196 protein-coding genes, 7 tRNA genes, 3 rRNA genes and 2 riboswitches are annotated in these 229833 nt (G+C 59.7%); of the genes, 141 read left to right on the forward strand and 65 right to left on the reverse strand.

The window, feature by feature from the left end; all coding sequences use genetic code 11:
- Positions 1-10: 10 nt before the first annotated feature.
- Positions 11-1393: an MATE family efflux transporter gene (locus tag CSV91_RS00285; protein WP_099431350.1), complete on the reverse strand. Its 1383-nt coding sequence runs from the start codon at positions 1391-1393 to the stop codon at positions 11-13.
- A 191-nt stretch (positions 1394-1584) separates the two neighbouring features.
- Between CSV91_RS00285 and CSV91_RS00290 the strand changes: the two genes are divergently transcribed.
- Complete coding sequence (locus CSV91_RS00290; RefSeq protein ID WP_099431351.1) at positions 1585-2400, forward strand: putative RNA methyltransferase; 816 nt, start codon at positions 1585-1587, stop codon at positions 2398-2400.
- A 128-nt stretch (positions 2401-2528) separates the two neighbouring features.
- Here the strand turns inward: CSV91_RS00290 and CSV91_RS00295 are convergent, their stop codons facing one another.
- On the reverse strand, positions 2529-2930 hold the full coding sequence (locus tag CSV91_RS00295; protein WP_099431352.1) for a hypothetical protein: 402 nt from the start codon (positions 2928-2930) through the stop codon (positions 2529-2531).
- A gap of 434 nt (positions 2931-3364) precedes the next feature.
- Between CSV91_RS00295 and CSV91_RS00300 the strand changes: the two genes are divergently transcribed.
- Positions 3365-4069: a class I SAM-dependent methyltransferase gene (locus tag CSV91_RS00300; RefSeq protein ID WP_099431353.1), complete on the forward strand. Its 705-nt coding sequence runs from the start codon at positions 3365-3367 to the stop codon at positions 4067-4069.
- A 48-nt stretch (positions 4070-4117) separates the two neighbouring features.
- On the opposite strand, the gene CSV91_RS00305 is transcribed toward CSV91_RS00300, so the two are convergent.
- A complete protein-coding gene (locus CSV91_RS00305; RefSeq protein WP_055310006.1) occupies positions 4118-4414 on the reverse strand; it encodes a hypothetical protein in 297 nt (98 codons plus the stop codon).
- Positions 4415-4491: 77 nt separating this feature from the next.
- Between CSV91_RS00305 and CSV91_RS00310 the strand changes: the two genes are divergently transcribed.
- The 5 genes from CSV91_RS00310 (at position 4492) to CSV91_RS00330 (ending at position 11654) form a co-directional block, all read left to right on the forward strand.
- On the forward strand, positions 4492-4980 hold the full coding sequence (locus tag CSV91_RS00310) for a GNAT family protein (RefSeq protein WP_099431354.1): 489 nt from the start codon (positions 4492-4494) through the stop codon (positions 4978-4980).
- A 305-nt stretch (positions 4981-5285) separates the two neighbouring features.
- Complete coding sequence (locus tag CSV91_RS00315) at positions 5286-7289, forward strand: GTP-binding protein (RefSeq protein WP_099431355.1); 2004 nt, start codon at positions 5286-5288, stop codon at positions 7287-7289.
- 93 nt (positions 7290-7382) lie between these two features.
- On the forward strand, positions 7383-8501 hold the full coding sequence (locus CSV91_RS00320) for an AAA family ATPase (protein WP_099431356.1): 1119 nt from the start codon (positions 7383-7385) through the stop codon (positions 8499-8501).
- 53 nt (positions 8502-8554) lie between these two features.
- Entirely contained in the window at positions 8555-9109 is a 555-nt protein-coding gene (locus CSV91_RS00325; RefSeq protein WP_099431357.1) for a GNAT family N-acetyltransferase, read from the forward strand.
- A gap of 52 nt (positions 9110-9161) precedes the next feature.
- Entirely contained in the window at positions 9162-11654 is a 2493-nt protein-coding gene (locus CSV91_RS00330; RefSeq protein WP_099431358.1) for an excinuclease ABC subunit UvrA, read from the forward strand.
- A 29-nt stretch (positions 11655-11683) separates the two neighbouring features.
- Here CSV91_RS00330 and CSV91_RS00335 read toward each other — a convergent pair whose 3' ends face one another.
- The 4 genes from CSV91_RS00335 to CSV91_RS00350 all read right to left on the reverse strand — a co-directional run bounded on the left by CSV91_RS00335 (position 11684) and on the right by CSV91_RS00350 (position 14582).
- The gene (locus CSV91_RS00335; protein ID WP_099431359.1) at positions 11684-12283 is read right to left on the reverse strand and encodes a tRNA (cytidine(34)-2'-O)-methyltransferase; all 600 of its coding nucleotides are present in this window, start codon (positions 12281-12283) and stop codon (positions 11684-11686) included.
- A 100-nt stretch (positions 12284-12383) separates the two neighbouring features.
- Positions 12384-13514, reverse strand: coding sequence for a GTP-binding protein (locus CSV91_RS00340; protein WP_099431360.1), 1131 nt, complete (start codon positions 13512-13514; stop codon positions 12384-12386).
- An 86-nt stretch (positions 13515-13600) separates the two neighbouring features.
- Complete coding sequence (locus CSV91_RS00345; protein WP_055252194.1) at positions 13601-13942, reverse strand: arsenate reductase family protein; 342 nt, start codon at positions 13940-13942, stop codon at positions 13601-13603.
- A 16-nt stretch (positions 13943-13958) separates the two neighbouring features.
- Positions 13959-14582, reverse strand: a complete 624-nt coding sequence (locus CSV91_RS00350; RefSeq protein ID WP_099431361.1) for a flavodoxin family protein — start codon at positions 14580-14582, stop codon at positions 13959-13961.
- 334 nt (positions 14583-14916) lie between these two features.
- Here CSV91_RS00350 and CSV91_RS00355 point away from each other — a divergent pair, with 334 nt between their 5' ends.
- Positions 14917-15237, forward strand: coding sequence for a DUF3784 domain-containing protein (locus CSV91_RS00355; protein WP_055252192.1), 321 nt, complete (start codon positions 14917-14919; stop codon positions 15235-15237).
- 284 nt (positions 15238-15521) lie between these two features.
- Here the strand turns inward: CSV91_RS00355 and CSV91_RS00360 are convergent, their stop codons facing one another.
- A complete protein-coding gene (locus tag CSV91_RS00360; protein ID WP_099431362.1) occupies positions 15522-17051 on the reverse strand; it encodes a diguanylate cyclase domain-containing protein in 1530 nt (509 codons plus the stop codon).
- Between the two features lie 127 nt (positions 17052-17178).
- Positions 17179-19896 carry a bifunctional diguanylate cyclase/phosphodiesterase gene (locus tag CSV91_RS00365; RefSeq protein ID WP_099431363.1) on the reverse strand — a complete coding sequence of 906 codons (2718 nt, stop codon included), beginning with the start codon at positions 19894-19896 and terminating at the stop codon, positions 17179-17181.
- 324 nt (positions 19897-20220) lie between these two features.
- Between CSV91_RS00365 and CSV91_RS00370 the strand changes: the two genes are divergently transcribed.
- Positions 20221-21090, forward strand: coding sequence for a patatin-like phospholipase family protein (locus tag CSV91_RS00370; protein WP_099431364.1), 870 nt, complete (start codon positions 20221-20223; stop codon positions 21088-21090).
- A 101-nt stretch (positions 21091-21191) separates the two neighbouring features.
- On the opposite strand, the gene CSV91_RS00375 is transcribed toward CSV91_RS00370, so the two are convergent.
- Genes CSV91_RS00375 through thiM form a run of 3 tightly spaced genes read right to left on the reverse strand, consistent with a single transcriptional unit; the run spans position 21192 to position 23068 of the window.
- Complete coding sequence (locus CSV91_RS00375) at positions 21192-21887, reverse strand: thiamine phosphate synthase (RefSeq protein WP_099431365.1); 696 nt, start codon at positions 21885-21887, stop codon at positions 21192-21194.
- Positions 21884-22225, reverse strand: coding sequence for a thiamine-binding protein (locus CSV91_RS00380; protein ID WP_232049515.1), 342 nt, complete (start codon positions 22223-22225; stop codon positions 21884-21886). Before CSV91_RS00380 ends, CSV91_RS00375 begins: the two co-directional genes overlap by 4 nt.
- Before the next feature lie 3 nt (positions 22226-22228).
- The gene (gene thiM, locus CSV91_RS00385; protein ID WP_099431366.1) at positions 22229-23068 is read right to left on the reverse strand and encodes a hydroxyethylthiazole kinase; all 840 of its coding nucleotides are present in this window, start codon (positions 23066-23068) and stop codon (positions 22229-22231) included.
- A gap of 51 nt (positions 23069-23119) precedes the next feature.
- Positions 23120-23230: riboswitch (TPP riboswitch) on the reverse strand.
- Between the two features lie 162 nt (positions 23231-23392).
- On the opposite strand from thiM, the gene CSV91_RS00390 reads away from it, so the two are divergent.
- The 4 genes from CSV91_RS00390 (at position 23393) to CSV91_RS00405 (ending at position 27954) form a co-directional block, all read left to right on the forward strand.
- On the forward strand, positions 23393-24301 hold the full coding sequence (locus CSV91_RS00390) for an HAD-IIB family hydrolase (RefSeq protein WP_099431367.1): 909 nt from the start codon (positions 23393-23395) through the stop codon (positions 24299-24301).
- A 10-nt stretch (positions 24302-24311) separates the two neighbouring features.
- Positions 24312-25208: a LysR family transcriptional regulator gene (locus tag CSV91_RS00395; protein WP_099431368.1), complete on the forward strand. Its 897-nt coding sequence runs from the start codon at positions 24312-24314 to the stop codon at positions 25206-25208.
- Positions 25209-25363: 155 nt separating this feature from the next.
- Complete coding sequence (locus tag CSV91_RS00400) at positions 25364-26497, forward strand: 5-methyltetrahydropteroyltriglutamate--homocysteine S-methyltransferase (protein WP_232049516.1); 1134 nt, start codon at positions 25364-25366, stop codon at positions 26495-26497.
- A gap of 122 nt (positions 26498-26619) precedes the next feature.
- Positions 26620-27954 (forward strand): uracil-xanthine permease family protein, encoded by a 1335-nt coding sequence (locus CSV91_RS00405; protein ID WP_099431369.1) that lies wholly within the window; start codon positions 26620-26622, stop codon positions 27952-27954.
- A 60-nt stretch (positions 27955-28014) separates the two neighbouring features.
- On the opposite strand, the gene CSV91_RS00410 is transcribed toward CSV91_RS00405, so the two are convergent.
- The 3 genes from CSV91_RS00410 to CSV91_RS00420 all read right to left on the reverse strand — a co-directional run bounded on the left by CSV91_RS00410 (position 28015) and on the right by CSV91_RS00420 (position 32183).
- Positions 28015-28602 (reverse strand): alpha/beta hydrolase, encoded by a 588-nt coding sequence (locus tag CSV91_RS00410; RefSeq protein ID WP_099431370.1) that lies wholly within the window; start codon positions 28600-28602, stop codon positions 28015-28017.
- Positions 28603-28886: 284 nt separating this feature from the next.
- Positions 28887-30662, reverse strand: a complete 1776-nt coding sequence (locus tag CSV91_RS00415; protein WP_157757962.1) for a carbohydrate-binding domain-containing protein — start codon at positions 30660-30662, stop codon at positions 28887-28889.
- A gap of 207 nt (positions 30663-30869) precedes the next feature.
- Positions 30870-32183 (reverse strand): NCS2 family permease, encoded by a 1314-nt coding sequence (locus CSV91_RS00420; protein ID WP_099431372.1) that lies wholly within the window; start codon positions 32181-32183, stop codon positions 30870-30872.
- A 193-nt stretch (positions 32184-32376) separates the two neighbouring features.
- On the opposite strand from CSV91_RS00420, the gene CSV91_RS00425 reads away from it, so the two are divergent.
- Positions 32377-32796 carry a peptide deformylase gene (locus tag CSV91_RS00425; protein WP_099431373.1) on the forward strand — a complete coding sequence of 140 codons (420 nt, stop codon included), beginning with the start codon at positions 32377-32379 and terminating at the stop codon, positions 32794-32796.
- A 131-nt stretch (positions 32797-32927) separates the two neighbouring features.
- On the forward strand, positions 32928-33893 hold the full coding sequence (gene bsh / locus CSV91_RS00430) for a choloylglycine hydrolase (RefSeq protein ID WP_099431374.1): 966 nt from the start codon (positions 32928-32930) through the stop codon (positions 33891-33893).
- Positions 33894-33972: 79 nt separating this feature from the next.
- On the opposite strand, the gene CSV91_RS00435 is transcribed toward bsh, so the two are convergent.
- Together CSV91_RS00435 and CSV91_RS00440 are read right to left on the reverse strand one after the other, a co-directional pair.
- Positions 33973-36222 (reverse strand): KUP/HAK/KT family potassium transporter, encoded by a 2250-nt coding sequence (locus CSV91_RS00435; RefSeq protein WP_099431375.1) that lies wholly within the window; start codon positions 36220-36222, stop codon positions 33973-33975.
- 208 nt (positions 36223-36430) lie between these two features.
- Complete coding sequence (locus CSV91_RS00440; protein WP_099431376.1) at positions 36431-37342, reverse strand: DMT family transporter; 912 nt, start codon at positions 37340-37342, stop codon at positions 36431-36433.
- 118 nt (positions 37343-37460) lie between these two features.
- Between CSV91_RS00440 and CSV91_RS00445 the strand changes: the two genes are divergently transcribed.
- Complete coding sequence (locus CSV91_RS00445; RefSeq protein WP_099431377.1) at positions 37461-38318, forward strand: LysR family transcriptional regulator; 858 nt, start codon at positions 37461-37463, stop codon at positions 38316-38318.
- A 201-nt stretch (positions 38319-38519) separates the two neighbouring features.
- The gene (locus CSV91_RS00450; protein ID WP_099432741.1) at positions 38520-40001 is read left to right on the forward strand and encodes an aminotransferase class I/II-fold pyridoxal phosphate-dependent enzyme; all 1482 of its coding nucleotides are present in this window, start codon (positions 38520-38522) and stop codon (positions 39999-40001) included.
- Positions 40002-40076: 75 nt separating this feature from the next.
- Here CSV91_RS00450 and CSV91_RS00455 read toward each other — a convergent pair whose 3' ends face one another.
- Complete coding sequence (locus CSV91_RS00455; protein ID WP_099431378.1) at positions 40077-40487, reverse strand: peptide deformylase; 411 nt, start codon at positions 40485-40487, stop codon at positions 40077-40079.
- 214 nt (positions 40488-40701) lie between these two features.
- Between CSV91_RS00455 and CSV91_RS00460 the strand changes: the two genes are divergently transcribed.
- Entirely contained in the window at positions 40702-41595 is an 894-nt protein-coding gene (locus tag CSV91_RS00460) for a hypothetical protein (RefSeq protein ID WP_099431379.1), read from the forward strand.
- A gap of 353 nt (positions 41596-41948) precedes the next feature.
- On the opposite strand, the gene pdxT is transcribed toward CSV91_RS00460, so the two are convergent.
- The gene (pdxT, locus tag CSV91_RS00465; RefSeq protein WP_099431380.1) at positions 41949-42536 is read right to left on the reverse strand and encodes a pyridoxal 5'-phosphate synthase glutaminase subunit PdxT; all 588 of its coding nucleotides are present in this window, start codon (positions 42534-42536) and stop codon (positions 41949-41951) included.
- A gap of 20 nt (positions 42537-42556) precedes the next feature.
- Positions 42557-43447 (reverse strand): pyridoxal 5'-phosphate synthase lyase subunit PdxS, encoded by an 891-nt coding sequence (pdxS, locus tag CSV91_RS00470; protein WP_099431381.1) that lies wholly within the window; start codon positions 43445-43447, stop codon positions 42557-42559.
- Between the two features lie 145 nt (positions 43448-43592).
- Between pdxS and pdxR the strand changes: the two genes are divergently transcribed.
- The gene (pdxR, locus tag CSV91_RS00475) at positions 43593-45008 is read left to right on the forward strand and encodes a MocR-like pyridoxine biosynthesis transcription factor PdxR (RefSeq protein ID WP_099431382.1); all 1416 of its coding nucleotides are present in this window, start codon (positions 43593-43595) and stop codon (positions 45006-45008) included.
- A gap of 71 nt (positions 45009-45079) precedes the next feature.
- On the opposite strand, the gene CSV91_RS00480 is transcribed toward pdxR, so the two are convergent.
- The gene (locus CSV91_RS00480) at positions 45080-45640 is read right to left on the reverse strand and encodes a ferritin family protein (RefSeq protein ID WP_022094328.1); all 561 of its coding nucleotides are present in this window, start codon (positions 45638-45640) and stop codon (positions 45080-45082) included.
- Positions 45641-45896: 256 nt separating this feature from the next.
- Between CSV91_RS00480 and CSV91_RS00485 the strand changes: the two genes are divergently transcribed.
- The 6 genes from CSV91_RS00485 (at position 45897) to CSV91_RS00510 (ending at position 52299) form a co-directional block, all read left to right on the forward strand.
- Positions 45897-47117, forward strand: coding sequence for an iron-containing alcohol dehydrogenase (locus tag CSV91_RS00485; RefSeq protein WP_099431383.1), 1221 nt, complete (start codon positions 45897-45899; stop codon positions 47115-47117).
- Between the two features lie 8 nt (positions 47118-47125).
- Entirely contained in the window at positions 47126-48505 is a 1380-nt protein-coding gene (locus CSV91_RS00490) for an aldehyde dehydrogenase (protein ID WP_099431384.1), read from the forward strand.
- 264 nt (positions 48506-48769) lie between these two features.
- Entirely contained in the window at positions 48770-48949 is a 180-nt protein-coding gene (locus CSV91_RS00495) for a hypothetical protein (RefSeq protein WP_099431385.1), read from the forward strand.
- A gap of 77 nt (positions 48950-49026) precedes the next feature.
- Positions 49027-49572: a metallophosphoesterase gene (locus CSV91_RS00500; RefSeq protein ID WP_232049517.1), complete on the forward strand. Its 546-nt coding sequence runs from the start codon at positions 49027-49029 to the stop codon at positions 49570-49572.
- Positions 49573-49637: 65 nt separating this feature from the next.
- Positions 49638-50402, forward strand: coding sequence for a ChbG/HpnK family deacetylase (locus tag CSV91_RS00505; RefSeq protein WP_099431387.1), 765 nt, complete (start codon positions 49638-49640; stop codon positions 50400-50402).
- 139 nt (positions 50403-50541) lie between these two features.
- Positions 50542-52299, forward strand: a complete 1758-nt coding sequence (locus tag CSV91_RS00510) for a DUF2130 domain-containing protein (RefSeq protein WP_099431388.1) — start codon at positions 50542-50544, stop codon at positions 52297-52299.
- A 79-nt stretch (positions 52300-52378) separates the two neighbouring features.
- Here the strand turns inward: CSV91_RS00510 and CSV91_RS00515 are convergent, their stop codons facing one another.
- From CSV91_RS00515 to CSV91_RS00525, 3 genes are all read right to left on the reverse strand, one after another.
- Positions 52379-55060, reverse strand: coding sequence for a DEAD/DEAH box helicase (locus CSV91_RS00515; RefSeq protein WP_099431389.1), 2682 nt, complete (start codon positions 55058-55060; stop codon positions 52379-52381).
- 310 nt (positions 55061-55370) lie between these two features.
- Entirely contained in the window at positions 55371-56210 is an 840-nt protein-coding gene (trmB, locus tag CSV91_RS00520; RefSeq protein ID WP_099431390.1) for a tRNA (guanine(46)-N(7))-methyltransferase TrmB, read from the reverse strand.
- Between the two features lie 113 nt (positions 56211-56323).
- Positions 56324-57196 (reverse strand): methyltransferase domain-containing protein, encoded by an 873-nt coding sequence (locus CSV91_RS00525; protein ID WP_099431391.1) that lies wholly within the window; start codon positions 57194-57196, stop codon positions 56324-56326.
- A gap of 267 nt (positions 57197-57463) precedes the next feature.
- Here CSV91_RS00525 and CSV91_RS00530 point away from each other — a divergent pair, with 267 nt between their 5' ends.
- The 4 genes from CSV91_RS00530 (at position 57464) to CSV91_RS00545 (ending at position 61966) form a co-directional block, all read left to right on the forward strand.
- Positions 57464-58186 (forward strand): helix-turn-helix domain-containing protein, encoded by a 723-nt coding sequence (locus CSV91_RS00530; protein ID WP_099431392.1) that lies wholly within the window; start codon positions 57464-57466, stop codon positions 58184-58186.
- Positions 58186-59082: a DUF4097 family beta strand repeat-containing protein gene (locus tag CSV91_RS00535; RefSeq protein WP_157757963.1), complete on the forward strand. Its 897-nt coding sequence runs from the start codon at positions 58186-58188 to the stop codon at positions 59080-59082. The genes CSV91_RS00530 and CSV91_RS00535 overlap by 1 nt, the downstream gene beginning before the upstream one ends.
- Before the next feature lie 97 nt (positions 59083-59179).
- On the forward strand, positions 59180-61087 hold the full coding sequence (locus CSV91_RS00540; RefSeq protein WP_099431394.1) for an elongator complex protein 3: 1908 nt from the start codon (positions 59180-59182) through the stop codon (positions 61085-61087).
- The gene (locus CSV91_RS00545) at positions 61088-61966 is read left to right on the forward strand and encodes a spermidine synthase (RefSeq protein ID WP_099431395.1); all 879 of its coding nucleotides are present in this window, start codon (positions 61088-61090) and stop codon (positions 61964-61966) included.
- A 26-nt stretch (positions 61967-61992) separates the two neighbouring features.
- On the opposite strand, the gene CSV91_RS00550 is transcribed toward CSV91_RS00545, so the two are convergent.
- The 9 genes from CSV91_RS00550 to CSV91_RS00590 all read right to left on the reverse strand — a co-directional run bounded on the left by CSV91_RS00550 (position 61993) and on the right by CSV91_RS00590 (position 71731).
- Positions 61993-64437 (reverse strand): DEAD/DEAH box helicase, encoded by a 2445-nt coding sequence (locus tag CSV91_RS00550; protein ID WP_099431396.1) that lies wholly within the window; start codon positions 64435-64437, stop codon positions 61993-61995.
- A gap of 116 nt (positions 64438-64553) precedes the next feature.
- Complete coding sequence (locus CSV91_RS00555) at positions 64554-65858, reverse strand: ATP-binding protein (protein WP_099431397.1); 1305 nt, start codon at positions 65856-65858, stop codon at positions 64554-64556.
- Positions 65851-67602, reverse strand: a complete 1752-nt coding sequence (locus CSV91_RS00560; RefSeq protein WP_232049518.1) for a TerB N-terminal domain-containing protein — start codon at positions 67600-67602, stop codon at positions 65851-65853. Before CSV91_RS00560 ends, CSV91_RS00555 begins: the two co-directional genes overlap by 8 nt.
- A gap of 87 nt (positions 67603-67689) precedes the next feature.
- The gene (locus CSV91_RS00565; RefSeq protein WP_172622415.1) at positions 67690-68406 is read right to left on the reverse strand and encodes a DUF554 domain-containing protein; all 717 of its coding nucleotides are present in this window, start codon (positions 68404-68406) and stop codon (positions 67690-67692) included.
- Between the two features lie 118 nt (positions 68407-68524).
- On the reverse strand, positions 68525-69955 hold the full coding sequence (locus CSV91_RS00570; RefSeq protein ID WP_099431398.1) for a hypothetical protein: 1431 nt from the start codon (positions 69953-69955) through the stop codon (positions 68525-68527).
- Between the two features lie 18 nt (positions 69956-69973).
- The gene (locus CSV91_RS00575; protein WP_099431399.1) at positions 69974-70255 is read right to left on the reverse strand and encodes a hypothetical protein; all 282 of its coding nucleotides are present in this window, start codon (positions 70253-70255) and stop codon (positions 69974-69976) included.
- Positions 70239-70838, reverse strand: a complete 600-nt coding sequence (locus CSV91_RS00580; RefSeq protein WP_099431400.1) for a hypothetical protein — start codon at positions 70836-70838, stop codon at positions 70239-70241. The genes CSV91_RS00575 and CSV91_RS00580 overlap by 17 nt, the downstream gene beginning before the upstream one ends.
- A 90-nt stretch (positions 70839-70928) precedes the next feature.
- Positions 70929-71438, reverse strand: coding sequence for a cell division protein FtsQ/DivIB (locus CSV91_RS00585; RefSeq protein WP_099431401.1), 510 nt, complete (start codon positions 71436-71438; stop codon positions 70929-70931).
- The gene (locus CSV91_RS00590; RefSeq protein ID WP_089573322.1) at positions 71435-71731 is read right to left on the reverse strand and encodes a hypothetical protein; all 297 of its coding nucleotides are present in this window, start codon (positions 71729-71731) and stop codon (positions 71435-71437) included. The genes CSV91_RS00585 and CSV91_RS00590 overlap by 4 nt, the downstream gene beginning before the upstream one ends.
- A 346-nt stretch (positions 71732-72077) precedes the next feature.
- Between CSV91_RS00590 and CSV91_RS00595 the strand changes: the two genes are divergently transcribed.
- The 3 genes from CSV91_RS00595 to CSV91_RS00605 are packed head-to-tail and all read left to right on the forward strand — an operon-like array spanning position 72078 to position 75703.
- Entirely contained in the window at positions 72078-73679 is a 1602-nt protein-coding gene (locus CSV91_RS00595) for an FAD-binding oxidoreductase (RefSeq protein ID WP_099431402.1), read from the forward strand.
- Positions 73680-73681: 2 nt separating this feature from the next.
- Positions 73682-74497, forward strand: a complete 816-nt coding sequence (locus tag CSV91_RS00600) for an electron transfer flavoprotein subunit beta/FixA family protein (protein ID WP_099432744.1) — start codon at positions 73682-73684, stop codon at positions 74495-74497.
- Positions 74498-75703, forward strand: a complete 1206-nt coding sequence (locus CSV91_RS00605) for an electron transfer flavoprotein subunit alpha (protein WP_099431403.1) — start codon at positions 74498-74500, stop codon at positions 75701-75703.
- Here CSV91_RS00605 and CSV91_RS00610 read toward each other — a convergent pair.
- Positions 75700-76512 carry an HD domain-containing protein gene (locus CSV91_RS00610; RefSeq protein WP_099431404.1) on the reverse strand — a complete coding sequence of 271 codons (813 nt, stop codon included), beginning with the start codon at positions 76510-76512 and terminating at the stop codon, positions 75700-75702. The genes CSV91_RS00605 and CSV91_RS00610 overlap by 4 nt on opposite strands.
- Before the next feature lie 162 nt (positions 76513-76674).
- Here CSV91_RS00610 and CSV91_RS00615 point away from each other — a divergent pair, with 162 nt between their 5' ends.
- The 4 genes from CSV91_RS00615 to CSV91_RS00630 all read left to right on the forward strand — a co-directional run bounded on the left by CSV91_RS00615 (position 76675) and on the right by CSV91_RS00630 (position 80140).
- Complete coding sequence (locus CSV91_RS00615; protein WP_255413543.1) at positions 76675-77331, forward strand: AzlC family ABC transporter permease; 657 nt, start codon at positions 76675-76677, stop codon at positions 77329-77331.
- Positions 77321-77644 carry an AzlD domain-containing protein gene (locus CSV91_RS00620; protein WP_099431405.1) on the forward strand — a complete coding sequence of 108 codons (324 nt, stop codon included), beginning with the start codon at positions 77321-77323 and terminating at the stop codon, positions 77642-77644. Before CSV91_RS00615 ends, CSV91_RS00620 begins: the two co-directional genes overlap by 11 nt.
- Positions 77645-77784: 140 nt before the next feature.
- The gene (locus tag CSV91_RS00625) at positions 77785-78807 is read left to right on the forward strand and encodes a 2-keto-3-deoxygluconate permease (RefSeq protein ID WP_099431406.1); all 1023 of its coding nucleotides are present in this window, start codon (positions 77785-77787) and stop codon (positions 78805-78807) included.
- Between the two features lie 190 nt (positions 78808-78997).
- The gene (locus tag CSV91_RS00630) at positions 78998-80140 is read left to right on the forward strand and encodes a GGDEF domain-containing protein (protein ID WP_172622416.1); all 1143 of its coding nucleotides are present in this window, start codon (positions 78998-79000) and stop codon (positions 80138-80140) included.
- Between the two features lie 100 nt (positions 80141-80240).
- Here CSV91_RS00630 and CSV91_RS00635 read toward each other — a convergent pair whose 3' ends face one another.
- On the reverse strand, positions 80241-81176 hold the full coding sequence (locus CSV91_RS00635) for a DMT family transporter (protein ID WP_099431408.1): 936 nt from the start codon (positions 81174-81176) through the stop codon (positions 80241-80243).
- 99 nt (positions 81177-81275) lie between these two features.
- Entirely contained in the window at positions 81276-85022 is a 3747-nt protein-coding gene (locus CSV91_RS00640) for a phosphoribosylformylglycinamidine synthase (protein ID WP_099431409.1), read from the reverse strand.
- A 184-nt stretch (positions 85023-85206) separates the two neighbouring features.
- On the opposite strand from CSV91_RS00640, the gene CSV91_RS00645 reads away from it, so the two are divergent.
- Positions 85207-86769: a cation:proton antiporter domain-containing protein gene (locus tag CSV91_RS00645; protein ID WP_099431410.1), complete on the forward strand. Its 1563-nt coding sequence runs from the start codon at positions 85207-85209 to the stop codon at positions 86767-86769.
- A 211-nt stretch (positions 86770-86980) separates the two neighbouring features.
- Here the strand turns inward: CSV91_RS00645 and CSV91_RS00650 are convergent, their stop codons facing one another.
- Positions 86981-88324 (reverse strand): homoserine dehydrogenase, encoded by a 1344-nt coding sequence (locus tag CSV91_RS00650; protein WP_099431411.1) that lies wholly within the window; start codon positions 88322-88324, stop codon positions 86981-86983.
- 250 nt (positions 88325-88574) lie between these two features.
- Here CSV91_RS00650 and CSV91_RS00655 point away from each other — a divergent pair, with 250 nt between their 5' ends.
- The 9 genes from CSV91_RS00655 (at position 88575) to CSV91_RS00695 (ending at position 96680) form a co-directional block, all read left to right on the forward strand.
- On the forward strand, positions 88575-89741 hold the full coding sequence (locus CSV91_RS00655; RefSeq protein WP_099431412.1) for an ABC transporter substrate-binding protein: 1167 nt from the start codon (positions 88575-88577) through the stop codon (positions 89739-89741).
- Between the two features lie 271 nt (positions 89742-90012).
- Positions 90013-91200: an ABC transporter substrate-binding protein gene (locus CSV91_RS00660; protein ID WP_099431413.1), complete on the forward strand. Its 1188-nt coding sequence runs from the start codon at positions 90013-90015 to the stop codon at positions 91198-91200.
- A gap of 139 nt (positions 91201-91339) precedes the next feature.
- Positions 91340-92221 (forward strand): branched-chain amino acid ABC transporter permease, encoded by an 882-nt coding sequence (locus tag CSV91_RS00665; RefSeq protein WP_099432746.1) that lies wholly within the window; start codon positions 91340-91342, stop codon positions 92219-92221.
- 9 nt (positions 92222-92230) lie between these two features.
- Positions 92231-93310: a branched-chain amino acid ABC transporter permease gene (locus CSV91_RS00670; protein WP_099432747.1), complete on the forward strand. Its 1080-nt coding sequence runs from the start codon at positions 92231-92233 to the stop codon at positions 93308-93310.
- Positions 93300-94160: an ABC transporter ATP-binding protein gene (locus CSV91_RS00675; RefSeq protein ID WP_055287178.1), complete on the forward strand. Its 861-nt coding sequence runs from the start codon at positions 93300-93302 to the stop codon at positions 94158-94160. Before CSV91_RS00670 ends, CSV91_RS00675 begins: the two co-directional genes overlap by 11 nt.
- Positions 94161-94874 carry an ABC transporter ATP-binding protein gene (locus tag CSV91_RS00680; protein WP_006234438.1) on the forward strand — a complete coding sequence of 238 codons (714 nt, stop codon included), beginning with the start codon at positions 94161-94163 and terminating at the stop codon, positions 94872-94874.
- Positions 94875-94908: 34 nt separating this feature from the next.
- Positions 94909-95091 carry a hypothetical protein gene (locus CSV91_RS00685; protein WP_099431414.1) on the forward strand — a complete coding sequence of 61 codons (183 nt, stop codon included), beginning with the start codon at positions 94909-94911 and terminating at the stop codon, positions 95089-95091.
- Between the two features lie 110 nt (positions 95092-95201).
- Positions 95202-95879 (forward strand): copper homeostasis protein CutC, encoded by a 678-nt coding sequence (locus tag CSV91_RS00690; protein ID WP_099431415.1) that lies wholly within the window; start codon positions 95202-95204, stop codon positions 95877-95879.
- Between the two features lie 3 nt (positions 95880-95882).
- A complete protein-coding gene (locus tag CSV91_RS00695; RefSeq protein WP_099431416.1) occupies positions 95883-96680 on the forward strand; it encodes a DUF4931 domain-containing protein in 798 nt (265 codons plus the stop codon).
- A gap of 30 nt (positions 96681-96710) precedes the next feature.
- Here the strand turns inward: CSV91_RS00695 and CSV91_RS00700 are convergent, their stop codons facing one another.
- Positions 96711-97709, reverse strand: coding sequence for a bile acid:sodium symporter family protein (locus CSV91_RS00700; protein ID WP_099431417.1), 999 nt, complete (start codon positions 97707-97709; stop codon positions 96711-96713).
- A 276-nt stretch (positions 97710-97985) separates the two neighbouring features.
- On the opposite strand from CSV91_RS00700, the gene recJ reads away from it, so the two are divergent.
- From recJ to uvrB, 15 genes are all read left to right on the forward strand, one after another.
- Entirely contained in the window at positions 97986-101273 is a 3288-nt protein-coding gene (gene recJ, locus CSV91_RS00705; protein WP_099431418.1) for a single-stranded-DNA-specific exonuclease RecJ, read from the forward strand.
- A gap of 15 nt (positions 101274-101288) precedes the next feature.
- Positions 101289-103649: a RelA/SpoT family protein gene (locus CSV91_RS00710; protein WP_099431419.1), complete on the forward strand. Its 2361-nt coding sequence runs from the start codon at positions 101289-101291 to the stop codon at positions 103647-103649.
- 88 nt (positions 103650-103737) lie between these two features.
- Positions 103738-104421 (forward strand): MBL fold metallo-hydrolase, encoded by a 684-nt coding sequence (locus CSV91_RS00715; protein WP_099432748.1) that lies wholly within the window; start codon positions 103738-103740, stop codon positions 104419-104421.
- A 194-nt stretch (positions 104422-104615) separates the two neighbouring features.
- Positions 104616-105482, forward strand: a complete 867-nt coding sequence (fba, locus tag CSV91_RS00720) for a class II fructose-1,6-bisphosphate aldolase (RefSeq protein WP_035137086.1) — start codon at positions 104616-104618, stop codon at positions 105480-105482.
- 352 nt (positions 105483-105834) lie between these two features.
- The gene (locus CSV91_RS00725) at positions 105835-107268 is read left to right on the forward strand and encodes a transglutaminase-like domain-containing protein (protein WP_099431420.1); all 1434 of its coding nucleotides are present in this window, start codon (positions 105835-105837) and stop codon (positions 107266-107268) included.
- 39 nt (positions 107269-107307) lie between these two features.
- Positions 107308-107394: transfer RNA gene (locus CSV91_RS00730), tRNA-Leu, on the forward strand.
- Between the two features lie 431 nt (positions 107395-107825).
- Positions 107826-108395, forward strand: coding sequence for a translation initiation factor IF-3 (gene infC, locus CSV91_RS00735; protein ID WP_089573296.1), 570 nt, complete (start codon positions 107826-107828; stop codon positions 108393-108395).
- Between the two features lie 32 nt (positions 108396-108427).
- Positions 108428-108619 (forward strand): 50S ribosomal protein L35, encoded by a 192-nt coding sequence (gene rpmI, locus CSV91_RS00740; protein ID WP_006234422.1) that lies wholly within the window; start codon positions 108428-108430, stop codon positions 108617-108619.
- 45 nt (positions 108620-108664) lie between these two features.
- Complete coding sequence (gene rplT, locus CSV91_RS00745; protein ID WP_006234421.1) at positions 108665-109024, forward strand: 50S ribosomal protein L20; 360 nt, start codon at positions 108665-108667, stop codon at positions 109022-109024.
- Between the two features lie 536 nt (positions 109025-109560).
- Positions 109561-111066, forward strand: a 16S ribosomal RNA gene (locus tag CSV91_RS00750).
- Between the two features lie 400 nt (positions 111067-111466).
- A 23S ribosomal RNA gene (locus CSV91_RS00755) occupies positions 111467-114440 on the forward strand.
- Between the two features lie 146 nt (positions 114441-114586).
- A 5S ribosomal RNA gene (rrf, locus tag CSV91_RS00760) occupies positions 114587-114702 on the forward strand.
- The 16S, 23S and 5S rRNA genes sit together here, the layout of an rRNA operon.
- A 193-nt stretch (positions 114703-114895) precedes the next feature.
- Positions 114896-115537 (forward strand): dephospho-CoA kinase, encoded by a 642-nt coding sequence (coaE, locus tag CSV91_RS00765; RefSeq protein ID WP_099431421.1) that lies wholly within the window; start codon positions 114896-114898, stop codon positions 115535-115537.
- Entirely contained in the window at positions 115530-116111 is a 582-nt protein-coding gene (locus CSV91_RS00770; protein ID WP_099431422.1) for a lytic transglycosylase domain-containing protein, read from the forward strand. Before coaE ends, CSV91_RS00770 begins: the two co-directional genes overlap by 8 nt.
- 51 nt (positions 116112-116162) lie before the next feature.
- A complete protein-coding gene (gene uvrB, locus CSV91_RS00775) occupies positions 116163-118403 on the forward strand; it encodes an excinuclease ABC subunit UvrB (protein ID WP_099431423.1) in 2241 nt (746 codons plus the stop codon).
- A 65-nt stretch (positions 118404-118468) separates the two neighbouring features.
- Here the strand turns inward: uvrB and CSV91_RS00780 are convergent, their stop codons facing one another.
- The 4 genes from CSV91_RS00780 to CSV91_RS00795 form a co-directional block, all read right to left on the reverse strand.
- Positions 118469-120109 carry an NAD(P)/FAD-dependent oxidoreductase gene (locus CSV91_RS00780; RefSeq protein ID WP_099431424.1) on the reverse strand — a complete coding sequence of 547 codons (1641 nt, stop codon included), beginning with the start codon at positions 120107-120109 and terminating at the stop codon, positions 118469-118471.
- 80 nt (positions 120110-120189) lie between these two features.
- Positions 120190-121461, reverse strand: a complete 1272-nt coding sequence (locus tag CSV91_RS00785; protein ID WP_099431425.1) for an NAD(P)/FAD-dependent oxidoreductase — start codon at positions 121459-121461, stop codon at positions 120190-120192.
- Positions 121462-122292 (reverse strand): Mrp/NBP35 family ATP-binding protein, encoded by an 831-nt coding sequence (locus tag CSV91_RS00790; RefSeq protein WP_022094864.1) that lies wholly within the window; start codon positions 122290-122292, stop codon positions 121462-121464.
- Positions 122293-122437: 145 nt separating this feature from the next.
- Positions 122438-124591, reverse strand: a complete 2154-nt coding sequence (locus CSV91_RS00795; RefSeq protein WP_157757964.1) for an LTA synthase family protein — start codon at positions 124589-124591, stop codon at positions 122438-122440.
- 193 nt (positions 124592-124784) lie between these two features.
- On the opposite strand from CSV91_RS00795, the gene uvrA reads away from it, so the two are divergent.
- The 49 genes from uvrA (at position 124785) to folB (ending at position 176191) form a co-directional block, all read left to right on the forward strand.
- A complete protein-coding gene (gene uvrA / locus CSV91_RS00800) occupies positions 124785-127664 on the forward strand; it encodes an excinuclease ABC subunit UvrA (RefSeq protein WP_099431427.1) in 2880 nt (959 codons plus the stop codon).
- A gap of 132 nt (positions 127665-127796) precedes the next feature.
- Positions 127797-128297 carry a Cys-tRNA(Pro) deacylase gene (ybaK, locus tag CSV91_RS00805; protein WP_099431428.1) on the forward strand — a complete coding sequence of 167 codons (501 nt, stop codon included), beginning with the start codon at positions 127797-127799 and terminating at the stop codon, positions 128295-128297.
- A 3-nt stretch (positions 128298-128300) separates the two neighbouring features.
- Positions 128301-129983, forward strand: a complete 1683-nt coding sequence (murJ, locus tag CSV91_RS00810; RefSeq protein ID WP_232049520.1) for a murein biosynthesis integral membrane protein MurJ — start codon at positions 128301-128303, stop codon at positions 129981-129983.
- A gap of 6 nt (positions 129984-129989) precedes the next feature.
- Positions 129990-131930 carry an excinuclease ABC subunit UvrC gene (gene uvrC / locus CSV91_RS00815; RefSeq protein WP_331219268.1) on the forward strand — a complete coding sequence of 647 codons (1941 nt, stop codon included), beginning with the start codon at positions 129990-129992 and terminating at the stop codon, positions 131928-131930.
- 365 nt (positions 131931-132295) lie between these two features.
- On the forward strand, positions 132296-133909 hold the full coding sequence (locus CSV91_RS00820; protein WP_099431431.1) for an ABC transporter substrate-binding protein: 1614 nt from the start codon (positions 132296-132298) through the stop codon (positions 133907-133909).
- 157 nt (positions 133910-134066) lie between these two features.
- Positions 134067-135023 (forward strand): ABC transporter permease, encoded by a 957-nt coding sequence (locus CSV91_RS00825; RefSeq protein ID WP_035138896.1) that lies wholly within the window; start codon positions 134067-134069, stop codon positions 135021-135023.
- A 3-nt stretch (positions 135024-135026) separates the two neighbouring features.
- Complete coding sequence (locus CSV91_RS00830; RefSeq protein WP_099431432.1) at positions 135027-137042, forward strand: dipeptide/oligopeptide/nickel ABC transporter permease/ATP-binding protein; 2016 nt, start codon at positions 135027-135029, stop codon at positions 137040-137042.
- The gene (locus CSV91_RS00835) at positions 137043-137870 is read left to right on the forward strand and encodes an ABC transporter ATP-binding protein (RefSeq protein WP_006236159.1); all 828 of its coding nucleotides are present in this window, start codon (positions 137043-137045) and stop codon (positions 137868-137870) included.
- Between the two features lie 80 nt (positions 137871-137950).
- On the forward strand, positions 137951-138928 hold the full coding sequence (locus CSV91_RS00840) for an acetylxylan esterase (protein ID WP_099431433.1): 978 nt from the start codon (positions 137951-137953) through the stop codon (positions 138926-138928).
- A complete protein-coding gene (locus tag CSV91_RS00845; protein ID WP_099431434.1) occupies positions 138921-139772 on the forward strand; it encodes an acetylxylan esterase in 852 nt (283 codons plus the stop codon). The genes CSV91_RS00840 and CSV91_RS00845 overlap by 8 nt, the downstream gene beginning before the upstream one ends.
- Before the next feature lie 68 nt (positions 139773-139840).
- Positions 139841-140761, forward strand: a complete 921-nt coding sequence (locus CSV91_RS00850; RefSeq protein ID WP_089573615.1) for a dihydrodipicolinate synthase family protein — start codon at positions 139841-139843, stop codon at positions 140759-140761.
- Positions 140762-140933: 172 nt separating this feature from the next.
- Positions 140934-141899 carry an ROK family protein gene (locus tag CSV91_RS00855; RefSeq protein WP_022094876.1) on the forward strand — a complete coding sequence of 322 codons (966 nt, stop codon included), beginning with the start codon at positions 140934-140936 and terminating at the stop codon, positions 141897-141899.
- Positions 141900-141969: 70 nt separating this feature from the next.
- Entirely contained in the window at positions 141970-142656 is a 687-nt protein-coding gene (locus CSV91_RS00860) for an N-acetylmannosamine-6-phosphate 2-epimerase (protein ID WP_022094877.1), read from the forward strand.
- Positions 142657-142757: 101 nt separating this feature from the next.
- Entirely contained in the window at positions 142758-143678 is a 921-nt protein-coding gene (gene rapZ, locus CSV91_RS00865; protein ID WP_022094878.1) for an RNase adapter RapZ, read from the forward strand.
- A gap of 6 nt (positions 143679-143684) precedes the next feature.
- Positions 143685-144614 carry a DNA-binding protein WhiA gene (gene whiA / locus CSV91_RS00870; RefSeq protein WP_099431435.1) on the forward strand — a complete coding sequence of 310 codons (930 nt, stop codon included), beginning with the start codon at positions 143685-143687 and terminating at the stop codon, positions 144612-144614.
- Between the two features lie 193 nt (positions 144615-144807).
- Positions 144808-145833: a type I glyceraldehyde-3-phosphate dehydrogenase gene (gene gap, locus CSV91_RS00875; protein WP_099431436.1), complete on the forward strand. Its 1026-nt coding sequence runs from the start codon at positions 144808-144810 to the stop codon at positions 145831-145833.
- Between the two features lie 140 nt (positions 145834-145973).
- Positions 145974-147164, forward strand: a complete 1191-nt coding sequence (locus CSV91_RS00880; protein WP_099431437.1) for a phosphoglycerate kinase — start codon at positions 145974-145976, stop codon at positions 147162-147164.
- On the forward strand, positions 147157-147924 hold the full coding sequence (gene tpiA / locus CSV91_RS00885) for a triose-phosphate isomerase (RefSeq protein ID WP_099431438.1): 768 nt from the start codon (positions 147157-147159) through the stop codon (positions 147922-147924). The genes CSV91_RS00880 and tpiA overlap by 8 nt, the downstream gene beginning before the upstream one ends.
- 5 nt (positions 147925-147929) lie before the next feature.
- Positions 147930-149483: a 2,3-bisphosphoglycerate-independent phosphoglycerate mutase gene (gpmI, locus tag CSV91_RS00890; RefSeq protein ID WP_099431439.1), complete on the forward strand. Its 1554-nt coding sequence runs from the start codon at positions 147930-147932 to the stop codon at positions 149481-149483.
- Between the two features lie 164 nt (positions 149484-149647).
- On the forward strand, positions 149648-149902 hold the full coding sequence (gene secG, locus CSV91_RS00895) for a preprotein translocase subunit SecG (RefSeq protein ID WP_006236144.1): 255 nt from the start codon (positions 149648-149650) through the stop codon (positions 149900-149902).
- Positions 149903-150195: 293 nt separating this feature from the next.
- A complete protein-coding gene (locus CSV91_RS00900; RefSeq protein ID WP_232049522.1) occupies positions 150196-151872 on the forward strand; it encodes a peptide ABC transporter substrate-binding protein in 1677 nt (558 codons plus the stop codon).
- A gap of 156 nt (positions 151873-152028) precedes the next feature.
- Positions 152029-153066, forward strand: a complete 1038-nt coding sequence (locus tag CSV91_RS00905; protein ID WP_099431441.1) for an ABC transporter permease — start codon at positions 152029-152031, stop codon at positions 153064-153066.
- A 14-nt stretch (positions 153067-153080) separates the two neighbouring features.
- On the forward strand, positions 153081-154016 hold the full coding sequence (locus CSV91_RS00910; RefSeq protein WP_055310513.1) for an ABC transporter permease: 936 nt from the start codon (positions 153081-153083) through the stop codon (positions 154014-154016).
- 2 nt (positions 154017-154018) lie between these two features.
- Complete coding sequence (locus tag CSV91_RS00915; protein WP_022094887.1) at positions 154019-155110, forward strand: ABC transporter ATP-binding protein; 1092 nt, start codon at positions 154019-154021, stop codon at positions 155108-155110.
- On the forward strand, positions 155111-156139 hold the full coding sequence (locus CSV91_RS00920) for an ABC transporter ATP-binding protein (RefSeq protein WP_006236139.1): 1029 nt from the start codon (positions 155111-155113) through the stop codon (positions 156137-156139).
- A 597-nt stretch (positions 156140-156736) separates the two neighbouring features.
- A tRNA-Leu gene (locus tag CSV91_RS00925) sits at positions 156737-156826 on the forward strand.
- A gap of 59 nt (positions 156827-156885) precedes the next feature.
- A complete protein-coding gene (locus tag CSV91_RS00930) occupies positions 156886-159231 on the forward strand; it encodes a GAF domain-containing SpoIIE family protein phosphatase (RefSeq protein WP_099431442.1) in 2346 nt (781 codons plus the stop codon).
- Between the two features lie 78 nt (positions 159232-159309).
- Positions 159310-160056: an anti-sigma factor antagonist gene (locus CSV91_RS00935; protein WP_055286928.1), complete on the forward strand. Its 747-nt coding sequence runs from the start codon at positions 159310-159312 to the stop codon at positions 160054-160056.
- A gap of 106 nt (positions 160057-160162) precedes the next feature.
- Positions 160163-160238 (forward strand) — tRNA-Gly (locus tag CSV91_RS00940).
- A gap of 34 nt (positions 160239-160272) precedes the next feature.
- Positions 160273-160346: transfer RNA gene (locus CSV91_RS00945), tRNA-Cys, on the forward strand.
- Between the two features lie 42 nt (positions 160347-160388).
- Positions 160389-160464, forward strand: a tRNA-Gly gene (locus CSV91_RS00950).
- A 364-nt stretch (positions 160465-160828) separates the two neighbouring features.
- A complete protein-coding gene (locus CSV91_RS00955) occupies positions 160829-162562 on the forward strand; it encodes a glycoside hydrolase family 13 protein (protein WP_232049523.1) in 1734 nt (577 codons plus the stop codon).
- Positions 162563-162703: 141 nt separating this feature from the next.
- Positions 162704-162779 (forward strand) — tRNA-Gly (locus CSV91_RS00960).
- Positions 162780-162782: 3 nt separating this feature from the next.
- Positions 162783-162857: transfer RNA gene (locus tag CSV91_RS00965), tRNA-Val, on the forward strand.
- Between the two features lie 143 nt (positions 162858-163000).
- Positions 163001-163630 carry a 4'-phosphopantetheinyl transferase family protein gene (locus tag CSV91_RS00970; protein WP_099431443.1) on the forward strand — a complete coding sequence of 210 codons (630 nt, stop codon included), beginning with the start codon at positions 163001-163003 and terminating at the stop codon, positions 163628-163630.
- Positions 163631-163658: 28 nt separating this feature from the next.
- Complete coding sequence (locus CSV91_RS00975) at positions 163659-164276, forward strand: TetR/AcrR family transcriptional regulator C-terminal domain-containing protein (protein WP_099431444.1); 618 nt, start codon at positions 163659-163661, stop codon at positions 164274-164276.
- A 343-nt stretch (positions 164277-164619) separates the two neighbouring features.
- Positions 164620-165885: a thiolase family protein gene (locus CSV91_RS00980; protein WP_099431445.1), complete on the forward strand. Its 1266-nt coding sequence runs from the start codon at positions 164620-164622 to the stop codon at positions 165883-165885.
- A gap of 38 nt (positions 165886-165923) precedes the next feature.
- Positions 165924-166346 carry a Zn-ribbon domain-containing OB-fold protein gene (locus tag CSV91_RS00985; protein ID WP_099431446.1) on the forward strand — a complete coding sequence of 141 codons (423 nt, stop codon included), beginning with the start codon at positions 165924-165926 and terminating at the stop codon, positions 166344-166346.
- A 104-nt stretch (positions 166347-166450) separates the two neighbouring features.
- A complete protein-coding gene (locus CSV91_RS00990) occupies positions 166451-166684 on the forward strand; it encodes an acyl carrier protein (RefSeq protein ID WP_055251381.1) in 234 nt (77 codons plus the stop codon).
- A gap of 5 nt (positions 166685-166689) precedes the next feature.
- Positions 166690-167697 (forward strand): phosphate acyltransferase, encoded by a 1008-nt coding sequence (locus tag CSV91_RS00995; protein WP_099431447.1) that lies wholly within the window; start codon positions 166690-166692, stop codon positions 167695-167697.
- A gap of 3 nt (positions 167698-167700) precedes the next feature.
- Positions 167701-168813, forward strand: coding sequence for a butyrate kinase (gene buk / locus CSV91_RS01000; RefSeq protein WP_099431448.1), 1113 nt, complete (start codon positions 167701-167703; stop codon positions 168811-168813).
- 74 nt (positions 168814-168887) lie between these two features.
- The gene (locus tag CSV91_RS01005; RefSeq protein WP_099431449.1) at positions 168888-170087 is read left to right on the forward strand and encodes an MFS transporter; all 1200 of its coding nucleotides are present in this window, start codon (positions 168888-168890) and stop codon (positions 170085-170087) included.
- Positions 170088-170188: 101 nt separating this feature from the next.
- Complete coding sequence (locus tag CSV91_RS01010) at positions 170189-170479, forward strand: hypothetical protein (RefSeq protein ID WP_099431450.1); 291 nt, start codon at positions 170189-170191, stop codon at positions 170477-170479.
- Positions 170473-170655 carry a hypothetical protein gene (locus tag CSV91_RS01015; RefSeq protein WP_099431451.1) on the forward strand — a complete coding sequence of 61 codons (183 nt, stop codon included), beginning with the start codon at positions 170473-170475 and terminating at the stop codon, positions 170653-170655. The genes CSV91_RS01010 and CSV91_RS01015 overlap by 7 nt, the downstream gene beginning before the upstream one ends.
- Before the next feature lie 568 nt (positions 170656-171223).
- A complete protein-coding gene (nrdD, locus tag CSV91_RS01020) occupies positions 171224-173446 on the forward strand; it encodes an anaerobic ribonucleoside-triphosphate reductase (protein WP_099431452.1) in 2223 nt (740 codons plus the stop codon).
- A gap of 426 nt (positions 173447-173872) precedes the next feature.
- Entirely contained in the window at positions 173873-174454 is a 582-nt protein-coding gene (gene nrdG, locus CSV91_RS01025) for an anaerobic ribonucleoside-triphosphate reductase activating protein (RefSeq protein ID WP_099431453.1), read from the forward strand.
- A gap of 66 nt (positions 174455-174520) precedes the next feature.
- Positions 174521-175078 (forward strand): GTP cyclohydrolase I FolE, encoded by a 558-nt coding sequence (folE, locus tag CSV91_RS01030; protein WP_099431454.1) that lies wholly within the window; start codon positions 174521-174523, stop codon positions 175076-175078.
- A 2-nt stretch (positions 175079-175080) separates the two neighbouring features.
- Positions 175081-175662 (forward strand): HD domain-containing protein, encoded by a 582-nt coding sequence (locus tag CSV91_RS01035; RefSeq protein ID WP_172622418.1) that lies wholly within the window; start codon positions 175081-175083, stop codon positions 175660-175662.
- Positions 175663-175705: 43 nt separating this feature from the next.
- Positions 175706-176191, forward strand: coding sequence for a dihydroneopterin aldolase (gene folB, locus CSV91_RS01040; protein ID WP_172622419.1), 486 nt, complete (start codon positions 175706-175708; stop codon positions 176189-176191).
- Positions 176192-176197: 6 nt separating this feature from the next.
- Here folB and CSV91_RS01045 read toward each other — a convergent pair whose 3' ends face one another.
- Both CSV91_RS01045 and CSV91_RS01050 read right to left on the reverse strand, forming a co-directional pair.
- Positions 176198-176974: a M48 family metallopeptidase gene (locus CSV91_RS01045; protein ID WP_147579358.1), complete on the reverse strand. Its 777-nt coding sequence runs from the start codon at positions 176972-176974 to the stop codon at positions 176198-176200.
- Between the two features lie 75 nt (positions 176975-177049).
- The gene (locus CSV91_RS01050; protein ID WP_099431455.1) at positions 177050-178063 is read right to left on the reverse strand and encodes a dipeptidase; all 1014 of its coding nucleotides are present in this window, start codon (positions 178061-178063) and stop codon (positions 177050-177052) included.
- Positions 178064-178183: 120 nt separating this feature from the next.
- On the opposite strand from CSV91_RS01050, the gene CSV91_RS01055 reads away from it, so the two are divergent.
- The 3 genes from CSV91_RS01055 (at position 178184) to CSV91_RS01065 (ending at position 180075) form a co-directional block, all read left to right on the forward strand.
- The gene (locus CSV91_RS01055) at positions 178184-178612 is read left to right on the forward strand and encodes an FKBP-type peptidyl-prolyl cis-trans isomerase (RefSeq protein WP_035138874.1); all 429 of its coding nucleotides are present in this window, start codon (positions 178184-178186) and stop codon (positions 178610-178612) included.
- Positions 178613-178615: 3 nt separating this feature from the next.
- Positions 178616-179194 (forward strand): urease accessory protein UreE, encoded by a 579-nt coding sequence (locus tag CSV91_RS01060; protein ID WP_099431456.1) that lies wholly within the window; start codon positions 178616-178618, stop codon positions 179192-179194.
- Positions 179195-179277: 83 nt separating this feature from the next.
- A complete protein-coding gene (locus CSV91_RS01065) occupies positions 179278-180075 on the forward strand; it encodes an HAD-IIB family hydrolase (RefSeq protein WP_157757965.1) in 798 nt (265 codons plus the stop codon).
- Positions 180076-180090: 15 nt separating this feature from the next.
- On the opposite strand, the gene CSV91_RS01070 is transcribed toward CSV91_RS01065, so the two are convergent.
- The 5 genes from CSV91_RS01070 to CSV91_RS01090 all read right to left on the reverse strand — a co-directional run bounded on the left by CSV91_RS01070 (position 180091) and on the right by CSV91_RS01090 (position 183613).
- Positions 180091-180471 carry a Fur family transcriptional regulator gene (locus CSV91_RS01070; protein ID WP_099431458.1) on the reverse strand — a complete coding sequence of 127 codons (381 nt, stop codon included), beginning with the start codon at positions 180469-180471 and terminating at the stop codon, positions 180091-180093.
- A 61-nt stretch (positions 180472-180532) separates the two neighbouring features.
- Entirely contained in the window at positions 180533-180943 is a 411-nt protein-coding gene (locus tag CSV91_RS01075; RefSeq protein ID WP_099431459.1) for an acylphosphatase, read from the reverse strand.
- Positions 180944-180945: 2 nt separating this feature from the next.
- Complete coding sequence (locus tag CSV91_RS01080; protein WP_099431460.1) at positions 180946-182052, reverse strand: Gfo/Idh/MocA family protein; 1107 nt, start codon at positions 182050-182052, stop codon at positions 180946-180948.
- Positions 182053-182125: 73 nt separating this feature from the next.
- Positions 182126-182611: a ribonuclease HI gene (gene rnhA / locus CSV91_RS01085; protein ID WP_089572983.1), complete on the reverse strand. Its 486-nt coding sequence runs from the start codon at positions 182609-182611 to the stop codon at positions 182126-182128.
- A gap of 99 nt (positions 182612-182710) precedes the next feature.
- The gene (locus tag CSV91_RS01090) at positions 182711-183613 is read right to left on the reverse strand and encodes a LysR family transcriptional regulator (RefSeq protein ID WP_055251412.1); all 903 of its coding nucleotides are present in this window, start codon (positions 183611-183613) and stop codon (positions 182711-182713) included.
- A 275-nt stretch (positions 183614-183888) separates the two neighbouring features.
- On the opposite strand from CSV91_RS01090, the gene CSV91_RS01095 reads away from it, so the two are divergent.
- The 3 genes from CSV91_RS01095 to CSV91_RS01105 all read left to right on the forward strand — a co-directional run bounded on the left by CSV91_RS01095 (position 183889) and on the right by CSV91_RS01105 (position 186686).
- Positions 183889-185199 carry an O-acetylhomoserine aminocarboxypropyltransferase/cysteine synthase family protein gene (locus tag CSV91_RS01095; protein ID WP_099431461.1) on the forward strand — a complete coding sequence of 437 codons (1311 nt, stop codon included), beginning with the start codon at positions 183889-183891 and terminating at the stop codon, positions 185197-185199.
- A gap of 312 nt (positions 185200-185511) precedes the next feature.
- Positions 185512-186288 (forward strand): hypothetical protein, encoded by a 777-nt coding sequence (locus CSV91_RS01100; protein WP_099431462.1) that lies wholly within the window; start codon positions 185512-185514, stop codon positions 186286-186288.
- A 191-nt stretch (positions 186289-186479) separates the two neighbouring features.
- Positions 186480-186686 (forward strand): hypothetical protein, encoded by a 207-nt coding sequence (locus CSV91_RS01105; protein ID WP_099431463.1) that lies wholly within the window; start codon positions 186480-186482, stop codon positions 186684-186686.
- Positions 186687-186794: 108 nt separating this feature from the next.
- Here CSV91_RS01105 and CSV91_RS01110 read toward each other — a convergent pair whose 3' ends face one another.
- The gene (locus CSV91_RS01110) at positions 186795-187709 is read right to left on the reverse strand and encodes a ketopantoate reductase family protein (protein ID WP_232049524.1); all 915 of its coding nucleotides are present in this window, start codon (positions 187707-187709) and stop codon (positions 186795-186797) included.
- Positions 187710-187827: 118 nt separating this feature from the next.
- Positions 187828-188598: a cyclase family protein gene (locus tag CSV91_RS01115; RefSeq protein WP_099431465.1), complete on the reverse strand. Its 771-nt coding sequence runs from the start codon at positions 188596-188598 to the stop codon at positions 187828-187830.
- Positions 188599-188761: 163 nt separating this feature from the next.
- On the opposite strand from CSV91_RS01115, the gene CSV91_RS01120 reads away from it, so the two are divergent.
- From CSV91_RS01120 to CSV91_RS01145, 6 genes are all read left to right on the forward strand, one after another.
- Positions 188762-189952, forward strand: coding sequence for an aldo/keto reductase (locus CSV91_RS01120; protein ID WP_099431466.1), 1191 nt, complete (start codon positions 188762-188764; stop codon positions 189950-189952).
- 90 nt (positions 189953-190042) lie between these two features.
- On the forward strand, positions 190043-191062 hold the full coding sequence (locus CSV91_RS01125) for a Gfo/Idh/MocA family protein (protein WP_232049525.1): 1020 nt from the start codon (positions 190043-190045) through the stop codon (positions 191060-191062).
- Between the two features lie 144 nt (positions 191063-191206).
- Positions 191207-192073 (forward strand): deoxyribonuclease IV, encoded by an 867-nt coding sequence (locus CSV91_RS01130; RefSeq protein WP_099431467.1) that lies wholly within the window; start codon positions 191207-191209, stop codon positions 192071-192073.
- A 147-nt stretch (positions 192074-192220) separates the two neighbouring features.
- Positions 192221-193081 carry an ABC transporter substrate-binding protein gene (locus CSV91_RS01135; protein ID WP_099431468.1) on the forward strand — a complete coding sequence of 287 codons (861 nt, stop codon included), beginning with the start codon at positions 192221-192223 and terminating at the stop codon, positions 193079-193081.
- Positions 193082-193198: 117 nt separating this feature from the next.
- Positions 193199-194560 carry an ABC transporter permease subunit gene (locus tag CSV91_RS01140; protein WP_232049526.1) on the forward strand — a complete coding sequence of 454 codons (1362 nt, stop codon included), beginning with the start codon at positions 193199-193201 and terminating at the stop codon, positions 194558-194560.
- 12 nt (positions 194561-194572) lie between these two features.
- Complete coding sequence (locus CSV91_RS01145) at positions 194573-195325, forward strand: amino acid ABC transporter ATP-binding protein (protein ID WP_099431470.1); 753 nt, start codon at positions 194573-194575, stop codon at positions 195323-195325.
- 113 nt (positions 195326-195438) lie between these two features.
- Here CSV91_RS01145 and CSV91_RS01150 read toward each other — a convergent pair whose 3' ends face one another.
- Together CSV91_RS01150 and CSV91_RS01155 are read right to left on the reverse strand one after the other, a co-directional pair.
- Positions 195439-195858, reverse strand: coding sequence for a flavodoxin (locus tag CSV91_RS01150; protein ID WP_099431471.1), 420 nt, complete (start codon positions 195856-195858; stop codon positions 195439-195441).
- Positions 195859-195903: 45 nt separating this feature from the next.
- On the reverse strand, positions 195904-196608 hold the full coding sequence (locus tag CSV91_RS01155; protein WP_099431472.1) for a DUF3793 family protein: 705 nt from the start codon (positions 196606-196608) through the stop codon (positions 195904-195906).
- A gap of 174 nt (positions 196609-196782) precedes the next feature.
- Here CSV91_RS01155 and CSV91_RS01160 point away from each other — a divergent pair, with 174 nt between their 5' ends.
- Complete coding sequence (locus tag CSV91_RS01160) at positions 196783-197166, forward strand: heavy-metal-associated domain-containing protein (RefSeq protein WP_099431473.1); 384 nt, start codon at positions 196783-196785, stop codon at positions 197164-197166.
- A 26-nt stretch (positions 197167-197192) separates the two neighbouring features.
- On the opposite strand, the gene CSV91_RS01165 is transcribed toward CSV91_RS01160, so the two are convergent.
- Positions 197193-197618 (reverse strand): hypothetical protein, encoded by a 426-nt coding sequence (locus tag CSV91_RS01165; RefSeq protein ID WP_232049527.1) that lies wholly within the window; start codon positions 197616-197618, stop codon positions 197193-197195.
- The gene (locus CSV91_RS01170; protein WP_099431474.1) at positions 197611-199116 is read right to left on the reverse strand and encodes a Y-family DNA polymerase; all 1506 of its coding nucleotides are present in this window, start codon (positions 199114-199116) and stop codon (positions 197611-197613) included. The genes CSV91_RS01165 and CSV91_RS01170 overlap by 8 nt, the downstream gene beginning before the upstream one ends.
- Before the next feature lie 224 nt (positions 199117-199340).
- Here CSV91_RS01170 and CSV91_RS01175 point away from each other — a divergent pair, with 224 nt between their 5' ends.
- Positions 199341-199865 (forward strand): iron-containing alcohol dehydrogenase, encoded by a 525-nt coding sequence (locus tag CSV91_RS01175; RefSeq protein ID WP_099431475.1) that lies wholly within the window; start codon positions 199341-199343, stop codon positions 199863-199865.
- A gap of 199 nt (positions 199866-200064) precedes the next feature.
- On the forward strand, positions 200065-201759 hold the full coding sequence (gene pgi, locus CSV91_RS01180; RefSeq protein WP_099431476.1) for a glucose-6-phosphate isomerase: 1695 nt from the start codon (positions 200065-200067) through the stop codon (positions 201757-201759).
- A 101-nt stretch (positions 201760-201860) separates the two neighbouring features.
- Here pgi and CSV91_RS01185 read toward each other — a convergent pair whose 3' ends face one another.
- The 3 genes from CSV91_RS01185 to CSV91_RS01195 form a co-directional block, all read right to left on the reverse strand.
- The gene (locus CSV91_RS01185; protein ID WP_099431477.1) at positions 201861-203171 is read right to left on the reverse strand and encodes a type IV secretory system conjugative DNA transfer family protein; all 1311 of its coding nucleotides are present in this window, start codon (positions 203169-203171) and stop codon (positions 201861-201863) included.
- Complete coding sequence (locus CSV91_RS01190) at positions 203164-203781, reverse strand: ATP-dependent Clp protease proteolytic subunit (RefSeq protein WP_099431478.1); 618 nt, start codon at positions 203779-203781, stop codon at positions 203164-203166. Before CSV91_RS01190 ends, CSV91_RS01185 begins: the two co-directional genes overlap by 8 nt.
- 63 nt (positions 203782-203844) lie before the next feature.
- Positions 203845-204888 carry a hypothetical protein gene (locus tag CSV91_RS01195; RefSeq protein ID WP_147579360.1) on the reverse strand — a complete coding sequence of 348 codons (1044 nt, stop codon included), beginning with the start codon at positions 204886-204888 and terminating at the stop codon, positions 203845-203847.
- A gap of 333 nt (positions 204889-205221) precedes the next feature.
- On the opposite strand from CSV91_RS01195, the gene CSV91_RS01200 reads away from it, so the two are divergent.
- From CSV91_RS01200 to CSV91_RS01210, 3 genes are all read left to right on the forward strand, one after another.
- On the forward strand, positions 205222-206064 hold the full coding sequence (locus CSV91_RS01200) for a Cof-type HAD-IIB family hydrolase (RefSeq protein WP_099431480.1): 843 nt from the start codon (positions 205222-205224) through the stop codon (positions 206062-206064).
- 63 nt (positions 206065-206127) lie between these two features.
- A complete protein-coding gene (locus CSV91_RS01205; protein ID WP_269148488.1) occupies positions 206128-206787 on the forward strand; it encodes an HAD family hydrolase in 660 nt (219 codons plus the stop codon).
- 60 nt (positions 206788-206847) lie between these two features.
- The gene (locus CSV91_RS01210) at positions 206848-207711 is read left to right on the forward strand and encodes a PfkB family carbohydrate kinase (protein ID WP_099431482.1); all 864 of its coding nucleotides are present in this window, start codon (positions 206848-206850) and stop codon (positions 207709-207711) included.
- 279 nt (positions 207712-207990) lie between these two features.
- On the opposite strand, the gene CSV91_RS01215 is transcribed toward CSV91_RS01210, so the two are convergent.
- A complete protein-coding gene (locus CSV91_RS01215) occupies positions 207991-208773 on the reverse strand; it encodes a TatD family hydrolase (protein ID WP_099431483.1) in 783 nt (260 codons plus the stop codon).
- Between the two features lie 14 nt (positions 208774-208787).
- Positions 208788-209582, reverse strand: coding sequence for a tRNA threonylcarbamoyladenosine dehydratase (locus CSV91_RS01220; RefSeq protein WP_099431484.1), 795 nt, complete (start codon positions 209580-209582; stop codon positions 208788-208790).
- A 300-nt stretch (positions 209583-209882) separates the two neighbouring features.
- Here CSV91_RS01220 and CSV91_RS01225 point away from each other — a divergent pair, with 300 nt between their 5' ends.
- The 3 genes from CSV91_RS01225 (at position 209883) to ettA (ending at position 212722) form a co-directional block, all read left to right on the forward strand.
- The gene (locus tag CSV91_RS01225; RefSeq protein WP_022094448.1) at positions 209883-210161 is read left to right on the forward strand and encodes an autorepressor SdpR family transcription factor; all 279 of its coding nucleotides are present in this window, start codon (positions 209883-209885) and stop codon (positions 210159-210161) included.
- Positions 210154-210858, forward strand: coding sequence for an SdpI family protein (locus CSV91_RS01230; protein WP_099431485.1), 705 nt, complete (start codon positions 210154-210156; stop codon positions 210856-210858). Before CSV91_RS01225 ends, CSV91_RS01230 begins: the two co-directional genes overlap by 8 nt.
- A 184-nt stretch (positions 210859-211042) precedes the next feature.
- A complete protein-coding gene (gene ettA, locus CSV91_RS01235) occupies positions 211043-212722 on the forward strand; it encodes an energy-dependent translational throttle protein EttA (RefSeq protein WP_099431486.1) in 1680 nt (559 codons plus the stop codon).
- Positions 212723-212936: 214 nt separating this feature from the next.
- On the opposite strand, the gene CSV91_RS01240 is transcribed toward ettA, so the two are convergent.
- Positions 212937-214244 (reverse strand): hypothetical protein, encoded by a 1308-nt coding sequence (locus CSV91_RS01240; protein WP_099431487.1) that lies wholly within the window; start codon positions 214242-214244, stop codon positions 212937-212939.
- 140 nt (positions 214245-214384) lie between these two features.
- A complete protein-coding gene (locus CSV91_RS01245) occupies positions 214385-215338 on the reverse strand; it encodes a hypothetical protein (RefSeq protein ID WP_099431488.1) in 954 nt (317 codons plus the stop codon).
- Positions 215339-215541: 203 nt separating this feature from the next.
- On the opposite strand from CSV91_RS01245, the gene CSV91_RS01250 reads away from it, so the two are divergent.
- The 5 genes from CSV91_RS01250 (at position 215542) to CSV91_RS01270 (ending at position 222346) form a co-directional block, all read left to right on the forward strand.
- The gene (locus CSV91_RS01250; RefSeq protein WP_232049528.1) at positions 215542-217521 is read left to right on the forward strand and encodes an NAD(+) synthase; all 1980 of its coding nucleotides are present in this window, start codon (positions 215542-215544) and stop codon (positions 217519-217521) included.
- A gap of 118 nt (positions 217522-217639) precedes the next feature.
- The gene (locus tag CSV91_RS01255) at positions 217640-218803 is read left to right on the forward strand and encodes a pyridoxal phosphate-dependent aminotransferase (RefSeq protein ID WP_006234344.1); all 1164 of its coding nucleotides are present in this window, start codon (positions 217640-217642) and stop codon (positions 218801-218803) included.
- 201 nt (positions 218804-219004) lie between these two features.
- The gene (locus CSV91_RS01260; protein WP_089573042.1) at positions 219005-219955 is read left to right on the forward strand and encodes an L-lactate dehydrogenase; all 951 of its coding nucleotides are present in this window, start codon (positions 219005-219007) and stop codon (positions 219953-219955) included.
- A gap of 114 nt (positions 219956-220069) precedes the next feature.
- Positions 220070-221230 carry an Mbeg1-like protein gene (locus CSV91_RS01265; protein ID WP_099431490.1) on the forward strand — a complete coding sequence of 387 codons (1161 nt, stop codon included), beginning with the start codon at positions 220070-220072 and terminating at the stop codon, positions 221228-221230.
- Between the two features lie 111 nt (positions 221231-221341).
- The gene (locus tag CSV91_RS01270) at positions 221342-222346 is read left to right on the forward strand and encodes a nucleoid-associated protein (RefSeq protein WP_022094136.1); all 1005 of its coding nucleotides are present in this window, start codon (positions 221342-221344) and stop codon (positions 222344-222346) included.
- 133 nt (positions 222347-222479) lie between these two features.
- Here CSV91_RS01270 and dapD read toward each other — a convergent pair whose 3' ends face one another.
- The 3 genes from dapD to dapA are packed head-to-tail and all read right to left on the reverse strand — an operon-like array spanning position 222480 to position 226281.
- Entirely contained in the window at positions 222480-223199 is a 720-nt protein-coding gene (gene dapD / locus CSV91_RS01275; RefSeq protein WP_099431491.1) for a 2,3,4,5-tetrahydropyridine-2,6-dicarboxylate N-acetyltransferase, read from the reverse strand.
- A 39-nt stretch (positions 223200-223238) separates the two neighbouring features.
- Positions 223239-223979: a 4-hydroxy-tetrahydrodipicolinate reductase gene (gene dapB, locus CSV91_RS01280; RefSeq protein WP_232049529.1), complete on the reverse strand. Its 741-nt coding sequence runs from the start codon at positions 223977-223979 to the stop codon at positions 223239-223241.
- The gene (dapA, locus tag CSV91_RS10130) at positions 223972-226281 is read right to left on the reverse strand and encodes a 4-hydroxy-tetrahydrodipicolinate synthase (RefSeq protein ID WP_099431492.1); all 2310 of its coding nucleotides are present in this window, start codon (positions 226279-226281) and stop codon (positions 223972-223974) included. Before dapA ends, dapB begins: the two co-directional genes overlap by 8 nt.
- Positions 226282-226346: 65 nt before the next feature.
- Positions 226347-226515, reverse strand: a riboswitch (Lysine riboswitch).
- A 144-nt stretch (positions 226516-226659) separates the two neighbouring features.
- Between dapA and CSV91_RS01290 the strand changes: the two genes are divergently transcribed.
- The 5 genes from CSV91_RS01290 (at position 226660) to CSV91_RS01315 (ending at position 229765) form a co-directional block, all read left to right on the forward strand.
- Positions 226660-227847 (forward strand): N-acetyldiaminopimelate deacetylase, encoded by a 1188-nt coding sequence (locus tag CSV91_RS01290; RefSeq protein WP_099431493.1) that lies wholly within the window; start codon positions 226660-226662, stop codon positions 227845-227847.
- A gap of 164 nt (positions 227848-228011) precedes the next feature.
- Positions 228012-228353 carry a HigA family addiction module antitoxin gene (locus CSV91_RS01300; protein WP_050766086.1) on the forward strand — a complete coding sequence of 114 codons (342 nt, stop codon included), beginning with the start codon at positions 228012-228014 and terminating at the stop codon, positions 228351-228353.
- 29 nt (positions 228354-228382) lie between these two features.
- Positions 228383-228706, forward strand: a complete 324-nt coding sequence (locus CSV91_RS01305; RefSeq protein WP_147579361.1) for a hypothetical protein — start codon at positions 228383-228385, stop codon at positions 228704-228706.
- A 164-nt stretch (positions 228707-228870) separates the two neighbouring features.
- Positions 228871-229299, forward strand: a complete 429-nt coding sequence (locus CSV91_RS01310) for an FxLYD domain-containing protein (RefSeq protein WP_232049530.1) — start codon at positions 228871-228873, stop codon at positions 229297-229299.
- A 43-nt stretch (positions 229300-229342) separates the two neighbouring features.
- Positions 229343-229765 (forward strand): transcriptional regulator, encoded by a 423-nt coding sequence (locus CSV91_RS01315; RefSeq protein WP_099431495.1) that lies wholly within the window; start codon positions 229343-229345, stop codon positions 229763-229765.
- Positions 229766-229833 lie beyond the last annotated feature (68 nt).

Here is a 229833-nt window from a genome sequence, read left to right on the forward strand (position 1 = left end):
AGTGCGGTGTTTAGCGGGCTGTCGCTTTGGCTTGGGCGACGCGATAGGTGCGTGCCGGGTGGCAAAGTAGCACCGCCACGACCATAAAGAACGCCGTGGTGCCCAGGCTGATGGGGTAGACCATCATGATGTTCGCAAAGGTGCGGAAGTGCGGGAACACGCAGAATACCCAATAGAAGCGAATGCCGCAGACGCAGATCATGGTGATGAGGGCGGGCATGAGCGAGATGCCAAAGCCGCGCAGGTAGCCGGACATGTTTTCGTAGAACATGCTAAAGGCGTAGGCAGGGAAGATCGAGCACACGCGGATATAGCCGATCGAGACGATGTTGGGGTCGCTGTTGAACAGCGCCAGGATTTCGCGTCCCAAGCCTACGATGATGACGATGGTGGTGAGCGCGACGATACCGCCTTCGACCAGGCAGACCTTGAGCGTCTTGGTGCAGCGGTCGATTTGGCGGGCACCGTGGTTTTGTCCCACAAAGGTGGTGCAGGCCTGGCTAAAGCTGTTGAGCAGGTTGTAGCACACGTACTCCAGGCTCATAGCAGCGCTCGATGCCGCCATGACCTCGGTGCCCAAGCTGTTGATGGCGGACTGGATGATGATGTTGGCGACGGCAAAGACAGCGCTTTGGATGCCGGCGGGCAGGCCGATCTTGACGATGCGCTTGAGGGCGACGGGGTCTAAGCCTAAGTCGCGTGGGGTGACGCGGACGACGGAGTCGGTCTTGAGCAGGTGGACAAAGAGTGTGGCGGCGCTGACGGTGTAGGCGATGGCGGTGGCGATGGCGACGCCCGCGACGCCCCAGTGGAGCACGGGGACAAAGATGAGGTCCAGGCCAATGTTGAGGACGGTGGACACGGCAAGTGCCTGAAGCGGCATGCGGGTGATGCCGACGGAGCGGAAGATCGCGGCCTCAAAGTTGTAGAGCAAGATCGAGGGCATGCTGAGCAAAAAGACGCGAAGGTAGAGCGAAGCGAGCGGCATGGTCTCGGCAGGGACGTTGAGCGCAGCGAGCATGGGCTCGGCAAAGATCTCGCCCAGGGCGATGACGACAAAGCCCACAAGTGCCATTAAAATCGAGGTATGGACGGCGCGTTTGACCATGTTCTGATCGTTGCGGCCGATAGCGTTGGCGATGACCACGTTGGAGCCAAGCGACATGCCGATAAACAGGTTGAGCATAAGACTGGTAAGCGGAACATTGGAGCCGACCGCCGCCATGGCGAGGGTTCCCTGGTCGCCCGAGAAGTTACCGATGATGACCGTGGCGATGAGGTTCGACAGCTGCTCCAAGATGCTCGTGGCGGCCACGGGGAAGGCGAACAGGGGAATATTGCGCCACAGCGAGCCGGTGGTCATGTCAATGTGCTTAGATGCGGTGTCTGCCATACGCTCTCAATCTCTAATATGCTCTTTCGCGCTTATTTGCGCAGACGATGATACTCCTAATGCAGCCAGCCGGCACTTAGGGACGTTCCTTTTCTGCCGGCAGCTGGGGACACTCCTTGTCTCTTCTATGACTAGGTGGGGAAGGCGTGCGACAATGGTGGGCGTTGTGTTGTTCGCACTAAGGAGTTGCCATGTTGTTGTGTCCCGTTTGCCATGAGCCGTTGGTGGACGACGAGCGCGGTGCTGCATGCGCGAGTGGACACCGATTTGACCGTGCGCGCGAGGGCTATCTGTATCTGCTGCGTTCGTCCAAGAGCGGTGACTCCATGGGCGATCCCAAGTCGCAGGCACGTAGCCGTCGTGACTTTCTGAACCGTGGATACTACGCGCCGTTGCGCGATGCGATGGTCGAGCTGGTGCGCGAGCGGGTGTCTGGGCGTGCTGCGTCTGCGAACGGCCCCATGACCTTGCTTGACATTTGCTGTGGCGAGGGCTACTACACCAGTGCCATGGGCGCGGTTTCGGGCGTGGATGCTTACGGTTTCGACCTGGGCAAGGAGATGGTGCGTCTTGCCGCCAAGCGCGGCGATGCGACGTACTTCGTGGCCAACATGAAAGATATCCCCGTGGCTGATGGCGCCTTTGATATGGTGACCGAGCTCTTCGCTCCTTTTAACGAGCGTGAGTTTGCCCGCGTGCTGGCGCCAGAGGGCTCGCTCTATACCGTGGTGCCGGGGGCCCGTCATCTCTTTGGGCTCAAGGAGGTGCTCTACGACACGCCATATCTCAATGACGAGAAGCTGCCGAAGACTACCGAGCTCGAGTTGGTCGGAACGCAGCGGGTGTCTGCGAACATTACGCTCCAGACCCAGGCCGACATCGAGGCAGTGTTCCAGATGACGCCGTACTACTACCGCACGCGCCCCGCCGACAAAGAGCGCCTGGCAAATTTGGACACCCTTCAAACCGACATCGACTTCATCATCGCCGAGTACCGCCACAGCTAACAACCTGCCAAAAAGGGACAGGTTTATTTTGGCAGGTTTTATCTGGGCAAACGTAAAGGGCCGACCGCGGAGATGCGCGATCGGCCCTTTTTAGTTGCTTGGCTTCAGAGGTTATGAGAAGCGAGCGCTTACAGGCGGTCCTTGTTCTCGGCCTTAACCTCATGTGCCTGCTGAACAAAGAACAGGTCGTACACCACGATGACAAAGGCGCCAAAGTTGATGGAGTCGCCGCCGAGTGCGGGAAGCGTGAGCACCGCCTGGGCAAGCGTGGCGACCGCGGCAACAATACCGAGCTTAAACGCGCCGCCTACCTGCGAAGGCTTGTTGGCGCCCTTGATGCCCGCAACGCCTGCGGCGAGATCGATGAGGCCCTTGACGATAATCACGGCCGCGGCGAGCATGGCGTTCGGCCCGTAGGTGGACTCGAACTTGCCGGTCGCGATGCCGGCGATTCCAATGACGAGACTGGCGATGCCCAGAACAAAATAAATCAGGGCAAGGATTTTGAGAGTCTTGCGAGTGAAGCTCATGACTGGTCCTTTCGATACGAGTACGCCAACCTGGCGCACCCTATGTGCTGCACATATGGTGAAGCACATTGTAGTTCAACGCGGCGATGCATACGCCTGAAAGCGTCTCTTGCCTGCACGGTCCAACCTTTCAAAAAGGAAAGCTGGGCGTAAGCCAAATCGATGGCAGCGTATGCGCGGCGCTGCGATGATGGGGCCATGGTAAGAGCTGGACCGAAGGAGGAGCCATGATGTACGGAGTCAAGCAAGTGCGTGAGCCGCGGTCGTTGGGAAGGCGCATGGGTGATTCTGTGATCGCTGCCGTGTGCACGGGATTGATGGCGGTGCTTTGCATTGGGATGCTGTGGACCATGTCGCATGTGGGACAATAGCGGACGGTTGGGTGCCGGTATAAACGGCGCTCACGTATTCGTTTTGCTTGTTAAGGAGTACCCATGGGCGTCGTCGATCCCTTTTCTGTTGCTCGGGCCGCGGGGCTTGAGCTGACCGGGAAGTCCGAGGGCCTCACGCTCACCGACGGCACGATGGAGCTGTGCGCCGATTTTGGCCGCATGCTTCCGCGGCTCAAACGGGGCCGTTTGCAGCAAGAGCTACTGGTGAAGGCTGCGCGCACAAAAGGCATCGAGCAACCATGGGCGATTGATGCCACGGCAGGCTTTGGCGAGGATTCGCTACTGTTGGCGGCCGTGGGCTTTACCGTCGATCTGTATGAGCAGGATTGCGTGATCGCGGCGCTCCTCAAGGATGCCTTGGATCGCGCGGCAGATGATCCGGCGCTTGCGACAGCCGTGGCGCGCATGCGCTTGCATGCGGGCGAGGACAGCATTGCCGGCCTTCGCCATACAGCTGAGCTGATCGAGCAGGGCGATCTCACCGCTCCCGACGTGGTGTATCTGGATCCCATGTTTCCCGGGCGTACCAAGAGCGCGGCGGTTAAAAAGAAGTTCCAACTCTTGCACCATCTGGAACAGCCGTGCGCCGATGAGGAGTCGCTGGTCGAAGCCGCGCTTGCGGTGCACCCGCGCAAGGTCGTTATCAAGCGGCCGGTGAAGGGGGCATTGCTTGCTGGCGTTAAGCCGAGCTATCAACTTGCGGGCAAGGCCATTCGTTACGATGTGTTGGTGCCGCCGCGCCCGTAGCTTGCGTGCGACGGTTGGCGCTCCGTCAGTGCCGTGCCGATGCGGGGTCTATTTCCAAGGGTGCGACGTCAGGTGCCATCCGCCGCAGTATTCGCATTTGTAGCAGGCAAGGCCGCGCCGTCCGCGGTTTTCGCAGTCGGCCATAACTGCCTCGGCCTCGGCGCGCGTGTCGTAACGGTTTTTGCGCTCGCACGACTTGTAGCGCCAGGCTTCATCGCGCTCGGCGTCTAATGCGTCGCGGCGCTCGTCTTCGCGTGCAAACAGGTCGCTCATATCGCCGCCCGTGGCAGCGCCCAAAAACTCGCTTTTGGCTTTTGACCAGGCGGCTCGCTTTTTGCTCCCCATCTGCTTCGCGCCCCTCTCCAAACGTTGGTATCATTGCTCAATCAAAGTGATACCAATAAACGTGAGGTCGCCGCGTGATGATCAGAAAAACCCTCGATACCGACATTCCCGCCGTCATGGCTATCTATGACGCGGCCCGCGCCTTTATGCGCGCGCATGGTAACACCACGCAGTGGCCCGAGGGCGCGCCTTCGGCCGAGCAGCTCAAAAGCGATATCGCCGCGGGCGGTAGCTATGTGTGCGAGGAAGACGGACGCGTGGTGGCGACGTTTGCCTTTCTGCCGGGGCCGGACAGTTCCTACGATGTGATCGAGGACGGCCAGTGGCACAGCGACGCCCCGTACGCCGTGCTGCACCGCGTGGCATCCGACGGTACCACGCATGGCGTCGCGGCTGCGATGTTTGCCTTTGCCAAGGAACGCATCGACCATCTGCGTATCGACACACACCAAGACAACCTGCCTATGCAGGGCGCCATCGCCAAGGCCGGGTTTAAGCGCGCTGGTATCGTATATGTGTCGGACGGTACGCCGCGTGTCGCGTTTGATTGGCTGCGCGAGGCGTAGGAGCCAAGGCACGTATCATCACCCAGCTCAAATAAAAAATGGCCCCGAGTGGGGACATTTTTGGTAAAACGCGTCGTTGTGGGACTCGCATTGTTACCGCCTCAGATGAGACCGGGCGGGCAAAAGGGGAGGTGCCGGCTTTCGCAAGGCGCGAACCTACGAAAATCGCTGCGCGGCAACGCGGGGCGATGAGCTCGGTCGGGGGATAGGGCCCGCTTCGCCCGCCGGCCCGTAAATTGTATCATCCAGTGTGGAACGAGGATGCCCGTTGCCGCGTGCGATGGGCTTGCAATAAGAGGAGAGCCATGTCGAAGCAAGCGGTCGTTGGAATCTTGGCGCATGTCGATGCCGGCAAGACCACGCTGGCCGAGGCCATGCTGTTCAACGCGGGTCGCATTCGCAAGCGCGGCCGCGTGGACGATGGCGATTCGCATCTGGATACGAACGCGATCGAGCGCGAGCGCGGCATTACGATCTTCTCGTCGCAGGCCGTGCTCGACCACGGCGATACCCACGTCATGCTCGTGGATGCACCAGGGCATGTCGATTTTTCTGCCGAGGCAGAGCGCACGCTGCGCGCGCTCGACTATGCGATTTTGGTTGTGGGCGCCAACGATGGCGTGCAGGGGCACACCGAAACCCTGTGGCGCCTGCTTGCGCGCTATGACATCCCGACGTTCATCTTTATCAGCAAGATCGATTTGGAGAATCCCGGTCGCGATGTTTTGCTGGCACAGCTGGGGCAACGTCTTTCCGAAGGCTGCCTGGATGCCAACGAGCTGCTGACGGGCGGTGCCGTTCAGGAGGATGCTGCTGCGTTGGACGAGGCGGCACTCGAGGAGTTTCTTGAAGCGGGTGAGCTTTCTGTCGCAACGCTGTCGCGCATGGTTGCCGAGCGCAAGCTCTTTCCCTGCTTTGCCGGCTCGGCGCTCAAGGACCAAGGCGTGGACGAGCTGCTGGATGGCATATGCGCGCTGATGCGTGAACAGGCGTGGCTCCCGGAGTTTGCCGCGCGCGTCTACCGCGTGAGCCGCGGGGATCGTGGCGAGCGCTTGGCTTGGGTTAAAGTGACCGGCGGCACGCTGCATGCCAAGCAGGTGATTGGCGGACGTTCCGGTGCCGAGGCATGGGAGCAGAAGGTCGATCAGGTACGCATCTATAACGGCGAGAAGTATGAGCTTGCCCAAGAAGTTGCTGCTGGCGGTATTTGTGCCGTGACGGGTCTTGCGCACGTTCGCCCGGGGGACGCCCTGGGCGCGGAGCCCGCGGGCGATGCGCCCGTCATTGCGCCGGTTCTCACCTATACGGTGCTTCCGGGCGAACACGATGTCCATGCGGTGTTCAAAGCATTGACTGAGTTGGCGGACGAGGATCCCATGCTCGGCGTAAGCTGGAATACGCATCTTGAGCAGATTCATTTGCAGTTGATGGGCGCCGTGCAGCTCGAGGTCGTGCAGCGGGTGTTGGCCGATCGCTTTGGCCTTTCGGTTGCGTTTGAGTCTGGCGGCATTCTCTATAAGGAGACTATTTCGCAGCCGGTCGAGGGCGTAGGCCACTTTGAGCCACTGCGCCACTATGCCGAGGTGCATCTACGCCTGGAGCCGTTGCCAGCGGGTTCGGGCGTGCAGTTTGGTACCGTGACCTCGACCGACGAGCTCGATCTTAACTGGCAGCGTTTGGCACTCACCAACGCCATGGAGCGCAATCACCTGGGCGTGCTGACCGGCTCGCCCATCACCGATGTGCGCATTACGCTCATGGGCGGCCGTGCGCATGCCAAACATACCGAGGGCGGCGATTATCGCCAGGCCACGTACCGCGCGATTCGCCAGGGTTTGATGCAGGCGCGCGAGGCCGGCGCGGCGGTGCTGTTGGAGCCGTGGTATCGCTTTGAGCTCGAGGTGCCGGGGGAGTGCGTGGGTCGGGCGCTCTCGGATGCCACGCGCATGGGTGCCGAGTACGAGCCGCCGACAATGACAGGCGACCGGGCGAAGCTTGTGGGTCGTGTACCGGCATCAGAGGTGCAGGATTACGCGCTGGAGGTGGCTGCCTACACGAGTGGTCGTGGGCATCTGTACCTGGAGTTCGCCGGCTATGCGGCATGCCATGATGCCGAGCGCGTAATCGAGACGGCCGCCTATGAGCCCGAGGCCGATCTGCCCAACACGCCCGACTCGGTCTTTTGCTCTCACGGCGCCGGTTACACGGTCAAATGGTACGACGTACCCGCCGCGGCACACGTAAAGGTCGATCCCAGCACCTTCCGCCCCTGGCGAGCAGCAGACGCCGAGTTTTTCGGCCACATGTGACAAAGGGACAGTTCTTTTGTCACATGCTATTGGTATAACTCGGTACAAGTTGGTATAACTGTGGATAACGTTTGCCAATCCGAGGAGGCCGGCATGAATCCAAATCCCTTTAAGCCGACGGCAGGCAAGCGGCCCCCGATGCTCATCGGTCGCGAGTCGGTCGTCGAAGATTTCGAGGAAGGGCTCGATAACGGCGCCGGAGCGCCGGGCAGGCTCATGCTCATTACGGGAAACCGCGGCTGCGGCAAGACGGTTCTCCTGCGGGAGCTGCAACGTCTAGCCAATGAGCGCGGATGGGCGGTTGTCTCCGATTCTGCTTCGCTTGGCTTGTGCGATCGCCTGGCCGACGCGCTTCGCTCGAATAAACCCGTTGTGACGTCAATGGAGTTTGGGCCGTCGTTTGGTCGGATGTCGGTCGAGGCGGCTCGGGCAAAGGGCGAGACGCTACGGGGGCTGGTCAACGAGCGCCTCAAGAAGCTCGGTCCAGGCAAGGGCATCCTGTTTGCGATTGACGAGGCGCAATCTGCGTCAATCGAGGAACTGGCGGCTCTTGCCGTTCTCTATCAGCAGGTGCTCGGAGATCAGGATGCTACGGGCCTGTCCGATAGCGACCAGCGCGGTCTTGCGCTGGTATTTGCCGGCTTGCCCAGTATGGTTGACGACCTGCTCGAAGAGCCGAGCGTGACGTTTTTGCGCCGTGCTCAGCAGCGTGCGCTGGGGGCGATTTCTTTGCCCAAGGTGCGCGATTCATATGTCCAGACGGTCAAGGACGCTGGTCTTTACGTTGATGCGGAGACGGCGGACCTTGCGGCGCGCAAGAGTATGGGGCATCCCTACATGGTCCAGCTGGTGGGATATTACATGTGGCGCTCTGCTGTCCGGCGCAACTCGCAGGTCATTGAAAGGCGCGATGTCGAGGATGGCCATGCGGATGCCGTCTCCGAGTTCTACGAAGCGGTCGATGCGCCCCTGTATTACGGGCTGCGCAGTCCACAGCGCCTTTTTATCGAGGCCATGGCTACTGACGAGGGTAAGCCGACGCGCATGGCGGATATCATTGAGCGCTGCGATCGCACTCAGAGCTGGGCGAGTAAATATCGCGCAAGCCTGATTCGCGAGCGCGTCATCGAGGCCGCCGGATACGGCCTTGTGCGGTTTACCGTGCCCATGCTGGGCGAGTACATTCGCGATCGCATTTTATGGCACGAGTAATGTGACAAAGGGACAGTCCCTTTGTCACATCGATGTCTGAGAGAGGTCAAAACATGGTGATTCATACCGAGCGTTTGACGCTTCGTCCGTGGCGCGAGACGGATGCGGCGAGCCTGTTTGCATATGCGAGCGATCCGGACGTGGGGCCGGCTGCGGGTTGGCCGCCCCATCGAAGCATTGAGGAGAGCAGGGAGATCATTCGGACAGTCTTTGCGGCACCCCATACCTTTGCCGTTTGCCTGGCTGCGACAGATGAGCCCGTGGGTAGTATCGGACTCATGCCATCTCTCTGCGAGTCAAACCGTCGAGATGACGGTCTCGAACTCGAAGTGGGCTATTGGATCGCCAAGCCATTCTGGGGCCGAGGCTTTGCTCCCGAGGCAGTGCGAGCCATGCAGCGTTATGCGTTCGAAACGCTTGGCTGTAAGGCGCTTTGGTGCGGATACTATGAGGGCAATGACAAGTCGTTACGCGTTCAGCAAAAGTGTGGATTCGCGCCGCATCACGTTGAGCGCGATATGCCCTGCGAGCTTATGGGCGATGTGCGTACCGAGTGCTTTACGTATTTGACCTGCGAAGACTGGCGCAGGCGAGCACAGTGCGAGTAACGTGACAAAGGGACAGTCCCTTTGCCACGTTCGGCTAACAGGAAGGGGAGCGATGACGGTGTCGCAACAACCAAGTGCTATCGAGGTGCGCGGTGCACGTGTCCACAACCTCAAGGACATCGATATCGATATTCCGCTGGGAAGGCTCGTGGGCATTGCCGGCGTGTCGGGCTCGGGCAAGAGTTCGCTGGCGCTGGGAGTTCTTTATGCCGAGGGCTCGCGCCGCTATCTAGAGGCGCTCAGCACCTATACCCGTCGCCGTCTGACGCAGGCCGAGCATGCCCAGGTGGATGAAGTGCTGCATGTGCCGGCGGCGCTCGCATTGCATCAGCGCCCCAGCGTACCGGGTGTGCGCTCGACCTTTGGCACCATGACCGAGCTCAACAACAGCCTGCGTCTGCTCTTTAGCCGCTGCGCCCATCACGTGTGCCCGCACTGCGGGGCGCGTGTGGAGCCGAGCCTTAATGTGGCTGCAGGCCTGTCGCTCGCATGTCCCGCATGCGGCCGCGAGTTCTACGCCCCGAGCGCCGAGGACCTTGCCTTTAACAGCGGCGGTGCGTGTCCCACCTGCGGCGGCACCGGTGTCATGCGCGAGGTGGACGAAGCGAGCCTGGTGCCCGACGAGTCAAAGACTATCAACGAGGGCGCAGTGCTTCCCTGGGGCACGCTCATGTGGGACCTGATGAAGCAGGTGGCCGGCGAGATGGGCGTGCGCACCGACGTGCCGTTTAACCAGCTCACGCCTCAAGAGCGCGACATCGTGTTCCATGGTCCGGCGGTTAAGAAGCACATTCTCTACGTTCCCAAAAACGGCGAGGGCGCCACGCCGCTCGACTTCACCTATTACAACGCCGTCTATACCGTTGAGAATGCGCTCGCCAAAGTTAAGGACGATAAGGGCTTAAAACGCGTTGCGCGCTTTTTGCGCGAGGGAGCATGCCGCGATTGCGGCGGCACGCGTCTCTCCGAGGCTGCGCGCCAGCCCCAGGTGCGCGGTATCAATTTGGCGCAGGCGGCTGCCATGACGTTGGGCGAGGCGATTGAGTGGGTGCGCGGCGTGCCCGCATCCTTGCCGACCGAGATGCAGCCCATGGCAGTGGATATCTGCGGTTCGTTTTTGAGCACGGCTCGTCGCCTGGTCGACCTGGGGCTCGATTACCTTTCGCTCGATCGCGCCGGCGCCACGCTCTCCACAGGTGAGCGCCAGCGCGTGCAACTCGCCCGCGTGGTGCGCAACCGGTCGACAGGTGTGCTCTATGTGCTGGACGAGCCCTCGATCGGCTTGCATCCTGCCAATGTCGACGGCTTGGTGGGCGTAATGCGCGATCTGGTGGATGACGGCAACACCGTGGTCGTTGTCGACCACGATACGCGCGTACTGGCGGAAGCCGATTATCTGGTCGAGATGGGCCCCGTTGCCGGAGCGGGCGGCGGTAATGTGATCGCCGCCGGTACGGTGGATGAGGTCGAGCAATCGCAGGGTAGCCGCATCGCACCGTTTTTGCGCGCAGACCCCAAGCGCTTGCGGCCGCAGGTGGCTGACGACGAAATGTTCGACCAGGGCCATATCCGCATGGCGACCGATACCATCCATACCGTCAAACCGCTCGAAGTCGATATCCCGCGCGGTCGCTTGGTCGCGGTGACGGGCGTTTCGGGTTCGGGTAAGACGACGTTGGTGCTCGAGACACTCATTCCGGCGCTCAAGGCGCAGGCAGCTGGCGAGCGCCTGCCGGGGCACGTGCGTTGGATCGATGCCGAGGGCATCGCGCGCGCCAACCTGATTGATGCCACGCCCATCGGCGCCAACGTGCGCTCGACGGTGGCAACCTATGCCGACATCCATGATGAGCTGCGCCGCGCCTTTGCCCGTACGCCCGAGGCTAAGGCGGCGGGATACAAGGCGGGCGCCTTTAGCTACAACACCGGTGCCTTGCGCTGCCCTACGTGCGACGGCACGGGCTCGATATCGCTCGACGTGCAGTTTTTGCCCGATGTTGAGATCGTCTGTCCCACATGCCGCGGCTCTCGCTATGCAGACGCGGCTTCGCATATCCATCGCGAGGGCAAGGACGGGAGCCTACTTACGTTGCCGCAGCTCATGGACATGAGTGTGGACGAGGCCCTCGACGCCACACTGGGACTCAAGAAGGTCCAGACGCGCTTGCAGACCTTGCACGACCTGGGCTTGGGCTATCTCACACTTGGTGAGCCCACGCCGGCGCTTTCGGGCGGCGAGGCACAGCGTCTTAAGCTCGCGAGCGAGATGGGTCGTGTGCAGGATGATGCCGTGTTTGTGTTTGACGAGCCCACGATTGGTCTGCATCCGCTCGATGTTCAGGTACTGCTGAGTGTGTTCGACGGCCTTGTTGCCAAGGGCGCCACGGTTGTCGTGATCGAACACGATCTCGACCTTATCCGTAACGCCGATTATGTGATCGACATGGGCCCGGGCGGTGGCGACGCCGGCGGGCAAATCGTCTGCGCCGGCACGCCGAGCGACATCGCGGCCTGCTCCAAGAGCATCACCGGCCGCTACCTATAACCGAATGTGACAAAGGGACAGTTCCTTGGTCACATTCCCGGAAAGCCTGTTTGGCGCAGGGCTTCGTAGAGGACGATGGCGGCGCTGTTGGAGAGGTTGAGTGCGCTGATGCGGTAGTCGTCCGGGTCGACGAAGTTGCCGCAGATATCCTGCCGAAGGATGGCCTCGTGGCTGTCTTCGGTATGCCCCAACGATTCCTCGTGGGCTTCCCAAGCCTCGGCGTTATCGAGTGAGTCGCAATCGCGCAGCATCGGGATGCGCTCGCAGCGCTCGGGCGCCGCGGCAAGCAGTGGCTCGGGAATCCCCGAGCTCTCGCTGCCAAAGACCAAAAAGTCACCGTCGCGGTAGGTACTTTGCGCATAGGTGCGGCGCGCCTTTTTGGTCAGCAGATGCAGGCGCTCGTCGGCGGGGGAGAGACCGTTGCGCGCAAGGAAATCCTCCCAGCCGGCATAGGTCGTCACGTCCAAATTCTGCCAGTAGCCCAGGCCGGCGCGACGTATCGTCTTGTCGTCGAGCGAAAAGCCCAGTGGCTCCACCAGATGCAGATGGGCGCCGGTGACCACGCAGGTACGGCCGATATTGCCCGTATTGGCCGGAATCTCGGGCGCATACAGCACAATGTTGAACATGAATCTCCTTGGCTCAGAACGAAAAACCACCACGAAGGGGACAGGCACCTTCGTGGTGGTTTGGCGGTTACGTAGGCGGAAAATGCCCGCTTGGATAAACCTAGGCGCGGTGCCAGTCGGTCAGGCAGGCATCGAGGGAGGCGATGAGCGCATCCTTGTCCATGTGACGGCCGATGATGCACAGGCTCGTCATGCGGTCGCCCGTCTCGTCGTTCCAAATCTGCATGATCTCGGGGTTCTCGTCGATGATCTTCTGCTTCTCGCCCTCGGGCGCGGAGTCAACGAACAGACCGTTCTCCATCAGGCGCATCTGGTGGCCGGCCTGCTCAAACATGTAGCACATGTCCGGATTGCTGGCCTGCCACAGCGGGCCCTTGACGCGGATGACCTCGTCGGGCCACTCCTGCTCAACAAAATCGGTGAACTTCTGCAGGTCAAACGGCTTGCGGCGTGAGTACACAAAGGTCTCGATGTCGTACTCGAGCACCTCGGGGTCGTCGTGCTCCTCGGGATGCTCCATGGCCTCGATCCAGGCGGCGGAGTTGTAGGCGCGCATAAAGTCGAAGCGGTCGGTATCGAGCAGCTCCTCCATGGGGACCTCGCCGTTTTGGGCCTCGACAATTACGGCGTCTTTCTGCAGGCTGCGCACGATGGCCTTGAGCTCGGCAATCTGCTCAGGCGTCACGGTGTCGGTCTTGTTGAGGATCAGCGTGGAGCAGAACTCGATCTGCTGGATGAGCAGGCTCTCGATGTCGTCCTCGTCGATATCCTCGGCCAGCAGGTCGCGACCGCCGTTGAACTCGTCGTACATGCGGGCGCAGTCGACCACGGCCACGATGTTGTCGAGCGCGAGTTTGGGCTCGCCGCCCACCTTGGCCTCGTCGCAGAAGCTCGAGATGGTGTAGGCGATGGGGATGGGCTCGCAAATGCCCGAGGCCTCGATGATGATGTAGTCGAAGTTGCCCGAATCGGCGATGCCCTGCAGCTGGTTGGCAAGGTCGTCCGAAAGCGTGCAGCAGATGCAGCCGTTGGTGAGCGGGATGAGGTCATCGGTCTCGGAAAGGCCGCCGTCGGCGATGAGGCTGGCGTCGACGTTGATCTCGCCGATATCGTTGACGATCACGGCGGCGCGGATGCCGCCGTCGTTAGCGAGGATGTGGTTGAGCAGTGTGGTCTTGCCGGCACCGAGGTATCCGGTAAGCATGATGATTTTCACGGGTTTGTTGGGCATGTGCCCTCCTTTGTTAGACTTGGCTTACAGTTGAATCTTATGCCAAACGCCTGCTCTTATACCCACGCGCCGACAAATAACACAGGCTACTCCCAGGCTCCCCACACGTCGGGGCAATAGCCGACAGTGGCCTTTTTGCCATTGCGCACGATGGGCTCGGCTAGAACCTGCTGGTTCTCGAGCAGCTTGTCGAAGCGCTGGCTAGGGGTGAGGTGCTGGATGAGCGCGAGCGTCTCCTCGTCCTTGGCTTTGGGGTTGAGCAGCTTGTCGATGCCGCCGACCGCCTGCATCACGCTCGTGAGCTCGCCCTTGCTCATCTCCTTTTCCTTAAGGTCGATAAACTGCACCTTAATGCGGCGCTCCTTAAAATAACGCTGCGCCTTCTTGGTATCGAACGACTTCTTAGTCCCGAAGATTTGCACGTTCATATAATGTTCCGCCGTTCTAACGAATGAAGTTGGTCCTGGCGCGATCGGCTTCGGGGGCTTCGATGCCGGCGACCTGTCCTGCCTCGATGCAACGCAGGAGCCAGGCCATGTTTTTGCCGATATTTCGCATGGTGGCCAGACCCTCGGCATCTCCATCGGCCTCGCCCGGCATGGCGCCAAAGACGTTGTTCCAATAGGTGGAGGCGACCACGGGCATCTGGTTGATGGTGAAGTATTTATTGAGTACATCGAAGGTGGTCGACGTGCCGCCGCGACGGGCGACGGCGACCGCGGCACCCGGCTTGTGCGCAAAGGCCTTGCTGCCAGCATAGAAGGCGCGGTCGAGGGCCGAAAGGATGCGTCCGCTGGGGTGCGCATAGTAGACGGGTGAGCCAAAGACAAAGCCATCTGCCTGCTCGGCGGCAACGATCAGCTCGTTCACCACGTCGTCGTCAAAGGTGCAGCGGCAATCGAGCTTGCCGCACTGGCCACAGCCAATGCAGTCGCGAATGGGCTTGGCGCCCAGCTGGAACACCTCGGTATCGATGCCCTCGGCATGCAATTGCTCGGCGACCTCGGCGAGCGCGCGGGCGGTGTTGCCGTTTGCCTTGGGGCTGCCATTGACCAAAAGAACCTTCATCACAAGCTCCCTCTGCTGTTGGTGACTTCTGCGGAGGATTATCGCACGAGCGGGCAGATGGCGTGGGGCACGATGCCGGCCCCGAGGGCCCACGGCAGGCACGCTCACCAGGTACGAGCGGGATACGGTCCAGAGGATGTTGGAGTGCGGGGCCTCGTGCGAGCAGATTGTAAGGGGTCTGGGCGGGTCGCCCTCGATGGCGAGCTTTGAGGCCTTGGAAGGCGGGCTGCTGCGGCGGCTATGGTTTATACTAAGGCGGTTGCTATCGAGTAATTCATACTTGGTTTGATTCGATTGTGAATGCGTAACTAGGATGGAAAGCAAAGGAAACTCTATGGAAACAGAGGATGCTGTTTGCTTGATGACTTCGATTGCCTTGATTGTCCTTTCAATCCAATACCGAAGAGGAAGATGGCTCTGCTCAATTGCTGGATATGATGTCACAAAAAGGGAGAGCGAGATTGATATACGCCCTTACGCAAAGCTGATTTCTTCTGTGACGTTATGGATGGGGCTGCTGTTTTTCTTGTGGGCGGTAGAGGACTGGGTACGCGATTGGAATACCAGCGTTTTTGAAGTTTTGGTTCTACTTCTGTTCAGCTTGGCCTCTTTGTCGTTCGTGCGGCTCGTTAGGTTTGTTTTTATGAGGCGATAGCCAGCGGAAGTGGCTGGACGACAAAATGGACCAATGCAGCCAATTGTCAATAGAATTTGATAGGCTTGGCTTAACAGATTTACTCGAGGGCATATCCGTGGCGGGGGATAGGTTCTATCTTGTTGAGCACTTATTTGCATCAGGCAAAGTAAACCAGGAGTATCGAAACGGTGCCCCCGGGCCCCGGGAGGGACTGCGGGGACGTTCGGCTAACTGCGGGTACGACCTATTTGCCCAATGTGTTCGGTTGAGATCGGAAATTAACCATCATGCGCCCCATAACGCTAGTCCAGCTTGGTGCCCGGTACTTGTGGTGCCTCTTCAAGTAGCGCTTTGAGCTCGTTCAAAATGGAAACGGGCTGTCGGTCGACGGCATCTAGATGAAGTGTGGCCACACGAATGGGCGGCTGATATTCAAATGAGCCAAAGAGTACGGGCGACCCCAAGAACCGCTCGATTTCTTCTGCGATCGCGTCGGTCTCTTCGGGATCAAGGTCATCGAAAAGCGCCACGAACATCGGTCCGGTCGAGCGGAACAGACGGCCCTTGCCGCGCGAACAGTCCATGAGGCAGGCGGCACTTTCTGCCAAAACGCGGTCGCCCGCATCAAAGCCAAAGCGGGCATTGACCTTGGCGATGTCGTCGATTTTGATGGCGACCAGGCCTGCCTTGCGCGCCACGCGACGCATTTCGCCAATGGCGTTGACCAGGGCGTGAATATCGCCCAGGCCGGTCACGGAATCGGTCGTATCTGCCAGGCTTCGGTTGATGATAATGCCCACGTACATGTTAGGCTCGGTATCGGTGCCGTCCAAGCGGTAGCCCGTGCAGTCGCAAAGCGCGTACGCTCCGGTAGCATCCATAACGCGGTACTGCATGTAGTGGAAGTGCCATGTGCCGTTTATCACCATGTCGAGCTCGGCGCGTACGTTGTCGCGGTCCTCGGGGTGGACGCGAGCAAGCCACATATCGAGTGAGTTGTAGGGATGCTGGGAGGGTAGGTCGAAATCGCGCACGGCATTAATCGACCATTGCGATTCGCCGGTATCGAGGTTAAGGATAAACGGATAGCGCGTCTCGGAGCTCATAGAGATCGCTTGGAATACGCGGTCGTTGCACGGAAGCTGCTCGGCAATTGGGTGTGGCGGCGCGTCATTGTCTTTCGGTTGCTGCACGCGATGCATAAGCTTATAGCGATACATCTTGCGATCGGCATCCATCGTCATCTGGCGACGCGTGTCGCCGGCAAGTGGATTGACGCGCGAGCAGCCAAAGCTAAAGCTAGCGATCATGGGCGCCTTGCCGTCTGATGTTGCCTCGACAAGATTGGTGCGTGTCCGCTCCAAGCGCTGCTCGAGTTCGGCTTCGCCTGTCGTGGGGGACACGAGTACAAATTCATCTCCACCGATACGGAACAGCACTTCATCGTGCTCCATTGCCTCGGTGAGCGCGCGGCAGATGCCCAGAATATAGCGATTGCCTTCGGCGTGGCCGAACCTATCATTGCAATGCTTGAGATGGTCGATGTCAATATAGGCGCAGGTGAAGGGGTCGCCTTTGCGCCAGAGCTGCTCGACGTGACGGTCGAGTCCGCCGCGGTTGCCCAAGTTGGTGAGCTGATCGATATAGGCGTTGCACTCAAGCAGCTGGCGCTCTTGTTGCAGGATGGCATGCGTCTTTTGCAGTTGCTCACCAACGGCGCGTAGCTCAGCAGGCAGCGCGGAAACATCGAGTTCGGCGGTCGAGACGCCATTCGCAAGTCGCTGAAGATAGGCAATAATCGATTGCTCGCCCAAGCGGTATGACTCGTTCATGATGAATAACCTCCTTGGGCAGAACAACGGTTTGTATCATATCCCCAATCCGGTTTGAATTGGGGATATAAGTTAGCTAATGGAGACAAATGCCCCCTTCGGCGGTGGCGTTTTGCGCGCGAGCGTATCAGTTGTTATTGCCACCATCGAGCAATGTCTCAAAATCATTCGCCGGCATGGGGCGGTAGTAGAGGAAGCCCTGAGCGTAGCGGGCGCCCATCTGTCGTAGCATGTTCGCCTGCTCATTTGTCTCGACGCCTTCGACCACGACGGGCAGATGGAGCGACTGCGCCATATCGAGCATTGATGTAATGATTTGCGCGCTGCGGCCTTGATCTCCGTCGGCGGGAACAAACGTGCGGTCAAGCTTGATAACGTCGACGTTGACGTTCTTGAGCATCGCGAGCGTGGACTGGCCGGTGCCAAAGTCGTCCATATAGGTTGAGAAGCCGCGGGTGTGCAGGTCGGCAGTCAGTTTATCCACGGCCTCGGATTCTCCCGTATAGGCTGTCTCGGTGATCTCGATGCGCATGAGTTCGGGCGGTAGGTTGTATTGGGCGGCAAGTGCTCCCATATGTTCGGCAACGTCGCAGGCAAGGATATCCACGCGCGACACATTGAGCGAGATCGGAACCACGCGAAGCCCCCGGTCGATGCGCTCGCGCAGCCACGAGGCGACGCCCTGCCAAATGTACTTGTCGAGCGTCACTACAAAGCCGCTTTCCTCGAGTGCGGGGATAAACGTTACAGGCGAAATGAGGGAACCGTCCTTGCCAATCCAGCGCGTGAGCGCCTCGGCGCCAACGATCTCGCCAGTTTCCATGTCGACCTGGGGCTGCAGGTAGTAGGTAATGCGGCCGTTTGAGAACGCATACTGGAATTCGGTCAGCGTGCGGTGGAACGCGGTTTCGCGCTCGTACTCCTCGGGGCGGAAAATGGCGACGCGCTCCTTAAAGTCGTTTTTTGCGCGCCGATTGGTAAACATGGCCTTGGCCTGCGCGTCGATGGTGATTTCCTCGTTGGGATCGATGGGGCAAACGCCCATGGACGGCCAGAAACCCACGCCGTCATCATGCTTGGCCACGGCGGCGCGAACGCGGTTATAGATTTGATGGACGGTGTCGTGCTCAAAGGGGATGAGAATGCAAAAGTCGTCTTGGCCCCAGTATCCTGCGACGCCCATCTCGGCATTCTCGATGTCTTTGAGGACCGTGCCCACATCGGCGAGCACGCGGTCGCCCTCGGCCTGTCCGTGCCATTCGTTAAACAGTCGCATATGACCCATGTCGACGGTGGCGATACACCAAGCGCCGTCGCGCCCTGTCCTCAGAAATGCGTTGGCACGCCGCATAAACTCGCTGGGTCGATAGAGGCCCGTGAGCGTATCGATGCGTTCGGCGACGGCGCTTTTACGCTCAATCTCGGGTATGGGGAGGCTGTCGTTGGGGGCAAGCCCGCCGGCGGCGCGAAGACGACGGTCGAGTTCGCCTAAAACAGCGGTCGCTTGATTGATTAAGCGCTCGTAAAAGGCCGGGACGACAAGACAGACGGGGGTAATGGTGTCGTTCGCGATTCGAACAGGAGCGAAAACGGCCTCTTTAAGATGATGGGTCAGTTGCTCGAATGCCTCGTGGTCCAGATCGTTGCTGAGCACGACGAACTGGGCGTTTCGCGAGCGGAAGACGCGACTTCTGCCGCGGGTGATCGATAACATGCGACCTGCGTATTCGGCGAGCATGTTGTCGACAGCCTCGGCCCCGTAGAGCTCGTTGAACTTTGCCGTGCCACAAACGCGGACCGCTATAAGCCCCGTCTCGCAACGGTCGCGACGGCAGGCATCGATAGCGTTGATCAGCATACGCTGCGTTCCGAGGCCCGTGGCGGCGTCGACGGTCTCGGCGAGTGAGTGGTTAACAAGTTCGCCGACATAGAGCGAGGGGGTATTTCCGTCACCGTCGATGCGAAACCCGCGAGCGCGGCAGAGGACGTAGTCGCCCGCGGCATTGCGCATGCGGTACTGCATGACGCGGCGGTGTTTGGAGCCATTATAGATTTGGTCGATGTCGTTGATGTAGGCCTCAAGGTCATCGGGGTGGACGCGCGTTTTCCAGTAATCGTGGCAGTTGTCTACATGCTCAGAAGGAAGACCGAGATCGCGCAGGGCACCTTGTGACCAAAGGGTGCGATGTTTGTCCAAGTTCTCGATAAAGCAATAACGGCCTTCGTTGAGCATCGAAAAGGCGTCAAAAACGCGATCGCTTATTTCGAAGTCGTCGGTGTGGACTTGCGCGATATTGCGTCGATCAAGATGCATGGCATGGCGTAGCTTGTAGTCGTACATGCGATGGTCGGCATCGAGTGTCATGCGATTGGAGACTTCACCCAGGGCGGGGTCGGCGTGCGACACTCCGTAGCTAAACGAGTGAGGCATCTCGGAATCGTTGTTTTTGAGTAGGACCGTTCGGCAGTGTTCCAGGCGCTCGGCGAGGTCGTCCTCGGTCGCAATCGTAGACAGGATGGCAAACTCGTCGCCGCCTATGCGAAACGCCGCCTCGTCCACCTTCATATACAGCTTGAGATAGAGGCTTACCTGCAAGATATAGCGGTTGCCCTCGTCATGCCCGAAGACGTCGTTGCAGTGCTTAAGGTTATCGATGTCGATAAACGCCATGGTCACGGGCAGTTCCTGCTCCCAGATTTCTTCTAGGGAACGGGTAAAGCCGCCGCGGTTGCCAAGTCCGGTGAGCTGGTCGGTAAAGGCCGTCCTAATCAGATCATCCTGACGCTCGAGAAGGTCACGGACGGTCTTTTCGAGCGTTTCGGTGTAATTGCTGACGGTGTCCATGTTGTGAGCGGCTTTCTGAGGTCGGGGCGGATGGCGTCGGGCGAGCTCGTAGTGTACACGCGTCGTTGCTCGGCGCCTTGCGTGTATCCAGGCCCCCGCCTTGCTGCGTTGTTGAGTTACTTTGCCGGCTAATGTTCGCTGTTGATAACTGCTGAGTAGCGTAAACAACAGTACGCAATTATATATGGGTGTCCATGCTGTTGGCGGCTACTATTCGCCAAGCGGTAGCGCGACAATGCGATGTTCGATGAAAATGCGACTGAGTCGATATATGTTGACGGGTATACTTGTCCCGTTTTAAAACGCAGGAACGGAGATGGTCACATGGCACAGCCGGATACGACGCGCACGGTGGGGCTTGCGCTCGAGGGAGGCGGCTACCGCGGTATGTATACGGCGGGCGTGCTCGACGTTTGGATGGAGCACGGTTTGACCTGCGACCATATGGTGGGTGTCTCGGCGGGCGCGGCGTTTGGCTACAACTTTAAATCGCGGCAGATTGGGCGCGCCATTCGCTACAACAAGGCCTATTGTGCCGACAAGCGCTATGCGAGCGTGACAAGCTGGCTGCGAACCGGTGACATGTTCAATGCCGATTTTGCCTATCATGAGGTGCCTATCGAGCGCGATCCCATCGACTTGGAAGCGTATCGCGCCTGCCCCATGCGATTTACGTGCGTGTGTACCGATATCGAGACGGGCAAGGCTGTCTATCACGATTTGCCGTATGGCGACGAGCGCGATATCGAGTGGATCCGGGCGTCGTCTGCTATTCCTGTGGCGACGCGTCCCGTTGCTATTGGCGGGCATAAGTATCTGGATGGTGGCGTGGCTGATTCTATCCCCAGCGCATGGCTGTTTGCGCAGGGGTATGACCGCAATATCGTGGTGCTCACGCAGCCGGCGGGCTTTGTGAAGCAGCCTAACAGCGTGATGCCCATGCTGCGGCGCGTGTTCCGTCACTACCCGGAGTTTGTTGCAGCGCTTGAGCATCGGCATGAGGTCTACAATGCCACGCTCGATGACCTGGCACGTCGCGAGGCTGCCGGCGAGGTCTTTGTGGTGCGGCCGAGCGAGTCGGTGAAGGTGCCGTCGCTGTGCCGCGAACCGGATGAGCTCGAGCGCATCTACCAGGTCGGCCGCCACGATGCGGAGGCGACCTTGCCCGCGCTGGAAGCGTATCTGGCGGAGTAAGAGTCGCATGCGGAAAGCGCATCCCGGAATGGACGTGCGAACCGGGATGCGCTTTCCGCTATTGAAGATATGAGGTTGCGAATCAGCTGCTTGGCCTATGCCTATGCCTGCTGCCAGGTGTCGACGAGCTCCTTAGCTGCGGCGTGGGGGTCGTCGGCACTGCAGACGGCGCTCACCACAAAGAAGCCATCGACGCCGGTTGCCTTGAGCTGCGGCAGGTCGGCCGTCTTGACGCCGCCGCCCACCACGATGGGTACGGGGCTTGCCGCGTGGAGTGCGGCCAGGTCCTCAAAGCTCTTGGTGATGATGGAGCCGTCGGCCGCGCGTCCGCAATCGCGCTTGGTCTCGGTCTCGTGGAGTGGGCCGATGCCCAGGTAATCGACCAGGCTCATGTCGGCGGTCTTGACGTACTCGAGCATTTCCTCGCAACGGGCCGAAAGACCCACGATGGCATCGGGGCCCAGCAGCTTGCGACAGACCTCGACGGGAATATCGCTCTGACCCACGTGCACGCCGTCGACGGCAATACCCTGCTCGCGCGCGGCAAGCACACAGTCCAGACGGTCATCGATTAGCAAGGCGACCTGACCGGTTTTGCCAGCCTTTGCGATAGCCTGCGCGGCATCGTCCGTCAGCGCGATGATCTCGCGGGCACTTGCCACCTTGGAGCGCACCTGGATGCAGGTAAAGCCGGCGTCGAGTGCCTGGGCCACCACATCGCCCACGGGACGTCCCAGCGTGTTTTCGGGGCCGAGTACCAGATAGGCCGAGATATCAAGGTTGTCGCGGATGTTCATCGTGCTTCCTCCTGTTTCTTGATCTGTGCTTCCATGCGCTCGATTTTGCCGGTCATGGTGTCGGTAAATCCGGGCCGAATATCGGCTTTGAGCACGACTTCGGTGCGGATGCCCTTGCTCGCCAACACAAAGGTCGCGTCGCGCACGACCTGCATGACCTCGTCCCAGTCGCCCTCGATCTCTGTGAACATCGAGGTGGTGCGGTTGGGAAGGCCGCTCTCGCGAATGACGCGCACGACCTCGGCGACCTCGGCGGACAGCTCATCGCCGGTGCCGCACGGGGCGATGGCCACGGCGACGAGTGTGTTCATGCCGGCATTGGTTGCGGGCTCGGACATGGCTTATGCCTCCTCGAGCTCGAGTTGGTTATCGGCGATGTCTTGGGCGGCCGCGCGGTAGAGCTCATCGATAAAGGCGACCTTAAAGCTTGCCGGGGCATCGGCGACAGCGGCGGCACGCGTGCCGGCAACGTTGTAGACGGCGGTGCCACAGATGGCTGCCGTAAACGGATCGGCAGCGCAGGCGTACACAGCCAGCACGCCGCCCTGCGAGCAGCCACAACCGGTGATCTTTGACATGAGCGGGCTGCCGCCGTGGGACTTGGCCACGGTTGTGCCGTCGGTGATTAGGTCGACTTCGCCCGAGACCACTACGGCGCCGCCAGTGTAGCGGGCGAGCGCCACGGCGGCATCGCGGGCGGCATCGACCGTGTCGGTGGTATCGACACCGCGCACGCGGCTCAGATCGGCTGCCTCGCCCTCAAGACCCCACAGGCCGGCAAGCGCGATGATCTCGGAGGCGTTGCCGCGCACGATGGCGGGCTTGTACTGCTTGAGCTCGTTTACCAGCTGGGTGCGCAGGCTGCCGATGCCCAGGCCCACCGGGTCGAGCACCCAGGGCTTGCCGGCGTCGTGTGCCGCCTTGGCCGCGCGGGGAATCGTCTGCTCGTAGATGGGGAAGAGCGTGCCCATGTTGAGATAGATGGCACCTCCGCCGGCAACGAGTGCCTCGCCCTCGTCGGGCAGATAGACCATGGCGGCCGATCCGCCCACGGCGAGCTGTGCGTTGGCGACAAAGTCGATCGTCACCGTGTTGGTGATGGAACCGGCCATCGGATTGGTGGCGCGAATCTCCTCCACGGCCTTGACCACGTTTTGCTTAAGCTGTTCCGAATCAATCACTGCACATGCCTCCTTGGCATAGAAAAGGGGCGCTGTGCATAGACAGCGCCCCTGTAAAGGCGGCATGCTCCCTACGCCAGCATTAACTGACAGGTTCAAAGGATTGGGCCCCATGCCCTCTCAGCCTTGTGGTTTGCACCGCCGGCACTCCCGCATCGAATCTGTTGTCCCTATACTAGCGCACCTGCCAAAAAGGGACAGGTTTATTTTGGCAGGTAACAACTGGGACTTTGCGTTTTCCCAGATAAAACCTGCCAAAATAAACCTGTCCCTTTTTGGCAGGTCGGTACAATAGATGGGATTAAGAATGACCGAGGGGACCTTATGATCAAACTTGTGCTGACCGATATGGACGATACGCTGATTCCTGCTGGACACGATGGCGCCAGCGACTGCGCCATCGAGGGCATTCATGCCATGCAGGCGGCGGGCCTGCATTTTGGCCCGGTTTCGGGTCGCCAGCCGTCCGCGATGAGCTGGATGTTCCGCAATCGCTCCGAGTGCTTCTCGACCGGTGCGTTTTGCAACGGCCAGGTGATGTTTGTCGATGGCGAGGCGGTTGCCTCGCGCGCAACTGATAACGATGCCCTTATGCGCCTGGCCGACTACCTGGAGCAAGAGACCGACGATACCTATTTGAAGGTCTACCGTCTGGGTGATGACTTTTGGGACAACGACGCCTATTGCGTGACAAGCGATCCCGAGCGTGTGCGTCGCGCCATGGAGTCAGGCGGCAACGCGTGGCTCAAGGGCGAAGAGGCTCCCTGTCGCCCTGTCGTTGACGATGCCCCGGTATACAAGGCGAATATCTGGAGTGCCCGTTCGCGCGAGGAGCTCGCCGAGCTGCGCGAGCGTGTTGCCGCCGAGGTGCCGGAGCTCTCGCTCGTGTTTCCCAACAACCGCGTGTGCCTGTTCGACGTTCTTCCGACCGGCTGGGACAAGGGCTGTGCTGCGCTGGAGCTGGCGCGCGCTTTGGGCCTGACGCCCGACGAGGTGGCCGTATTCGGCGATTCCGATAACGATTTGCCCATGATCGATGCCGTTCCCAATTCCGTTGCAGTCGCCAATGCCAACGAGGCCGTCACGGCTGCCGCGCGCTGGCATATCGGCGCTGCGGCAGATGATGCGGTTGCCGGGGCTCTGCATCAGATTGCCGCCTGCGCCGCGACGGGGGAGATGCCGTCGTTTATGCGTCAGATGGACGCGACGGGTTTCGACGTCACGAACGTCTAGGGAGAAAGCCATGAAGCTCCAGCAGCTCAGATATGTCGTCAAAGTTGCCGAATGCGGCAGCATCACCGAGGCCTCGCGCCGGCTCTTTGTGTCGCAGCCTTCGATTACCGCGTCAATTCGCGATCTCGAAAACGAGATGGGTGTACACATCTTTGAGCGCACCAACAAGGGCGTCATTGTGTCCGAGGAAGGCGAGACCTTCTTGGGCTACGCGCGCCAGGTGCTCGACCAGGCCGACCTGCTCGAGGGCAAGTACAAGGGCACATCCGAGCAGGTGCCGCACTTTAGCGTGAGCTGCCAGCATTATTCCTTTGCCGTTAACGCGTTTGTTGACGTGATCCGCGAGTTCGATGCCGCGCGTTACGACTTCACCCTGCGCGAGGAGCAGACTCACGAGATTATCGAGGATGTCGCGCATATGAAAAGCGAACTGGGCATCCTGTACTTATCCGAGCATAACCGCGAGGTTATCGAGCGCATGCTTGCCGCCAACGAGCTCGTATTCGAGGGGCTCTTCTGCGCCACGCCGCATGTCTTCGTGTGCGCAGACCATCCACTGGCGGGTCGCTCGAGTGTGACGCTCGAGGACTTGGAAGACTACCCGTTCCTGTCCTATGAGCAGGGCAGCTACAACTCGTTTTACTATTCCGAGGAGCTGACCTCGACCTTTGAGCGCCGCAAGAATATCCGCGTGCGCGACCGTGCGACGCTGTTCAACCTAGCTATGGGCCTTAACGGTTACACGGTGTGTTCGGGCGTGATCAGCCATGAACTTAACGGCCCCGGTATTATCTCGATTCCGCTCGATGTAGACGAGTACATGGAGATTGGCATCATCACGCGCAAGAACACGACGCTCACGCGCTATGGACAGGCCTATATCGACGCGATCCGTCAGCACATCTAGATTGCTGCGTTCTGCACGGGTCAAATCTCTTTGCGGCAGTCTCATTTGATATAGGAAGCATCTATATCAAACTGTTATAAACGTATATTTTACGATAGCCATATGAGCGCTCATACTCTGTCCCAGTAAAGCAACCAATGCAAAGGGAGATATCTATGAGCACCTTGATTCAACCGAGCGCGCCGTTTCGCGCCGATATCGTCGGCAGCTTTCTTCGTCCCCAGGCTGTTAAGGATGCACGTGCCGCCTATGCCGCGGGCACGCTCGACGCCGCCGGCCTTAAGGCCGTCGAGGATGAGGCCATTTGCGATTTGGTGGCCAAGCAGAAGGCAGCCGGCTTACAGGTAATTACCGATGGCGAATACCGCCGCAGCTACTGGCACCTCGATTTTATGTGGGGCCTTAACGGCATTGAGCGCCGCACCTCACGCACGGGTTATATGTTCCATGACGAGGAGACGACGGCCGACACCGCTGTGGTTACCGGTCCCATTAGCGGCGAGAACCACCCGTTCGTCGAGCATTTTAAGTTTGTCAAGGCGCTTGAGGGGGAGGGCCAGGTCGCGCGTCAAACCATTCCGGCGCCGATCCAGACGTTCTCGGAGGTTACGCTCGACCGCTGCGATGGACAGCAGGAGAGTCTGCGCGCCGTCTACAAGACCGATGAGGAACTTGCCGACGCCATTGCAGCCGCTTATCGCACGGTGATCGCCGACCTGTACGCAGCAGGCTGCCGCAACATCCAGTTTGATGACTGCACCTGGGGCATCTACTGCGATACTGATTTTGTCGCCAAAACCGGCATGAGTCCGGTCGACCTGCAAAAGGTAAGCGAGTTGGGCGTGGCGCTCAACAACGCCGCCATCGAGGACAAGCCCGACGATCTGGTCATCAACACGCATGTATGCCGCGGCAACTATCACTCCACGTATGCCTTCGAGGGTGGTTACGATCCCATTGCACCGTACCTGTTTGCGCACGAGGATGTCGACGCGTTCTACCTTGAGTTCGATACGCCGCGCGCCGGTGGCTTTGAGCCGCTCAAGTATGTTGCTCCCGGCAAGAAGGTCGTGCTGGGCCTGGTGACCACCAAGGCCGCTGAGCTCGAGAACGAGGATGTTATTGTCGAGCGCATCCGCGAGGCCGCAAAGTACGTGCCGCTCGAGAACCTGTACCTGTCGCCGCAGTGCGGCTTTGCCAGCTGCGAGATTGGCAACAAGCTGACTGAGGACGAGCAATGGGCAAAAATCGCGCTGGTTAAGCGCATTGCCGAGCGCGTTTGGAAATAGCGCTAGCGTTTGCAGGTGGCGGCGCGTGCGAGGTACTGCATATCGCGTACAATGGTTCGGATCGTATCGTTCGGGCAGGTTATCCGATATGCCTGATCGCCCTTCCATTCGAAAGGACTTCCATGTCCCAGTCTTCGACGCCCGCCGTCACCGATGCCATCTACGATGCATCGTCGCTCGGCCGCCCGCGCATGTTTGTGTTGGGTTTGCAACACATGTTTGCGATGTTCGGAGCCACGGTGCTCGTGCCCGTGCTCACCGGCCTTTCCGTTTCGGCGACGCTTCTGTTCGCCGGCATCGGCACGCTGCTGTTTCATTTTCTATCGCGCGGTAAGGTGCCCGCGTTCCTGGGCTCCTCGTTTGCCTTTATCGCGGGTTATGCCGCCATTGCGCCCAACGGCGAGGCCGAGCTTTTGCCCTACGCTTGCCTGGGCGTAGCTTGTGCCGGCCTGCTCTATCCGGTGCTTGCGGCCCTGTTCCGCGCCTTTGGCGCCAAGCGTGTCATGCGTTTCTTCCCGCCGGTGGTGACTGGCCCCATCGTCATTTCCATCGGCTTGACCCTGGCAAGCTCTGCCATTGCTAACTGCCAGACCAACTGGTTTGTTGCTGTTATTGCCGTTGCCGTGATCATCATCTGCAACATTTGGGGCCGCGGTATGGTCAAGATCGTGCCGATTCTGCTGGGCGTTGTGGTGAGCTATGCCGTTGCGGCGGTGCTGGGCGAGGTTGATTTTTCGGGGGTTGCCGCCGCGCCGTGGGTCGGTCTACCTGTCGTGTGGGACAACACCGTGTTCGCGCTCTTTGGACCGCAGTTCGATAGCAGTCTTGCCACGACGGCCATTATCACCATCATGCCACTGGCCTTTGCGACCATGATCGAGCATATCGGCGATATCTCCGCTATTGGCTCCACCTGCGAGCGCAACTACATTGCCGACCCCGGCCTGCATCGCACGCTGCTCGGCGATGGTCTCGCCACGATTCTGGCTTCGCTCTTTGGTGCTCCGGCCAACACTACGTATGGCGAGAACACCGGTGTGCTTGCCCTGACGCGTGTGTTCGACCCGCGCGTGATTCGCATTGCCGCGTGCTGCGCCATCGTGCTTTCGTTCTGTCCCAAGTTCGCCGCGGTCATCGCCGCCATGCCGGCATGCGTTATCGGTGGCGTGTCGCTTGTGCTCTACGGCATGATCAGTGCCGTGGGCGTTCGCAACCTTATCGAGAACCAGGTTGATTTCCAGAACAACCGCAACGTGCTGGTGGCGGCTCTGGTGCTCGTGCTTTCGCTCGGCATTGCCTACAGTACCACCGGTGCCATCGTGCTGGAGCTGGGCGGCGTGACCATTTCGCTTTCCGGCCTTGCCGTGGGCTCGCTGGTGGGCATTGTGCTCAACGCCATCTTGCCCGGTAATGACTTTGAGTTCGATACTTCCGAGCTTGAGGAGACTGCTGAATAGTAGCTGCGTTCAGCCAAATTAAAAATGGCGTCCATGCGTATGTACGCGTGGACGCCATTTTTAATGCGCCAGTATCCAGTGGATGCCGCGTGCCATGCGCAGGTCAGTTTGGGCAAAGTGGTTGCCGGGGTTGAGCTCCAGCGTTGTTGGAATGTCACGCTCGACAAACAGCTCTTCCATCGCGCGCGTATCGTCGAGTACGTGCCGCATCATGCGGTTGGGCGTCTTGGTTTCCTTTTTACCGAGCGACAGATAGGCGGCGTCGGGCGTAGCTGTCATCGTGCGCTCGCGCGCGTAGTCGATAAAGCCGGGGAACCACAGCGACCCCGATGCACTCGCTGCGCGCTCAAAGACATCTGTTTGCCAAAGTGCCCACAGTGCAAAAAGACCCGCCAACGAGTAGCCGGCAATGCCGCGCCAGGTGGGCGGTTGCGGGAGCGATGATTCGGCCTGGGGGATTATCTGCTTCAACAACTCGTCAAGAAAACCAGCGGCCTGTCCGCCAAAGGGCTCGGCATCTCGTATAGTTCCGTCGCATTCCCAGGGGCTCAGCTCGTGATTCCAATCGAGCCCTCCAATGGCGACAAGGGTGAACGGCGGGCAGTCGAGCTCTCGGCAGCGCTCGTAGACTTCATTACCGTCGCCCATAACCACGGGGAGGTAAATGACGGGCGCTCCTTCTGTACACTCTGGATAAACGGTTATCTGCTTATGATGCGCTTCCAAGGCAGGCTTCTCTCGGTGTTGTGATATTGACAGCCTCAATTGTCGCACGTCAGCGTATACCGGTTGGGCAGCATCAAGAACATTCGCGCGCGTCGTGCGGGCGCAAACAGGAAACGCCACCGCCGGAGGGGAGCTCGGCGGTGGCGTTGTTAAACGGTGCGCGGACTAGGCGGCTTTAAAAGTGTCGGTTCGTGTATGAAGGGCGTCTATGAGTGCTTGCGGCTCACCACGGCGCCCGCGGCGATGGCGGCTGTTCCCGCAAGGGCGGCTGCCACGATGGCTGCGCTCGAGGCGTCGCCGGTTGCTGCGAGTTTGCCGGCGATCTTGGCTCCCGTGGCTGCAACTGCAACGGTCTTGGTCGTCTTCGTGCCCTCGGACTTGGAACCCTCGGGCTTGGTCTCGCCTGGCTTCTCCTCGGGCTTGGTCTCCTCGGGAGGCGCGATGACCGTGCTCTTGGCGACAGCTTCGTTATAGGGGGAGTCGATCACAGCGTCGCCCGTGCCGATGGTTTGACCCGCCTCGTAGACGATGCCGTCGCTGAGTTCTTCCTTGTTGCGATAGTCAATGACCTTGCCGCCTTCAGGCGTCTGGATGGTGGCTCCTTCGATTTCGATGGTGCCAATCGCTTTACCATCCGCGCTCATGGCAAGGGCGAAGATTGCCGCCGTGTCTCCCTCGGCCGTGACCTTGCTGCGGAGAATCGAAATGGTTGCGGGCGTGATGCCCTCCTTGGTCTGAGCAAAGATGCCGATGTTCATGCCTCGGGGCTGAGGGTTAGTTTCGCCATCCTGGCCTGCACTGTAGTGGTCGGGGCCGTCGCCGCCGGTCTCGGCATAGCGGGCTATGGCCTTGACAACGGAGTCGCTGATGTAGATATGGCCACCCGCTTCGCCGGAGTAGAAATTACTGGTGGAGATTGCAACCGAGAACCTGCCTTCTGCGAGCGCATCCACAGTCGAGCCGTTCTTGATGATGATGTCGTCCTCATCGGTGAAGAGTGCGCTGACTTCCCCGCCATCTGAGCTTGCGCGGACCGTCGCGGTCGCGCCATCGAGCGTGATGCCCTTGTAGACATAGATGCCATACCCAACGCCACTTGCGTTGAGGGAAGCGTTCGTGACCGTGAGGCTGTTTTTACCGTCGATGGCGGCGTCTTCCTCGGAGCTTGCCTTGACCTGGCTGCCACCCGAGATCTCGATATTGCCGTCGGCCCAAATCGCATTGTCCTCGATAGAGCTTGCCTCTACCTTGCCGCCGCCCTTTATGATGAGGTTCTCGTTAGCATCGATACCCTGATCCTCGGTGGCCTTGGCGGTGACGGTTCCGCTGTTGTCGATCGTGATGTTGCCGTCGGCCCTGATGCCATCCGAATCGCCCGTGGCGTTAACGTCTCCCGAGCCCTTGATAGTGACATCGCCCCCGGCATCGATGGCATCGTGCTCGGTGCTCGTGGCGTTGACAGTGCCAGCGCCGTCGATGTTGATGTTGCCGACGGAAGTGATGGCGTCACGAGAAGATGTCACGTTGAGCGTGCTGGACGCGTCGCCCTGAATATTAAGCTCGGCGTTCTCGTTCGCGCCATCCTTAACCTTGATGCCGCGGCCGTCGTCGTTAGTGACGGTGTTGTTGCCCTCGTAGCTTACGTTGAGCTTGCCCGCTGCCTCGATCGCGCCGTCGTCATAGCCGTTGAGCTTCATATCGTCGGCGCCGTCCCATGACCAGGTGCCGGCGGCGTCTCCCGTGGGGCCCGCGGCCGCTTCGTGGCGGACGCCGCCAACGTCCACCCACTCGGCTGCGAGCGAGATGCTCGGCATGAGCAGCGAGCTTACCGTAAGCGCGCATACGGCGCCTACAACGATGCGGCGCGTCACGCGGCGCCAGCTGCCGTGTGCGAGCAGCGTGCGACGGCGCACGTCGGGCTCGACAAAATGGGCTCCAGAGGTTTTGTCATTGTGCTTGGGGGTCGTGAACAAGGCGGCCATGGTTACTCCCATCCTCATGGGGCCTATGCGATTACGCCCAGCATATCTGCAGGATGTAGCCGGCGGTAGTGCCGCTTGGAGGGCAAAATGTCCAAAACTTGGGAGGCAATACATCGCGCGTCCGTGCGGTGCCTGGCTTTAAAAGCAAAGCGCGGAGCCGCTCGATGCGACTCCGCGCTTTGGTGTTCTGCTTTGGCAGCTTTGCCGCTACGCTACGAAGAAGTAGACGAGGAAGGCGAGGGCTGCGATCCACATGAGCGGCTTGATCTTGGAGGCCTCGCCCTTAAAGAGCGCGACGATCACGTAGGCGATAAAGCCCAGGCCAATGCCGGCAGAGATGGAGTAGGTGAAGGGCACGCCGGCGACAATCATGAACGCCGGGAAACCCTGCGACACGTCGGACCAGTCGATCTCGGAGGCCTCGCTCATCATGAGGTAGCCGACGTAGACCAGAGCACCGCAGGTGGCGGCGCTGGAAACGATGGTGACGATGGGGGAGAAGAACGCGGCGAGAATGAACAGCACGCCGGTGGTGACGGAGGTGAGGCCCGTGCGGCCACCGTCGGCAGCGCCAGAGGTGGACTCGACGAAGGTAGTGATGGAGGAGACGCCCATAAAGCCACCGGCAGCAGCGGCCACGGAGTCGACGACCAGGATGGGACGGATGTCCTCGACATTGCCGTCCTCGGTCAAGAATTCGCCCTGCTTGGCGACGGCCATCGCGGTGCCCATGGTGTCGAAGAAGTCGCTCATGAGCAGCGAGAAGGCAACGACGAGCAGCATCGGGTCGGTCAGAACCTTCACGATGGCCATGTTGCCGTCGGCGGTGCTGGCAAACGGGGCGCCAAAGGTCGAGAAGTCGAGCGGTGCGATGAGGCCCTCGGGCGCATGGGTGACGCCCAGCGGGATACCGGCAATAACGGCGACGATGATGCCGATGAGCAGCGAGCCCGGCACGTTGCGGGAAGCCAGGGCAACCGTCACGATGATGGAGATGATGCCGACGATAAAGGTGGGGGAGGCGATGTCGCCCAGGCCGACGAGCGTACCGGCGCCAGCGGTGATGATGCCGGCGTCGCACAGGCCGATCATGGCGATAAACAGACCCAGACCCACCGAGATGGCGTGGCGCAGGACCACGGGGATGGCGTCCATGATGGCCTCGCGCAGGCCGCACAGGACGAGCAGCAAGATGACGATACCCTCGAGGAAGATAACGCTCATGGCCACGTGCCAGTCGCCGCCGCACATGGTGGTGGCGATGCCCGCGATCATGGCGTTGATGCCCAGACCCGACGCGCAGGCGAGCGGGCGGTTGGCGAAGATGCCCATGCAGATGGTCATGATGCCGGCGCCCAGGCAGGTGGCGCAGGCGAGCGCTCCCGCATCGATGCCAGCGCCCGAGAGCACTGCGGGGTTGACGGCGATGATGTAGGCCATCGCCAGGAATGTTGTCAGTCCAGCGCGAAGTTCGGTCCCGATTGTGGACTTGCGCTCACTGACGTGAAATAGTTCGTCCATGCATACCCTTTCCTTGTTCGGCCCCGAGTTTAGGCCGATCGACACGAACGCTCCCACTATAGTCCCTTTACGACGCTGTTGTTCCTCGCATGTTGATGTTCGGCGCTTTGCAGCAGACGGACGGTATTTTTCGCATGAAAATGTGTGGGTACCGTATACTTAAGCGGTTACAACGACCCCTATGGAGGAACGTATGATTAAAGAGCTTTGCCACGACGAGGCTATCCTGTCCCAGCGTTGCGAGGTTGCGACCGTCGAGGACGAGTCGGTTGCTCAGGACCTGATCGATACCATCAAGTCGCTCGACGATGCCGGCTGCCTTGCCGCTAACCAGATTGGCGTTACCAAGAAGGTTTGCGTCTACCTGGACGATGCCGGCGAGCCCCACGTGCTCTACAACCCCCGTCTGGTGTTTGGCCTGGGCGCCAGCAAGATGGAGGAGAGCTGCCTGACGCACGAGGAGGTCACCAAGTCCACGCGCTATATCAAGTGCAAGGTTGCTTATGACGTGATCGTTGACGGCAAGATGCGCGAGCGCAAGCAGGACTTCGTCGGCTTCGAGGCACAGATGGTCCAGCATATGATCGATCACTGCCAAGGTAAACTTGTCTAGGGTGACTACAGCACCGCACTTCGTCTCTTTTGGTCCGGGCGTGACATTGTTGTCATGTCCGGGCTTTTGTGTTTAGCGCCTTTTTGTTTGGTGACAATAACCTTAGCAAGAACGTAAAGCTAGGAGGCGCTATGTGCACGAGCATTCGATTTACCGATAATTCTGGCCACATGTATCTGGGCCGCAACCTCGACTGGAGCTTTGACTACGGCCAACAGGTTCGCGTGATGCCGCGCGGGTTCCACATTCCGTATTCGTTTATCGACGATGCGTCGGCGGCACACGCGGTAATCGGCATGTGCATCGATTACAAGAACTACCCTATGTTCTTCGACTGCGGCAACGATGCGGGCCTCGCCGTGGCGGGTCTCAATTTCCCGGGTTATGCCGAGTATGCCGAGGACCCTGTCGACGGCAAGACCAATATCGCGGCCTATGAGTTTCCCCTGTGGGTGGCAGCGACGTTCTCGACGGTCGACGAGGTCGAGGCTGCGCTGCGCGATACGGTGATTGTCGCCAAATCTGCGGGAGAGGGGCTGGGCGTGTCGCTGCTCCATTGGATTATCGGCGACAACCAGCGTAGCATCGTGGTCGAGATGATGGCTGACGGCCTGCATGTATACGACGATCCGGTCGACACCCTTGCCAACCAGCCGACCTTCCCGTGGCACATGGAAAACCTGCGCACCTATATCACTGCCACAAGCGATTTTCCGCAGACGGCGACATGGCGTGGCGCCGAGCTCAAGCCCTATGGTGCGGGTGCCGGCATGCGCGGTATTCCGGGTGATTGCTATTCGCCGAGCCGTTTTGTAAAGGCGGCGTACCTCAATGCCAATTACCCGCAAAAGGAGAGCGAGACCGAAAACGTCGTCCGCATGTTCCGTTCACTCGAGGGCGTGGTGATGATTGAGGGGGCGTCCAGGATGGGCGATGGCAAGTTCGAGAAGACTATCTATACCGGATGCTTTAGCGCGCGCACGGGCAATTATTACTACGCGATGTATGGGGATCCGTCGATTCGCTACGTGAGCCTGATGGATGCCGAGGGCGCGAGCCCCGATAGGCTCGTGGTTCCCGAGCCGCGTCGTTCGTAGGTGAGAAGTCCGTCGCGATACAAAGCGGCCCTGCATCTCTCGTGAGGTGCAGGGCCGCTGTCGTCGATTCGCGGCGTCGCTAGAAGTTGGCGTCGTTGAGTTGTTCACTCTCGAGGCCGTCGAGCTGTTGCTGCTCGGGCGTATCGGCGACGCTCTCGAGCAGCTCAGTGGGATCGACGTTCATATTCCTACCGGCCTCGTTGCCGTTGACCAGGTCGTCCGAGAAGATGTCGACTTCCATTTCCTCGGCTTCCTCGATCTGAACTTCGAGTGGCACCTGGGTGCGTACAAGCTTGACTGCCGGACGCATGCGGGCAAAGAGGGGCACGTACTCGATGATGATGGCCGAGTTCTCTAGGCCGTACCAACGTGCCGGGCTTCCGCAGGCGCGGCGGACGGCGTACTTGATGGCCATCACGCGGTGGTCGTTGCGGTTGATGTCCGTTTCGGGGGCAAGCATCTTGCGTAGCATGCAAAAACGGAAGTCGCCCACGTTGCCGCGCGTCTCGTAGATGGAGTAGGTGTGGTGCTGCGGCGGCAGCTCGCCCGATGCCATCAGGTCGCCAACAATCTGGCGCAGGTAGGCGTTAACGCGCTGGTTGACCTTAAAGCCCAGGTCCAAGCGCACGCGGAACAAGAAGTCCGTGCCAAAGGTCTCAACGGAATACTCATGCGTATAGGGCTCATCGGTAACGTGCACGTTGATGAACCAGTATGCCTTGGCGCGCTTGGGATGCTTGTCCAAGATGGAATAGAGCACGTCGCGGTCGAGCGTGAGCGGGTCGGGACTGTTGGTGAGGAACACCAGGTTGTCGGCGAGCACGGGGTAGGTCTCATCGTTACGCAGGCGGTTGAGCTGATCGATGTACTTGGAGACGGGCAGCAGAATCGTCTGCGTGCGCTCGATGGCGGTGCCGCGGCGCCACACGTACATAAGGCCAAACAGCAGCGAGGCCAGGAAGATCATCACATAGCCGCCGTCAAAGAACATGGTGAGGCATGAGGCAAAGAAGCAGAGCTCGATGGCGCCAAAAAGCAGGGCGAAGATGCAGGCGCCCAGCTTGTGCTTGAGAATGCCGGCGATATAGCTCGTCAAAAGCGTCGTGGTCATGAGCATGGTCACGGTGATGGCGAGGCCATAGGCGCTTTCCATGCGCTCGGAGTTCTGGAACAGCAGCACAATGAAGATGCAGCCGACCCACATGATGTTGTTGACGAGCGGAATATAGAGCTGACCCTTGGTGTCGCTGGGGTAGTGGATGCGCAGGTGCGGCATGAGATTGAGGCGCGTTGCCTCAGATACCAGCGAGAACGAGCCGGTGATGAGCGCCTGTGAGGCGATGATGGCCGCCACGGCCGAAAGCACGATGGCAAAGGGGCGCAGGGGCTCGGGGAGCATCATATAGAACGGGTTGACGATATCCATCGCGAGCATCTGGGGGTTGTAGTTATTGGCGAGCAGCCAAGCGCCTTGACCCAGATAGTTGAGGATAAGGGCCGCCTTAACAAACGGCCAGGATGCATAGATGTTGGCCTTGCCCACATGACCCATGTCCGAGTAGAGCGCCTCGGCACCGGTTGTCGACAGGAAGACAAAGCCGAGCACCATGATGCCCGAGTGGTTGATGGGCGAGAACAGGAACATGATGCCGCGGATGGGGTTGAGCGCGCGCAGGATGGACAGGTTGCCGAGCATGTTGAACAGGCCGGCGCCTGCCAGGAACAGGAACCACAGCGTCATGAGCGGGCCGAACAGCTTGCCGATCGACGAGGTACCGGCGCGCTGCATGGCAAATAGGCCGCAGATAATGATGATGGTAATAATGATGACGTTGGTTTGCCCGTCACCCAAAAGCGCGTGACCCCACTCGATGGTGCGCAGGCCCTCGATGGCCGTGGTAACCGTGACGGCGGGGGTGAGGATGCCGTCGGCGAGCAGCGCCGCGCCGCCGATCATGGCGGGGAGAATCAGCCATGGCGCCACCTTGCGCACGAGACTGAACAGGGCGAAGATGCCGCCTTCGTTGTGGTTGTCGGCCTTCATGGCGATCAGCACGTACTTGACCGTGGTCACGAGCGTCATGGTCCAGATAACGAGTGAAAGCGCGCCCAGGATCATGTCCTCGCTGACGGTTCCGATGCCGCCGTTGTTGGCGACGATTGACTTCATGGTGTACATGGGGCTCGTGCCGATGTCGCCGTAGACGACGCCGAGCGTTACGAGCAACATGCCAGCGGAGAGGGGGATGGCGCCATGCCCGGCCTGACTATGCTGGTCTTGGAGGCTTGCCTCCAGCTTGTTGTGTGCCACGTGGACTCCCTTGGACATCTGGCCTCTGCAAAGAGCAGTAGACCTTTATGCCATCTTTATACATTTAAGAGCAGTTTGGCACATCGGGGTGTTTTAGACAATAATCCCCAGCTGGGGATTATTCATGTACGCAGGTAGCATTTCAAAACAGGGGCGTATCCGCTGTATGGTTTGCTGCAGTGTGTCAACCGCGGACGCACCCCTGCTTTGAACTGAAGAGGGGCGTTTAGGCGCGTACTGCCTGGGCGATACCGGCCTTGGCGCTTGCGCGCTTACCGGCGAGTTCGCAAAAGATCGCACCGCCGATGATGAGCGCGGCGCCCATCAGGCGGACCGGTGTTATGGCTTCGCCTAAAAGGACGGCGGAGAACACGACGGCCGAAAGCGGCTCGAGGTAGCCGACAACCGCGACGGTCTGGACGGGCAGTTTGGCGACGGCACTAAAGTAGAGCAGGCAACCGATGCCGGTGTTGACGACGCCGAGCATGACGACGGCGCGCCAATCAATACCGGCGGCGACGCCGGCGGACAGGAATGAGGGGACGCCCTGCGTGATGAGCGTGAGGACCAGTGCGGTCACAAAGGCGGCGCTCACCTGGAGCGTGGAGTTTTCGAGGCCTTCGATGTGTGGCGCACCCTTGCTAGCGATGACCATCAGCGCATAGCAAAATGCCGAGGCGATTCCGCAAGCGATACCAGCAATGGGCATATTGCCGCCTAGACCTTGCGCCGCAATGAGAAAAGCACCGCAAGCAACGGCGATGAAGCCGGCGATTTTGCCACCGGTCAGCTTTTCGCCAAAGATGAGCGGGGAGAGCGCCATGACAATGATGGGGCCGCAGTAGTACAGCAGCGAGGATACGCCGACGCCGATCGTCTGGTAGGCGCGGAATAGAAAAATCCAGCTGGCGCCCAGCGCGGCTCCCGAGAGGAGGAGGGCTGCGGCTTCGCGGGGGCGAGATGGCGCCTGCAACTTATGGCGTTGGGTGATGGCGAGGATGGTGACAAGCGAGAGTGCGCCCAAAAACGTGCGTAGTAGCACGATATCGGAGCTCGGCAGCGCGATGGCAGCGGCGATGATGCCGTTGGAGCCAAACAATAGCAATGCTGCTAAGTACGTAAACAGTCCGTTGTTCATGCGCTGACATCCCTTCTATATCCGAGCATCTTCACTATGGGTGAACTGGATTTAGAAGAAAAGCGAATATAATGCATGGATAACATGACAAAAACTCATGTAAAGGTGGAGGGGTGCCGTGGAAACGAATATTCAAAAAATGCAGGTGCTGCTCGAGACAGTGCGCGCCGGAAGCTTTACGCGCGCCGCCGAGCGCCTGAGCTATTCGCAATCGGGCGTGAGCCGCATGGTGGCCGATCTTGAGGCCGATTGGGGCTTTAAGGTGCTCGACCGCAGTCGTGAGGGTGTGGTTCTTTCTGCTGACGGGCGGCAGGTCATGCCGGCTGTCGAGGCGCTCTGCGAGGAATTCGTTCGCTTGCAGCGACGCGTGGATGAGATGCGTGGGCTCATGCGCGGCAAAATCTGCATCGGTACGTTTTCGAGCGTGGCGACCCACGTGCTGCCGCCGGTGATTGCTCGTTTTCGTGCCGATTATCCAGACATTGATTACGAGTTGCTGATGGGCGACTATTCAGAGATTGAACAATGGGTGGCAGAGGGCCGCTGCGATCTGGGCTTTATCCCGCATGAGCCCCGAGAAAATGGCATGACGTCGCGGTCTTTGGTGCGCGACGAGTTGATGGCGGTAGTGCCGGCAGACTCTTTGCTTGCCACTGAAGAGGTCGTCTCTCTTGCCGATTTGGCCAACGAGCAGTTTATTCTGCTGGAACGCGGCACCGATGACGAGATTACGCCGCTGTTCCGTCGGGCGGGGCTGACCGTGCGCTCAAAGCTGTCGACCTGGGATGACTATGCGATTATGGCCATGGTCGAGGACGGCCTGGGCGTGAGCGTCCTTCCGGCGCTCATCTTGCGCCGCTGCCAGTTCAATGTCGCCATTCGTTCGCTCGAAGGACATCCCCATCGGCAGATCAACGCCATATATCGAACGGCCGATGTTTCACTTGCCGCCGCTCGATTCCTTGAATACCTCTAAATGAGCGCACGCCGTTGTCGCTTTGGGATTAATCTCGGAGTTCGGTACGTTTTCTTATGAAATTGAACTTTCGAATGAGGTACGGCGCTATACTGCTTGCTAAATTGAACCTTGGTTCAATTCGTGTTCTATAAATTGAACTTTGCCAGCAAGGAGGTTCCTGTGGCCCAAGAGACGTTTAGCGATCGCCTGCGACAGACTATGTCCGATCGCGACGTTCGCCAGTCGGACGTAATCCGCGCATCGGAGATGCTCGGCAAAAAACTCGGCAAGAGTCAGATGAGCCAATATGTGAGCGGCAAGACGATTCCGCGGCGCGATGTGGCAGAGCTGCTCGCCCGTATTTTGGAGGTCGATGTTACCTGGCTGCTCGCCGGTGACGCCGACCAAGGCGAGGAATCATCTCCCCGCAACGATTCCAAGCCCGAACCCCATCCCTCAGCTCAAATTGCAAGGAGCGCCACCATGCGTACTTTTTCTAAATCCACCAAGCTCGATAACGTCCTGTATGACGTGCGCGGTCCCGTCGTCGACGAGGCCGCCCGTATGGAGGACGAGGGCGAGCGCATCCTCAAGCTCAATATCGGCAACCCGGCGCCCTTCGGTTTCCGCACGCCCGATGAGGTCATCAAGGACATGCGCCAGCAGCTGCCCGACTGCGAAGGCTATTCCAACTCGCGTGGCCTGTTCTCCGCGCGCAAGGCGATCATGCAGTATTCGCAGATCAAGGGCTTGCCCAACGTTCAGATGGAGCATATCTACACAGGCAACGGCGTATCCGAGCTCATTCAGCTTTCGATGAACGCGCTGCTCGACAATGGCGACGAGATTCTGATCCCCAGCCCCGACTATCCGCTCTGGACGGCGTGCGCAACCCTTGCCGGCGGTCATCCCGTGCACTATCTGTGCGATGAGCAGGCGGATTGGTATCCCGACCTGGAGGATATGGAGTCCAAGATCACGAGCGCGACCAAAGCCCTCGTCATCATCAACCCCAACAACCCCACGGGTTCCGTCTATCCGCGCGAGGTGCTCGAGGGCATCGTCGAGGTTGCGCGCAGGCATCAGCTGATGATCTTTGCCGATGAGATCTACGACCGCCTGTGCATGGACGGCTACGAGCACGTCTCGATTGCCTCGCTCGCCCCCGACCTGCCCTGCGTTACCTTTAGCGGTCTGTCCAAGTCGCACATGATCGCGGGCTATCGTATTGGCTGGATGGTGCTTTCGGGCAACCAGCGCTGCATGAGCGACTTCATCATGGGCATCAACATGCTCTCCAACATGCGCCTGTGCTCCAACGTGCCGGCTCAGTCGATCGTTCAGACGGCGCTCGGTGGCCATCAGTCCGTCAACGACTACATCCGCCCCGGCGGCCGTGTCTACGAGCAGCGCAACTTTGTGTATGAGGCGCTCAACAAGATTGACGGCATCTCGGTGGTCAAGCCCCGTGCGGCGTTCTACATCTTCCCCAAGATGGATGTGAAGAAGTTCAACATTACCGATGACGAGCAGTTCGCCCTTGACCTGCTGCACGAGAAGAAGATCCTGATCACGCGCGGCGGCGGCTTTAACTGGGCTGAGCCCGACCACTTCCGTATCGTGTACCTGCCGCGCATGGAAGTGCTCAAAGAGTCCCTCGAAGACCTCGCCGACTTCTTCGACCATTACCGCCAGAGCTAGTGGGATAGAAGCTCCGCACTATGAAAAGCTCCCTGCAGTTGTTTTGCTGCAGGGAGCTTTCTTGAATCGGCGGAACTATATAACAATCCCGTTGCAGTGGTCGATTTCGTGTTGGATGATCTCGGCGGTGTAGCCCGAGAAGTTCTTGATGCGGTGGACGAAGTTCTCGTCCAGATATTCCACCTTAATGCGACGATAACGAGTGCAGGGACGCTCGCCGACGAGAGAAAGACATCCTTCGCTCGTCTGGTAGGCATTGACCTGCTCAAGAATTTGCGGGTTGTACATAAGCAGCGACTTGCTGCCGTCCTTTACGCAGATGATGCGTTTGCGCACACCGATCATGTTGGCGGCGAGGCCCACGCACTCGTGCTCATGCTCGTGGAGCGTATCCAGAAGATCCTGTCCGGTCGCGGCATCTTCTGGGCCGGCGTTTTCGGAAGGCAGGCGCAAAAAGAACTCGGATTTCATGATGGGCTTAATCATGGCGGGCTCCTTAGGGTGGACACGTTTGGTTCAGGCCATGATACCGCGACATGTCGCATTAATGTGTGCACATAGATTCTGCAGCTAGATTGGCGGGCGACACCATAAACTAATGGGCGTTTTGCCGAGAGGCATGAATGTTTAAAGCGCAAAGAGTGCGCGACGGGCCCCGCGAATGGGGCGATGATGCCCGAGAGGGCCAAGAAGGAGTCTCATGTCCGAGAACGAAGAGATCATGAACGAGACCGAGAACGAGACCATGGCTGCCGAGGTAGAGGCAGTCGAGACCGTGGAGACCGAAGCTGCCGAGGTTGAGGCTGCTGACGAGGTTTCCGCCGAGGAGGAGGCCGAGGTTGTCGAGGCCGCCGTTGATTACGATGACGAAGAGCTGATGGACAAGATGCAGAAGGCCGCCCGTCTGCTGCGTAGCCGTCGCTTTGCTATTTCCAAGGAGGAGGAGGCCAAGGCCGAGCGCATGGCGAACATCGAGCGCGCCATCAAGCTTCTTGACCTCAAGCCCAAGATGGAGCAGAAGGAAATGTCCGACCTGCTCGGCATGCGCCTCCGCGAGCTCGATGGTCTGATGGCCGAGGCCGAGGCTGCCGATCTGGTCGGCCGCATCGACGACGCCGAGGGCGATATGCGCAAGATCGTCGTCTTCGCTGCCGAGGATGCCGCTGAGGGCCTGGTCGAGCTTGCCAACAAGAAGGAGAAGCTCTTGCCCGAGCTTTCTTACGAGGAGGCCACCGAGCTGATGGCCGCTCTCGATAAGGTTATTGCTCCGCTCGTCGCCATGGGCCTGGACGAGGACCGCGGTCCTCGCGGCGGCCGTGACGATCGCGGTGGTCGTGGCGGCGACCGTGGCGGTCGCGGCGGCTTTGGCGATCGCGGTGGCCGTGGTGGCGACCGTGGCGGTCGCGGTGGCGATCGCGGCGGCCGTGGCGGCGACCGTGGCGGTCGCGGCGGCTTCGGCGGCAACCGTGGTGGCTATGGCGACCGTGGTGGTAACCGTGGCGGCTTCGGCGGCAACCGTGGTAACGATCGCGGCGGTCGCGGTGGCGACCGTGGCGGCCGCAACGGTGGCGGCTTCCGCGGCAACCGCTTCTAGGGGTTACGCGGTTCTACGAACCGCGTAACTAGTTGACGCTGCGCGCCCACCAGAGCGACAACTTGTCATTCAAAGAGGACGGCATGACCAGAAGGTCTATGCCGTCCTCTTTTCATGCCAATTTGTTCGCTCTGGTGGGCGCTCGCTGTCGTTGCCGAAACATCGGCGTTGCCTTTGTTGCCATAGTCATTGGGGACGTTCTTGTTTGACTAGTCGTTTAAGAACGTCCCCAACGACTACATAGGATGAGAGTGGATAATCTCCCGGTTTGAGCCTGCATTCAAACTCAAAGTGGGAGATTATCCACTCTCATTTGTTGTGTGTCCGAAAATTCACGCTCGTTTCTATGCTGCCTACATTTGCAGGAACAGTTCGTGGAGGCGGGTGTCTTCATCGAGTTCGGGGTGGAAGGTTACGCCGAGCTGGTTGCCCTGGCGGGCGGCGACGATGCGGCCATCGACCTCTGCCAAGGCCTTGGCGTCGCCGTGGACCTTGACGATGCGGGGCGCGCGGATAAACGTTAGCGGCACTTCACCGTCGATGCCGTCTACCTGTCCCTTGGTGCGAAAACTGCCGAGTTGTCTTCCATAGGCATTGCGCTCGACAAGTACATCCATGGTTGCCAAACGCGGCGTGCCCTTATCGTCATGGGCGGCAAGGTCGTGAGCCAGCAGAATCAGGCCGGCGCAGGTGCCCAGGACGGGCATGCCTTCAGCGATACGGGTACGAAGCTCCTCGAGCATGCCCAACTCATCAAGCAGTTTCCCTTGAACGGTAGACTCGCCGCCGGGAAGTACCAGACGGTCAAAGTTCTGCTTCAAATCAGCCGCCTGCCTCAGCTCAATACAACGTGCGCCCAGCTCGGACAGCCTCGCCTCGTGCTCGGCAAAAGCACCTTGGACCGCCAGCACGGCGACCGTCTGGTCTGCGTAATCGCTCATGTGCGATCCTTTCTGCCGGACTAGCGTCCGCGCTCCTCCATGATGATCTCGATCTCGTCAGCGTTGATACCGACCATGGCCTCGCCCAGGTCCTCCGAAAGCTCGGCGATGAGCTTGGCATCGGTGAAGTTTGCCACGGCCTTGACGATGGCGGCGGCGCGCTTGGCGGGGTCGCCGCTCTTAAAGATGCCCGAGCCGACAAAGACGCCCTCGGCGCCCAGCTGCATCATCAGCGCGGCGTCGGCGGGGGTCGCGACTCCGCCGGCGGCAAAGTTTACGACGGGGAGCTTGCCCGTGGCATGGACCTCGCGCACCAGCTCGACCGGAACCTGCAGCTGCTTGGCTGCCTCAAAGAGCTCGTCGTCGCGCAGAGCAACAACGTCGCGGATCTGCTTTTGGATCTTGCGCATGTGACGCACGGCCTGAACGACGTCGCCCGTGCCCGGCTCGCCCTTGGTACGAATCATCGTGGCGCCCTCAGCAACACGGCGCAACGCCTCGCCCAGATCGCGGGCGCCGCAGACAAACGGCACGTCAAACTGGGTCTTGTCGATGTGATAGACATCATCGGCGGGGGAGAGGACCTCGGATTCGTCGATGTAGTCGATTTCGATGGCCTGCAGGATCTGCGCCTCGACCATGTGGCCGATACGGCACTTGGCCATAACGGGGATGGAGACAGCTTTTTGGATGCCCTTGATCATCTTGGGGTCGCTCATGCGCGAGACGCCGCCTGCGGCGCGGATGTCGGCCGGGATGCGCTCGAGCGCCATGACGGCGCAGGCGCCCGCCTCCTCGGCGATGCGTGCTTGCTCGGGCGTGGTGACGTCCATGATGACGCCGCCCTTGAGCATCTGCGCGAGCTCGCGATTGAGTTTGACGCGATCGGCCTTGCTGGTCTGTTCTGCCATGGTTGCTCCCTTGGTTGGCATGTACATTGCTTGACGGAACATCCTATCGGGGAGCTGGGTATGGCGAAATACTCAGTTTTCGAGATAATAACAAGGTCAGACTAATGCCAGATTGAATGACTCGACAAGGTCAGGTGACAAACTCATGCTTGACTATAATTTGGAAAACCGCGGCGAAGCATCGCTCTATGAGTATGTTTACCAGCAAATTCGAGATGATATCGTAGCTGGACGCATTGCGGCGGGGGAACATCTGCCGTCTAAGCGCGCCTTTGCCAATCATCTGGGAATTAGTGTCATTACAATCGAAAATGCATATAGCCAGTTGCTTGCCGAGGGTTATATTTGCTCAAAGCCGCGCCGTGGTTACTACGCGTGCGAACTTCCGGATGCGCCGGTTTTGTCTTTGGCCGCGGGGGATATCGACCGAGATGCTGTCTCTGTTGGCCCCAGCGCGCATGATTCCGACGGACAGACCGAGCAGTTCGAGGCTCTTTCTCCTTCCGCCTTGGAGGCGGCGCGGCTTTGGCAAAGCGCGCTACGGGCGACACTGATGTCCGAAGACGAACGTGAAATCTTTTCGCCCGCGCCGGCGCAGGGCACCGCTCGGCTGCGACGTGCGATTGCGCACCATCTACGCGGGACGAGGGGTATGAATGTCAATCCCGACAATATCGTTATCGGTGCGGGCGCCCAGTTGCTCGATACCATGTTGGTTCAGCTGCTTGGCACGGACAAGATATATGCCGTTGAGGATCCGGGCTATTTGCGCCTGACGCGCATCTATCAGGCTATGGGTTGCGAAGTGCGTCATATCCCGTTGGACGGTGAGGGCGTGGACTTGAGCGCTCTGCAGAAAACCGGGGCGGATGTCCTTCACCTGATGCCGTCTCACCAATATCCGACCGGCCTTGTGACGAGCATTGCACGTCGCTATGCGCTGCTGAGCTGGGCCGCCGAACGGCCGAGTCGATATCTCATCGAAGACGACTTTGATTGCGAGTTTCGTCTGGCCGGCAAGCCGATTCCCGCGCTCGCGTCGATCGATGCCGCTCAATCGGTCATCTACACCAACACCTTTTCAAAAAGTCTGTCGTCGGCCCTGCGTTTGGCGTATATGGTCCTGCCTGATGAGCTGATGGAACGGTTTAGGCGCAACCTTGGTTTTTACGCCTCGTCGGTGAGTTCTGTTGACCAGGTCGCTTTGGCTCGTTTACTGGAATCAGGCGATTACGAGCGCCATGTAAACCGGGTCCGCGTTCGCGCTCGCGAGACACGCGATGGCCTGGCGTCGCTTGTGCGGAAAGCGTTTCCAGCAGGGGAGGTCTCGATCGAACATGCAGATGCGGGCCTTTACTGCACTGTTGCCCTGGCCGAGGACAAGGCGGGGGAGAGTTTCGCGAAGGCTCTCGCTGACGCTCGTATTTCCTATGTCAACATCGCCGATTGCCTGTGGACGGCTGATCGGGCATCGACTAAGAACGCTCCATCTCGCGTCCTCATACAATACGACGACCTGAGCCCTCAGTCGCTCAGTGTTCTTCAAGAGCAGCTGCAATAATCCCACGAAGAAGGCCCGAACCATGCGGTCCGGGCCTTATCGAGCTAAAGATTATCTCTCAGGCGGCTGGCTTAGCCAAAGTAGCGCTTGAGCAGACCGGCGAAAGCCTTGCCGTGGCGAGCCTCGTCGCGAGCCATCTCGTGCACGGTGTCGTGGATGGCATCGAGGCCAGCGGCCTTGGCGCGCTTGGCAAGATCGGTCTTGCCGGCGGTGGCGCCGTTCTCGGCCTCAACGCGCATCTCGAGGTTCTTCTTGGTGGAGTCGGTCACGACCTCGCCCAGGAGCTCGGCGAACTTGGCGGCGTGCTCGGCCTCCTCGTGGGCAGCCTTCTCCCAGTACAGACCGATCTCGGGATAACCCTCGCGATGGGCGACGCGAGCCATGGCCAGGTACATACCGACCTCGGAGCACTCGCCCTCAAAGTTGGCGCGCAGGTCGGCAACGATGTCCTCGGAGACGCCCTCCATCTTGGCGACGCCCACGACGTGCTCGGCAGCCCACTCGAGCTGGCCCTCCTCCTGCTTCAGGAAACGAGAACCGGGAACACCACACTGGGGGCACTTGAAGTCCTCGGGCAGCTGGTCGCCGTCGAACTCTTCCACATAACCGCAAACGGGGCAAACAAACTTCATGATTCGATCCTTTCGATCGATGGCGATTGTGCGCTCGTCCGGTCCCGTAAGGGCCCTCTCCGGACGTGCGTCTTGACGAGTTCTATTATCCATAAATGAGACCGAATGTGAAGCCTATTAGGAATGATTTTTAATAAAACAATTTTGGCATGTGAAGATGTTGATTGATTAACGATTGCTAGACCTCGTGCGACCTCCGCCGAGTACAATCGGTCGAGCAAATGTTGACCAATCAACAAATGAAGGAGCTTCCTTTATGCATCTAGCCCGCCGCGCCTGGTGCCGAACGTATCAAACGGTTTTTCGCATCGCATTGCCGGTGCTGCCCTATACCGAGCCGCGCATTTTGGAGCATGCCGAGGATGTGCCCGCGGTGCTTCAAAAGCGCTCGATCCAGAAGGTCCTTATCGTGACAGACCCTGGTATTGCACGTTTGGGGCTCACGGCATCGCTCGAGCGTGCGCTTACGGCTCAGGGGATTGGCGTTACGGTCTATGCCGAAACGCGTGCGAACCCCACGGTCTCAAACGTGGAGGAAGCGGCGTCTCTGTATCGAGCGCGCGCCTGCCAGGCCATTATCGGCTTTGGCGGCGGTTCTGCCATGGACTGTGCCAAGGGCGTGGGTGCGCGCATCGCGCAACCCAACAAACCCATCAACAAGATGCGCGGCCTGCTGCGTGTCCATCGTCGCCTGCCGCTGCTCATCGCCGTTCCCACCACGGCGGGCACGGGAAGCGAAGTCACACTCGCGGCGGTTATCACCGATGACGAGACGCACTACAAATACCCCATTAACGACTTTGTGCTTATTCCGCGCTTTGCGGTGCACGACCCCGAGTTTACACGCGGCCTGCCCGCCTCCATTACGGGGCAGACGGGCATGGATGCTCTGACACATGCCGTCGAGGCGTTTATCGGGCGCAGCACCACGCCCTATACGCGTAAGATGGCGCGTCAGGCGGTCCAGCTCATCCGCGACAATTTGCTCGAGGCTTATGAGCATGGCGACGACATGCGCGCTCGTCGCAATATGCTTTCGGCGGCGTATAAGGCGGGCGTTGCGTTTACTCGCTCCTATGTCGGATATGTGCATGCCATCGCGCACAGCCTGGGCGGCCGATACGGAATTCCGCACGGTTTGGCCAACGCGATCATCCTGCCGCACATGCTTCGCGCTTATGGTGACGCCGCCGCCCCCAAGCTTGCCGATCTTGCTCGCATGGCCGGTATCGCGCCGGCTAACGCGCAGGACAGTCTTGCGGCCGAGGCCTTTATCGATTGGGTCGACCGCATGAATGCCGCCTTGGGCATTCCCAAATATGTGACGGGCATTCGCCGCTCCGACATTCCTGAGATGGCGGCCCATGCCGATGCCGAGGCCAATCCGCTGTACCCCGTTCCACTTTTGATGGATCGTTTGGAGCTCGAGCGTATGTACGAGGTCGTCGCGGGTGGTATGTTTGAGGGCGAGAACTAGGAGGGTCCATGAACACCGAGGAAATCGCGCGCATTGTCGGCGAACAGCGCGCCTACTTTAAGACGCACGCCACGTTTGATGTCGATGCTCGACGCCGCGCCCTCGTGCGCCTGCGCGAGGCGGTGCGGGCACACGAGACTGATATCGCCCATGCGCTCAAGACCGATTTGGGAAAGTCACATGACGAGGCCTATATGTGCGAGATCGGCACCTCGCTTTCCGAGATGCGTCATCAGATTGCACATGTGGCTCGATGGAGTCGTCCGCGCCTGCGTCCGTGTGACCTCGCCAACGCCGTAAGCGTGTGCAAAACGCAAGCCGTGCCCTATGGTGTCACGCTCATCATGGCACCCTGGAATTATCCGTTTTTGCTGACGCTCGAGCCGCTCGCCGGCGCCCTTGCCGCGGGCAACACCGTGGTCATCAAGCCGAGCGCCTATGCTCCGGCATCGAGCGCGGTGCTCAGGCAAATCTGTGAAGAGGCATTTGATCCGCGCCTGGTGACGGTTGTCGAGGGCGGGCGCGCCGAAAATGAAGCGCTGCTCGATGAGTACTGGGACAAGATCTTCTTTACCGGTAGCGTTCCGGTCGGCAAGCTCGTCATGGAGCGCGCAAGTAAAAACCTTACGCCCGTGACGCTTGAGCTGGGCGGAAAGAGTCCCTGCATCGTGGATGCGACGGCAAACTTGAAGGTCGCGGCGCGGCGTATCGCCTTTGGTAAATGGCTCAACGTGGGGCAGACCTGCGTGGCGCCCGACTACCTGCTGGTCGATGCGCGCGTGCATGACGAGCTGCTGGACCTTATCAAGGAGGAGGTCCGCCGTATGTTTGGCGAGCATCCGCTCGATAACGAGGATTACGGACATATCGTCAACGCCAAGCATTTTGCGCGCGTGCGTGGGCTGATCGACCCCGACAAGGTTGTGCTGGGAGGCACGGCGCGCGAGTCGTCGCTCAAGATCGAGCCGACGATTTTGGACGGCGTGACCCCCGATGACGCCGTAATGCAGGAGGAGATTTTCGGCCCGATCTTACCGGTGCTGGCGTTTGATGACCTGGATGAGGCCGAGACGTTTATTACGGATCGTCCGACGCCGCTGGCCCTGTATGTCTTTAGCCAGGACCGTGCGGCTCAGCAGCGCTTTGTGCGCTACGTGCCCTTTGGCGGCGGCTGTGTTAATGACACCATTATGCATTTGGCTACGAGTCATATGGGCTTTGGCGGCATGGGCGCGAGCGGCATGGGGCAGTACCATGGCCGCGAGAGCTTCGATACGTTTAGTCACAAGAAGAGCATCGTGAACAAGGCAACGTGGCTGGACGTGCCGTTCCGCTATGCCCCTTACGCAAACTGGAAGCACAAGTTCGTGCGCATGTTTGTGCATTAGAATCAGATGACATAGGGATAAACAAAGTGGCCGCCCCCGCGTAAGCGAAGACGGCCACTTCTCACGATGAAAACGTGTATCGGAGTTGGCAAGACCCGCTGCCACGGGTGCCATCCGTGTTCCTATCTTATCTGCAAGCGTTCCGTCGCGCAAGCGTTGCGGCAAACGATTGAAAGACGCAGACAGGATGAATTTGTGTCCGCACGGGCCCGTAGACTTCTCAACTATGTTGTGGATGCTCTCTAATCGGTAATGGAGGCGCACGTGTTTGATGGCGACGACCTGTTGGATCTGACAGACGATCCGTTTGAGTGGGATATGCTACTCGATGACGATGAGTTGGAGCAGGACCGTAAGAAGCGGCAGGGCAAGAAGGCGCGGGATGACGCTTCGAAAAAGCAGGACAAGCGTCGCCGAGGTCTGTTCGGCGGGCTCTTTGGGTGACTGTCTCATCGCCGCGTCTGTACCGCGTCTGTATACTAAACAGGTCTTATACGCGTTGCGAAATGAGGACAGAGACGATGATGTGGTTTACCGCCGACCTGCACCTGGGCGATACGAATATCTTGCACGACGTGGATCGACCGTTTGATTCGGTCGAGGAGATGAACCGCAAGGTCATCGATGCCATCAATGAGTGCGTGGCTGTGGACGACCGCCTCTATATCCTGGGAGACTTTACGTATCGTTTGCCCATGGCGGAGGCAGTGCGCCTGCGCGAGCGCATTGAATGCCAGAGCGTGACGCTCATCCGTGGTAACCATGATGGCGATTGGGGAGATCCGGACGCGCCGCACATTTGGGATGAGGTGCGCGATTATCTGGAGGTCGCCCCCGGTTACGCTAAGGGCCATCGCCTGGTAATGAGCCATTACCCCATGCTCAGCTGGAATGGCAAGGCGCGCGGCGCCATCATGCTGCACGGGCACATTCACAGCAGGGGAGACCGCACCAACGCGCGCAATCGCGATCGCGAGCGCCCTATCTTTCGCTACGATGTCGGTCTCGATGCCAACGACTACAAGCCCGTAAGTCGCGATCAAATCCTCGACTTCTTTAGACTGTAATTCTCGAACCACCACAAGATGGGACAGGCACCTTTGTGGTGGTCCTTGCATAGATTGGAGTCGCTATGAAGCAATTGCTCATTCGTGCCGACGATATCGGTTATTCGTATGCCGTTAACCTGGGGATTGCCCGCAGCATCAATGAGGGTCTGGTGCGCTCGGCGGGCTTGATGCCCAATATGCCCGAGGCCGAGCGTGGCTGGTCGCTCGTGGCGGACGCCGGCATTGCGGTGGGCCAGCATACCAACGTGTGCCTGGGCAAGCCGTGTGCCGACCCGGAGCTCATTCCGAGTATGCTCAACGAGAGCGGTGATTTCCATAGCAGCCGTACCTTCCGCGAGCATTTTAAGCGCGGCGAAGAACTGATCGACTTTGATGAGGCCTGCATCGAGATCCGCGCGCAGCATGACCGCTTTGTAGAGATTGTGGGCCGCGAACCCGATTACTTTGAGGCCCATGCCGTCATGAGCAAAAACCTTAACCGAGCGATCTCGGCGGTTGCTCAGGAACTGGGCCTTAAGGAACAGAAGGCGAGCTTCGACCCCACGGCGGTTGTGCGTTGCGGTGCCACCGACCTGCGCATGGTGATGCACTCGATGGAGCCGGGCTACGAACCCAAGGACTCGATTATGCGGACGGTTCGCGAGATGGCGGACGGCGAGACGGTCGTCTTTGTGTGCCATCCGGGCTATCTCGATCGTTTTATCTTGGAGAACAGCTCGCTTACGACCGATCGCACCAAGGAAGTCGATGCGCTGACCGACCCCGAGCTTCGCGCTTGGCTTGAGTCTCAATCCGATCTTCGCCTGATCGACTACCGCGACCTGTAAGGACCCAAGCCACCACAAAAGGGATAGGCACCCTCGCGGTGGATCTGGCGCCGTTGCCATTATGGCTGCGGCGCCTTTTTTGTCCGCGTGGCGCGGTAGAGTGTAGAAGGTTGAAATTTGCGTCCATCGAGGAGCTGCTATGAACGAGATCAAGTGCCCGCATTGCGGCGAAGTTTTTAAGGTCGATGCGTCCGGTTATGCGGATATCGTCAAGCAGGTGCGCGACGCCGAGTTCTCGCGCGACCTGGACGAGCGCGTGAAGGCTGTTCAGCGCGAGGGCGAGCAGGCGCTGGAGCTTGAGCGCTCGCGCTCGACGGCTGCTTTGCAAAAGGCGGAGTCTCAGCGCGACGCTCAGCTTGTCGAGCAGAAGAACGCTGCAGCCCAGCAGCTGGCGCAAGAACTCGCCAAGCGCGATGCGGAGCTTGCCGAGCTACGCGCCAAGCTCGAGGGCGCTGCCGCGGAGCGCGAGAGCGCAAGCCAGCGCGCGGCGGTTGAAGCCCGCGCCGATGCTCAAAAGGAGAACGCCGAGCTCCAGCGTGAGATCGACAATTTGCGTGCGCAGCTGGGACGCAAGGATGATGAAGCCAAGCTTGCCGAGTCGGCGGCGCGCAACGCTGCTCAAAACGATGTAGCCGCGCGTGATGCCCAGATTGCCGAGCTGCAGGCCAAGCTTGCCGCGGCAGACAAGGCTCAGGAGATGGCGCTTGCCGCTGCTGCTGCCGAGTCGCAGCGCGAGCTCGATGCCGCTCGCAGCGAGGCCGAGCGTACGCTTACTGACTATCACGCGAAGGTACAAGAGAAGTTTTCCGCCGCAAGGGCTCAGTCTGAGCAGGAGGCCGAGGGCCTGCGCGCACGGCTGCGCGAACAGGAGCTGACGGCCAAAATGAACCTATCAGAGGCGGTCGCCGCGGCGGAGCGAGAGCGCGATGAGGCACGTGCCAAGCTGACGAGTGAGCTGGCAGTGCGCGATTCTCGCGAGGAACAGGCCAAGGCAGCACATGAGCTTGAGCTTGCGCAGGCCAAGCGCGCGAGCGATGACCTAATTCGCTACAAGGATGAAGAGATTGAGCGCCTTAAGGACATGAAGGTTCGCCTGTCCACCAAGATGGTGGGCGAGTCGCTCGAGCAGCACTGCGAGACTGAGTTCAATCGTTTGCGTATGACCGCGTTTCCTAATGCGTACTTCGAGAAAGACAACGATGCGTCCGAGGGCACCAAGGGCGACTTTATCTTCCGCGAGTGCGACGCGAGCGGCAACGAGATCATCTCGATCATGTTCGAGATGAAAAATGAGAACGACGAGACTGCGACCAAACACAAAAACGAGGACTTCTTTAAGAAACTCGATCACGATCGCCGCCAAAAGGGCTGTGAGTACGCGGTACTCTGCACACTGCTCGAGCCCGAGAGCGAGCTTTACAACGCGGGAATCGTGGACGTGAGCTACCGCTACGAGAAGATGTACGTGATTCGCCCACAGTTTTTCATTCCCATGATTACGCTGCTGCGCAACGCCGCCATGGGTTCGCTGCACTATAAGCAGGAGCTGGCGGAGTACAAACAGCAGAATATCGACGTCACGAACTTCGAGGCCAAGATGGAGAAGTTCAAGGACGGCTTCTCGCGCAACTACAACCTGGCGAGTAAGCAATTCGAGTCGGCAATCAAGGAAATCGATGCCGCCATCAAGCAGCTCGAGAAGACCAAGGACGATTTGCGCCGCAGCACCGAGAATCTGCGCCTGGCCCACAACAAGGCCGATGAGCTTACCATTCGCAAGCTCACGTGGGGCAACAAGACCATGAAAGCAGCGTTTGACGAAGCGCGCGAGGCTGTGACAGAGGCAAACGATGAGCCAGCCGAGGCGGATTCGTATGAGGTCGAGGATGCCGAGTAAGGCATAGCGTATAGTGCAAAAGCGGGGCTGCTGGCGATGTTGCCAGCGGCCCCGCTTCGTTTCGTTCCAGTATGTTCGGCTAGTCCTCGAGCAGGTCCTCGATAAAGCCGACGCGGTAGTTTTTGAAGATGACCTCGCCGCCGTCCTGCGTGGCGTCCAGATCGACATCGCCCATGATGCCAAAGTCGTGGTCGCCGTCCTCGTCGGCAAAAATCTGGTGCACGTGCCACACATGCTGCGTCTTCTCATCGCTCTCGTCGATGGAAAACATCGCGGAGCTGCGAGCGTCTCCGTCGGTGAGGATTTCCTCGTGCTGATCATGGTAGGCGTCGAGCGCTTTTTGCCAGCGGGCCTCGCTCATGCCCCAGTCTTCATCGAGCTCGCCCAGGTCGCGCACGTGCTCGCGGGCGGCAAGGGTCACGCGGCGGAAGAGCGCATTGCGCACCAGCAGCGTGCAGCCGCGGCGGTCCGCCACGACCTCGTCGATGCCCTGCGGCGGCGCGGCATCGAGGGCTGCCGGGTTGCCGGCGTTCTCCCACTCGTCCACCAGGCTCGAGTCCACCGAGCGCACCACAAAGCCCAGCCACGAGATAATGTCACGCAGGCGCTCGTCACGCTTCTCGATGGGCACGGTGCGGTCGAGGGAACGGTAGGCCTCTGCCAAATAGCGTAGCAAAATGCCCTCGGAGCGGGCGATGCCGAGCTTTTGAATATAGCCCTTAAAATCGCTCGCGCTCTCCAGCATATCGCGCAGGACGCTCTTGGGAGAGAGCTGGTAGTCGTTTGCCCAGGGCACCTCCTGGCAGTACTTGTCAAAGGCGGCGTCGAGCAAATCCTCGAGCGGCTTTTCGTAGGTGACATCCTGGATGCGCTCCAGGCGTTCCTCATAGTCGACGCCGTCGGCCTTCATCTCGGCCATAGCGCGATCGCGTGCGGCGCGCTCTTGTGCGCGCAGCACCTGCTTGGGATCCTCGAGCGTTGCCTCGACCATTGAGATTAGATCCATGGTATAGGTCTCGCTCTCGGGGTCGAGCAGCTCCAACGCGGCAAGCAAGAACGGCGAGAGCGGCTGATCGAGCGCGAAGTCCTCGGGCAGGTCGACCGTCAGCGCGTAGTCGATGTCCGGCGCGGCGTCAGCCGGAGCATCGGGTGCGGGCGGCACCTCGGTGCGCACGACGACGCCGGAGTCGATGAGCGTGGCGAAGATTTCGTCAGCGCGAACCTCGAGCTTAGCCTTTTCCTCGGGCGTTTGCAGGCTTGTCTCGATGAGGTCGTGCACGCGGGCGCGAGCGTCGCCGCCCTGCTCGACCACGCTAATTACCATGGAGTGTGTGATGCGAAGGCGCGGCTTGAGCGTTTCGGGCTGCGTCTCGATCAGGCGCTCAAAGGTCTGCTTGTTCCAGGTGACAAAGCCCTCGGGGGCCTTCTTCTTTTTAATCTTGCGGAGCTTCTTGGGGTCGTCGCCCGCCTTGGCCATAAGCTTGGCATTCTCGATCTCGTGCTCGGGTGCCTCGGCGATGACCATACCCTCGGTGTCAAAGCCCGAGCGACCGGCGCGACCAGCGATCTGATGGAACTCGCGGGCGCGCAGACGACGCATCTTGTAGCCGTCGAACTTGGTGAGCGCGGTGAGTACCACGGTGTGGATGGGTACGTTGATGCCGACGCCGAGCGTATCGGTGCCGCAGATGACGGGCAGCAGGCCCTGCTGCGCCAGGCGCTCGACCAGCAGGCGATAGCGCGGCAACATGCCAGCATGGTGCACGCCGACGCCGCATCCAAGCAGGCGTTTGAGAATCTTGCCAAAGGCCGTCGAGAAGCTCGTGCCCTTGGCGGCTTCCTTAATGGCCTCGCGCTGCTCCTTGCTGGCGATGCCAAAATTGGCAAGTGACTGTGCCGTCGCAAGGGCGGCATCCTGGCTAAAGTGCACGATATAGAGCGGGGCCTCGCCACGGCGCATGGCGAGCTCGACCGTGCCCTCGAGGGAGGTCGTCACATAGTCGTAGCTCAGCGGAACAGGACGCGGGGCGTCGACAACCAAGTCGCAAGCAGCGCCGGTGTGCTCCTCGAGTGAGGCGGCGATGGCGGTGACATCGCCGAGCGTGGCGCTCATGAGCATGAATTGCGTGTGAGGCAGGGTGAGCAGCGGCACCTGCCAGGCCCAACCACGATCGGGGTCGGCAAAGTAGTGGAACTCGTCCATGGCGACGCAACCAACATCGGCATCTTCGCCCTCGCGCAGCGCGTCGTTGGCAAGGATCTCTGCCGTGCAGCAGATGACGGGCGCCTTGGTGTTGATATGCGTGTCGCCGGTGATCATACCGACGTTATCGCGGCCGAGCACCTGCACAAGGTCGAAAAACTTTTCGCTGACCAGAGCCTTGATGGGGGCCGTGTAATAACAGCGCTTGCCTTGTGCCATGCCCATAAAGAGCATGCCCAGCGCGACAAGCGACTTGCCCGATCCGGTCGGTGTTCCCAAAATGACGTGATCGCCGGCAGCCAGGTCCATGAGGGCCTCTTCTTGGTGGTCCCACAGCTCAATACCGCGATTGCTCGTCCATTCAAAGAAGCGCTCGAAGGCCTGGTCGGGCGTGAGCCACGGTTCGGGCTCGCTGCCGTCCTCGGGCTCCCACCAGGTGGGGGAGAGCGCACCGAGTGAGCCGAATTCGGCTTCGGTTCCCGTGCCGCCCGAGAATGAGCTGGCGGCGCCGGCGCCAGAGACGGTGCTGGCGGCGGTATCTATCGTGGTCTGTGCCATGTGTTTGCTTTCTCTCGCGATTGTCCGCCAACTATTATGGCGTAGCGGCGGCGCGGGGTGCCAGCGCGCGAGAAAATGCAGGAAATGGGCGTTCTGCCCGGCCGTTTGGTGCAGTTGTCAGTTAAGTGAGTAGACTTTTTGCAATATCGCGAGCACATGACTTTTGCGCAAGGGCTTTACCTGCGGTTTTATTTCTTCCTATGCAGACTGTGCTCGGCTATTGCCAAAAAGTCTACTCACTTAGATTTGAGGACCGTCCGTCGGCGCCTATTTGCCGCTTGGTTGCCGGCGTAGCGACCGCCAAAAGCCCCTATGACTCCTGCGGCAGGCGCTTCTTGCCCTTGCGGGCGCGGTTCTTAAAGTTCTCGACGGCCTCTTCCATACCCAGAGGTACATAGGTGAGCTCATCGAGGTTTTCGGGCAGATAGCACGCAAGGCTTTGCTCCTGCGCTCGGCCTGCTGCGAGCTGCTCTTCGGTAGGCTGCTCGCCGGGTGTGGCGCAAATGCCATAGACGACGGCACCCATCTCGCGCGTGCGGCGCTCGTACTCGGTCTCGGGATGCTCGGGATGGTCGCGGCGGACGTCGTCGCTTACCCAAAGCGTGTCGTAGCCGGCCGCGGCAAACTGCCCCAGGGCGTAGTCGCGCAATGGCTTACTGTCGGATCGCAGTGTGACGGTGGCGCCGGCTGCAAAGAGCGGGCGATAGAGCATCAGATGGTCGACATGGACGAGTCGTTTTTTGGCGTACTTGGCCTTGGGCTGCGGCGTGGGAAAGTTGATGGAGATGGCATCGAGCTCGCCTGCGGCAAACAGCTGCGGCAGCGATGCGGCACCTCGGGGCAGGACGAGTGCGTTGGACAGCTCCTGCTCGCAGATTTTCTGTGCGGCATAGGCGATGCAGATGGGCTCCTGGTCCATGCCGATAAAGAGGGTGTCGGGTTCGCAGTGGGCTCGCTCAACCAGATAGGTGCCTTTGCCGCAGCCCAGATCTAGATGAAGGCGGGTGAAGGACGCGCCACCAACTGGTGCGCAAGACTTGCGCCAATCTCCGGCATAGGCCTCGGGGTTCGTCTCAATCGCATCGGCGTAGCGCTCCAGGCGCTCTTCGAGCACAAAGTTCTTAGGCGTGCGAACGTGGACGGCTCCCATGAGGCTCCTTGGTCATAGGTATGGAACGTGTGGCTGCACGTTCCGGTAATGGGTTAGAGGGGGGGCGATTTGCCCGAAAGTTGCGGTGTGGCTCGGCGGCGAGTCGTCGGTGCCTACAGGCGCTTGAGGATCACATAGCGGTTGAGATCGCCGCTGCGACCGTCGGCATGGAAGCGCTCAAGCTCGCGCACGGGGACCTCGCCGCTCTTGTAGAACGTTCGGACGCCGCGCACCAGGTCGGTGATCTGTTGATCGTCAAAGTGATGACAATAGCGGTAGGCGTGGCGGTCGTTTTGCCAGCCAATGAGGTGGTCGCCGGCTTCAAACTGCGCGGAATCGTAACCCTCAAACGGCGGGGTGAGCTCGGCGCGGGCTTCGGCTCGAACGGCCTTGCGCGCCATGCGCTCGTCGTTCATAAACTCCCAAAAGCTGATGGCGATGATGCCGCCCGGGCGCGTCTGACGCACCAGGGCGTCGAGCACGCGTACGCGGTACTCGCACGACGGCACGTGGTGCATAAAGCCAAAGCAGACCGAGATGTCGGCGAGCGGGGCGTCGAAAAGCACGTCGGGTGTCTCGGCGGGGTTGAGCTTCATGAGGGCATCGAGCACATCGAGCTCCTGGAAGTGCAGGTTGGGGATGCGCAGGGCGTGGCCGCGCGCATCGATGGCCAGGTCCTGGCACGAGTCGACACCATAGAACTCAAATGGGCAGTTGGCATCTGCCGAGGGGCTCGCGCCGTCGACGCCCTTGGCAGCCAGCGTGCCGCCGGCGGCAAAGTTCTCGAATCGCATATTGCCGCAGGCAAGATCGAAGACGCGGACGGGATGCTCTATCGTGGCTACATCGAGCTGCCCGAGTGCGATGTCCATAGTGCGCACCCAGCCGGGCCACGGAGCCTGGCGTGTATCGGAAAAGGAGGCGGAGTGCTCGCGATAGAACGTATTGTTGAGCTGGATGAGCGATGAGGCGAAATCGCGGTTCACGGCGCGGGACTCCCTCCGTTGGCGGTGCGGAATAAACAGTACGACCATACTACCGTTAACGCTGCAACGGGGACAACCGAGCTGCGGGTCATTGCTTTGTTTGGACACATTTCCGCAGCTCATATGTGCCCGCAACCGCCGGTTGTCAAAAATCTCACTAGAATAGGTGGCATGCTTTTGGCGGTGGCGGATAGATTTTTAACTGTGCAAGGCGCCTTAAGAACAAAAACGGTCCGGCGGCACGGCTGGCATCACATAGGAGGAACCATGAATGTAGAAACTGCGCAGCGGCTCGCCGACCTTCGTCGCAGCAAGGGTTTTAGCCAAGAAGGGCTTGCACGAAAGCTGGGACTGTCGCGCCAGGCGGTCAGTAAATGGGAGCGCGCGGAGAGCTCGCCCGATACCGAGAACCTGATCTCGCTCGCAAAACTCTATGGCGTGAGCCTGGACGAGCTCCTCAATCCGAGCGATGAGATCGAGGACGATATCGAGTTTGAGAACGAGGACCGCGCCCGTCAGCGCGAGGCCGAGGCAGCGGAGCGCGCCCGTACCCATGAGGCGGCGGCACGTGCTACCGAGGCGGCAACGCAGGCGAGTGATGCCGCCGCCAAGGCGGCGCAAGCGGCAAGCTGGAGTGCACAAGCCGCCAATGCCGCTACGGCGCAGGTGACGAGTGGCGGCGCAGTTGGCTCGACTCCGGTGAAGGGCCCGTTCCAGTCGTTCCCGTATTGGGCCGTGTGCTGGCTGCTGTTCTTTTTGCTGATGTTCTCGTTTGGCGCCGGCCCCTTTGCCGCGCTGATTTTCTTTACGATCCCCATCTATCACTGGGTGGCACGTGCGCTCGATGGCGATTGGGCGCGCGGGGATATTCAGGTTGGTCCGGCGCCGGCGGTCGCTAGGACTAAGGGGGAGGACGTTTCCACTGCGGTTGACGCTGACATGGCTGCCGCGGCCACCGCTGAGCCGAGTGCCAAAGAAGGTGGTGAATGATGAAGCTCTCGCATGAGTCTAAGAGGCGCTTGGGCGTCGGCATCGGAGCGTTTGTGCTTATCATCGGACTTGTCTTCGGCACTTCGTGGACTTTGATTCATTTTGATGGACCGTGGGATTTCGACGATGTTGTATCCGGCTTGTCTGGTATGGGCGATGCGTTTGACGAGGACGATTCCTTGAATAGCGGTAACTATTCCGCTCGGCCTCAACAGCTTTCGAAGGAAACGTTTGATGCCGACGCGTTCACATCCCTTGACTTGGATGTGACGTCGGGTACGGTTGAGATCAAATGCGTTTCCGACGGGCCGGTACGTGTCATCGAGAGTGGCCGCGTCGCAAAAGGAGTAGCTGCTTACGATGCGGCAACCCAGAATCTGGCCGAGGTTAAGGGTTCTACGCTCAAGCTTCGCCAGTTCGATTGCGATGACGAGCGCGCCATTGACCGCACGGTAACCGTCGAACTGCCGCGCGAAGTTGCCGATAACATGGTGGGCATTACAGCGAATGTAGAATCGGGAGACCTGACGGTCACGGACATTGCGTGCCATGACCTCAACCTGACGTTGGACTCGGGAGACGTTGAGTTTGCGGGCACTGTAACCGACGCCCTGAATGCCAAGGTAGGTTCGGGCGATGCGACGTTCGAGCTCTACCAGGCCCCCGCGAAGTCGATGGACGTAAGCGTGGACTCGGGCGATGTGGAGATAACGGTTCCGAACTCTACGGGCTTTAAGGCGAGCCTTACCGTGGGCAGCGGTGACTTCGAGAGCGATTTCCTTCCGCTTGGCTACGATGGCGAGACCATATTGAATCTTGAATTCGACAACGGTGATAAGTCTGCCACGTATCGTTTTAAGGTCGGTTCGGGCGACATGTCGTTTGATTCGGAGTGACATGCGGTTTTCGGAGACCGTTGCATATAGGCGTGCTCTTTGATGGAGGCGTCGGGGCTGAGGTTGGCTCCGGCGCCTTTGCCTTTACAATGGGGACATGGAACAGATTATCTTGAACATACTCGAGGTCCTGCGTCGTGGCGAGGCCGTGGACGACAAGACCCTCGTCAAACTGATACATGCCGAGGCGCGCCGCGAGGGTGCCGACAAACGAGACCTGGCCAAGCGCCGACTGCTGCCGTTCTACCAGCGGGTTAAACGTGAGGAGCCGGCTCGTTGGGCGGCATGGAATGTCGATGCCGAGCTGGAGCGTCAGCTGCTGCAGGTGCTGCGCATGAAACCGCGCCGAACGGCCTCGGGCGTGGCGACCATTACCGTCATCACCAAGCCCTGGCCGTGCTCGGGCGATTGCCTGTTTTGTCCTAACGACCTGCGCATGCCCAAAAGCTATCTGCATGCCGAGCCCGCGTGCGCCCGTGCGGAGCAAAACTGCTTCGACCCGTATCTGCAGGTGAGCGCCCGTTTGACGGCGCTTTCGCAGATGGGACATGCGACTGATAAGATTGAGCTCATCGTGCTCGGCGGTACCTGGAGCGACTATCCGCAAGGGTATCAGGCATGGTTTACGTCGGAGCTCTTCCGTGCGCTCAATGATGATGCGGTGGCGGGCGTGGCGGCCAACCCCATGTTGGCGCGTCCGGGCATCAGCCGTGCCGAGGCGGGGCGTCTGCTCGATGACGCTCCCGCCGATGCCCTGCCGCCGGTGGTAGCAGAGCGTCGCGAGCGCTATCGGGCCGCCGGCATTGCGACAGACGAGGTCGAGCTTGCTGCCGGCGTTGCCGACGAGCAGGGGCGTGTGGATGCTGCCGTGGGCGGCTATAACCGTGCGGTGCGTCGTCTGTACGGCCCCGGTACGCCGTGGGGCGAGGTCACCGAGTGGCAGACGGCAACGATGGAGGAGCTCGAGCGTCAGCAGCGCATTAACGAGACGGCGAAGCATCGCGTGGTGGGACTCGTTATCGAGACGCGCCCCGATGCCGTAACGCCGCAGGCGCTCACGCTCATCCGCCGCCTGGGCTGCACCAAGATACAGATGGGCATCCAAAGCCTTGACCAGCACCTGCTCGATATCAACGAGCGCCGCATTTCGGTGACACAGATCGAGCGGGCGTTTTCGCTCGCGCGCCTATTTGGCTTTAAGATCCACGCTCATTTTATGCTCAACTTGCTGGGCGCCACACCCGAGGGGGACAAGCGCGACTACGAGCGCTTTATGACCGAAGGGACCTTTATGCCCGACGAGGTCAAGGTCTACCCGTGTGCGCTCATCGAGGGCTCGCGCCTGGTGGGCTGCTACGAGCGCGGCGAGTGGCGCCCCTATACCGAGGAAGAACTGCTCGATGTGCTGGCCGATGACATCGTGGTGACGCCGGCGTTCTGCCGCATCAGCCGCATGATTCGCGACTTTAGTTCCGATGACATCATGGTGGGCAACAAGAAGCCCAACCTGCGTCAGCTCGTCGAGAACCGCCTGGCTGCTCGGGGTGACGGTGCGACGGTGCGTGAAATCCGCTATCGCGAGATTAGCACGGCGGGCGCCGACCTGGGCGAGTTGACCCTTGACGAGGGCGTGGCGTACGAGACGCCGGTGACGCACGAGCGCTTTTTGCAGTGGGTGACGCCCGAAGGCAAGATCGCCGGCTTTTTGCGCCTGTCGCTGCCCGATCGTTCGTTTGTTGCCGCGCACGCGGACGAGCTGCCGACGGCGCCGGACGAGGCGATGATTCGCGAGGTGCACGTGTACGGCATGGCGGCGCGCATGGGAGATCAAGGCCAGGCGGCTCAGCATCATGGACTGGGGCGGTCGCTGGTGGAGCGTGCGTGCCAGATGGCGCGGGATGCGGGTTATGCGCGCATCAACGTTATCAGCGCGATTGGTACGCGCGAGTACTATCGCCATTTGGGTTTTTACGACCATGGACTCTATCTGCAAAAGGAGCTCTAAATGAACAAGCCGAGTGTTTCTGCTGGCGTCGTTGCCGGCGTTGCTCTGGGAGCCGCGGCGCTTGGTGCGGCCGCCGTCGCTGTTCGTGCTGCCTGTCTGCAGGTTACGCGAACCCGCAATGGGTTGGCGCGTGTGAAACGCGTGCACGATGAGGGCGGCGACGAAGTCCGCGTATTGGTGCAAGGCGGCGTCTACCAAAGCGCGAGTTACGTTGGCGAGCGCTGGGTGGAGCCCGTCTTTGCGTACTATCGCGCGTTTGACGACGTGTTTGAGGCCGAGGATGCGATGCGCGACGCTTATGGTCACGGTATCAACCGTATGCTTATGCTAGGTGGCGGTGGGTTTGCCTATCCCAAATTTGCGCTGATGTCGCACGAGGGCTTGCGCGTGGACGTCATCGAGTATGACGGAGAGATAACGCGCTTGGCGCGCCGTTGGTTCTATCTGGATGAACTGGAGCACGCGGTGGTCGATCGCCTGCGGGTGATTACCGCCGAGGCTCGCTCGTATCTGGGTGTGACGAGCGTGGGCCATCGTCGCTACGACGTGGTCGTGAGCGATTGCTTTGGCGGTGCCGAGCCCGTGCGCGAGCTGGCGACCGTTGAGGCGCTGCGCCTGGTGCGGGGCAGCCTGAACCCCGGGGGTATCTACGTGGCCAATATCGTGAGCGCAAACGAGGGGAGCGATGTGACGTTCCTTCGCGACTGCGCTGCCACGGCACTCGAGGTATTCGTCCACGCCTGGGTGGTCCCATGTGGCGATGCGAAGTTCGGTGGCGAGGAAAACTTCCTGCTCATCGCCAGCGACGGCGACTATGCCTTTGCCGAAGCCGTGCCCTTCGACACCGACTTCCTCGGCACCGTCCTTCACGACAAGTAAGTCTCCCCGTCCCAAAAAGACTGGTCTTAGGCGTGGCCGCGCCAGCCGAGAACGCGCTGCTTCATGCCCTCTATGTCGAGCACGCCTTCGGCAAAGCCCTTACGCACGAGCTCCTCGGGAACAAACTCGTCGTAGCGATCAAAGTAAGGCACCTCGCCGGGGTAGACGAGCTCGATGGGGTCGAAGTCCTTTTCGGCCTCGGCAGCGAGCACCTCAAAGAACGTCTCCTCGTCTGCCTTCATCTTAAACTGCATAAAGTACGGGCGTGAAGGGTCGAGTCCGCGAAGGCCCAGCTCCGCGGCACATTTAATCTTGAGCATGCGCTCGAGCGCCAAAAAGGCGTAGCTGCCCAACCAGGGGAAGAGCACCCAGGTGTCGCCGCCCAGGTTAATGAGCGGTTTAGTTCCCGCGCCCGAAATCTCGGCGGTATGACGAGCCTGTGCAAGGCGTGCCCGTGCGTTGCCCATGAGGTACGGATATGCCGCGTGCTCGTTGAGCGCCTTGCGCATGCGCTCGAGTACGTGTGTATTGATGTCGCCGGGGCAGTCGCCAAAGTAGGCCGGCACCCGGCCCTTGACCTGCGTGGCAAAGACAGTGTGGCGCTTCCAGTCCACTTCCTCGACAATCCAGCAGTGTCCGGCGATGGCGATGCGCTCACCGGGCGGGGGCGGATTAACGATCGTGCCCAGCTCGGCCGATTCGCTCCGGACGGTAAACTCCTCGTTTTCTTGAAACACGGCGTAGAACTTAAAGTTGTTGATGATGCGCTCGCCCGCGAGACCCACGATGAGCCCGCCACCTTCGGTGACCTGGATATGGTCGATCTTAATGAGGTGATGTAGCAGCACGCGGTAATCGTCTGCCGAGACACGGTGGAAATAGCTGAGCGTGAGCACGCGTTGGGCAAGTTCGGCCGGCGTGAGCTCGCCGGTGCTGGCGAGGGTCGACATAGTCTGGTGATAGAGCAAACTGTAGGGGAGTCGATCGAGCTCGGGCGGCTCGACCCACTTTTCCTCGCGATAGAGTTGTACGAGCGCTATACCCTGCAGGAGCTTCCAGGGAATGGTTTCGGGCATCATCGTGCGTGGCTCAGGTTCTTCCTCACGCATGACAAACCACATCTCGGGCGGAAGGTCGCGACGGCCTGTGCGCCCCATGCGCTGCAAAAAGGAGCTGACGGTAAACGGCGCATCGATCTGAAATGCACGCTCCAGGCGGCCGATATCGATACCGAGCTCCAACGTAGAGGTGGTGACGGTTGTCTGCGTCTGCTCCTCGTCGCGCATGAGCTCCTCGGCCGTCTCGCGCAGCGATGCCGAAAGATTGCCGTGATGGATGAGAAAGCGGTCGGGCTCGTGCCGGCTCTCGCAGTAGCTGCGCAGCATGGAGCACACGGCCTCTGCCTCCTCGCGCGAGTTGGCAAAGACCAGGCACTTGCGGCCGCGCGTATGCTCAAAGATATAGCCCATACCGGGGTCGGCGTTGTCGGGCGCCGTGTCGGTGGGGTTGAGAAGCGCCTGCTCGGTCGCTCGTGGGATGTCGACTTCGCCCTCGGGGGCCGAGGAAGTGCGACGGTCTTTGGGAGCGGCCTTGCCCCGCGCCTGTTCGCGACGTTGACGGCGTTCTTCCTGTGCAAGCTGTCCGCTGTGGCACATGTCTTGTCCGGATGCGGGCAGCGCCGCGGGCGCCGCCGTCTCAATACGCTCGCAAGCAAGCATCTCGGCTTCTTGTGGACCTGTGCCTACGAATCCTCGTTGCTGAGCCTGGGTGCCCGAGTTGTAGAAGTGCTCCATGGAGATGCGCCACACGCGGCGCGGTTCCTCAAAGCGGGGGATAACGCAGTCGCGCCCCGTTCCCTGCGAGAGAAAGGCGCCCGTGCGCTCGGGGTCGCCGATGGTGGCCGAAAGGCCAATGCGACGGGGCCGCACGCCCGCCATGCGCGAAAGACGCTCGATAAGGCAGAGCGTCTGCCCGCCGCGGTCGCCGCGCATGAGCGAATGGACCTCGTCGATGACCACATAGCGCAGGTCGCAGAACATACGCGGGATTGCCATGTGCTTGTGGATCAGGAGTGCCTCGAGTGATTCGGGCGTAATCTGCAAGATGCCGCTCGGTTTTTTGATGAGCTTAGCCTTGTGCGACTGCGAGACGTCGCCATGCCAGTGCCAGACGAGGATGTCGGCTTCTTCGCACAGGTCGTTGAGGCGGACGAATTGGTCGTTGATGAGCGCCTTGAGGGGGCCAATGTAGAGGGCGCCCACGCTTGCGGGCGGGTTCTCCCAAAACTCGGTCAGGATGGGAAAGAAGGCTGCCTCGGTTTTGCCGGAAGCCGTGGATGCCGTCAGGAGCACATTGTCCTGTGTGTTGAAGATGGCATCTGCCGCCGCAACCTGGATAGAGCGCAAGCTCTCCCAATCGTGGGAGTAGATGAAGTCTTGGATAAACGGGGCGTAGCGGTCAAAGGCGTTCACGGGGCCTCCTTTCAACAACGAATCTCTCAACGCGGCTGGCAACGGCTTGCTGCATTACTGCTTCAACGTTTGCCCAGATAAAACCTGCCAAAATAAACCTGTCCCTTTTTGGTAGGTTAGATGGTGAACTCGGCGAAGTTACGGTCGCCGCTTGCGGTGTCGGTGTCGCCTGTTGCTGCTGCCGGCGCCAGCGCGTCGCCGCCGACGCTTTGCAGCAGCTCGGCCACATTTGCATCGGGGTTCTGACACAGGATATCGAGCAGCTCGATAAAGTCACGGATAACCTCACGCGGCGTCAAGTGCGTATCGGCTCCCACGCGGCCGAACTCAATCTTGAGAAAGTCCACCAAGTCGTTTTCGGCAAGCGTGGGCGTCCAGCCAAAGTAGCCGGCATGGATCTGCATGAGTTTTTCGATGAGCACCAGTAGCTCCTCGTAGGTGAGTGGCTGCAGGCGGATGATGGGCGCGAGCATGTCCTTAAGGTCTTCGCGCGCAAAGCGGCCCTGAGCGAGTCGGCTGCGCAGGGCCTCGTAGGAGAACACGCCGCGGCGGCGGTCTTCGATGGAGGTTGGCGTGCCGCCCATGATCATGCCCAGGTACTGCGCCTTACCCTGGAGCGTGTCGTTGTACATGGTCAGGATCTTCTCGTAGTTGTATTGGCGCGTGATGGCGTTGGGAATCTTATACAGATTCACGAGTTCGTCGATGAGCACCAGCATGCCCTTGTAGCCGCTGCAGACCAAAAAGCGCGCGATGAGTTTGACGTAGTCGTACCAGTCGTCATCGCTGATGATGGTCGAGGAGCCCAGCTCGGCGCGTGCCTCGCTCTTGGTGCGGTATTCGCCGCGAATCCATTTGGTCACGCGGCTCATGGCCTCTTCGTCGCCCCCGGATGCGGCCATGCGATAGCGGCGGAGCATGCGGGTGAAGTCGAAGCCGTGGACCATCTCCTCGAGCGGGGCCAGTTGGGCATTGACGACCGACTCGTCGACGTCGGCACACGAGGCGACCCAGCGATCCAGGATCAGGTTGAGCGCACCGCCCTCGGGGCGCGTCTTGGTCGATATATTACGGATGAGCTCGCGGTAGGTGGCAAGGCCCTGCCCCTGACCGCCCTGCAGGCGGCGCTCGGGCGACAGGTCGGCATCAGCGACGACGAATCCCTCGCCCATGGCGTGCGTGCGGATAGTCTGGAGCAAAAAGCTCTTGCCGGCGCCGTAGCGACCGACCAGAAAGCGGAAGCTCGCGCCACCGTCGGCGATGAGACTCAGATCGGTGAGCAGGGCGCGGATCTCGACCTCGCGCCCTACGGTGATGTAAGGAAGACCGATGCGCGGGACCACGCCGCCCTTGAGCGAGTTGAGAATGACGGCAGCGACGCGCTTGGGCACGCGGGGTGCTGCGGATGCGGTATCACTCATGGTCTAGGTATCCTCTCACGTCTGCTTCGTAGTCCTCGATAATCTGCGGCCCTGCCGCGCTAAATTCAATTACGGTGTCGCCCACCAGGTCAAAGAGCGCCTCGTTGATGGTATCGACGAGCATGTCCTCGCTCTGCCCCGATTGCACTACCGCCGATTCCGCCTGTACTGCGTTGTGCTCGAGCAGCGCGCGGAGATAGGCGTCTGCGGCGGGCGCGAGTTCGTTCGTGGCGTCAGCGGGCGCAGCCGCTGCGAACGCGGGCGTCGGCGCGAGAAGCGGTGCCACAACACCAAACTGTTCGGTGGATATGGTCGGCTCGTCGGACTCGTCCTGCCCTGCGACCGCCTCGACCGTCGCGTCGGCTACGGGCTCGGCTTCCGGTTGCCCTGAGTCCGCTGCCTCGGCTTCTGCGGACGCGCCGTCCTCGCGTTCCTCGTCGATCAAAAGCGCTTCGCGCGTTTGTGCGGCAGCGCTCCGAATGTGCCCCAGCTGGCTCAAATCGATATCGATCTTGACGGGCTGGTGTGCGGCGTCCCACGAAAGCCATGCCACAATCTCGTCATCGATAATCTTGGCCAGATATTTGGGGACCTTTTCTTCCTTAAGGGGATGGGCGGGGTCCAGCGCCAGGCGCAGGCGTTGGTCGCAGGCGCGCATCATCTCGCCAAGTTTGCTGCTCTTTTGTCTGCTGCCGTGAATCCGCATGCATTCCCAAAAACCGTTTTGGCAACGGTAGATATGGATGGGGTCCAGACGGTATTCGCAATCCTCGTGGCGCTCGGGCGCAAAGAATACGGCCGAGGCAAACATGGTGTAGGGCATGGCCGTCTCCTCCCCAAATAAACTTGCCACGATGCCGGTCTTTCGATGCGTGCCATAGTAGCGCGCCATGCGGACATACACGGCGCATGCCACGTGGCGCAGATCGCGGTGGTGGCTGCGGTCGAGCCGCGAGTTACTTAGGTTGTACGTGGAGAGGGCGTTGATGGCGGCCATGAGTCGCTCCTCGCGCACTTCATCGGGCGGAAGGGGGAGCGTGGGCTCGGAGGTTTTGCGACGCTTAGGGGTCTGGCCGGACGGTGCCGGTGCCGGTACAAGGTCTCGTGCCGCGCGCCGCAGTTCGATAAGGGCGTTATCGAACATGACGGTTTTAGAGTCGCGAAGCAGCTTGGGGTCGAGCCCGTGGAACACGGCGTAATCTTGCAGCCACACGCGCGCAAACCGGTCGATGCCGGGCTCGAAGGCGCGATAGACATCCCAAAAAGCCTTGATCTTGTTAAAACCATCGAGTGGATTATCTACGCCAATGCCGCAAATCAGCTCATAGAGATACAGAAAGGCAAAGGACGTAGACGTTTCCTCGACGGTTCCGCGGCGCACTTGGGCACGCCAGGTAAAGTAGCCGCGCAGCTGCCGGTCGCTCATGGCGTTGTAGGTGGGAAAGTACGACTTAAAGGTGCCGTTGTAGGGACAGTCGTCCTCAAAGTCGGCCATCAGCAGGCCCTGGCGGTAAAAAAGCTCGGCTTCCGAAAGCCAGCGGCCCGCACCGCCCTTGGGGTCATCCTGCCAGCGCGATATCTCGCGCATTTTACGGTACTGGTCGGGGAGGAAATTCTGCATCTGTCGGCCGGTTTTGAGAATCGGCTCGTCTGCGTAGATTTCGTTTGAGAAGCGGGCGGACTGATGGGTCCGGGCCTCGGCCATAATGCGCTCGATGAGCATCTTGATGTCCTGGTCGGCCACCGCTCCTCCTCTCGAACGCAGCTACGGTGACCTCATATCATAGCACAGCATCAAACAGATGTTCGAGATACCGCTGCGTTGATAGATTTAGAACAGGAGGGCGTAGATGACGGCGATGACGACGGAGGGAAGCATATTGGCCGTGCGGAAGGTCTGAGGACGGATGAGGTTGACGCCGACGCAGAAGATGAGCATGGAGCCTACGAGCGAAAGGCTGTTGAGGGCAGCTGTGGTCATGATGGGGGAGAGCGCACCGGCAAACAACGTGATCGTCCCCTGGAACACGGCGACGGGCAGGGCGGAGAAGATACAGCCGCGGCCAAGCGAGGCCGTCATGGTGCAGACGATGATGCAGTCCAGTGCGCCCTTGAGGGCAAGCGTTGACCAGTCGCCGAGCAGGCCGTCCTGGATCGATCCCACAATGGCCATGGCGCCGATGCACACGGTGAGTGAAGTCGAGACAAAAGCGTTGGTGAACTCGTTATCGCCCTCACTGCCAGTCTTGCGCTTGAGCCATTCGCCAAGGTTCTCGATGGCGGCCTCCAAGTTGATGGCCTCGCCGATGAGCGAACCGAGCGCAAATGAGACGATGAGCATGGTGGTACCGGTGGTCGCTAGCGCCTTTCCATCGATGATGAGCATCTTTTGCATGGTGCCGCCCAGGCCGATAAACAGGACGCACAGCCCCGATGCTTTCATGAGCGTGTCTTGGATGCGCGGTGTAATGAAGCGGCCGCCCGCTAATCCTAAAAGACCGCCCGCAACTAAAAGCGCAACGTTGATGATTGTTCCCAAGCCCGGCATGAGCCCTCCTGTATTGATGCCAACGTGGCAATCGTAGCAGAACGAAATGCGAGGCACATCGCGACTCATCTAATACGTTATATAAGTGGTATTAGGAATGATGCGCAGCATTTAAGCCTCAGGTGGTTGTCGGGACATAGGGATAGTAGTCAAAGCGCAGTGTCATAAGCCGCTGTGGGGATTCAATAGCCGCGGCGATGATATTGGCATCGCGGGCACGATCAAACCCTTCGAGTTCGATCTGATACGAGACGTCTTGCATAATGTCCAGACGTCGCCAGGCTAGAAGTGTGTCGCCATCGAATTCCAAGGTCTTGCCTCCGTCTGGGGCAACGGCGTATAGACGCAGTTTAGCGGTGGTTGCAGGGTCGACAACCGTGATCTTTTTAATTTCGTTTCGAGTATTCTTGGCGCCCAACAAGGTGAGCAGTGTTGGGGCCACGACCTCGCCCGATGGCAAAAAGACGACTTCGATGGATTCGGGAAATGCGATGATGGCCGACTTGCGGACGGGCTGATTGGCGGCGGCAACTTCGATGTTTGCAGCATCGATGACCTCTGTGTGGTCGAGGGCGGCAAGCACGCAGCAGTTACCTTCATCGATCTCCTGAGGATCAACAAGCCCCAGACTGTCCGCGAGCTCGGGATCGTTTGGACCGGTAGCGGGCTCATTCGGTGCTTCGAAAGAAGCTGGGACGCTGTTTGTCGGCGACGGCGTGTCGCCCGCACCTGCTTCTTTGTCCGTGCTCTCTTCTTGTATGGCTGCGTTGATGGGTTCGTCGTTTGAGGGGAGCGTCTTGGCGTCAAGCGCGGAGGGGAGAATTCCGATGGCTCCGAATCCGTTCCACTCCATTTCGAGAAGCGCCGGGTCGGCAAGAATGCGTTGCCTGCTTTGCGCGTGGGCATCGATTTCAATAGGGCCTGCCTCTGTCCCTCGTGTAAGGCTGAGTGATCCGGCTGACTTCTCGAAATGAGCGTCTGTGTCTTTGGTGCTGACGGCGTAGAACAGCAGGGATGCTTCTCCCGCCGCGATGGCATCGGTGTCGGCTTTGGTCAGCCGCAACGATGCCGTGAATGAGAGGGTGGGCTGCGTGTCGTCTGCATTCGCGGCGGCGCAGCCCAGACATATACCGCCTCCTTTCTCGAAAAACGCACCGTCGAAGGCGACCTTCGCTCCGTTCGCCGAGTCATCGACCGAAGCGATGTCGATGCGCAGCTCTAAATTGCATGGATTGCCATCTGCATCGAGCACAACCGAGCGCCATGTGCAGACAGCGCACCCCGCCTGGGAGCCGTTTGCCTTGTTCGAACGATTGATATCCACGACTATCGAGCCGTCCGTATTACGACGAAGGCATCCCGAGGTTGAGATTGCGGCCTGTGCGATCGAAAAACGCTTGCACGCAATGGTGCTCGATGGATTTGGTGCGGAGCTTAGGGCTGCTGGTAAGGAATCCGCCATGACGGGAGTCGCCCAAGCGGCGACAGGCGTTCCGGTTGCGAGCGCGCCGCAGAGTGCGACGACGGGCAAAAGGTTCTTCGATGCCATGGGGTCTCCTTAGCTAATTTAGTGCGGCCTGTCCGTGTTTCGTTTCTGGCTGCGTTTGATGTGCAGACCGAGGCCGGCGGTTCCCGCGCCTGCTGCCGTGGCGCCTGCTGCCAAGAGCCATCGTCTGTCGTCTGTCTGCGCCAACGGTTCCTCGCGGTTGCCGCGGTCGAGCTCCGAGAGGTCGACCGTCACTTGCGTGGCGGCCTGCGCCTGTTCTTGCTGGGCAAAGGCCATGGCTGGCGCAAACGCTAGGATACTGACGGCGGCGGCCAGGGCGACGGCCTTATGCCGTGTGCGCACCGGGCTCGACCGTCCAGGTGATCGTTGCAACCTGATCGCCTTCGCCGGTTACGTGGAAGATGTCGCGCGTGACGCGGGCGACGTTTCCGCTTGTCTTGAGCTTAATTTTGTCCGTGCCGCCGGCAATGCCCTGGTAGCCCATGTCGAAGGCTGCATTCTTGGAAAGATCGAGGCCCGTCCCCTGCATTGCGGCGCTGGCGTTCTGGAGTGCGCCGTCGGGGCCGACCTTAAAGTCGATGGAGTTCTGCGCGGTTCCGGCCTTGGCGTCGGCGGCAATGGTCCAGGTGTTCATGGCGTCGATCTTCATGTTGGTGACATGGATGCCGTAGGCCGAATGATTGTCGATGGTGGTCGCGTCTTCTGAGGGGCCCTGAAGCGTGCCGTCGGCCTTGGCGACGAAGGGAATAACCGTCGGAACTTTGAACTCAACGTTGTCGATCTCGGTCCTGACCATTACTTTCGTTGTTCCAGCGCGCCCGGCTGCCATAGCTGGCGTCGGGGTGGCGCCCATTGCGAGCGCGAGCGCGAGCCCTGCGCCCACGACGAGCGCTCTGGCTCCGTTCATGTTCCTGGTGATGTCCATGGTCGTTCCTTTCTATTCGCCGCGGGCCGTCCCCGCGATGATTGGACGAATGCTGGTGAATTGCGTGCGGTGCCGCGTCGGCCGAAAAAGCTAGTTCTCGGCTTGCTCAACCCGTACCTTGACACGTGTCGGATTGCCGTGGCTGTCGAGGGTCTTGGCATCGAGTGCCTGGATCTCGATGTATGCCTCGCCTTCTTTGATGTCGCCGGCGGGGCACGTCTCGATTGTCTTGCCGGTCTCGACCACACCGGATTCGTACATGGTCTCGTCGTTTTGGATGACGCGGAATCGCTGGGGAAATTTATTGTCTTGGACGTTTTGCACGTTGACGCGCAGCTTGCCGTCCTCCTGTAGCTGAGCGACCGGGGCGACCGAAATCGTCATCATGTTGTCGCGGACGATGGCATCGAGCTCATCTTGGATTTCTTGTCGCGATTTGCCCTCTGCCGTCGTGACTGAGGCGCCCGCTTCGGGCACGGGCTGCGACTGCCAGGCGTATAACCCTACGGCGATGAGGGCGCAGACGATAGCCAGGCAGACAACGACGAGTTTCTTGCGACGCCCCAGTCCTGCGAGGCGGGGCGGCTTCTTCGCACTCATGCGGCGTCCTTGGTGGTGTAGACACGTGCGAACGTGGACGGGTCCGCTCCAAAGAGCATGTGAAGCATCAGGCGGCGCGAGTAGATGAGCTCGTCAAAGTCGTGAGGGAGCTCGATGTCGTGGATACGCGCGATGTGGTGGGCGAGCGCCGAGAACGACTCGGGGTCGCAGATAACATCGGTGGTGACGTGGTAGACCGCCGTATCGGGGAACGCCTCTTCGTCGAAAGGCAGGAGATAGGGATCGTCGTCGACCTCGATGGCGACGCCGTACTGGGGCCAGTAATATGCCATGGGAACCTCCCTGCTTCTGGGACCAAAACTTCTATCGGTTTTGGCTGTCGACGCCGACCGTATCAGCCGCTACTTGACCAATTTCTGACCAAATGCTTGACGGATTGACATCTCCGCAGGTAAAAGTCAGTAAAAAATACTCCAACTTTTTTCGAGCGACATTTACGCGATCGGCGACGGCGGGGCGATATGTGTCAAAAGCATCGTCTGCCGAGGAAGCCTTGCCGTTCGCCGAATTGCACGAACGTAAAAATCGCCAATTATGGAGACGGTCTCGAACACGTCGACGAAACGATGCGGTAACATCTCCCTGCAAACACTGTAGTTAGCTAAAGGGGGAGTTCGCGTGTCTGCAACCATCAAACCCTTCACCGATGAGTTCGAAGAGTATGGCCGCGATGAATCTCGTGCATCGGGCGAAGCATCGAGCATCTCGTTTCCGACAACGGAAGACGAGGTCCGTGCCATTTTGGAAACGCTCCATGCCGAGCGTGTTCCGGTAACGGTTCAGGGCGCCCGAACTGGCCTTGCCGCCGGTGCCGTGCCCCACGGTGGACATATCCTCAATACTTCCCGTATGAATCGCTACTTGGGCCTTCGCCGCGATGAACAAGGCCAATTTCTGCTGCGCGTGGAGCCGGGCGTTGTGCTCTCGGAGCTGCGTAAGCAGCTGAGCAAGAAGGTACTGCCGACCGCTGGTTGGGACCAGGCATCGCTTGAGGCCTACGAGGAGTTCCAAGAGTCCCCCGAGCAGTTCTTTCCCACCGATCCCACCGAGGCATCTGCCTGTCTGGGCGGCATGGCGGCATGCAACGCCTCCGGCGCCCGCAGCTACGCTTACGGTCCCATGCGCCCGCATATCACGGGACTCCACGTCGCGCTGGCTGATGGCGATTTGCTTGAGCTTCAGCGCGGCGAGGCTTTTGCCCAGGGCCGCCACCTGTCGCTCGTGACGGCAGAGGGTCATGCATTCGAGCTTGATCTTCCTGACTACACCATGCCCAAGACCAAAAATGCCTCGGGATATTTTGTTGCGGACGATATGGACGCCATCGATCTTTTTATCGGTGCGTGCGGCACGCTCGGCGTCATTACCGAGCTCGAGATCGCCCTGCAGGCGGCACCTTCGGTCGTATGGGGTGTGAGTTGCTTTTTCGATAGCGAAGACAAGGCCGTGTTCTTTACCGATTCCGTGCGTCCCGTGCTGTCCCATGCCGCCGCTATCGAGTATTTCGATGCTGGCGCCCTGGATATCCTGCGTCGCCAGCGCGAGCAGTCGACAGCGTTTGCCTCGCTGCCGGCGCTCGACGACGAGGCAAAGGTCTGTGTCTACGTGGAGCTCGACTGCGATGACGAGGCGCAGGCGACCGAGGAGCTGTACCACCTGGGATGGGTGCTGGAGCTTGCGGGCGGCCGCGACGATGCGACATGGGTCGCCCGCACCGAAGTCGATCGCGAGTGCCAGCGGTTCTTCCGCCACGCGGTGCCCGAGAGCGTCAACATGCTCATTGACGAGCGTCGCCGCACCGACCCCACCATTACCAAGCTGGGATCGGATATGTCGGTGCCCAATGCACGCCTTGCCGATGTCGTTGCCCTCTATCGCCGCACGCTGGCCGAAAGCGGGCTTGAGTCTGCTGCCTGGGGACACATCGGGAACAACCATCTGCATGTGAACATCCTGCCGCGCGATGCGCAAGACTACCGTCGTGGTGGAGAGCTCTTTGCCCAGTGGGCTTCCGAGGTCACGGCCATGGGCGGTGCCGTTTCTGCCGAACACGGCGTCGGCAAGATCAAGGCGGGCTTCTTGGAGACGATGTACGGCCACGAGGCCATGGTCGAGTCGGCGCGTCTCAAACTCCAGCTCGATCCTACCGGTCAGCTGGGTCGCGGCAACCTGTTTACGGAGAAGCTCTTGGATGAACTCGTCCAGAAAGGGGGCGCGTGAAGATGAGTGATTTCCATATGGTGGTGTGCGTCAAGGCGGTGCCCGGAAGCACCGAGGTCAAGATGGACCCCAAGACCAATACTATCGTGCGTGATGGCAAGCAGGCGGTCATTAATCCCTTCGATGCAAGTGCCCTCGAATGTGCGCTAACGCTGAAGGACGACTTTATCGGCTTTGGCATGGACGTGCGTGTGACGGTGGTGTCGATGGGTATCCCCGCGACCGAATCGCTGCTGCGCGACTGCATCGCCCGCGGTGCCGACGACGCGCTGCTGCTGACCGACCGAGCCTTTGCGGGTGCCGATACCCTAGCCACCACCTATGCCCTCAAATGCGGCATCGAGGCACTCGATGAGGACTTTGACCTGCTCATCTGCGGCAAGATGGCAGTGGACGGCGATACGGCCCAGATCGGCCCCGAGCTGGCCGGCGCCTTTGAGATCCCCTGCGTGACCGACGTGAGCTGTGTGCAGAGCGCGGGATTTACGACGTGTGGCTCGCTGGCGCTCGTTCACGGCTGCGATGCCGGCGAGGAGACGGTGTACCTGGAGATGCCGTGTGCGATGACGACTGCCAAGGAGATTGGCCAGCTGCGCATGCCGAGTATTGCCGGTATTCGCGCGGCCGAGGATGCAGACGTGCGCGTGGCCAGCGCTGCCGACGTAAACGCCGACCCCTCGCGTTGCGGCCTTGCCGGATCACCGACGCAGGTCGTGCGCTCGTTTGTGCCCGACCGTGACCAAACGTGCGAGGCCGTTGAGGGAACGGCGTCCGAGCAGGCGGTAAAACTTGCCAAGATTATCGAGGGGATGGCATAGATGAGCGGGCTGATTATCGATAGCGAAGCCTGTATCGGCTGCGGTCGCTGCGTTCGCGCCTGCGCCTCGGGCGGCATTGTGGTGGAGGGTGAGCGCCCCAATCGCTGTGCCCGCGTAACCGACGGCTGTATCCTGTGCGGTGGGTGCGTCGACGCCTGCCCCGTCAACGCCATCTCGATTGAGCGCGACGAGGCCGCCGGCGCGGCAGACCTTGACGCATATCGAGACATCTGGATCTTCGTGCAAACTGACGAGCACGACGCCGTGGCATCCGTGGCCTTCGAGCTCATGGGCAAGGGGCGCGAGCTTGCCGATGCCCGCGGCTGCCGTCTGGTGGCACTGGTCGGCATGAGCCCCGAGGGCTCACTCGGGGACCTGGAGCATCTGATTTGCGCCGGTGCGGACGAAGTTCTGGTCTGTCGTGACGACCGCCTGCGTCAGAACGACGCGGAGGTCTACGCCCGCTTGATCTGCGATTTGGTGGCCGAGCGCAAGCCCGAGGCCATTCTGTACGGCGCGACCGCCTTTGGTCGCGAGCTGGCGCCCGGTGTGGCCGTGCGCTTGCAGACGGGCCTTACGGCCGATTGCACGGTGCTTTCGATGGATACGGAGACGGGTCTGCTGCAGCAGACGCGCCCGGCGTTTGGCGGCAACCTGATGGCCACCATTATCTGCCCCAACCACCGTCCTCAGATGGCAACGGTGCGCCCCGGCATCTTTAAGGCGCCCGAGTTTGACTATAGCCGCTCCGGCACGATTGCCCAGGTAGTGCTTGCGGATGACGTTAAGGCCCGTGTCGAGATCTCGATTCCCGCCGAGGAGTGGGGACAGCAGGCCTCAATTGCCGATGCCGAGCGTCTGGTCGTGGTGGGCCGCGGTATCGGCTCCAAGAAGAATCTGCCCCTGATGCGAAAACTCGCCGATGCCCTGGGTGCCGAGCTTGGTTGCACGCGCCCCGTGGTGGAGGCCGGCTGGCTGGAGTATCGCCACCAAATTGGCCAGACGGGTGTATCGGTCTCGCCCAAGCTCCTCGTGAGCATCGGTGTCTCGGGTGCTATCCAGCATCTCGCCGGCATCGGTGGGGCGGAGTGCATTGTCGCCATCAATGAGGACCCGGATGCCCCCATCTTTGGTGCCGCCCAGTACAAGGTCGTCGGCGATGCCGTTGAGATCGTTGAGGAGCTGCTGGCTCAGCTCGAGTGCTAAGCGCTTGCCAGCCAGCGGCGCAGCTCGTCCTTAAGGCGGCTCCAGGTTGCCTGCGCGGCGGGGTCGGTAAAGGGCCGCGTAATGCCAAAGGGCGCGTCGAGCAGGCGGTAGATATCGCCCTGCTCGCGCGCCAGCGCGCGGCTTGCCGGATTGACGAGCTCAAACATAAAGCAGATAAGCCCCACCAAGAAGTCGGCGGGCTCATCGCGCTCATCGCGCGTGACGCAGCGGTGCTCGTTAAAGGCGGTAAGCGCCGGTGTCGAGAAGTGGCTGGCAAGAAACGTCTCCTCATCCACTTTGAGGATGGTGTCGACGGTGCTGTCGGCGATGGTGCGCATAATGTCGATCTGGTCGCCATCGCGCACGATATCGCAGAAGCTCCGTGTACGGGTGTCGAGTTCCGTGGGCAGGCGAAAATCGCTGTGGTGGGCGATGCTCGTGCGGATCAGTTCGTCCTCTGCCGGGTCATCGATAAAGTCGCGGATGCTCGTTACGGCGGGTGCATCGGCGGGATTCTCGCCAAAGAGGACCTCGATGCCCAGCGCTGCATGGCTCATGCTCTCGGCGTCCTTAAAGGTGTCCCAGCGCCGCAGCTGCTCAAAGCGGCCCATATCGTGTAGCAGGCCGCAAAGCCATGCCAGGTCAATATCTTCTGACGACCAGCCCTGCTCGCGCGCTACGGCATCGCATGCCTCGGCCACGTGGTATGTATGCTCGATTTTGAGCGCGATGCGTGGGTTGGTGACGTCGTAGGCATCGGTGTAGCTTTTGAAGGCCGCGCGCGCCCGGTCTCGATCGATAGCTGTCATAATGACTTCCTAAAAAGTTGTGTCTTTCGATCCGGTGGCAATTGTAGGCGAACTTTATTGCCACCGGTTGATATTTCTGCTGCGTTGCGAGGCGCGCTGCAGACGACTTACCAGAATGGGAGTGGCATGGTCCTTAGGATCTTTAAAATCGTCTGGCCAGTGATGCTTACCTATGTTGCAATAGGCGCGCCGTGCGGAATGATCATGGGGCAGACGGGAATGGAGCCCTGGATGGTCTTTGCTCTGAGCAGCACGTTTGTGACGGGCAGCGGCCAGTTTATGATCTGCAATCTTTGGCTGGCGGGCGTACCGGCACCTTCGATTATCGCGAGCGTCGCCGCCATCTCCTCGCGCTTCGCTCTTTATTCGGCATCGATCGCACCCCATCTGGCGGGCGCCTCGAAGCGTCAGACGCTGGCTGTTGCCGCGACGCTCACCGAGGAGGCATACGGCATCTCGCTTGCCAAGCTGGTTGAGGGGGAGGATTGGGGCCCGCGCGAATCCTTCGTGCTCAACGTGATCCTCATCGCGACATGGGGCGCTTCGTGCACGATGGGTGCCATCGTCGGTGCCGTTGTCGATGTTCCCACCGCTATTGCGAGTTTCGTCTGCACGTCGCTCTTTATCTGTCTACTCTTTTCGCAGCGGCTGTCGCGCGGCAACGTTGTCGCGGCGGTTTCGGGCGCGGTGTCCGTCGCCGTATGCAAGTTCTTGGGCCTCACGAATATTGCCGTGCCGGCAAGCGTCGTGGTCGGCATTGCCATTGCGCTGGCGTGCGATGCTGTATTAGACGGAAGAGGTGTCCGCGATGCCCGTTAACGAGTTCTTGGTTCTGTGGCTGTCGTCGTGGGCTGCTATCGCGTTCTTTCGCATCGCGCCGGCGTTCGCCTTGCGCGGGCGGACCCTGTCGCCCCGCATTACCGAGGCCCTGGGTTATATCCCGCCCGCTGCCTTTGCCGCGCTGGTCGCCAACGACTTGGTGAGCCCCGGCGCGTTCGACGCGGGACTCTGGCCTGCCTTGGTTCCCTGGATTGCGGCTGCCGGCGTCGTGGTGGTGGCAATCAAGACAAAGTCGATGTTGTGGTGCTGTGTTTCGGGCATCGTGCTCTATATCGTTTTGAGCCTCGTATAAGAGCGGGGCACGTTTAGCATCCCGGCCAACGAATCCAATTTTTCACCGAGCTGGTCTATTTCTTCTGGTACCATGGTCAAACTTTACTGTAGCAAAGCGTGACGTGGGCTTTTGTACCCGTCAGCGGAAATGGGGGTTTCATGGCACAAGAAGCAACCGCCAGCGAGCAAAAGAAATTCAAGGTCCCGCGCATCCCTGGCGACATCATGATTTATCCGATGATCGTCGGTCTTTTGCTCAACACCTTCTGCCCGCAGGTTTTTGAGATCGGCGGATTCTTTACGGCTGCCTGCCGCGGTGGCTCCAATACCATCGTCGCCGCGATCCTGCTGTTTGTGGGCGCCGGCATCAGCTTTAAGTCCACGCCGGGCGCCATCAAGACCGGCATCGTCGTGCTGATTCCCAAGCTGGTCGTCGCAGCGGCTCTCGGCCTGGGCGTGGCATATTTCTTTAACGACAACTTCCTGGGTCTGAGCTCCGTGTCTATCATCGGCGGCATCACGTTTTGCAACATGGCGCTCTATACGGGCATCATGGGCGAGTTCGGTGATGAGTCTGAGCAGGGCGCCGTCGGTATCCTGTTCTTTACGGCCGGCCCCGCCGTCACGATGATCATCCTCGGTGTTTCCGGCCTCGCCAACATTCCCATTGGCACCATTATCGGCTCCATCTTGCCACTCGTTATCGGCATGGTTCTGGGCAACCTGTTCCCGTTTATCAAAAACCTGCTGGTTCCCGGTGCCAATCCTGCGATTGCCGTCATCGGATTTCAGCTCGGTGCGTCCATGAGCCTTTCGAGCTTCATCACCGGCGGCATCTCGGGCATCCTGCTGGGCCTCATCACCCTCTTTATCGTTGGCCCCATCACCTTTGCCTTCGAGCGCTTGTGCGGCGGCAACGGCAAGGCCGCCATTGCTTGCTCCACCATCGCCGGCACGGCTATGACCACGCCGGTTGCCCTCGCCGAGGTCGCGCCGCGCTACGCCGAGCTTGCGCCCACCGCGTACGCTCAGATCGCCACCGCCGTTATCATCACGGCGATCATGGCTCCGATTCTGACTGGCTGGGTCGACAAGAAGTTCTGCCAAGGCAAGGAGGATCTGTCGCCTGTCGGTGTCGAGGCCATCGAGGAGGCCGTCGCGACTGACATCGATGGCGAGTAGCAATCGATACCCATCAATGATGCCGGCGTGTGCAATTCGCGCCGTATGGGTGCCCGAACAGAAACTGTTTTGCAGTGATGTTCGGGCGCTCTGCTATTATCCCCTTTACCCCTGCGGAGTAAAGGGGTGTTTATTGCCCTGATTCGAATTGGGCGATTCTGACCACTTGGATATTGAAGGGATGGCGCTAGTGGTTAAGGCACTCAAGATTGAGATATTCGTGCTATGCATGATTGTTCTTATCGGGCTTGCCGTGCGAAGTCGTCGCTCCTTGTTCTCGAGCACCCAGCAGCTATTGTTTAGCATGCTTGGCTACACCTCTGCCGCGTACATATTATTCGATATGATCTGGACGCTTTCGGACGGTGTGGACGGCACGTTGGGCATTGCTGCCAACTGGATTTCCAACGCGGTTTCGTTTTCGCTCTTTGCTATCGCGTGTCTCATTTGGTTTATCTATTCCGAGACGGTGCAGGGTTCTCGCCTTTTGACCTCGCGCTATAGGGTGGTGCTTGTAGCGTTGCCTACGGCTCTGGTGGTCGTGCTGGCGTTTACCAGTTACTGGACGCACGCCCTGTTCTATATCGATTCGCAGGGCGTGTATCGTCGCGGCTTTGCCTATATGATCCAGCCCATCGTCAGCTACTGTTACGTTATACATACGTCCCTGCATGCGTTTGTGCAATCTCGCAGGGTCGAGAGCCTGCAGACGAAGGCCATCTATCGAACCTTGGCATTTTTCGCCATTCCGGCCCTGGTGGGCGGTACCTTTCAGGTCGTATACTCGGTGCCCGGCCTTTGTGTCGGCATAATGATTAGCATGTTGCTGCTCTACATCATCTACCAGGAGCAGCTCATCTCGACCGACCCGTTGACTGGACTTAACAATCGCAACCGTTTTGAGACCTATATGCTGTCGCTCTTCTCAAATGTGGATCAGGCCGAAGATGTATATCTGCTTATGATGGACGCCGACGGCTTTAAGCAGATTAACGATCGCTATGGGCATGTGGAGGGCGACCACGCTCTTCAGGTCATATCCGCTGCGCTCAAAGAAGTCTGCTCGGCGTCTGGCGGCTTTATCGCACGTTATGGTGGCGATGAGTTCGTGGTGCTCCAAAAGGCAGTGGCGGAACAGGATATCATGCATCTGTGCGCGACAATCAACGACGAGCTCGCGCGCGTCGAGGTTCCGTATCTGTTGCGGATGTCCATCGGCTACGCACGGGTCGGTGACGGTGTCGATACCTGGCAAGACTTGCTTCGCGCTGCCGATGCGGAGCTCTACCGCGTCAAGGCCGAGAAAAAGAAAGCCGGCGTCCAGATACGCTAGAAAAAGGGGTGCACGCTTGCGTGCGTGGCGGCCCTCAGCTCACCGATGTACTCCATTAAACTAAAGTATGTGAATCTCTCTGCTAAATACGGGCAGTTCGCTAGGCTTTTTTGGGTTTGTTGACGATGATGATGCCGCCGCAGACCAAGAGCAGGGCAACGATGACGGTAACGGGGCTCGTGCCAGCACCCTCGCCGAGCAGCAACGCGCTCAGAGCTACGCCAAAGACCGGGTTCATAAAGCCAAAGACCGAGACGCGGCTGACGGGGTTGACGGCGAGCAGGCGGGACCACAGCGAGTACGCGACGGCAGAAATAAGTGCCATATAAATGATGAGTGCGATAGCAGGGGCGATTGCGGTGGGGGATAACGTGCCACCCATCAAAAAGCCGATGGCGGTGAGGACCAGGCCGCCGACCAAGAACTGCCACCCGGCAAGCAAGACGCCGTCGTGCTTGCGCGAGAAGATGCCGATCAGGCAGGTCGAAAGAGCACCCGCGACAGTGGAGGCTAGGATAAAGCCCTCGCCATTGAGCCTGAAGCCAAAGGTGCCATCTGCGCCCGAGATGTTGACGAGCGCGACGCCGGCAAAGCCCAGCGCACAGCCAAGCACCTTGGCCGTATTGAGCTTCTCGGTGTGAAATGCCAGGGCGGCAAAGAGGATTGCGAGGAAGTTGGCGCTGGCCTCGATGATGGAGCTCGACATGGCGCTGGCGCGCGAGAGGCCCAGATAGAAAAAGAAGTACTGGCCGATAGTCTGGAAGAGCGACAACGTGAGGATGGGCTTGATGTCGCGCGCTTGCGGAACGAGCGGACGGCGCTGGGCCACACTCATGCCAACAATGACCAGCATGCCGGCAAGGGTGAAGCGCAGACCCGCGAAGAGCAGCTGCGAGGCGCTATCGTGCGCCGGGATACCAAAGAGCGCGTAGCCGATCTTGATGCAGGGAAAGGCCGATCCCCAGAGTGCACAGCAAACAAGACAGCCCAGGATGAGTCCGGGCAGGGTGGCGAGATACGGCTTGCGGCTTTCCATGATGTCCTTCCTATATGTGCGAAGCAAAAAAGAACCCGCCACCGGGAGTGCCGGTGGCGGGTGATGTTACCCGAGGGGATTGTACCCGATGGGATAGCTTTAAGCGAAGTAGGCTACGCCGCTCTCAAAGATCGGCATGAACTTGTCGCCGGGGACATGCTCGGGCACGTTGCGGTACAGGTTGTCGCCGCGACGCTCGGCATGGCCCATCTTGCCCAGGACGCGGCCGTCGGGGCTCGTGATGCCCTCGATGGCGAGTGCGGAGCCGTTGGGGTTGACGGAAAGATCCATGTTGGGCTTGCCGTCCTCGCCCACGTACTGCGTGGCGACCTGGCCGTTGGCAATCAGCTGGGCGAGTACCTCGTCGTTGGCGACAAAGCGGCCCTCGCCGTGGCTGATGGCGACGGTGTAGGGGTCGTCCAGGCTGCACTGCGACAGCCACGGGGACAGATTGGACGAGATGCGAGTGCGCACCAGACGGCTCTGGTGGCGGCCGATGGTGTTGAACGTCAGCGTGGGCGCATCGGGCGTGGCGTCGACGATGTCACCGTAGGGCACCAGGCCGAGCTTGACCAGAGCCTGGAAGCCGTTGCAGATGCCCAGCATCAGGCCGTCGCGGGCCTTGAGCAGGTCGCGGACTGCCTCGGTGACCTCGGGAGCGCGGAAGAACGCCGTGATGAACTTGGCGGAGCCGTCGGGTTCGTCGCCGCCCGAGAAGCCGCCGGGGATCATGACAATCTGGCTTGCACGGATGCGGCGGGCAAGCTCGTGGGTGCTCTCGGCGACGGCCTCGGGCGTGAGGTTGTTGATCACGAAGGTGTCGGCCTCGGCACCGGCTGCGCGGAAGGCGCGGGCGCTGTCGTACTCGCAGTTGTTGCCGGGGAACACGGGGATGATCACGCGCGGGCGGGCGATCTTGGCGCCGCCGTACACGTGGATATCCTTGGCGCGGAAGTCGATGGTCTCGACCTCGGGGGTCTCACCGGCGCTGCGGTAGGCGAAGACGCCTTCGATGCCGCTCTCCCAGGCCTCCTGGAGCTCGGCGAGCTCGATGACCTCGGAGCCGGTGTCGATGACATAGCCCTCGACGGTGGTGCCCAGGGGCTCGACGACAACGCCGTCGGCGACCTCGGGCAGCTCGGCATCCTCGGCGAGCTCGACGATAAAGCTGCCGTAGAGCGGGGTGAAGAGGCTCTCCACGTCCACGTCCTCGGCAAGCTCGATACCGATCTGGTTGCCGACGCACATCTTAAAGAGGCTCTCGGCGCCGCAGCCGTAGCCGGGCGTGGAGATTGCCAGGGCGTTGCCGGTGGCGGTGAGCGCCTCGACGGCGTCAAACGCGGCGAGCAGCTGCTGAGCGTCGGGACGGTAGTCCTCGCCATAGGTGGCGGGGGCGATGCGGACGACGCGGTGCGTCAGGCCCTTGAACTCAGGGGAGACGGCGCGCGCCGCGCGACCCACGGCCACAGCGAAGCTGATCAGAGTCGGCGGAACGTTAAGCTCGCCGGCCTCGTCCTCAAACGAGCCGCTCATGGAGTCCTTGCCGCCGATGGCACCGGCGCCCAGGTCGACCTGGGCCATAAGGGCACCCAAGACGGCTGCCATGGGCTTGCCCCAACGCTCGGCCTCGGTGCGCAGACGCTCGAAGTACTCCTGGAAGGAGAGGTAGGCGCGCTTGTGCTCAAAGCCGGCGGCAACGAGCTTGGCGATGGACTCGACCACGGACAGGTAGGCGCCAGCAAACTGGTCGGCTTCCATCAGGTAGGGGTTGAAGCCCCATGCCATGGCGCTTGCCGTGGTGGTCTCGCCGTCCACGGGGAACTTGGCGACCATGGCCGAGCTCGGGGTGAGCTGCGTCTTGCCGCCGAAAGGCATAAGCACGGTTGCGGCGCCGATGGTGGAGTCGAAGCGCTCGGAAAGACCCTTGTTGGAGGCGACGTTGAGGTCGGTGACGAGTGAGGTCATGCGCTCGGCGAGCGTGGTGCCGGCCCAGCTGGGCTGCCACACGCTGCGGGCGCACACGTGGGCGACCTGGTGCTTGGGCGCGCCGTTGGAGTTGAGGAACTCGCGGGATAGGTCGACGATGGCGACGCCGTTCCAGGCCATGCGCATGCGCGGCTCGGCGGTAACCTCGGCGATAACGGTCGCCTCGAGGTTCTCCTCGGCGGCGTAACCCATGAACTCCTCGACATCACCGTCGGCGACGGCGCAGGCCATGCGCTCCTGGGACTCGGAGATAGCGAGCTCGGTGCCGTCCAGGCCGTCGTACTTCTTTGTCACGGTGTCCAGGTCCACGTACAGGCCGTCGGCAAGCTCGCCTACGGCGACCGAGACGCCGCCGGCGCCAAAGTCGTTGCAGCGCTTGATCAGGCGACATGCGTCGCCGCGGCGGAACAGACGCTGCAGCTTGCGCTCGACCGGGGCGTTGCCCTTCTGGACCTCGGCGCCCGAGGTCTCGATGGACTCGGTGTTCTGGGTCTTGGAGGAGCCAGTGGCACCGCCGATGCCGTCACGGCCGGTGCGGCCGCCCAGCAGGATGATTTTGTCGGTGGGGGCGGGGCACTCGCGACGCACGTGGTTTGCCGGGGTAGCGCCCACGACGGCGCCGACCTCCATGCGCTTGGCCACGTAGCCGGGGTGATAGAGTTCGTTGACCTGACCGGTGGCAAGGCCGATCTGGTTGCCGTAGCTGGAGTAGCCGGCGGCAGCAGTGGTCACGAGCTTGCGCTGCGGCAGCTTGCCCTCGAGCGTCTCGGAAACCGGGACGGTGGGGTCGCCGGCGCCGGTGACGCGCATGGCCTGGTACACATAGCTGCGGCCCGAGAGCGGGTCACGGATGGCGCCGCCCACGCAGGTAGCGGCACCGCCGAAGGGCTCGATCTCGGTCGGGTGGTTGTGGGTCTCGTTCTTAAAGAGGAACAGCCAGTCCTGGTCCTCGCCATCGACATCGACCTTCACCTTGACGGTGCAGGCGTTGATCTCCTCGGACTCGTCGACATCGGTCATGACGCCGGTCTTCTTAAGGTACTTGGCGCCGATGGTGCCCATGTCCATGAGGCAGACGGGCTTGGCGTCGCGACCGAGCTCGTGGCGCATTTCCATGTAGCGGTCGAAGGCCTGCTGCACCACGGCGTCGTCGATCGTCACGTCGTCCAGGACGGTGCCGAAGGTGGTGTGGCGGCAGTGATCGGACCAGTAGGTGTCGATCACGCGGATCTCGGTGATGGTGGGGTCGCGATCTTCATCGCGGAAGTACTGCTGGCAAAAGGCGATGTCCGCCTCGTCCATGGCAAGACCGCGCTCGGAGATAAAGGCGGCAAGGCCGGCCTCGTCGAGCTCGCGGAAGCCGGCGAGCACCTCGACGGGCGCAGGCTCGGGGGTCTCCATGTACAGTGTCTTGGGCAGGTCGAGCGAGGCGATGCGCGCCTCGACGGGGTTCACCACGTAGTGCTTGATGGCCTCGACGGCGGCTTCGTCCAGAGCGCCCGAGATCATATAGACCTTGGCGGAGCGCACGGCGGGGCGCTCGCCCTGGCTGATGAGCTGCACGCACTCGCTGGCGGAGTCGGCGCGCTGGTCAAACTGGCCAGGCAGGAATTCGACGGCAAAGATGGCGCCATCGCTTGCGGGGAGCTCGTCGTAGGTCACATCGACCTGGGGCTCGCTAAAGACGGTCGGCACGCAGGAGCGGAAAAGCTCCTCGTCGATGCCCTCGACGTCGTAGCGGTTGATGATCCTCAGGGCCTCGATGCCCTTGATGCCGAGAATCTCGGTCAGCTCGCCCTTGAGCTGCTGAGCCTCGACGTCGAACCCGGGTTTCTTCTCCACGTAGATACGAGAGACCATTGGTTCCTGCCTTCCTGATCGGTTGGGCGTACGGTACGGTATGCGGCAGCGGTCGGTTTGCGGGGCGGGCCTCGCAGTCGCCTTGAGCCACATGTTTGTAAACCTCACTATGATACGACAGCTCGCGGCGCGTTGAGGACGGCGAGGGTGCTACAGTGAAGCGCAAACAAGAGAAAGGCATCACATGGCATTCGTTTCGCTCGCCATCATCGCGCTCGTGGCCTTTGCAAGCCCCTTCATCGCCTCGGCGATTCCTGGAAAACCCGTTCCTGAGACGGTCTTTTTGCTCGTGCTCGGCGCAGTGCTGGGACCTCATATGCTCGGCGTCATCCATGTAGATACCGAGGTCTCGCTTGTGTCCGAGCTCGGTCTGGCCTTCTTGTTCTTGCTTGCCGGCTTTGAGATCGATCCCAAGAGCATCACGGGCGTCGAGGGGCGCTACGGCTTGGCGACGTGGGTCGTCACGTTTGGTATCGCCTGGCTTGCCGTGCGCTTTACCCCGTGGTTCTCGGTCAGTCATTTCGACGGTATCGCCGTGACGCTTGCCCTTACTTCGACGGCGCTCGGCACACTCGTGCCCATCATGCGTGAGCGCTCGCTCACTGGCACGCGTGTGGGCGACTCGATTCTCGCGTATGGCACCTGGGGCGAACTTGGACCCGTGCTTGCTATGTCGGTGTTGCTGTCTGCCCGCACTGGCATCCAAACGCTCGTAATCCTTGGCTTGTTTGCGGTGGTTTGCGTGTTGCTGGCCGTGGTTCCAAGCCGCTCCAAGCGCGTCGGCAGCCGCTTCTTTGCGTTTGTCGAGGAACGTGCCGATACCACGTCGCAGACCTTCGTGCGCCTGACGGTGCTCATCCTGGTCACGCTCGTGGCGTTCTCGGCCGTCTTTGATCTCGACATCGTGTTGGGTTCTTTTGCCGCCGGCTTTGTCCTGCGCTATATCATCCCCGAGGGCAACCATACGCTCGAGACCAAGCTCGACGGCCTGGCCTACGGCTTTTTGATTCCGGTGTTCTTTACCGTATCGGGCGCAAAGATCGACCTGACGGCCGTGGTGTCGCGCCCGGGCTTGCTCGCGGGCTTTATCGTGGCGTTGTTGATTATTCGTGCCGTGCCCATTCTTATCTCTATGAGCATTTGTCCTGCGACGCGCGATGTCTCGGCGTATGGCCGCATCACCGTGGCGCTCTACTGCACCACGGCGCTGCCGATCATCGTTGCCGTGACGAGCGTTGCCGTCAACGCGGGTGCGCTGTCGCAAGACATCGCGTCGATTATGGTTGCCGCCGGCGCCATCACGGTGTTCTTGATGCCATTGCTCGCGCAGCTCTTCTACCGCGTGGTCGATGCCGCACCGGTCGCCGCCGTGGCAGAGGTTGCCGAGCATCCATCCGATGCGCTCGACATCCTGCGCGCTCACCACGACCTAGCGAGCTTGCTCGCGCGCGAGCATGAGCTGCTGACTTCGCATGGCCATGGTCGCGTATTCGAGGGCCTGCCTACGCTCGATACGATTGCCGAGCGTCTTTCTGCCGAGGCGGCGAGCGGCCACATCGATGCCCGCATCGTGGACGCGGCGCACCTGCTTGCCGATAAGACCTATGGAGACGAGGTCGACCCGTCCGAGCTGACCCAGCGCGAGCGTCGCCGCCTGGAGCGCGCCAAGCTCGCCGTACGCGAATACCGCCGCCGCATGCTGGAGCTCTATGCAAGAGAAGAAGCCGAGGACGACGACGGTAAGTAGTCGATACTCTCTCGGGGAAGCCGCGTCCCGCTTTGAAGGCTCGGAACGGGATGTGGTTTCCGAAACGGGGACCGTTGGGAAACTGTGTCCCGTTTTGGGCTGAAATGCCGGGACGCAGTTTCCCTTACAAACAGAACAAGGCGCGCTGCCTGCGGTTGATGCAGGCAGCGCGCCTTTTGCGTTAAGCTCCGTTGAGGTTCGAAGTCGTGGACTAGTTGGCCATGACGCCTCCGGTCCAAGCCTCAACGTCCTCGATGCGCAGGACGTTGGCGACCTCGGCCACGCAGTCGACGCTGGCAAGCTCGGCGGCGGCAGCCTGGACGTCCTTCTCGAGCGCGCGGTGCGTCAGGAAGATGACCGAGCAGGCATCGCTAACGCCCGACTTGCCGTCCTCGACCTGGTTGATGAGCGAGATCGAGATGTTGTGCTTGGCAAAGATATCGACCGTCTCGGACAGGGCGCCCACGCGGTCGGCGACCTTCAGGCGCACATAGTACTTGGTCTGGAGCTCGTCCATGGGCTTAAAGGCGAGGTTGTGGCCATAGGGCTCAATCTCGGGCAGCGGAGCCACGCCGCGGCTGATCTGCTCGGAGAGCGATAGGATATCGCCCACGACGGCGCTTGCGGTGGGGAAGGAGCCTGCGCCGGCACCGTAGAACATAGTCTCGCCCACGGCGTCGCCTACCACGTAGACAGCGTTCATGGCGCCGTTGACCTTGGCAAGCATGTGGTCGGCGGGGATCAGCGTGGGATGCACGCGGACGTCGACACCGGCGTCGGTGTTGCGGGCGATGCCCAGCAGCTTGATGGTGTAGCCGAGCTCGCGGGCCTGGGCGATGTCCTCGGCGCCGATGGTACGGATACCCTGCTGGTACACATCGTCGGTGGTAACGCGGGTGCCAAAGCCGATGGAGGCGAGGATGGCCGTCTTGCTGGCGGCGTCGAAGCCGTCGACATCGGCGGACGGGTCGGCCTCGGCATAGCCCTTGGCCTGCGCGTCGGCAAGCACGTCAGCGTAATCGGCGCCCTCGGCGTCCATGCGCGACAGGATATAGTTGGTGGTGCCGTTGAGGATGCCGGCGATGGTCAGGATCTTATTACCCACCAGGTCGTGCTCGAGCGTGCTGACGATGGGGATGCCGCCACCGCAGCTGGCCTCGCACTTAATCTGCACGCCGCACTCACGCGCCTTCTCGGCGAGCGTCTCGACATGACGGCCCAGCAGGGCCTTGTTGGCAGAGACGACGTGCTTGCCGTTCTCGAAGGCGGTGGTGAAGATCTCGGTCGCGGGGTGCTCGCCTCCGATGAGCTCGACGACGATATCGACGACTGGGTCGGTGACGACATCATGCCAGTCACTCGTAAAGGCCTCGCGCTCAATACCGGCTGCTTCAGCCTGCTCCCAGGCAAGCGCGCAGGCGCGGGTCAGCTTAAGGTCGATGCCGTAGGCGGCCAGGTACTCATCGTGGTGGCTCTTAATCAGGCGGGCCACGCCGCCGCCGACGGTTCCCAGACCGATGAGGCCGACGTTCACGGTGCGCAGGGGTTCGCTCATAGATAGCTCCTTCGTGCATCTTATGGATGGATTAACCGCTTAAAGGTTGAGTGCATTCTAGCGTGAACCGAGGGCGCGTGCTCGCCAGGCAACAGGAGTCGCACAAAACGGCACCCCCGAAACGCTGCGGAAACATTGGAAACATGCTCGCTACAAACGGAACTCCGTAACAAACTGTCAACGTTTGCGCCATAAGGTTTGCCCCGTACCGCAAGACGGCCGCACCGCGGCCAGCGAAAAGGGGGACACCATGTTCAACATCAACAGCACGCTCAGCCGTAGGAACTTTCTCGCCGGCGCCGCGGCGCTCGGCAGCACCGCCGCGCTCGCTGGTTGTTCGTCGGGTAGCTCGGACGGCGGCTCCGCCGATGACGGCAAGACCTTCAAGATTGGTGTCATCGGCCCTCTGACTGGCGCCGCGGCAACCTATGGTGTTTCGGCCGAGAAGGGTGCCAAGCTCGCCGCCAAGGATTTCTCGACCAAGGACCTCAAGCTCTCGCTTAAGTCCGAGGATGACGTCGCCGACGGCGAGAAGGCCATCAACGCCTTCAATACCTTGTGCGACTGGGGCATGCAGGCGCTCGTCGGCCCCGTCACCACCGGTGCTGCCGTCGCCGTCTCGGGCGAGATTGCCGACGATATGCTCATGGTCACGCCTTCGGCTTCGTCGCTCGACGTCACCAAGGACAAGACCACGGTCTTCCAGGTTTGCTTCACCGATCCCACCATGGGCGCCAGCGCCGCGAAGTTCTTGGCCGAGAAGTATGCAGACGCCAAGATCGCCCTGTTCTACAACTCCGGCGATACGTACAGCTCGGGCGTTGCCGATGCCTTTGCCGAGCAGGCCAAGGCATCCAAGCTCGACATCGTCGATACCGAGACCTTTAAGGACGACTCCTCCACGAGCTTTACCAACCAGCTCACCAAGGCCAAGGAGGCCGGCGCCACGCTTATCTTTGCCCCGATCTACTACACGCCGGCGTCCGTCCTGCTCAAGAACGCCAAGGACATGGGCTACGACATGACGCTCATGGGCACCGACGGCATGGACGGCCTGCTCTCCGTTGAGGGCTTCGATACCTCCCTTGCCGAGGGCGTATTGCTCATGACCCCGTTCTCTGCCGACGATGAGAAGAACGCCGACTTCGTTAAGGCCTATAAGGATGCCTACGACGAGACGCCTAACCAGTTTGCCGCCGACGCCTACGATTGCGTCCACGCCATCGCCGAGGCTATTGATAAGGCGGGCATCGACATTACGGCTGACGGCGCCGACATTGCCGGCGATCTTGCCAAGGCCATGCGCAAGATCAAGATCGAGGGCCTGACGGGCGAGCTCACGTGGAACGACGAGGGCCAAGTCGAGAAGCCCGCTACAGCCTATGTGATCCAGGACGGCAAGTACATCGCCGCCTAAGTGCATATACAACGAGACCGGTGGGGTCGTTGCATTCAGGACGAGGACGCTTGTAACAGAACAGAAACATTACTTTCACACAATAAAGTGGCTAAACTGCATAAACTAATAGAAATACACATAAATATGGATAAATGGACAAAACAAAAGAAAAGTTGAAATAATCGTCACTTTTCTCAACTAAAGCGTCTACTATTTTGCGAACGCCGAACACGGCGAAGGATGGCCTGTCGGGTAACCGAAACCCGACGAGATTTGAGAGGAGAGCCGCATGTCGAGCCTCACCGGTAAGTCATTGAACCCTGTTATGAATCGCAGGAGCGTTATCGCGAGCGCAGCAGGTCTGGGGGCGATGTCCATTCTAGCTGGCTGCTCCTCCAACGGCGGCGACAGCGGTTCCGCTTCGGGCGACGCTTCGTTTAAGATCGGCACCATCGGCCCGCTGACCGGCGCCAACGCGTCCTACGGCAAGTCCGTTACCCAGGGTGTCGAGCTTGGCTGCAAGGATTTCTCGACCAAGGAGCTGCCGCTTGCCAGCAAGGCCGAGGACGACCAGGCCGATGGCGAGAAGGCCGTCAACGCCTTCAACACCCTGCTCGACTGGGGCATGCAGGCCCTCGTCGGCCCGACTACCACGGGTGCGTCGGTTGCCGTTGCCGCAGAGTGCGGTAACGACCCCAAGACGTTCATGATCACCCCGTCCGCGTCCTCCGAGGATGTCACCGACGGCAAGGATTGCGTCTTCCAGGTTTGCTTCACTGACCCCAACCAGGGTGTCAACGCTGCCAAGTTCCTGGCGCAGAAGTATGCGGACGAGAAGTTCGTGCTGTTCTATAACTCCGGCGACGCCTATTCTTCGGGCATCGCAGATTCCTTTAAGGCCCAGGCCGCTGAGTCCAAGCTCGAGGTTGTTGACGAGGAGACCTTTAAGGACGACTCCGCCACGAGCTTTACCAACCAGCTGACCAAGGCCAAGCAGGCCGGCGCCACCATGATCTTTGCGCCGATCTACTACACGCCGGCGTCCGTCCTGCTCAAGAACGCCAAGGACATGGGCTACGACGTCAAGATGATGGGCTGCGACGGCATGGACGGCATCCTGGGCGTTGAGGGCTTCGACACCTCCCTTGCCGAGGGCCTGCTGCTCATGACCCCGTTCTCCGCCGACGACGAGAAGAACGCCGACTTCGTCAACGCTTACAAGGATAAGTACGGCGATACCCCCGACCAGTTTGCCGCCGACGCCTACGACGGCGTGCACGCGGTGGCCGAGGCCCTCAAGGAGGCCGGTCTTGGTGTCGACGCCGACCCGACCGAGGTCGCCGAGAAGCTGTCCAAGGCTATGCTCAAGATTACCGTTGACGGTCTGACCGGCAAGCTCACCTGGAACGATAAGGGTCAGGTCCAGAAGGAGCCCACAGCGTACGTCATCACCGATGGCAAGTACGTACAGGCCTAATAAGCCGCCTTACATAGAGCGGTTTTGATCCCAAGCAGGGGAGGTTTTGGCCTTCCCTGCTTGCTTGGTATCTAGGGACAGTGTAACGTCCCTGTTTCATACATTAACTGGAAACCTATTCGAAAGGGGGATGTGGAACATGACGGTCTTTATCCAATACCTGGTCAACGGCCTGTCCATGGGCAGCGTCTACGCCATCATCGCGTTGGGCTACACCATGGTCTACGGTATCGCCAAGATGCTCAACTTCGCTCACGGCGATGTCATCATGGTCGGTGCCTATGTCTCGTTCTGCGCCACGTCGTATCTCGGCCTCCCGGGCTGGGCATCTGTAGTTCTCTCTTGCGTGGTCTGCACGGTTCTCGGTGTTCTCATCGAGGGTCTGGCCTACAAGCCGCTGCGTCAGGCGGGCCCGCTGGCCGTTCTGATCACGGCCATTGGCGTGTCTTACTTCCTGCAGAACGCCGCGCAGCTTCTGTGGGGCGCCACGCCCAAGAACTTCACTTCGCTCGTCACCTTCCAGGTGCCGGAGTTCTTGGCCAAGTTTAACGTAAGCGCCGTCTCGCTCGTCACCATCGTCGCCTGCCTGGTTATCATGGCCGGCCTGATGTTCTTTACAGGTAAGACCAAGATGGGCAAAGCCATGCGCGCCGTGTCCGAGGACAAGGCCGCCGCTCAGCTCATGGGCATCAACGTCAACCGCACTATTTCGATGACGTTTGCCATCGGCTCCGCCCTTGCCGCCATCGCCGGTGTGCTCCTGTGCTCCTACTCGCCGGTCCTGCAGCCCACCACGGGCGCCATGCCTGGCATCAAGGCCTTCGACGCCGCCGTTTTCGGCGGCATCGGCTCCATCCCCGGTGCCTTTGTCGGTGGCATTCTCATCGGCATCATCGAGGCGATGGCGCAGGCTTACATTTCCACGAGCCTTGCCAACTCCATCGTCTTTGGTGTTTTGATCATCGTCCTGCTCGTCAAGCCTGCCGGCCTCTTGGGCAAGTACGTCCCCGAGAAGGTGTAGGTGAGCGTTATGAAGTTTCTTAAAGACAAGCAGACGCGTCACGACTTTGTTACGTATGCCATGTGCATCGTGGCATTTGCCATCGTGTTCTTTATGCAGTCTAACCACATGATCCCGCGCATGATCGCCGGTCAGCTGGTTCCCATCACGGCCTATATCGTCATGGCCATTTCCCTTAACCTCGTCGTCGGCATCGCGGGTGACTTGTCGCTGGGCCACGCGGGCTTTATGAGTGTCGGTGCCTATACGGGCATCGTTACCGCGGTCGCGCTGGAGAGCGCCGTCCCGTCCGATCCGATGCGCCTGATCATCAGCATCGTGGTCGGCGCTATCGCCGCCGCCATCTTGGGCTTCTTGATCGGTATCCCGGTACTGCGCCTGAGCGGCGACTATCTGGCCATCGTGACCTTGGCCTTTGGCGAGATCATCAAAGAGATCGTCACCTGTCTCATTGTGGGCGTCGACTCCCGCGGCTTGCACGTGATCTTTAACATCACGGGCAACTCTACGATCGACGACCTGCACCTGCTCGAGGACGGCACCGCCATCATCAAGGGCGCCCAGGGCGCCTCGGGCGTGTCGACGTACTCGACCTTCCTCGCCGGTGCCATCCTGGTCATGGTCGCACTCGTGATCGTGCTCAACCTGGTTCGCAGCCGTACTGGCCGTGCCATTATGGCCGTGCGCGACAACAAGATCGCTGCCGAGTCCGTGGGCATCTCCGTCACCGAGTACCGCATGATCGCCTTCGTAGTTTCCGCTGCCCTCGCCGGTGCTGCCGGAGCCCTCTTCGGCGGTAACTTCTCGCAGCTTTCCGCCACTAAGTTCGACTTCAACACGTCCATCCTCATCCTGGTGTTCGTGGTCCTGGGCGGTCTGGGCAATATGCGCGGCTCCGTCATCGCTGCAGCGCTGCTTACCGTGCTGCCCGAGCTGCTCCGTCAGTTCTCGGACTACCGCATGCTCATCTACGCCATCGTGCTGATCCTGGTCATGATTTTTACCAACAACCCGCAGCTCAAGGCGTTCTTCGCACGCATTAAGGATCGCTTTGCTCCCAAGAAGGAGGTGGCAGCCGATGCCCAGTAAGTTTGAGTTCAACAAGGGCAAGATGGTCCCGTATCCTTCTGGCGCCATCGTTCCCGACCGCGACCTGGGCGAGCGTCCGGCGCTCGAGTGCATCCACCTGGGCATTGAATTCGGCGGCCTTAAGGCAGTCGACGACTTTAGCCTAACCATCGGCAAGACTGAGATCGCCGGTCTCATCGGCCCCAACGGTGCCGGTAAGACTACGGTCTTCAACCTGCTCACCAAGGTGTACCAGCCCACGCATGGCACCATCCTGCTCGACGGTGAGGACACCTCGGGCAAGTCCGTCTACCAGGTCAACCGTATGGGTATTGCCCGTACGTTCCAGAACATTCGCCTGTTCAACACCATGACGGTGGAGGACAACGTTAAGGTCGGCCTGCACAACCAGGAGCGCTACTCTGGTTTTGAGGGCGTGCTGCGTCTGCCGACGTACTGGAAGCACGAGAAGGCCGCCCATGAGCGTGCCATGGAGCTGCTGTCCATCTTTGATATGGAGCACCTGGCAAACGAGCAGGCCGGCTCGCTGCCTTACGGCGCCCAGCGTCGTCTGGAGATCGTCCGCGCGCTTGCCACCAACCCCAAGCTACTGCTGCTCGACGAGCCTGCTGCCGGCATGAACCCGTCCGAGACCGCCGAGCTCATGGAGAACATCGTCAAGATTCGCGACACCTTCGGCATCGCCATCATGCTTATCGAGCATGATATGTCGCTCGTTATGAACATCTGCGAGGGCATCTGCGTGCTTAACTTTGGCAAGGTCATCGCCAAGGGCACGGCCGAGGAGATCCAGAACAACGACGCTGTTATTGAGGCATATCTGGGCAAGCAGGATAAGGGGGAGAACTAAATGGCAGAGCCGATGCTTTCCGTCTACAACATCAACGTCTGGTACGGCGCCATCCACGCCATCAAGGACATCTCCTTTAACGTCAACGAGGGTGAGATCGTGGCCTTGATCGGCGCCAACGGCGCCGGTAAGTCCACGACGCTTAAAACCGTTTCGGGCCTGCTACGTTCCAAGACCGGTTCCATCAAGTTTATGGGCGAGGACATTACCCATACGCCTGCCGACAAGCTGGTGGGCAAGGGCCTGGCTCAGGTCCCCGAGGGCCGTCGCGCCTTTTTGCAGATGACGGTCGAGGAGAACCTGGAGATGGGCGCCTATACACAGCCCAAGTCCACGGTGGCTCCGGGCCTTGAGCGCGTCTACGAGCAGTTCCCGCGCCTGAAGGAGCGCCGTCGCCAGGTCGCCGGCACCCTTTCGGGCGGCGAGCAGCAGATGCTCGTTATGGGGCGCGCCCTTATGAGCAACCCCAAGCTGCTCATGCTCGACGAGCCTTCCATGGGCCTGGCGCCGATTCTGATTGAGCAGATCTTCCAGATTGTCGAGGACCTGCACAAGGCCGGCACCACGGTGCTTCTGGTCGAGCAAAACGCACAGATGGCGCTTTCCATCGCCACACGCGGCTACGTGCTCGAGACCGGCAAGATTACCATGACCGGCACCGGCCAAGAGCTCCTGCACGACGATAACGTTCGCAAAGCATATCTTGGTGGTTAGATAGTTACGGCGTTTTACCAAACGCCGTAACTACTTGACGCTGCAAGCCCGCCAGGGCGGCAATCTGCCTTTCAACTTCGGCGGCATTGACCTTCTGGTCATGCCGCCGAAGTTGAAAGGCAGATTGCTCGCCCTGGCGGGCTTTCGCTGTCGTTGCCAAAACATCGACGTTGTGGCAGATGCCAACGACTACTCCCTTTATGTTGCGGTGGAATAGGGACTAAATGGGAGCCTCAGGGGCCAAAAGAGTCCCTATTCCACCGCAACTTCATGGGGGTGTGTGACAATGCCCGTCGGAAAACATCTGCTGTCTTTGGGGGTCTATCTATGCTGTACGAGTTTTGTGCCGAGAACTTTGAGCGTGTGCCGGCGGCTATCGATGCCGGTGCAAGGCGTATCGAGCTGTGCGACAACCTTGCCGTTGGTGGCACTACGCCTTCGGCCGGCGTTATCAGCGCTACGACCAACTATGCTCACGAGCACGATGCACGGGTGATGTGCATGATTCGTCCGCGTGGTGGCGACTTTCACTACAACCAGGACGAGCTGCGTATGATGGAGATGGACCTGGGCCTTGCTGTGAGCGCCGGAGTTGACGGTCTGGTCTTTGGCTGCTGCAAGCCTTGTGCCGGCGGATGGGCGCTCGACGAGCTTACGTTGGGCGCACTCGTGATGGCTGCGGGCTGCGCGACCGAGGAATGCAAGCGTGAGCCCATCGACATCACCTTCCACATGGCGTTTGACCAGCTCTCGCCCGAGGCTCAGCTCGATGCGATTGATACACTTGCCGACTGCGGCGTTACGCGCATTCTGACGCACGGTGGTGCTGCCGGTGCGCCGATCGAGGACAACTTCGAAAACCTGGCCCGCTTGATCGAGTATGCGGGCGACCGCTTGACCATCCTTCCCGGAGGCGGCATTTCCACGGCCAACCGCGATACCGTGGCGGCGGCGCTAGGCGTCTCCGAGCTCCATGGCACCAAGATCGTGCCGCTGGAGGTATAGTTCGTGGCGCTCGTATTTGACGTCCAGCAGGCGAGCGGCAAGCCCGACGATAATCGTCGCCCTGGCACCGCGTGTCCCTTTTGCGACACGGAGGGGCTCGCCAACATCATCCAGCGCGATGGTGACTGCATCTGGCTCGAGAATAAGTTCAAGACCTTGCGGGCCACCCGTCAGACCGTATTGATCGAGTCTGCCAATCACGACGCCGGCCTGGTGACCTATGAACCGGATGAGCTGCATCATGTGATGCGGTTTGCCCTGGGCTGTTGGCAGCAGATGATCGATTCCCAACAGTACCGCAGTGTGCTCATGTACAAGAACAAAGGCCCGCTTTCGGGCGGCAGCCTCGTCCATCCACACATGCAGATTGTGGGTTTGGAGCAGGAAGACGGCTATGCTTCGCTGGCTTCCGCCAATTTCGAAGGCATCGATGTCTGGCGGCAGGGGAGAATCTCGGTCAACATCTCAACCGAGCCTATCATGGGATTCTTTGAGGTCAACGTCTCGGCTCCACAGGGAATCGCCGCCAGCGACGACGCCCGCGACAAAGCCGAAGCAGACCTGTTTGCCGATGCGATTCAGGTGGCCCTGCGCTATATCCTGCACGAGCACCACGGCGGTCGCGCGGAGTCGTACAACTTGTTCTTCTACCACTTGGGCGGCCGGACCATTGCCAAGGCGCTGCCACGTTGGGTGGTATCGCCCTACTTTGTGGGCTATCGTTTAGCCCAGGTCAATGCCGAGACCACGCTCGATATCGATGCTGAGCGCCTACGCGCGCATCTGGAAACGCTCGCGTAGCAAGGCGAACGCCTGCGAAAAGTGTGCTGCCTAGCGTGCCATCGTGTCGCGACCGGCTTCGACCCGCTTGCGCTGTTTGGCGCGCTCCTCGCCGGTTAGGCGCTCAAAGAGATGCCCGATAATCGAGGCCAGCACCTGTTGAAACAGCGTGCCGCACATGACGGGGAACACGACTTCGCCGGGAAAATACTGTGTGGCGATGACGGCGCCCGAAGAGATATTGCGCATGCCGCAGGTAAAGCACATGGTGGTCGTCTCGCTATACGGCAGATGCAACGCACGGGCGACCAGAAAACCGACGACAAAGCCGCTGATGGCGAAAACCAAAATAAAGAGGGCGACTTCCAAGCGCTCAACATTCATGTGCAGCACGTACTCGCTCATGGCGGTGGAGTTGGACGCGATGACCCCCATCATCATGAACTTGCAGGCGGGCGAAAGCGCGGGGGAGAGTTTCTCGTGTCCCCATCCGCGTGTGAGCTCGTTGATCACGATGCCGAGCACGGCGGGGATGGCGATCATAAAGGCCATGTTCTGCATCATGCTCGGCACGTCGATCGAGACGGTGGCGCCCAGCAGGAGCTTGAGCGTAAGAGGAATCGTCACAGGTGAGATGACCGAGGACGTCAGGATGATGGTGAGCGCGAGCGGGCCGTTGCCGCCGAACATGCTAATCCACATAAAGGCGGTGACTGCCACGGGTACGCTGTACTCGAGCACGATGCCGCAGACAAGGTTCGGGTTGGAACCAAAGAACAGCGAGCTCATGGCATACGCCGCGATGGGGATGAGCACGGTCGAGACAAATAACGCCAAAATCAAATGTAGGGGACGGCGGAACACCTCGGCCACCTGGTGAAAGGTGTTGCTGAGCGCACCTTGGAACGTCATAAAGGCAAACAAGGCGGGAACGATGGGCTTGAGCACGCCGATCTGCTGGGGAAAGAGCACGCCGAGCGTCACGCAAATCGGAACGATGACCTGCATGTGCCCCGCGAGAAACTTGCCCAGTCCAACCCATTGCTTCATATGCTCTTGTGACTCCCTTTGCTCGTGAATCCGTTTTGAATGGATATGCTAGACGCTCGCATGCGTCAGTGCGTCAGAAACGCTCGATTATTTCGAGGCTATTACCGGCATCGTTTACCGAAACCGCGGCGTGCTGCGGCGATTTGCGTCCGCGCTGCACGGTATAATAAATCCGTTCAACAGATCTGCCTGCCGAAGCGGGCATACACAGAGGACTCATCGCTATGAACCGTGAGAGGTATCGCGGCGACCTGCCCCTATCGGGGGTGGGCGCCTATGTCATCGCTTAAGACGACGCATCGCTGGGCGGTCGCTCAGCAAAACCCCGAACTCGAAAAGGAGCTTTCGGCTGGCCTGGGAATACCCGGGCTGGTGGCGCGCATTATGGTTGCGCACGGCATTACATCCATCGAAGAGGGCCAGCTGTTTTTGACGCCTTCGCTCGATCGCGACTGGGCCGACCCAATCATTATCCCGGGCATGTCGGTCGTTGCCGACCGCGTCGAGCGTGCTATTCGCAACCACGAGCACATCGCGGTCTTTGGCGATTTTGACGTTGACGGTATTACGTCGACCTGCCTGTTAACCGAGGCGCTGCGCACGTTTGGCGCCGATGTCACGCCGTTTATTCCGCATCGCTTTGACGAGGGCTACGGTCTCTCGCGCGCGGCGCTCGACCGCGTTAACGAGCTCGCTCGCCCCCAGTTGATCGTGACCGTCGATAACGGCATTGCCGCCAAGGAAGAGGTCTCCTATCTGGAGAGCCTGGGAATCGATCTGGTGGTTACGGACCACCATGAGCCGTCCGACCAGGTGCCGCAGTGCGTGCCCCTGACCGACCCCAAGCTCGAGGATGAGGGGCCCTCGCGTGAACTTGCCGGTGCTGGTGTGGCGCTCAAGCTGGTGCAAGTCCTGGGTGAGCGCTTGGACAAGCCGTCGTATTGGCGTTCGCTAATCGAGGTCGCGGCGCTGGGCACCGTGTCCGACATGATGCCGCTCACGCCCGAGAACCGCGCGCTGGTTGCCGAGGGCATCCAGCAGATGCGCGTAACCGCTCGCCCCGGCTATATCGCGCTTGCCGCGCTCGCCAAGGCAGACCTTTCGAGCATTACGGCGGATGGCCTATCGTTCTCGCTCATTCCCCGCTTAAACGCTGCCGGTCGCATGGCCGATCCCAAGCTGGCGCTCGACCTGCTGCTTGCCCGCGATCCCATCGAAGCAAGCTCGCTGGCGGCCGAGCTCGAGGAAATCAACCGCCAGCGCCGTGAGATCGAGGCGGAGCTCACGCGCGATGCCATGGCAAAGGTCGAGAAGACCTATGACGGCGGACGCGCGATCGTTGTGGGCGGCGAAGGCTGGCACGAGGGCGTCAAGGGCATCGTGGCAAGCCGTCTGACCAACCGCTATCACGTGCCGGCGCTGCTGTTCTCGATCGAGGACGGTATCGCGCGCGGCTCTGGTCGCTCGGTGGGCAAAGTTAACCTGTTTGACGCCGTCGAGCGCTGTTCCGACCTGCTGATTCGTCGCGGCGGACATGCCGGTGCGGTGGGTGTGACCATCGAGGCATCCAAGCTCGATGAGTTCCGCCGCCGCCTTTCCGCCGTGCTGTCCGAGCTTCCCGCCGAGGACTTTGAAGACACTGACGAGGTCGCCGCCACCGTCGACCTTTCCGAGCTGAATATCGAGACCATCGAGCAGATCTCCCGCCTTGAGCCGTTTGGCCAGGGCAACAAGGTGCCGCTGCTGGCTGCCGAGGGCGTGACGATGTGCGACCGCGCCGTGGTGGGCAAAACCGGCGAGCACATGCGCTTTGTGGCGACCGATGGCGCCGCGAGTGTGCCGGCCATTATGTTCCGCGTGCCGCAAATCGATAAGCTCATCAACTGCGATAGCGCTGTCGACTTGGTGTTCGAGGCCGTTGCCGAGCATTGGCAGGGGCGTGTGAAGCCCAAGCTCATGATCAAGGATGTTCTGGTCCGCGATACCACTCTGCCTAGCGTCGACGATCCGGCATGTGAACTTCGCCGCGGCGTGCAACCGGCGGATTCCGGTCTGCGCCTGGAGTCGCGTAAGCGCGAGACGCTCGCCCAGCTTTCCTATACCGAGCTCACGCGCTCGCTTATCCATAGCTTTATCGGCTCGAACCAGCCGCACCGCGCGCAGGTCGAGGCACTCGATGCCCTGGCCGATCACCAAAGTGTTCTGGCCGTTATGGGAACGGGGCGCGGCAAGTCGCTCATCTTCCATGTGCATGCTGCGCGCGAGGCGGTCCTTCGCGGGCGTGCGAGCATCTTTGTCTATCCGCTGCGCGCGCTCGTTGCCGACCAGGCCTATCACCTCTCGTCGACGATGGCAGCGCTTGGCATTGGCGTTGGCGTGCTGACCGGCGAGACCGTGGAGGCCGCACGCGATGACGTGTTCGCCGGTCTAGCTTCGGGCCGTACCGGTATCGTGCTCACGACGCCCGAGTTCCTGTCTATCCACCGTGACCGTTTCGCGCGTTCGGGCCGCATCGGCTTTGTCGTTATCGATGAGGCGCACCACGCCGGCCTTGCCAAGGGCGGCGACCGTAGCGCCTATCTTGACATGCCCGATATCTTCAAAGCCCTGGGCGACCCGGTCGTTATGGCTGCGACGGCCACCGCGACGGCTCCGGTCGTGGCCGAGCTTGCCCGCATGTTGCCGATCACTCGCACGGTGGTCGACGAGACGGTGCGCGAGAACCTGCAGCTCGAGGACGACCGCGACCTTGCGAGCCGCGAGAACCGTTTGGTGTCGATCGTGGCGACGGGGGAGAAGACCGTCATTTACGTCAATTCGCGCGACCAGTCTGTGGCGCTCGCCAAGACGTTGCGCAAGCGTGTGCCCGATTGCGCAACCCATATCGCGTTCTATAACGCGGGGCTTGCGCGTTCCGATCGCCGTCGCGTGGAGGAAGCATTCCGAGACGGAAGCCTCAGCTGCATCGTTTCGACCTCCGCCTTTGGCGAGGGTGTCAACCTGCCCGATATCCGCCATGTCGTGCTCTACCACATGCCGTTTGGCGCCATCGAGTTCAACCAGATGAGCGGACGTGCCGGCCGCGATGGCCAGCCCGCCGTGATCCATCTGCTCTATTCGTCGCGCGACGCCCGCATTAACGAGCGCCTGCTCGACTGCTATGCGCCCGAGCGCGACGAGCTCGTCACGCTCTATCGCGCGCTGCAGACCATGTGGCGCTCCAACCGCGGCAAAACCGGGGACGATTCCTTTAGCGCGAGCGATATCGACATCGCGCAGATGTGCCTTGCCATCGATGCTCGCACGCCGGTCGACGAGCGTTCGGTGGAAAGCGGCCTGGGAATCTTCGAAGAGCTTGGTTTCTGTCGAGTTTCGGGGTTTGACGACACTCGTCGCATCGCGATGGCCGAAAACCCCGGCCGCGTGCAATTGAGCAGGTCAATTCGCTATTTGGAGGGCTTGCGCTCGCGCATGGAGTTTTCGGCTTTCCGGAGCTGGGCGCTCGATTCGTGCGCTTCTGATATGCTAGCCAAAGTTAACCGCCCGATCGTACCGCGGGCCTAGGGGAAGGGGACCTCGATGGATGCCGCAGCCCGTACCGCCCATGATTCCACCCTCCAGCCGTTTTCGGAGATGGAGCACTATAAGCATGCCGATGAGCTGCCGCCCGAGATTATGGCGGACAGCTACGACAAGCTGGAGCGCCTGTGCCTCAAATATATGAATGAGGACGACTTTTCTAAGGTTGAGCAGGCCTACTGCTTTGCCGCCGAGAAGCACTGCAACCAAAAGCGCCGCTCGGGCGAGATGTACATTAACCATCCCGTCGAGGTTGCCATCATTTTGGCCGATCTCAAGATGGACTGCGATGTGGTGTGCGCCGCGCTGCTGCACGATACCGTCGAGGATACTGAGACCTCGCTCGCCGATGTTTCCGGCCTGTTTGGCGATACGGTGGCCGAGCTCGTCGATGGCGTGACCAAGCTCACCAACATCGAAGTCGACAGCATGGACGAGAAGCAGGCGCTCACGCTGCGCAAGATGTTCCTCGCCATGTCCAAGGACATTCGCGTCATCATCGTTAAACTTGCCGATCGTCTGCACAACATGCGAACGCTGGCAGCCCTGCGCGAGGATCGTCGCCTGTTTAAGGCTCGCGAGACCATGGACGTGTACGCGCCCTTGGCCGACCGCCTGGGCATGAGCTCTATTAAGTGGGAGCTCGAGGACCTGTCCTTCTTCTACCTGGAGCCCGATGCCTACCAGCGCATCGCGCGTATGGTAGCTGAGTCGCGCGAGGTCCGCGAACGCTACCTTGCCGAGACCATCAAGACGCTTACCGATGAGCTCAACCGCATTGGTCTGGAGGACTTCCAGATCAACGGCCGCTCCAAGCACTATTGGTCCATCTACCAAAAGATGAAGCGCAAGGGCAAGGAGTTCTCCGAGATCTACGACCTGGTGGCGCTGCGCGTTATTACCCATTCGGTGCGCGATTGCTACTCCACGCTCGGTGCGGTGCATACGCTGTGGCACCCCATGCCCGGTCGCTTTAAAGACTATATCGCCATGCCTAAGGTCAATAACTACCAGTCGCTCCACACGACGGTCATCGGCCCCACGGCTCGCCCGCTCGAGATTCAGATTCGAACCTACGAGATGCATGAGCAGGCCGAGTACGGCATTGCCGCCCACTGGCTATATAAGAAGTCGGGCGGATCGTCTGCGTCTAAGACCAATGATGCCCAGCGTCTGGACGACCAGATTAACTGGCTCAAACATTCGCTCGATTGGGCTGCGTCTGATGAGATTACCGACGCCAAGGAATACCTGCATTCGCTGAAGGTCGACCTCTTCGATCAGGAGATCTTTGTCTTTACGCCCAAGGGCGAGGTCATGGCGCTTCGTGCCGGCTCCACGCCGCTCGACTTTGCCTACGCCGTTCACACCGAGGTGGGAAACCATTGCGTCGGCGCCAAAATCAACGGTGCGGTGGCTCCGCTCACGCACGAGATTAAGACGGGTGACCGTGTCGAGATTCTGACTAACAAGAGTTCCAAGCCGTCGCGTGATTGGCTCAAGATCGTTAAGACACCTTCCGCCAAGTCAAAGATCCGCCGCTATTTTGCCGCTGCGACCAAGGACGACGACGCTGCTGCCGGTCGCGATATGCTGTCCAAGGACCTGCGTAAGCGTGGCTATGGCATTTCTACGCCGCGTTCGACGCGTGCGCTCAACGCCGTGGCGGAGCAGTTTAACTTCAAGCAGCTCGAGGACCTGTTTGCCGCCGTCGGCGCCGGCAAGGTTGCCCCGCGCGCTGTGGGCAATAAGGTCGAGCAAATCTTGGACCCCAAGCCCGAGGAACAGCTCACCAAGGCCGAGGCTATCGCCGAGGTCGTGAAGCAGCCTGCTCGCGGCTCCAACCGCAAGCCGCAAAAGCGCGGCAAGAGCGCCAGTAACGGCATTATCGTCAAGGGCGAGAGCAACAGCGGCCTACTGGTCCGTCTGGCTCATTGCTGCAACCCCGTGACGGGCGACGACATCGTCGGCTTCATCACGCGCGGTCGTGGCGTTTCGGTGCATCGCGCCAACTGTCCCAACGTCAAGGGTCTTATGGAGCATCCCGAGCGCATGATCGAAGTGGAGTGGGACGGCGCTGCCGACACCCTCTTCCAGGTCGAGATCGTGGTCGAGTGCCTGGACCGCATGGGCCTTCTCAAGGATGTCACCATTGCCATTGGCGATGCGGGCGGCAATATCCTTTCTGCCGCCACGTCGACCAACCGCGAGGGTATTGCAACCCTGCGCTTTATGGTCGAGATCTCGGACGCGAGCGGTTTGGATCCGCTGCTGGCTTCCATCAGCAGTGTCGATTCGGTCTACGACGCTCGCCGTCTTATGCCCGGCGAAGGCGGAGCTCAGCTTAAGCGCCGTGTGTAGGTGCGAGAGCCTCTCAGCATCATAGATATTGGTTACGTTCGAGGCATCGTTTGGTGCCTCGAACGTATTTTAGAAGGAGGGTATGCGCATGGGCGATATGACTTTGGACCTGACACCCCGAGGTGCGGCTTCGATTGAGGCATTCGTCAACGGCCCCATTCAGACCAACAGTTACGCCGTGATTTCGAATGACGAGTGCTTAATCGTCGATCCGGCGTGGGAAGGCGAGCGTCTTGTGGAGCATATCCGCACCGCGCGTCCCGAGGTGCGCGTACTCGGCTCTGTCTGCACGCACGGTCATGCCGACCATGTTGGCGGGGTCGCCGGGGTTCGAGCTGTTGTTGGCGACGGCGCGCTATATGAGTTGTGCGCTAAGGACGTGAAGGTACCTCGCGCAAATATCGAGGAGCAGCGCACCATGTGGGGTATCGAGACGCCCGATCCGGGTAAGCCGACGCGTTTGCTTGCCGAGGGCGATACAATCGAGGTGGGCGACGTCTGCCTGCAGGTGATCGAGACGCCGGGGCATACGCCGGGCGGCATCGTCCTGTTCGCCGCGACCGAGCAGGGGAACATCGCCTTTGTGGGCGACACGCTTTTCCCGGGCAGCCACGGTCGTACCGATCTTTCCGGCGGTGACGAGGCGGCGATTATGCGCTCGCTCTCCAAACTTGCCAAGACGCTTCCGCCCGATACCGTTTGCTTGACGGGCCATGGCGATTCGACCACGATGGCGCGCGAACTTATGCAGAATCCGTTTATGCAGATGTAGGCTCGAAGCCGTCTTTCGAACCACGAAGACCGCTCAATCGTCAAGCTATTTTCCCCAGTGGGTCGATTCTGTGGGGCAAACGGTCAAAATATGTCCAATCGGATGGTATTCGTGAACAAACGAACGTTTATGCGCGGGTATGTCGTGGTAAAATCTCAGGCGTTATCGGAGCAACCTTACAGGAGGTTTCTTTTATGCTCGTCAACGCAGCAGACATGCTCAAGAAGGCCGAGGCCGGCAAGTACGGTCTCGGTGCCTTCAACACCAACAACCTCGAGTGGACCCTGGCTATTCTCCAGGCCGCCGAGGAGGCCAAGTCTCCGCTGATCCTTCAGTGCACCGCTGGTGCCGCTAAGTGGATGGGCGGTTTCAAGGTCTGCGCCGACATGGTCAAGGCTGCCGTCGAGGCCACGGGCGTTACCGTTCCCGTCGCCCTTCACCTCGATCACGGTTCTTACGAGGACTGCTTCAAGTGCATCGAGGCCGGCTTTACGTCCATCATGTATGACGGCTCTCACGAGGAGACCTTCCAGCTTAACCTCGACCGCACCAAGGAGCTCGTTGAGCTTGCCCACTCCAAGGGCATGTCCATCGAGGCCGAGGTCGGCGGCATCGGCGGCACCGAGGACGGCGTGACCTCCAGCGGCGAGCTCGCTGATCCTGCTGAGTGCAAGCAGATCGCTGACCTGGGCGTCGACTTCCTCGCCTGCGGCATCGGCAACATCCACGGCGTGTACCCCGCCGACTGGGCTGGCCTTTCCTTCGAGCGCCTGGGCGAGATCAAGGCCCAGACCGGCGACCTGCCCCTCGTCCTGCACGGTGGCACCGGCATCCCCGAGGATCAGATCAAGAAGGCCATCTCCCTGGGCATCTCCAAGATCAACGTCAACACCGACCTGCAGCTCGTCTTCGCCAAGGGCGTTCGCGAGTACATCGAGGCTGGCAAGGATCAGCAGGGCAAGGGCTTTGACCCCCGCAAGCTCCTCAAGCCTGGTCGCGACAACATCGTTGCCCGCACCAAGGAGCTCATGGAGGAGTTTGGCTCCGTCAACAAGGCGTAAGTAGCGGTTTAACTTTCCCGTCGGAGGCCCCGTTCACCCTACGCTTTTCCCTTGCGCTCACCTGGCTTTGCCAGAAGTCGCGCAATGGGAAAAGCTCCGGGTGAACGGGGCCTCCTTCGTTAACTCGCTACAGGGTTACTGGGCAGAATTTAAATGGCTACTGGCTTCGCCAGAAGTCGCGCCAAGGAAACAGTTCCGGGGGACGGGGCTTCCTTCGTTTAACGCCGCAGGGTTACGAGGCTGAGTTATTTATTTGACTACCGTTCAGCGGTGTTGATGGCTCCCTTGTTGGGGCTTTCTTTTTATCTCGCTACAATGGGCTTCAAGCGTTCTAGTGACTTGGAGTTTTGGTATGGCTGTTATTAATGTACTGCCTTCGGATGGGAAGGTTATTGACGAGGGTCCAGTCGGTTGCTTTGTTGATGTTTGCTGTGATGACTTTCGTCATCTCGATGTTGGACTGCCGCCCGAGATTCTTCGTCTTAAGGATGCCGGGTATTTGACGCAGGCTGTTGCTGCCTGCGATCGCCTTTTGGAGCAGAACCCCGAGCCTTCGCTGGCTGCTTGTGTTCGTGCCGAGCGGTATCGCATGCTCGAGACGCTGCTTCATTTTTCGGTGTCGCGCGACCAAGCTATTGCGATGATTCGCGAGGAGTGGCCAGAGTTTACCGAAGAGCAGTTTGATGACCTGATTAATCGTAAGCGTATTGACTGGCGCTTTATCGATGGCGAACTGTTCGTTCTCGACAACTTCCTCGATTCGCTTCGCGTATATCCCAAAGAGGTTCCCGGCATGCGGCCCGATTCTACGGACGGAATAGCACTGCGCAACGAGATGCTCAAGGAGATGGAGTCACAAAACGGATTGGCTCGCGTCATTACGCTTAAAGCGTCCGTGTCTGTCCCCGGTGCTCTAGATGGAGAGACTGTTCGCGCGTGGCTACCCGTTGCCGCTGCCTGTCGTCAACAGTCTCATATCGAGGTTCTCGATATGACGCCGGAGGGTGCTGTTGCCCCCGCGAATGCTTCGGCGCGTACCGCCTCGTGGTCTTCTTCGAGTGAGCACTTTTTTTCGGTGACCTATCGTTATCACATCGATGCTGCTTATTGTGATGTCTACGGTGGCACACTTCCGGTTCACCCGCGTATGGACGCGCCTCTGCCCGAGGATATTTCCGAGGACCGTCCGCACATTGCATTCACGCCGTATCTACAGCAGCTGACAGCCCGTGTCATTGACGGGCTCGAGGATCCGCTCGATCGCGCCCGTGCTATCTATGATTACCTGACGCAGCATATCGACTATCGCTATCAGCCGCCGTACTTGCTTTTGGAATCTATTGCCGATGACTGCGCGCATTCGCTCCGCGGCGATTGCGGCGTTATGGCGCTCACGTTTATCACCATGTGCCGTATCGCGGGCGTGCCTGCCCGTTGGCAGAGCGGCCTGTATGTTACGCCCGATTCGGTGGGGTCGCACGACTGGGCAGAGTTCTATACGCCGCAGACCGGTTGGCTCAACGCCGACGTGTCATTTGGATCTTCTGCTCGCAGGATGGGGGAGGAGTGGCGCCGCCGTCACTACTTTGGCAATCTCGACCCGTGGCGTATGGTGGCCAACAATCGATTCCAGGCAGAGTTTGAGCCCTCTTTCGACGGCATGCGCGAGGACCCTTACGATAACCAGATGGGTGAGGCTTCGGTTGACGGTCGCGGATGCCGTCGGCGCGAGATGCTCCGCACGGTCGAACTCATCGAAATGCTCGAAGTTCCATTTTCGGACTAATCGGTAGAAAGCTGTGATAAACTAACTCACGCATTGCGTGCCCGAGTGGCGGAATTGGCAGACGCAGTGGACTCAAAATCCACCGTTGGCAACAACGTGCGAGTTCGAGTCTCGCCTCGGGCACCATTCATGCAAGCGAGCGTTCAAGGGGGTTGCGACCCCCTTTTTCGTGCCGAACTCGCGTGAGCGCGCGAAGCGTTAAGCAAACAGGCTTGTGGCCTGTTTGTAGCGGAGCGTGGCGAGGGCGCCACGCGCCCGAAGCCTGGAGCTTCGCGAAGCGAAGGCCCTTCGAGTCTCGCCTCGGGCACCATTCATGCAAGCGAGCGTTCAAGGGGGTCAAGGCCCCTTTTTCGTGTACGTAATGTGATAACGTGCTGTACGTGTTATTATTCGCAAGGCGTTGTTCCCGCAATGCCCTAAAGAGGAACCTGAGGGTTCCCACCTTTTGGCGCCAATGAGCAGCTGACTGGTCATACAACTTAGATTCCCTTCCTCAAATCGAGGAAGTCTATGTGTACGACCTGGTTGCTGAGAAGCGCCGGGTTATTTTTTTATGAATGGAGGTAGGGAAAATAGCTAAGTCTGATGACACCCGCATCAACGACGAGATCACTGCATCTTCGTGTCGTTTGATTGGCGTCGATGGCTCTCAGCTCGGCCTGTTCGCCATCCGCGATGCCCAGCGCGTCGCCGACGATCAGGGTCTCGACCTAGTCGAGATCGCTCCCAACGCGGAGCCGCCGGTCTGCAAGGTCATGGACTACGGTAAGTTCAAGTACCAGCAGGCCATGAAGGCCAAGGCTGCTCGTAAGAACCAGTCCAAGGTCGAGGTCAAGGAAATGAAGTTCCGACCCAAGATCGACGTTGGCGACTACGAGACCAAGAAGGGTCACGTTCTGCGCTTCCTCAAGAAGGGCGCACGCGTTAAGATCACCATCATGTTCCGCGGCCGTGAGATGGCTCACCCGGAGCAGGGCCTTAACGTTCTCGAGCGTCTCGCCGAGGATCTCAAGCCTTACGCTACGGTCGAGTCCAAGCCTAAGATGGAAGGCCGTAACATGCTTATGCTGCTCGCCCCGATTAAGGGCGCCTTCGATGAGGATAAAGCGGCAAGCGATAGCAAGTAACTAGTGTTCTGTAACCGATTAAGGAGTATTTCATGCCTAAGATGAAGTCCCACAGCGGCACCAAGAAGCGTTTCCGCAAGACTGGTACCGGCAAGCTTATGCGCGCCAAGGCTTTCAAGAGCCACATCCTGAGCAAGAAGTCCACCAAGCGTAAGCGTGGCTTCCGTCAGGAGACCGAGATCGCCGCTGCCGACCGCAAGGTCATCAAGTCGCGTCTCGCCTAAGTTCGCGTTCCCGTTTTCGTTTTACCATCTAGGAGTTGATAGAACATGGCACGTATTAAGCGCGCTGTTGCCGCCAAGAAGAAGCGCCGTACCGTTATGCACCGTGCGAAGGGTTACTACGGTGCCGCTTCGCGTACTTACAAGCATGCTAAAGAGCAGGTCCAGCACTCCCTGCAGTATCAGTATCGTGATCGCCGCAACAAGAAGCGCGAGATTCGTTCTCTCTGGATCACTCGTATCAACGCTGCTGCTCGCCTGAACGATATTTCTTACTCTCAGTTCATGCACGGCCTGAAGGTTGCCGGCATCGAGCTCGACCGCAAGGTCCTGGCTCAGATGGCTTACGAGGACATCGAGTCCTTCAACGAGCTGGCTACCATCGCCAAGAAGGCTCTCGAGGCCTAATAGATTCTCTTGAATCGCTAGGGGAGTGTCGCGTTGTGCGCGGCGCTCCCTCTTTTTATCTGAAGCGCGGTTTACATTGCTAAAAGCGCGGGTAGATAGACACTTACAGGTGACCGATCTCTATATATTCCTGAACCAAAGGGTCATCATCTGATACGTGCGGAAGATCCACACCAGTCTTTCTATTACCTATAGAAAGCGATATGTTGTGTAGGACTTGTGAAGAGTGGAATTGACGTCCCACAAGGCTTCGCGGTCTGGCAATATATCTCCTTGCCGCGCGGCCCGGTCGGACCGGATCAGCCGCGGGGCGTGCACCTTGAGAACCGGATACTGCGAGGATGGACACTTACTTCAGTGTCGCATCCGGGCAGACATCGAACCATTTGAAATGGTCTAACTTGGATTTGTTTTTCGCAAGGCCGCCGAGAGGCGGCCCCGAGAAATTCCTTTTCCTATACTAAAACCATATGAATCGAACGGAACCGATCAGCGATGAACTGAGAGGACCGGACGGGCTCGAAGCCCATACATTTTGGACGGAGAGTTCGATCCTGGCTCAGGATGAACGCTGGCGGCGCGCCTAACACATGCAAGTCGAACGGCACCCATCTTCGGATGGAAGCGAGTGGCGAACGGCTGAGTAACACGTGGAGAACCTGCCCCCTCCCCCGGGATAGCCGCCCGAAAGGACGGGTAATACCGGATACCCCGGGGTGCCGCATGGCACCCCGGCTAAAGCCCCGACGGGAGGGGATGGCTCCGCGGCCCATCAGGTAGACGGCGGGGTGACGGCCCACCGTGCCGACAACGGGTAGCCGGGTTGAGAGACCGACCGGCCAGATTGGGACTGAGACACGGCCCAGACTCCTACGGGAGGCAGCAGTGGGGAATCTTGCGCAATGGGGGGAACCCTGACGCAGCGACGCCGCGTGCGGGACGGAGGCCTTCGGGTCGTAAACCGCTTTCAGCAGGGAAGAGTCAAGACTGTACCTGCAGAAGAAGCCCCGGCTAACTACGTGCCAGCAGCCGCGGTAATACGTAGGGGGCGAGCGTTATCCGGATTCATTGGGCGTAAAGCGCGCGTAGGCGGCCCGGCAGGCCGGGGGTCGAAGCGGGGGGCTCAACCCCCCGAAGCCCCCGGAACCTCCGCGGCTTGGGTCCGGTAGGGGAGGGTGGAACACCCGGTGTAGCGGTGGAATGCGCAGATATCGGGTGGAACACCGGTGGCGAAGGCGGCCCTCTGGGCCGAGACCGACGCTGAGGCGCGAAAGCTGGGGGAGCGAACAGGATTAGATACCCTGGTAGTCCCAGCCGTAAACGATGGACGCTAGGTGTGGGGGGACGATCCCCCCGTGCCGCAGCCAACGCATTAAGCGTCCCGCCTGGGGAGTACGGCCGCAAGGCTAAAACTCAAAGGAATTGACGGGGGCCCGCACAAGCAGCGGAGCATGTGGCTTAATTCGAAGCAACGCGAAGAACCTTACCAGGGCTTGACATATGGGTGAAGCGGGGGAGACCCCGTGGCCGAGAGGAGCCCATACAGGTGGTGCATGGCTGTCGTCAGCTCGTGTCGTGAGATGTTGGGTTAAGTCCCGCAACGAGCGCAACCCCCGCCGCGTGTTGCCATCGGGTGATGCCGGGAACCCACGCGGGACCGCCGCCGTCAAGGCGGAGGAGGGCGGGGACGACGTCAAGTCATCATGCCCCTTATGCCCTGGGCTGCACACGTGCTACAATGGCCGGTACAGAGGGATGCCACCCCGCGAGGGGGAGCGGATCCCGGAAAGCCGGCCCCAGTTCGGATTGGGGGCTGCAACCCGCCCCCATGAAGTCGGAGTTGCTAGTAATCGCGGATCAGCATGCCGCGGTGAATGCGTTCCCGGGCCTTGTACACACCGCCCGTCACACCACCCGAGTCGTCTGCACCCGAAGTCGCCGGCCCAACCGCAAGGGGGGAGGCGCCGAAGGTGTGGAGGGTGAGGGGGGTGAAGTCGTAACAAGGTAGCCGTACCGGAAGGTGCGGCTGGATCACCTCCTTTCTAGGGAGATACATTCTTAGAGAGAAACACTTTAACTCGAATAGAGGGCAGGAGCCCGTCCGGTAGATGTCCCGCCACGGATGATTCCCCGCAGCACCCGGTCCCCGGGGTCGCACCCGCGTACCTTGAGAGCCGCATAGCGATAGGAGAGAGATGGAAGATCCGAATCTTCCAGACTCGATTCTTTTCTGCGATTTAAAGACAGAATGATAGCAATCATTCATCCGATCCAAACAAGAAGAATTCACTTAATTATGAGTGAGGAGCATCTGATCGCGAGCACAGTCAAGACTGTGCCGCGGTATGAGATACCCGAATTGCGACATACGAGCGCTATTCATGATATCGATTAATTGACTTAATTAGCGACACGTGGATATCCCGCGGGCCCGATGCGGTCCCGCAAGATACCACGGGCGCACGGCGGATGCCTTGGCACAGGGAGCCGATGAAGGACGCGGCAAGCTGCGATAATCCCCGGCGAGGAGCACACATCCTTCGACCCGGGGGTCTCCGAATGGGCGAACCCATGCACAGCAGTGTGCATATCCCCCCGCTGAACACATAGGCGGGGGGAGGACAACCCGGGGAACTGAAACATCTAAGTACCCGGAGGAGAGGAAATCAATCTCGAGACTCCCCGAGTAGCGGCGAGCGAAAGGGGACCGATGGCCAAACCGTCGAGCGGGCATACCCGGCAGGGGTTCCGCCGACGGGGTTGCAGGGCCGCGCATCCGGGGGCTGCCGCCCCCGGGCGCAGGTCCGGCTGGGGAGCGGAACGGCATGGGAGGGCCGGCCGCAGCGGGTGACAGCCCCGTACGCGAACCCAGACCGGACGGCGCGACGCGGTCCCTGAGTAGGGCCGGGCACGTGAAACCCGGTCCGAACCTGGGTGGACCACCATCCAAGCCTGAGTACTACCCTGTGACCGATAGCGCACCAGTACCGTGAGGGAAAGGTGAAAAGCACCCCGGGAGGGGAGTGAAACAGTACCTGAAACCGTGCGCCCACGAGCAGTCGGAGCACCCTTGTGGTGTGACGGCGTGCCTTTTGTAGAATGAGCCAGCGAGTCGCTGGCGCGGGGCGAGGTTAACCGAAAGGGAGCCGGAGCGAAAGCGAGCCTTAACAGGGCGACTTGAGTCCCGCGCCGCGGACGCGAAGCCGGGTGAGCTATCCGTGGGCAGGCTGAAGCGGGGGTAAGACCCCGTGGAGGGCCGAACGCACGTCGGTTGAAAACGGCGGCGATGACCTGCGGATAGGGGTGAAAGGCCAATCAAACCCGGAGATATCTCGTTCTCCCCGAAATAGCTTTAGGGCTAGCGTCGCGCGTTCACCGCCGGAGGTAGAGCACCGGATGGACGAGGGGGCTTCGCCGCCTACCGAATCCAACCGAACTCCGAATGCCGGCGGCCCAGAGCGCGGCAGTCAGAGCATGTGGGCTAAGCTGTGTGCTCGAGAGGGAAACAGCCCGGACCGCCCGCTAAGGTCCCCAAGTTCCAGCCGAGTGGCAAAGGATGTGCGTCCGCCCAGACAACCAGGATGTTGGCTTAGAAGCAGCCATGCATTCAAAGAGTGCGTAACAGCTCACTGGTCGAGTGGACATGCGCCGACAATACACGGGGCTAAGCTGGACACCGAAGCGGCGGGATTTTACCTAAGTAGAATCGGTAGGGGAGCTTCCCATGGGCGGAGAAGCCGGAGGGCGACCGACGGTGGAGCGCATGGGAGTGAGAATGCTGGCATGAGTAGCGAGAGACGAGAGAGTAACTCGTCCGCCGTGAACCCGAGGTTTCCTGGGCAAGGCTAATCCTCCCAGGGTCAGTCGGGGGCTAAGGCGAGGCCGGTAGGCGTAGCCGACGCGCAGCAGGCAGACATTCCTGCACCGCGCACGCGGCGCTACGACCGACGGGGCGACGGATGGGGGTGGCTCGGCGGGGTTCTGGACGTCCCCGTGATGGAGCGCGGCCCGCGGACCAGGGAAATCCGGTCCGCACGAGGGCGAGGCTCCGGACGAAGCGATTGAGCGAAGCGAGTGAGCCCGAGGTCCCTAGAAAAACCCCTAGGCAGGCGCGTGCGCGCCCGTACCGCAAACCGACACAGGTGGGTGGGTAGAACATACCGAGGCGATCGGGTCAACCATGGTCAAGGAACTCGGCACAATGGCCCCGTAACTTCGGGAGAAGGGGTGCCCGCGCGTACGTGAACCGGCTTGCCCGGGGAGCGGAGGCGGGCCGCAGTGGAGAGGCCCAAGCGACTGTTTACCAAAAACACAGGACTCTGCAGAAGCCGCAAGGCGACGTATAGGGTCTGACGCCTGCCCGGTGCCGGAAGGTCACGCGGAGGGGTTAGCCGCAAGGCGAAGCCCCGAAGCCAAGCCCCGGTAAACGGCGGCCGTAACTATAACGGTCCTAAGGTAGCGAAATTCCTTGTCGGGTAAGTTCCGACCTGCACGAAAGGCGCAACGACTTGGGCGCTGTCTCGACCATGGACCCGGTGAAATTGCACTGGTCGTGAAGATGCGACTTACCCGCGGAAGGACGGAAAGACCCCGTGAACCTTCACTGCAGCTTGGCATTGGCCGCTGGTCCCGCGTGTAGAGGATAGGCAGGAGGCACAGATCCGGAGGCGCCAGCCCCCGGGGAGCCGCCCTTGGAATACTGCCCTCGCGCGACCGGCGTCCTAACCCGAGGCCGTCAACCGGCTCGGGGACCGTGCCAGGCGGGCAGTTTGACTGGGGCGGTCGCCTCCTAAAGGGTAACGGAGGCGCGCGAAGGTCCGCTCGGGACGGTCGGCAACCGTCCTTTTGAATGCAAGAGTACAAGCGGGCTTGACTGCGAGGCCCACAAGCCGAGCAGGTGCGAAAGCAGGCTCTAGTGATCCGGCGGCCCCGAGTGGGTGGGCCGTCGCTCAACGGATAAAAGGTACTCCGGGGATAACAGGCTGATCTTGCCCAAGAGTCCACATCGACGGCAAGGTTTGGCACCTCGATGTCGGCTCATCGCATCCTGGGGCTGGAGCAGGTCCCAAGGGTACGGCTGTTCGCCGTTTAAAGCGGTACGCGAGCTGGGTTCAGAACGTCGTGAGACAGTTCGGTCCCTATCCTCCGTGGGCGCAGGAGAATCGATGGAGGCTGCCCCCAGTACGAGAGGACCGGGGTGGACGCACCTCCGGTGAACCGGTTGTCGACCAACGGCACGGCCGGGTAGCCGCGTGCGGCGCGGATAACCGCTGAAGGCATCTAAGCGGGAAGCCGTTCCAGGGATTAGTTCTCCTTCCGGTAAGGGCCCAGGTAGACTACCTGGTCGATAGACGGCAGGTGCAAGGCTGGCGACAGCCTCAGCCGAGCCGCACTAATCGCCCGAGCTCTTCCGGAACCGCACCTCGCGGCCCGCGGGACTGAGCGCTCATGCGCGCGGTCCGGGCACGAGGATGCCCCCGAGTCATACTTTCCTATGCGCCATGCGGCCCCCAGGGCACGTGAGTAGACACCGGACACCGTAACGGTGGGCGCCGCCCACCGGTCAGCGGCCAGAGCATGGGGGGCACGCCCGGTCCCGTTCCGAACCCGGAAGCTAAGCCCCATCGCGCCGAGAGTACTGCGGGGTCAGCCCGTGGGAGGCCAGGGCGCCGCTGACCGGTGGACGGCACCGAGCCGTACGCTTGAACTGAGAAGGGGGAGGCCTCGCGGCCTCCCCCTTTTTTGCGTTTTATAGAGAGCTGTAATACAAGAACTCGCCTTCTTTTAGCTTGTCTTACTGTTTGGCTGTATTTTGAGTCCTTCTTTTGTATTTGCGCGATAATAACTCCCATTGGCGTTAGGGAGGACTTGATGTTTACCGTTTTTGTCTTGGGCAATATTGCTTCGGGTAAGTCGACTGCCTGCCGCTATCTCGAATCTCATGGCGCCATGCTTATCGATCTGGACGAGCTTGCCAAATCGCTGTATGTGCCAGGCTCCGATATCGTCAATGCCCTCGCGGAAGAATTTGGCTGGGATATTTTGGACGAGGAGGGCGGCGTTCGCCGTAACATCCTCGCTTCTCGAGCTTTTGTTTCTCCTGATGCGGTCGCGAGGCTCAATAGCATTGTGCACCCCGTTCTCATTGAGCAGCTGTCACTGAGGATTCTTGATCCGGTTTGCTGCACGGTTTCGTCCCCCCGTTATCCCTTTGCGGTTGTCGAGGTTTCTGCCCCGACTGGTTTTGAGGATGCATTTGGTTTGGCTGATGAAATTCTGGTCATCAGCGCCCCTTTGTCAGTTCGTCGCGAGCGCGCTATTCATCGTGGTATGGAGCCATCTGATTTCGATGCCCGTTCTGCTTGCCAGCCCGATGAGTCTGCGCTGTGCAATCTCGCTACAACGGTGATTGATAATGCCGCATGCGATAATTCGCTCTTTGAGCAGCTTGACTCTTGGCTTGCATTCCATGGGTTTATAGACACCGCGAATAAGGAGGATGCCGATGCCTAAGACACGTTTCTTTGCGTGGTATCGCCTTATACCGCTGGCTGCCGTTTTTGCCTTCGGCCTTATCTCATTCGTTTACTCGTGTGCTCCTGCCGCTTTCTTTAAGCCGCTGTATCCGATTGACTACGAGGCATATGTAAAGCAATCCAGTATTTCGCATAATCTGGATCCGTATCTGGTGTGCGCTGTTATTAAGTCGGAATCGAATTGGGATCCCAAGGCCGAATCGAATCAGGGTGCTCAGGGATTGATGCAGCTGATGCCCGTGACTGCCCAGGATATGATTGCCAAAGGTCTTGTCGATGGTAGCGAGTATTCAGCCGACAACCTTAACGATCCCGCTACGAACATCGAGTTTGGCTGCGCATACCTCTCGTATCTTCTGACCTATTTCAACGGGTCGACTGACAGTGCCATTGCCGCCTATAACGCCGGTATGGGCAATGTCGACGGATGGGCGCAGCAGAACACGTCACTTCATAATGCGATTACCTTCCCTGAAACTCAGGCTTATCTGATTCGTGTCAATAATGCCTGGGTTCGCTATAAGACCCTCTATCCCGATCGGTTCGTATAGGACTATGCCTGCCGCCTGCGTATACTGCAGATATATGAGTTAGGAGTATCCATGGCGGAATTTGAAGTTGAGCGTGTTGGAGGAGAGCTCAAACGTTTTGGCGTTGAGGGCTCTGAGGTGGCATTTAAGGTTGTATCTCCTTATGAGCCTGCAGGTTCTCAGCCTAAGGCCATTGAGTCGCTTGTGCAGGGTGTGAGGGACGGAGATCGCTATCAGGTTTTGCTGGGCGTGACTGGTTCGGGCAAGACCTTCACGATGGCTAAGACTATTGAGGCCCTGGGGAAGCCGACGCTGGTCATGGCTCCCAATAAAACGCTCGCCGCTCAGCTTGCGAGCGAGCTCAAAGAGTTCTTTCCCAACAACGCTGTGGTCTACTTTGTCTCGTACTACGACTACTATCAGCCCGAGGCGTATGTGCCGCAAAGCGATACATATATCGAGAAAGACTCCTCGATTAACGAAGAGGTCGAGATGCTGCGCCATCAGGCGACCGCGTCACTGCTCTCTCGACGCGATGTGATCGTTGTCGCATCGGTCTCGTGTATCTATGGCATTGGCTCTCCTGAGGACTATGCGGGTCTGGCTCCAAACGTCGACAAGAAGGTGCCGCTCGAGCGCGATGACTTTATCCATGCACTTATCGACATTCAATATGATCGCAATGACTATGACCTGGCACGCGGCACGTTCCGCGTGCGCGGCGATGTTGTCGACGTGTATCCGCCTTATGCCGAGCATCCGTTGCGGTTTGAGTTCTTTGGCGACGAGGTCGAGCTGATTGCCGAGATCGATGAGGTCACCGGAGAGATGCTTCGTGAGTACGAGGCCATCCCCGTATGGCCGGCATCGCACTACGTGACCGAGAAGCCGAAGGTCAAGGCGGCTCTGAAATCGATCAGCGAAGAGTGCGAGAAGCGCGTGGCGGAGCTCAAGGCGACCGACAAGTTGCTCGAGGCGCAGCGTCTGCAGCAGCGCACCGATTATGATCTTGAGATGCTCGAGACGATGGGCTTTTGCAACGGCATCGAGAACTACTCGCGTCATCTGGACGGTCGCAAGCCGGGTGAGCCGCCGTTTACCCTGATCGATTACTTTCCTAAGGACATGCTCTGTATCATCGACGAGAGCCATGTGACGGTGCCGCAGATCCGCGGCATGCATGAAGGCGACCGCTCGCGTAAGGTAACGCTGGTGGAACACGGTTTTCGCCTGCCCTCGGCACTCGATAATCGCCCGCTTCGTTTCGATGAGTTTGAGGCAAGGATACCCCAGTTTATCTATGTTTCGGCCACGCCGGGCGACTACGAGCTGCGGGTGAGCCAAAACGACGTGGAGCAGATTATTCGTCCGACCGGTCTGCTCGACCCCAAGATCGATGTGCGTCCGGTTCGTGGGCAGATTGACGATCTTGAGGACGAGATTCGCGAGCGCGTTGCCCGCAAGGAGCGCGTGCTGGTGACCACGCTCACCAAGCGCATGGCCGAGGACCTGACCGACCATCTGCTTGATGCCGGCATTAAGGTCAATTACATGCACTCCGATACAGCGACGATGGACCGTGTCGAGATCCTGCGAACGCTGCGCGAGGGCAAGATCGATGTTCTCGTTGGCATCAACCTGCTTCGCGAGGGCCTAGACCTTCCCGAGGTCTCACTGGTGGCAATTCTCGATGCCGATAAGGAAGGCTTCTTGCGCAACCGCCGTTCGCTGATTCAGACGATTGGCCGCGCGGCCCGTAACGCCGATGGCGAAGTCATCATGTATGCGGACGTTGTGACCGATTCGATGAAAGAGGCCATCGAGGAGACGCAGCGCCGTCGCGAGATTCAGATGGCATATAACGAAGAGCATGGCATTGTGCCAAAGACGGTGCGCAAGGCCATCAACGACATCTCAAGTTTTATTGCCGAGGCCGAAAAAACCGTGGGTTCCAAGGGGCGCTCGAAGGGCGACTCTCTTGGCCATGGCGCATTCTATACGCCCGATGAGTCGGGCGAGGGTGGCGTGCCGGAAACGGTGGCGTCCGAGCAGACACTTGCGGGGCAGTTGGAAGAACTGCCGCATGACGAGCTTGTGCGGATCGTCGAAACCATGGAAGAGGATATGCGTAACGCTTCTGCCGCCATGGACTTTGAGGAGGCGGCGCGCCTGCGCGATGCCGTCGTTCAGATTCGGGCGATGCTCGAGGGTGCGTCTGAGGACGAGACGATTGAGCGCTTACGTTCGCAGGCCCGCAAGGGTTCCATGTTCGCATCGGGCAGAAAACGCCAGGGTGCACGGTTTAAGAAATAGCGAACAGGCCCCGAGTTCCCTGTGGAGCTCGGGGCATGCGTCTTTTGCGCGCTGGAATTCGTGCGTTAGAGGTCTGCGATCAGGGCTTCGGCACAACGGATGCCGTCGGTGGCCGCGCTCATGATGCCACCGGCATATCCAGCTCCCTCACCGCAAGGGTAGAGGCCCGGGGTCGACACGGCATGGCACGTTCGGTCTCGGGTGACAGTGACCGGTGAGCTCGAACGAGTCTCCACGCCGGTAAGAACGGCATCGGGGCGGTCGTAGCCGCGTAGCTTTTTTCCGAGTAGGGGAAGTCCCAGGCGGAGCGAATCAACGATATGCTGCGGCAGGGCTTCGTCAATTGCCGTCCAGGTCACACCGAGCGGATAGGTGGGCTTTACCTTTCCGGGCGCCTTGCTGGCACGTCCTGCGAGGAAATCGCCGACGAGCTGTGCCGGTGCGTTCCAGTTGGAACCGCCCAGGCGATAGGCGGCCGCCTCGCAGGCACGCTGGAGCTCGATGCCGGCGAGCGGGTCATCGTTGGGAAGGTCCTCTGGCGTGACGTTAACGAGCAGGGCGGCATTTGCGTTGCGTCCGTCGCGGGCATTGAGACTGGCCCCGTTGACGCACAGATGGCACGGTTCTGAAGAGGCGGCAACAACCTGTCCGCCGGGGCACATGCAAAACGAGAACACACTGCGGCCGTTGGAAAGATGGGCAACAAGTTTGTAGGGGGCTGCTCCGAGGGCGGGATGTCCCGCCGAGGCTCCATATTGGGCTTGGTCGATGTCGCGCTGCGGATGCTCGATGCGAACGCCCATGGCAAAGGTCTTTTGTGCGAGGGCCACGTTGTGGTCCTTAAGGAGCTTAAAAATATCGCGAGCAGAATGCCCGCAGGCGAGGATGAGGTGCTTTGTCTCGATTGGCTCGTAAGCGGCGTCTTGGGACGATTGGACATCAATACCGGTGATGGCGCCAGACGCGTCGATGCGAATGTCGACGAGCTTCGTTCGATAACGGACGACACCTCCGAGCTGCTCGATGCGCTGGGATATAGCGGTGACAACCGTGGGAAGGATGTCGGAGCCAATGTGCGGCTTGGCATCCCACAGAATATCGTGGGGCGCACCCGCCTCGACGAAGGTTTCGAGGATAAGGCGATGGGCGGGATTTTTGGTTCCCGTATTGAGCTTGCCGTCCGAGAAAGTCCCCGCGCCGCCCAGGCCAAACTGGATATTGCTCTCGGGGTCGAGGATGCGCTCCTTTAGAAAGAGGTCGATCGCCCGCGAGCGGCGAAATGCCGGGTCGCCGCGCTCGATGAGCAGGGGCTTAAGACCTGCTTCGGCGAGCGTAAGCGCAGCGAAAAGGCCGGCGCATCCGGCGCCGACAACGACAGGGCGTTCTTGAGGTGCGTCGGAGGCGGGGGAGGGGAATGAAGGCTCATCGTCTTCTATCGCGCGTACGCGCGAGCGGTCACGCTCGGCAACGCTGTCGACCGCTTCTCGCTCGAGGTGGGGACTAGTCAGCTCAATACGAAAGCTCAGGATAAAATGGACGTCTCGTTTTTTGCGAGCGTCGATTGACTTGCGGTGGAGCTCGATGGACTTGATCTCGGAGTCCTTGCAACGTAGGACGCGCTTGGCGACTCGCTTGCCAACAATGAGACAGGCATTTTCATCGCCGGCTTCATCGAGCGACGCGTTGACTTGGGTGATTTCAATCATCGAGGTCTCCTTAGAGGCAAGAAAGAGGCCGTCCGGTATCCCAGACGGCCCGAATGCGTTTTTGATTATAGACTGCGCGGCTACAGGCTGCTTGCAGCGCGAATGCCCGAGATCCAGGCCCACGCAAGGTTAAAGCCTCCGCAATCGGCGTCGATGTCGAGCGCTTCACCGCAGACGTAAAGCGGGGCGTCGACAACGCTGCGCGCGCGTAGGCTGGGTGTTGAGATGCTCTCGACAGATATGCCACCACGCGTGACCTGCGCTGAGCGCTCCTCGGCTGTTCCCTCGACGAGCAACTTAAAGTGTTTGAGGATCGAGACCAGGTGGATGACATCGTTGGAGCCTGGATGGCACTGCTCGAACGCTGTGCAGACGACGCGGGAGAGTTGCGGGGCGAGCATGCCGTCGAGCCAACGGGGATCGCGGGGCGAAAAGCCGCCGAGCAGCTCAACGCGCCGGTTGAGCATATCGAGCAACTCGTCTTTGGAGAGGTCGGGGAAAACGTCGAGCAGGATCGTATCGCCGTGCTGGATACGACGAGAGAGGTTGAAGACAGCGACGCCCGAGATACCGAAGGTTCGAAACAGCACTTCACCGTCTTCGTGCCAGAGCTCATTATGATTGTGGGCGAGCGTCAAGCGGGCACGGACGCGCAGGCCATCCAACGTCTTGAGTGCCGCCCGATCGCCAACGACCGTTGCCGATACGGGGCAGAGGACGGGGCGCAGCGAAGTGAGGGGGAGGCGAAACGTATCGGCGATACCGGTGGGGTAGCCGCCCGTGGCGATAATTACGGCGTGTGCCTGCAGGGTCGCGTTCTTGCGAGGGACATCGGCGAGCGCTTTCCGAAGCGAGCGGAGCTCCGATTTTCGGTCATCGTGCTTTTTTGCCTTGAGCGCCCGCGCTGGACGGTCTATTTGGAGTGCCCAGCCTTCGGAAGCTTTGTGCACTGAGGCAACGTTGGCTCCACAGATTAAGGTGATACCTAGGCGGTCGCAAACGTTGAGAAGCGCGTCGCGCACCGATTCGGCGCGAAGGGAGCGCGGGTACAGCCGGCCTTCCTCGGAGGTTGTCATGATGCCCAGCGAGGAGAAGAACCCCATAAGCTCTTGTTCGGGCTGGGGGCCCATAACGGATTCGACGAATGCGGGGTGGTTATACCGCTGTGGATCAATCGATTCGTTGGAGAGGTTGCAGCGGCCGTTACCGGTCGCAAGGAGCTTGAGGCCGCAGGCGACATCGCGCTCAACGATGCAGACGCTTTTGCCAGCGCGTGCGGCCGTAATGGCGGCGGCGAGGCCTGAAGCCCCGCCGCCGATTACCAAGACGTCATAGAGGGCGCTCGTGCTCACTTAGGCCTCGTCGGTCTCGTGCGGGGTAATAGCCTCGACGGCAGAGACTGCCTTGGGCAACATGCCATCGGGCAGCGCGGTCTCGACCTCGCCCTTATCGCAGGCCTCGGCGAGTGCCGGATTAATGGGAAGCTGGCCCAAGATGTCGAGGTTATAGCGCTCTGCGACCTCGGGGAGCTTGCTCTTGCCAAAGACCTCGATCTTCTTGCCGCAGTCGGGGCACTCAATATAGCTCATGTTCTCGACAATGCCCAGAATGGGGACGTTCATCTTCTCGGCCATGTTGACCGCCTTGGCGACGATCATCGAGACCAGATCCTGCGGGCTCGTGACGATGACGATGCCGTCGACCGGCAGCGACTGGAAGACGGTGAGCGCGACGTCGCCTGTTCCCGGAGGCATGTCGACCAGTAGGTAGTCGATGGGGCCCCACGAGGTCTCGCTCCAGAACTGCCTAATGGCGCCTGCGATGACCGGACCGCGCCAAAGGACGGGGTCGGTCTCGTTTTGGAGCAGCAGGTTGGAGCTCATGACCTTGACGCCGTGCTCGGAGATTTCGGGCAGCATAAGGTTGCCAAGGGCATGGACGTGGCGTCCACTCATACCGAACATCTTGGGGATAGAGGGACCGGTGATGTCGGCATCGAGGACGCCGACCTTGTGGCCGTGACGGGCAAGCTCGGTGGCGATGGCACCGGTGACAAATGACTTGCCGACACCGCCCTTGCCGGAAAGCACGGCGATGACGCGCTTGACCTCGGACAGCGTGTTCTCCTCAAATTGCGACGGCGACGTTTGTCCGCCGGCGGCCTGTGCGTGTTCGCAACCCATGTATGACTCCTTTGTATATGCTGGGGCCGGGGCCCCGCGATGTGACACGAGCGTCATTGTACCCTCGTTTGCGAGCGGGAGTCATTTGCGATGCGTTTGGGCCGAGCGTGCTTGCAATACGATGGGCCCAAGCGAATGGGCGGGCTTACTGAACTTTGCTGGCGAACTCGAGGTATTGCATGCGCTGCAGCTTGTCGATCGTCGAGGCGTAGGGGCTGTCTTCCGATTCCAAGTCGTAGCGCAGCCCGTCGGCACCGAGATAGCCGGCGACATTGATGGTGGGCACATCTGACCTTGTCGCAAGCAGGGCCTTTTGGTAATTGGTGAGCGGGGCGCCGATCTTATTAAGGGTAATGGCTGCAATCTCGTTTGCCCCGACGGTGTCGTAGACGTTGAGCTCGGTATTGCCGGCGATCTCATAGTTAGCCCAGACGAGATATGTCGACTGATAGATACGGAAAGCGTGGCTTGCCGTATCTTCCTGAGGGTACAGCTCGTCGTTGAGAGTCGTCGCGGCGCTCGGCTGATGGTCGCCAAAAAAGACAAGAACAACCGGTCTGCCGATATTGCGGAGCTCGTTGATAAAGTACTCGAGGTCCCGGTCGGATGCGTTGATGCAGGTGAGATAGGTGTTGAGCGCGCTGTTGGCACCCTCACTGGCTCCCTCGACCCAATAGTTTGTCAGCTCTTCGGCGGGAACGGTGCCATAGTCGTAGCCGCCGTGATTTTGCATCGTGACGTCAAAGATGAACTGCGGGGCTTCGTCGGTTCTAAGCAGGTCGAGTATCTTGTCGTAGGTGGCGTAGTCGCATACGCCGGCATGGTAATAGGGCGCACCTTCGAAATCGCCGATTGAAAGAAAGTCTCCAAAGCCCAGCTGCTGATAGATCTTATCTCGATGGTAGTTGACGGGGTTTTGCGGGTGCATAGCGGTAGTGGTATACCCAAGCTCTTTAAGGTTCTTTGCCAGGCTGTTGACGCCATTCATCTGATACAGCTGATAGGGGATTTTGCCTAATCCGACAAAGGCCGTTGTCGCTCCGGTCAAAAATTCGAATTCGGAGTTCGCCGTTCCGCCACCGGCGACCGAAGCGAGCATGGTGCCGCGAACAAGTGTGTCGGGAAGCGAGTTGTAGAATGCGGGGCCGGTGTACCCGGCCGTCTGGAGCTGCTCAAAGCACGAAAGGTCGCTAAAACTCTCGTTCATGACGGCAACAATCGTCGGCTTGATTTCATTGAACTGGGCAACGGCCGCCGCGCGCTGCTCGCTCGAGCCATATGTGCTGTCGTAGGCGGCGGCGAGCTCCTGCTCGATGCTCTGCGCCTCATCGGGCGTATAGTCTTCGGGCTTCTCAATGGGCAACTCGTTGACCATTTCGGTGAACGAAGTGATAAAACCCTGAGACGCATACGTGGTGATGGGCTGCCAACGGTCAAATCCAAAATCCAGCGCCTGCTCCAAGTCGATGTTGGAAAAGCCTGAGAGCCCCACAACGGTCACTAGCAGAAAAGCACAGAGGTTAGCGGCGATAGCGGGGAAGACATGGGTGGGCGTACGGAGCTTTCGCGGTCGGATGAGCGAAAGAAGCCCCAGGGAAATCTCCAGCAGGGCGAGAGAGGTTACGATTCCGGCGGTAAAGGTAAACTCGTATCCCTCGCTCACTTCCATTGCGGTGCCAAGGGCCAAGATATCGCTTGGCAGGATGGCTTCGCCTTTAAACGTTATGACGAAGTGCTCGGCAATGCCAAGGATGCAGCAGACGACGGGCACGAGGGCCATGACGCCTCCATGACGCTGTCCCAGCAAATAAAGGGAGAGCAGAACCATCGCGAGCAGCCCGACGGAAAACCCGAATGAGTTGGCGGGAATGCGATAGAACGTTTCGTTGCAGGCAATTTCGAGTGAAACGAACGAGAGCGCTGAAACAGCGGCGATGACAAGGATGTCACGGCAAATACAGGCAACTGTTCCCGTCGCAAGGTCGGTTTGGTCGATAAGTCCCGAAACCAAGGGCTCGACAAGAAGCATGACGGCGGCAGCACCGAGCGCCGAATAAGAAAGGACCCATAGGGAGCTGCCCTCATTTACGAGCAATTGATTCGTAACCCATGCAGCTACCACGCCGAGCGGGATGAGGAGCGTCGCGCACCAAAAGACGCGGGCAATGGGTGGCTTTTCGTTGCGTTTGATTGAAAAATACACGCGCACGACGACGGCGGCTACGATAAGGATGGCGATGAATATGGGCAGATTGGCCATGTCGCTCGAAGTGATTTCAAGGGGGATATCTTCGGTCATGGACGTTCCTCTGGTACAGCAAATTAAGTTCAGTATTAGATTACTGTAACCTTTCCACGGCATTTCGAGAAACAAAGCGCCCGATACGCAAAGCTAAAGGTCTGCGAATCTTGTATTACGAACATCTGTGCGCGTCGAGTGCGCTAAACTCATCGGCAGTATGATTTGATGCAATAGGAGGCAAGGAGCTTCCATGTCTGATTCTTCTATCGTTATTCGCGGCGCTCGTGAGCACAACCTCCGTGATATCGATGTTTCCATTCCGCGTGACCAACTCGTGGTCATTACCGGTCTTTCTGGCTCGGGCAAGAGTTCGCTGGCATTCGACACTATCTATGCCGAGGGCCAGCGTCGATACGTCGAGAGCCTTTCGAGTTATGCGCGCCAGTTCTTGGGCCAGATGGACAAACCCGACTTGGATTCAATCGACGGCCTTTCGCCGGCTGTCTCAATTGATCAAAAGACGACATCCAAGAACCCGCGCTCGACGGTTGGCACCGTAACCGAGATTTATGACTATCTGCGCCTGCTGTTCGCCCGTGTGGGCACCCCGCACTGTCCCGAATGCGGCCGTGTCATTGAGCGTCAGACGACCGATCAGGTTGCCGACAAGGTCTTGGCGGCGGGGGAGGGCCGCCGCGCGTTTGTGCTGGCACCGGTGGTACGCGGGCGAAAAGGCGAGTACACCAAACTGTTTGAGGACCTTCGCGCCGAGGGCTTTAGCCGCGTGCGTGTCGACGGTGAAGTGCGCTCGCTCGACGATCCGATCGATTTGGACAAGAAGTTCAAGCACGATATCGAGGTCGTGGTCGATCGCATCGTGATCCGTGAGAACTCTCTGGGCCGTATCGCCGAGTCCGTTGAACAGGCGACTGCGTTGGCGCACGGCAATGTGAACGTATACTTGCTGCCCGACCGCGACGCTCCCGAGGGGACCGAAGGCGAGTTGCTGGAGTATTCGCTGGCGTTGGCGTGCCCGGAGCATGGACACTCCATCGATGACCTGCAGCCGCGCGATTTCTCGTTCAACGCGCCCTATGGCGCGTGCCCCGAGTGCGATGGCCTGGGTTTTAAGAAGACGGTCGATGCCGAGGCCCTAATCGAAGACCCCTCGAAGTCGATCGCCGACGGGGTCTTTGGCAGCCTGTTTGGCAACTCTAACTACTATCCGCAGATTTTCGCTGCGGTTTGTAAGCACTTCAAGGTGAGCGTCGATACGCCGTGGGAGGATCTACCTCCGCGGGTGCGTCGCGCGTTTTTAGACGGCATGGGCGACCAGAAGATTTCGGTCGACTATCAAAAGCTCGATGGGCGCCGCAGCCAGTGGGACACCAAGTTCTCGGGCGTGCGCAATATCCTGTACGAGCGCTATACCGAGACGACGAATGAGAACACCAAGGCGCGCTTGGAGAAGTACATCCGCGAGGAGCCGTGCTCGAGTTGCCATGGTGCTCGTCTGCGCCCCGAGATGCTCGCCGTTACCGTAGGCGGTAAGTCCATTTACGAGGTCTGCTGCCTATCGTGCCGCGAGTCGCTCGAGTTTTTTGAGGGCTTGGAGCTTACCGAGCGCCAACAATTTATCGGCGGGCGCATCGTTAAGGAAATCCTGGAGCGCCTGCGCTTTCTGGTCGATGTCGGACTCGACTATCTGACCCTCGACCGTGCCTCGGCGACGCTTTCCGGAGGCGAGGCCCAGCGCATTCGCCTGGCAACGCAGATCGGCGCCGGCCTCATGGGTGTCCTGTACATTTTGGACGAGCCATCGATCGGTCTTCATCAGCGTGACAACGAGCGCCTGATCAAGACGCTCGAGCGCCTGCGTGACATCGGCAATACCGTTATCGTCGTCGAACACGACGAGGATACGATTCGTGCTGCCGACTATGTGATCGACATGGGCCCCGGTGCGGGCGTGAACGGCGGACACGTGGTCGCCGCGGGAACGCCTGCCGATATCATGGCGTGCCCCGATTCGATGACGGGTGCCTACCTGACCGGCAAGCGAATGATTCGGGTTCCCGATGAACGCCGCAAGCCCGGTCGCGGCTGCCTTAAGATCACGGGCGCCCGCGCCAACAACCTCAAAAACGTTACCGCCAAGATCGAGTTTGGTACGCTTACGGTTGTTACCGGCGTGTCGGGATCGGGCAAGAGCTCCCTGGTTACCGACACCATTGCGCCTGCCCTTACGAATGCCATTCACCGTTCGACGCGCCCTGTGGGTCCGTATAAGAAAATCGAGGGCATCGAGTGTATCGATAAGGTTATCGATATCGACCAGTCGCCGATTGGCCGCACGCCGCGTTCCAACCCTGCTACGTACATTGGCCTGTGGGATGATCTTCGCGCGCTGTTTGCGAGTACGCCGGAGTCGAAGGCGCGCGGCTACTCGCCGGGACGTTTCTCCTTTAACGTGAGCGGCGGTCGCTGCGAAGCATGCAAGGGCGACGGACAAATTAAGATCGAGATGCACTTCCTTCCCGATATCTATGTCCCCTGTGAGGTCTGCGGCGGCAAACGCTATAACCGCGAGACGCTTGAGGTCACCTACCGTGGTAAGACCATCTCTGACGTGCTCGACATGAGCGTCACCGAGGCGCTGGCCTTCTTTGGGAATATCCCGCAGATTAAGCGCAAGCTCCAGACGCTGTATGATGTGGGCTTGGGCTACGTGAGCCTGGGCCAGCCCGCCACGACGCTCTCGGGCGGCGAGGCGCAGCGTGTGAAGCTCGCCAAGGAGCTTCATCGACGCCAGACGGGCAAGACGTTCTATATTTTGGACGAGCCGACGACCGGCCTTCATTTTGAGGACGTCCGCCAACTGCTCGATGTGCTGCAGCGCTTGGTCGATGCGGGCAACACGGTGCTGGTGATTGAACACAACCTTGATGTCATCAAGGTTGCCGACCGCCTGATCGATATGGGCCCCGAGGGCGGTAACGGCGGCGGAACCGTCGTGGTTTCGGGCACACCGGAGCAGGTTGCGGACTGTCCGCAGAGTTATACGGGCAAGTTTTTGGCGCCGTTGCTCAGGCGTGACCGGGAGCGTCAGGCTCAACTTGATGCTCAATAAATAGGCGATTCAGTTTATGGGCGCCATCGACTCCTTGTGATTCGATGGCGCTTGCTGTGTCGAAGTGACGTATGCAGCCGAATTGGACATATACTTAATCCTTGCGTCCGAATGCGAGGGAAAGGATATGCCATGGCAAAGGCTGTAAAGACGCCAAAAACCAATGCGATGCGCGAGCTGGAAAGCGCCGGCATTTCCTATGTTCTACATACGTACGAAGACGATGGTGATGAGTCGGCGGGCCTGGGGGTCGCGATTTCGGAGCAGCTTGGCGAGGAGCCCGGTCAAGGATTTAAGACCTTGGTCTGCGTGACGCCGTCCAACGACCACGTCGTGTGCTGCATCCCTGTTGCCGACGAGCTCGATCTAAAGTCCGCCGCGCGTGCCGCGGGGGAGAAGTCCTTGTCCATGATGCGTGTGAAGGATTTGCTTGCGGCGACTGGCTACGTTCGCGGCGGCTGCAGTCCGGTCGGTATGAAAAAACGCTACCGGACGCTCATTGATGAGACATGTGTCCTTTGGGATACCATTTTTATTTCGGGAGGCAAGCGTGGTTATCAGCTCGAGCTTGCACCTGATGATTTAATTGCATTTTGCGGGGCGACGGTTGCCGCGATTACGAGAGAGGACTGAGCGATGCCGCAGGAAGAATTGAAGCGCGGAGCTCATTTTGCAGAAGAATCTGCGCCTCAGACACCCTCATCCGAAGCTTCTTCGTCGCGAGATGACACTGACGACATGGGCTCGTCGGACTACTCCACGGTTGGTCGTTCCGCCGGGCTTATGACCATCCTGACCATCGTGTCTCGCGTCACCGGTTTTATCCGCACGTGGGCAATGGCGGCCGCTATCGGCATGTCGCTGCTCTCGTCTTCCTATCAGGTCGCCAACAACCTGCCCAATATGCTCTACGAACTCGTGATGGGCGGCATGCTCGTGACGGCGTTTTTGCCCGTGTACATGGGCGTGAGGCGTGAGCAGGGTCGCGAGGCCTCTAACGAGTACGTGGGCAACCTGCTCGGTATTCTGCTATTGGTGCTGGGTGGCATTTCGTTGCTGGGGACCGTGTTCGCCCCGGGCTTTATCTGGACGCAATCGTTCCTTTCGGGTGACGGCGGCAGCATGGATACCGCTGCGTTCATGTTCCGTTTCTTTGCCATCCAGATTCTGTTTTATGGTTTGGGCTCGGTGTTTTCGGGCGTCCTCAACGCACACCGCGACTACTTCTGGTCGACGTTTGCCCCGGTCCTCAACAATGTGATCGTCATTGCGAGCTTTATGGGCTTTGCGCCCGTGTCCGCACAGTTTGGCGAACGTGCCGGCATCATCTTGATTGCGGCCGGTACGACCCTCGGTGTCTTTGTTCAGATGGCATGTCAGATCCCCGCGCTTGGCAAGCACGGCGTGCATCCCCATATCCATATCGACTTTAAGGACCCCGCACTGCGCCAGACGATTGCGCTCGGTATCCCGACGCTGCTCGCCACGGTGTGCATGTTTGTCTCGACTTCTATCACCAACGCTGCTGCGCTGGTGGTCCAGCCCGAGACTGGTCCTTCCGTCATCGCCTATGCGCGCCTGTGGTACACGCTGCCCTACGCGCTGATTGCCGCCTCGCTTTCGACGGCGCTCTATACCGAGCTCTCTCACGACGCACAGGAGAAGGATTACGACAGCGTCCGCATGGGCATTTCGCGTGGCGTCGCCCAGATGCTGTTCTTCCTGATTCCATTCGCGCTGTACCTGATTGTCTTCGCGCGTCCGCTCAACATGATCTACTGTGCAGGCAAGTTTGATGAGTCCGGCGTGGCGCTGGTGTCCGAGTTCCTTATCTACCTGGCACTTTCCCTGCCGCTCTACGGCGTGGTCGTGCTGATGCAGAAGAGCTTCTCTGCCTTGCTCGACATGAAGCCCTATAGCCGCTATTGTCTGTATTCCGCCATCGGCCAGGCCGGCTCGGTTCTGCTGTTTGGCGTTGTGCTGGGCTTCGGTATGCCGGCAATCGCGCTTTCGTATGTCGTCGACTACGTGATCTTGGTCGGTTGCTCGCTGTGGTGGCTGCGTCGTCGTCTGCGTGGTCTTCAGGTTAAATCTATCCTGCATGGCGGTTTCTTCGGCCTTTTGCTCGGTGGCCTGGGTGCTGCCGCAGGCGCCGGCGTCATGTGGGCGCTTGAGCACTTTGTCGGGGCACTTGGCGGCTCGATTCTGATTACTCTTGGCTACGTTTGCGTTGCGGGTGTCGTCTCGCTTGCTGTTACCTTTGGCCTTGCCGTCGTCCTTAAGATGCCCGAGGTCTCGGCGCTGATTCGTCGCAAGTAGGTGCGCGTGGCCGGTCACGACAACATTCCAACGCTTGCCGAGCAGGTTTCGCGCGTTCCCACGCAGCCCGGCTGCTACCTTTGGAAAGACGCCAAGGGCGATGTCATCTACGTGGGCAAGGCGAAAAACCTGCGCGCCCGTATGCGTCAGTACGTGACGCTGCAGGACGAGCGCCAGAAGATCCCGCTGATGATGCAGTTGGTGGCGAGCTTTGACTATATCGTGGTGGAGACCGAGCACGAGGCGTTGGTGCTCGAGCGCAATTTGATTGGTCAGTACCATCCGTACTTTAACGTCGACCTCAAGGATGACAAGAGCTACCCCTTTATCGCCATTACAAAGGGCGACCTGTATCCCGCTATAAAATACACGCGTGAGCGTCATAAGCCGGGAACGCGCTATTTTGGACCCTATACCGATAGTCGTGCGGCACGTGAGACGATAGATACGCTGCGCAAGGTTATCCCTATCTGTTCCGCATCCTGTGCGGAATGGCGTCGTTGTCGCCGTATTGTCGAGTCCCACAAGGGCGAGGAAGACATCGTCAATATGATTTGCGCGCAAAACGGGCGCCCCTGCTTTGACTACCATGTCGGGCGCGGCCCGGGTGCGTGTGTCGGCGCGATTTCCCCGGCAGACTATGCCAAGAACGTCAAACGTGTCGAACGTTTTTTGTCTGGCCATCGCAAGGACGTCGTCGACGAGCTGACATCCGAGATGACGGAGGCCGCCGAGGTGCTCGATTTTGAGCGCGCCGCCCGCGTTAAACGTCGTTTGGAGGTCATCAGGGGTCTGGACGATCGTCAGCAAGTCGTTTTTCCCTCCAGTGTCGATATCGATGTCATCGGTTTCTATCGCGAGGAGACCATCTCCGCCGCTTGCGTCTTCGTCGTTCGCGAGGGCCGAACAGTTCGCACCTGCGAGTTCATTCTTGACAAGGGTCTTGATGTTGACGAGGAAGAGCTCCAGTCGGGCTTTCTTAAGCGCTATTACGACGAGACGGCTGATATTCCAGCTGAGATAAACCTCTCTGTCGAGCTTGAGGATGCGGAGACGCTGGGGGAGTGGCTTGCGGGCAAGCGTGAGCGTTCCTGCCATCTCCATAGGCCGCAGCGTGGCGAAAAGCATCGTCTGCTCGATATGGCATCCAAAAATGCGCGCCATGCCCTCATGCGCTACATGATGCGAACGGGGTACGCTGACGACCGCACCAATCGGGCGCTCTTGGAGCTCGAAAGTGCGTTGGCGCTGCCATCGCCGCCGTTGCGTATCGAGTGCTTCGATATCTCGACGCTGCATGGCACCTTTACGGTCGCTTCGATGGTGGTATTTACCAACGGACGCGCCGACAAGAGCCAGTACCGTCGTTTTAAAATTCAGGCCGAATTGGACGAGGCAAACGACTTCGTGTCGATGTCCGAGGTTTTGGGACGACGCTATGCTCCCGAGCGCATGGCCGACGAGCGCTTTGGCTCGCGCCCCGATTTGCTCGTTGTCGATGGCGGTAAGCCGCAATTGACCGCTGCGATCAAGCAACTTGAGGCTCTTGGGCTCGATATACCAGTTTGTGGCTTGGCAAAGGCCGATGAGGAGGTTTTCGTGCCTTGGGACGAGACTCCCGTCGTGCTGCCGACCGGGTCCGCGTCGCTCTATCTAATTAAACAGGTGCGCGATGAATCGCACCGTTTTGCCATCACGTTCCATCGCGAATTGCGCGACAAGGCCATGACGGTTTCGGTACTCGATGACGTTCCAGGCGTGGGACCCACCAGAAAACGTGCCCTTATGCGCCATTTTGGCTCGATGAAGCGTTTGCGCGCGGCGAGCGAGCAAGAGATCGCGGAAGTTCGCGGCATACCTGCCGATGTTGCCAAGGCGGTCCACGAGGCGCTCGTTGCATGGAATGCCGAGCGCGCCGAGGCGGCGGCTGGCCATTCCGATAGCTAAACACGCCTCTAAACAACTGATATACATGATTGCGTGATTTTCAATCATTTATTTCGCGGCGATTACCAGCCGATTTCGGGTTTTATTAACGCTAAAACGTTTGACTAGCCATGGTGAACAACCCTGCTATCCTGCGGGTTGACGAAGACTGATATCTCACCTCGGCGATACATACTGTCTGGCGAATCGTTTGTCAATGAATTCGGTGAACGGTAGTAAATACCGTTCAAGCGTATGTATGTATCGGTCGCCGAGCGCGGCACCTCAGTTGGGCTCGTCGGTAGGTAAGGTATATATCGTCCGCAAGTTGCGCGGGGGCACGTCTAGGTGCTCCCGGGTAAGATTCTCTATTGATAGGAGAAGACATGGCCATCATCAACAAGGGTATGTCCAGGCGTTCGTTCCTCGGCCTCACCGGCAGCGTCGCTGCTGTCGCAGGGCTTGGTCTCACCGGCTGCGGTGGCAACTCCAGCGACGAGGGTTCCGCTTCCGGTTCCACCGATTCCGCCAACCGTGGCGGCGGCGTGATCACCGCTGGTTCCGCTTACGCTCCGTCCAGCTTCGATCCCGCCAGCACCGGCTCCGCTGTGGGCCTGGGTGCTAACTGGCACGTCGTCGAGGGCCTCTACGGCATCGATTACCACGACTACAGCACCTTCAACGAGCTCGCCACCGACGATCCCAAGTCTGTGGACGACACCACTTTCGAGGTCACCATCCGCAAGGGCGCCAAGTTCTCCGATGGCACCGAGGTCACCGCTGACGATGTCGTCGCCTCCTACACCGCTTGCGCCGCTTCCGCTACCTATGCTCCGTTCTTCCAGCCCTTCGAGTCCATCGAGGCTAAGGACGCCAGCACCGTGACGGTCAAGACCAAGGTCCCCAACTTCTCCCTGCTCAAGGATCGTCTGGCCATCGTCCGCGTTACCCCGGCCACCCAGACCGAGGAGGATCGCGCCAAGCAGCCGATCGGCTCCGGCCCCTGGATGTACGACTCTATCTCCGATACCGAGATCACCCTGGTTCCCAACCCCGAGTACAACGGTGAGTATGCTGCCGAGGATAAGAAGATCCAGTACAGCATTCTGACCGACCCCACCGCTCGCGTTACCGCTCAGCAGGAGGGCTCCACGCTCGTTATGGAGCTCGTTACCGCTGACGCCGTCGACCAGCTCGAGAGCGCCGGCTGCAAGATCGATAACGTTCAGGGTTTCGGCACCCGCTTCATCATGTTCAACGTCGCCAAGGAGCCTTGGAACAACGTCAAGGTCCGTCAGGCTGTCATGTATGCGCTCGACACCGAGAAGATGGTCAGCAACACCTTCGCCGGCCTTGCCACCGCTGCCAGCTGCTACCTGCCCAAGAGCTTCACCAACTATCATGAGGCTTCCACGGTGTACAAGACCGACGCCAAGAAGGCTAAGAAGCTCATTGAGGAGTCTGGCATCACCCCGGGTGCCATCACCCTGCGCACCACCGACAACGAGCAGATTAAGGGCATGGCCGCCCAGGTCAAGAACGACCTCGACGCTCTCGGCTTCGATGTGACCATCCAGACCGATACCTCGCCGGCCACCTACGCTGCCATCGACGGCGGCGAGGCCTACGATATCCTCCTTGCCCCTGGCGATCCTTCCTGCTTCGGCGCCGACCCCGACCTGCTGCTCAACTGGTGGTACGGCGACAACGTCTGGATGCAGACCCGTTGCCCGTGGAAGGAGTCCGCTGAGTGGCAGAAGCTCCACAGTCTCATGGACGAGGCTCTTGCCGCCGAGGGCGACGAGCAGCAGAAGAAGTGGAACGAGTGCTTCGACATCATTGCCGACAACGCCGTTCTGTACCCCGTTGTCCACGTCAAGACCGTCTCCGCTTCCTGGGACGATCCGTCCACTGCGCCCAACGGCGAGGCCCTCGATGGCTTCAAGGGCATCGGCACGACGAGCATGTCCTTCAGGGGCGTTGCGACCGTCAAGGCGTAAGACTCGCTTGAGTCTGTATGCAGGATGTCGGTCGTTGGGACCGTATCCTCATAGTTGAAACAAAGACCCGGGCGGCAACGATGTCGCTCGGGTCTTGTAATGAGTATCCGTACTCATATACCAGTTGGTCCTACCGACAAAAGAAAGGGGAGAGAACGTGAACAACTTGCTACGTTTGATTGGAAGGCGTCTTGTGGCGCTGCCGATCATGGCATTGGGCGTCACCGTCCTGGTGTTCTTCCTTATGTCGTTCTCCAAGACCGACCCCGCCTACACGGCGTTGGGTGACGGTGCCTCGCCCGAGGCGGTTGCCGAGTACCATGAGAAGTATGGTCTGGACGACCCCTGGCCCGTGCGCTACGTGCGCTATATGGGCGATTTGATCCATGGCGACATGGGCACCTATGGCGCTGCTCGCAACTCCGTTGCCAAGCGCATCTCCACGGCCCTGCCCGTCACGATGCAGCTGACCTTCATCGGTCTTGCCATCGGTGCGGTCGTTTCGTTTTTACTCGGTGTCATCGCGGCACTGTATCGCGATAAATGGCCGGACCAAGTGATCCGCGTCTTTTCCATCGCCGGCTTGGCAACCCCGTCGTTCTGGCTTGCCGTTCTGTTGATCCTGCTGTTCTCTTCCTACCTTAAGGTGCTCCCGGCATCGGGTGCTCTGCCTCACTTCACCACGAATCCGGTTGGCTATCTGGGACGTATGATCATGCCCGCTATCGCCTTGGCATTTCCGCTGACGGGCCAGATGACTCGTATCGTGCGTACCGCCATGGTCGAGGAGCTCGACAAGGACTATGTCCGTATGGCTCGCGGCGCCGGCGTTCCCGAGAAGGTTGTCGTCGGCATTAACGTTCTTCGCAATGCGCTGATCACCCCGGTCACCACCCTCGGTCTTAAGATCGGTTACCTCATGGGCGGCGCCGTCGTCATCGAGGTTATCTTCAACCTCCCCGGCATGGGCACCGCGATTCTACAGGGCGTTCAGGGCAACGAGGCGAACCTGGTTCAGGGCGTCGTTATCGTCGTTGCTCTTGCCTTCATCATCATCAACATCGTGGTTGACATGCTCTACCTGCTCATCAACCCGCGCATCAGGACGGTGTAGATTATGGTAAAGATTCGAGAGAAGCAAACCGAGCAGCTCGAGAAGGCTGCCTCCAAGGGGCTCAAGCTCGGTGGCTGGAAGAAGATGACGCTGTCTTCTAAGATTGCCGCCGTCGTGCTGGTGCTGGTCGCCCTGACTGCGATTCTGGCGCCCCTTCTTGCCCCCTATAGCCCGGTCGAGATCTTTACGGCTCGCCAGGCTCCCGGCAACGGATTTATCTTCGGTACCGACGATAAGGGTCGCGATATTCTGTCGCGTATGCTCTACGGTGGTCGTTACTCGCTGATTATCGGCTTTGGCGCCACTGCCATGGCTCTGGTCTGCGGCTCGGTCGTGGGCGCCCTTGCAGCGGTTTCGCGCAAGGCCGTCTCCGAGACGATCATGCGTATCCTGGACATCATCATGTCCATCCCGGGCATCGCCCTCGCGGCCGTCTTCGTCTCCATCCTGGGCAACTCCGTGCCGTCGATCATCTTCGCCATCGGCTTTATGTACACTCCGCAGATTGCCCGTATCGTGCGCGCCAACATCGTGTCCGAGTACGGCGAGGACTATGTCCGCGCGGTCATCGTTTCCGGCGCCAAGGCTCCGTGGATTTTGATCAAGCATGTTCTGCGTAACTGCATCGCCCCGATCATGGTCTTCACCGTTACCCTGGTCGCCGACGCCATCATCTTCGAGGCCTCGCTGACCTTCATCGGCGCTGGTATCCAGGAGCCCACCGCTACCTGGGGCAACATCCTCGCCGACGCCCGCGGCGGCGTGCTTGCCGGCCGTTGGTGGCAGGCGCTGTTCCCGGGCCTGGCCATCATGATCACCTGCCTGGCGCTCAATATCCTCTCCGAGGGCATTACCGACGCTATGGCCGCTGCTCCCTCCGCCGCCCTGGATCCGACCGATTCCTCCAAGCGTCGCGAGGCCGACCTGCTGGTCTCCGACCCCGTTCGCGCCTACAAGGAGCAGGCCCAGTCCCTCTCCGCTCGCCTTGGCGCCCTGCGCGATGTCGAGCTCAAGCGTGACGATCGCCATGTGCCCGACGAGTCTGTCGAACCGATCCTTTCGGTCCGCGATTTCTGCATCCAGTTTGAGCACCACGGCGATATCAACGTCGTCGACCATGTCAACTTTGACGTCCGTCCTGGCCAGACTATGGGCCTGGTGGGCGAGTCCGGTTGCGGTAAGTCCATCACCACGCTGGCCATCATGGGCCTGACCGATGAGGACGAGCACCTTTCCGGCGAGGTCCTCTGGGAGGGCCGTGACCTGCTCAAGATGAGCAAGAAGGAGTGGTTCGGCCTGCGCGGTACCGATATCGCTATGGTCTATCAGGACGCCCTGTCCTCGCTCAACCCCTCCATGCTCATCTCTGCCCAGATGAAGCAGCTCACCAAGCGCGGCGGCACCCGCAGCGCCGAGGAACTCCTGGAGCTCGTGGGCCTCGACCCCAAGCGTACGCTCGAGAGCTACCCGCATGAGCTTTCCGGTGGCCAGCGTCAGCGTGTTCTGATCGCTATGGCCCTTACCCGCGACCCCAAGCTGGTCATCTGTGACGAGCCCACGACCGCTCTGGACGTTACCGTCCAGAAGCAGGTCATCAAGCTGCTCAACGACCTTCAGGCCAAGCTCGGCTTTGCCATGATCTTCGTCTCGCACGACCTGGCGCTGGTCGCCGAGGTCGCCCATAACATCACGGTTATGTACGCCGGTCAGGTTATCGAGCAGGCACCCACCAAGGAGCTGCTCACCAACCCGATTCACGAGTACACCCGCGGTCTTCTGGGTTCCGTTCTGTCCATCGAGAGCGGTTCGGGCCGCCTGCACCAGGTACCCGGCGCCGTTCCGAGCCCGCGCGATTTCCCCAAGGGCGATCGCTTCGCGCCCCGCTCGAGCCATCCGCGTATTGGCCTGGACACCCGTCCGGTCTTCAAGCGCGTTCCCGGCACCGAGCACTTCTATTCCGAGCTCCCCGACGAGGTGCTCAAGGCAAATGGTTTGACCCCTCACGCGGAGGTGATGTAGATGAGCGAGACCGCAGTCAACGGCGTCGAGCCGATCATCTTCCTTGATGACGTCCACGTCACCTTTAGGACCCGTACCGGTTCGATTCTCCACCCTAACCTGGTTCACGCCGTCCAGGGTGTAACGATTAAGCTCATGCCCGGTCAGACGATCGGCATCGTCGGCGAGTCCGGTTGCGGTAAGTCCACCACCGCCAACGTCATGTGCGGCCTGCAGGCCCCCACGAGCGGCAAGGTCTACTTTAAGGGCAAGGACGTTACCAAACGTACCGCCGAGGACCGTCGCCACATGGGTCGCGTTATCTCGGTCGTGTTCCAGAACCCGGCCACGGCGCTCAACCCCCGCATGGTCGTTCGCGAGCAACTGCTCGACCCCATGCGCGTCCACAACCTGGGTACCGAGGCCGAGCAGGAGAAGCGCGTCAAGGAGCTCTTGGAGCTCACCGGTCTGCCCAGCTCTGCCGCTGAGGTTCTTCCCGGCCAGCTTTCGGGCGGCCAGCGCCAGCGCGTCGCAATTGCCCGTGCCCTGTCGCTGAACCCCGATGCCATCATCGCCGACGAGCCCACCTCGGCTCTGGACGTTTCGGTCCGCGCGCAGATTCTGAACCTGCTGACCGACCTTAAGAAGGAGCTCGGCCTGGCCATGGTGTTCATCAGCCATGACATCCAGACGGTCCGCTATATCTCTGACGACATCATCGTTATGAATGGCGGCAAGATCGTCGAGCAGGGCGAGGCCAAGCAGGTCTTCCAGCACCCCCAGGACCCCTACACCAAGATGCTGCTCGGCGCTGCGCCGTCGCTGCTGCATCCCAAGCTCGGCGAGTAGCCTCGCTTTCCCTCCCGTGCGCCCGGTTCCCTTGCCGGGCGCACCTCCGTTGCGATTTCGAAAGGTTGGGTTCACGAGCCATGCCAAGTGCTCAGGAGCTGCAACATCAATTTGGTGAATATCGAGGCGCCATGCCCCGTCCATCAGATTTCGATCTCTTTTGGAAGGACCGCATGGCCGAGGCCGATGCCGTCGGGCTTGACTATGCGATCGAGACGGCATCGGTCACCGATGCCGTGACCTGCCAGCTTTTCGACCTCTGGTATACCGGCATGTGTGGCGCTCGCCTGCATGCCAAGTACCTTAAACCCGTCTCGGACGAGCCCGTGCCATTGGTACTTCAGTTCCATGGGTATCCGGGTGCAAGCCGCAGCTGGTTTGAGCAGGCGTCGTTTGCGGGCATGGGCATGGCGCTCATCGCGCTTGACTGTCCTGGTCAGGGCGGTCCCTCCGAGGATATTGGCGGATTTGAGGGTACGACGGTCGCGGGCCATATTGTCGCCGGTATCGACGGCGATCCGGCCAACCTCTACTATGTCCGTCTACACCAGGACATTCGCATCCTGTGCCGTATCGTCCGCGAGCTCGAGGGCATCGATTTAGCCCGTGTGTTTGTGAACGGTGCCTCGCAGGGCGGCGGTTTGGGCATCGCGACATGCGCGCTCAACAGCGACCTGGTTGACCGCGCCGCAATCCTCTATCCCTTCCTGTCAGATTTCCGCCTGGTCTGGGATTTGGATGCCGACGATATCGCCTATGAGGGCCTGCGCTATTGGTCGCGTTGGTTTGACGAGGATTCGACTCGTATCGAGGAAGCCTATGCCAAACTGGCGTACTTCGATTCCAAGAACTTTGCCCCTATGGTCAAATGCCCCGTGCTGTTTGGTACGGGCACGGCGGATATCGTCTGTCCGCCGGCAACGCAGTTTGCGGTCTATAACAACCTGACCTGTGAAAAGCGTCATGAGTTCTTTGAGGGCTTTGGCCACGAAGAGATACAGGACTTTGACGATATGATCATTCCGTTTTTCTGCGAGGGAGGGGAGGCTCATGTCTAAGTGCGAGAGCAATGTTGGCGAGCTGATTGTCCCCGACCTTGTGGGGATTCCCGGGACGGTCTCGTCAAGGCTCTCTGATTTCCGGGATTGGCGCGGCGACACTTCTGCGGATGTTTCCGAATTAGAGATAGCCGCTTCGGACCTTGAGGTTTGCGGGCCGAGTATTACGGCGATCGATTTCGCCAATCCGTATGCCCGCTACTCCGAGGTTTCCTTTGAGCTTGGTGGCGATGTGGTCCACGCACGTTTGATCGAGCCTGCCGGTCGCGCCCGAGCATCCGAGCTTGTGCCGCTATGTCTGATGTTTCACGACATCGACCGACCCGTGCGGGGATGGCATCACATGACGAGGTTTGCGGCCATGGGATATGCCGTGCTTGCGCTGAACGATGAGGCGATTGGACCCAGCGATCTGCGGCAGGAGATTACCTCGCCTGCTTTTGTCAGGCGCGTCCGTTGGGGCTGCGCGCTGGCGAAGGTGGCGTGCAATCTTGATGGCATGGACCCCGACCGCATCTTTGCATGGGGCGAGGGCCTTGGCGGCGGAGTCGCGCTGGCGGTTTCTGCTCTGGACGAGCGGGGCCTCGCCTGCACGGCGGTTGCCAATCCGCTTCCTGGCGGTCTCGAGGCGCTGTCGTCTCGGGTGCGCGGATCGGTGCTCATGGGCACATCGCTTATGGATACCGTGAGCGATCCCAAGGATCAGTTTGCCGTATTCAACGGTCTTGAGTGTGACCGGAGGCATATCATCTATGCAAAATACTCTCACGAGCGCATCAATGCGTTCGAAAACGAAGTCGTCGACTTTTTTAACCAAACGTTCTACCCGTGTTCTTTGGCCTAGACGGCCTGGACACTGCCAACAAGAGTGGGTGGCATAGGGCCGCCCGCCAGACAACTAAGGAGATTCTTGTGGCAACTCAGAAATTCACCGGCGTTATCCCTCCCGTCGTTGTTCCCGATACCGAAGATCACCAGCTCGACGTTGCCTCCTTTGAGCGCAGCATCAACCGCATGATCGATGCCGGCGTCGATGGCCTGTTCTTCTTGGGATCCTCGGGCGAGGTCGTCTTCTCCACCGACGAGCGCCGTCGCCAGATTATCGCCGAGGCCGTCCGTATCGTCGACCACCGTGTGCCTGTTCTGGTCGGCATCATCGATACCGAGACCGAGCGCATGATCGAGCACGGCAAGGTCGCCCAGGAGCTGGGCGCTGATGCCCTCGTCGCCACCTGCCCGTTCTATGCCCTGCAGGGCATGACCGAGGTCGAGGAGCACTTCCGCATCCTGCATGAGGAGCTCGACCTGCCCATCTTTGCCTATGACATTCCCGTCTGCGTTCACACCAAGCTCCCCTGGAAGCTCCTTGCCAAGCTCGGCGCCGAGGGCGTCCTTGCTGGCGTCAAGGATTCCTCGGGCGATGACATCTCGTTCCGCTATCTCGTTCAGGAGAACGAGAAGAACGGCCATCCGATGAGCATCCTCACCGGTCACGAGGTTGTTGTCGACGGCGCTTACCTCGGTGGCGCCGACGGTTCTGTCCCGGGCCTTGCCAACGTTGAGCCCGAGGGCTACGTGCGCCAGTGGAAGGCCGCTCAGGCCGGTGACTGGGCTACCGTCAAGGCCGAGCAGGATCGCCTCAACGAGATCTCCCACATCTGGGATGTCACCTCGGGCGTCCAGGGCTATGCCGGTGGCGTCGGCGCCTTCAAGACCGCTATGAACCTCATGGGTATCTTCGACAGCCCGACCATGCCGCGTCCGGTGAAGGCCATGACCGGCGAGAACGTCGAGGCTATTAGGAAGGTCCTCCAGGACAACGGCCTCCTGTAAAGCTTTCCCAGGCACCCGACCTCGCCGTTCAACCGTGTGGCCATGACTATTAGGTCAATGGCCACACGGTTTCTCGGCAATCTCGGGCACCTGGAAAACCTTTACCCGCGCTGTGACGGCTAGCCTGACGGCGCATTTCCTGTAGTTGTTTTTATCTCCGAAGGAGAGCGACATGGAGAACAAGTACGTCTGCTCTGTCGATATCGGCGGAACTAAGATCGCGACTGCCATCATGGAGTACCCGGCTGACGGTAGTGTGCCCCATCCCGTTTTTGAGGCCGAGGTTCCCACAGAGGCCCAAGAGGGCGGCGAGGCCGTCTTCCAGCGTATCGAGGCATCCATCAAGGCTGCTCTCGAGGCGAATCCCGATGTCGAGGTCCTTGGCGTCGGTATTGGCGCCGCCGGTGTCGTCGACCCCAAGACGGGCGCCATCGCGTATGCCAATGAGATCATGCCCGGCTGGTCCGGCGTTCAGTTGGGGCCGCGTCTGCGCGAGGATCTCGGTCTTCCCGTTGCCGTTGTAGGCGACGTGCAGGCTCATGCTCTGGGCGAGGCCCACTGGGGTGTCGGCAAGGGCAAGTTCTCCGTCTTGTGTCTTGGCATCGGTACGGGTATCGGCGGCGCATATGTCGAGAACGGCCGCGTGATGCAGGGCTTCCATGGTGCTGCTGGCCATATGGGCCACATCGAGTGCTCGGCTGCCGCCGGCATTCCCTGCGCCTGCGGGCGTTCCGGCCATCTGGAGTCGGTTGCTTCGGGCACTTCCATTGGTCGTATGTACGATGAGCGCTTTGGCCGCGTCGACCCCAGCCGTCCTTCGGTCGGTCGCGATGTGAACGACCTGTGCCGTGCAGGCGACGCAAAGGCGACCGAGGTCATCCATGACGCCGGCTTTGCGCTGGGTGCGAGCTTGGGCTCGCTCGCTAACATCCTGGATCCTGAGGTCATCGTGCTTTCGGGCGGCGTGATTCACCAAGGCCCCGATTGGCGTTCGCAGACGTGGAAGGATTCGGTGCACGAGGGCTATGCCAGCCAGGCGCTCGATCCGCTTCAGGACACGCCGATCCTCATCGGTTCTCTGGAGGGCGATGCTCCGCTCATCGGTGCCGCTGAGCATCTTCTTGCCTCGTTGAAGTAAACGTATCTGCTGTAGGAGCCTCCCGAGACAACACGCCTCGGGAGGCTGTTCTGAGAAAGGTTGCAGCCTTATGACCGTCGATCCTTTGATTCAATCCCTGAAGGGCAAGCTCGTCGTGAGCGTTCAGGCGTATATGGGTGAGCCACTTCGTACGCCCGAGACCATGGCTCAAATGTCTCGCGCTTGCGAGCTCGGCGGCGCTGCCGCCATTCGCTGCCAGGGCCTTGCCGACATTGCCGCCATTAAGGGTCGCTGTGAGGTTCCCGTCATCGGCTTGTGGAAGGATGGGCACGAGGGCGTTTACATCACGCCGACGCTGCGTCACGCTCGCGCCTGCGTTGCTGCCGGTGCCGATATCGTGGCGATCGATGCCACCGATCGTCCGCGCCCCGATGGCAAGACGGTCGAGGATACCTTCCGTCCGCTGCACGAGGAGGGTGTGCTCCTGATGGCGGATTGTGCCACCATCGAGGACATTCGCCGTGCGGTTGATATGGGCTTCGACCTTGTATCCACCACGCTTTCTCATGGTGTCGCCGCCATCGACTGCACCATGGCCGATGGCCCCGATCTGCCGCTCCTGCGTCAGGCGACTGAGGAATTCCCCGGTCTTCCCATCATCTGCGAGGGCCGCGTGCACACGCCCGAGGAGGCTCGCGCCGCGATCGATGCTGGTGCCTGGGCCGTTGTCGTCGGCACCGCCATCACGCACCCCACGAGTATTACGAGTTGGTTCAAGGCTGCGCTTGAGGCGTAAGACAGGCCTCGTATCCGCTCGGGGCGGTATACTCAATATAGGCAATTGACCGCGCGGGATCCGGGTTGCTGGGTCCCGCGCTTGTTTTTGGGAGGCAGCACATGCAAAAGGGAGATGCCATGGATGCGGCGGAGCGCTCGGAGCGCATCCCCGATATCGTCATCATCACCGGAATGTCCGGATCGGGCCGCACGCAGGCCATGCACGTGTTCGAGGACATGGGCTATTTTTGCATTGATAACCTGCCTCCGCGTCTCATCGCCCAGCTTGCCGAGCTCGTCGGCATCAATACGGGCGTGGGCAGGCATCTCGCCGTTACCTGCGATTTGCGTAGCCAGGGACTGTTTGACGAGTTGCTCGATGCGGTCGCCGCGCTCGAAGAGCGCGAGATGAGCTGCGACATCGTGTTCCTGGAGGCTTCTGACGAGGTGCTGATTCGTCGCTACAGCGAAAATCGCCGCCGTCATCCCATTGCCAAGCCGGGGGAGACTACGGCCGATGCCATTCAGCGCGAGCGCCTTCAGCTGCAGGGCGTGCGCGATCGAGCCGATATGATTATCGATACGAGCCGTCTGCGCACCTCTGCGCTGCGCAACAAGCTACGTATGGCATTTTCCGAGCTGTCCGACCAACAGCTCATGGACGTCCATGTGTTCTCGTTTGGCTTTAAGCACGGCATGCCCGTCGAGGCGGACATTATGATCGACGTCCGCTTCCTGCCCAATCCGTTCTACGATCCCGAGATGCGCACGATGACCGGTCTCGATAAAAAGGTCTCCGATTTTGTTCTGGACCATCCCAAGACGCAGGAGTTTTGGAAGGCCTGGACGCAGCTGCTCGATACGGTCATGCCCGGCTATATCGCGGAGGGTAAGCCGCAGCTTTCTATCGCCATCGGCTGCACGGGCGGCCAGCACCGCAGCGTTGCCATTGCCGAGGCCACGGCCCGTTACCTGGAAGGCGCTCAGTATCATGTGAGCATCTCCCACCGCGACCTGTCGCGCGCCAACACGAAGGCATAGGCCTGCATGTCGTTTACCGCTGAGGTGCGCGACGAGCTTGCGCGCTGCGAACCCGAATGTGAATACTGCGACTTGTCGACGCTTGCCGCCCTGACGCGTGTGAGCGGTACACTTTCGCTGGCCGGCTCCGGGCGGTATCGTTTGACGGTCGCGACCGAGACGGGCGCCGTCGCGCGCACGATGATCACACTGACGCATCGCATCCTTAAGCTCAAAACGGAGTTCACCGTCCGTAAATCTGTATTGCATAAGGTTCGGAACTACCTCATCACCTTGCCCGATCAACCCGACCTGGACAAGGCTCTGGTGCTACTGGGCATTCTCGACCGCAGGGGAGGGCTCGTCGCTGGTGTTCCCCGGCACATCGTTGCCCGTCCCTGCTGCAGGCTTGCCTACATCCGCGGCGCGCTCATCGCCGGCGGTTTCGTGGCCGATCCCCGCGGCGACTTTCATTTGGAGATCGCGGTGCAGGGCGAGCAATATGCCAAGGGGCTTTGCGACCTGTTGGGGCAGATTGGGGTCCATGCTCGTGTTAATGCACGGCGGGGGTCATATGCCGTGTACATTAAGAGCGCCGAGGAAATCGAGCATTTATTAAAGCTGATTGGTGCCAAGCGCAGCGTTGCCGAGATTGAGGAGGCGCGCGCGGTCAAGTTGGTTAAGAACGATGTGAACCGTCGCGTGAACGCCGAGCTCGCCAACCAGACCAGAAGCGCCGGTGCTGCCCAGCATCAGCTTGCGCTTATCGATGAGCTCGAGCAGCGAGGCCTTCGCGATGCGCTTCCGGATGCCTTGGCGGTCTTTTGCGACCTGCGCGAGCGCTATCCCGATCTTTCGTTGCGTGATTTAGGGGAGATGGCTGACCCTCCCTTGTCGAAGTCGGCCCTCTACCATCGTGTTTTACGGCTTGAAAAGCTCATTGAAGCAAACAGATAGGTTAAAGTATCGACTTATATACGGAGTTAGCTGCTATTTTAGTCTTTAAAACGTTTTAACGTAAATTTGATTTTCAATTTCGAGCATTCTCGTGAAATTCAAGTCAAAAAAAAGGTATATTAGGCGAGTGGTTAGTTTGTGGGCCTCAACGGCGGGCGCTGTAGCTCGCGGGGGCCTTACGAAAGGAGACACAATGGCAGTAAAGGTTGCTATTAACGGCTTCGGTCGCATCGGTCGTCTGGCTTTCCGTCAGATGTTCGGTCATGAGGGCTCCGAGATCGTCGCTATCAACGACCTCACCTCTCCCGATATGCTCGCTTACCTGCTGAAGTACGACTCCACGCAGGGCAACTACGCTCGCGATCACGAGGTCGTTGCTGGCGAGGATTCCATCACCGTTGACGGCAAGGAGATCAAGATCTACAAGGAGGCCGACGCCAACAACCTGCCTTGGGGCGACCTCGACGTCGACGTCGTTCTCGAGTGCACCGGCTTCTACACCAGCAAGGCTAAGGCTCAGGCCCACATCAACGCTGGCGCCAAGAAGGTCGTCATCTCCGCTCCGGCCGGCAGCGATCTGCCCACCATCGTGTACAACGTCAACCATGAGACGCTGACCGCTGAGGACAACATCATCTCCGCTGCTTCCTGCACCACCAACTGCCTCGCCCCGATGGCCAAGGGTCTGAACGACTTCGCTCCCATCGTGTCCGGCATCATGACCACCATTCACGCCTGGACCGGCGACCAGATGCCGCTCGACGGCCCGCAGCGCAAGGGCAACAAGCGTCGTAGCCGCGCCTGCGCCGTCAACATCGTCCCCAACACCACCGGTGCTGCCAAGGCTATCGGCCTGGTTCTCCCCGAGCTCAACGGTAAGCTCATCGGTGCCGCCCAGCGCGTCCCGACGCCGACCGGCTCCATCACCAACCTCTACGCTGTTGTTGACAAGAAGGTCACCGTCGACGAGGTTAACGCCGCTATGAAGGCCTACGCTTCCACCATCTCCGAGACCTTCGGTTACAACGAGGACGACATCGTTTCCACCGACATCATCGGCGAGACCCACGGCTCCATCTTCGACGCCACTCAGACCATGTGCTCTGACCTCGGCAACGGCCAGACCCTCGTTCAGGTCACCTCTTGGTACGACAACGAGAACTCCTACACCTCTCAGATGGTCCGCACCATCAAGTACTTCGAGAAGTTCGTTGCTTAATTTAGCTTTTAGCGAATAGCTCGTTGAGCGTCTAAAGAAGGGCGCGGCCTCATAGGGCTTACACCCTAGGGTCGCGCCCTTTTTATAGGAAATCGTCTGCCGTAATGGGAGGCAGACACGTACGAAAGGTAGAAGCAAACATGGCCTTTACCAAGAAGACCGTCCGCGACATCGATGTCGACGGCAAGCGCGTTCTCGTCCGCGTTGACTTCAACGTGCCTATCAAGGATGGCGTCGTTGGCGACACCACCCGCATCAAGGCTGCCCTGCCCACCATCAACTACCTCGTTGAGCACAACGCTCGCGTCATCCTTATGAGCCACCTCGGCCGTCCCGAGGGCACCGGCTTCCAGCCTGAGCTCTCCCTTGAGCCCGTCGCCAAGAAGCTCGCTGAGCTCTCTGGTCTCGATGTTGCCTTTGTCGCCGACACCTACGGCGAGAAGGCTGCTGAGGCTGTTGCCGCCGTCGAGCCGGGCAAGGTCCTCGTTCTCGAGAACGTCCGTTTTGACAAGCGTGAGAAGAAGAACGATCCCGAGATCGCCAAGAAGCTCGCTTCCTATGGTGATGTCTTCGTTCTCGATGCCTTCGGCACCGCTCACCGCGCCCAGGGTTCCGTCGTGGGCCCCGCCGCTTACCTGCCTGCCGTCGCCGGCTTCCTGCTCGAGAAGGAGGTCGACACGCTGACCGGCATCTTCGCCGAGCCCGAGCGCCCCTTCGTCGCTATCGTCGGCGGTTCCAAGGTTTCCTCCAAGATCGGCGTTCTCGATCACCTCATCGACTCCGCTGACACCCTGATCATCGGTGGCGGCATGGCCTACACCTTCTTCCTGGCTCAGGGCCTGACCGTCGGCCAGTCCCTCAAGGAAGAGGACTGGGTCGAGCGCGCCGGCGAGATGCTCAAGAAGGCCGAGGAGAAGGGCGTCAAGATCCTGCTCCCCATCGACAACCGCGTTGCCGATCACTTTGGCGAGGACGCTGTCCCCGAGGTTGTCGCTTCCGACGCTATCCCCGACGATCGTGAGGGCATGGACATCGGCCCCAAGACCGAGGAGCTCTACGCCGAGGCCGTCAAGGGCGCCAAGACCGTGTTCTGGAACGGCCCCATGGGCGTCTTCGAGTTCGACAACTTCGCTCACGGCACCCAGGCTATCGCCGAGGCCGTCGCCGAGGCCGACTGCACCTCGATCATCGGCGGTGGTGACTCTGTCGCGGCTGTCAACAAGTTCAACCTGGCCGACAAGATGAGCTGGATCTCCACCGGTGGTGGCGCTTCCATGGAGCTCGTCGAGGGTAAGGCCCTGCCCGGAGTGGAGGCGCTTCTCGATGCCTAATCGCACCCTTCTTATCGCTGGTAACTGGAAGATGAACAACGACGTCGCCGAGGCCGCCAAGCTCGCCGACGAGCTGGCTCAGGCTCTGCCCGAGGTTCCGGCTGGCGTCGAGGTGCTCGTCTGCCCTCCGACCATTGACATCACCACGGTTCATGACCGCATTCAGGCTGCCCCCATCGCCCTCGGTGCACAGAACGTGTACTGGGAGGCCAAGGGTGCCTTCACCGGTGAGTCCTCTTGCGACATGCTCAAGTCCGCTGGCTGCACCTACTGCATCATCGGTCACTCCGAGCGTCGCGACTACTTCCACGAGACCGATGAGGATCAGAACAAGAAGGCCAAGGCTCTCGTTGCCGCCGGTCTTGTTCCCGTCTTCTGCTGCGGCGAGTCCCTCGAGGTCCGCGAGGCTGGCACCTATGTCGAGCGCGTCGTGAACCAGGTCAAGGCTGGCCTTGCCGGTCTTGAGATCACCTGCCCCAAGCAGGTCGTCGTCGCCTACGAGCCCATCTGGGCCATCGGCACCGGCAAGACCGCTACCGCTGAGGACGCTCAGGAGGTCTGCGGCGCTATCCGTGAGACCCTCAAGGAGATGTTTGGCGAGGAGCTCGCTAACGGCATCCGCGTTCTCTATGGTGGCTCTGCCAAGCCCGGCAACATCGCCGAGCTCGTCGCCAAGCCCGACGTTGACGGCGCCCTCGTGGGCGGCGCTTCGCTCAAGGCTGCCGACTTCGCCTCTATGGTCGTCAAGGCAGGCGAGTAGGACATATGGCACAGCGTCATCTTCCTGCACTCCTGATCATCATGGACGGCTGTGGCCTGGCTCCGGCCGATGGCGAGAACGCCGTCGCTGCTGCCAAGACGCCCTTCCTTGATAGCCTGTACGAGAAGTACCCTCACACCACGCTCGGCGCTTCGGGCGAGGACGTGGGCCTTCCCGACGGTCAGATGGGTAACTCCGAGGTGGGTCACCTCAACATCGGTGCCGGCCGCATCGTGTTCCAGGAGCTTTCGCGCATCAACAATGCCATCAAGGACGGCTCCATCGCCAAGAACGAGGTCTTCGTCAAGGCTATGGACGATGTCAAGGCCGAAGGCAAGACTCTCCACCTCATGGGCCTTATGAGCCCTGGCGGTGTTCATTCTCACATGAACCACGTCGAGGCTCTGGTCAAGATGGCTGCCCAGCATGGCGTCAAGACCGTTCGCGTCCACGCTTTCATGGATGGCCGCGACGTCGACCCGCAGTCCGGTGCCGGCTACATGAGCGAGTTCTGCGCCTTCCTGGCTAAGATCTCCGAGGAGACCGGTTGCGACGCTCGCGTTGCCACCGTTTCGGGCCGCTATTGGGCCATGGACCGCGACAACCGTTGGGAGCGCATCCAACGCGCCTACGACGTCATGGTCAACGCGTCCGATGCCGATACCGACCCCGTTGCCGGTATCAAGGCCTACTACGAGAAGGATCCGCGCGGCGACGAGTTCGTCGAGCCCTTTGCTGCCCACAACGAGGGCATTCACGAGGGCGACGCGGCCATCTTCTTCAACTTCCGTCCCGACCGCGCTCGTCAGATGACCCGCGTGTTCACGGACAAGGAGTTCGACGGCTTTGAGCGCGAGCAGATTAAGCTTTCGCACTTTGTGACGATGACCGAGTACGATCCGACGTTTGACGTCGAGGTCGCCTTCCCCAAGACGTTCCCCGAGAACGTCCTGGCCGACGTTATCGCCGCCAATGGCCTGAAGCAGCTGCACACCGCCGAGACTGAGAAGTACGCCCATGTGACGTTCTTCCTCAACGGCGGCATCGAGGAGCCCAAGGAGGGCGAGGAGCGCGTGCTCGTCGCTTCCCCCAAGGTCGCTACCTACGATCTGCAGCCCGAGATGAGCGCTCCCGAGGTGACCGAGAAGCTCGTCGCCGCTATTAACGAGGGTCGCGCTGATTTCTACATCGTGAACTTCGCGAACTGCGACATGGTTGGTCACACCGGTGTCTTCGACGCCGCCGTTAAGGCCGTCGAGGCTGTTGACGATGCCCTGTCCAAGGTTGTCCCGGCGATTCTCGCCAAGGGCGGCTTTGCGCTGATTACCGCCGACCACGGCAACGCCGATCACATGTTTGACGTTGCTTCCGACGGTTCCAAGCATCCGTTTACGGCTCACACCACCAACCGCGTGCCGTTTATCATCGTTGATGAGAAGGCCAAGCTCACTGGTATCGAGGACGGCCGTCTTTCCGATATCGCCCCGACCATGCTCACCATGGCTGGTATTGAGCCTTCCGCCGAGATGACGGGCCGCGTGCTCGCCACCGAGGCCTAATAGAAAACAAATACCGTTTTCTAGTAAGGGGGTTGTCCACAACCGGACAACCCCCTTTTTGGTATTTCTGCCATTTCCACCCCGTCCTTGAGTGGCAGGTAGGGGAGAGCGGGGGATTGTGGTACAGTACTGGAGTTTGAACTGTTCTATTAAGGAGCTTATCTATGGGTCCGTTCCAGATTCTTCTGTTTGTCGTTTGGGCTGTCTCTGCCGTGGCGCTGACGATTCTCGTCCTGATGCATTCCGGTAAGGGCACCGGCGTTTCGGATATGATCGCTAGCTCGCTGTATAACTCCAGCTCTGCCACGGGCGTCATGGAGCAGAACCTCGATCGCCTGACGGTAATTATGGCCGTTGTTTTTGCCGTGTGCGTCGTCCTGTGCATGTTCTTCTTCCCGCAGGGCATCGTCGGCTACTAAGCATCGGCGTATATGCGTTTGTAAAGGGTCCCGCATGTGCGGGGCCCTTTTTGTTTACAGACTTGTAACAGAGTCAAAATATCCCCACATACTTCGCCCAACTAAAGAAATTCTCGACCGTTAACCGGAATTAGCCCCAAATCGTGCATAAAATGCGCTACTGTATTGCAAAACGTTGGTCCGTTGTGCATAACCAGCCATAGCAGCGGGCGGCGTTTTGATGGTTCGGATCGGATTGTCTCGACATGTGTCCGACTGAACATTTCTTTGTCCTATCTCATAAGGAGGATGGCATGGCTGATTCTATGTTCCACCAGCCCGTTATGGGTCGTCGCGCCTTTGTTGGCGGCACCCTTGCTGCGAGCTCCATGGCTTTTCTTGCCGCATGCGGCAAGAAGGGCGGCGACACTTCCGGTTCTGAGTCCGGTTCGACGCTGAACTTCTACATCAACAACCCGGTCTGCATCGACCCCTACAATGTCCAGGAGGACCAGGGCACTCAGGTTAACTACCAGCTGTTCGACGCTCTGACCTCTTATGACGCCGAGAAGGGCAAGATTGTCCCGCTGGCTTGCGAGTCCTTCGAGGCCAACGACGACGCCACCGAGTTCACCTTCAAGATCAAGAAGGCCAAGTTCCACAACGGTGACGACGTTACCTCCAAGTCCTTCAAGCTCGCTTGGGAACGTCTGGTCAACACCAAGTCGGCTATCGCTACCGAGTACGGCCCTTCCGAGGTCTCCTATCACCTTTCCATGGTCGAGGGCTATGACGACCTGCTTGCCGGTAACGCTACCGAGCTCAGCGGTGTTACTTGCCCCGACGATGAGACCCTCGTCGTCAAGCTGTCTTCCGCTTACGCCGACTTCCCCTTCGTCGCCTCTCACCCGGCTCTGTCCCCGGTTCCCGAGTGCGCCGAGTCCGATGTTAAGAGCTTCTACCTTGCCCCGATCGGTAACGGCCCGTTCATGATGGACGGCAAGTGGGAGGATGGTCAGGAGATCAACCTCAAGAAGTTCGACGATTACTATGGCGACAAGGCCAAGATCGATGGCATCCACTTCCAGGTCATTAAGGACATGGAGACCGCCTACAAGGAGTTCCAGGCCGGTAACCTCGATATCTGCGACGTTCCCGTTGCTCAGATCGACGCTGCCAAGAAGGATCGCGGCGTGTCCAAGGACGGCTACACCATGGGTGACGGCGAGCACATGCTGCTCGGCGCCGAGCCTTCCACCTACTACCTGACCTGCAACAACACGGCCGAGCCGTTCAACAACGCCGACCTGCGTAGGGGCATCTCCCTGGCCATTAACCGTGAGGCCATCTGCAAGACCATCTTCAAGGGTACCCGTACCCCCGCCGACGGCATTGTTCCTCCGGGCATCGATGGCTACAAGGAGGGCGCATGGGAGTTCTGCGCCTACGACGTCGACAAGGCCAACGAGTACCTCGACAAGGTTGCTCCCGCTGGCGCTAACGGCGATCGTGGCATTAACGTGACCCTTTCCTACAACCAGGACGGTGGCCACAAGGAGATCATGGAGTCCATCATCGGTGACCTCGCCAAGGTGGGCGTTACCGCTACTTCCGATACCCCTGAGTGGTCTGCCCTGCTCGAGCAGTACCAGAACTTCAACTATCAGTTCGGTCGTCTGGGCTGGATTGCCGACTACCCGATCATGGACAACTTCCTGTATCCGCTGTTCCACTCCGACTCCCTCGGTGGCGACAACCGCTCCGGTTACAACAACCCCGAGTTCGACGCCAAGGTCGACGAGGCTCGTACCACGGTTGACGACGAAGAGCGCGTCGCTAAGATGCAGGAGGCCGACGCAATGGTCGCTGCCGACTGCCCGGTCATCCCGGTGATGTTCTACACGCACACCATCGCCGGCTCCGATCGCATCAAGCACCTCTATGTCGATCCGCAGAAGCACGCCGATCTGGGTACCGCTGAGCTCGCCTAAGAGTTTGCAGCTTCCGTGAGGGTCAAGTATTTACGTAGACCTCATGGGAAACATACAGTTCTCCCTAACCTGGGGTAAACTGGCTGATGGTAATTTTGGGATGCCGGTCTGGCGATCGGCATCCCATTTAGGTTAATCCCTAGATAGGGGAGTGGTATGGGTAAGTACATCGTTAAACGTGTGCTTCAGTTCATCCCGGTATTTTTGGGCGTCACGCTGATTCTGTTCGCCCTCCAGAATATCGTGCCGGGAGATCCGATCAAGCTGATCGGTGGAGACAAGGCTCTGTCCCCCGAGGTAGAGCTTCAGCTTCGCGTGCGCTATCACCTGGTCCAGACGGACGAGGACGGCAACGCGATTCTTGACGAGAACGGCGACCCCGTTCAAACGTCGCTCGTGGACCGTTACTTGTATTACATGAACGGCCTGCTTCATGGCGATCTGGGCAATTCGTACCAGCGCAAGCTGCCGGTTACGGAAATCTTTGCCCAGAAGTATCCGTATACGGTCAAACTTGCCGCGTGCGCCATCGTGCTCGAGGCAATCATGGGTATCGGTGCGGGTATCATTTCGGCGGTTAAGCGTTATTCCTTCTGGGATATTTTGGTAACGCTCACCACGTCGATCCTCGTTGCTGTTCCGGCCTTCTGGCTCGGTATGTTGCTGCAGCTGTTCTTTGGCGTCATTCTCAAGGATGCCACCGGCGGTGCATTCTCCATGCCGATCTCGGGTGCCGGCGGTGCCAGCTCTCAGTATCAGGATTGGATGCACTATGTGCTTCCGACCATTACGCTGGCTTCGGTTTCGACCGCTTATGCTGCCCGCATTATGCGCTCGCAGCTGCTTGACGTCATGAACCAGGATTACATCCGTACGGCAAAGGCCAAGGGTCTCTCCAATCGCGCGATCATCGTCAAGCATGCGCTTAAGAATGCACTCATCCCCGTCGTTACCTATATCGGTGTCGACTTTGGTGGCATGCTTTCGGGCGCCATCCTGACCGAGACGGTCTTTAACTGGCCCGGTATCGGCTATGAGGTCTATCGCGCCATTAGCATGCGTGACTGGCCCATCGTTATGGGCGGCGTTACGCTCATCGTCGTCGTCGTCATGGTGATCAACCTGCTCGTCGACATTAGCTATGCATTCCTCGACCCGCGCATCCGCCTTGGCGGTCCGTCGGATAAGGCCTAAGGGAGGTACGTCTCATGCAGGAAACTGATTCTCAGTCTCAGGAGCAGGCTACCGCCACCAAGGCCGCATCTGCTCCCGCCAAGTCCCGCACGCTGTGGGGCGACGCTTTTAAGCGTCTCCGTAAGAACAAGCTCGCCGTTATCGGTGTCTGCTGGATCATCATCGTCGTTTTGGTTGCCCTGACCGCAGATCTGTGGGCTAAGCCCTGGCTCGGTTCGCCGACGGCTTCCGACTCGACTACCATGGCCGAGACGTCGCTGCTGGCTCCGTGTGCCGAGCACCCGTTTGGCACCGACGCCCTTGGTCGTGACATTCTCGTCCGTGTTATCTACGGTGCACGCGTTTCGCTGTCCGTCGGCATTATGGCCACCGCGATTTCCACGGTGATCGGTCTAGTCATGGGCGCCCTGGCCGGTTTCTACGGCGGCATCTGGGATACGATCATCATGCGCTGTGCGGATATCTTCCTGGCGTTCCCGTACGTGCTGTTCGTTGTCGCCATGATCGCCGTTATCGGCCGTGGTCTTCAGAACGTCTTTATCGCCATCGGTATTCTCGGCTGGCCTTCGATTGCGCGTGTCTTCCGCTCCGCAATCTTGACGGTCAAGGAAAACGACTATGTTGACGCTGCGCGTGCGATGGGTGCATCTGATGCTCGTATCGTCGTGCGTCACATCTTCCCGAACTCCGTCGCCTCCATCGTGGTCTACGCGACCATGAACATTGGCGGTGCCATTTTGACCGAGTCCGCTCTGTCCTTCCTCGGCATGGGCGTTATTCCGCCCACGCCTTCGTGGGGCTCCATGATTCAGGACGGTCAGCAGTATCTTCTGACTGCTCCCTGGATGATGATCATGCCCGGTCTGGCAATTCTCTCGACGGTGCTCGCCTTCACCCTGCTGGGTGACGGTCTACGCGACGCCCTCGACGTCAAGATGAAGGACGCATAAGGATGAAGAAGAACAAGAACTATGTGGACCTGAAGGACCAGCCGGTTCCCGAGGGCCAGCATCTGCTCGAGGTCGATGACCTTAAGATGTATTTCCACACCGAGGACGGCGTTGTTCGCGCTGTCGACGGTGTCTCCTACACGCTCGATCGCGGCGAGACCCTGGGTGTCGTCGGCGAGTCCGGCTCCGGTAAGTCCGTGACCGCCATGACCATCATGGGTCTTATCTCGATGCCTCCGGGAAAGATTGAGGGCGGCGACGTTCGCTATCGCGGTCGTTCTATCCTCGAGATGACCGAGGAAGAGATGCAACACATTCGCGGTAACGACATCGCTATGATCTTCCAGGATCCTATGACCTCCTTGAACCCGGTCTATAAGATCGGCAAGCAGGTGGGCGAGGGCCTTCGCCTGCACCGTGGCTACTCCAAGCAGGAGGCGCTCAAGCGCGCTACCGAACTTTTGGACCTCGTGGGTATCCCCGAGCCCGAGAAGCGCGTCAATGAGTATCCGCACCAGTTCTCCGGCGGTATGCGTCAGCGTGTCATGATCGCTATGGCTCTTGCCTGCGATCCCGATATCCTGATTGCCGACGAGCCCACGACGGCTCTGGACGTTACCATCCAGGCTCAGATTATTGAGCTTATGCAGGAGATGCAGGAGAAGAACGGCAACGCCATCATCATGATCACCCACGACCTGGGTGTTGTCGCCGATATGGCCGATAAGATCATGGTTATGTACGCCGGCCGTCCCGTCGAGTTCGGTACTGCTGAGGAAATCTTCTACGAGAGCCGCCATCCCTACACCTGGGGTCTTATTCGTTCCATTCCGGAGCAGGCCATCGAGGAGAAGAAGCCGCTGACGCCGATTCACGGCAACCCGCCTTCGCTCATGAACCTGCCTGAGGGTTGCGTCTTCTCTCCTCGCTGCCCCTATGCGACGGACAAGTGCCGCAAGCAGCGCCCCGAGCGCGTTGTCACCGAGTCTGGTCACTACTCTGCGTGCCACTACTCCGGTGACCCCGAGTTCCTCAAGAACGCTCCTGAGACGTCCCGTACGCGCAAGGATTCCAAGAAGGGAGGCGAGGCGTAAATGGCAGACAATAACGAGCGTACTCCGCTGCTGAAGGTCGAGCACCTCTCTAAGGAGTTCCCCGCAGAGTCCGGCATGTTCGCCAAGCGTTTTTCCAAGCGCGTCGTCTCTGCTGTAAATGACATCTCTTTTGAGATTTATCCGGGCGAGACCTTTGGTCTGGTCGGCGAGTCTGGTTGCGGTAAGTCCACCACGGGCCGTACCATCATGCGTCTGACCAAGCCGACTGCCGGTAAGGTGTTCTTCCAGGGCAAAGATGTTGCCGAGATGAGCAAGCATGAGATCAAGGACATGCGTCGCGAGATGCAGTTTATCTTCCAGGATCCTTACGCTTCGCTCAATCCTCGTATGACCATTGGCGAGATCGTTTCCGAGCCCATGACCATTCATGGCGTGGGTACCAAGGAGGAGCGCATCGAGCGCGTCCGCGAGCTGCTGGACGTCGTCGGCCTGAACCCCGAGCACATCAACCGCTATCCGCACGAGTTCTCGGGCGGTCAGCGTCAGCGTGTCGGCATCGCTCGCGCGTTCGCTCTGAAGCCCAAGCTGATCATCTGCGACGAGCCCGTTTCCGCTCTGGATGTTTCCATTCAGGCCCAGGTTCTGAACCTGCTCAAGGAACTTCAGGACAAGTTCGGTACGGCGTATCTGTTTATCGCCCACGACCTGTCCGTTGTGCAGCACATCTCCGACCGCGTTGCCGTTATGTATTTGGGCAAGATGGTCGAGGTTTCGGACTGGAAGACGCTCTACAGTGAGCCGCACCACCCGTACACGCAGTCGCTGCTGTCTGCTGTGCCGGTGCCCGATCCGGATATCCAGAAGACCCGCAAGCGCATCATCCTCGCTGGCGATCCGCCGTCACCGCTGGATCCGCCGACCGGTTGCCGTTTCCACACCCGCTGCCCGATCGCGCAGGGCATCTGCTCCGAGAAGCTTCCTGAGTTTAAGGAAGTCGCTCCGGGCCACTGCTGCGCGTGCCACTTCGCGGAGCCGTTCCCGATCAAGGAATCGCACATCGACCTGTAGTCGGTTGTTATCGTCCGGGCCCGTGCTGGACTTAGTTTTCAGAACGTCCTCGACCATGGAAACCCCCTTATCCTGCTCCTTCGGAGCTGCGGATAAGGGGGTTTCCTGGTCTGCGGAATGTTCTGAAAACTAAGTCCAGCACGGGCCCTGTGTTACCACTGCAGAGGGGTGCGATTTCTTGATCGCTCACTTTATCTAATAAGAAATTTAGTGAGGCCGGAGCTTTAGCTCCGGCCTCCTTATATAAGGGCTCGGCAAAGCCGAGCCACCAAATTTGCATCAGCCCCCAGAACATGTTTGAGAACTGTGCATGAAGCATGTGCCCCTAGGGCCGGAATGAGGTTGCTTTCCAACGCATTCCGCAGGGGGCGGCATTATTTTGTAGCGCGAAGCGCGGATCAAAATAATGCCGCATGCCCGAGGACGCGTTGGAAAGCAACCTCATTCCGGCCCGAACAAGTCAGTCTACCTGCGCAATTACAAATTCGTAAACTTTTTTCAAAAAAGTGCTTGCACAGTTCTCGAATCATAGGTTATTATCTTCCTCGTTGAACGCGCGGGTCGAACAAAACGAACCGCGAATCAACAACATAGCATGTCGGAGTGGCGGAATTGGCAGACGCGCTAGCTTGAGGTGCTAGTGACCGCTTTTTGGTCATGCGGGTTCAAGTCCCGCCTCCGACACCATCGCATTTGAGAAGCCTCTTCGGAGGCTTTTTTGTTACCGATAGACGGTGGGGTCCACGATGGAAACGCTTGAACGCAACGAGTGGGCAGACGTTGCCCAACTAGTCGAGATCACGAGCGATGCTGTCATCATCTGCGAGCTCGACGGAACCATTCTGCATGTGAATAATCGCTTACTTGGTTTGATGTGCGAGGAACGCGCCGACGTCATCGGTGGAGATGTTAAAGACGTTCTGTACTCGTCCGCTTTTGAACGTGCGACGGAACATCGTCTGCCATTTGAAACCGATGGCTCCGAGAACGAACTGATGCTCAAGTTGAGTGACGGCTCTTTTATTCCCGTCTTGGTTCGTGCGGGGTCCGTAACGCCTCTACGCATCTTTGGGCGCCGCGCACCACGTGTCCTGGTGGCGCTTCACAGTATCGAGGAACAGTATTCTCACGACCGGCAACTCAAGCGTGCGTTATCGGAGCTTAGAGTGGCGAACAAGCGTCTCTCTGGCACGCTCTCGGTCATTATGAGCACTGTGGGCTCCGATGAGTTACCCAGCCTGCTTGATACCGTTTTGAACCAGCTTGTAGGAACGCTCGATGCTTCGGGCGCCGCTATCTATTTTTCTGAGAGCGGCGGCTTTAAGCTTCGCGGTGTTTCCAAGGAGCTGTACGACAGCTACCTGCCCGAGTTTTTGCCGTATGGCGCTGGCATTCCGACGTATGTTCTTCGCGAGTCGCGTGCTTGTCGCTTGTCGATTCAACAGGACCTTGAGGGCGATAAGGCCGCCTCCGGTATGTTCATGGACCTGGATAATCGTTCTAAGCACCTGTTGCGCATGCAGGATATGCCTCCGTACCGCAGCGAGATCTGTCTTCCCGTTTTTTACGGTACGCAGATCCTTGGCGTGCTGGAAGTTGGTTGGAAACGCCCCCAGGCACCGCTCGCCTATGACGTTAATGTGCTCGAGGTTATTTGCGATTACCTGTCTATCCAGCTGGTCGGCATGGCATCGAGCCTTCGCTCCCGTCGTACGGCCGAGCTCGGCCGCTCGCTCAATGTCTTACGTGATGAGTTGTTTACCTTTCTAGACGATTCCGCCGCGGCTACCCGGGCGGTATCGTCCGAGATCTGCAATATGCTCAACTGCCATTTTTGCCCTATTGAGTATGACGCCAGTCTGGATTCCTACGTCATAGATTTTGAAGGCGGCAGTCGCGTTGCTTTGCCGGACGATCCCGAGAAGCTTTTCTTTTCCACGACGGCGCCAGCGGCACGTTTGGGGGCTGCCCCTGATGGCTTTGAGGCATCTGTTTTGGGCGGCACGAGTGCCGAGGACCTTAAACACGTCCGTATAACTCGCGTTGACGAATCGATGCCTATGGGAGGCTGGCTTAGGGCACATGGCCTGCCTTGCCAGGGTCTCTACGTCGACGCCGGCATCGAGGCGGGGCGCCCGCGCTCTGAGGGCGATGGCAAGCACAGTAACGACGCGATCGTTCCTGCTTCTGTTGCGAAGGGCCCGACGACGCGCGCGCTGCTGCTTCGTGATGGTAGCCAAGAGCCGATTGATGACCTTGAATATGACTACTTGGTGCACTTGGCTCATGACTTTGAACTGATCTATGAAGGCGAATCTCAAAAGCGTGAGGAGCGCCATATCGCTCAGACCCTCCAGATTGGCATGAGAAATTCACTGGGGGATGTTCCGGGTATCGCAACCGATTCGGTGTACCTGTCGGCCACGAACTCGGCGTTGGTCGGCGGCGATTTCTATACGCTCATCCGTCTTCCCGACGATTGCGCCGTCATGATTCTGGGCGATGTGTCTGGCAAAGGCATTGAGGCTGCATCGATGTCCGCGCTCGTCAAGACGGCCCTGACGGCATATGCCTGGGAGGGCGCTGGACCGGCCCGCATGGCACGCTCCCTTAACAGCATGCTCATGGGCTTTTCGAGGGTCGAGACGTTCGTGACGGCCTTTATCGCCAAGATTGACCTTAAAGCCGGACGCGCAACGTATTGTTCGGCGGGCCATCCTCCGACCATGGTCATCAGGCCAGAGTCGATGCCGCTGGGTGGCGACGAGGCTCGTGGGGGAGAGGTCGAGCTGCTTGGATGCCAATCGGGGGTAATCGGTGCCTTTGAGAGCATGGTGTACGAGACAGGCGTGTTTACGTTCGCTCCTGGTGACATGCTATTTATGTACACCGACGGAACAATCGAAGCACGTGACCGCTCGGGTGCTTTCTTTGGCGAGCAGCGCCTTCGTGACCTTCTGCTCTCTGTCTCGGGTGAGGGCGTATCGGGAATCTGCGGCAAGGTCTTGGGCGAGCTCGACCGATTTACCGAATCGGCGCTGGACGATGACATTGCATTGGTGTCCCTTGAGTTTTTACGGGGTCGTTCATAGACGACGCTGGGCGGGCTGAATCCGTACGGTTGGGGAAACGAATGCATCGAGTGGGCTTTTTTGGGGAACCATGGTCGTATGAATGAGTGGAATGACATAGCGGTTTTGACGCCACCAGGCGATATCGACATCGCCACGGTGCCTGCGCTGCGTCGGCGGTTGGATGCTTTGATTGGCCGCGGCGTGCGTCGTGTCGTCATCAACTGTCAGGCTGTTAGCTTTATCGATTCGACGGGCTTGGCATTCCTGCTTACGCGCGCTCGTGAGCTCATGAGGCGAGAAGGCCTGCTTTCGCTCGTCAATGCATCAGGTGAAGTTGTTCGCTTTTTGGAGATTGCTCGTCTTGTCGATATTCTTCATGTCGCGGGGCCGGCACGGGAGTCTATTCCCGCCATTCCGGTGGGGGAGCTGCCTCGCTGGAGTAAGAGCGTCGAGGTCCGTCAGGGTATCGAGAATCTTCCATACTACCGACATCGCATCGCCGAACTCCTTGAATCGCTTCCGTTGCGCCGTGACGAGCGGTACGATGTCGCATTGGCGTCGGGGGAGGCGCTGGGTAATGCCTATGACCATGCGGGCGGTATCGGGTGCGTCCTGACGGTTCAGGCCTATGGCGATCGCGTTGTGGTTGAGGTGCTTGATCGAGGTGCCGGCTATTCTATCGATGAAACGAGCGAACCGGTCGCATCAGAGGAGCGCGGCCGTGGTATCAAGCTTATGCGTATGCTCGTCGATAACGTGGAGGTTGCTCGTCGTACGGACGGCGCCGGCACGCGCGTGCAGATGGTGAAGCTGTTTAGCGGAGCGCTGGAATCGTGTGCCTAGCCAATCGCTTTAGCGCGTTTAGCTACTAAGAACATGCGGCAGACAAGTTTTTTGAAAAAAAGTACTTGCGTCTTTTGGACAACTCGCGTAAATTAATAACCCGCAAGCGGACATGGCTCAGTTGGTAGAGCACAACCTTGCCAAGGTTGGGGTCGCGGGTTCGAGCCCCGTTGTCCGCTCCATTGCATTTCCGGACCGTTTAGGCGGTCCTTTTTCGGCGAAGTGGCCAAGTGGTAAGGCAGAGGCCTGCAAAGCCTTTACCCCCGGTTCGAATCCGGGCTTCGCCTCCAGGCAACATCCGGGCGCTCCGGCGCCCGTTTTGTTTTACATATGCGGACATGGCTCAGTTGGTAGAGCACAACCTTGCCAAGGTTGGGGTCGCGGGTTCGAGCCCCGTTGTCCGCTCCAAACGCAGCAGCCCGACTACTACGGTAGCCGGGCTTTTTCGTACCCATCGCATGGGCTCGAACCCGAGAGGGAGCGAGCGTTAAGCAAACGCGGAGCGTTTGTAGCGAGCTGGCGAGGTCGCCGACAGGCGGCCGAAGCCGGTGCGGATCCGCGAAGCGGATACGCGGACGCCCCGTTGTCCGCTCCAAACGCAGCAGCCCGACTACTACGGTAGCCGGGCTTTTTCGTACCCATCGCTTGGGCTCGAACCCGTGAGGGAGCGAGCGTTTGGGACGTGGCTGTGGCGTTGTTTGCCGTGAATGTCAGCTTTGGGCGTATCATCGTGGGCATCTCGCAAAACCTCGTTGCAAGGGAGGCGCACCCCATGGCTACAGAAAAGTCCTCTTCGCGCTCATGGATGTCCGATGCCGCGATCTATCAGATTTACCCGCGCTCGTTTAAGGATTCGACTGGTTCGGGTCTGGGCGATATCGCGGGCATTACCCAACAGATGGACTATCTTGAGCGGCTGGGCGTCGAGGCCATCTGGCTGAGTCCGTTTTACCCATCGCCTCTTGTTGATGGCGGCTATGATGTGGCGGACTACTGCGACGTCGACCCACGTCTCGGCTCGCTTGGCGACTTCGATGACATGATCGCTGCGGCTCACGCGCGCGGCATCAAGGTCATCGTCGACATCGTGCCCAACCATTCATCTAACCAGCACCCCTGGTTCAAAGCCGCTCTTGCCGCCGGCCCTGGATCGCCCGAGCGCGCCCGTTATATCTTCCGCGATGGTCGCGGCGAGCACGGCGAGCTGCCTCCCACCAATTGGAATGCCAACTTTGGCGGCCCCGCCTGGACGCGCGTCGCGGACGGTCAATGGTATCTGCACATGTTTACGCCCGAGCAGCCGGACTTTGACTGGTCGTGCCCCGAGGTTCGCGCGTTCTTTTGCGACGTCCTGGCGTTTTGGAGCGATCGAGGCGTCGATGGCTTTCGCATTGATGTAGCGCACGGTCTCGCCAAGGATCTCGACCGCGATGATCTTGACCGGTGGCATCTCGCCGAGGGCGATGACATGGTTGAGGACGGCACCCATCCGCTGTGGGACCGCAACGAGGTCCACGAGATCTATCGCGAGTGGCGCCGCGTGTTCGACCGCTATGATCCGCCACGCAGCGCCGTTGCCGAGGCGTGGGTGCTGCCCGATCGCCAGTATCTCTACGCGCGCCCCAGCGAGCTTGGCCAGACATTCAACTTTGAGTTCGCCAAGGCCACTTGGACCTATGATGACATGCACGCTGCAATCGAGGAGGGCTTGAAGGCGGCCATCGAATCCGACTCCGCCTCGACCTGGGTACTTTCCAACCACGACGTGCCGCGCGTGGCGACGCGCTATGCCCTGCCGCAAATCAAGGCGACGCGCTATCACCAGATTGCGCTCGACTGGCTCTTACGCGACGGGTCGTCTTATGACGAGGACCGTGAACTCGGCGAGCGCCGCGCGCGGGCGGCCCTTTTGCTCGAGCTGGCGCTTCCGGGCTCGGCATACGTGTATCAGGGTGAGGAGCTCGGCCTTTTTGAGGTGGCCGATATCCCGTGGGCCGCACTCGAAGATCCTACTGCGACCAATACGCACGGACCGAAGCGCGAGAAGGGGCGCGACGGCTGCCGTGTGCCCCTGCCGTGGGTGGCAGCGGACGATCCCTCGCAGGGCGGATCGTTTGGGTTTTCATCGGCGGACGCCGATGCGGCGCCCCATCTGCCGCAGCCTGCATGGTTTTCCGATTACGCTGCCGATAGGGAAGAAGCGGACCCGACATCGATGCTTGCGCTCTATCGCGACGCCCTCTGGCTGCGGCGCAAGCTGCGCGGGCGCGCTAACGATCTTGCGTGGCTCGATCTTGACGGGCGCACCGGCCTTGCGGATGGTGCCGAGGGCGCTGAGGGTGGCGTCATCGCCTATCGCCGCGACAACGGCTGGGCATGTGTGACGAACTTCGGTGCAGCACCCGTGGAGCTGCCGGCGGGTAGGGTTCTGCTCACCTCATCACCGCTTGCGGATGGCAGGCTCGCGCAGGACAGCTCTGCCTGGATCATGCTCGCTGAGTTGTAGGGGCCTCTTGCGGCGAGTTTGCGTTTGCCTACACCTTCCGTGGTGGCTGATGTCTTCGCGAGGTTCGCGAGGGCGTCGCAAAACTTTTCAAAAAAAGTTCTTGCATAGGATGCGGGTATCACGTAAGATTAATCCTCGTAAGCGGACATGGCTCAGTTGGTAGAGCACAACCTTGCCAAGGTTGGGGTCGCGGGTTCGAGCCCCGTTGTCCGCTCCATTTGGGCGTTTAGCTCAGGGGGAGAGCGCTTCCCTGACACGGAAGAGGTCAGAAGTTCAAATCTTCTAACGCCCACCAAATGTTCGCAGCCCAGAGGCTTAGCCTCTGGGCTGTTTTGTTTTGGTCGCCAAATCGCCGGCAACAGGTACCTCGATTCATGAATGAGCGGTTCTGAGCGTCTGTTTAGCCTTGTCATCTCAATCGAGTAGGGGTTGACCATTTTGAACATAACCGTACATCTCGTTGACGTTTCTGCGATCGATCCCGGCGAGACCGTTGATATGGCATCAATCGCGGGACGCTATGCCTTACGTGCCTCCAACGGGGATCTCCCCATTGCGTCTCGGAGGGAAGCCGCCGGCGTGGGCTTGCTGCTTCACGATGTTTTGAACGTTATCGATGACGCCCAGCTTGCGCGCTCTGCTTTCGGCAAGATCGAGCTTGCGGATGGGGAGGCCCCCTCTATTTCCATTTCACATGGCGGAAGCGTGGCCGTCCTCGCCGTTTCCGATGTTGCTCGGTCGGTCGGAGGACCTATTGGCGTGGATATCGAGGCGGTCGATGAGATTGCTCCCGTTGCGGTTGAGCGTATGGTGAACGACGACGAGCGCGCGTGGATTAACGCTGCCCCCAATTTGCAAGAACGCAATCTTCGCCTGAGTCAGACGTGGACGTGCATCGAGGCCATTCTCAAGGCTGAGGGTGTCGGGTTTTCGATTGACCCTCGCAAAGACGGTATGCCCGACGGATGGAATACTTCGTCGGTGATATACGGTCGCTGCGTCATCTCTTGTGCGGCGCGCTCTATGCCTCGTATCATCCTCAAGGAGCACACCTTTCGGGTAGCATAGGAGCCAATCGACAATAGGGGAGGCCGCTATGCCACTGAACGCTCAAAACGATATTGCTTCACGGATCGAGGATGCCGTCTTTGAGCTTATGGCGGCAACTCCGGTGCAGTCGATTAAGGTGACCGAGGTACTTCGCCTTGCCCATACATCCAAATCGACGTTCTATCGCTGTTATCGCTCTGTCGATGATGTGGTTAAACGTTTTGAAGATGAGCTGCTCCAGAATATGCAGGACATCAATGATGTTGCGCTGGAGGCTCGTTTTGGCGATGCGCAGCTGGACCCTACGCCCACGATGATCAAGCGCATGGAGATTCTCCAGGCTAATCGCTCGAAAGTTTTGGCGCTTAACAGCGAAAACGGGGACCCTGTGTTCACGCATAAGGCTACGATTTTCATGCATGGGTATTTTCGCGACCGTCTGCGCTCAACGTTTTCTGACGAGACCGATCTTGACCTGTATCTGGCTTTTGCTCTCGCGGGTCACCATAACCTTATCCAGTACTGGCTCGAGGTCCGTCCTGATTTGGAGGCACGCACCGTTGCCGCCGCGCTCAATCGCATGTTCTATGCGCCGCTGTTCGTCGACGATGCCTCGCGCCATTGGCACCCACATATCCCCGATTTTGAAAAGTCACTCGGGTGAGCGGCTGTTTTTTAGGGATGAACGGTTGCGCATGCAGTGAACTCAAAGTGCTCCAACCCTATGAATCGGTTTTAAGCACGGTCATTTATCTGCTATTTGGAACGAAATAAAGCTATGTGTACCAAATGATGGGACACATAGCGGCTTTTTGTCCCACAACACCAAATAAACCCCTCGTAAACTAAAGCTACGTTCAAAAGAACCACTGCAGTAGTTCAACGTGTGACGGCACAGAAAAGCCGCGAGCGCTCTCTCACCTTCGCTCGCGGCCGGACTGCGCCATCATTCCGTACACCTTCACATGATTAGGATGTGATATTCAGTGGTTACGCTCGGAAAGAATATGCGCAGCGTCTCGATTGTAGGCGTAGGCTGCACCCCATTCAAGGATTTTGAGGAGCATCCCGAGACCCAGGGTATTGGCGAGGGCGAGGCGTTTGGCTATGCGGCCCTCGAGGCAATTGCCGACGCCGGCCTTGAGCCCCGCGATATCGACTTTTTCTACCACGGCAGCGCCAATCCGTATCTCGTTGGCGATTGCATTACCCCAAACATGCAGGTTGCCGATTGGTTTGGTGTTCGCGCCAAGGGTTCCGTCCATCATTCCGAGGCTTGCTGCACGGGCTATGTCGCCCTTGAGCAGGCCGTGATGGCAGTCGCCTCCGGTGCCTACGATGTTGTCCTTACGGGTGCCTGCGATTTGGCTTCGACTCTTCCCGTTGAGCACATGCCCTCCCATATTCGCCAGGACTTTACGCTCGACGTCATGATTCCCTCGCTCGATAAGATCTATGACCGCGCTTATGGTCGTCCGCTCGATGGCGCCTTCGGCGTGTCGTTCGACAACTGGATCAACGAGTATTCGATGCAGTACGACCTTACCGCCGATCAGATCGATGACGCCCTGAACGGCCTTACCAAGAGCCTTCGCCGCGGCGCCGTCCTGAATCCCCTTGCGTGGTATGAGACCACGGTCGAGGAGGATGCGAAGGCAGCTGGGTTCGATACCGCCGACGAGTATCTCAAGAGCATGTACAACCCGCGCGTTACGCAGTACCTGCGCGTTACCGGCTTTGAGAAGAAGTGCGACGGTGCCGCCGCTGTTGTCGTGATGCCCACGGAGAAGGCCAAGGCCATGGGTGTCCCGTATGCACCTATCGAGGTTCTGGGCACGGGCGCCTCTGCCGTCGAAGCCGGCCTGCTTCACAACGAGCACTGGGCTACCGAGCTTGCTGCCAAGCAGGTCTACGACCTTACCGGCGTGAGCCCCGATGAGATCGACCTGTTTATGTGCAATGACTTCTTCCTGGCTTCCGAGATCGTCTCGGCCGAGGAGTGCGGCTATATTCCGCGCGGCGAGGCTTGGAAGTATGCGATCGATGGCCGCACCGCTTTTGACGGCGATAAGCCCATCAACCCGCACGGTGGCCGTTGCAACTTCGGCCACGCTCATGGCGCATCCGGCATCGCCGATATCGTCGAGGCCGTCAAGCAGATGCGCGGCGTCGCCGGTGCAACCCAGATGAAGAAGGTTCCCGAGACGGCCTTCCTGCGCGGTTTTGGCGGTTCTCAGAATGTGCGCTGCCAGATTCTTCGTACCGTCGCCTAAGCGACCGCGGTTTTCGATTTCCCATAAGGAGTATTCTCATGCAACTCAAAGATATGGAGCCCGTGGTCAAGAAGTTCTACACGGGTCTTGAAGAGGGCATCTATTGGGCACGTCAGTGCCCCGAGTGCGGAGCTGTCGAGTTTCCGCCCCACCTTGCTTGCAATGCCTGCGGCTACCACAAGACCGATTGGGTCCAGGTTTCCGGTCACGGCCATCTGATCGATTTTACCCTGCCTGGTCCGCAGAACGACAAGCCCTACCTCAAGGAGTATGGCAAGTACGCCTACGGCGCCGTCGATATCGACGAGGGCTCTCAGTACACCTACGTCATCTACGGCATAACCAAGAAGAAGGCCCCCGAGATTCGCGCCAAGCTCAAGGCGGGCGAGACCGTGGGCGTCCATGCCAAGGTTATCGACCGACCGGGCTACAAAGAGCTCACGTTTGAGCTTGACGACTAGGCTTTCAACCCTTTTAACAATTCGCTTCCTCTCTTAGGCCACGGCGGGACCCATGTCTCCAGCCCGCCGTGGCCACTCCTCTTTTTAATTAGAAAGGCACCATCATGAACGAAGAACTCACTCAGCAGATCTGCGATTTTGCCAAGTCCGCTTACAACTATGACGGCGATGTGACCCCCGAGACGACGTTTGAGACCCTGGGCAAGGGCTCGATGAAGATGATCGCTCTGACCTCCATGATCGAGAACGAGCTTGATGCCGAGGTCCCCGTTCGCGAGGTCATGGTCATGAAGACCATTGGCGAGCTTATCGAGCGCACTGCCGAAGAGATGGAGTAGCGGCCATGGATCTGATGCAGACCCTGCGCGAGCAGGCTGCCGCCAAGCCTATGCGCGTTGCTTTTCCCGAGGGCGAAAACGAGACCATGATGCAGGCGGTCGCAAAGATCGCCGCCGAGCATCTTGCCGAATGCGTGCTGGTCGGCGACGGCGGTAAGCTCAAGGAGCTTGCCGACGAGCGTGGTATCTCCCTTGACGGCATCGAGATTGTCGATGTGACCGACGAGGAGGCGAACGCCGCCTGCTGTGAGCGCTACCTTTCGCATCCGGATTGCAAGTTTAAGCCCAAGGGCGCCGCGCGCCGTATGACGCGTCCGCTTGAGCGCGCCCTGATTTTGCAGGTGCTCGGCGATGTCGACGTAATGTTCGCCGGCATCGATAACGCCACGGGCGATATTATCCTGGCGGGTCAGACCATCGTCGGCCTTGCCGACGGGGTGGACACCGTGAGCTCGTGCGGTATCGCCGACATTCCCAACTGGAACGGCGGCGAAGGCGGCCTTTTGGCTTTTGGCGATTCCGCCGTTTGCGTTGACCCCACGAGCGAGGAGCTTGCCTCGATTGCGATTTCGTCGAGCGAAACGGTACGCTCGCTGACCGGATGGGATATCCGTTGCGCGCTGCTTTCGCATTCGACTGACGGTTCGATGGATAACGAGCTTGTCGACAAGGTGCGTCGCGCTCGCGAGATTGCCAACGATCGCCGTCCCGACCTTGCCATCGACGGCGAGTTCCAGTTTGATTCGGCGATTAACCCCAAGGTTGCGGCCAAGAAGGTTCATCGCGAGTCTGCTGTTGCGGGACAGGCCAATGTGGTCATCTGGCCCGATATCAACGTGGGCAATATCGGTGTCAAGATCATCCAGAACCTGACTGGCGCCAATGCTTACGGTCCCATGCTTCAGGGCTTCAAGAAGATCGTGTGCGATTGCTCGCGCTCTGCGCCCGTCGACGAGATCGTCGGCAACGTGGTGATGAGCTGCGTGCGCGCCCAGGCGCTTAAGGAGGCCTAAGGTATGTCCGATAAAAAGACTCCCCGGCGCATCCTGGTAATCAACCCGGGTTCCACTTCCACGAAGGTGGGCGTTTTTGAGGGTGATGAGTGCAAGCTCAGCAAGAACGTTGCGCACGATGCGAAGGACCTTGCCCAGTTCGATGGGGTTTCGGCTCAGATGCCGTATCGCTGCAATCTGATTCTTGGAGCACTGGGGGAGGCGGGCCTGAAGCTCGAGGACTTTGATGCATTTGTCGGTCGCGGCGGCGGCTTGCTTTCGCTGCCCGGCGGCACGTATGCCATCAACGAGGTCATGCTCGAGCATGCCCGCATCGGTGCGAACGGCATTCAGCACCCGGCGCAGTTGGGTCCCCAGATTGCCCATGAGTTCGCCTCAAAGACGGGAAAGCCCTCTTTTGTGGTGAATCCTCCCGATACCGACGAGCTGTGCGACCTCGCACGTATGACGGGCATTAAGGGCGTGTATCGAAACGTGCACCTGCACGCCCTTAATCTCAAAGAGACCGCCATCCGCCATGCGGCAAAGCTCGGTCGCCCCTATGATGAGTGCAACTTCATCGTTTGCCATATCGGCGGCGGCATCTCTATCTCGGCTCATCTTAAGGGCAAGATGGTGGACGGCAACGACATCGTCGGCGGCGAGGGCCCCATGGCACCGACGCGCTGCGGATCGGTTCCCGCGATCGAGGTCGCAAAGTACACCGCGGAACACGGCCTTGATGTCGCTCGCGCCCATTGCATGAAGACCGGCGGTTTTGTCGATCTTTTGGGTACCTCCGATGCCATCGAGGTGTGCGAGCGTGCCACTGCGGGCGATAAGGCTGCAGCTCGCGCCTGGGATGCAATGGTTTACCAAATCTGCAAGTGGATTGGCGAGATGGCCTGTGTGCTGAAGGGTGACGTCGACGGCATCTTGCTCGGAGGCGGCATGGTCCACAGCAAGGAGCTCGTTGCCTCGATTGAGGAATGCTGCTCCTGGATCGCCCCCGTGTCGGCTTATCCCGGCGAGTTTGAACTTGAGGCGATGGCGTCTGGCGCCTGCCGCGTGCTCGATGGTGTCGAGGAAGCGCTCGTGTACAGCGGAGAGCCCGTGTTCACCGGATTCAACGACTGATAGTGCTGTGTTTGGGGCGGCCGCTGGTGGTGCCTGGCCGCTCCGACCCTTTTCTTTAAGTGTAAGGATGGATCATGGATAAAACCAAGATCAAGTACCTGGTGGGCATTTACGCAGCCGCCATGTGCATCATGGGCATGCTCGTGCCCGTTCCCATCGTGGCCTCTGTTGCGGCCGCGTTTCCCAACGAGAACATCGCTGCCGTTCAGATGATTATCGGCATCATCCCGTTGATGATGGCGTTGTCCGCCATGCTCGTCTCTTCACAGCTTGCCTCTCGCGTGTCCAAGAAGAAGACGACGCTCGTCGGTCACATTATCGTGATGCTGGCAGGCGCCTCGGTGCTGGTGTTCCACGACTCGCTCGGCCAAGTCTTAGCGGCTTCTGCTGTCATGGGCCTTGGTCTCGGCGCCGTGCAGAATTCAACGGACGCTCTTATCGCGGATTACTTTGGCGGAAAGCAGCGCTCGTTTGTCATGGGCATCTACTCCACTTTTGTTGCACTGGGCGGCATTATCTGGACGATGGTTTCCGGCATCTTGGGTTCTGCCGAGTGGTTCCACAGCTATGCGGCGTACTTCATCATGATCATTTTCATCGTAATCGAGGCTGTTTGCCTTCCTGAGGGTCATCTTGAGCCCAAGCGCAAGGTCAACGTGTTTGCCAATATGCCTAAAGAAGTCGCGATTATCACGCTCATGAGCTTTGTGTTCGTACTTACGTTCCAGCTCTTCAGCTCCAACGTTTCGCTGCTTGTTGTAGGTCGCGGCTTTGGCGGTACCGTGGAGGCCGGTCTTGCCTCTACCGTTATGACCGTTGCCGGTATTGCGGCTGGTCTTTTGGTCGGCCCGCTGTTTGCCAAGTTCAAGAACCTGGCTATGCCGATCGCGTGGGGCGTGACGCTCGTTGGCCTGGGCCTGACGCTGGTTGCGCCCGCCTTTATGGTGCTGTGCGTTGCGGGCTTTGTCGTTGCGCTGGGCAAGGAGACCTACGTGCCGCTGGAGGGCAATTTTGCTGCCGGCAACTCTGCCCCCGAGGGACGTGCGTTTAACCTTGCCATTGGCATGGCCGGCATCAACTTTGGCATGGCACTGTCTCCCATTGTGTTTGAGGCCGTGACGTCGCCGTTTGGTGCAACGATTGACCAGAAGTTCATCGCCGGCATGATCGTCTGTGCGGCTTGTGTCGTCTTTGGCGCCATTAAGTATCGCAAGCTCACCCCGGCCCAGCTTGCCGAGGCCGAGAAGATGGCTGCTCAGGGCGAAGCGAAGTAGTTGCTTTTAGCAGTTACCGTATCGCGCCTGTAGTTTTAACGGGGCCGCCGACATATGCCGGCGGCCCTCTGTCTATCAATGACTTTGAAAGGCTTACGGCTATGAAGTTACCTGTCAGGCGCGTTATCGGTATTCTCAACGGCTTCTTTAACCCGCTATTGCTCTGTGCGTTTCTCCCCATCATTGAAGGGGCGCCTGGCTTGGATCTGATGGGCCCCACGGGCTTTTGGGGACAACTCATCGTGGCAACGGTGATCGCCGAGGTTCTGAGCGCACTCCCGCTGTTTGGCAAAACAGTTGGTATGTGCCTGGACTTTTTTGCTTTTGAGCAGGGGGTGCATCACACAAGATCGCCGGTACGGTCATCGGTGCCACGCTCCTTTTTATGGTGATCGGTTTTGGCGAGATTGCCTTCCAGGGAGGATTCGGAACGATTGAAGGCCGTACGTTCTTCGCGCGTTGGGCCGGCCTCGTCACAAAGGGATGGGCCTTTGTGGTTATCGCCGGCGTGCTGCTCGATCCCTTTACAGCGGCTCTCGGCCGCATGATAGTTCGCGAAGAGAAGTAATAGATCCTCGCCTGTCGAATGCCGGCGGACGGGGCGCCGGGGCTGTAGTCTTCCGAGCGTTTACAGTCCTGTCGCTCCGTCCGCCGGCATTCGACCGCAACATGTTGGTCAAGCATAATCTTTTGGATTCTTTTGGCGTGAGCGGCTTGGTTTTGGTAGGATTTGTCAGCGGCTTGACTAAGGGGGTTTTATAACTGCCATGCAGGTAGCTGTGTTGGTAACGTTTTACCGACTTGTCAAATACCCCTCATTTTTAATGCGTCTGCAAAATGACCAATTGCTTTGACCTGCTGAAACACTATATGTTGTGTTTGACCTAAAAAAAGAATACAGGATATAGATGCCTCTTTGTCGTATGATAGATGGCGGACAGAGAACGAAGACCTTAACTGCCTCTTTTGAACGTATCCTTGAGCCGCTTGATCGGCTCCTGGGAATGTCCGCATGGAGGCTTATGGTTTATCGAGAACACAGATTGCGCGACGGCGCCGCAAGACAGGGGCAAGCCCTGCCGGGCATCGTTTGGCTCTGAAGCGCAATGAGGCTACGATGCGAAAGAGGCAAGAGGATGAAGATCATCAAGCGCAGCGGCACCGAGGTTGTCTTTGACATCGATAAGATCGTCAATGCCATCCGCGCCGCCAACTTGGAGGTCGAGGAGAGCTCTCGTCTAACCGACCGCCAGGTGGTTTACGCGGCACAAAACGTCGCCGAGGCATGTGAGAACGCGGGCCACACCGTTTCGGTCGAGGAGATCCAGGATTTGGTCGAGGACGAGATCATGCGTCTCGACTGCTACGAGGTTGCCCGCCACTACATCATCTATCGCTATGTTCAGAGCCTGAAGCGCCAGAAGAACACGACCGACGACAAGATTCTGTCGCTGATCGAGTGCAATAACGAAGAGGTCAAGCAGGAGAACTCTAACAAGAACCCGACCGTCAATTCCGTCCAGCGCGACTATATGGCCGGCGAGATTTCCAAGGATCTGACTCAGCGTGTGCTGCTGCCCCAGGAGATCGTGGATGCCCACAATGAGGGCCTGATCCACTTCCACGATTCCGACTACTTTGCGCAGCACATGCATAACTGCGACCTGGTGAACCTGGAGGACATGCTCCAGAACGGCACCGTTATCTCGGGCACGCTGATCGAGAAGCCGCACAGCTTCTCGACTGCCTGCAACATCGCGACGCAGATTATCGCCCAGGTTGCTTCCTCCCAGTACGGCGGCCAGTCTATTTCGCTGACCCATCTCGCCCCCTTTGTTGAGGTGAGCCGTCAAAAGATTCGCGGCGAGGTTGCCCGCGAGCTCGAGGAACTCGGTGTTTCGGCATCTGCCGAAAAGGTTCGCGAGGTTGTTGAGGACCGTCTGCGTGACGAGATCCGTCGCGGCGTCCAGACGATTCAGTATCAGGTCGTGACCCTTATGACCACCAACGGCCAGGCGCCGTTTGTGACGGTCTTTATGTATCTCAACGAGGCTCGCTCAGCGCAGGAGAAGCACGACCTTGCCATGATCGTGGAGGAGACGCTTCGTCAGCGCTATGAGGGCGTTAAGAACGAAGCCGGTGTGTGGATTACCCCGGCATTCCCCAAGCTTATCTATGTACTCGAGGACGATAACGTTCACGAGAATTCCCCGTACTTCTACCTGACCCAGCTGGCTGCCAAGTGCACCGCCAAGCGCATGGTGCCCGACTACATCTCCGAGAAGAAGATGCGCGAGCTCAAGCTGTCGAAGGGCGAGACCGCGGGCAACGGCGACTGCTACACCTGCATGGGTTGCCGCAGCTTCTTGACGCCCGACCGCTCGGGCAACGGCTTTAACAATGTTGCCAACGCGCTGAACTATGACCCGACCAAACCTAAGTACTATGGCCGCTTTAACCAGGGTGTTGTGACTATCAACCTGCCCGATGTCGCGCTGAGCTCGCATCAGGACATGGACAAGTTCTGGAAGATCTTCGACGAGCGCCTTGAGCTGTGCCACCGTGCCCTGCTGTGCCGTCATGAGCGCCTGATGGGTACGCTTTCGGATGCCGCGCCGATTCTTTGGCAGTACGGTGCCCTCGCCCGCCTGAAGAAGGGCGAGACGATCGATAAGCTGCTCGTTGGCGGCTATTCCACCATCAGCCTGGGGTATGCCGGTCTGTATGAGTGCGTCAAGTACATGACGGGCCACAGCCACACCGAGAAGGAGGGCACACCCTTTGCCATGGCCGTCATGCAGCGCATGAACGACAAGTGCGCCGAGTGGAAGGCCGAAAGCGATATTGACTTCTCGCTGTACGGTACCCCGCTTGAGTCGACGACCTACAAGTTCGCCAAGTGCCTGCAGCGTCGTTTTGGCATCATCCCGGGCGTGACGGACAAGGGCTACATCACCAACAGCTACCACGTCCACGTGTCCGAGGAGATCGACGCATTCGACAAGCTCAAGTTCGAGGGCATGTTCCAGCAGCTTTCGCCGGGCGGTGCCATTTCCTACGTCGAGGTTCCCAACATGCAGGACAACCTCAAGGCTGTCATCCGCGTGATGCAGTACATCTACGACAACATCATGTACGCCGAGCTCAACACCAAGAGCGATTATTGCCAGGTGTGCGGCTACGATGGCGAGATCAAGATTGTCGAGGACGATGGCAAGCTGGTGTGGGAGTGCCCCAACTGCGGCAATCGTGACCAGGAGAAGATGAATGTCGCCCGTCGTACGTGCGGCTACATCGGTACCCAGTTCTGGAACCAGGGTCGAACCGAGGAGATCCGCGACCGCGTGCTGCATCTCTAATAACCATCCCAGACTGCCCCGTAGCGAGGCCCCGGACCTTTACTCGCTATTTCGGACAGTCCTGGCTCACGACGGAGGCGCCACTGGCGCCTCCTGTTCGTGCGGAACTCATATCGAGCAAAGGTCCGGGGCCTCGCTACGGGGCGGCCAAGTTGACGTAGCTGAGATGCAGCGCGCAGTCTGCTCACTCCTCGAAGTTCTTAGCGGAAATGAGTCGACTTGCAATAACGGTTTGCTTGCAGCAACGGTTGAGCTGCAACAAATTTTTTATTGGACCTCGAACCCTATACTCGATGTTCGCTTCGTTCATTGAGTGTTGCTCGCGAGGGGTCTGGAGTATATCGTTCCGCCCGCAGTTTCGCAGGCCAAAGGCCGAGAATGTTTGAGGACGGAATGATATACTCCAGACCCCCAGGAAGGTTACTTATGAACTACGCGAACATTAAGTATTTCGACATTGCTGATGGGGAAGGCGTTCGTACTTCTCTGTTTGTGAGCGGGTGCCGTCGTGGGTGCAAGAATTGCTTTAACTCTGTTGCGTGGGACTTTGCTGCGGGCGAGCCCTTTGATCGCACCGTCGAGGACAAGATTATTGAGAGCCTCGACCATCCCTTTATCGATGGTCTGACGATTTTGGGCGGCGAGCCTATGGAACCTGAGAATCAGGCGGGACTCGTTGAGTTTGTCGAGCGTGTTCGTGAGGCTTACCCCGTGGAGTCGGGGAAGACTATTTGGTGCTTTACCGGTGACGTGCTCGAGGAGCTTATGCCGGGCGGTCGTCATCATACCGAGGTGACGGATCGCATTCTTGCCTGCCTTGACATGTTGGTGGACGGCCCGTTTGTTCAAGATCTGTACGATATCTCGTTGCGTTTTAGGGGCTCGAGTAACCAGCGCGTGATCGATATGAATGCCACGCGTGCCCGTGCTGAGCGCGAGGGCGTTGCGCTTTGTGATGCGGTTGAACTTTGGCGTGATGATCCGGTCTATTCGACCCATACTATGTAGCTTGTGGTCGATGCCGGAGGGCGTGGTACCATAGCGCGAACGTGAAATCGGAAAAGTGAGGCCCAGATGGTCGATCAGGAAAAAGTCGAGGCCGCCATTAAGCTGTTGCTTGAGGGCATAGGCGAGGACCCAACTCGTGAGGGCCTGCTGGAGACCCCGGCGCGCGTTGCCCGTATGTATGGTGAGATCGCCGGCGGCATGGACCAGAGTGCCGAGGAACACCTGTCCAAAACCTTTGCCGTCGCTTCGAACGATTTGGTTATCGAGCGCGACATTACGTTCTACTCGCTGTGCGAACATCATCTGCTGCCGTTTTATGGCAAGGCCGCCATTGGTTATATCCCTAACGGTCGGGTGGCTGGGCTTTCCAAGCTCGCCCGCACGGTTGAGGTTTATGCCCGCCGTCTTCAGCTGCAGGAGCAACTGTGCGCACAGGTTGCCGATGCCCTCATGGATTATCTCGCTCCCCAGGGAGCGATTGTGTTGATGGAGGCCGAGCATATGTGCATGACGATGCGTGGCGTGCAAAAGCCCGGCACCAAGACCGTGACGCTTGCTCGCCGCGGCGTCTTTGAGACCGATTCCGCGCTCGAGGAGCGTTTCTTTAGGATGCTGGGCCGCTAACCATGAGAGTCGTCAACGACTTTACATCGAAGACCGATGAGGGGACGTCGCGCCGCGGCTTTATGGCTTCGGGCCTGGCCCCCTTTGGTGCCATGCCTCGCATTGATTACATTTGTGCCAACGGGCTGTTCCGGCGGCACCTGGGTAACATCGTACAGTTGGAATCGGGGCGCATCTTCTGCCGCCACGGTATTGACCATCTGCTCGATGTCGCTCGCATTATGTGGATCAAGAATCTCGAGGAGCAGCTCGAATTTGACCGCGAGGTCATCTACGCCACGGCACTTCTTCACGATATCGGCAAAGATGAACAGTATGAATCGGGTATATCCCATGATGTTGCAAGCGAACGCGTCGCTGATGCGATTCTCGGCGGCATGCCCGATGACGTGGCGTTTGAGCCGGCCGATGCCGCAGCCATTAAGACGGCCATTCTGGGCCATCGAAAGCTGCGCGTGAACAGCCAACCGCTTGAGCGTCTGCTCTATGCAGCCGACAAAGCGTCGCGTGCCTGCTTTGCATGCCCCGCGCGCAACGCTTGCAACTGGAGCGATGATAAAAAGAACCTGTCGATTCGCGTGTAGTTAGTTTGCGCGGTCGGGGTTCTAAACGAAGGAGACGATCGCGTTGAGTAACAAGAAACTGCCCGAGAATGCAACCAAGACTGAAGGTGCTGAGCTCGCCCGCCGTGGAAGGGGCGAAATATCCACCGCAACGGCGGTGCCTCACGTGAGCTATGACGATCTGCGCCATGCCGATCGCATTGTCATTGACGGCCTTGAGGTTTTTGCCAACCATGGCGTGTATCCCGAGGAGAATGCGCTGGGTCAGAAGTTCATCGTTTCTCTGGTGCTCTATGCCGACCTGCGCGCGGCGGGGGAGCACGATAACCTGGATGCCTCGATTGACTACGGCTCGGTGTGCCACGATGTCGATGGCTATCTGCGCGAGCATACGTTTAAGCTCATCGAGGCCGCGGCCGAGGGTGTGGCCTCGATGCTGTTGCGTCGTTATCCCTTGCTGCTTGGTGTGCGTATTAAACTCGATAAGCCTTGGGCGCCCGTTGGTCTTCCCCTGGCAAGCTGCGGTGTCGAGATTGAGCGCGTGCGCTAACCGGTTCTAATACGTCTTTATGGGTGGCTGCTTGAGCCGCTGCGACAGAGCTTTATTGTTGGGACGGTACGTGTCGAGCAGGGCGTGGAATCGCTGATTGTGGCTTGGCTCGAGCAAGTGGACGAGCTCGTGGGCGACAACCATGTCGAGGCATTCGATGGGATAGGCGGCAAGTTCGCGTGCGATGCGAATGGCGCCGGTCTTGGGCGTGCATGATCCCCAGCGCGTTTTCATGCTGCGCACGGAGACGCGGGCCACGGTGACGCCCATTGCGATTTCGTACGCGTGCACCATATCGTACAGCGCCGTGGTGACCTCGGTTGCATAGAGCTGGTCGATACGGGCTTGGAGCTCATCGGACGTTAGGCCGTCGAGGATTGCGTGCCGCTTGGCCTGTGGGCCTTCGTCCGATTCATCGGTACCCATAAAACTTGCGAAGGTGGCCTGTTTGGGTCGCGGTGCGGGTGATGCAAAGTTGTGATCGAGTGCATCCTGTACCGTGATGGGCTTACCCCAAAGGGCAATGATGGACGAGGGGCTGAGCGGCTCTCGTGCCGTCGCCTGACGCTGCTCGCGCTGGGCAAGTCGGCTGATAATCCAGGCGCTGTTGCGCTTCACAAACGCTTCGATACGCTCGCGGGTGGCGCCGAGCGGTGCGCTGGCGTGGACCTCACCGCTCGAAGTGACGCGTAGGTTGAAGTTCTTGACGCACTTTTTGGTAACGACGACGGGGATGGGTGTCCCATCCGGTCGGGATGCGGAAATCGTAAACTGCTGCGTCAAAAGCGGTCCTTTGGATTGGGGGACGGGCCGGCATGTCGACCGTTCGGCATGCCGGCCCGCTCAAGGGATGTGAAATTAATAACGCTCAAAGAAGGCAAGCGCGTTGTCGCTGCAGAGCTTTTGCATCACGGTCTTGCCAAAGTGCTTGGAGAGCATGTTCTGGAATTCGGGCATCTTGCTGGCATCAGAGAGGAAGTCGGGTACCTTGGCACCGTCCCAGTCGCCGCCGAGCGCGATGACGTCCTCGCCGCCCAGGTCGAGCCAGTGTTCGATATGTGCCGCCAGCCGGTCGAAGGTGACGTCTGCGGCGGTCTTGTCGGTTGCGTCGTTGGAAAGGAAGTCGCTGCAGTAGTTGAGGCCGACGATACCGCCCATGTCGCGAATGGTGCGGAACTGGTCGTCGGTGAGGTTGCGCTTGACGCCGCAAACCGCGCGGGAGTTGGAGTGGCTGGCGACGAAGGGGCGCGTGGCGTGGGCGACAACCTCGTCAAAGCACTCATCGTTGAGGTGGGAGACGTCGAGTACCATGCCGGCGTGCTCCATCTGCGTGAGCGCCTCGATGCCGGCGGCGGTGAGGCCGGCGTGGGTGTCGTGGCCGCTCGCGAGCGGTCCCTGCGCGTTCCAGCTGAGTGATGACATGAGTACGCCCAGGCTCTTGAGTACCTCGATCAGCGCGGGGTCCTCGGCAAAGAACGTGGCGTTTTCGATGGTGTGGATGCAGGCGACCTTGCCGTCTTTGAGCGCAGGGCGAATGTCTGCCGCGCTGCGTACGTTGACCATGCGGTCGTGGTTAAGCATTGCCTGGCCGCTCATGTGCGCCATGATCTGCGCCTGGAAGCGCGCGGCGTGGGCGGTGGGAATCTCGTCGGGGACAAACGTGGCGAAGCACTGTGCCCACGGCGTGTTGCCGATCTTTGCGAGCGAGATGGCGCAGGCGTTGCCCTCGATGAGGTCGAAATCTTGCGGATGCGTTTCGTCGCCGGGGAAATAACCATCGGTGCCGGCGGTAAAGCGCAGGTCGAGATCGAGCGTGGCCCAGCCGATGCGGTCGGCGGTGTCACAGTGTAGGTCAAATACGGGATATGCCATAGTTCCTCCGGTTGCAGCGTTTCTTTGCAAACTGTCTTTGAATTGTATGACTAGGGTATAGTTAGCGCCATATGTTCACGGCGGCCCGCGTTGTGCGCCGCCCTTATCACGGAGGTTACCATGTCCAACCAGGGCAAGAAGGTCAAGACCCATTATCGCGGCACGCTCGACGACGGCACGCAGTTCGATAGCTCTTACGATCGCGGCGAGCCGCTGGAGTTCACCTGCGGCGCCGGTCAGATGATCAAGGGCTTCGACGCCGCCGTGGTCGACATGCAGGTGGGCGAGAAGAAGACTGTGCACATCCCGGCTGCCGATGCCTACGGCGAGCACAACCCCGAGATGGTCCTGACCTTCCCGGCCGAGCAGGTTCCCAATATCGAGCAGATCGAGAAGGGCATGAAGCTCTTCCTGTCCACGCCGAGCGGCATGCCCGTCCCTGCCGTGGTCATCGACGTGACGCCCGAGGCCGTGACGCTCGACGCCAACCACGAGCTCGCCGGCAAGGATCTCAACTTTGATATCGAGCTCGTCGAGGTCGAGGGCTAGAGTATGCCTGAACGCTTGGTTTCGACGACATGCTTGGGAAATCTCAACGATCCGTCTTATGAACTCCTGCTTCGCCGGGAGCTGGGCGGTGTCTTTGAAGTTGACGAGCTACTGCTCGATTGGGACCAGGCTGATGTATGCGCGTTTGTGGGCGTGACGGAGCTGGGGCGCACGGTCGATGTTCGGCTGGATACTACCGACGGCGGTCGTCTTGCCGATGGCGACGTGCTCGCCATTGACCGTTCGGGCGTGGTGCCCGTGGCTGTTGTCGTGCGCCTGCGCAGCGCCGAGGTTTATTTGGTCGAAGTCGATCGCATGGATCCGATTGCGCTCGCGCATGCGTGCTGGGAGATCGGCAACATGCATGCGCCGCTCTTCCGGGGCGACTCGGACGAGCATACCGTGCGCATGTATACGCCGGTGCAGCCTGTTTTGGGCCGCATGCTTCGGGGTGTCGAGGGTGTTCGGCTCTCGGTGGTTACCCGTGAACTCGATGCGGGCCGACGCTTTGCGTCGAGCGCGGCCGATGTTGTCGTGAGCATGGCTCCGGACTTTACCATCGTTAAAAAGACGCGCGACTAAGCGCGCGTATGCGCAAGACGGGCTTTGAGGGGCGACCAATCAAAGTCCGTCTTGCTGTTGATGGGAGGCTTTGGGGGAAGCATATGGGTCTTGAGGGAATCAAGCTGATTGCATGCGATTTGGACGGCACGTTGCTGCATCCGGGGGAGCGCGAGCCGCGTTCCGAGGCCTTTGAGCTTATCGATGAGCTGCATCGTCGCGGTATCGTGTTTATGCCGGCGAGCGGTCGCCAATACGCGAGCCTGCGCTACCTGTTTGCCCCGGTGGCCGATGAACTCGCCTATGTATGCGAAAACGGAGCCCTGGTCATGAGCGAGGGACGTGCCGTGGTCAAGCGTTCTATGGAGCGTGGCCTGGCCATGGATATCGCGAACGCCGTGGTTGCGTACCCCCATGCCGACGTGACCCTTTCGTGCGAGGGACACCTCTACACTATGAGCGGCAACGATGCGTTTGTTGACCACCTGCGTTATGAGGTCCATTGTGATGTGGCGGTAGTCGACCGTCCCGAAGACATTGACGAGGATGTCATTAAGATTGCCTTCCAGACGCCCGAGGCGGAGCAGCCGGCGGCGCTGGAGTATTTTGTGCGTCGCTTTAGCGACCGGGTCGATGTGATGACGTCGGGAACCGAATGGACCGACTTTATCGGCTTTGATTCGGGCAAGGGGTCCGCGCTTGCCGATTACGGTCGTGCCCTGGGGATCTCGCCCGATGCGATGATGGCGTTTGGCGACAATGAGAACGATCGCGACATGCTCAACGTCGTGGGCCATCCCTATCTGATGGAGAGCTGCAACCCCACCATGCGCGGTATCAACGACCGTGTCCGCTACGTGTGCACGGTCGAAGAAGAGCTGCGTCGTCTACTTGCTGAGTAGGCATGCCCCAAACATCTACCGGCAGTCGGGGCAGAGACCCTCGAAGATGGTGTAGTGCGACGTGACGTGCCAGCCGATTTGCTCGGACGCCTTGGCGTCGAGCTGGGCATCGAAGGGGAGCGGTACATCGATGACGCGGCTGCACGAAGTGCAGATGATATGCGCATGCGGCTCGATCGTGCGATCGAAGCGGCTGCCGCCCGGCGTCTTGATGGAGAGGATCTCGCCGGCGTCGGCCAAGAGATTGAGATTGCGGTAGACCGTACCTCGGCTGATTTTGTCATCCTGCGCGCGCACGACGTTGTAGATTTCGTCGGCGGTGGGATGGTTATAGCTTTGGCGCACGGCGTCAAGAACCAGCTTTCGCTGCTTGGTATTCCTTCTTTGTACCGCCATGCGCCTCGCCTCTTTTCTATCAACGGTTGTAGGTAAATGATACCGTATTTAGCACACAATACTAATAACGAGGAATGAAACTGTCTTCATTGGCAAGTGGGGCTTGGGCCTGGGCTTCTACGAGGCGAAAACGCGTTCCCATGCGCTCGTAGGAGGCATGAAGCGCCTCGAGATGAGATAGGATGTTTGCCGGAGCTCCCTGTATCTCCATCTCGACCGAGCCGTCTTCCATGTTGCGCACCCAGCCGGTGAGTGCGCGTGCCTGCGCGAGGTTGGTGTTGGTAAAGCGAAAACCAACGCCCTGGACTTGCCCCGCCCAGCGCAGGAAATAGCGCAGGGGAGTGTTTTGAGTGGCCTCGTCGCTTGCGAGCACAGTAAGCCTGCGGCGCAACTCGAGCTCAATGTTTGATGGTTTTTGAGGCTCTCGACTGCCTCCGGTGACGCTGGAGAAGAACGTATCGAAGAAGCCCATCGCTAGGCCTGCTTGCCTGCGTCGGCCGGGAAGGTAATGCCGGCCTGCTGGCGCACGGCATCCATGATGCGCAGTGAGACGAGCGTGACATCGCGGTAGTGTCCGAGCTCGTGGCGTCCCGCCGGGGTCTCCCAAATCTCTTCCTTTACGTTATCGATACCGCCGATGGCGCTGATAAAGTCTGTGAGTTCGTATTCCATAGTGTTGCTCGATTTTGGAAGGTCGAGCACGCGGCCGTTGTCGCCCTGTTCGCGCGGTGCCTCGGTCGCCGAGCCGCGTACGACGTCGCCGCGATAGTCGATGCGGACGTTGCGGGGCGTGGACAGATGGTCGATCTGGATAGTGCCACGCTCGCCTTCGATCTGCGAGGGCAGCAGGTCATTCGTAATTTTGGAGTGCGCAAGCTCGACGGAGATACGGCCACCGCCGTAGCTGGCGAGGATGGAACCGCAGCCGTCGATGGGGCCGTGCGTGAGCTGTCGCGTGGCGGGGTCGAGCAGAGTAGCCATGCTCGTAAGGCCGGAGGGCATGCCGAAAATCTCGACCATGGGCTCGACGGTGTAGACGCCAATGTCCATGAGGGAACCCGATGCCATATTGCAGTCGAAGATATTGGTGGCGCGTCCCGCGAGAATCTCGTTGTAGCGCGAGGAATATTTGCCAAAGCGCAATGAGGCGCGGCGGATGGGGGCGATCTCGCCCAGGGCGTCCTCGATGGCGTGGAAGGCGGGGTCGTGGAGGGGACGCATGGCCTCGAGGGCCACGACACCTGCTGCCTCGGCAGCGCGGAAGACTTCCAGCGCCTGCGCTTCGGTGGCGCAGAAGGGCTTCTCGACGATGACGTGCTTGCCACCGGCGATGCAGGCAAGGGCCTGCTCGTAGTGAAGCGCGTTAGGGCTGCCGATATAGACGGCGTCGACGTCGGCGGCTGCCGCGAGCTCATCGAGTGAAGTAAAGTTTCGCTCGCCACCGCGCTCGGCGGTAAAGGCGGCACCGCGATTGGCATCGCGTGAAAGCGTGCCCACAAACGCGGCTTGGTCGTTGGCGTTGACAACTTGGATAAAGTCGTCTGTGATCATGGATGTGCCGATGGTCGCGATGCGCAGCATACGTCCCCCTTGCGTTGTTTGGTCTACAGGATGAGTGTAGCGCGTGGGGATATAAAGCTGCGCGAAAACGCTATTACAGGTCGCTCTCGTTAAAGCCGGCGTCGATATCGAGATTGCTGCCGTCGGCCGCCGTGGTGGCGAGCTCATCGCAGCGCTCGTTGAGCTCGTGACCGGCGTGACCCTTAACCCAGATGAACTCAACCTTGTGCTTGCTTTTGGCGGTGAGTAGGCGCTCCCACAGGTCGCGGTTCTTGACGGGTTGCTTGTTGGCGGTTTTCCATCCGCGCTTTTTCCAGCCGTCGATCCAGTGCTTGTTAAAGGCGTTGACGACATACTGCGAATCGGAATGGACTTCGACCTCGCAGGGGCGGTTGAGCGCCTCGAGCGCCACGATGACGGCCATGAGCTCCATGCGGTTGTTGGTGGTCTTGGCGTAGCCGCGCGAAAGCTCGGAGGTGAAGGTCTTGCCGGCGGGGTTGGTGTATTTGAGCACGGCGCCGTAGCCACCGCGTCCCGGATTTGATCGGGCAGAGCCGTCGGTGTAGATGATGACCTTCACGGGCTTCCTTTCGTTGAGTGCGCTTCATGTGAGTGACCATTGTAGCGCCATGCCCGCCGGGGGCTAACAATCTACGATTTCTACCCCGTCTTCCGACTGTTAGTTGGCATGGATGATGCGGTTGAGCTCGTCGAGGTATTGCTGCAAGAGGAGAGAGGGCTTGCGCTCGTCGTGCATGATGTAGCCAACGTGCATCGTTGGGGCGTCTGCTAGCGGGATCGATGCCATGCCCCATTGCATTTCATTGGAGAGGACACCGGTCGACAGGGTGTAACCGTTCGACGTGATAAGTAAGTTAGTAAGTGTTCCGCGGTCCGAGATTCGTATGTTGCGGTCGCAAGGGATATAGCTAAAAGGTTCCTCGGCGTAATAGAAGGAGTTTGAGGTTCCCTGCTCAAAGCTGTAGCGCGTATAGGGCGTGAGGTCGGCAAGGGACAGCTGCGGGCGGCGTGCGAGCGGGTGGCGCTCGCTAACGAAGACGTGGACCGTCGCGTCGAATAGGGGATGGAAGCTTGCGCGGGCATCGGCGAAGGCCTTCTGCAGAACGCGGGCGTTAAAGTCATCCAGATACAGAATGCCGATATCGCTGCGAAACGCACGGACGTCATCGATGATCTGCGATGTGGTGGTCTCGCGCATGATGAACTCGAACTTGCTGTCGCGGCAGCGTTCGACTACGTTGACAAAGGCCTCGACCGAAAAGGCGTAGTGCTGAGCGGAAATGGCGAGGCGGGCTTGCGGGGTGCCACCGTCCTCGTAGCGTGCCTCGAGCATGTCGGCCTGCTCTACGACCTGGCGCGCATAGCCCAAAAGCTCGGTGCCGTCGTTGGTGAGCGTGACGCCGCGGCTGGAGCGCGTAAAGATCTCCAGATGGAGCTCTTGTTCTAGGCTTTTGACGGCGTTTGAGATGTTGGACTGAGCGGTATAGAGGCGCTGAGCTGCGGCGTTGATTGAGCCGGACTCTGCCACGGCGATAAGAAAACGAAGCTGCTGGAGGGTCATCAGTGCCCGTCCTTTCGATAGCTATCTAAAAAACCGATAACAGGTTAGCGCTTTTAAGTGATTGACCGAGCGAAACAATGCTCGTACTATTCAAAACACACAAAGGCGGTAGGTAATTAAGCCGACCACGGAACCGGGATGTCAAAAGGAGGACCGCATATGAACTGCTTGCCAAGACGAATGCCGGGCTCCTGTTTGCGCCCGTTGGCGTGATCAGGAGACAGCGACTTACTTTTCTCTTATTTATTTACTTTCGTTCGATCAAGGAGATCATCATGAGCCAGTTCATCAACAACCCCGAGCACACCTTTGGTTTCGATACCCTGCAGCTTCATGTTGGCCAGGAGAGCGCCGACCCCGCATCCGACTCCCGCGCCGTGCCTATCTACCAGACCACGAGCTATGTGTTCCGCAACTCCCAGCACGCCGCCGACCGCTTTGGTCTTGCCGACGCCGGTAACATCTACGGCCGTCTGACCAACTCCACCCAGGGCGTCTTTGAGGACCGTATCGCCGCGCTCGAGGGTGGCGTGGCCGGTCTTGCCGTCGCCTCCGGTGCCGCTGCCATCACCTATACCCTGCAGGCTCTTGCCCAGGCTGGTGACCACGTGGTGGCTCAGAAGACCATCTACGGTGGCTCCTACAACCTGCTGGAGCATACGCTCTCCCAGTTTGGCGTCGAGACCACGTTTGTCGATGCTCATAACCTGGAAGAGGTTGAGGGTGCCATCAAGGACAACACTACGGTCATCTACCTCGAGACGCTCGGCAACCCCAATTCCGACATTCCCAACATCGACGCTATCTCCGAGGTCGCCAAGAAGCACGGTTTACCGGTTGTCGTCGACAACACCTTCGGCACCCCGTATCTGTTCCGTCCGCTGGAGCATGGTGCCAACATCGTCGTCCACTCCGCAACCAAGTTCATCGGCGGCCACGGCACCTCGCTGGGCGGTGTGATCGTCGACGGCGGTAACTTCGATTGGAAGGCGAGCGGCAAGTATGCGCAGATCGCCGAGCCCAACCCCTCCTACCATGGCGTCTCGTTTGCCGAGGCTGCCGGTCCCGCCGCCTTCGCAACCTATGTCCGCGCCATCCTGCTGCGTGACGAGGGCGCCTGCATCAGCCCGTTCAACGCCTGGATCCTGCTCCAGGGCACCGAGACTCTGTCGCTGCGCGTTGACCGTCATGTCGAGAACACCAAGAAGGTCGTTGAGTTCCTGGCTGGTGACAGCCACGTCGCCAAGGTGAACCACCCGAGCCTGTCTGAGCACCCCGATCACGAGCTCTATCAGAAGTACTTCCCCAACGGCGGTGCCTCGATCTTTACCTTTGAGATTAAGGGTGGCCAGGAGGCAGCTTGGAAGTTCATCGATCATCTGCAGGTCTTCTCGCTGCTCGCCAACGTGGCCGACGTCAAGTCGCTCGTCGTGCACCCGGCTACCACCACGCACTCCCAGCTCTCTGCCGAGGAGCTCGCCGAGCAGAACATCACGCCCTCCACGATCCGTCTTTCCATCGGTACCGAGAACGCCGAGGACATCATTTGGGATCTGAAGCAGGCCTTCGCCGCGCTGGACGAGTAAGGCGACTTGTGCAAGGACCCCTTGCGACTCGATAGGTATAACTGCATAAAATGCCTGCTCAAGGCGCCTGCGCAAGCAATGGTTGCGCAGGCGCCTTTTTTGCATAGGAAGGGCGCTATTACAGGGTTTTTGGCATGCTTTATGCATTCGAGTTGTGGAAAACTCCTGTTGAGAGGATGTGAGTTTTACGCAATTGACGTGCGCCTTTTGAGTAAAACCGCAGGTCGCGATTTGCTCGAGGTACTATGCAGCGCGATCGAATCACACGCAGCTCAAACGCAGCAAAAACGCACTACGGAGGTTTCCAGCTACATGAGGATCGATTCACGAAAACCGAAAGCCGCCGCCCTTTCCGCCGCTCTGACCGTGGCGCTTTTGGCGGGCGCCGGCGCAACTGATGCCCACGCGGCAACACTGTCCGATACGGTTGGATCTACGCCGTCCGAGACGACGCTGGTACAGCCCGTTGATTATCGCGGCGATGGTTATGGTTCCATGCAGGAGTGGAACGCCTCGATGGAGGCCAAGCGCGATTCCCTTGAGATGCGCGCTCAGATTATCCTAAACATGTATGGTGACTATGCCACCGATGACGAGCGCGCTGTGCTGCAGGGTTGTATCGATGGTGCGGGCAGCCTTTTGACGATGGGGGAGGTCGACGCGAAGTCGACCGAGCTCGATGAGCTGCGCACTGCGCTTGAGAATGCCAAGCGCGAAGCGCTCGAGGCCGCTGCCGCCGAGGCAGAGGCTGCCGAGGCCGCCCAGGCTTCGTACTACAACGCCGGCTACACTCCGTCCTACGCGTCTGCCGCGTCCTACGCGAACGGATCGGGCCTGACGCGCTCTGCGGGTGTCAATAACTACAACGGGCGCCGCGAGACCTATTACAGCAGCAATGTGCTTTATCACTATCGCACGGGCGAATGGACTCAGGATTCTGAGGGCTTCTGGCGCGATTCCGACGGCTATTACGTTGTTGCCGCGGGCGATATGGCCCAGGGCTCGACCTTTACGGGCTCCAAGGGTGATTGCAAGGTCTATGACTCCGGCTGCGCCGCCGGAACCACCGACTACTACACCGGTTGGTAATCTGCCATCAGAGCAAAATAGGCACATGATGGGCGGGCGTCTTTACTGAGCTTTTAGACAACGTAAAGCCGCCCTTTCTTTATGTGCGTTTGAGTTAACAGAGCCCTTACCGTGGCGGTACGCTGGGCGTATGCATGCGGGGCACACTGGTTCATGAGAAATAAGGTCTTTCTCGTGGAGGAAGTGGTCTCATGAACGCTCGAGATATCGCTATCGCCGCCGTCGCATTGGTACTTGGCTGTCTTGGCCCTACAGCTGTGTTTGTCGCAGGCATGCAGGGCTCGTGCGGGGCTGCTCCTATTGTGGTCGGCGCGCTCATCGCAGCAGCGCTGCTGGGAGGTGCGGGCGTGACCCTTTGCCGCGATGACGAGGACGAGACGCCGCAGGTGCGGCGCTAGCCGTTGTGAAGCTGGTTTTGCCCATAGATGAAGAAGGAAGCCGCCGCAAGGGGAGTGCCCTTTGCGGCGGCTTTTGCTATTGAGACTGTTGGATGCGGTGCGGCGGCGTTACCAGCTGGCCTCGATTTCGCGGATGCGCAAATAGAGCCATTCGTTTTGCGGCACCTGGATACCGTGCTTGGCCGCGAGGCGGCAGATGGTACCCGCAAATTCCTCGACCTCGGTTCTGCGTTGAGCGATGCGGTCTTGCGCCATCGAGGGCATGCCGGCGGGATCGAGCCCTTTAATGAGACGCACCATCTGCGTCAGGTCTTCCTCGGTGAGCTCGATGCCCTCGGCATTGGCGACTGCAAGCGTCTCGCGCATGGCGGAGACAAAACTGCGGAGCTGCTCGGAGCCCTGCTCCGTAGCGCTTCCGTAGGTGCCGCCGTAGGCCATGCAGGTCTGGTTGATGCCGTCGTTGAGCATGAGTTTGGCCCACATGCGATGTGCGATGTCGTGCTCGACGGTATGGGCGATGCCGCAACGCGTGTAGAGCTCGTCGATGGCGATAACGGTTGCGGGGTCGGTGCCCGCTGCCGCACCAAAGCGGATCTCGCCCGCATTGGTAAAGGTGAGCGCGCCGTTGAGAAACACAGCGTCCATGCCTTGGCAGATTCCGAGGACGGTGTGCTCCCAGCCAAAGCGCTCGGCAATCTTTTGCTCGCTGGTGATGCCGTTACAAAGGGATGCGATGAGCGTGTCGGGCCCTACGATGCGTTCCATAGTCTTGAGCGCCTGGTCGAGTCCGGTTGTCTTGACCGTGAGGATGACCAGATCGGCGGGTGTCGCCTCGCTGGCGCGGACGGACTTGAGTACGCAGGGCTTGTCGTTGACGGTGAGCGCTTCGTTCGCATGGCGCTCAAAGCGAGCGTCGTCCATGACGTATTCGACGGCATCGTTGCCGAGTGCCTGGGCGATCATGCTGCCGTAGAGTAGCCCGACGCCACCCTTGCCGATAAAGGCGACCTTGTTGATCTGCATATGAATCATCTCCCCATATAAAAGGCGCCCGCGTATGGGGCGCCTGATGGATTGTATGCCGCCGGGCCATGTCGCGCGCACCGGATGGCCGTATTTAGAAGAACAAACGCATGGGAACTTATGACGCGGGGCAGACCGCAAAGACACGTGCGGGATAGCCGACGCCATCACGCACCTTGGGGAAGGTGCAGAAGATGACGGCGCCCGTGGCGGGAAGCTCGTCCAGATGGTCCATGACCTCAATCTGGTAACGGTCGACCGAGAGGATGTACTGTTCGCCGGGGTAGGGGTAGGCATCCTCGCGTGTGGTCACGGTTGCGGGGTCGGTGTCTGCCGGTTCGTGGCCGATGGCACCGATGTTGCGCTCTTCTACAAGCCATTTGATGGCATCGAGGTCCCAGCCGGGGTAGTGGGGTTGGCCGTCCTCGTCCTTGTTTTCGAGGTCGGCGAGCTTGGACCAGTCGGAGCGGAAGGCGACAAAGGCGTCCTCGGGAATGCGACCGTGCTCGTCCTCCCAAGCCTTGAGGTCATCGATGGCCAGGATAAAGTCGGGGTTTGCGGCGCACTCCTCGTGCTTGTCGATCACACAGAGCGGATGCATAAACTCGATAGGTTCGATCTCGCCAAGGGAACGACCGTCAACATGGAAGTGGCGCGGCGCGTCGACGTGGGTGCCGTACTGCGAGGCGACCGAATACTGGAAGCAGCGCATGGGCGCGAGCATGTCTTCGGGCGTGCCGGGCAGGTAGTCGAAGAGCTTGGTGGACTCAAATGGCTCAAAGCCAAACCAGTGCGGAGTGTCGCACGAGAGCGTGTGGGTGAGGTCTACCCAGCGATAATCGGTGCTTTTGAGCTGGGATGCGAGGTTCCAAAGGTCGAGCGCGGGCATGGGTGGCTCCTTTCATCGGGCTTTTTGCTGATGTTAAAGCGGTGCCGTGACAGCTCGATTTCTGCTGCGTTACGATACGTTCTCGATTGCGATTCCACGATGTTTCGGCCGCGTGACCATTGTGTTTCGCCTTGCCGGGGCGCTGATGGCGAAGGGAGGGGCCGTGCAATACCGCGTTGACCCCAAAAGTGGTAACCGAATATCTGCTCTGGGTCTGGGCTGCATGAGGTTTCCCGGTTCGCCGGGACACCCCGATGCGAAGACCGCCGATGCCATCATTTCCCGTGCGGTGGAGCAGGGGATTAATTATCTGGATACTGCGTATCTCTATCCCGGTAACGAGGCGTGCGTGGGCGCCTCACTTGAGCGCTTGGGGCTGCGCGACCGGGTGTTGCTGGCGACCAAGTTGCCGCACGCTTCGTGCAAGTGCGCGGAGGATTTCGACCGGTTCTTCGACGAGCAACTGCGTCGCCTGCGGACCGACCATATCGACTATTACCTTATGCACAACATCACTTCGCCCGCTCAGTGGGAGCGCGTGGTGGCATTGGGTATCGAGGACTGGATCGCGCGTCAAAAGGCGGCGGGGCGCATTCGCCAGATTGGTTTTTCGTACCACGGCAGCGCGGCTGATTTTCTGACGATGCTTGACGCATATGACTGGGATTTTTGCCAGATACAGTACAACTATGCCGGCGAGCGTTACCAAGCGGGAACGGCAGGACTCATGGCGGCTGCGGAGCGCGGGCTCGCGGTGTTTGTGATGGAGCCGCTGCTGGGCGGGCGTCTGGCAGGCAAGCTGCCGCCGCGGGCCCGCGCCGTGCTCGATGGTGCTCGTGACCCGCATTTGCGCACTCCTGCCGCTTGGGGGCTTTCGTGGGTGTGGAATCATCCTCAGGTGACGATGCTGCTTTCGGGTATGACCGATACCGCGCAGGTGGATGAGAACGCGGTGTTGGCCGATCGGGCCCTGCCGGATTCGATGACAGCTACTCAGCTCGATACCATCGCGCACGTGCTGATGGAGTTTGAAAAATCGAACCGTGCGCCCTGCACGGGATGTGGCTACTGCATGCCATGTCCCAAGGGTATCAACATTCCCGGCTGCTTTGCTGCCTACAACGCGAGCTATGCGCACAGCTGGTTTACGGGGCTGTCGCAATACTTTACGGCGAGTGCGGTGCGCACGAGCGAGCCCAAGCTGGTGAGCAATTGCGTCAAGTGCGGCAAATGCGCGCGCCACTGCCCGCAGCATATCGATATCCCCGAGCGTCTCGATGACGTGCGCCGACGCTTCCAGCCGGGCCCCGTAACGGCCATGCTTAAAGTCTTCGGCAAAACACGCTCCTCATGACCCTTTTATAACTTGCGGTGGAATAGTTCCTGTTTGCGGCAGAATGGGGCTTAAACAGGAACTATTTCACCGCAACTGAAGGGGGCTGTCGTGGGCCATCGGGATTCATATGATGATTTGCGCGAGGTTCGTTGGGGCGTTTTGGGCGCTGGGCACATTTCGCATCGATTTGCATCGTCGCTCAAGGAGGTGGACGGGGCACGGCTTGTGGCTGCCGCCGGTCGCACCCCTTCGCATGTTGAGGAGTTTTGCAGGGCGTTTTCGATTGAAGCCGCGCACAGTTATGCCACGGCTGACGATAGCGGCGATGCGGCTTATGACGCGCTGATTGCCGACCCCGATGTCGACGCGATCTACTTGGCTCTTCCGCATGGCATGCATACGCGTTGGGCCTGTCGCGCGCTGCGCGCCGGAAAGGCCGTGCTGTGCGAAAAGCCGGCCGTTTTGAGTGAGGAAGAGGCTCTCTCGATTGCCTCCGCCTCTCGCGAGCACGGCGTGCTGTTTATGGAGGCGATGAAGAATCGGTTTTGCCCGATGCGCACTCGCGTGAAGGGTTTGCTTGCGTCGGGCGAGCTCGGCTGTATCGTCTCGATCGAAAGCGTGCAAAAACTCGATTATGGTGAGCCCCCTTCGAGTTATCTGCTCGATCCGTTGCAGGGTGGTTGTCTATATGACATGGGCTGCTATGCGGTCGGGTGGTTTGAGGATCTGCTTGCGGGTGCGTGCGATGTTTCGTCTCGTGAAGTTCGCTGGCGTGACGTATCGGGCGGCCGCGTGGATTGGGCCGATGAGATCCATATGAGTGTCGGCGGTATACCTATTCATATGGTGTGCGACGGCAAAGCAGCATATGAAAGCCGCTTAACGATTGCCTGTGAGCGGGGCTCGTTGGAAATCGAGCGTCTCCATCGCCCCGAGCTCGCTCATGTGAAGTATTCCGACGGACGAATGCTCGAAATAAATGCCCCGTTTGAGGTCGATGATTTCTACGGCGAAGCTTCGCATGCGACCCAGCTCATCCGGGCGGGGAAACTCGAGAGTCCCGTCATGCCTCTTGCCGCCACGCAGCGCTGTGCGCAGATCATCGATGCGATTCGCTTGACGCTCTAGGCTGCGGTACTGGTGCTCAAGGGGGCTCGGCGGACCGTGCCCCTGATGCCCCTTTTATATCTTGCGGTGGAATACGGTCTGTTTGCGCCAAAATAAGGCACCAATAGACCGTATTTCACCGCAACTGATGAGGGGGAGCTGGAGATGCTGACGATCGGGTGCCATCTTTCGACAACGAAGGGCTATCGGGCAATGGGGGAGACGGCGTTGTCCATTGGTGCCAATACCTTTGCGTTCTTTACGCGCAACCCGCGCGGTGGCAAGGCAAAAGAACTTGACATGGATGACGTGGCGGCTCTGCGCGAGCTTATGGCACAAAACGACTTTGGACCGCTGGTGGCGCATGCCCCGTATACCTACAACCCCTGTTCTGCCAAAGAGCGGGCGCGCGAGTTTGCCTTGGAGGCAATGGCCGAGGACTTGCAGCGTCTGGAAGCACTGCCCGGCAACTACTACAACTTCCATCCCGGTGCGCATGTGGGACAGGGCTCCGACGTCGGCATTCAGATGATTGTCGACACGCTGTGCCAGGTGATGTTTGAGGGGCAGCAGACGACGGTATTACTCGAGACCATGGCAGGCAAGGGCACCGAGGTGGGCCGTAGCTTTGAAGAACTGGCGTGCATTATCGAGGGCGTTGCCGCCAAGCGCCCAGAGCTGTCCGATAAGCTGGGCGTTTGTTTGGACACCTGCCATGTGAGCGATGCCGGCTACGACATCATCCATGATCTGGACGGCGTACTCGACGAGTTCGACCGCGTGGTGGGTATCGATCGCTTGCATGCCGTACATATCAACGATTCGAAGAACCCTTGTGGCGCCCATAAAGATCGTCACGAGTGCATCGGCAAGGGATACCTTGGCAGCGAGGAATTTGGTGGCGGTATGCAGGTTATGCAGAATATTGTATCGAATGGCCGTTTGCGCGCATTGCCGTTCATTTTGGAGACACCGAACGAACTTGCAGGTTATGCAGCTGAAATCAAACTATTAAGGTCATTGCAGCAGTAATGACTGTCACAAAGTAGAGTCTTCCATTCACGTTATGGGTTTGTTTCAATCAGTTTTCTCATTGCAGATTCGTAATTCCGGGTGCATAATAGCCAACAGTTTTTGCAGACCTCTGAATCAAACGAGGTCACCGGAAGGAGACTGATTATGAAGCTGAAGAAGCTCGGCGCATTTGCCGCCACGGGTGCTATGGCGCTCGCCCTTGCTCTGACGGGCTGCGGCTCGTCCAACGCCACCTCTGGTTCTGATGCCGGTTCCAGCAGCTCTGACGACGCTAAGGTCGAGAAGGTCGACGGCTCCAAGGAGTACGCGCTCGTCAAGGACGGTACGCTGACCGTCGGCACCTCTGCCGAGTACGCGCCGTTTGAGTACAAGGATGACAACGGCGATTATCAGGGCTTTGACCTTGAGCTCATCAAGGCTATCGGCGACAAGCTGGGCCTGGATGTCGAGTATGTCAACAATGACTTTGACACGCTGGTTCCGGGCGTCGCTTCGGGCGCCAAGTATGACGTCTCCATCGCGGCTATCACCGACACGCCCGAGCGTGAGAAGGAAGTCACTTTCTCCGATTCCTACTACATGGACGATCAGGCTATCGTGACCAAGGTCGATAACACCGACATCACGGCCGACAACTACAGCGAGAAGCTCAACAACGCCGACGCTACCATCATCGTCCAGTCTGGCTCGACCGCCGAGGCCTTTGCCCAGGAGAACTTCCCCAAGGCCAAGATCGTCCCCTACAAGGACGCCACCGAGTGCTTCAGCGCCCTGCAGTCCGATAAGGGCGACGCTGTAGTTACCAACCGCTCCGTTGCCAGCCAGCTGACCGCCGAGCAGTTCAACACCTGCCAGACCATCAAGCAGATCAGCACCGGCGAGGAGTACGCCATCGCCATCAACCAGGGCAATACCAAGCTCAAGGACGACATCAATCAGGCCATCAAGGACCTGACCGACGACGGTACCGTCGACGCCCTCATGGCTAAGTACAATATCAAGTAAAATAGCTACTTGATTGCGCGCGGGCCCTTTCCGTTTTGCGGAGAGGGCCTTTGCGCTTCTCTTGACGGAGAGCGTTTCCGTCTCTTTTTGCCGGCAACTTCTACGATAGGAGCCACCTTGTCTCGACTGAACAAAGGGGCCGCGGAACAGCGTTTTTCACTGCCCGCCTTGCTCCAAAAGCTAGCCTGCGTCATGGCCGTGGCGCTCGCGCTGGTGTGCGCGGGGGCATATGCGCCCACGACCGCCCAGGCGCTTGAGACCGCAAAGATTACCGCCCGACCCAACACCGGTTCGGGCAGCGCTGTGGTCGGCGGCACCGAGACGCGCGTTACCTGGGAAGTTCAGGCCGATGCCGACGAGGAGCTGAGCGGTCTTTCGCTGACGTTTGTTGACGGTACGACGTTTGACACCGATGACACGCGATTGACGATGCTCTCGGGCGAGGACCTCATGGATCGTACGCCCATGAAGCCCACGTGCAAGGCTGACGGCCAGACGCTCAAGATCGACTTTGGCGAGACGGCGCCTGCCGGCGGCTTTTTCCGTGTCGAGGTTTACGGCGTGACGTTTCCCGTCGAGGGCGGCGAAGAGGCCTTTAGCGGCACCTATACGCTCGCCGACGGTTCGACCAAGAAGATTTCTAAGATTCCTTCCGTCGAGATTAAGGGCGTGACGGCTTTCGATAACTTCCTGGCCGATCTTAAGGAGCAGCCGTGGGTCGAGGCCTGGAACTCCAATATGTTCCTGCGCTTGTTCTTGAACCCGGTCATTTTGGTCCAAAGCCTGCCGATCGTCTTCAAGGGCTTCCTTATGTCGCTCTCGATTGTGCTTGTGGCGTTTCCGCTGGCGATCCCCTTTGGCTTTGTCCTGTCGCTCATGCGCATATCCAAATCGCGCATCCTGCGTTGCCTTGCCGGCATCTACGTGAATGTCATCCGCGGTACGCCGGCGTTCCTGCAGATCTATATTGCATTCTTTGGTCTGCCGCTTGCCGGCGTCAAGGTGGACGACTATGTCCTGGGCGTTATCGTCATGGCCATGAACTCGTCTGCGTACCTGTGCGAGATTTTCCGTGCCGGTATTCAATCGATCCCCAAGGGTCAAAACGAGGCTGCTCGCTCGCTGGGCATGAATGCCTTCCAGACGCTGCTCTACGTTATGATTCCGCAGACGTTCCGCAATGTCCTGCCTACGCTGACCAGCGAGTTTATCCTGCTTTACAAGGATACGTCGCTGCTTGCGGCCGTGGGCGTGGTCGAGATCGTCATGAACGCCCGCACCATCGTGGCCACGACGGGCTCCATTACGCCGTATGTGGTTGCCGCCCTGTTCTATCTGGTCATTACCCTGCCGCTTGCGCGCTTGGTGAGCGGTCTTGAGGCGAGGCTTTTGGGTACGGCCGAAACCAAGAAGAAGCGTCCCGCCAAGAGCGCTGGACAGGTTGTCGCGACGCCCGCCGATCACATCGCCGGTCTGTAAGGAGGTCCTATCATGAGCGAAACCAATAACTCGAACGAGGTCGTTGTCAGTATCAAGAACCTCCAGAAGGCCTTTGGCGACAACGTGGTCCTGCGCGATATCGATCTGGATGTGCACAAGGGCGAGGTCGTTGTGGTCTTGGGCCCCTCGGGCTCGGGCAAGTCGACGATGCTTCGCTGCATCAACCGTCTGGAGCATCCCACGAGTGGCTCTATTGTCGTTGAGGGCGTGGACGTGTGCGCCAAGGGTGTCGACCTTAACAAGGTGCGCACGCATCTGGGTATGGTGTTCCAGCAGTTCAATTTGTTCCCGCACCTGTCAGTCAAAAAGAACGTCATGCTTGCGCAGCAGAAGGTGCTCAAGCGCAGCAAGGAAGAGGCCGAGAAGATTGCCGTCGAGGAGCTGACCAAGGTCGGTCTTGCCGAGCGTATCGACTTTATGCCGAGCCAGCTCTCGGGCGGCCAGCAGCAGCGCGTTGCCATCGCCCGCGCCCTGTCGATGAACCCGCACGTCATGCTCTTTGACGAGGCCACCTCGGCGCTCGACCCCGAGCTCGTGCGCGACGTCCTGGGCGTCATGCGCGACTTGGCGCGCGAAGGCATGACCATGATCGTGGTGACGCACGAGATGGGCTTTGCCCGCGATGTCGCCGACCGCGTCGTCTTTATGGACGGCGGCGTCATTGTGGAAGAGGGTACGCCGAGCGAGGTCTTCGACCACCCCAAGAGCGAGCGCACCAAGGCGTTCTTGGGCAATATCTCGTAGCCGGTTGATGTAACTTCCGTTACAAAAGAGCGGGGCTGGACTTGAATCCAGCCCCGCTCTTTTGTAGGGATGGGGATGCCTGTGATGCAGGCTCTCTTGGAGGCCTGGTTTCGTTACGCGAGCTCGGCTCCGAGGGCCTTGCAAGCGGTCTCGCCCTCGTCGTCGGGCGCGTCGTAGCAAATGGCGGAGTCCACGACGTTGACGCCGGCCTCGTCGGCGTCGGCCTTCCAGTTGTCCATCCACTCGCCCTCGGCCCACGAATAGGAGCCAAAGAGGACGACCTTCTTGTCGCCGAGGGTCTCCTTGACCTCGTCCCACATAGGCTGAAACTCGTCATACTCAAGCTCCTCGGAGCCCATGGCGGGGCAGCCGAAGGCGAAGGCATCATATTCGGCGGCCTTGTCGGCAGAGAAGTCGGCGCAGGGGATGACCTCAGTCTCGGCCCCCGCGGACGTGGCGCCTTCGGCGACAAGGTTTGCCATGGCCTCGGTATTGCCCGTGCCGCTCCAGTAGATGACGGCGATCTTGCTCATGTTTTGTCCTTTCGGTCGTGCGGCGCTTGCCGCGGCTTGTACGTTCTATCGGGTTGCCTGGGCAAGTTGCGCCAGGCTGCAGCCCTGCTGATAGATAAAAGTGAAGTATTGGGTGCAGGCACGGTAGGCATCAAACGTCGCAAGCGCCTGCTCGACATTTGCGTAGACCTTCCAGGCCCCAAAGACCTTGTAGTTCTCGCCGCGCTGGACGATAAACTCGTGCACGTCTTCGTAGGGATATCCAAGGAAGTAGCCTATTTCGTGCGGAAACTCGCAGGTACAGTCTTTGCTGCAGCTAGCTTGCTGGGGTAGTGCGCATCGAGTCTGGCTGCAGGCGCATTCCGCGACGTTATTGCTCGCGAGCGTGATGCGTGATGCCAAATGCACAAGGCATGTCGAAAGGTCTCTCGTGTCGTAGCCTTCCGAGGTGAGCGCCGTTTGGGCGCGAGGGTCTGCGAAATAGGTGGTGAGGCTTTTGGCTCGGTACGCGTACACGAGCGCTCCGCAGGGCCGCCAGACCAAAACACTCAGGTGGATGCCGAGCGGGTCAAGCTCGCGATTGCACTGGGCGATAACGTTGAGCAGGCGTGCTCGGCGTTCTGCGATGGTTTCGGTTGTGGTCGAGCCGTCCCCGTGGGCGTAGGTGCCTGGATAGGTAAAGAGCGATGCCGGCTTGATGCCCGCGAGCGTGGGAGAGCAGTTGCGCACGACTGCTGCCTGAAACGTTGGGATGTCTATGGTTCGAGTCACGGCGCTCCTTACGGATCTAAACTGTTAGCCTAGGAAAACTTATACACGAAAGTAAGCCATGGTCAACAAAAAAGTTTGAAGAGGGAAACTAATTGACCGAACAGACATGATTTTGGGTTAAGATGGGGACACCCCATGGGGGTATCTAGATAGTGCTACTTGAAAGGGGAGCGCATGAGTGACTTGCTCAACCCTGCGAATCTCATCGTGCTGGCCGTCATTGCCGTCGGCATGTTTTTTGGACTGCGTCGCATTGCCGCTTCGACACACGGGAAGAGTTGCTGCAGCGATGGTACGAGCGGCAAGAAGGCCAAAAAGGTTGTTGTGGTGGATACCGATGCGTCACACTATCCCTATAGCGATGAGCTGCTCATCGGCGGCATGAGCTGTGACGGCTGCGCTCAGAACGTAGCCAATGCTCTCAATGCGCTGGATGGCGTGTGGGCAACGGTGACGTATGCGGACCACACGGCACGCGTGCGCTCTAAGCAGCCGGTTGATCGTGATGTCCTCGAGACGGCCGTGAAAGACGCGGGCTACTACGTCATGACGCTGTAGGCGCCGCCCTGGATGCGCTTCCTTGGCTAGGCTCGTCCGCGCAGTTCGATGTCTTGGATGTCGTCGAAGTCGATGGCGATGTCTTTGAGTTTGAGGAGCTTGAAGGCGGGGAGCGCCTCGTCGAGGATGCCGGTGCGGCTGCGATAGCCGTATGTATCGTAATAGGTGACACGAATCAAGTCGCCACGTTTGAGGCCCTCGAGCTTTTTAGAAAGCACGAGGGCTTTTTCTTCCGTGAGCTCACGTTTTGGCTCGACGGTGATTTCCTGCTTGCGCACGAGTTCGTAGTATCCCGTGAGGGCGGCAAAGGGCATAAACTGTGCGGCGCGGTTGGCGCGCACGGCACCGTTGGCAGTGAGGTTGGGGTCGGCGGCGCGGCGTCTACCCTCGGGGTCCGCCAAGCGCTCGAAGGCGGTCGGCGGGCGCACGGGCTGCTGCTTGGGTTTAGGCACGATGTCCTCCAACTTGGTCGTTGCGTTCGCGCGCGGTGGCGCCGGCGGTAAAGCTTAATCCCTTGACGAGCGCGTTCTTGCCGTACTTGCCTTTCACGGCCAGGACGGCGCGCGCCAGGTCGCGCTCGCGCTTATCGGCCTCGATATCGCTGAACAGATCGATGGTGGCAAATTCCTCGGGCATGAGGTTGCCAAATTCCAGGTTGATGCGCTTGACCGGTCGTTTGGGATCGACCGTTTGTGCCCAAAGGTCATCGAAATACCCCATGATCTTCTTAAACGAATTAGTGCGCTCGGGCAGCTTGCGCGAGGCGTTGGAGTGCGCAAAGAGCGCGGCATAGCCACCACGCGGTTTGCCGCCGTGTTCGCCCACAAAGATGCCATCGATTGCCTGCGCTTCGCGCACCAGACGACGCCTTTCGTCATCGCGCTGGACGGGCTTGGGAGCACGGGGCGCGAGCTCGGGGCCGGCGGTTGCGGTGGGTTCGATGCTCGATGTGCTCGAGCGCAAGTGCCCGCAGCCGTCTATATACTGCGCCGTGCCGCTGGCGTTGAGCCGGCGTATGTCGGCGCGCTCGCTTGCATAGCCCACAAAGAGCGAGATGCTGTCGCACACCACGTGCTTGTCGATCAAATCCAGCACGGCGGCATCGACCATTTCGCGCAAGACGGTGTAGGCCTGCTCGTAGGCATAGCCCTTCGAGAGCACCTGCCCCGTGGTGGTCGAGGTCGCTTGCGGGCGATAAGCTTGGATATCGGCGATGGTTGTCGGCTCGCGCCCGAAGGCATGGTCGATGAGATATTCGGCATTGACGCCGAGCTCGTCGTAAAGCAGGTTTTCGTCGAGCGCCGCGACGCCCATCAGATCGTAGACGCCGTATTTCTCGAGGCGGGCTGCCACGCCGGGACCGATGCCCCAGACATCGGTGATGGGACGATGGGGCCAGATCTCCTTGCGAAAGGTCTCGTCGTCGAGTATGCCGATGCGGTTGGGTGCGTGCTTGGCGGTAATGTCGAGCGCTACCTTGGCCTGGAATAGGTTGGGGCCGATGCCGACCGTCGCCGTGATGCCGGTGCGCGCGAGGACCTCGTCGCGCAGCGTGCAGGCGAACCCTTCCGCATCTGTGTGATAGAGGTCCAGATAGGGCGTCACGTCGATAAAGCACTCATCGATGGAGTAGACGTGCACGTCCTGGGGGCTGACGTATTCCAGATAGATACCGTAGATTTTCGCCGACACCTCCATGTAATGCTGCATGCGCGGTACGGCCGTGATGTAGTCGATGCCATCGGGAATCTCAAATAGGCGGCAGCGGTTGTGAATCCCTAAGTCCTTCATAGCCTGTGTGATGGCGAGGCAGATGGTCGTGCGCCCGCGCGATTCGTCGGCAACGACCAGGTTGGTGGTGAGCGGATCGAGCCCACGGTCGACGCACTCGACGCTGGCATAAAACGTCTTGAGGTCGATGCAGATATAGGTGTGCTGCTCGTGCGCCATCCGTGTCCTTTCATCAAACACATGTTCTTATCGAATACCTGTTCGATAATACCCGCTTGCACGGACACCGTCAAAATCTGTCTCTTTTTGGCAAGTATGGTCGTGCGGTTGCATCGGGTTTTTAACGCAGCCCTAAAGAGCGCGAAACAGCTCGGAAAAGCTCGCTTCGTAGCATGGGCCTAATGATCGGTACCACCTACATGCACGGAAGGGTTGTGGAAACGATGGTCAACTACGGGTTTGGTATGCCGACGCGCCTTGTTGCGGATGGAGACGTGGCTCGCTGGTGCGGGCGATTAGTCGCTCACTACGGCGGTACCAAGGCGTTGGTCGTGCTGGGCGGTGACAAACATACGCGTGATGAGCTTGTTTCGGCGGCACTCGGCTCGCTTGATCGAGCTCTGCTCGAGCGCGTGCTGTTTCGTTGCGGCTCGGTTGAGGGCGACGGGGGAGACGAGCTGATCGACGAAGCCGTGGCCCTGGCGACCGACGAAGGCGTGGACTTTGTCTTGGCGATTGGCGATGCCGATACTGCTGGCTTTGCACGCGAACTCGCGCGTCGCATGGCAGCGCTCGATGTCGGCGAAGACGGTTTTGTTCCCTACGGATGCATCGTCTCCGAGGGAAAAGTGCCCGCCGTTGTGGGTGCCGGCGAGGTTCCCGTTTTCGCCATCATCGCGCCCGAACTGCTGGAGGGCATTGGGTCTCCTCTGCGTGAGTTGCTCGGCAGCGTGTGCGCCGCGGCCTAATATTTGGCATAAAGGGTTAGGTTATTTTTGATTGGTAAAGCGTTTGACCTGCCAAAATAAACCTGTCCCTTTTTGGTCGGTTGCCGTTTGGGGGCCGATTGGCAACGCTCGCTGATTATAGTCTTGACCTGCGCTAGAATAGTGGCATCTGAATGTCCGGGCGCATGGAGGCGTGCGCTCGTATGCTGAGGAGGACTCTATGGCAACTGTTGCCGCACCCATCGACGCTACGTCGACCGCCGCTTGGAAGGCGCTCGAGGCCCATCAGGAGAAGCTCGAGGCCGAGGGCATCGACCTCAAGGCCTGGTTCGCCGCTGACGCCGACCGCGTGAACAAGCTGAGCTTTGACGCCGGCGACCTTCACTTCGATCTGTCCAAGAACCTGGTGACCGATGAGACCGTCAAGCTGCTGTGCGATCTTGCCCGCGAGGTGAAGCTCGAGGAGCGCCGCGACGCCATGTTCTCCGGCGAGCACATCAACACCACCGAGGACCGCGCCGTCCTGCACACCGCGCTGCGCCGTCCGGCAAGCGAGAAGGGCCAGCTCATCGTTGACGGCCAGGATGTCGTCGCCGACGTGCACGAGGTCCTCGATCGCATGTATGCCTTCGCCGAGCGCGTGCGCTCCGGTGAGTGGAAGGGCGTTACCGGCAAGAAGATCGAGCACCTGGTGTCCATCGGCATCGGCGGCTCCGATCTGGGCCCGGTCATGGCTTACGAGGCTCTGCGTCCCTATGCCGACGCCGGTATCGACTGCCGCTATATCTCCAACATCGACCCCAACGACCAGGCCGAGAAGCTCAAAGGTTTGGATCCCGAGACCACGCTCGTGATCATCGTCTCTAAGACCTTCACCACGCTCGAGACCCTCACCAACGCTCGCGAGGTCAAGACCTGGATGCTCGAGCAGCTCAAGGCTCAGGGCGCCATCGACGGCTCCGATGAGCAGAACGCCGAGGCCGTGGCTAAGCACTTCGTTGCCGTTTCCACCGCTCTCGACAAGGTCGAGGCCTTCGGCATCGACCCTGCCAACGCCTTTGGTTTCTGGAACTGGGTCGGCGGTCGCTATTCTGTCGACTCCGCCGTGGGTCTGTCGCTGATCGTTGTGCTCGGCCCCGAGCGCTTCCAGCAGTTCCTCGAGGGCTTCCACGCTATCGACGAGTACTTCTGCAACACGCCGCTCGAGAACAATGCCGTCGCGCTGATGGGCCTGTTCAACGTCTGGTACGTCAACTTCTTCGGTTCCAAGAGCCATGCCGTGCTGCCGTACTGCCAGTACCTGCACCGTTTCCCGGCCTACCTGCAGCAGCTCACCATGGAGTCCAACGGCAAGCACGTCCGCTGGGACGGCAGCGCTGTGACCTCCGATACCGGTGAGATCTTCTGGGGCGAGCCCGGTACCAACGGTCAGCACGCCTTCTACCAGCTGCTGCACCAGGGCACCGTGGTGGTCCCGGCCGACTTTATCGCTTTCGCCAACACTGCCAACCCCGCAACCGACGGCGGCCAGGACGTGCACGAGCTGTTCCTGGGCAACTTCCTGGCCCAGACCAAGGCGCTTGCCTTTGGTAAGACGGCCGACGAGGTCCGTGCCGAGGGCACGCCCGAGCAGATCGTCCCGGCCCGCTGCTTTGAGGGTAACCGTCCGACGACCTCGATCTTTGGCGACACGCTGACCCCGTTCGCACTCGGCGAGCTCATCGCCCTGTACGAGCACATCACGTTTGTCGAGGGCACGGTCTGGGGCATCGACTCCTACGACCAGTGGGGCGTCGAGCTGGGCAAGCAGCTTGCCAAGCAGATCACCCCGGCCTTCCATGACGACGCCGCCAAGGCCGAGCAGGACGCTTCGACCCAGGCGCTCATCGAGTTCTACCGCGCTCATCGCAAGTAGGATTCGCTGCGATAAGTAACGCATAGCTGACAAGGGCCCGTATCCGTTGGGATGCGGGCCCTTGCTGTTTGTGGTCGAGCGTGGCGGACTGCACGGCGTTGTTAATGGGCGAATTCGACCCGGGTGGTGTCTCGCTGCGCTTCGGGCAGTTCCCCGTACAGCGGATGGTCTTCGAGCCTAAAGCGTTCGACCTGCTCGGGGGCGCGACCGCGCACAAAGAGCCATGAGCGATCGATCGGCGTCGCCATAAGCGTGCTGGGCAATGCGTCGGCTCGGTCGGAAAACACTCGGGCGCTCTCGGGGTCTTGGAACGCCAGCACCAGATGCGTGTCGCAGTTGCCCATGATGGAGCGTGCGCGTGCCTCGCCATAGAGCGCATCGAGCTGGTTGGTCGACTGCAGCAGCAGCGTTGCCCAGATGTTGCGGCTTCGGATAATCGAGAGCACGTTGTCGATCTGGGGGATCTGCAGATTTGCGAAGTCATCGAGCATAAAGCGCACGGGTACGGGCAGGCTGCCGTCGGGCTGCCTATCGGCCTCACGAATGAGGCCCATAAACGCCTGCGAAATAAAGAGGCCGGTCAGCGGATCGAGATTGCGGTCAATATCGCTCACGGTTACAAACAGGGCGCGGGGGGTGTGTCCCATGGAAGCGAAGTCCACCTGATGGCACTCACGATAGAGCTGTGCCGCACCGTCGAATCCCAGACACATGACCTTTTCGGCAAGGATGCCGACGATGCTCGCGTGCATGCGCTCGGCATTTTGCGTAATGGCGTAGCGCCGCCATAGCGAGAGGGCATAGCTTTGGGGGTCGGTCGTGATCAGGTCGTCAAACAATCGACCCGTGGCGCCGTCCTGCAGGTGCTCGATCAGCTTGATGACCGAGCTGATCGTCTGCTCGTCGGCGGGTAGCTGTTCGGTGGCGTAGGCAATAAGACACGACAGCAGGTTTGCCGCCGCATGATCCCAAAAAGGCTGGTTGTTGTCCTCGATGGGGCAGATGGCCTTTGCCACCGAGAGGATGTCCTGCTGGTTGGGCCTGCCGTCCGCCTTGCGGCGAATGTGCCTCAGGGGGTTGTAGCCGCAGCGCTCGATACCGGGCGCAAGGGCCGGGACGGTGTTGAGGTCGGCGAAGTTGAGGCATTGCACGCGGTAACCGTGGGCTGCCAGCACGGGTCCCACTTCGCGACAGAGCGTGCCTTTGGTGTCGAGCACGATGTAGCTTGCGTTCATTTGCAGCAGGTTGGGCTTGAGGACGTTTCGGGTCTTGCCGGCTCCCGAGGGGCCGATCACAAGTGCGTTGTTATTGAGTCCCGTTTGGCGGGTGTCGCAGGAAAGCGTTCGATCCTTGGCGAGGATGGTGGACGATGCGGACCCAGATGCGGCGACGCGGCTGGCGAGGTTAGACATGGGCGACCTCCTTGGTGGTCGAGAGGATTTCGTGGGCAAAGCCGAGCTCGACGGCGCGCTCGGCCGAAAGGTAGGTGTCTTTTGCAGTGAGGGACTGGATGCGCTTGGGCGTGAGGCCGCTGCGGTCCGAGAGGATTTGCGTGAGGGTCTTGCGGGTCTGCATGAGACGCCGGCTGGTTTCCTGCAGCGCAAGTGCCGAGCCGCCTGCCCCCTGGGGGATCAGCGGGTCGTGAATCATGAGCTCTGCATGGGGCGCCATACGGCGATCGTCGCCGCCCATAAAGATCACGGCGCCCATGGACGCGGCGAATTCCAGGCAGACGGTGCGGATGGGGCACGATGCGAGGCGCATGGCGTCATAGATCGCAAGACCCGCTCGCACGCTTCCGCCGGCGCTGGCGACAAATATGGTGATGGGGCGGCTGGGGTCGGTGGCATCGAGCAGGCGGATCTGCTGGCATAGGTCGTGGGCCATCGGGGTTTCGATGTCTCCCATGACGGAGAGCTCGCGACGGGCGAGCATCTCATCGTAAATGCTGGTGAGCGTGATACCTCGGGCGGATTCACGCATGGTGAGGGGGCTGATGATGGGGGAATGATTGGTGTCCATGAGGACTCCTTTCTGTTGGTTGTGTTGTGGAATAGGATTGTTGCCCGCGGAGGGGCTGGCGGGCTACAGGATTCGTCCGAGCCTGAGATCGAGCTCGGTTGTGGGGCAGGCTGCCTGTTCGTGCGGCTCGCAAGCGCCAAGGGCTCCAAAGCGATAGAGCGTTGCGGCGGGCGTGGTGTAGGCGAGCCGCAGCTGATGCTCGACAGGGGCACATCCGTCATTTTTGTAATGAGCCGCGTAGTACTGCGCGATGCTGGCGTTCATCTCGCTGCCATTGCGATGGCGCTCAAACTGGCGTCTGCAGGTCTCGATGATCTTTGCTACCGACTTGGGTGCCGTCGCGGGAACAAGGGCGAGATAGCCCTCAAATAGCTCGTTGATGCTCAGGAGGCACAGCAGGTCGATCAGCGTCCTTATGGCTGCTCCCTCGGCGGAAAAATGCGCGGTCATGCGGTTATATCGGTTGCGGTCGACGATGGCCGCATGGGGTCTTGGATTCTTCCCCGTGGTCCCGGGCTTTTGCCGCGCCTGTGTATTGAGCTCGACGTTGCAGCGCTTGAGGCCGTCCAACGGAAGGAACAGTGCAGTGCGCAGGGTGTTCCGCTTGCTTTCGAGTTCATGACGCTCGTCGGGTTCCCATTCGAGCTTGAGTTTCGTGTCGAGCGCCGTAAGCATATGGGCTAGGCAGCCTACGGTAAGAACGTACGAATCGTTGTCGCGTTTTGGGGCATAGGGGTCTGTCAGCTTGCGAATGTCGGGGTCGCCCATGATCTTTGTGCAGCGCTTCAGCAGTTGAGGGTGGTCGGCCAAGATCGTCGCGAGCGGTAGCGACGCGTAGTTCTTGATGGTCGCGGCGGCAAAGGCGGCGTCATATTCGTTTGCATATGCTCGCTCAATGCGGGCATCCAGAATGCTTTTCTTATCGCCGTCTTCAGCGTGGTGGTTTGTCATAGCTTCTCCAATCGGTTGATGTTCGTGCTGTTTGTTGATGTGTTGGTTGCCGTGAGTGATGTGCTTGCCGTGGGTGATGTGCTGACGTTGGGGTGCTATGCGGTTTTCAATGAGCCCGTGAGGCAGTTGCTGCAGGGGCGGGATGGAACGGCCCATGCAAGGCGGAAGGCATCGTGCTCAAAATCGAGACAGCAATGCCCTGGGTGCCTCACATGTGGCAGTTACCTCATTAAGTTGTCATTGCGTTTGGGGTTGTACTTTGCCGATCTTCCTTCTCTTACACGCTAAAACTCAAACTTCATATGCTCGATCTACTTAAAACCGCAACGGCGGTCTTTTATCAACTTATATGTCGGAACGCGTCTTTGCAAGTACTTTTTTGCCTTTGTTTCAAATGGGGTGGTTTTGCAACCGTCATGCGCGCGCTGTGCGAACGTGCCCCGGCTCGGATAAGATAGTGCGCGATAAAAACGATGCAAGGAGGCATATATGGCAATCAAAGCCATCGCAATGGATATCGACGGTACGCTCACCAACGACCAAAAGGTCATCAGCCCGCGTACGCGCGAGAAGCTGCTCGCGGCGCAGGAGTCGGGCATTAAGCTCATCTTGGCTTCGGGTCGTCCCGCATGGGGGCTGCACGCCTTGGCGCAGGAGCTCGACCTTCAAAACCATGACGGTCTGCTAGTTGCCTTTAATGGCGCACATGTGGTCGACGCTCAGACCGATGAGGTTCTTTTTGACCAGGCCATGCCGGCTGACGAGCTGCACCGTCTGATTGATCATCTGCGCAATTTCGACGTGATTCCCATGATCTCGCTCGGTCGGGACCTGCACGTCGTGGACTCGTATCGCTGCATGATCACGCTGCCGGACGGTTCGCAGAAGAATATCGTCAAGTATGAGCGCGATGCGTGCGACCTTAAGATCCGTGAGGTCGAGAGCTTGCATGAGGTCGTGGACGCTTGTTCCGTGGACAAGCTACTGACGGCGGGCGATCCAGCCTACCTGCAGGCGCATTACGAGGAGATGTATGCGCCCTTTAAGCAGACGCTTTCGGGCATGTTTACGGCCGACTGGTACTTTGAGTACACGGCGCCCGGTATCGACAAGGCCCGTGCGCTCGAGGGTGCCCTGCCCAAGCTCGGCATCGATGCCAGTGAGGTCGTATCGTTTGGCGACGGCCAGAACGACAAGTCCATGATTGAGTGGGCCGGCACAGGTGTAGCCATGGGCAACGCCGTCGATGAGGTTAAGGCAGTTGCCCAGATGGTGACCGCCAATAACAACGAAGACGGTATCGCGGTGGCGCTGGATAAGCTGCTGGGCTAGAATCGCCGATAATGCATAGTTCGGGCGCCTGCGTACAGGCGCCCTTTTGTTAGGGAGGGTGCCGTGTCCGCATTTCCGTTCGACGCCGTTATCTTTGACATGGACGGCGTCATTGTCGATACCGAGTATTACTACCTGGGCGAGACTGCCGCGTTTGCCAAGGAGCTTGGGTTGAACCTAACCCAAGAGGAGCTGAACGGGCAGGTCGGTACCTCGCATCAGTTCTTTCTCCGCATGCTGGTCGATTGGTTTGAGCGTGCCGGTAAGGGGCATTTCACTGGCGAGGAAGCGTTGGCCCGTTGGGATGAGTGGGCGCATAAACGTCCGCGCGACTATCAGGCTTTGATTAACCCAGGCGCCGTGGATACGATTCGAGAGCTGCCGCGCCGCGGCGTTCGCGTGGCGCTTGCCAGCTCGTCTCCCATGGATAGCATCGAGGAAGTGCTCAATGCGTGTGGGCTATCAGATGCCTTTGAGTATGTGGTGAGCGGCGAACAGTTTAAGGAGAGCAAGCCCGAGCCCGACATCTACCTGCATGCGCTGGACCTGCTGGGGCTGCCCGCGAATCGCTGCTGCTGCGTTGAGGATTCGGTGCCTGGCATCACTGCCGGCAAGCGAGCCGGCCTGACAGTCATTGCCAAGCGCGAGGAGCGCTTTGGCTTTAGCCAGGATGCCGCGGACAAGATTATCGACCAGCTGCCGGATTTGCTGGAACTCGCGTAGGGCCAGGGTGGCACGGCAGCCATTACAGCGATCTCGTTAGGACGAGAGGGGAGCGGTGCTATGACATTTAACGTTAGCGCTCTTGGGTTTGGCGATAACGTCGTCGATCGCTACGAGCATATCCACACTATGTATCCGGGTGGCAATGCGGTGAACTTTGCCGTGTATGCCAAGAAGTGCGGGGCTGCGCGCTCCGCGTATGTGGGTATCTTTGGAAACGACGCCGCGGCCGAGCATGTCATCGCGAGCCTTGAGGACGAGGGCGTCGAGCTCGCCAAATGTAAACAACTCATCGGCGAGAACGGCGCGGCTCGTGTTACCGTGGTCGATGGTGACCGCGTGTTTCTGGGATCTAACGAGGGCGGCATCCGTGGTGATGCGCGCTATGTGCTCGATCGTTTTGATCTGGCATATATGAAGCAGTTCGATGTGGTCCATTCGGGTAACTACTGCTTTACCGAGCGTGAGCTGCCTAAGCTGAAGGCGTCGGGTATTACCGTTTCGTTTGACTTCTCGGATGATTCGACCGATGAGTACTACGAGCAGATCGCTCCGTACGTCGACTTTGCTTTCTTTAGTGCGGCAGACGCCGCGAGCGAGGACGAGATTCGCGAGCGTCTGGCATGGGTGAAGAGCCTAGGTCCGCGTTTTGTATCGGCAACGGCTGGCGCTGAGGGCTGCATTGCCTACGATGGCGAGCGTTATTACCGCCAACTGGCTAAACCGGTAACGGATATGAAGGACACCATGGGTGCGGGTGACTCGTTCCTCACCTCGTTTTTGATGTGCTATCTCGATTCCGCCAAGCGTGGTGAGGATGGCGCCGAGGCCATCGAGCGCGCGCTCGACTTTGCTGCCGGGTTTGCCTCGACCGTGTGCGGCATGGAAGGCTCTTGGGGCCACGGAGCGCCGATTTTTGAATAGTTGAGCGGTCCCGGGAAGTCGAATTGTTGTCTTCCCGGGACCCTGTGGGCAAAAAATGCCAAATATGAGTACTGTAACTATTTTAGTAACAGCAAAATCAAGCCTTTGAGGCCCTAGCTGAGTGCCTGGGAGCGATAAAAGCCTGTTTTAAACGGCTTTAGCCATGCTAAAACGCCTAGATAATGAACGGCTGTGCATTATCTAGGCGTTCATTTGTCGCAAAATAATGCTACTAGCATTGCAACAGTACTCATATTTGGTGTTTTTTGCCCACCGGGGTCATTGGAAGTCAAATATGGAGCGCGAATTTGCCAAAACGATCGATTCGACGCCCTCCGCGGCGCAGTTTTTAAGTTCGGCGATGTGCCGGGAGACGCTTTTTAGCGATGTGATGAGCTGCCGTGCGTTTATATCTGCTTGCGCTTCGGCTGGAGCGTCGGTTTCGAGTAGCAGGCGGTCGAGTGGGATCTGTCGGGCGTATTCGCGACCGCGTTTGGTAGCGAGCATCCGCTCGTTCACGGAAAAATAGCAGCCTGCGTTTCGCGCGCGGACGAACTCGTTCGAGGTGCCGCTAAACCAGTGGAAGATGATGGCGGGGGAGTTGGGGCTTGGGGTGAGTAATCCATATGACTCAAGGGCGTCCAGTACGGTTCCTGCCGAACGAACAGCGTGAATTGATATCACGCGCCCGGCGAGAGGGTGCTGCACGAGTGCATCGCAGAGACGGTCAAGCGCCTGTATTTGAAGCGGTTCGCTTCCGGCAAAGCGCGCGGAAAAGTCGAGTCCTACCTCGCCAATTAAGCGCTCTTGCGCAGCGACCTCGCAAAGCAGATTGATTTCGGCGGTTCCGCATCGCCCGTCGGCGAGCCACCAGGGGTGGAGGCCGATGCCGGCAAAGATATTTGAACGGTTGCAAGCGCGCTTCTTGGCGCGCGCAAAGTCGCGCGGATCGACGCCGCAGTCAAAGAGACCCATGCCCAGTGCCGTCGCCTCGTCGGCAACGGCGTCCGGGTGAGCCATTAAATCAAGGTGACAGTGCGCGTCAAATAACTGCGGTGCCATTGCTGCGCGTCTCGTTAATCTAGGCGCTGGCCGTCGGCGCGCACATGCTCGCACCCGCGCCCGCTGACCTGGCGGATAACCTCGCCGGCGATCATCTGTCCCATGATGGGCGGCATAAAACTGGCAGTTCCCAGCTCGGTGCGCTCGTGGATGTTGGAAGGGTCGCGGGGCTGTGTCTTAACCGATTCCTCGCAGCTAAACAGTACATGTAGGCTCTTGATTCCGCGCTTCTTACATTCTTTGCGCATAATGCGGCTCATGGGGTCACGTACCGTATCGAAAATATCGGCAAAGCGGAGACACTCGGGATGGAGCTTGTTGGCCCCGCCCATGGAGCTAACCAAACGAATGTCGTGGTCCTGAGCATATTTGGCAATGGTGAGCTTGGCCGAGATGGTGTCGATGGCGTCGACGACGTAGTCGAGCTTGCCGTCCGTCTGCTCCAAAACGCTCGAAAAGAACTCGTCGATGTTGTCGCTCAGCAGGTATTCAGTGCGCTTGATGACGGTGGCGGCAGGATTGATATCGTGGATCATGGCTTCCATCACGTCAACCTTGCGCTTGCCGACGGTGCTGTGAAAGGCGATGGCTTGGCGATTGATATTGCTGGGCGCGATGATGTCCTTGTCCAGAATGACGAAATGACCGATGCCGCCGCGGGCGAGTGCCTCGCAGCAGTTGGAGCCCACGCCTCCGCAGCCGAGCACCAGCACCGTAGCATCGGCGAGCTTATCGAGTGCCTCGCGGCCCATGATGATCTCGAGCTTGGTGTCGCGTGTCTCGACGAGAGCGGCAGCGGTTTCGGTCATAGACATCCTCCGATGGGGAAGCGAATCGTGTTTTAGCTATTGCCATTATAGGTGTTATCGCGATTCCATTTGAGCCCTTGGGCTTGTTGAAATGGGGTCGGGGTTCGCATAAGATTGAAGCAGATGGCACCCGTTGCAGCGGGTTGGCCAACTCCAAAACACGTTTGTAGCGTGAGAAGTGGCCGTCTTCGCATTACGCGGGGGCGGCTATTTTTTTTGAGTGTAAGATTAGATAGTTAGACAAACATCTAAATATTGAGTATAGTGTGCGCGTCATGAGAGATGATGAGAGGGGGTCTTATGCCGGGAGAGGGTTTTAAGGCGCTTGCCGATCCAACGCGACGGCGCATTTTGGAGTTGCTGCGCGAGGGCAATTGCACGGCGGGGGAGCTTGCCGAGCATTTCGATATCAGTAAGCCGTCGCTGAGTCATCACTTGGCGACGCTCAAAAACGCCGGGTTGGTGACCGACGAGCGCCATGGCCAAAACATCGTATACAGCTTAAACACCACCGTCATGCAGGATTTGATTGGCTGGTTTATGGGCTTTACAAACACGGAAGGTGATAAGGATGAATAACGAAAACAAGGGCATTCACCCCACGGGGGTATCGTCGCGCGTGTGGATTGCGCTGGTCGCTCTGTGCGTCGCCAATGTCGTAGCGCACCTCATGGTGATGCCGAGCTTGCCTGCGCAGATTCCCACGCACTGGGGCGCGAACGGCGCCGTCGACGGTTGGGGTCCTAGCTGGATGGCCTCCGCGCTCGGCGTGCTGCCTCTGGCGCTTCTCGCAATGTTCTGCGTGGTGCCGCGCATCGACCCCAAAGGTGAGGCATATCGAACCTCGGGCAAGTTCTACCAGGGCTTCGTAATCGCCTTCACCTTGTTCATGTGCGCCATAAGCTGGCTGGGAGAGCTTACGGTCTGGGGCGTGGTGCCGGCGGTCGGTTCGGTTAACGTGCTGATTTCCGGTGTTGTCGGTTTGCTGTTCATCGGCGTAGGCAACTACTTGCCGCGTGTGAAGCAGAACTATACGCTCGGTATCAAGACACCCTGGGCGCTTGCCGATCCCGAGAACTGGCGCCGTACGCAGCGTTTTGGCGGCTCCTGCTTTATGGTGCTGGGTATTGGCCTGATTGTGATGGGCGTGGCAGGCAGCGTGCTTTCGAGTGAAGTCGTCGCCGCGGTGATTGCGGTTCTGGCGTTTGGTTCGGTTGGAGCCGTCTACGTCTACTCGTATCTGTTGTGGCGCAAATCGCAGCGAGCCGCTCGTTAAGGTTGCGGAAAACTAGCGTACGCAGTTCATAGTATGTTCCGGGGGACTTTTCCCAGGTAGTATTAGGGGGTGTGGGCAACCATGCCCCTTTTTCGTTAAGTTTCAGAGCTGGTTTCCTCATTTCGTTTCTACTAAAGCGAAACAAGAATAGGGAAACAGCAGGTAGAAAGGATAAAACAGGCAAATGGCGGAGTTTATCTACCAGATGTATCAGGCTCGCAAGGCTCATGGCGACAAGGTGATCCTTGACGATGTGACCTTGAGCTTCTATCCCGGTGCGAAGATCGGCGTCGTGGGACCCAACGGTATGGGCAAGTCGACCCTGCTCAAGATCATGGCCGGTATCGAGGAGGTCTCCAACGGCGATGCCAGGCTCACTCCAGGCTACACCGTGGGCATCCTGCAGCAGGAGCCGCCGCTCGATGACGACAAGACCGTTATCGAGAACGTGCGCATGGCGTTTGGCGACATGATCGCCAAGGTCGATCGCTTCAACAAGATCGGCGAGGAGATGTGCGACCCGGACTGCGACATGGACGCCCTCATGGCCGAGATGGGCAAGCTCCAGGACGAGATCGATGCCGCCGACGGCTGGGATATCGATTCCAAGCTCGGCCAGGCCATGGACGCCCTGCAGCTGCCCGATTCCGACATGCCGGTTAACGTGCTCTCTGGCGGCGAGCGTCGCCGCGTGGCCCTGTGCAAGCTGCTGCTCGAGGCTCCCGATCTGCTGCTGCTCGACGAGCCCACGAACCACCTGGACGCCGAGTCGATCCTGTGGCTCGAGCACTTCCTGCACAACTACCAGGGCGCGGTGCTTGCCGTCACGCACGATCGCTACTTCCTGGATAACGTTGCCGAGTGGATCTGCGAGGTCGACCGCGGTCACCTTTATCCCTACAAGGGCAACTACTCCACGTATCTGGAGACCAAGGCCGCCCGTATCGAGGCGCAGGGCAACCGCGACGCCAAGCTCGCCAAGCGCATGGAGGCCGAGATCGAGTGGGTACGCAGCTCGCCCAAGGCTCGCCAGGCAAAGAACAAGGCCCGTCTGGCTCGCTACGAGGAGATGGAGGCCGAGGCCCGCGCAAGCCAGAAGCTCGACTGGACCGACATCCGCATCCCCGTGGGCCCGCGTCTGGGCAACAAGGTGCTCGAGGCCCATCACCTGCACAAGGAATTCGACGGTCGCGTGCTCATCGACGACCTTTCTTTCACCCTGCCGCGCAACGGCATTGTGGGCGTCATCGGCCCCAACGGTGTGGGCAAGACCACGCTGTTCAAGACCATCGTGGGCCTGGAGCCGCTGACTTCGGGCGAGCTCGAGGTGGGCGAGACCGTCAAGATCTCCTATGTCGATCAGAACCGTTCTGGCATCGATCCCGATAAGAACCTGTGGGAGGTCGTCTCGGACGGCCTGGACCACATGATGGTCGGCGAGACCGAGGTTCCGAGCCGTGCTTATGTGGCGAGCTTTGGCTTTAAGGGTCAGGACCAGCAGAAGCGCGCCGGCGTACTCTCCGGTGGCGAGCGCAACCGTCTGAACCTGGCGCTTACGCTCAAGCAGGGCGGCAACCTGCTGCTCCTCGACGAGCCCACGAACGACCTCGACGTCGAGACGCTGTCCTCGCTCGAAGCGGCGCTGCTCGAGTTCCCGGGCTGCTCGGTGGTCATTAGCCACGACCGTATGTTCCTGGACCGTGTCGCCACGCACATTCTGGCGTGGGAGGGCACCGACGAGAACCCGGGCAACTGGTATTGGTTCGAGGGCAACTTCGAGGCCTATCAGGCCAACCGCATCGAGCGCCTAGGCGAGGACGCAGCCCAGCCGCATCGTATCCACCGTAAGCTGACGCGCGACTAGATCGTTACGCGGTTTTCCAAACCGCGTAACTGCTCGACGCTGCGCGGGTCGCAAGCACCCCATCTTGCCGTTCAAGCCGTCGCTCGCGTACCGAAGTACGCGTCGCTCCTCTTTCACGGCAACCTGGGGCACTTGCGGCCCGCTCGCTGTTGGTTACGCAACATCAACAAATAAAAACGGCTCAAATCCTGAATTGGATTTGAGCCGTTTGTCGTTACTGCTCGGATTCTTCGACTTTATCGATGGTCCAGGCGGCTCCGAGACCGCCGGCGGTGTTGCGGCGGATGCGCACGGTAACCTCGCGGCGCTCGCCGGCCTGCGTGTAGCGCAGGGGGAAGCTTGCGCGGTTTCGCACGGCCTCGATGGTACCGCGCTCGCGGGCGATCCAGTAGTACTCGCCGACGATGCCGAGCGTGTCGGCGCCGTAGGGGAGATAGGTCGACAGCTGGTGTAGCAACGGGCCGGGGCAGAAGACCTCGGTTGCGAAATCGACGGGGAAGTCCTCGGGGATGGTCGGTGCTGTGGGTGCGGGGGCCGGTGCTGCTGCGGGTACCGAAGCCGGTGCCGGTGCGGGAATTTGGTCATAGACAGGTGCGGATGCGGACTCGATGACGGGTGCAGACTCGGGCGCCGGTTCCGGCTTAACTGCGGAATCTGTCGGTTCCACGGAGACGGATGTGTCTTCAGTCTCGGTTTTGGCATCGGCTTGCGGGGCGTCCTCCGCCTCGATAGACGGCTTTGCCTCGACCGGTGTGGAGGCCATGGTGGTGATGCCGGCATTGGCGTTCTCGGGGTCATAGACGACCGTGAGCGAGATGGCGGGCTGCGGTGCCTCGGGCTCCGATGCCGCCTCGGTAGCGTCCTGTTCTGCGAGTTCTTCGGGCCGATCGTCCTTGGCCTCGTTGCCAAAGACATCGCTGTTTTGGAACGCAGGCGTCTCGGGTTGGTCAGCGGCTTCTTCGGTTGTCGACTTGGGCGCTTCGTTGAGCTCCACAGTTGCTTCCTGCTCGGATATGACTTCGGGATCGGTCGTGGCGGCGATTTCGGTTTCGGCTTCTGCTGTTACCTCAATAGCGACTTCGATCTCTGTCTCGGGCTCGGGTTCCGGAGCGACTTCGGCCACGGGCTCGGGCTCGGGACGCTTAACGTGCTTGGGGCGCACGGCCTTGAGGTCCTTCTCACCGCGTTTCTTCTTTTTGTAGGACTGCTTGGCGCCCTTGGCAGCCTTGGGCTTGTCCTCGCCCTTGGCAAGGGCGGTATCCCAGGCCTCGTTGGCGATGACCGTGGCATACAGACGACCGCCCTTAAAGACAGTCAGCTTAATGCAGTCGTCGAGTTCCTCGAGCAACTCGCGCGTGGACTCGAAGCCCAGGTCATAAGCAGTCATGTCGCCAGCGGCGAGAGCCTCTTCGACCTGCGTCATAAACGTTTGCTTGCCGCATCCAATCGCATCGCGCAGCAGGCGATACAGATAGATGTGGTTGCCCAGCGAAAGCGTGGGCCTAACTATTGTCTTGCTCATGGCAAATCTCCTCTTTACACATGTAAAGCATCTTACCATCGCATGGCGTTCGCCATGGCGGCGCCCAAGGCAAACGGGCGCGAACCGCTTTCGATTCGCGCCCGTTGTACAGGTCGGTTATCTATGAGAGGCAAATGTGCTTAGTTGCCCGATGCCGTGCCTTGGCTCGAGCTGTCAGATGCCGTGCCGGACGCGGTTCCGCTCGAGCTGTTGGTGTTGCTACTGTCTGCTGCACCCGTTCCCGAAGTGGTGTCGCTCGTCTGGCCTCCCGTGTTCGGCTGTGAACCGTCAGTTGTTTGGCTTGAGTCGGTCGTGTCGGACGGCGTGCCACTGTTGGCCGTAGAGGAATCTGTGCCCTGCGATTGGTTTTGGGTGTTCGAGGACGAATCGGCAGAGGTAGAACTGTCTTGCGTGCCGTCCGCCTGTGCCTGCTGATCCTGCGACTGGGTGTTGCCATTTGCATCGCTCTCGGTCGTGCGCGACGAAAGGATTGGCTCGGGGCGCTCGCCCAGACCCTCACCGGCGGTGGTTATAAGGATGGCGCCGGCGCAGGCGATGACCGCGACGATGGCGATGGCGATCGAGAAGATGATGACCTTCTTTTGCGTCTGGCTGCGCTCTGCCGCCGCCTTGGCACGCAAGCTGTTGGGGGCAACGCGCGCCGTGGTCGCGCGCCCAGCAACCTGGCGCATCTCCTGCGTAGTCGCGGCGCCGCCCAGGTGCTCCTCGGCATTAAGCTCAACGGGCTCATAGGCGCCGGCGGGGTAGTCGACGTCGGCGTGCGTACCTTTGAGGGCTTTGGCGCTGGCAGAGATAAAGTGGCGGTAAACCTGTGAGGACACAACAGTGATGACCGAGCTCACGGCGGCACCAATCACCGAGCCGGCAATGCCGATCTTTGAAGCAAGCGCCACGCTTGTGGCCGCAGCTGCGGCGCCGGCGATGATCTGGGGAATGGAAATATCATCGAACAGACCTTTTTTAGGCGCGATGGCCATGGTCTGTCCGATGGAATGGTTTTCGTGAACGCCGTTGTTGAGCGCGGCCGGTGTCATGACGCGCGTGCGCGGCGCGTCGGTGTACTTGGTTGTCATACGGGGTCCTCCCGGTGTAAATCTGCTTCGTTTCATGCAGCCATCAGGGTACCCACCAGATGTGAATCGTACGTGACATTTAACAGATACCATCAACTCATCAATAGCTCACCGAGTTGGTGGGATGCGGTTGCACTCGGCGGTTGAACTACAATAGGGCTTGCTAATTGTTGTGAATGGCGTCTACGCACGGGAGCATTCTTATGAATCTTCACCTTTCTCAGTCTGATGGCTTTTTGCGTGTGGCGGCGGCGTCGCCGCGGATTCGCGTCGCCGATGTCGAGGGCAATGCCGAGGTTGCGCTGGCGGCTGTTCGCGATGCTGCCGAGCGCGGCGTTCGTGCTCTGGTGCTGCCCGAGCTTAACCTGACCGGCTATACCGCGGCTGACCTGTTCCATAACCGCACACTACTGCATGCCTGCGAGGCGGCACTGGCACATATTCTCGATGAAACCCGTGAGCTGCCGATTGTCTTTACCATCGGTCTTCCCGTTGCAGTTGCCGAGAATATCTACAACTGCGCCGCCGTGTGCTGCGCGGGCGAGCTTTTGGGCCTCACGGCCAAGAAGTATCTGCCCAACTATGGCGAGTTCTATGAGCGCCGTTGGTTTGCTCCGGCGCCTGCGGATTTCGTGTGGCTTGAATTTGCCGGTCAGGGTCCGGTCCCGCTGGGTTCGAGGCTTGTCTACCGATGCTGTGATGAGGGCGCCGAGGACCTGGTGCTGGGCGTTGAGGTCTGTGAGGACCTGTGGGTGCCGGCGCCCCCTTCGACCGAGATGGCGCTTGCCGGTGCGACGGTGATTCTCAACCCGTCGGCCTCTGACGAGATCATCGGCAAGGCAGATTACCGCCGCAGCCTTATCTCTAACCAAAGCGCGCGCCTGTACTGCGCCTATGCCTACGCGGACGCGAGTGAGGGCGAGTCCACGACCGATATGGTCTTTGCGGGCGAGAACCTCGTCTACGAAAACGGCTCCAAGCTCGCCGCGACCAAACTGCTTACCTGCGATATGGCCATCGCCGACGTTGACCTTGACCGCCTGGTTGCCGAGCGCCGTCGCTCGACGACGTGGACGCGCGCGGATGATGCGCCGGAGGCCACGACCGTTGAATTTTCGTTTGAGGGCGTGCTGGTCGAAGAACCTGTCCTGCGCTATGCGCTCGACATCGACCGTGTCTTCCCCCGCGCACCCTTCGTGCCTGCCGACCATGGCGACCTAGCCGAGCGCTGTGAGACCATCCTCGACCTGCAGACCGCCGGCCTCAAGACCCGCCTTGCCCATACGGGTACCAAGGCTGCGGTCATCGGTCTTTCGGGCGGCCTGGATTCCACGCTGGCACTGCTTGTGACCGTGCGTGCCTTCGATGCACTGGGGCTGCCGCGCACCGGTATCACTGCCGTGTCCATGCCCGGCTTTGGCACGACGCATCGCACCAAGTCGAATGCCGAGTCGCTTGCCCGAGACCTGGGCGTGAGCTTCCGCGAGGTTTCGATTCACGCGGCCGTGGAGCAGCACTTTAAGGATATCGAGCATGACCCTGCTGTGCAGGACGTGACCTACGAGAACAGCCAGGCTCGCGAGCGTACGCAGATTCTGATGGATTTGGCCAACCAGGCTGGTGGTTTTGTCATCGGTACGGGCGATCTGTCGGAGCTGGCGCTCGGCTGGGCTACCTATAACGGCGACCACATGAGCATGTACGCCGTCAACGCGAGCGTGCCCAAGACGCTTGTACGCCATCTGGTGCGCTATGCGGCTGATGTCTTTGGCGGGCGTATTGCCGAGGTCTTGCTCGACATCCTTGATACGCCGGTGTCCCCCGAGCTTCTGCCGCCCACGGGCGATGGCGAGATTGCGCAGAAGACCGAGGATTTGGTGGGTCCGTACGAGCTGCACGACTACTTCCTCTACTACCTGCTGCGTTTTGGCTTTGAGCCGGGCAAGATCTACCGCATGGCGCTCAAGAGTTTCGAGGGTGTCTACGACGCCAAGACCGTCCACGCATGGTTGCGTACGTTCTATCGTCGCTTCTTTGCCCAGCAGTTTAAGCGCAGCTGCCTGCCCGACGGTCCCAAGGTGGGCTCGGTGACGCTCAGCCCACGCGGCGATTGGCGTATGCCGAGTGACGCCAGCTCGCGACTGTGGCTTGCGCAGATCGACGCGCTTAATGCAATTGACTAAGGTTGGCTAAATTGAACCAATACGGGGGTTGCAAGCGTTACACTTTTGCAATCTGATGGCCCGTATCGCGCGGCGCTCTTGTCGGAGCGCCGCGTTTTTCATATCGAAAGGTGGCACCATGCAGGCATCGCAGCGTCTCGACCGCTTTGGCGCGGAGGTCTTCGCCTCGCTCAACAACAAGCTTCTCGCGTTGAAGGCTCAAGGCAAGACCATTTACAACATGAGCGTGGGCACGCCCGACTTTAAGCCGTACGACCACGTGGTCGAGGCGCTCACGCAAGCAGCCCAAGATCCCGAGATGTGGAAGTATGCCCTGCGCGACCTGCCCGAACTCAAGCAAGCCGTGTGCGATTACTATGAGCGCCGCTTTGGCGTTTCGGGTATTACGCCGTCCATGGTGCAGTCGTGCAACGGCACGCAGGAGGGCGTGGGCCATTTGGGCCTGGCCCTGCTCGATCCGGGCGACACCATTCTGGTTCCCGATCCGTGCTACCCGGTCTTTGAGGCGGGTGCCAAGATCGCCGATGCCAAGCTCGAGTACTATCCGTTGGTTGCCGAGCACAATTACCTGCCCTATGTGGCAGGTATCGATCCCGAAGTGGCCGATCGTGCCAAGTATATGATCGTGTCGCTGCCCGCAAACCCGGTCGGCTCGGTGGGCACGCCCGAGGTCTACGAGGAGATCATCGCTTTCGCCCGCGAGCACGACCTGCTCATCGTCCATGACAACGCGTACTCCGACATCGTGTTCGACGGCGAGCCGGGCGGCAGCTTCTTGCAGTATCCCGGTGCGCTTGAGGTGGGCGTGGAGTTCTTCTCGCTCTCCAAGTCGTTTAACGTCACCGGTGCCCGCATCGGCTTTTTGGTCGGCCGCGAGGACGTGGTCTCTGCCTTTGCCAAGCTGCGCGGCCAGATCGACTTTGGCATGTTCTTCCCGATCCAGAAGGCTGCTATCGCCTGCCTGAACGGTCCTCGCGATGAGGTCGAGGCGCAGCGTCTGAAGTACCAGGAGCGCCGCGATGCCCTGTGCGACGGTCTTGAGGGCCTGGGCTGGGAGCGTCCCAACGCGCATGGCTCCATGTTTGTGTGGGCCAAGCTTCCCGGTGGCCGCACCGATTCCATGGCGTTTTGCGAGGAGCTCATGGAGAAGGCCGGCGTTGTGGTGACGCCGGGCGCGAGCTTTGGTCCTTCGGGCGAGGGGCACGTGCGCATGGCGCTGGTCTTGCCGCCCGACCAGATTGCTTTGGCTGTCGAGGCCATTCGCGAGGCGGGCCTGTATTAGAAAGGTATTTCGGCTCGTCAATAGTTCGAAACCGATTTCGTGCAGTTATTTTACGAATTCTGCAAACAATTTCGGTAAACGGTCGATTTTTGGCTGCGAATAGGGGCATAATCAAAGTCCCGATTGGATGTATTGGGATTACGGCAAGCCGCTCGGGTCGTTCCCGGGCGGCTTGCTTGTGGAGAGAGATGGGAGTTTCTAATGGTTAACGAGAAGAAGGTCGCTATTGTCGGCTGCGGTTTCGTTGGTTCGTCTTCGGCGTTCGCGCTGATGCAGAGTGGCCTGTTCTCCGAGATGGTCCTCATCGACGTGGACAAGAACCGCGCCGAGGGTGAGGCCCTGGATATCGCGCACGGCATGACGTTTGCCGAGCCGATGAAGATCTACGCCGGCGATTATTCCGATGTCGCCGACGCCGCCATGATCGTCGTCACCGCTGGCGCTGCCCAGAAGCCCGGTGAGACTCGCCTGGACCTGGTCAACAAGAACGTCAGCATCTTTAAGTCCATTATCCCCGAGATTAAGAAGTCTGGCTTCGACGGCATCCTGCTCATCGTCTCCAACCCGGTCGACGTGCTGACCTATGCCGCCATCAAGATGTCCGGCCTGCCCGAGGGCCACGTTATTGGCTCCGGCACCGTGCTCGACACCGGCCGTCTGCAGCAGATGCTTGGTGCCCACGTTGAGGTCGACCCGCGCGATGTCCAGGCCTATGTCATGGGTGAGCACGGCGACTCTGAGTTTGTCGCTTGGTCCAGCGCTCAGGTTGCCGGCGTTCCGCTGAACACCTTCTGCGAGCTTCACGGCCACCTGGAGCATGAGGCCGCCGAGAAGCGCATCGCCGAGGACGTCAAGAACTCCGCCTACACCATCATCGAGAAGAAGCACGCCACCTACTATGGCGTCGCCATGGCCGTCAAGCGTATCTGCACTGCCGTCATGCGTGACGAGCAGACCGTTCTGCCCGTTTCCTCGCTCATGGTGGGCGAGTACGGCCTGTCCGATCTTGCCATCTCCATGCCGACCGTCGTTGGCCGCGACGGCGTTGTCTGCCGCGTCCCCGTGCCGCTGAACGATGACGAGCAGCATGAGCTTACCGCCTCCGCCAAGGCCCTCAAGGACATCATCGACAGCGTCGACTTCTCCTGCTAAATCAAGCTCGCTAGAGCGAAAAGCTACAATGAAGGCGCCCGAGCCCACACGGCCCGGGCGCCTTTTTGGTGCAAAGCAACCTGACCCCAATGCACCATAGTTGATGGGAGGGCCATGTCGGATTCGCCTAATTTTTTGACCTATGCCCAGACGGCGTTTGATCCGTTTGAGGAACGGCCGTTCTGCGCGGTGGATAGCCTGGTCTTTGCGTGGTTGTCCTATTTGCGTTTGCCGGGTGTTATGGCGGAGCTGACGAACTGGCAGGGCCTAGACGTACGCGAGCTGCTTCGTGCCGAGTGCTACCGGGACATGATTGGCGACCTGTGGGATCCAGAGGGGAGCAGGGCCTTGTTGGAGGCCGTGGCAGCAAGCCCTCGCTACCGTGGCGTGCACGTTTGCGGCTATCGTGCCGTGAGCGATGTGGTGGCGACAGAGCAGTTTGCAGCCATGGCGTTCCGGTTTCCGGCGGGGTTTAGCTATCTTTCCTTCCGGGGGACCGACAGCACGATTGTGGGCTGGAAAGAGGACTTCAACATGGCGTTCCGGTGTCCCGTGCCGGCCCAGGAATCCGCGGCGCGTTATGTGGACGAGGCGGCGGATGCGATTGACGGGCCGCTTTTGTGCGGAGGTCATTCCAAGGGTGGAAACCTTGCGGTGTACGGTGCGGCGATGTGCTCCGATGTCGCCCGTGGGCGAATCGAACGGGTGTATTCCCATGATGGTCCGGGCTTCGTCGAGGAGTTTCTGAACGGCGACGCCTTTGCCGATCTTTCCGGTCGAATTGACAAGACGCTACCTCGGTTGTCGATCTTTGGCATGATGTTCGAGACGCAGGAGGACTATGCCATCGTTGAGAGCACCGAGTTCAGCCTGCTGCAGCATAATCCCTTTAGCTGGGTGGTTGATGGTCGCGACTTCGCGTACTGTGAGCGCCTGTCCGCCGGTGCTCGATACGTTGATGACTCCATTCGCGAGATGCTGCTTGCAGTGTCACCTAGCGAGCGCGAGCGTTTTGTAGATGCGTTGTTCTCCGTGTTTGAGGCTACGGGTGCTGAGCGGTTTGCGGATATCGCCGGGAATCTGCGCGAGAGCCTGCCCGTGATGCTCCAGGCTGCGCAAGGCTTTGACGAGGATACGCGACGCTTTGTCTCGCAGACCATCGTGGCAATTCTTAAATGCGCACTGCTGCCCAAACGACCCCAGATCGACATGCCCGCTGCCGGCAAGAGCCTGGCAGAGCAGCTCGAGGCATGGCAGTCCGAGCTCCTGCGCTAACCATTGGTGCAAAGCAACCTGTCCCCGATGCACCAAGCTTCGATGCGCCTGGGGCGGGCTCGACCGCTATACTGGTTCGTGCCGAAATCGATCTAGAACGGAATGCCGTATATGAAAATCAATCACGCGATTCTACATATCCTGGACTTTGACTCTGCCGTCAACGTCATGAGCCAGCGCGAGCTCGATATCGAGAGCCGTACCGTGCGCAACTTTGTGACCACGCATCTGCGCCGCGCACGCACTTCGGCCGATAATAAACGCGCTACGTTTGCCGAGAACTCTGCGTTTGGCGGCGAGCTCAAGGGCTATTTCTTTGGCGAGCGCGAGTTCGTAGACCTGTCGCAGCAGATTGCGGAGTTCATTTCCTCCGAGCTTACCAAGGCCGAAAAAGCCGAGTCCACCGATGTGCTCGTGGCCGACTTTGACGACGACGAGGATGCCCGCTGGTTTGCCGTGATGCTGCTGGGCTCCAAACAGGCCTTTATGCACGAGGTGGGCCGCGAGGAGGGCGAGGTACGCAACGACATCGCGCGTCACTACGCCATTCTGCCGAACCCTTCGCAAAAGGTGCCGAGCTATGCCATCGTGCGCGCGAGCACCATGGAGATCGGCTATGTGGACAAGAAACGCAAGATTGCCGGCGAGGACCGTATGCTCATTCCCGACGGTCTGCTGCAGTGCGATACGGGCGTGTCGGGAAAGGAAGTCATCGACACCGTGACGCGTGTGGTCGAGGAGGTCGCCGAGGAGCACGGCGCCAACACGGCCGTGGCGCTCGCCAAGGTTAAGGCCGCTGTGGCCGAGAAGGTCGAGGATGACGAGGAGCTGCCGCCTTGGGATATCGTCGATGAGGTCTTTGAGGACGAGCCGGTCATCAAGGAGAGCGTGCGCGCGGCGCTGACCGAAGAGAAGGTGCCCGAGCGTGTGCCCGTGGAGCGCAAGCAGGTCGAGCGTGCGGCCGTGCGCAACCACAAGATTCGTACCGATACGGGCATCGAGATCAGCTTCCCGGCCGAGATGGGTTCGAATTCCGAGTACATTGAGTTCGTCAATGAGCCCAACGGCCTCATCTCCATCGAGCTCAAGAATATCGGCAGCATCGAGAATCGATAAGTTGCGTTACGTCTACAGCGAGAAAGCAAAGGCCGAAGCTCCTTGGGGCTTCGGCCTTTTTGTTTAGGGATGAATTATCCCGCAGGTTGAGCATACGTCAGCGAAAACGCGGTTTGTCAAAACCGCGTAACTATTAAAGTTGACGTAAGCCCTCTTCCAGGCCGGTCTTGCTGTCGGTCTTCTCGTCGCGCATCTTGATGACGCGGGCGGGGACACCGGCCACGACGGCACCGGCGGGGACGTCCTCGACGCATACGGCGCCGGCGGCAACGACAGCGCCCTTGCCTACGTGCACGCCCTCCAGGACCACGGCGTTGGCGCCGATCATGACATCGTCCTCGATGATGACGGGCGTGGCACTTGCGGGTTCAACGACGCCTGCCAACACGGTTCCAGCGCCGATGTGGCAGTTCTTGCCCACGGTGGCACGGCCGCCCAGCACGGCGCCCATGTCGATCATGGAGCCCTCACCGATGACGGAGCCGATATTGATGATGGCACCCATCATGATGACGGCGCGATCGCCGATCTCGACGCGGTCACGGATGATCGCGCCCGGCTCGATGCGGGCATTGATGCCCTTAAGGTCGAGCATGGGCACGGCGGAGTTGCGGCAGTCGTTCTCCACGTCGTAGTAATCGATGGAATCGGCATTGGCGTCCAGGATGGCCTTGAGCTCATCCCAGTCGCCAAAGACGGTCTTGCCACGACGGCCGCCGTAGACATGTGCGTCGCCCCAGGCAACCTTCATGCCGGGCTTCTCGCGCACGTACAGCTTGACGGGCGTTTTCTTGGGCGCGGTGGCGATGTAGTTGATAATCTCCTGTGCATCCATCTCGGCTGCATTGCTCATTTGCTGTCTCTCCTTTGGGTGGATCCGGTTGATACCTGGTTAGGCAAACATGACCTGGTCGAACGTATAGAAGCCGTGCTCGCGGGTGACGAGCTTCTGCGCGGCTGCCAGGGCGCCGTTGACGAAGATCTGACGGCTCGTGGCGCGATGCGTGAGCGTGACCTCCTCGTCCTGGCCAAAGAAGCTCACCTCGTGCACGCCGGCGACGGTGCCGCCGCGCAGCGAGTGCATACCGATTTCCTTGGGGTCGCGCGCGCCGCACATGCCCTCGCGTCCGTAGACGGGGTGGTATCCTGCCTCGGGCTCAGTTTCGACGACGGCATCGAGCAGTAACTTGGCAGTGCCGCTGGGGGCGTCGACCTTTTGGTTATGGTGCGTCTCGACGATTTCGCAGTCAAAGCCGGGCAGCTCGCGTGTGGCCTGTGCTACCAGATGACGCAGGGCTGCGATACCGATGGAGTAATTGCCAGAGTGCATGACGCGGGCGTTCTGACCCAGCTCGCGCAGGCGATCCATCTGCTCGGGGGTGTAGCCTGTAGTGCCCGAGACTAACGCCGCGCCTGTACGCTCGACATAGGCGACGACGGCATCGAAGGTCACGACGTTCGAGAAGTCGATGATGACGTCGGCTGCCGGGGCGCTCGCGAGCTCGGACAGGTCAAAACCGATCTGGGCGACGATGCCGAAAACAGGTTGTCCGGCGGCGTCGACAATGCCTTCGGCGGTAGAGCGGATGAGCGAGCCCATGCGGCCCGTTCCCATAATGACGGTCTTAATCAAGCAGACCAGCTCCCTTCAGAGCATCGGTAAGTGCGGCTCGCGTATCGTCGGCCATGGGGCACAGCGGCATACGGTAGTTTGCCTCGATCATACCCATCTGAGCGAGCGCTTCCTTAACGGGGATGGGGTTGACCTCGCTAAAGAGGGCATTGATGAGCGGCTGGCCGGCGATCTGGATATCGCGGGCGCGCACTACGTCGCCGTCCAGATAGGCGCGGCACATGTCGTGCACGAGCTGCGGCTGAACGTCGGCCCACACGCTGATGGTGCCCGAGGCGCCCAGGCTCATGAGCGGTACGGTGAGGGCGTCCTCGCCCGAGTACATGCGGAAGTCATCGGACAGCAGGTGGGCGATCTTGGCCGCGTAGGCGACGTTGCCCGAGGCTTCTTTAATACCCATGATGTTGGGGTGCGCGGCCAGGCGCTCCACGTTGTGCACGCTGATGCCGCAGCCGCAGCGGCCGGGGATGTTGTACAGGATGCAGGGGATGTCCACGGCGTCGGCCACGGTCTTAAAGTGCTGGTAGATGCCCTCTTCGTTAGACTTGTTGTAGTAGGGGGTAATGAGCAGCAGACCATCGGCGCCCAGGCCCTGGTAAGTGAGCGACTTGGTGAGCATGGTCTGCGTGGAGTTGGAGCCCGAGCCGGCAATGACGGGGACGCGTCCTGCAACATGCTTGACCACGGCGGCGACAACGGAGTTGTCCTCGTCGTCGGTCATCGTAGCGCTCTCGCCGGTGGTGCCCAGGGTGAGGATGGCATCGGTGCCATTTTGCAGGTGGAAATCGATAAGGCGCTCGAGCGCGTCAAAGTCGACACTGCCGTCCTTTTTAAACGGCGTGACGAGGGCGACGATTGAGCCCTCGAGATTGCGGATGTCCATGTTCTTCTCCTTCGCTTCCGCGATCTGGATGCGTTTGTTCCACTGAGCGGCGACGGCCAGGCGCTCGTCCTGAGCGCGACGGCGGGCGCTTTCGGCGCGCGATTTGGCCAGTAGCTCACGGCCGCACGGCAGCACGTCGAGCGTGGCAAAGTAATCGCCCGGGCGCTCGGCGCGGCGGATGAGGTCTGCCGAGCCATCGGGGCGCAGCAGGACCTCGGCGGAGCGCAGGCGGCCGTTGTAGTTGTAGCCCATGGAGTAGCCATGCGCGCCGGTGTCGTGAATCACGAGCAGGTCGCCCATGTCGATATGCGGCAGCTCGCGGTCGATGGCGAACTTGTCATTGTTCTCGCACAGATTGCCCGTGATGTCGTAGGTGTCCGTAACGGGCGCTGTGGTCTTGTCGTCGCCACCCGGCTGACCCATCACCGTGATGTGGTGGTAAGCGCCATACATGGCGGGACGAATGAGGTCGACGGCACTGGCGTCCACGCCGATATAGTCCTTGTAGATCTGCTTCTCGTGGATGGCCTTGGTGACCAGGCACCCATAGGGGCCCATCATAAAGCGGCCCATCTCGGTACAGATCGCCACATCGCCCATGCCGGCGGGAACCAGGATCTCGTCGTAGGCCGTGTGTACCCCTTCACCGATGGCGTGGATGTCATTGGCCTGCTGCTCGGGCAGGTAGGGGATACCGACGCCGCCGGACAGATTGATTAAGGCGACGTGTGCGCCGGTCTCGCGCTCCAGGCGCACGGCAAGCTCAAAGAGGATGCGCGCGAGCTTGGGGTAGTAGTCGTTGGTGACGGTGTTGCTGGCAAGGAATGCGTGGATACCAAAGCGCTCGGCGCCCTTGGCCTTAAGCATACGGAAGGCCTCGAAGAGCTGCTCGGTGGTCATGCCATATTTGGAGTCGCCCGGGTTGTCCATGATGCCGTTGGAGAGCTGGAACAGGCCGCCTGGATTAAAGCGGCAGCTGACCGTCTTGGGGATGGGCCCCGCAACACGCTCAAAGAACTCAATGTGGCTGATGTCGTCAAAGTTGACGATGGCGCCCAGCTTGTCGGCGAGCTCAAAGTCGGCAGCCGGCGTGTCGTTGGACGAGAACATGATGTCGTGTCCCGTGATACCCAGCGAGCGGGCGATCATAAGCTCGGTATAGCTCGAGCAATCGCAGCCGCAGCCGTATTCGTTGAGAATGGAGATGAGCGCCGGGTTGGGGTTGGCCTTGACGGCAAAGTATTCCTTAAAGCCCGGGTTCCATGCAAAGGCGTCGCGCACTTCTTGCATGTTGCGGCGGATGCCCGCCTCGTCGTATAGATGAAACGGCGTGGGGAACTGCTCGACGATATGCTCGAGCGTCTCCTTGTCCACAAACGGCTGCTTGGCCGCATATGCCTCGTTGGGAGTCAATGACATGTCCCGTAAACCTCGCTATCCAGACGGCGCTACCTGCGCATCGAATCCGCATAGCGTGGACCCAATGTCCGGATAGCGCTCCCGCATTGCTGCAGACAGTCCTGCGGGTGTTTCCCGCAGGCCCACCAGGCTGTTCGTGCCCGAAAAACCCAGTTCGGCGGGTTTCGCCTCCCCGCAGGGTCAAAGTCTGCCGACTCGCCCGCGGCTCATCGTGCCCGCGCCTCTATCAAGTGGTAAAGACCCTACCACGTTGCACTTTACCAAACAAGAGTATTCGTATATAACGTTTAAAAAATGCAGCATCATGCTAGAAACAAGGGTGCCACAATCCTGCGTCACAATAGGTGTCAACCGAGTCGTCCCATGAAAGGAATCCCTATGACCGAGCTCCAAGAACTCCGTCGTTATCGTCGCGACTTGCACCGCATTCCGGAGCTCGATTTCGATCTTCCGCAGACGATCGCCTATATCGAGGGCGTGTTGGCGCCGCTCGCTTGCGAGGTGACCCATCCGTGCCCCAGCTGCGTCTGCGCTTTCTTCGACGCTGGCGTTGGTGCCGTGCATGCCACGGCGATTCGCGCCGATATGGATGCGCTGCCCATTGCCGAGGCAACAGGGGCAGCGTTCGCTTCGACCCATCCCGGCAAGATGCACGCTTGCGGACATGACGGACACATGGCCATGGCACTTGCCGCCGCGACGTATGTCGACCGTACGATTCGTGAGCAGCCGGGCGCCATTAGGCGCAATGTGCTCTTTGTGTTCCAGCCGGCCGAGGAAACGACTGGTGGTGCCAAGACGGTATGCGAGAGTGGTGTGTTCGAGCGCTATGGGGCCGACCGCATTTTTGGCTTCCATGTGTGGCCCGATCTGCCTGCCGGCACGTTGGCGAGTTGTTCCGGTCCGCTGCTGGCGCGTTCGAGCGAGACGCATATCCATATTCACGGGACGAGCATCCATATCGCTAAGACCTATGGCGTTCCGGTCGAGGAGTCGCACGATGCGGCGTTGGCGGCTGCCAAGTTCTTGGTTGCCGAGCGCGAGCTCATGGACGAGCTGGGCACCGACGAGCCCTGTATCGGTAAGTTTGGTCTGCTGCAGGCCGGTACGGTTTGCAACGCGGTGGCGGGGGAGGCCCATGTGGCCGGAAGCCTGCGTGTGTTTACGGACGACATGTTCGACCGTGCGCGCGAGGGCGTACGCCGTGTGCTCGACGAGGCGTGCACCGCAACGGGCTGCACGTATGATCTCGACTTTGCCGAGGGCTATCCACCGGTCGATAACGACCCCGAGCTGTTTGCCAGCGTCGCGCCTGCCTTGCCCGGGCTGCAGCTTGTGGAGGAACCGCTGTTAATTGCCGAGGACTTTGCTTTCTATCAGCGCCATCTGCCGGGCGTGTTCTTCTTGCTGGGCACGGGCGTGCCAGAGGCGCAAGAAAACCCGATCGACGCAGACGGCTGCCCAGCTTATGCGATGAGCGCCCTTCACACTGACGCCATGCTCTTTGACGAGGAAATTTTGCTCAAGGGCCTCGATGTCTACAAACGATTGCTTTCGCTTGACTAAGGCCTGAAGGACTATTTGTTCTAGAAAACACGAACAAACGTACGATATAATAGAGATGTAAGTCTATAGAAACGTTTGACGTTACTAACGTAAGGCGATACTATGATAGCATCGTAATGAGCGCTATCGGGTCTGCTTTGAGTGGAGACAGGAGATGGCTTGGAATGTCGAAATCGTCGATTATCACAAGTGATGAGACCTCGGCCGATTTGCTGTCGCCGGTGACTCCTGGTGAGCTTCTCAAAGAGGAGTTTCTTGTTCCCATGGGCATTTCTCAATATCGCCTTGCGAAAGAGACCGGGATTCCGGCTCAGCGTATCGGGCAGATTGTCTTGGGAAAACGTCGCGTGACGGCCGACACCGACCTCCGTCTTTGCCGTTATTTTGGCCTGACGGATGGTTATTGGCTGCGCGCTCAGGTGGCGTTTGACCTTGAGGCCGAGAAAAGGCGGATCGAACCGGAACTCGATAAGATCGTTCCTGTTCAGCAGGCCATCGCACTGTAGTGCTCAGAGATGATGGGGGTGGGGCGGCGATGAAGCGACGCCGACAGTCTGCCGTATATAGTCCGGGTGGATGCGGGTGCGGTTTGCTGCTGCTTCCGGTTATCGCTGTGAGCATTGGCGTGATGTTTGTGCTTGCCGGGTTGGCAGCAGCGGCACTCGTGTTGCTGATTGTGGCCATTGGCGTGACGATTTGGCTTTGCCGCAATCGCGAGCAACGCCGTGCCGACGGTAAAACCACTGTCGGCTGGGTCGTCTTCCTGATTATTGCGTACCCGCTGAGTGCCAGCTACCTGGTGTTCTTTGTCCTGTTGATGATCAGCGCCTTTACTGGGGAATCCGTAACGGTGGGTTGACGCGCTGCCAGCAGACGGTTGCGCAAAGTGCGTTTGCTCGGCGTCTGGATAGCTGCATTGGCCGTTTAGCGCAACCTTAGCTCTCAGCTAATGAATTCAAGTTCAATCCTTCCTACGATGTGCTGTGTGCCGGCACGGTAGCCGGATCGTAGGAAGGATGAATAATGGCAAAAGAGGGAAAGAAGCCGATCGGCAAGATTGTCCTAGGCATCATCGTGGTGCTGGTTATTGTCGGTGCCGTGGGCTCTATGGGCGGCAACTCAACCGATTCGTCTGCGAGCGATTCGGCAAAACCTGCCGAGACGACACAGCAGGCTGAGGAGCAAAAAGAACCGCAAGAACCGTATACCATTGCTGACGAGGCTGAAGACACTTCCAATCAGTTTACCTATAAGATCACGGGCACGCTGACCAATAACACGGACAAGGAAAAGAGCTACATTCAGATTGAATATGTTCTGTATGATGCCGATGGCAACCAGGTTGGAACGGCTCTTGCAAACACCAATCATCTGAAGGCGGGCGGCTCCTGGAAGTTCGAGGCGCTGGGGTGTCTCCCGACCAGGTTGCTAGCTGGGAGCGTTCGGACGTAAGCGGTTTCTAGCATGTTGCATGCACTGGGGGAGGTGAAGTCGTATGCCCGATAAAAAGTTGACTGACGAGTTACTCAATGAACTTCTCGACGCGCCAAACATCGATGGCTATATCAAAGAACACGACTTTGCCGCCCCGTCGCTTTCGGACTACCTGAAGCGGCTACTGCAGGAAAAGGGCTTGGAGCGCTCGCGCGTGGTTCGTATGGCCGATCTCAATGAGACCTTTGGCTATCAGATCTTTACCGGTGCGCGTCATCCGAGTCGCAATAAGGTGCTGCAGATTGCCTTTGCGATGGCGCTGACGCTCAAAGAGACCAACCGTGCGCTGACGGCTGCCGGGGTAAGCGTCCTTAACTGCAAGGACCGCCGCGATGCGATTATCATCTTTTGCATCGATCGCGGGTGCAGCCTCCAAAAGGTCAACGAGGAGTTGTATCGCTTTGGCGAGGAGACGGTAAGTTAGCGGCTGATATCTGAGCCGGCGGAGCTGCCGAACAACGATGTAAACGAACGGGGCGCGGATGCCATGGG

It is taken from the genome of Collinsella aerofaciens, from assembly GCF_002736145.1.
Classification (GTDB): domain Bacteria; phylum Actinomycetota; class Coriobacteriia; order Coriobacteriales; family Coriobacteriaceae; genus Collinsella; species Collinsella aerofaciens_A.

What these genes read in the sequence shown, in the direction of transcription:
- CSV91_RS00305 (WP_055310006.1), bottom strand. Translation starts at nt 4,414, where the DNA reads ATGGGGAGCAAAAAGCGAGCCGCCTGGTCAAAAGCCAAAAGCGAGTTT.
- CSV91_RS00710 (WP_099431419.1), top strand. Translation starts at nt 101,289, where the DNA reads ATGGATGCCGCAGCCCGTACCGCCCATGATTCCACCCTCCAGCCGTTT.
- CSV91_RS00440 (WP_099431376.1), bottom strand. Translation starts at nt 37,342, where the DNA reads ATGAACAACGGACTGTTTACGTACTTAGCAGCATTGCTATTGTTTGGC.
- CSV91_RS00505 (WP_099431387.1), top strand. Translation starts at nt 49,638, where the DNA reads ATGAAGCAATTGCTCATTCGTGCCGACGATATCGGTTATTCGTATGCC.
- CSV91_RS00640 (WP_099431409.1), bottom strand. Translation starts at nt 85,022, where the DNA reads ATGGTCTCTCGTATCTACGTGGAGAAGAAACCCGGGTTCGACGTCGAG.
- CSV91_RS00390 (WP_099431367.1), top strand. Translation starts at nt 23,393, where the DNA reads ATGATCAAACTTGTGCTGACCGATATGGACGATACGCTGATTCCTGCT.
- CSV91_RS00830 (WP_099431432.1), top strand. Translation starts at nt 135,027, where the DNA reads ATGGTAAAGATTCGAGAGAAGCAAACCGAGCAGCTCGAGAAGGCTGCC.
- folE (WP_099431454.1), top strand. Translation starts at nt 174,521, where the DNA reads ATGGTCGATCAGGAAAAAGTCGAGGCCGCCATTAAGCTGTTGCTTGAG.
- CSV91_RS00330 (WP_099431358.1), top strand. Translation starts at nt 9,162, where the DNA reads ATGACGGTGTCGCAACAACCAAGTGCTATCGAGGTGCGCGGTGCACGT.
- recJ (WP_099431418.1), top strand. Translation starts at nt 97,986, where the DNA reads ATGTCATCGCTTAAGACGACGCATCGCTGGGCGGTCGCTCAGCAAAAC.
- CSV91_RS00690 (WP_099431415.1), top strand. Translation starts at nt 95,202, where the DNA reads ATGCTGTACGAGTTTTGTGCCGAGAACTTTGAGCGTGTGCCGGCGGCT.
- pdxT (WP_099431380.1), bottom strand. Translation starts at nt 42,536, where the DNA reads ATGAGCGATTACGCAGACCAGACGGTCGCCGTGCTGGCGGTCCAAGGT.
- CSV91_RS00315 (WP_099431355.1), top strand. Translation starts at nt 5,286, where the DNA reads ATGTCGAAGCAAGCGGTCGTTGGAATCTTGGCGCATGTCGATGCCGGC.
- CSV91_RS00650 (WP_099431411.1), bottom strand. Translation starts at nt 88,324, where the DNA reads ATGAGCGAACCCCTGCGCACCGTGAACGTCGGCCTCATCGGTCTGGGA.
- ettA (WP_099431486.1), top strand. Translation starts at nt 211,043, where the DNA reads ATGGCGGAGTTTATCTACCAGATGTATCAGGCTCGCAAGGCTCATGGC.
- CSV91_RS00990 (WP_055251381.1), top strand. Translation starts at nt 166,451, where the DNA reads ATGAACGAAGAACTCACTCAGCAGATCTGCGATTTTGCCAAGTCCGCT.
- CSV91_RS00540 (WP_099431394.1), top strand. Translation starts at nt 59,180, where the DNA reads ATGGAACAGATTATCTTGAACATACTCGAGGTCCTGCGTCGTGGCGAG.
- CSV91_RS00405 (WP_099431369.1), top strand. Translation starts at nt 26,620, where the DNA reads ATGTCCCAGTCTTCGACGCCCGCCGTCACCGATGCCATCTACGATGCA.
- CSV91_RS01005 (WP_099431449.1), top strand. Translation starts at nt 168,888, where the DNA reads ATGGATAAAACCAAGATCAAGTACCTGGTGGGCATTTACGCAGCCGCC.
- CSV91_RS01070 (WP_099431458.1), bottom strand. Translation starts at nt 180,471, where the DNA reads ATGGCGGTACAAAGAAGGAATACCAAGCAGCGAAAGCTGGTTCTTGAC.
- CSV91_RS00585 (WP_099431401.1), bottom strand. Translation starts at nt 71,438, where the DNA reads ATGAGTGCGAAGAAGCCGCCCCGCCTCGCAGGACTGGGGCGTCGCAAG.
- CSV91_RS01080 (WP_099431460.1), bottom strand. Translation starts at nt 182,052, where the DNA reads ATGCTGCGCATCGCGACCATCGGCACATCCATGATCACAGACGACTTT.
- CSV91_RS01270 (WP_022094136.1), top strand. Translation starts at nt 221,342, where the DNA reads ATGAAAATCAATCACGCGATTCTACATATCCTGGACTTTGACTCTGCC.
- murJ (WP_232049520.1), top strand. Translation starts at nt 128,301, where the DNA reads ATGCCGCAGGAAGAATTGAAGCGCGGAGCTCATTTTGCAGAAGAATCT.
- CSV91_RS01185 (WP_099431477.1), bottom strand. Translation starts at nt 203,171, where the DNA reads ATGTCTAACCTCGCCAGCCGCGTCGCCGCATCTGGGTCCGCATCGTCC.
- CSV91_RS01240 (WP_099431487.1), bottom strand. Translation starts at nt 214,244, where the DNA reads ATGAGCAAGACAATAGTTAGGCCCACGCTTTCGCTGGGCAACCACATC.
- CSV91_RS00500 (WP_232049517.1), top strand. Translation starts at nt 49,027, where the DNA reads ATGATGTGGTTTACCGCCGACCTGCACCTGGGCGATACGAATATCTTG.
- CSV91_RS00415 (WP_157757962.1), bottom strand. Translation starts at nt 30,662, where the DNA reads ATGGCCGCCTTGTTCACGACCCCCAAGCACAATGACAAAACCTCTGGA.
- CSV91_RS01200 (WP_099431480.1), top strand. Translation starts at nt 205,222, where the DNA reads ATGGCAATCAAAGCCATCGCAATGGATATCGACGGTACGCTCACCAAC.
- gap (WP_099431436.1), top strand. Translation starts at nt 144,808, where the DNA reads ATGGCAGTAAAGGTTGCTATTAACGGCTTCGGTCGCATCGGTCGTCTG.
- CSV91_RS00915 (WP_022094887.1), top strand. Translation starts at nt 154,019, where the DNA reads ATGAAGAAGAACAAGAACTATGTGGACCTGAAGGACCAGCCGGTTCCC.
- CSV91_RS01105 (WP_099431463.1), top strand. Translation starts at nt 186,480, where the DNA reads ATGAACGCTCGAGATATCGCTATCGCCGCCGTCGCATTGGTACTTGGC.
- CSV91_RS00375 (WP_099431365.1), bottom strand. Translation starts at nt 21,887, where the DNA reads ATGAACATCCGCGACAACCTTGATATCTCGGCCTATCTGGTACTCGGC.
- CSV91_RS01220 (WP_099431484.1), bottom strand. Translation starts at nt 209,582, where the DNA reads ATGACCGAAACCGCTGCCGCTCTCGTCGAGACACGCGACACCAAGCTC.
- CSV91_RS00845 (WP_099431434.1), top strand. Translation starts at nt 138,921, where the DNA reads ATGTCTAAGTGCGAGAGCAATGTTGGCGAGCTGATTGTCCCCGACCTT.
- CSV91_RS00515 (WP_099431389.1), bottom strand. Translation starts at nt 55,060, where the DNA reads ATGGCACAGACCACGATAGATACCGCCGCCAGCACCGTCTCTGGCGCC.
- CSV91_RS00400 (WP_232049516.1), top strand. Translation starts at nt 25,364, where the DNA reads ATGAGCACCTTGATTCAACCGAGCGCGCCGTTTCGCGCCGATATCGTC.
- CSV91_RS00980 (WP_099431445.1), top strand. Translation starts at nt 164,620, where the DNA reads ATGCGCAGCGTCTCGATTGTAGGCGTAGGCTGCACCCCATTCAAGGAT.
- nrdG (WP_099431453.1), top strand. Translation starts at nt 173,873, where the DNA reads ATGAACTACGCGAACATTAAGTATTTCGACATTGCTGATGGGGAAGGC.
- CSV91_RS00290 (WP_099431351.1), top strand. Translation starts at nt 1,585, where the DNA reads ATGTTGTTGTGTCCCGTTTGCCATGAGCCGTTGGTGGACGACGAGCGC.
- CSV91_RS00995 (WP_099431447.1), top strand. Translation starts at nt 166,690, where the DNA reads ATGGATCTGATGCAGACCCTGCGCGAGCAGGCTGCCGCCAAGCCTATG.
- CSV91_RS00905 (WP_099431441.1), top strand. Translation starts at nt 152,029, where the DNA reads ATGGGTAAGTACATCGTTAAACGTGTGCTTCAGTTCATCCCGGTATTT.
- rplT (WP_006234421.1), top strand. Translation starts at nt 108,665, where the DNA reads ATGGCACGTATTAAGCGCGCTGTTGCCGCCAAGAAGAAGCGCCGTACC.
- CSV91_RS00620 (WP_099431405.1), top strand. Translation starts at nt 77,321, where the DNA reads ATGCCCGTTAACGAGTTCTTGGTTCTGTGGCTGTCGTCGTGGGCTGCT.
- CSV91_RS00665 (WP_099432746.1), top strand. Translation starts at nt 91,340, where the DNA reads ATGACGGTCTTTATCCAATACCTGGTCAACGGCCTGTCCATGGGCAGC.
- CSV91_RS00975 (WP_099431444.1), top strand. Translation starts at nt 163,659, where the DNA reads ATGCCACTGAACGCTCAAAACGATATTGCTTCACGGATCGAGGATGCC.
- CSV91_RS01260 (WP_089573042.1), top strand. Translation starts at nt 219,005, where the DNA reads ATGGTTAACGAGAAGAAGGTCGCTATTGTCGGCTGCGGTTTCGTTGGT.
- pgi (WP_099431476.1), top strand. Translation starts at nt 200,065, where the DNA reads ATGGCAACTGTTGCCGCACCCATCGACGCTACGTCGACCGCCGCTTGG.
- trmB (WP_099431390.1), bottom strand. Translation starts at nt 56,210, where the DNA reads ATGGGAGCCGTCCACGTTCGCACGCCTAAGAACTTTGTGCTCGAAGAG.
- infC (WP_089573296.1), top strand. Translation starts at nt 107,826, where the DNA reads ATGGAGGTAGGGAAAATAGCTAAGTCTGATGACACCCGCATCAACGAC.
- CSV91_RS01300 (WP_050766086.1), top strand. Translation starts at nt 228,012, where the DNA reads ATGTCGAAATCGTCGATTATCACAAGTGATGAGACCTCGGCCGATTTG.
- CSV91_RS00955 (WP_232049523.1), top strand. Translation starts at nt 160,829, where the DNA reads ATGGCTACAGAAAAGTCCTCTTCGCGCTCATGGATGTCCGATGCCGCG.
- CSV91_RS00660 (WP_099431413.1), top strand. Translation starts at nt 90,013, where the DNA reads ATGTCGAGCCTCACCGGTAAGTCATTGAACCCTGTTATGAATCGCAGG.
- whiA (WP_099431435.1), top strand. Translation starts at nt 143,685, where the DNA reads ATGTCGTTTACCGCTGAGGTGCGCGACGAGCTTGCGCGCTGCGAACCC.
- CSV91_RS00600 (WP_099432744.1), top strand. Translation starts at nt 73,682, where the DNA reads ATGAGTGATTTCCATATGGTGGTGTGCGTCAAGGCGGTGCCCGGAAGC.
- CSV91_RS00645 (WP_099431410.1), top strand. Translation starts at nt 85,207, where the DNA reads ATGGCATTCGTTTCGCTCGCCATCATCGCGCTCGTGGCCTTTGCAAGC.
- CSV91_RS01250 (WP_232049528.1), top strand. Translation starts at nt 215,542, where the DNA reads ATGAATCTTCACCTTTCTCAGTCTGATGGCTTTTTGCGTGTGGCGGCG.
- CSV91_RS01075 (WP_099431459.1), bottom strand. Translation starts at nt 180,943, where the DNA reads ATGGGCTTCTTCGATACGTTCTTCTCCAGCGTCACCGGAGGCAGTCGA.
- CSV91_RS01265 (WP_099431490.1), top strand. Translation starts at nt 220,070, where the DNA reads ATGTCGGATTCGCCTAATTTTTTGACCTATGCCCAGACGGCGTTTGAT.
- CSV91_RS00460 (WP_099431379.1), top strand. Translation starts at nt 40,702, where the DNA reads ATGTCCGAGAACGAAGAGATCATGAACGAGACCGAGAACGAGACCATG.
- CSV91_RS00395 (WP_099431368.1), top strand. Translation starts at nt 24,312, where the DNA reads ATGAAGCTCCAGCAGCTCAGATATGTCGTCAAAGTTGCCGAATGCGGC.
- CSV91_RS00880 (WP_099431437.1), top strand. Translation starts at nt 145,974, where the DNA reads ATGGCCTTTACCAAGAAGACCGTCCGCGACATCGATGTCGACGGCAAG.
- CSV91_RS00340 (WP_099431360.1), bottom strand. Translation starts at nt 13,514, where the DNA reads ATGCCCAACAAACCCGTGAAAATCATCATGCTTACCGGATACCTCGGT.
- CSV91_RS00325 (WP_099431357.1), top strand. Translation starts at nt 8,555, where the DNA reads ATGGTGATTCATACCGAGCGTTTGACGCTTCGTCCGTGGCGCGAGACG.
- CSV91_RS00715 (WP_099432748.1), top strand. Translation starts at nt 103,738, where the DNA reads ATGGGCGATATGACTTTGGACCTGACACCCCGAGGTGCGGCTTCGATT.
- gpmI (WP_099431439.1), top strand. Translation starts at nt 147,930, where the DNA reads ATGGCACAGCGTCATCTTCCTGCACTCCTGATCATCATGGACGGCTGT.
- CSV91_RS00480 (WP_022094328.1), bottom strand. Translation starts at nt 45,640, where the DNA reads ATGAAGTTTGTTTGCCCCGTTTGCGGTTATGTGGAAGAGTTCGACGGC.
- CSV91_RS00670 (WP_099432747.1), top strand. Translation starts at nt 92,231, where the DNA reads ATGAAGTTTCTTAAAGACAAGCAGACGCGTCACGACTTTGTTACGTAT.
- CSV91_RS00795 (WP_157757964.1), bottom strand. Translation starts at nt 124,591, where the DNA reads ATGACCGAAGATATCCCCCTTGAAATCACTTCGAGCGACATGGCCAAT.
- fba (WP_035137086.1), top strand. Translation starts at nt 104,616, where the DNA reads ATGCTCGTCAACGCAGCAGACATGCTCAAGAAGGCCGAGGCCGGCAAG.
- CSV91_RS00985 (WP_099431446.1), top strand. Translation starts at nt 165,924, where the DNA reads ATGCAACTCAAAGATATGGAGCCCGTGGTCAAGAAGTTCTACACGGGT.
- CSV91_RS01150 (WP_099431471.1), bottom strand. Translation starts at nt 195,858, where the DNA reads ATGAGCAAGATCGCCGTCATCTACTGGAGCGGCACGGGCAATACCGAG.
- CSV91_RS00450 (WP_099432741.1), top strand. Translation starts at nt 38,520, where the DNA reads ATGTCCGATCGCGACGTTCGCCAGTCGGACGTAATCCGCGCATCGGAG.
- CSV91_RS01130 (WP_099431467.1), top strand. Translation starts at nt 191,207, where the DNA reads ATGCTGACGATCGGGTGCCATCTTTCGACAACGAAGGGCTATCGGGCA.
- uvrB (WP_099431423.1), top strand. Translation starts at nt 116,163, where the DNA reads ATGGCGGAATTTGAAGTTGAGCGTGTTGGAGGAGAGCTCAAACGTTTT.
- CSV91_RS01055 (WP_035138874.1), top strand. Translation starts at nt 178,184, where the DNA reads ATGTCCAACCAGGGCAAGAAGGTCAAGACCCATTATCGCGGCACGCTC.
- CSV91_RS00355 (WP_055252192.1), top strand. Translation starts at nt 14,917, where the DNA reads ATGGAAACAGAGGATGCTGTTTGCTTGATGACTTCGATTGCCTTGATT.
- CSV91_RS00425 (WP_099431373.1), top strand. Translation starts at nt 32,377, where the DNA reads ATGATTAAAGAGCTTTGCCACGACGAGGCTATCCTGTCCCAGCGTTGC.
- CSV91_RS00635 (WP_099431408.1), bottom strand. Translation starts at nt 81,176, where the DNA reads ATGGAAAGCCGCAAGCCGTATCTCGCCACCCTGCCCGGACTCATCCTG.
- uvrA (WP_099431427.1), top strand. Translation starts at nt 124,785, where the DNA reads ATGTCTGATTCTTCTATCGTTATTCGCGGCGCTCGTGAGCACAACCTC.
- CSV91_RS00565 (WP_172622415.1), bottom strand. Translation starts at nt 68,406, where the DNA reads ATGCCGGGCTTGGGAACAATCATCAACGTTGCGCTTTTAGTTGCGGGC.
- CSV91_RS01065 (WP_157757965.1), top strand. Translation starts at nt 179,278, where the DNA reads ATGGGTCTTGAGGGAATCAAGCTGATTGCATGCGATTTGGACGGCACG.
- CSV91_RS01015 (WP_099431451.1), top strand. Translation starts at nt 170,473, where the DNA reads ATGGTGATCGGTTTTGGCGAGATTGCCTTCCAGGGAGGATTCGGAACG.
- CSV91_RS01210 (WP_099431482.1), top strand. Translation starts at nt 206,848, where the DNA reads ATGACATTTAACGTTAGCGCTCTTGGGTTTGGCGATAACGTCGTCGAT.
- secG (WP_006236144.1), top strand. Translation starts at nt 149,648, where the DNA reads ATGGGTCCGTTCCAGATTCTTCTGTTTGTCGTTTGGGCTGTCTCTGCC.
- dapD (WP_099431491.1), bottom strand. Translation starts at nt 223,199, where the DNA reads ATGAGCAATGCAGCCGAGATGGATGCACAGGAGATTATCAACTACATC.
- CSV91_RS00350 (WP_099431361.1), bottom strand. Translation starts at nt 14,582, where the DNA reads ATGAAGGTTCTTTTGGTCAATGGCAGCCCCAAGGCAAACGGCAACACC.
- CSV91_RS01315 (WP_099431495.1), top strand. Translation starts at nt 229,343, where the DNA reads ATGCCCGATAAAAAGTTGACTGACGAGTTACTCAATGAACTTCTCGAC.
- CSV91_RS00780 (WP_099431424.1), bottom strand. Translation starts at nt 120,109, where the DNA reads ATGATTGAAATCACCCAAGTCAACGCGTCGCTCGATGAAGCCGGCGAT.
- dapA (WP_099431492.1), bottom strand. Translation starts at nt 226,281, where the DNA reads ATGTCATTGACTCCCAACGAGGCATATGCGGCCAAGCAGCCGTTTGTG.
- CSV91_RS00770 (WP_099431422.1), top strand. Translation starts at nt 115,530, where the DNA reads ATGCCTAAGACACGTTTCTTTGCGTGGTATCGCCTTATACCGCTGGCT.
- CSV91_RS00490 (WP_099431384.1), top strand. Translation starts at nt 47,126, where the DNA reads ATGAACACCGAGGAAATCGCGCGCATTGTCGGCGAACAGCGCGCCTAC.
- CSV91_RS00335 (WP_099431359.1), bottom strand. Translation starts at nt 12,283, where the DNA reads ATGTTCAACATTGTGCTGTATGCGCCCGAGATTCCGGCCAATACGGGC.
- CSV91_RS01175 (WP_099431475.1), top strand. Translation starts at nt 199,341, where the DNA reads ATGGTCAACTACGGGTTTGGTATGCCGACGCGCCTTGTTGCGGATGGA.
- coaE (WP_099431421.1), top strand. Translation starts at nt 114,896, where the DNA reads ATGTTTACCGTTTTTGTCTTGGGCAATATTGCTTCGGGTAAGTCGACT.
- CSV91_RS01255 (WP_006234344.1), top strand. Translation starts at nt 217,640, where the DNA reads ATGCAGGCATCGCAGCGTCTCGACCGCTTTGGCGCGGAGGTCTTCGCC.
- CSV91_RS00485 (WP_099431383.1), top strand. Translation starts at nt 45,897, where the DNA reads ATGCATCTAGCCCGCCGCGCCTGGTGCCGAACGTATCAAACGGTTTTT.
- CSV91_RS01225 (WP_022094448.1), top strand. Translation starts at nt 209,883, where the DNA reads ATGCCGGGAGAGGGTTTTAAGGCGCTTGCCGATCCAACGCGACGGCGC.
- CSV91_RS00855 (WP_022094876.1), top strand. Translation starts at nt 140,934, where the DNA reads ATGGAGAACAAGTACGTCTGCTCTGTCGATATCGGCGGAACTAAGATC.
- CSV91_RS00285 (WP_099431350.1), bottom strand. Translation starts at nt 1,393, where the DNA reads ATGGCAGACACCGCATCTAAGCACATTGACATGACCACCGGCTCGCTG.
- CSV91_RS01305 (WP_147579361.1), top strand. Translation starts at nt 228,383, where the DNA reads ATGAAGCGACGCCGACAGTCTGCCGTATATAGTCCGGGTGGATGCGGG.
- CSV91_RS01190 (WP_099431478.1), bottom strand. Translation starts at nt 203,781, where the DNA reads ATGGACACCAATCATTCCCCCATCATCAGCCCCCTCACCATGCGTGAA.
- bsh (WP_099431374.1), top strand. Translation starts at nt 32,928, where the DNA reads ATGTGCACGAGCATTCGATTTACCGATAATTCTGGCCACATGTATCTG.
- CSV91_RS00900 (WP_232049522.1), top strand. Translation starts at nt 150,196, where the DNA reads ATGGCTGATTCTATGTTCCACCAGCCCGTTATGGGTCGTCGCGCCTTT.
- CSV91_RS01035 (WP_172622418.1), top strand. Translation starts at nt 175,081, where the DNA reads ATGAGAGTCGTCAACGACTTTACATCGAAGACCGATGAGGGGACGTCG.
- CSV91_RS00700 (WP_099431417.1), bottom strand. Translation starts at nt 97,709, where the DNA reads ATGAAGCAATGGGTTGGACTGGGCAAGTTTCTCGCGGGGCACATGCAG.
- CSV91_RS01245 (WP_099431488.1), bottom strand. Translation starts at nt 215,338, where the DNA reads ATGACAACCAAGTACACCGACGCGCCGCGCACGCGCGTCATGACACCG.
- CSV91_RS00535 (WP_157757963.1), top strand. Translation starts at nt 58,186, where the DNA reads ATGAAGCTCTCGCATGAGTCTAAGAGGCGCTTGGGCGTCGGCATCGGA.
- CSV91_RS00455 (WP_099431378.1), bottom strand. Translation starts at nt 40,487, where the DNA reads ATGATTAAGCCCATCATGAAATCCGAGTTCTTTTTGCGCCTGCCTTCC.
- CSV91_RS00590 (WP_089573322.1), bottom strand. Translation starts at nt 71,731, where the DNA reads ATGGCATATTACTGGCCCCAGTACGGCGTCGCCATCGAGGTCGACGAC.
- CSV91_RS00410 (WP_099431370.1), bottom strand. Translation starts at nt 28,602, where the DNA reads ATGGGCGACGGTAATGAAGTCTACGAGCGCTGCCGAGAGCTCGACTGC.
- CSV91_RS00790 (WP_022094864.1), bottom strand. Translation starts at nt 122,292, where the DNA reads ATGGGTTGCGAACACGCACAGGCCGCCGGCGGACAAACGTCGCCGTCG.
- tpiA (WP_099431438.1), top strand. Translation starts at nt 147,157, where the DNA reads ATGCCTAATCGCACCCTTCTTATCGCTGGTAACTGGAAGATGAACAAC.
- CSV91_RS00840 (WP_099431433.1), top strand. Translation starts at nt 137,951, where the DNA reads ATGCCAAGTGCTCAGGAGCTGCAACATCAATTTGGTGAATATCGAGGC.
- CSV91_RS01310 (WP_232049530.1), top strand. Translation starts at nt 228,871, where the DNA reads ATGGCAAAAGAGGGAAAGAAGCCGATCGGCAAGATTGTCCTAGGCATC.
- CSV91_RS00860 (WP_022094877.1), top strand. Translation starts at nt 141,970, where the DNA reads ATGACCGTCGATCCTTTGATTCAATCCCTGAAGGGCAAGCTCGTCGTG.
- CSV91_RS00420 (WP_099431372.1), bottom strand. Translation starts at nt 32,183, where the DNA reads ATGGACGAACTATTTCACGTCAGTGAGCGCAAGTCCACAATCGGGACC.
- ybaK (WP_099431428.1), top strand. Translation starts at nt 127,797, where the DNA reads ATGGCAAAGGCTGTAAAGACGCCAAAAACCAATGCGATGCGCGAGCTG.
- CSV91_RS00610 (WP_099431404.1), bottom strand. Translation starts at nt 76,512, where the DNA reads ATGACAGCTATCGATCGAGACCGGGCGCGCGCGGCCTTCAAAAGCTAC.
- CSV91_RS01110 (WP_232049524.1), bottom strand. Translation starts at nt 187,709, where the DNA reads ATGCAGATCAACAAGGTCGCCTTTATCGGCAAGGGTGGCGTCGGGCTA.
- CSV91_RS00370 (WP_099431364.1), top strand. Translation starts at nt 20,221, where the DNA reads ATGGCACAGCCGGATACGACGCGCACGGTGGGGCTTGCGCTCGAGGGA.
- CSV91_RS00380 (WP_232049515.1), bottom strand. Translation starts at nt 22,225, where the DNA reads ATGTCCGAGCCCGCAACCAATGCCGGCATGAACACACTCGTCGCCGTG.
- CSV91_RS00675 (WP_055287178.1), top strand. Translation starts at nt 93,300, where the DNA reads ATGCCCAGTAAGTTTGAGTTCAACAAGGGCAAGATGGTCCCGTATCCT.
- CSV91_RS01060 (WP_099431456.1), top strand. Translation starts at nt 178,616, where the DNA reads ATGCCTGAACGCTTGGTTTCGACGACATGCTTGGGAAATCTCAACGAT.
- CSV91_RS00935 (WP_055286928.1), top strand. Translation starts at nt 159,310, where the DNA reads ATGAATGAGTGGAATGACATAGCGGTTTTGACGCCACCAGGCGATATC.
- CSV91_RS01170 (WP_099431474.1), bottom strand. Translation starts at nt 199,116, where the DNA reads ATGGCGCACGAGCAGCACACCTATATCTGCATCGACCTCAAGACGTTT.
- CSV91_RS00295 (WP_099431352.1), bottom strand. Translation starts at nt 2,930, where the DNA reads ATGAGCTTCACTCGCAAGACTCTCAAAATCCTTGCCCTGATTTATTTT.
- buk (WP_099431448.1), top strand. Translation starts at nt 167,701, where the DNA reads ATGTCCGATAAAAAGACTCCCCGGCGCATCCTGGTAATCAACCCGGGT.
- CSV91_RS00605 (WP_099431403.1), top strand. Translation starts at nt 74,498, where the DNA reads ATGAGCGGGCTGATTATCGATAGCGAAGCCTGTATCGGCTGCGGTCGC.
- CSV91_RS00835 (WP_006236159.1), top strand. Translation starts at nt 137,043, where the DNA reads ATGAGCGAGACCGCAGTCAACGGCGTCGAGCCGATCATCTTCCTTGAT.
- CSV91_RS00365 (WP_099431363.1), bottom strand. Translation starts at nt 19,896, where the DNA reads ATGGACACCGTCAGCAATTACACCGAAACGCTCGAAAAGACCGTCCGT.
- CSV91_RS00930 (WP_099431442.1), top strand. Translation starts at nt 156,886, where the DNA reads ATGGAAACGCTTGAACGCAACGAGTGGGCAGACGTTGCCCAACTAGTC.
- CSV91_RS01195 (WP_147579360.1), bottom strand. Translation starts at nt 204,888, where the DNA reads ATGGGCCGTTCCATCCCGCCCCTGCAGCAACTGCCTCACGGGCTCATT.
- nrdD (WP_099431452.1), top strand. Translation starts at nt 171,224, where the DNA reads ATGAAGATCATCAAGCGCAGCGGCACCGAGGTTGTCTTTGACATCGAT.
- CSV91_RS00910 (WP_055310513.1), top strand. Translation starts at nt 153,081, where the DNA reads ATGCAGGAAACTGATTCTCAGTCTCAGGAGCAGGCTACCGCCACCAAG.
- pdxS (WP_099431381.1), bottom strand. Translation starts at nt 43,447, where the DNA reads ATGGCAGAACAGACCAGCAAGGCCGATCGCGTCAAACTCAATCGCGAG.
- pdxR (WP_099431382.1), top strand. Translation starts at nt 43,593, where the DNA reads ATGCTTGACTATAATTTGGAAAACCGCGGCGAAGCATCGCTCTATGAG.
- CSV91_RS01010 (WP_099431450.1), top strand. Translation starts at nt 170,189, where the DNA reads ATGAAGTTACCTGTCAGGCGCGTTATCGGTATTCTCAACGGCTTCTTT.
- CSV91_RS01095 (WP_099431461.1), top strand. Translation starts at nt 183,889, where the DNA reads ATGAGCCAGTTCATCAACAACCCCGAGCACACCTTTGGTTTCGATACC.
- CSV91_RS00680 (WP_006234438.1), top strand. Translation starts at nt 94,161, where the DNA reads ATGGCAGAGCCGATGCTTTCCGTCTACAACATCAACGTCTGGTACGGC.
- CSV91_RS00615 (WP_255413543.1), top strand. Translation starts at nt 76,675, where the DNA reads ATGCTTACCTATGTTGCAATAGGCGCGCCGTGCGGAATGATCATGGGG.
- CSV91_RS01290 (WP_099431493.1), top strand. Translation starts at nt 226,660, where the DNA reads ATGACCGAGCTCCAAGAACTCCGTCGTTATCGTCGCGACTTGCACCGC.
- CSV91_RS00625 (WP_099431406.1), top strand. Translation starts at nt 77,785, where the DNA reads ATGGCACAAGAAGCAACCGCCAGCGAGCAAAAGAAATTCAAGGTCCCG.
- CSV91_RS00310 (WP_099431354.1), top strand. Translation starts at nt 4,492, where the DNA reads ATGATCAGAAAAACCCTCGATACCGACATTCCCGCCGTCATGGCTATC.
- CSV91_RS00820 (WP_099431431.1), top strand. Translation starts at nt 132,296, where the DNA reads ATGGCCATCATCAACAAGGGTATGTCCAGGCGTTCGTTCCTCGGCCTC.
- CSV91_RS00920 (WP_006236139.1), top strand. Translation starts at nt 155,111, where the DNA reads ATGGCAGACAATAACGAGCGTACTCCGCTGCTGAAGGTCGAGCACCTC.
- CSV91_RS00570 (WP_099431398.1), bottom strand. Translation starts at nt 69,955, where the DNA reads ATGGCATCGAAGAACCTTTTGCCCGTCGTCGCACTCTGCGGCGCGCTC.
- rapZ (WP_022094878.1), top strand. Translation starts at nt 142,758, where the DNA reads ATGCAAAAGGGAGATGCCATGGATGCGGCGGAGCGCTCGGAGCGCATC.
- CSV91_RS01230 (WP_099431485.1), top strand. Translation starts at nt 210,154, where the DNA reads ATGAATAACGAAAACAAGGGCATTCACCCCACGGGGGTATCGTCGCGC.
- CSV91_RS00555 (WP_099431397.1), bottom strand. Translation starts at nt 65,858, where the DNA reads ATGAGTGATACCGCATCCGCAGCACCCCGCGTGCCCAAGCGCGTCGCT.
- CSV91_RS01135 (WP_099431468.1), top strand. Translation starts at nt 192,221, where the DNA reads ATGAAGCTGAAGAAGCTCGGCGCATTTGCCGCCACGGGTGCTATGGCG.
- CSV91_RS00510 (WP_099431388.1), top strand. Translation starts at nt 50,542, where the DNA reads ATGAACGAGATCAAGTGCCCGCATTGCGGCGAAGTTTTTAAGGTCGAT.
- CSV91_RS01050 (WP_099431455.1), bottom strand. Translation starts at nt 178,063, where the DNA reads ATGGCATATCCCGTATTTGACCTACACTGTGACACCGCCGACCGCATC.
- CSV91_RS00300 (WP_099431353.1), top strand. Translation starts at nt 3,365, where the DNA reads ATGGGCGTCGTCGATCCCTTTTCTGTTGCTCGGGCCGCGGGGCTTGAG.
- CSV91_RS00345 (WP_055252194.1), bottom strand. Translation starts at nt 13,942, where the DNA reads ATGAACGTGCAAATCTTCGGGACTAAGAAGTCGTTCGATACCAAGAAG.
- CSV91_RS01215 (WP_099431483.1), bottom strand. Translation starts at nt 208,773, where the DNA reads ATGGCACCGCAGTTATTTGACGCGCACTGTCACCTTGATTTAATGGCT.
- CSV91_RS00320 (WP_099431356.1), top strand. Translation starts at nt 7,383, where the DNA reads ATGAATCCAAATCCCTTTAAGCCGACGGCAGGCAAGCGGCCCCCGATG.
- CSV91_RS01145 (WP_099431470.1), top strand. Translation starts at nt 194,573, where the DNA reads ATGAGCGAAACCAATAACTCGAACGAGGTCGTTGTCAGTATCAAGAAC.
- CSV91_RS01115 (WP_099431465.1), bottom strand. Translation starts at nt 188,598, where the DNA reads ATGCCCGCGCTCGACCTTTGGAACCTCGCATCCCAGCTCAAAAGCACC.
- CSV91_RS00655 (WP_099431412.1), top strand. Translation starts at nt 88,575, where the DNA reads ATGTTCAACATCAACAGCACGCTCAGCCGTAGGAACTTTCTCGCCGGC.
- CSV91_RS01100 (WP_099431462.1), top strand. Translation starts at nt 185,512, where the DNA reads ATGAGGATCGATTCACGAAAACCGAAAGCCGCCGCCCTTTCCGCCGCT.
- CSV91_RS00725 (WP_099431420.1), top strand. Translation starts at nt 105,835, where the DNA reads ATGGCTGTTATTAATGTACTGCCTTCGGATGGGAAGGTTATTGACGAG.
- CSV91_RS00435 (WP_099431375.1), bottom strand. Translation starts at nt 36,222, where the DNA reads ATGTCCAAGGGAGTCCACGTGGCACACAACAAGCTGGAGGCAAGCCTC.
- CSV91_RS01160 (WP_099431473.1), top strand. Translation starts at nt 196,783, where the DNA reads ATGAGTGACTTGCTCAACCCTGCGAATCTCATCGTGCTGGCCGTCATT.
- CSV91_RS00530 (WP_099431392.1), top strand. Translation starts at nt 57,464, where the DNA reads ATGAATGTAGAAACTGCGCAGCGGCTCGCCGACCTTCGTCGCAGCAAG.
- CSV91_RS00580 (WP_099431400.1), bottom strand. Translation starts at nt 70,838, where the DNA reads ATGGACATCACCAGGAACATGAACGGAGCCAGAGCGCTCGTCGTGGGC.
- CSV91_RS00545 (WP_099431395.1), top strand. Translation starts at nt 61,088, where the DNA reads ATGAACAAGCCGAGTGTTTCTGCTGGCGTCGTTGCCGGCGTTGCTCTG.
- CSV91_RS00360 (WP_099431362.1), bottom strand. Translation starts at nt 17,051, where the DNA reads ATGAACGAGTCATACCGCTTGGGCGAGCAATCGATTATTGCCTATCTT.
- CSV91_RS01090 (WP_055251412.1), bottom strand. Translation starts at nt 183,613, where the DNA reads ATGACCCTCCAGCAGCTTCGTTTTCTTATCGCCGTGGCAGAGTCCGGC.
- rpmI (WP_006234422.1), top strand. Translation starts at nt 108,428, where the DNA reads ATGCCTAAGATGAAGTCCCACAGCGGCACCAAGAAGCGTTTCCGCAAG.